General features: G+C 66.9%; 211 protein-coding genes and 1 tRNA gene (2 of these 212 only partly in view). 76 read left to right on the top strand and 136 right to left on the bottom strand.

Going from position 1 to position 226,996, the window contains the following annotated elements; translation table 11 throughout:
- Positions 1-17 carry the 5' portion of a hypothetical protein gene (locus J2X21_RS20355; RefSeq protein WP_310331645.1) on the bottom strand. The gene continues 835 nt to the left of window position 1, outside the view, so the window shows 17 of its 852 coding nt (coding positions 1-17); its start codon is at positions 15-17; its stop codon lies beyond the left edge, outside the window.
- Positions 18-687: 670 nt separating this feature from the next.
- Between J2X21_RS20355 and J2X21_RS20350 the strand changes: the two genes are divergently transcribed.
- On the top strand, positions 688-1,251 hold the full coding sequence (locus tag J2X21_RS20350) for a pyridoxamine 5'-phosphate oxidase family protein (RefSeq protein ID WP_310331644.1): 564 nt from the start codon (positions 688-690) through the stop codon (positions 1,249-1,251).
- A gap of 27 nt (positions 1,252-1,278) precedes the next feature.
- A complete protein-coding gene (locus tag J2X21_RS20345; protein WP_310331642.1) occupies positions 1,279-1,746 on the top strand; it encodes a hypothetical protein in 468 nt (155 codons plus the stop codon).
- A 327-nt stretch (positions 1,747-2,073) separates the two neighbouring features.
- Here J2X21_RS20345 and J2X21_RS20335 read toward each other — a convergent pair.
- Positions 2,074-2,147: transfer RNA gene (locus J2X21_RS20335), tRNA-Gly, on the bottom strand.
- A 142-nt stretch (positions 2,148-2,289) separates the two neighbouring features.
- Here J2X21_RS20335 and J2X21_RS20330 point away from each other — a divergent pair.
- The 6 genes from J2X21_RS20330 to rpoH all read left to right on the top strand — a co-directional run bounded on the left by J2X21_RS20330 (position 2,290) and on the right by rpoH (position 10,985).
- A complete protein-coding gene (locus J2X21_RS20330) occupies positions 2,290-2,685 on the top strand; it encodes a PA2779 family protein (protein WP_310331640.1) in 396 nt (131 codons plus the stop codon).
- Positions 2,682-3,632, top strand: coding sequence for a PA2778 family cysteine peptidase (locus J2X21_RS20325; protein WP_310331639.1), 951 nt, complete (start codon positions 2,682-2,684; stop codon positions 3,630-3,632). Before J2X21_RS20330 ends, J2X21_RS20325 begins: the two co-directional genes overlap by 4 nt.
- Before the next feature lie 25 nt (positions 3,633-3,657).
- Positions 3,658-6,225, top strand: coding sequence for an ABC transporter permease (locus J2X21_RS20320; RefSeq protein ID WP_310331637.1), 2,568 nt, complete (start codon positions 3,658-3,660; stop codon positions 6,223-6,225).
- Positions 6,222-9,389 carry a PAS domain S-box protein gene (locus J2X21_RS20315; RefSeq protein ID WP_310331635.1) on the top strand — a complete coding sequence of 1,056 codons (3,168 nt, stop codon included), beginning with the start codon at positions 6,222-6,224 and terminating at the stop codon, positions 9,387-9,389. Before J2X21_RS20320 ends, J2X21_RS20315 begins: the two co-directional genes overlap by 4 nt.
- 31 nt (positions 9,390-9,420) lie before the next feature.
- On the top strand, positions 9,421-9,921 hold the full coding sequence (locus tag J2X21_RS20310) for a chemotaxis protein CheW (protein WP_310331633.1): 501 nt from the start codon (positions 9,421-9,423) through the stop codon (positions 9,919-9,921).
- A 146-nt stretch (positions 9,922-10,067) separates the two neighbouring features.
- Positions 10,068-10,985 carry an RNA polymerase sigma factor RpoH gene (gene rpoH, locus J2X21_RS20305; protein ID WP_310331631.1) on the top strand — a complete coding sequence of 306 codons (918 nt, stop codon included), beginning with the start codon at positions 10,068-10,070 and terminating at the stop codon, positions 10,983-10,985.
- A 182-nt stretch (positions 10,986-11,167) separates the two neighbouring features.
- Here rpoH and J2X21_RS20300 read toward each other — a convergent pair whose 3' ends face one another.
- The 7 genes from J2X21_RS20300 to J2X21_RS20270 all read right to left on the bottom strand — a co-directional run bounded on the left by J2X21_RS20300 (position 11,168) and on the right by J2X21_RS20270 (position 16,386).
- A complete protein-coding gene (locus tag J2X21_RS20300) occupies positions 11,168-11,671 on the bottom strand; it encodes an FxDxF family PEP-CTERM protein (RefSeq protein ID WP_310331629.1) in 504 nt (167 codons plus the stop codon).
- A gap of 266 nt (positions 11,672-11,937) precedes the next feature.
- Positions 11,938-12,441 (bottom strand): OmpH/Skp family outer membrane protein, encoded by a 504-nt coding sequence (locus J2X21_RS20295; RefSeq protein WP_310331627.1) that lies wholly within the window; start codon positions 12,439-12,441, stop codon positions 11,938-11,940.
- Between the two features lie 2 nt (positions 12,442-12,443).
- On the bottom strand, positions 12,444-13,052 hold the full coding sequence (locus J2X21_RS20290; RefSeq protein WP_310331625.1) for an SCO family protein: 609 nt from the start codon (positions 13,050-13,052) through the stop codon (positions 12,444-12,446).
- Positions 13,049-13,954: a heme o synthase gene (gene cyoE / locus J2X21_RS20285; protein WP_310331623.1), complete on the bottom strand. Its 906-nt coding sequence runs from the start codon at positions 13,952-13,954 to the stop codon at positions 13,049-13,051. The genes J2X21_RS20290 and cyoE overlap by 4 nt, the downstream gene beginning before the upstream one ends.
- A 2-nt stretch (positions 13,955-13,956) precedes the next feature.
- Positions 13,957-15,039, bottom strand: coding sequence for a COX15/CtaA family protein (locus J2X21_RS20280; protein WP_310331622.1), 1,083 nt, complete (start codon positions 15,037-15,039; stop codon positions 13,957-13,959).
- On the bottom strand, positions 15,036-15,677 hold the full coding sequence (locus tag J2X21_RS20275) for an SCO family protein (RefSeq protein ID WP_310331620.1): 642 nt from the start codon (positions 15,675-15,677) through the stop codon (positions 15,036-15,038). Before J2X21_RS20275 ends, J2X21_RS20280 begins: the two co-directional genes overlap by 4 nt.
- Positions 15,678-15,681: 4 nt before the next feature.
- Positions 15,682-16,386 carry an SURF1 family protein gene (locus tag J2X21_RS20270; RefSeq protein WP_310331618.1) on the bottom strand — a complete coding sequence of 235 codons (705 nt, stop codon included), beginning with the start codon at positions 16,384-16,386 and terminating at the stop codon, positions 15,682-15,684.
- 30 nt (positions 16,387-16,416) lie between these two features.
- Between J2X21_RS20270 and J2X21_RS20265 the strand changes: the two genes are divergently transcribed.
- Positions 16,417-16,635: a DUF2909 domain-containing protein gene (locus J2X21_RS20265; protein WP_310331616.1), complete on the top strand. Its 219-nt coding sequence runs from the start codon at positions 16,417-16,419 to the stop codon at positions 16,633-16,635.
- Between the two features lie 66 nt (positions 16,636-16,701).
- Here J2X21_RS20265 and J2X21_RS20260 read toward each other — a convergent pair whose 3' ends face one another.
- The 7 genes from J2X21_RS20260 to J2X21_RS20230 form a co-directional block, all read right to left on the bottom strand.
- Entirely contained in the window at positions 16,702-17,586 is an 885-nt protein-coding gene (locus J2X21_RS20260; protein WP_310331614.1) for a cytochrome c oxidase subunit 3, read from the bottom strand.
- 42 nt (positions 17,587-17,628) lie between these two features.
- Positions 17,629-17,838 (bottom strand): DUF2970 domain-containing protein, encoded by a 210-nt coding sequence (locus J2X21_RS20255; protein WP_310331612.1) that lies wholly within the window; start codon positions 17,836-17,838, stop codon positions 17,629-17,631.
- A 29-nt stretch (positions 17,839-17,867) separates the two neighbouring features.
- Positions 17,868-18,464 (bottom strand): cytochrome c oxidase assembly protein, encoded by a 597-nt coding sequence (locus J2X21_RS20250; RefSeq protein WP_310331610.1) that lies wholly within the window; start codon positions 18,462-18,464, stop codon positions 17,868-17,870.
- Positions 18,465-18,547: 83 nt separating this feature from the next.
- Positions 18,548-18,658, bottom strand: coding sequence for a cytochrome oxidase small assembly protein (locus tag J2X21_RS20245; protein WP_310331609.1), 111 nt, complete (start codon positions 18,656-18,658; stop codon positions 18,548-18,550).
- 5 nt (positions 18,659-18,663) lie between these two features.
- The gene (gene ctaD, locus J2X21_RS20240; RefSeq protein WP_310331607.1) at positions 18,664-20,313 is read right to left on the bottom strand and encodes a cytochrome c oxidase subunit I; all 1,650 of its coding nucleotides are present in this window, start codon (positions 20,311-20,313) and stop codon (positions 18,664-18,666) included.
- Positions 20,314-20,343: 30 nt separating this feature from the next.
- On the bottom strand, positions 20,344-21,528 hold the full coding sequence (gene coxB, locus J2X21_RS20235; protein ID WP_310331605.1) for a cytochrome c oxidase subunit II: 1,185 nt from the start codon (positions 21,526-21,528) through the stop codon (positions 20,344-20,346).
- Positions 21,529-21,666: 138 nt separating this feature from the next.
- The gene (locus tag J2X21_RS20230; protein WP_310331603.1) at positions 21,667-22,635 is read right to left on the bottom strand and encodes a class I SAM-dependent methyltransferase; all 969 of its coding nucleotides are present in this window, start codon (positions 22,633-22,635) and stop codon (positions 21,667-21,669) included.
- A 128-nt stretch (positions 22,636-22,763) separates the two neighbouring features.
- On the opposite strand from J2X21_RS20230, the gene J2X21_RS20225 reads away from it, so the two are divergent.
- Together J2X21_RS20225 and trmL are read left to right on the top strand one after the other, a co-directional pair.
- A complete protein-coding gene (locus J2X21_RS20225; RefSeq protein WP_310331602.1) occupies positions 22,764-23,414 on the top strand; it encodes a ComF family protein in 651 nt (216 codons plus the stop codon).
- A gap of 22 nt (positions 23,415-23,436) precedes the next feature.
- Positions 23,437-23,907 carry a tRNA (uridine(34)/cytosine(34)/5-carboxymethylaminomethyluridine(34)-2'-O)-methyltransferase TrmL gene (gene trmL / locus J2X21_RS20220; protein ID WP_310331601.1) on the top strand — a complete coding sequence of 157 codons (471 nt, stop codon included), beginning with the start codon at positions 23,437-23,439 and terminating at the stop codon, positions 23,905-23,907.
- A 3-nt stretch (positions 23,908-23,910) separates the two neighbouring features.
- Here trmL and J2X21_RS20215 read toward each other — a convergent pair whose 3' ends face one another.
- The 7 genes from J2X21_RS20215 to J2X21_RS20185 all read right to left on the bottom strand — a co-directional run bounded on the left by J2X21_RS20215 (position 23,911) and on the right by J2X21_RS20185 (position 29,572).
- Entirely contained in the window at positions 23,911-24,906 is a 996-nt protein-coding gene (locus J2X21_RS20215) for an NAD(P)H-dependent glycerol-3-phosphate dehydrogenase (RefSeq protein ID WP_310331843.1), read from the bottom strand.
- 75 nt (positions 24,907-24,981) lie between these two features.
- Positions 24,982-25,455: a protein-export chaperone SecB gene (gene secB / locus J2X21_RS20210; protein ID WP_310331599.1), complete on the bottom strand. Its 474-nt coding sequence runs from the start codon at positions 25,453-25,455 to the stop codon at positions 24,982-24,984.
- Between the two features lie 135 nt (positions 25,456-25,590).
- On the bottom strand, positions 25,591-25,851 hold the full coding sequence (gene grxC, locus J2X21_RS20205) for a glutaredoxin 3 (RefSeq protein ID WP_310331597.1): 261 nt from the start codon (positions 25,849-25,851) through the stop codon (positions 25,591-25,593).
- An 11-nt stretch (positions 25,852-25,862) separates the two neighbouring features.
- Positions 25,863-26,267, bottom strand: coding sequence for a rhodanese-like domain-containing protein (locus J2X21_RS20200; RefSeq protein WP_310331596.1), 405 nt, complete (start codon positions 26,265-26,267; stop codon positions 25,863-25,865).
- A gap of 61 nt (positions 26,268-26,328) precedes the next feature.
- Positions 26,329-27,843 (bottom strand): methyl-accepting chemotaxis protein, encoded by a 1,515-nt coding sequence (locus J2X21_RS20195; protein WP_310331594.1) that lies wholly within the window; start codon positions 27,841-27,843, stop codon positions 26,329-26,331.
- Between the two features lie 78 nt (positions 27,844-27,921).
- Positions 27,922-28,344, bottom strand: coding sequence for a type 2 periplasmic-binding domain-containing protein (locus tag J2X21_RS20190; protein WP_310331592.1), 423 nt, complete (start codon positions 28,342-28,344; stop codon positions 27,922-27,924).
- A 19-nt stretch (positions 28,345-28,363) separates the two neighbouring features.
- A complete protein-coding gene (locus J2X21_RS20185) occupies positions 28,364-29,572 on the bottom strand; it encodes a porin (protein WP_310331590.1) in 1,209 nt (402 codons plus the stop codon).
- 194 nt (positions 29,573-29,766) lie between these two features.
- On the opposite strand from J2X21_RS20185, the gene gpmA reads away from it, so the two are divergent.
- Positions 29,767-30,510: a 2,3-diphosphoglycerate-dependent phosphoglycerate mutase gene (gene gpmA, locus J2X21_RS20180; protein ID WP_310331588.1), complete on the top strand. Its 744-nt coding sequence runs from the start codon at positions 29,767-29,769 to the stop codon at positions 30,508-30,510.
- Here gpmA and J2X21_RS20175 read toward each other — a convergent pair.
- The gene (locus J2X21_RS20175; RefSeq protein WP_310331586.1) at positions 30,495-31,448 is read right to left on the bottom strand and encodes a glycosyltransferase family 9 protein; all 954 of its coding nucleotides are present in this window, start codon (positions 31,446-31,448) and stop codon (positions 30,495-30,497) included. The genes gpmA and J2X21_RS20175 overlap by 16 nt on opposite strands.
- A gap of 52 nt (positions 31,449-31,500) precedes the next feature.
- Between J2X21_RS20175 and J2X21_RS20170 the strand changes: the two genes are divergently transcribed.
- On the top strand, positions 31,501-32,130 hold the full coding sequence (locus J2X21_RS20170) for a DUF4254 domain-containing protein (protein WP_310331584.1): 630 nt from the start codon (positions 31,501-31,503) through the stop codon (positions 32,128-32,130).
- Positions 32,127-32,888 carry a hydroxypyruvate isomerase family protein gene (locus J2X21_RS20165; protein ID WP_310331581.1) on the top strand — a complete coding sequence of 254 codons (762 nt, stop codon included), beginning with the start codon at positions 32,127-32,129 and terminating at the stop codon, positions 32,886-32,888. The genes J2X21_RS20170 and J2X21_RS20165 overlap by 4 nt, the downstream gene beginning before the upstream one ends.
- Here J2X21_RS20165 and J2X21_RS20160 read toward each other — a convergent pair.
- The 6 genes from J2X21_RS20160 to J2X21_RS20135 all read right to left on the bottom strand — a co-directional run bounded on the left by J2X21_RS20160 (position 32,872) and on the right by J2X21_RS20135 (position 37,439).
- Complete coding sequence (locus tag J2X21_RS20160; protein ID WP_310331579.1) at positions 32,872-33,591, bottom strand: lysophospholipid acyltransferase family protein; 720 nt, start codon at positions 33,589-33,591, stop codon at positions 32,872-32,874. The two genes, J2X21_RS20165 and J2X21_RS20160, sit on opposite strands and share 17 nt — an antisense overlap.
- Positions 33,588-34,895, bottom strand: a complete 1,308-nt coding sequence (locus J2X21_RS20155; RefSeq protein ID WP_310331577.1) for a dihydroorotase — start codon at positions 34,893-34,895, stop codon at positions 33,588-33,590. The genes J2X21_RS20160 and J2X21_RS20155 overlap by 4 nt, the downstream gene beginning before the upstream one ends.
- Before the next feature lie 4 nt (positions 34,896-34,899).
- Entirely contained in the window at positions 34,900-35,862 is a 963-nt protein-coding gene (locus J2X21_RS20150; protein WP_310331575.1) for an aspartate carbamoyltransferase catalytic subunit, read from the bottom strand.
- A 106-nt stretch (positions 35,863-35,968) separates the two neighbouring features.
- Positions 35,969-36,466, bottom strand: a complete 498-nt coding sequence (gene pyrR, locus J2X21_RS20145; protein ID WP_310331573.1) for a bifunctional pyr operon transcriptional regulator/uracil phosphoribosyltransferase PyrR — start codon at positions 36,464-36,466, stop codon at positions 35,969-35,971.
- Complete coding sequence (gene ruvX / locus J2X21_RS20140) at positions 36,463-36,861, bottom strand: Holliday junction resolvase RuvX (protein ID WP_310331571.1); 399 nt, start codon at positions 36,859-36,861, stop codon at positions 36,463-36,465. Before ruvX ends, pyrR begins: the two co-directional genes overlap by 4 nt.
- A complete protein-coding gene (locus J2X21_RS20135; protein WP_310331570.1) occupies positions 36,861-37,439 on the bottom strand; it encodes a YqgE/AlgH family protein in 579 nt (192 codons plus the stop codon). Before J2X21_RS20135 ends, ruvX begins: the two co-directional genes overlap by 1 nt.
- Positions 37,440-37,462: 23 nt before the next feature.
- Between J2X21_RS20135 and J2X21_RS20130 the strand changes: the two genes are divergently transcribed.
- The gene (locus J2X21_RS20130; RefSeq protein ID WP_310331569.1) at positions 37,463-38,899 is read left to right on the top strand and encodes a cryptochrome/photolyase family protein; all 1,437 of its coding nucleotides are present in this window, start codon (positions 37,463-37,465) and stop codon (positions 38,897-38,899) included.
- A 13-nt stretch (positions 38,900-38,912) separates the two neighbouring features.
- On the opposite strand, the gene J2X21_RS20125 is transcribed toward J2X21_RS20130, so the two are convergent.
- The 10 genes from J2X21_RS20125 to J2X21_RS20080 all read right to left on the bottom strand — a co-directional run bounded on the left by J2X21_RS20125 (position 38,913) and on the right by J2X21_RS20080 (position 53,061).
- Positions 38,913-39,752: a response regulator gene (locus J2X21_RS20125; protein WP_310331568.1), complete on the bottom strand. Its 840-nt coding sequence runs from the start codon at positions 39,750-39,752 to the stop codon at positions 38,913-38,915.
- A 110-nt stretch (positions 39,753-39,862) separates the two neighbouring features.
- Positions 39,863-40,498, bottom strand: coding sequence for a response regulator transcription factor (locus J2X21_RS20120; RefSeq protein WP_310331567.1), 636 nt, complete (start codon positions 40,496-40,498; stop codon positions 39,863-39,865).
- Complete coding sequence (locus J2X21_RS20115) at positions 40,495-41,874, bottom strand: CHASE3 domain-containing protein (protein WP_310331565.1); 1,380 nt, start codon at positions 41,872-41,874, stop codon at positions 40,495-40,497. The genes J2X21_RS20120 and J2X21_RS20115 overlap by 4 nt, the downstream gene beginning before the upstream one ends.
- Positions 41,875-42,102: 228 nt before the next feature.
- Entirely contained in the window at positions 42,103-43,140 is a 1,038-nt protein-coding gene (locus tag J2X21_RS20110; protein ID WP_310331564.1) for a GGDEF domain-containing protein, read from the bottom strand.
- Positions 43,141-43,144: 4 nt separating this feature from the next.
- Positions 43,145-49,048, bottom strand: coding sequence for a hybrid sensor histidine kinase/response regulator (locus J2X21_RS20105; RefSeq protein WP_310331562.1), 5,904 nt, complete (start codon positions 49,046-49,048; stop codon positions 43,145-43,147).
- A 32-nt stretch (positions 49,049-49,080) separates the two neighbouring features.
- The gene (locus tag J2X21_RS20100) at positions 49,081-51,456 is read right to left on the bottom strand and encodes a methyl-accepting chemotaxis protein (RefSeq protein ID WP_310331561.1); all 2,376 of its coding nucleotides are present in this window, start codon (positions 51,454-51,456) and stop codon (positions 49,081-49,083) included.
- Between the two features lie 71 nt (positions 51,457-51,527).
- Complete coding sequence (locus J2X21_RS20095) at positions 51,528-52,058, bottom strand: chemotaxis protein CheW (RefSeq protein ID WP_310331560.1); 531 nt, start codon at positions 52,056-52,058, stop codon at positions 51,528-51,530.
- Between the two features lie 21 nt (positions 52,059-52,079).
- Positions 52,080-52,445, bottom strand: coding sequence for a response regulator transcription factor (locus tag J2X21_RS20090; RefSeq protein ID WP_310331559.1), 366 nt, complete (start codon positions 52,443-52,445; stop codon positions 52,080-52,082).
- 24 nt (positions 52,446-52,469) lie between these two features.
- Positions 52,470-52,859: a response regulator gene (locus J2X21_RS20085; protein WP_310331558.1), complete on the bottom strand. Its 390-nt coding sequence runs from the start codon at positions 52,857-52,859 to the stop codon at positions 52,470-52,472.
- A 49-nt stretch (positions 52,860-52,908) separates the two neighbouring features.
- A complete protein-coding gene (locus tag J2X21_RS20080) occupies positions 52,909-53,061 on the bottom strand; it encodes a rubredoxin (protein WP_310331841.1) in 153 nt (50 codons plus the stop codon).
- A gap of 182 nt (positions 53,062-53,243) precedes the next feature.
- Here J2X21_RS20080 and thiD point away from each other — a divergent pair, with 182 nt between their 5' ends.
- The 3 genes from thiD to mpl all read left to right on the top strand — a co-directional run bounded on the left by thiD (position 53,244) and on the right by mpl (position 56,959).
- A complete protein-coding gene (thiD, locus tag J2X21_RS20075) occupies positions 53,244-54,191 on the top strand; it encodes a bifunctional hydroxymethylpyrimidine kinase/phosphomethylpyrimidine kinase (RefSeq protein WP_310331557.1) in 948 nt (315 codons plus the stop codon).
- Positions 54,192-54,278: 87 nt separating this feature from the next.
- Positions 54,279-55,565 carry a glutamate-1-semialdehyde 2,1-aminomutase gene (gene hemL, locus J2X21_RS20070; protein WP_310331555.1) on the top strand — a complete coding sequence of 429 codons (1,287 nt, stop codon included), beginning with the start codon at positions 54,279-54,281 and terminating at the stop codon, positions 55,563-55,565.
- A gap of 26 nt (positions 55,566-55,591) precedes the next feature.
- Positions 55,592-56,959: a UDP-N-acetylmuramate:L-alanyl-gamma-D-glutamyl-meso-diaminopimelate ligase gene (mpl, locus tag J2X21_RS20065; protein WP_310331554.1), complete on the top strand. Its 1,368-nt coding sequence runs from the start codon at positions 55,592-55,594 to the stop codon at positions 56,957-56,959.
- Positions 56,960-57,035: 76 nt separating this feature from the next.
- On the opposite strand, the gene J2X21_RS20060 is transcribed toward mpl, so the two are convergent.
- The gene (locus J2X21_RS20060; RefSeq protein ID WP_310331553.1) at positions 57,036-57,956 is read right to left on the bottom strand and encodes an alpha/beta fold hydrolase; all 921 of its coding nucleotides are present in this window, start codon (positions 57,954-57,956) and stop codon (positions 57,036-57,038) included.
- A 3-nt stretch (positions 57,957-57,959) separates the two neighbouring features.
- Entirely contained in the window at positions 57,960-58,979 is a 1,020-nt protein-coding gene (locus J2X21_RS20055) for a hypothetical protein (RefSeq protein WP_310331552.1), read from the bottom strand.
- Between the two features lie 281 nt (positions 58,980-59,260).
- Between J2X21_RS20055 and J2X21_RS20050 the strand changes: the two genes are divergently transcribed.
- Positions 59,261-59,932, top strand: a complete 672-nt coding sequence (locus tag J2X21_RS20050; protein WP_310331551.1) for a PEP-CTERM sorting domain-containing protein — start codon at positions 59,261-59,263, stop codon at positions 59,930-59,932.
- A 12-nt stretch (positions 59,933-59,944) separates the two neighbouring features.
- On the opposite strand, the gene J2X21_RS20045 is transcribed toward J2X21_RS20050, so the two are convergent.
- On the bottom strand, positions 59,945-60,925 hold the full coding sequence (locus J2X21_RS20045) for a LysR family transcriptional regulator (protein WP_310331550.1): 981 nt from the start codon (positions 60,923-60,925) through the stop codon (positions 59,945-59,947).
- 61 nt (positions 60,926-60,986) lie between these two features.
- Here J2X21_RS20045 and J2X21_RS20040 point away from each other — a divergent pair, with 61 nt between their 5' ends.
- The 3 genes from J2X21_RS20040 (at position 60,987) to J2X21_RS20030 (ending at position 66,650) form a co-directional block, all read left to right on the top strand.
- Positions 60,987-61,733: an acid phosphatase gene (locus tag J2X21_RS20040; protein ID WP_310331549.1), complete on the top strand. Its 747-nt coding sequence runs from the start codon at positions 60,987-60,989 to the stop codon at positions 61,731-61,733.
- Between the two features lie 191 nt (positions 61,734-61,924).
- On the top strand, positions 61,925-64,663 hold the full coding sequence (locus tag J2X21_RS20035; RefSeq protein ID WP_310331548.1) for a TonB-dependent receptor plug domain-containing protein: 2,739 nt from the start codon (positions 61,925-61,927) through the stop codon (positions 64,661-64,663).
- Positions 64,653-66,650: a S9 family peptidase gene (locus tag J2X21_RS20030; RefSeq protein ID WP_310331547.1), complete on the top strand. Its 1,998-nt coding sequence runs from the start codon at positions 64,653-64,655 to the stop codon at positions 66,648-66,650. Before J2X21_RS20035 ends, J2X21_RS20030 begins: the two co-directional genes overlap by 11 nt.
- A 68-nt stretch (positions 66,651-66,718) precedes the next feature.
- On the opposite strand, the gene aspS is transcribed toward J2X21_RS20030, so the two are convergent.
- From aspS to J2X21_RS20000, 6 genes are all read right to left on the bottom strand, one after another.
- On the bottom strand, positions 66,719-68,509 hold the full coding sequence (gene aspS / locus J2X21_RS20025; RefSeq protein WP_310331545.1) for an aspartate--tRNA ligase: 1,791 nt from the start codon (positions 68,507-68,509) through the stop codon (positions 66,719-66,721).
- 85 nt (positions 68,510-68,594) lie between these two features.
- Positions 68,595-69,275 carry a DUF502 domain-containing protein gene (locus J2X21_RS20020; protein WP_310331543.1) on the bottom strand — a complete coding sequence of 227 codons (681 nt, stop codon included), beginning with the start codon at positions 69,273-69,275 and terminating at the stop codon, positions 68,595-68,597.
- An 11-nt stretch (positions 69,276-69,286) separates the two neighbouring features.
- On the bottom strand, positions 69,287-69,607 hold the full coding sequence (locus J2X21_RS20015; protein WP_310331542.1) for an FmdB family zinc ribbon protein: 321 nt from the start codon (positions 69,605-69,607) through the stop codon (positions 69,287-69,289).
- A gap of 45 nt (positions 69,608-69,652) precedes the next feature.
- Positions 69,653-71,116, bottom strand: coding sequence for a high affinity choline transporter 1 (locus J2X21_RS20010; protein ID WP_310331541.1), 1,464 nt, complete (start codon positions 71,114-71,116; stop codon positions 69,653-69,655).
- A gap of 63 nt (positions 71,117-71,179) precedes the next feature.
- Positions 71,180-72,742 carry a ubiquinone biosynthesis regulatory protein kinase UbiB gene (gene ubiB, locus J2X21_RS20005; protein ID WP_310331540.1) on the bottom strand — a complete coding sequence of 521 codons (1,563 nt, stop codon included), beginning with the start codon at positions 72,740-72,742 and terminating at the stop codon, positions 71,180-71,182.
- Complete coding sequence (locus tag J2X21_RS20000; protein WP_310331538.1) at positions 72,739-73,275, bottom strand: hypothetical protein; 537 nt, start codon at positions 73,273-73,275, stop codon at positions 72,739-72,741. Before J2X21_RS20000 ends, ubiB begins: the two co-directional genes overlap by 4 nt.
- A gap of 131 nt (positions 73,276-73,406) precedes the next feature.
- Here J2X21_RS20000 and J2X21_RS19995 point away from each other — a divergent pair, with 131 nt between their 5' ends.
- From J2X21_RS19995 to rfbC, 8 genes are all read left to right on the top strand, one after another.
- Positions 73,407-74,795, top strand: coding sequence for an undecaprenyl-phosphate glucose phosphotransferase (locus tag J2X21_RS19995; RefSeq protein ID WP_310331537.1), 1,389 nt, complete (start codon positions 73,407-73,409; stop codon positions 74,793-74,795).
- Complete coding sequence (locus J2X21_RS19990; protein ID WP_310331535.1) at positions 74,785-76,029, top strand: porin family protein; 1,245 nt, start codon at positions 74,785-74,787, stop codon at positions 76,027-76,029. Before J2X21_RS19995 ends, J2X21_RS19990 begins: the two co-directional genes overlap by 11 nt.
- Positions 76,026-77,045, top strand: a complete 1,020-nt coding sequence (galE, locus tag J2X21_RS19985) for a UDP-glucose 4-epimerase GalE (RefSeq protein WP_310331839.1) — start codon at positions 76,026-76,028, stop codon at positions 77,043-77,045. The genes J2X21_RS19990 and galE overlap by 4 nt, the downstream gene beginning before the upstream one ends.
- The gene (locus tag J2X21_RS19980; RefSeq protein ID WP_310331534.1) at positions 77,042-78,475 is read left to right on the top strand and encodes a mannose-1-phosphate guanylyltransferase/mannose-6-phosphate isomerase; all 1,434 of its coding nucleotides are present in this window, start codon (positions 77,042-77,044) and stop codon (positions 78,473-78,475) included. The genes galE and J2X21_RS19980 overlap by 4 nt, the downstream gene beginning before the upstream one ends.
- A gap of 3 nt (positions 78,476-78,478) precedes the next feature.
- Positions 78,479-79,537, top strand: coding sequence for a dTDP-glucose 4,6-dehydratase (gene rfbB, locus J2X21_RS19975; protein WP_310331533.1), 1,059 nt, complete (start codon positions 78,479-78,481; stop codon positions 79,535-79,537).
- Positions 79,534-80,415, top strand: a complete 882-nt coding sequence (gene rfbD / locus J2X21_RS19970; protein WP_310331531.1) for a dTDP-4-dehydrorhamnose reductase — start codon at positions 79,534-79,536, stop codon at positions 80,413-80,415. Before rfbB ends, rfbD begins: the two co-directional genes overlap by 4 nt.
- Before the next feature lie 91 nt (positions 80,416-80,506).
- The gene (gene rfbA, locus J2X21_RS19965; protein WP_310331530.1) at positions 80,507-81,394 is read left to right on the top strand and encodes a glucose-1-phosphate thymidylyltransferase RfbA; all 888 of its coding nucleotides are present in this window, start codon (positions 80,507-80,509) and stop codon (positions 81,392-81,394) included.
- Positions 81,395-81,397: 3 nt separating this feature from the next.
- Positions 81,398-81,949, top strand: coding sequence for a dTDP-4-dehydrorhamnose 3,5-epimerase (rfbC, locus tag J2X21_RS19960; RefSeq protein WP_310331529.1), 552 nt, complete (start codon positions 81,398-81,400; stop codon positions 81,947-81,949).
- Between the two features lie 38 nt (positions 81,950-81,987).
- Here the strand turns inward: rfbC and J2X21_RS19955 are convergent, their stop codons facing one another.
- The 3 genes from J2X21_RS19955 to J2X21_RS19945 form a co-directional block, all read right to left on the bottom strand.
- On the bottom strand, positions 81,988-83,091 hold the full coding sequence (locus J2X21_RS19955) for a nucleotidyltransferase family protein (RefSeq protein WP_310331528.1): 1,104 nt from the start codon (positions 83,089-83,091) through the stop codon (positions 81,988-81,990).
- Positions 83,092-83,155: 64 nt separating this feature from the next.
- Complete coding sequence (locus J2X21_RS19950; RefSeq protein WP_310331527.1) at positions 83,156-84,496, bottom strand: UDP-glucose dehydrogenase family protein; 1,341 nt, start codon at positions 84,494-84,496, stop codon at positions 83,156-83,158.
- Between the two features lie 65 nt (positions 84,497-84,561).
- The gene (locus J2X21_RS19945; protein ID WP_310331526.1) at positions 84,562-85,569 is read right to left on the bottom strand and encodes an NAD-dependent epimerase; all 1,008 of its coding nucleotides are present in this window, start codon (positions 85,567-85,569) and stop codon (positions 84,562-84,564) included.
- A gap of 281 nt (positions 85,570-85,850) precedes the next feature.
- Between J2X21_RS19945 and J2X21_RS19940 the strand changes: the two genes are divergently transcribed.
- Positions 85,851-88,067: a DUF1800 family protein gene (locus J2X21_RS19940; RefSeq protein WP_310331525.1), complete on the top strand. Its 2,217-nt coding sequence runs from the start codon at positions 85,851-85,853 to the stop codon at positions 88,065-88,067.
- Between the two features lie 5 nt (positions 88,068-88,072).
- Positions 88,073-89,500, top strand: coding sequence for a DUF1501 domain-containing protein (locus J2X21_RS19935; RefSeq protein ID WP_310331524.1), 1,428 nt, complete (start codon positions 88,073-88,075; stop codon positions 89,498-89,500).
- 19 nt (positions 89,501-89,519) lie between these two features.
- Here J2X21_RS19935 and J2X21_RS19930 read toward each other — a convergent pair whose 3' ends face one another.
- From J2X21_RS19930 to pstS, 17 genes are all read right to left on the bottom strand, one after another.
- The gene (locus J2X21_RS19930; protein WP_310331523.1) at positions 89,520-90,632 is read right to left on the bottom strand and encodes a DUF1972 domain-containing protein; all 1,113 of its coding nucleotides are present in this window, start codon (positions 90,630-90,632) and stop codon (positions 89,520-89,522) included.
- A 25-nt stretch (positions 90,633-90,657) separates the two neighbouring features.
- Entirely contained in the window at positions 90,658-91,860 is a 1,203-nt protein-coding gene (locus tag J2X21_RS19925; protein ID WP_310331521.1) for a glycosyltransferase family 4 protein, read from the bottom strand.
- A gap of 84 nt (positions 91,861-91,944) precedes the next feature.
- Positions 91,945-92,982: a glycoside hydrolase family 99-like domain-containing protein gene (locus tag J2X21_RS19920; protein WP_310331519.1), complete on the bottom strand. Its 1,038-nt coding sequence runs from the start codon at positions 92,980-92,982 to the stop codon at positions 91,945-91,947.
- A 28-nt stretch (positions 92,983-93,010) separates the two neighbouring features.
- Complete coding sequence (locus tag J2X21_RS19915) at positions 93,011-93,859, bottom strand: glycosyltransferase family 2 protein (protein ID WP_310331517.1); 849 nt, start codon at positions 93,857-93,859, stop codon at positions 93,011-93,013.
- The gene (locus J2X21_RS19910) at positions 93,856-95,307 is read right to left on the bottom strand and encodes an oligosaccharide flippase family protein (RefSeq protein WP_310331516.1); all 1,452 of its coding nucleotides are present in this window, start codon (positions 95,305-95,307) and stop codon (positions 93,856-93,858) included. The genes J2X21_RS19915 and J2X21_RS19910 overlap by 4 nt, the downstream gene beginning before the upstream one ends.
- 2 nt (positions 95,308-95,309) lie before the next feature.
- The gene (locus J2X21_RS19905) at positions 95,310-96,212 is read right to left on the bottom strand and encodes a polysaccharide pyruvyl transferase family protein (RefSeq protein WP_310331515.1); all 903 of its coding nucleotides are present in this window, start codon (positions 96,210-96,212) and stop codon (positions 95,310-95,312) included.
- 8 nt (positions 96,213-96,220) lie between these two features.
- On the bottom strand, positions 96,221-97,147 hold the full coding sequence (locus J2X21_RS19900; protein ID WP_310331513.1) for a glycosyltransferase family 2 protein: 927 nt from the start codon (positions 97,145-97,147) through the stop codon (positions 96,221-96,223).
- Positions 97,147-98,478 (bottom strand): O-antigen ligase family protein, encoded by a 1,332-nt coding sequence (locus J2X21_RS19895; RefSeq protein ID WP_310331512.1) that lies wholly within the window; start codon positions 98,476-98,478, stop codon positions 97,147-97,149. Before J2X21_RS19895 ends, J2X21_RS19900 begins: the two co-directional genes overlap by 1 nt.
- The gene (gene epsI / locus J2X21_RS19890; protein ID WP_310331511.1) at positions 98,475-99,185 is read right to left on the bottom strand and encodes an exosortase-associated protein EpsI, B-type; all 711 of its coding nucleotides are present in this window, start codon (positions 99,183-99,185) and stop codon (positions 98,475-98,477) included. The genes J2X21_RS19895 and epsI overlap by 4 nt, the downstream gene beginning before the upstream one ends.
- Positions 99,186-99,194: 9 nt before the next feature.
- The gene (gene xrtB, locus J2X21_RS19885; protein ID WP_310331837.1) at positions 99,195-100,106 is read right to left on the bottom strand and encodes an exosortase B; all 912 of its coding nucleotides are present in this window, start codon (positions 100,104-100,106) and stop codon (positions 99,195-99,197) included.
- A 5-nt stretch (positions 100,107-100,111) separates the two neighbouring features.
- The gene (locus J2X21_RS19880) at positions 100,112-100,984 is read right to left on the bottom strand and encodes a polysaccharide biosynthesis tyrosine autokinase (RefSeq protein WP_310331509.1); all 873 of its coding nucleotides are present in this window, start codon (positions 100,982-100,984) and stop codon (positions 100,112-100,114) included.
- A gap of 22 nt (positions 100,985-101,006) precedes the next feature.
- Positions 101,007-102,425 carry a chain length determinant protein EpsF gene (gene epsF / locus J2X21_RS19875; protein WP_310331508.1) on the bottom strand — a complete coding sequence of 473 codons (1,419 nt, stop codon included), beginning with the start codon at positions 102,423-102,425 and terminating at the stop codon, positions 101,007-101,009.
- A gap of 23 nt (positions 102,426-102,448) precedes the next feature.
- The gene (gene epsE / locus J2X21_RS19870) at positions 102,449-103,282 is read right to left on the bottom strand and encodes a polysaccharide export protein EpsE (RefSeq protein WP_310331507.1); all 834 of its coding nucleotides are present in this window, start codon (positions 103,280-103,282) and stop codon (positions 102,449-102,451) included.
- Positions 103,283-103,287: 5 nt separating this feature from the next.
- Positions 103,288-104,247, bottom strand: coding sequence for an EpsD family peptidyl-prolyl cis-trans isomerase (locus tag J2X21_RS19865; RefSeq protein ID WP_310331504.1), 960 nt, complete (start codon positions 104,245-104,247; stop codon positions 103,288-103,290).
- Between the two features lie 251 nt (positions 104,248-104,498).
- Entirely contained in the window at positions 104,499-105,230 is a 732-nt protein-coding gene (ubiE, locus tag J2X21_RS19860; protein ID WP_310331503.1) for a bifunctional demethylmenaquinone methyltransferase/2-methoxy-6-polyprenyl-1,4-benzoquinol methylase UbiE, read from the bottom strand.
- A 110-nt stretch (positions 105,231-105,340) separates the two neighbouring features.
- The gene (locus J2X21_RS19855; RefSeq protein WP_310331502.1) at positions 105,341-105,730 is read right to left on the bottom strand and encodes a gamma-butyrobetaine hydroxylase family protein; all 390 of its coding nucleotides are present in this window, start codon (positions 105,728-105,730) and stop codon (positions 105,341-105,343) included.
- 14 nt (positions 105,731-105,744) lie between these two features.
- Complete coding sequence (gene pstS, locus J2X21_RS19850; protein WP_310331501.1) at positions 105,745-106,788, bottom strand: phosphate ABC transporter substrate-binding protein PstS; 1,044 nt, start codon at positions 106,786-106,788, stop codon at positions 105,745-105,747.
- Positions 106,789-106,889: 101 nt separating this feature from the next.
- Between pstS and J2X21_RS19845 the strand changes: the two genes are divergently transcribed.
- The gene (locus J2X21_RS19845) at positions 106,890-108,929 is read left to right on the top strand and encodes a M13 family metallopeptidase (protein WP_310331499.1); all 2,040 of its coding nucleotides are present in this window, start codon (positions 106,890-106,892) and stop codon (positions 108,927-108,929) included.
- A 71-nt stretch (positions 108,930-109,000) separates the two neighbouring features.
- Here the strand turns inward: J2X21_RS19845 and J2X21_RS19840 are convergent, their stop codons facing one another.
- Positions 109,001-110,821 (bottom strand): S8 family peptidase, encoded by a 1,821-nt coding sequence (locus J2X21_RS19840; RefSeq protein WP_310331498.1) that lies wholly within the window; start codon positions 110,819-110,821, stop codon positions 109,001-109,003.
- Positions 110,822-111,251: 430 nt separating this feature from the next.
- Here J2X21_RS19840 and J2X21_RS19835 point away from each other — a divergent pair, with 430 nt between their 5' ends.
- Positions 111,252-111,755: a hypothetical protein gene (locus J2X21_RS19835; protein ID WP_310331496.1), complete on the top strand. Its 504-nt coding sequence runs from the start codon at positions 111,252-111,254 to the stop codon at positions 111,753-111,755.
- On the opposite strand, the gene J2X21_RS19830 is transcribed toward J2X21_RS19835, so the two are convergent.
- From J2X21_RS19830 to J2X21_RS19820, 3 genes are read right to left on the bottom strand one after another with little or no spacing between them, the layout of a single operon-like run.
- Complete coding sequence (locus J2X21_RS19830) at positions 111,719-112,156, bottom strand: HIT family protein (protein ID WP_310331495.1); 438 nt, start codon at positions 112,154-112,156, stop codon at positions 111,719-111,721. The two genes, J2X21_RS19835 and J2X21_RS19830, sit on opposite strands and share 37 nt — an antisense overlap.
- A 4-nt stretch (positions 112,157-112,160) precedes the next feature.
- Positions 112,161-112,511 (bottom strand): 2OG-Fe(II) oxygenase, encoded by a 351-nt coding sequence (locus J2X21_RS19825; protein WP_310331494.1) that lies wholly within the window; start codon positions 112,509-112,511, stop codon positions 112,161-112,163.
- Positions 112,508-116,362 (bottom strand): DUF3683 domain-containing protein, encoded by a 3,855-nt coding sequence (locus J2X21_RS19820; protein WP_404667393.1) that lies wholly within the window; start codon positions 116,360-116,362, stop codon positions 112,508-112,510. The genes J2X21_RS19825 and J2X21_RS19820 overlap by 4 nt, the downstream gene beginning before the upstream one ends.
- Positions 116,363-116,412: 50 nt before the next feature.
- Here J2X21_RS19820 and ugpQ point away from each other — a divergent pair, with 50 nt between their 5' ends.
- Positions 116,413-117,141, top strand: coding sequence for a glycerophosphodiester phosphodiesterase (ugpQ, locus tag J2X21_RS19815; protein WP_310331491.1), 729 nt, complete (start codon positions 116,413-116,415; stop codon positions 117,139-117,141).
- Positions 117,142-117,251: 110 nt separating this feature from the next.
- Positions 117,252-118,658 carry a methyl-accepting chemotaxis protein gene (locus J2X21_RS19810; RefSeq protein ID WP_310331489.1) on the top strand — a complete coding sequence of 469 codons (1,407 nt, stop codon included), beginning with the start codon at positions 117,252-117,254 and terminating at the stop codon, positions 118,656-118,658.
- A gap of 24 nt (positions 118,659-118,682) precedes the next feature.
- On the opposite strand, the gene J2X21_RS19805 is transcribed toward J2X21_RS19810, so the two are convergent.
- The 3 genes from J2X21_RS19805 to J2X21_RS19795 all read right to left on the bottom strand — a co-directional run bounded on the left by J2X21_RS19805 (position 118,683) and on the right by J2X21_RS19795 (position 122,379).
- Positions 118,683-120,008, bottom strand: coding sequence for an NCS2 family permease (locus J2X21_RS19805; RefSeq protein WP_310331487.1), 1,326 nt, complete (start codon positions 120,006-120,008; stop codon positions 118,683-118,685).
- Positions 120,009-120,121: 113 nt separating this feature from the next.
- The gene (gene guaD, locus J2X21_RS19800; protein WP_310331485.1) at positions 120,122-121,423 is read right to left on the bottom strand and encodes a guanine deaminase; all 1,302 of its coding nucleotides are present in this window, start codon (positions 121,421-121,423) and stop codon (positions 120,122-120,124) included.
- 5 nt (positions 121,424-121,428) lie between these two features.
- Complete coding sequence (locus tag J2X21_RS19795; RefSeq protein ID WP_310331483.1) at positions 121,429-122,379, bottom strand: LysR family transcriptional regulator; 951 nt, start codon at positions 122,377-122,379, stop codon at positions 121,429-121,431.
- 97 nt (positions 122,380-122,476) lie between these two features.
- Between J2X21_RS19795 and xdhA the strand changes: the two genes are divergently transcribed.
- The 3 genes from xdhA to xdhC are packed head-to-tail and all read left to right on the top strand — an operon-like array spanning position 122,477 to position 127,290.
- A complete protein-coding gene (xdhA, locus tag J2X21_RS19790; RefSeq protein ID WP_310331482.1) occupies positions 122,477-124,060 on the top strand; it encodes a xanthine dehydrogenase small subunit in 1,584 nt (527 codons plus the stop codon).
- Positions 124,061-124,075: 15 nt separating this feature from the next.
- The gene (gene xdhB, locus J2X21_RS19785) at positions 124,076-126,499 is read left to right on the top strand and encodes a xanthine dehydrogenase molybdopterin binding subunit (RefSeq protein WP_310331481.1); all 2,424 of its coding nucleotides are present in this window, start codon (positions 124,076-124,078) and stop codon (positions 126,497-126,499) included.
- Positions 126,496-127,290, top strand: a complete 795-nt coding sequence (xdhC, locus tag J2X21_RS19780; protein WP_310331479.1) for a xanthine dehydrogenase accessory protein XdhC — start codon at positions 126,496-126,498, stop codon at positions 127,288-127,290. The genes xdhB and xdhC overlap by 4 nt, the downstream gene beginning before the upstream one ends.
- 10 nt (positions 127,291-127,300) lie before the next feature.
- Here xdhC and pyk read toward each other — a convergent pair whose 3' ends face one another.
- From pyk to gcl, 5 genes are read right to left on the bottom strand one after another with little or no spacing between them, the layout of a single operon-like run.
- Positions 127,301-128,719, bottom strand: coding sequence for a pyruvate kinase (pyk, locus tag J2X21_RS19775; RefSeq protein WP_310331477.1), 1,419 nt, complete (start codon positions 128,717-128,719; stop codon positions 127,301-127,303).
- A gap of 4 nt (positions 128,720-128,723) precedes the next feature.
- The gene (locus J2X21_RS19770) at positions 128,724-129,977 is read right to left on the bottom strand and encodes a glycerate kinase type-2 family protein (protein WP_310331835.1); all 1,254 of its coding nucleotides are present in this window, start codon (positions 129,975-129,977) and stop codon (positions 128,724-128,726) included.
- Positions 129,978-130,018: 41 nt separating this feature from the next.
- On the bottom strand, positions 130,019-130,924 hold the full coding sequence (locus J2X21_RS19765; RefSeq protein WP_310331475.1) for a 2-hydroxy-3-oxopropionate reductase: 906 nt from the start codon (positions 130,922-130,924) through the stop codon (positions 130,019-130,021).
- A gap of 33 nt (positions 130,925-130,957) precedes the next feature.
- A complete protein-coding gene (hyi, locus tag J2X21_RS19760; protein ID WP_310331474.1) occupies positions 130,958-131,737 on the bottom strand; it encodes a hydroxypyruvate isomerase in 780 nt (259 codons plus the stop codon).
- A gap of 30 nt (positions 131,738-131,767) precedes the next feature.
- On the bottom strand, positions 131,768-133,561 hold the full coding sequence (gene gcl, locus J2X21_RS19755) for a glyoxylate carboligase (protein ID WP_310331472.1): 1,794 nt from the start codon (positions 133,559-133,561) through the stop codon (positions 131,768-131,770).
- A 139-nt stretch (positions 133,562-133,700) separates the two neighbouring features.
- On the opposite strand from gcl, the gene J2X21_RS19750 reads away from it, so the two are divergent.
- Positions 133,701-134,609 (top strand): LysR family transcriptional regulator, encoded by a 909-nt coding sequence (locus J2X21_RS19750; RefSeq protein WP_310331471.1) that lies wholly within the window; start codon positions 133,701-133,703, stop codon positions 134,607-134,609.
- A 145-nt stretch (positions 134,610-134,754) separates the two neighbouring features.
- Here the strand turns inward: J2X21_RS19750 and J2X21_RS19745 are convergent, their stop codons facing one another.
- From J2X21_RS19745 to uraH, 8 genes are all read right to left on the bottom strand, one after another.
- The gene (locus J2X21_RS19745; RefSeq protein WP_310331470.1) at positions 134,755-135,267 is read right to left on the bottom strand and encodes an AmiS/UreI family transporter; all 513 of its coding nucleotides are present in this window, start codon (positions 135,265-135,267) and stop codon (positions 134,755-134,757) included.
- Positions 135,268-135,280: 13 nt separating this feature from the next.
- Positions 135,281-135,487, bottom strand: a complete 207-nt coding sequence (locus tag J2X21_RS19740) for a 4-oxalocrotonate tautomerase (RefSeq protein WP_310331469.1) — start codon at positions 135,485-135,487, stop codon at positions 135,281-135,283.
- Between the two features lie 12 nt (positions 135,488-135,499).
- On the bottom strand, positions 135,500-136,228 hold the full coding sequence (locus J2X21_RS19735) for a class II aldolase/adducin family protein (protein ID WP_310331468.1): 729 nt from the start codon (positions 136,226-136,228) through the stop codon (positions 135,500-135,502).
- Positions 136,228-137,640: an 8-oxoguanine deaminase gene (locus J2X21_RS19730; protein WP_310331467.1), complete on the bottom strand. Its 1,413-nt coding sequence runs from the start codon at positions 137,638-137,640 to the stop codon at positions 136,228-136,230. Before J2X21_RS19730 ends, J2X21_RS19735 begins: the two co-directional genes overlap by 1 nt.
- 3 nt (positions 137,641-137,643) lie before the next feature.
- The gene (locus tag J2X21_RS19725) at positions 137,644-139,050 is read right to left on the bottom strand and encodes a nucleobase:cation symporter-2 family protein (protein ID WP_310331466.1); all 1,407 of its coding nucleotides are present in this window, start codon (positions 139,048-139,050) and stop codon (positions 137,644-137,646) included.
- Between the two features lie 76 nt (positions 139,051-139,126).
- Positions 139,127-139,981 (bottom strand): outer envelope protein, encoded by an 855-nt coding sequence (locus tag J2X21_RS19720; RefSeq protein ID WP_404667392.1) that lies wholly within the window; start codon positions 139,979-139,981, stop codon positions 139,127-139,129.
- Between the two features lie 79 nt (positions 139,982-140,060).
- A complete protein-coding gene (locus tag J2X21_RS19715; protein ID WP_310331465.1) occupies positions 140,061-141,302 on the bottom strand; it encodes a urate hydroxylase PuuD in 1,242 nt (413 codons plus the stop codon).
- A gap of 205 nt (positions 141,303-141,507) precedes the next feature.
- On the bottom strand, positions 141,508-141,864 hold the full coding sequence (gene uraH, locus J2X21_RS19710; RefSeq protein WP_310331464.1) for a hydroxyisourate hydrolase: 357 nt from the start codon (positions 141,862-141,864) through the stop codon (positions 141,508-141,510).
- A gap of 151 nt (positions 141,865-142,015) precedes the next feature.
- On the opposite strand from uraH, the gene J2X21_RS19705 reads away from it, so the two are divergent.
- From J2X21_RS19705 to J2X21_RS19670, 8 genes are all read left to right on the top strand, one after another.
- Complete coding sequence (locus J2X21_RS19705) at positions 142,016-142,774, top strand: GntR family transcriptional regulator (protein WP_404667391.1); 759 nt, start codon at positions 142,016-142,018, stop codon at positions 142,772-142,774.
- On the top strand, positions 142,771-143,754 hold the full coding sequence (gene puuE / locus J2X21_RS19700; RefSeq protein ID WP_310331463.1) for an allantoinase PuuE: 984 nt from the start codon (positions 142,771-142,773) through the stop codon (positions 143,752-143,754). Before J2X21_RS19705 ends, puuE begins: the two co-directional genes overlap by 4 nt.
- A gap of 3 nt (positions 143,755-143,757) precedes the next feature.
- Complete coding sequence (gene uraD / locus J2X21_RS19695) at positions 143,758-145,536, top strand: 2-oxo-4-hydroxy-4-carboxy-5-ureidoimidazoline decarboxylase (RefSeq protein ID WP_310331462.1); 1,779 nt, start codon at positions 143,758-143,760, stop codon at positions 145,534-145,536.
- A complete protein-coding gene (locus tag J2X21_RS19690) occupies positions 145,533-146,786 on the top strand; it encodes a M20 family metallopeptidase (protein WP_310331461.1) in 1,254 nt (417 codons plus the stop codon). Before uraD ends, J2X21_RS19690 begins: the two co-directional genes overlap by 4 nt.
- A gap of 74 nt (positions 146,787-146,860) precedes the next feature.
- A complete protein-coding gene (locus J2X21_RS19685; protein ID WP_310331460.1) occupies positions 146,861-147,136 on the top strand; it encodes a hypothetical protein in 276 nt (91 codons plus the stop codon).
- A 177-nt stretch (positions 147,137-147,313) separates the two neighbouring features.
- A complete protein-coding gene (locus tag J2X21_RS19680; RefSeq protein ID WP_310331459.1) occupies positions 147,314-147,643 on the top strand; it encodes a hypothetical protein in 330 nt (109 codons plus the stop codon).
- A gap of 382 nt (positions 147,644-148,025) precedes the next feature.
- Positions 148,026-148,190 (top strand): hypothetical protein, encoded by a 165-nt coding sequence (locus J2X21_RS19675; RefSeq protein WP_310331458.1) that lies wholly within the window; start codon positions 148,026-148,028, stop codon positions 148,188-148,190.
- Positions 148,187-148,879, top strand: coding sequence for a Bax inhibitor-1/YccA family protein (locus tag J2X21_RS19670; RefSeq protein ID WP_310331456.1), 693 nt, complete (start codon positions 148,187-148,189; stop codon positions 148,877-148,879). The genes J2X21_RS19675 and J2X21_RS19670 overlap by 4 nt, the downstream gene beginning before the upstream one ends.
- Before the next feature lie 89 nt (positions 148,880-148,968).
- On the opposite strand, the gene J2X21_RS19665 is transcribed toward J2X21_RS19670, so the two are convergent.
- From J2X21_RS19665 to J2X21_RS19625, 9 genes are all read right to left on the bottom strand, one after another.
- Positions 148,969-149,724 carry a Crp/Fnr family transcriptional regulator gene (locus J2X21_RS19665; RefSeq protein ID WP_310331454.1) on the bottom strand — a complete coding sequence of 252 codons (756 nt, stop codon included), beginning with the start codon at positions 149,722-149,724 and terminating at the stop codon, positions 148,969-148,971.
- A gap of 110 nt (positions 149,725-149,834) precedes the next feature.
- Positions 149,835-150,527 (bottom strand): flagellar basal body L-ring protein FlgH, encoded by a 693-nt coding sequence (locus J2X21_RS19660; protein WP_310331452.1) that lies wholly within the window; start codon positions 150,525-150,527, stop codon positions 149,835-149,837.
- A gap of 12 nt (positions 150,528-150,539) precedes the next feature.
- Positions 150,540-151,064 (bottom strand): cell division protein FtsI, encoded by a 525-nt coding sequence (locus J2X21_RS19655; protein ID WP_310331451.1) that lies wholly within the window; start codon positions 151,062-151,064, stop codon positions 150,540-150,542.
- 10 nt (positions 151,065-151,074) lie between these two features.
- Positions 151,075-151,395 (bottom strand): hypothetical protein, encoded by a 321-nt coding sequence (locus J2X21_RS19650; protein ID WP_310331449.1) that lies wholly within the window; start codon positions 151,393-151,395, stop codon positions 151,075-151,077.
- Between the two features lie 652 nt (positions 151,396-152,047).
- Entirely contained in the window at positions 152,048-154,300 is a 2,253-nt protein-coding gene (locus tag J2X21_RS19645; RefSeq protein WP_310331447.1) for an ATP-binding protein, read from the bottom strand.
- Between the two features lie 127 nt (positions 154,301-154,427).
- Positions 154,428-155,003 carry a GNAT family N-acetyltransferase gene (locus tag J2X21_RS19640; RefSeq protein WP_310331446.1) on the bottom strand — a complete coding sequence of 192 codons (576 nt, stop codon included), beginning with the start codon at positions 155,001-155,003 and terminating at the stop codon, positions 154,428-154,430.
- The gene (locus J2X21_RS19635; RefSeq protein WP_310331444.1) at positions 155,000-156,271 is read right to left on the bottom strand and encodes an MFS transporter; all 1,272 of its coding nucleotides are present in this window, start codon (positions 156,269-156,271) and stop codon (positions 155,000-155,002) included. The genes J2X21_RS19640 and J2X21_RS19635 overlap by 4 nt, the downstream gene beginning before the upstream one ends.
- A 109-nt stretch (positions 156,272-156,380) precedes the next feature.
- A complete protein-coding gene (locus tag J2X21_RS19630; RefSeq protein ID WP_310331442.1) occupies positions 156,381-156,770 on the bottom strand; it encodes a PPC domain-containing DNA-binding protein in 390 nt (129 codons plus the stop codon).
- Positions 156,771-156,772: 2 nt separating this feature from the next.
- Positions 156,773-158,386, bottom strand: coding sequence for a gamma-glutamyltransferase family protein (locus tag J2X21_RS19625; RefSeq protein WP_310331440.1), 1,614 nt, complete (start codon positions 158,384-158,386; stop codon positions 156,773-156,775).
- Positions 158,387-158,507: 121 nt separating this feature from the next.
- On the opposite strand from J2X21_RS19625, the gene J2X21_RS19620 reads away from it, so the two are divergent.
- Together J2X21_RS19620 and J2X21_RS19615 are read left to right on the top strand one after the other, a co-directional pair.
- Positions 158,508-158,843, top strand: a complete 336-nt coding sequence (locus J2X21_RS19620) for a hypothetical protein (RefSeq protein WP_310331438.1) — start codon at positions 158,508-158,510, stop codon at positions 158,841-158,843.
- 183 nt (positions 158,844-159,026) lie between these two features.
- Positions 159,027-159,929: a choice-of-anchor A family protein gene (locus J2X21_RS19615; protein ID WP_310331436.1), complete on the top strand. Its 903-nt coding sequence runs from the start codon at positions 159,027-159,029 to the stop codon at positions 159,927-159,929.
- 3 nt (positions 159,930-159,932) lie between these two features.
- Here the strand turns inward: J2X21_RS19615 and J2X21_RS19610 are convergent, their stop codons facing one another.
- From J2X21_RS19610 to J2X21_RS19600, 3 genes are read right to left on the bottom strand one after another with little or no spacing between them, the layout of a single operon-like run.
- The gene (locus tag J2X21_RS19610) at positions 159,933-160,931 is read right to left on the bottom strand and encodes a S49 family peptidase (protein WP_404667390.1); all 999 of its coding nucleotides are present in this window, start codon (positions 160,929-160,931) and stop codon (positions 159,933-159,935) included.
- Position 160,932: 1 nt separating this feature from the next.
- Positions 160,933-161,319 (bottom strand): Rieske (2Fe-2S) protein, encoded by a 387-nt coding sequence (locus J2X21_RS19605; protein ID WP_310331434.1) that lies wholly within the window; start codon positions 161,317-161,319, stop codon positions 160,933-160,935.
- Positions 161,312-161,977 carry an HAD family hydrolase gene (locus tag J2X21_RS19600; RefSeq protein ID WP_310331432.1) on the bottom strand — a complete coding sequence of 222 codons (666 nt, stop codon included), beginning with the start codon at positions 161,975-161,977 and terminating at the stop codon, positions 161,312-161,314. Before J2X21_RS19600 ends, J2X21_RS19605 begins: the two co-directional genes overlap by 8 nt.
- 435 nt (positions 161,978-162,412) lie before the next feature.
- Here J2X21_RS19600 and J2X21_RS19595 point away from each other — a divergent pair, with 435 nt between their 5' ends.
- Positions 162,413-163,975 carry a PEP-CTERM sorting domain-containing protein gene (locus J2X21_RS19595; RefSeq protein WP_310331430.1) on the top strand — a complete coding sequence of 521 codons (1,563 nt, stop codon included), beginning with the start codon at positions 162,413-162,415 and terminating at the stop codon, positions 163,973-163,975.
- A 1-nt stretch (position 163,976) separates the two neighbouring features.
- On the opposite strand, the gene J2X21_RS19590 is transcribed toward J2X21_RS19595, so the two are convergent.
- Entirely contained in the window at positions 163,977-164,978 is a 1,002-nt protein-coding gene (locus J2X21_RS19590) for an RluA family pseudouridine synthase (RefSeq protein ID WP_404667389.1), read from the bottom strand.
- Between the two features lie 597 nt (positions 164,979-165,575).
- On the opposite strand from J2X21_RS19590, the gene J2X21_RS19585 reads away from it, so the two are divergent.
- From J2X21_RS19585 to J2X21_RS19570, 4 genes are all read left to right on the top strand, one after another.
- A complete protein-coding gene (locus tag J2X21_RS19585; protein ID WP_310331426.1) occupies positions 165,576-168,461 on the top strand; it encodes an Rne/Rng family ribonuclease in 2,886 nt (961 codons plus the stop codon).
- A 346-nt stretch (positions 168,462-168,807) separates the two neighbouring features.
- Positions 168,808-170,355, top strand: coding sequence for a POT-type proton-dependent oligopeptide transporter (locus J2X21_RS19580; RefSeq protein WP_310331424.1), 1,548 nt, complete (start codon positions 168,808-168,810; stop codon positions 170,353-170,355).
- Positions 170,356-170,541: 186 nt separating this feature from the next.
- Entirely contained in the window at positions 170,542-171,531 is a 990-nt protein-coding gene (locus J2X21_RS19575) for a hypothetical protein (protein ID WP_310331422.1), read from the top strand.
- Between the two features lie 28 nt (positions 171,532-171,559).
- Positions 171,560-173,230 carry a hypothetical protein gene (locus J2X21_RS19570; RefSeq protein WP_310331420.1) on the top strand — a complete coding sequence of 557 codons (1,671 nt, stop codon included), beginning with the start codon at positions 171,560-171,562 and terminating at the stop codon, positions 173,228-173,230.
- Between the two features lie 10 nt (positions 173,231-173,240).
- On the opposite strand, the gene acpS is transcribed toward J2X21_RS19570, so the two are convergent.
- From acpS to J2X21_RS19460, 22 genes are all read right to left on the bottom strand, one after another.
- Complete coding sequence (acpS, locus tag J2X21_RS19565; protein WP_310331418.1) at positions 173,241-173,633, bottom strand: holo-ACP synthase; 393 nt, start codon at positions 173,631-173,633, stop codon at positions 173,241-173,243.
- Entirely contained in the window at positions 173,630-174,124 is a 495-nt protein-coding gene (locus J2X21_RS19560; protein WP_310331416.1) for a GNAT family N-acetyltransferase, read from the bottom strand. Before J2X21_RS19560 ends, acpS begins: the two co-directional genes overlap by 4 nt.
- Positions 174,121-174,888 (bottom strand): pyridoxine 5'-phosphate synthase, encoded by a 768-nt coding sequence (locus J2X21_RS19555; RefSeq protein ID WP_310331414.1) that lies wholly within the window; start codon positions 174,886-174,888, stop codon positions 174,121-174,123. The genes J2X21_RS19560 and J2X21_RS19555 overlap by 4 nt, the downstream gene beginning before the upstream one ends.
- Positions 174,889-174,891: 3 nt before the next feature.
- Positions 174,892-175,644 (bottom strand): DNA repair protein RecO, encoded by a 753-nt coding sequence (recO, locus tag J2X21_RS19550; RefSeq protein WP_310331412.1) that lies wholly within the window; start codon positions 175,642-175,644, stop codon positions 174,892-174,894.
- A gap of 4 nt (positions 175,645-175,648) precedes the next feature.
- Positions 175,649-176,578, bottom strand: coding sequence for a GTPase Era (gene era, locus J2X21_RS19545; protein WP_310331410.1), 930 nt, complete (start codon positions 176,576-176,578; stop codon positions 175,649-175,651).
- The gene (rnc, locus tag J2X21_RS19540) at positions 176,578-177,264 is read right to left on the bottom strand and encodes a ribonuclease III (protein WP_310331408.1); all 687 of its coding nucleotides are present in this window, start codon (positions 177,262-177,264) and stop codon (positions 176,578-176,580) included. Before rnc ends, era begins: the two co-directional genes overlap by 1 nt.
- Positions 177,265-177,280: 16 nt before the next feature.
- On the bottom strand, positions 177,281-177,661 hold the full coding sequence (locus J2X21_RS19535; RefSeq protein WP_310331406.1) for a DUF4845 domain-containing protein: 381 nt from the start codon (positions 177,659-177,661) through the stop codon (positions 177,281-177,283).
- Positions 177,662-177,672: 11 nt separating this feature from the next.
- Positions 177,673-178,647 (bottom strand): signal peptidase I, encoded by a 975-nt coding sequence (lepB, locus tag J2X21_RS19530; RefSeq protein WP_310331404.1) that lies wholly within the window; start codon positions 178,645-178,647, stop codon positions 177,673-177,675.
- Positions 178,648-178,689: 42 nt separating this feature from the next.
- A complete protein-coding gene (lepA, locus tag J2X21_RS19525) occupies positions 178,690-180,498 on the bottom strand; it encodes a translation elongation factor 4 (RefSeq protein WP_310331402.1) in 1,809 nt (602 codons plus the stop codon).
- A 30-nt stretch (positions 180,499-180,528) separates the two neighbouring features.
- Positions 180,529-180,756, bottom strand: coding sequence for a hypothetical protein (locus tag J2X21_RS19520; protein WP_310331399.1), 228 nt, complete (start codon positions 180,754-180,756; stop codon positions 180,529-180,531).
- Between the two features lie 261 nt (positions 180,757-181,017).
- A complete protein-coding gene (locus tag J2X21_RS19515) occupies positions 181,018-182,469 on the bottom strand; it encodes a Do family serine endopeptidase (RefSeq protein ID WP_310331398.1) in 1,452 nt (483 codons plus the stop codon).
- 57 nt (positions 182,470-182,526) lie between these two features.
- Positions 182,527-183,039 carry a hypothetical protein gene (locus J2X21_RS19510; RefSeq protein WP_310331396.1) on the bottom strand — a complete coding sequence of 171 codons (513 nt, stop codon included), beginning with the start codon at positions 183,037-183,039 and terminating at the stop codon, positions 182,527-182,529.
- Positions 183,040-183,068: 29 nt separating this feature from the next.
- Positions 183,069-183,647 (bottom strand): RNA polymerase sigma factor RpoE, encoded by a 579-nt coding sequence (gene rpoE, locus J2X21_RS19505; RefSeq protein ID WP_310331394.1) that lies wholly within the window; start codon positions 183,645-183,647, stop codon positions 183,069-183,071.
- Positions 183,644-184,039 (bottom strand): hypothetical protein, encoded by a 396-nt coding sequence (locus J2X21_RS19500; RefSeq protein ID WP_310331393.1) that lies wholly within the window; start codon positions 184,037-184,039, stop codon positions 183,644-183,646. Before J2X21_RS19500 ends, rpoE begins: the two co-directional genes overlap by 4 nt.
- A gap of 36 nt (positions 184,040-184,075) precedes the next feature.
- The gene (gene fabF / locus J2X21_RS19495; RefSeq protein ID WP_310331391.1) at positions 184,076-185,320 is read right to left on the bottom strand and encodes a beta-ketoacyl-ACP synthase II; all 1,245 of its coding nucleotides are present in this window, start codon (positions 185,318-185,320) and stop codon (positions 184,076-184,078) included.
- Between the two features lie 36 nt (positions 185,321-185,356).
- Positions 185,357-185,596: an acyl carrier protein gene (gene acpP / locus J2X21_RS19490; protein WP_056204266.1), complete on the bottom strand. Its 240-nt coding sequence runs from the start codon at positions 185,594-185,596 to the stop codon at positions 185,357-185,359.
- Positions 185,597-185,708: 112 nt separating this feature from the next.
- Complete coding sequence (gene fabG, locus J2X21_RS19485) at positions 185,709-186,452, bottom strand: 3-oxoacyl-ACP reductase FabG (protein ID WP_310331389.1); 744 nt, start codon at positions 186,450-186,452, stop codon at positions 185,709-185,711.
- Between the two features lie 4 nt (positions 186,453-186,456).
- Entirely contained in the window at positions 186,457-187,404 is a 948-nt protein-coding gene (gene fabD / locus J2X21_RS19480; RefSeq protein ID WP_310331387.1) for an ACP S-malonyltransferase, read from the bottom strand.
- Between the two features lie 11 nt (positions 187,405-187,415).
- Entirely contained in the window at positions 187,416-188,414 is a 999-nt protein-coding gene (locus J2X21_RS19475) for a beta-ketoacyl-ACP synthase III (RefSeq protein ID WP_310331384.1), read from the bottom strand.
- On the bottom strand, positions 188,411-189,505 hold the full coding sequence (gene plsX / locus J2X21_RS19470; RefSeq protein WP_310331382.1) for a phosphate acyltransferase PlsX: 1,095 nt from the start codon (positions 189,503-189,505) through the stop codon (positions 188,411-188,413). The genes J2X21_RS19475 and plsX overlap by 4 nt, the downstream gene beginning before the upstream one ends.
- 104 nt (positions 189,506-189,609) lie before the next feature.
- Complete coding sequence (gene rpmF / locus J2X21_RS19465; protein ID WP_233375308.1) at positions 189,610-189,795, bottom strand: 50S ribosomal protein L32; 186 nt, start codon at positions 189,793-189,795, stop codon at positions 189,610-189,612.
- A 161-nt stretch (positions 189,796-189,956) separates the two neighbouring features.
- Positions 189,957-190,514 carry a YceD family protein gene (locus J2X21_RS19460; RefSeq protein ID WP_310331381.1) on the bottom strand — a complete coding sequence of 186 codons (558 nt, stop codon included), beginning with the start codon at positions 190,512-190,514 and terminating at the stop codon, positions 189,957-189,959.
- Between the two features lie 32 nt (positions 190,515-190,546).
- Between J2X21_RS19460 and J2X21_RS19455 the strand changes: the two genes are divergently transcribed.
- Positions 190,547-191,122 carry a Maf family nucleotide pyrophosphatase gene (locus tag J2X21_RS19455; protein ID WP_310331380.1) on the top strand — a complete coding sequence of 192 codons (576 nt, stop codon included), beginning with the start codon at positions 190,547-190,549 and terminating at the stop codon, positions 191,120-191,122.
- A complete protein-coding gene (locus tag J2X21_RS19450) occupies positions 191,119-191,883 on the top strand; it encodes an SAM-dependent methyltransferase (RefSeq protein WP_310331379.1) in 765 nt (254 codons plus the stop codon). The genes J2X21_RS19455 and J2X21_RS19450 overlap by 4 nt, the downstream gene beginning before the upstream one ends.
- 7 nt (positions 191,884-191,890) lie before the next feature.
- Here the strand turns inward: J2X21_RS19450 and J2X21_RS19445 are convergent, their stop codons facing one another.
- Positions 191,891-193,342 (bottom strand): DEAD/DEAH box helicase, encoded by a 1,452-nt coding sequence (locus tag J2X21_RS19445; RefSeq protein ID WP_310331378.1) that lies wholly within the window; start codon positions 193,340-193,342, stop codon positions 191,891-191,893.
- 26 nt (positions 193,343-193,368) lie between these two features.
- Entirely contained in the window at positions 193,369-194,496 is a 1,128-nt protein-coding gene (locus J2X21_RS19440; RefSeq protein ID WP_310331376.1) for an MraY family glycosyltransferase, read from the bottom strand.
- Positions 194,497-194,692: 196 nt separating this feature from the next.
- Here J2X21_RS19440 and J2X21_RS19435 point away from each other — a divergent pair, with 196 nt between their 5' ends.
- The 16 genes from J2X21_RS19435 to J2X21_RS19360 all read left to right on the top strand — a co-directional run bounded on the left by J2X21_RS19435 (position 194,693) and on the right by J2X21_RS19360 (position 212,893).
- Positions 194,693-196,669 carry an SLBB domain-containing protein gene (locus J2X21_RS19435; protein ID WP_310331375.1) on the top strand — a complete coding sequence of 659 codons (1,977 nt, stop codon included), beginning with the start codon at positions 194,693-194,695 and terminating at the stop codon, positions 196,667-196,669.
- A 10-nt stretch (positions 196,670-196,679) separates the two neighbouring features.
- The gene (locus tag J2X21_RS19430; RefSeq protein ID WP_310331374.1) at positions 196,680-197,768 is read left to right on the top strand and encodes a Wzz/FepE/Etk N-terminal domain-containing protein; all 1,089 of its coding nucleotides are present in this window, start codon (positions 196,680-196,682) and stop codon (positions 197,766-197,768) included.
- A gap of 66 nt (positions 197,769-197,834) precedes the next feature.
- A complete protein-coding gene (locus tag J2X21_RS19425; RefSeq protein WP_310331372.1) occupies positions 197,835-198,896 on the top strand; it encodes a Gfo/Idh/MocA family protein in 1,062 nt (353 codons plus the stop codon).
- 83 nt (positions 198,897-198,979) lie between these two features.
- Complete coding sequence (locus J2X21_RS19420) at positions 198,980-199,552, top strand: acyltransferase (protein ID WP_310331371.1); 573 nt, start codon at positions 198,980-198,982, stop codon at positions 199,550-199,552.
- A 2-nt stretch (positions 199,553-199,554) separates the two neighbouring features.
- Positions 199,555-200,661, top strand: a complete 1,107-nt coding sequence (locus tag J2X21_RS19415) for a DegT/DnrJ/EryC1/StrS family aminotransferase (RefSeq protein WP_310331370.1) — start codon at positions 199,555-199,557, stop codon at positions 200,659-200,661.
- Between the two features lie 20 nt (positions 200,662-200,681).
- The gene (locus J2X21_RS19410; protein ID WP_310331368.1) at positions 200,682-202,049 is read left to right on the top strand and encodes a lipopolysaccharide biosynthesis protein; all 1,368 of its coding nucleotides are present in this window, start codon (positions 200,682-200,684) and stop codon (positions 202,047-202,049) included.
- Between the two features lie 7 nt (positions 202,050-202,056).
- Positions 202,057-203,322 carry an O-antigen ligase family protein gene (locus J2X21_RS19405; protein ID WP_310331366.1) on the top strand — a complete coding sequence of 422 codons (1,266 nt, stop codon included), beginning with the start codon at positions 202,057-202,059 and terminating at the stop codon, positions 203,320-203,322.
- On the top strand, positions 203,319-204,554 hold the full coding sequence (locus J2X21_RS19400; RefSeq protein ID WP_310331365.1) for a glycosyltransferase family 4 protein: 1,236 nt from the start codon (positions 203,319-203,321) through the stop codon (positions 204,552-204,554). The genes J2X21_RS19405 and J2X21_RS19400 overlap by 4 nt, the downstream gene beginning before the upstream one ends.
- On the top strand, positions 204,551-205,726 hold the full coding sequence (locus J2X21_RS19395) for an N-acetyl sugar amidotransferase (protein ID WP_310331364.1): 1,176 nt from the start codon (positions 204,551-204,553) through the stop codon (positions 205,724-205,726). The genes J2X21_RS19400 and J2X21_RS19395 overlap by 4 nt, the downstream gene beginning before the upstream one ends.
- Entirely contained in the window at positions 205,723-206,337 is a 615-nt protein-coding gene (gene hisH / locus J2X21_RS19390) for an imidazole glycerol phosphate synthase subunit HisH (RefSeq protein WP_310331363.1), read from the top strand. The genes J2X21_RS19395 and hisH overlap by 4 nt, the downstream gene beginning before the upstream one ends.
- A gap of 4 nt (positions 206,338-206,341) precedes the next feature.
- Entirely contained in the window at positions 206,342-207,139 is a 798-nt protein-coding gene (locus J2X21_RS19385; RefSeq protein ID WP_310331360.1) for an AglZ/HisF2 family acetamidino modification protein, read from the top strand.
- A gap of 8 nt (positions 207,140-207,147) precedes the next feature.
- Entirely contained in the window at positions 207,148-208,185 is a 1,038-nt protein-coding gene (locus tag J2X21_RS19380; RefSeq protein WP_310331357.1) for a polysaccharide biosynthesis protein, read from the top strand.
- 1 nt (position 208,186) lies between these two features.
- Positions 208,187-209,302: a UDP-2-acetamido-2,6-beta-L-arabino-hexul-4-ose reductase gene (wbjC, locus tag J2X21_RS19375; protein ID WP_310331355.1), complete on the top strand. Its 1,116-nt coding sequence runs from the start codon at positions 208,187-208,189 to the stop codon at positions 209,300-209,302.
- On the top strand, positions 209,299-210,438 hold the full coding sequence (wecB, locus tag J2X21_RS19370; protein ID WP_310331352.1) for a non-hydrolyzing UDP-N-acetylglucosamine 2-epimerase: 1,140 nt from the start codon (positions 209,299-209,301) through the stop codon (positions 210,436-210,438). Before wbjC ends, wecB begins: the two co-directional genes overlap by 4 nt.
- Before the next feature lie 2 nt (positions 210,439-210,440).
- Positions 210,441-211,664 (top strand): glycosyltransferase family 4 protein, encoded by a 1,224-nt coding sequence (locus tag J2X21_RS19365; protein WP_310331351.1) that lies wholly within the window; start codon positions 210,441-210,443, stop codon positions 211,662-211,664.
- Complete coding sequence (locus J2X21_RS19360) at positions 211,661-212,893, top strand: glycosyltransferase family 4 protein (RefSeq protein WP_310331350.1); 1,233 nt, start codon at positions 211,661-211,663, stop codon at positions 212,891-212,893. Before J2X21_RS19365 ends, J2X21_RS19360 begins: the two co-directional genes overlap by 4 nt.
- On the opposite strand, the gene J2X21_RS19355 is transcribed toward J2X21_RS19360, so the two are convergent.
- The 3 genes from J2X21_RS19355 to J2X21_RS19345 are packed head-to-tail and all read right to left on the bottom strand — an operon-like array spanning position 212,839 to position 216,076.
- The gene (locus J2X21_RS19355) at positions 212,839-213,705 is read right to left on the bottom strand and encodes a dTDP-4-dehydrorhamnose reductase family protein (RefSeq protein WP_310331349.1); all 867 of its coding nucleotides are present in this window, start codon (positions 213,703-213,705) and stop codon (positions 212,839-212,841) included. The genes J2X21_RS19360 and J2X21_RS19355 overlap by 55 nt on opposite strands.
- 5 nt (positions 213,706-213,710) lie before the next feature.
- The gene (locus tag J2X21_RS19350) at positions 213,711-214,631 is read right to left on the bottom strand and encodes a glycosyltransferase family 2 protein (protein ID WP_310331348.1); all 921 of its coding nucleotides are present in this window, start codon (positions 214,629-214,631) and stop codon (positions 213,711-213,713) included.
- Complete coding sequence (locus tag J2X21_RS19345; RefSeq protein ID WP_310331347.1) at positions 214,628-216,076, bottom strand: oligosaccharide flippase family protein; 1,449 nt, start codon at positions 216,074-216,076, stop codon at positions 214,628-214,630. Before J2X21_RS19345 ends, J2X21_RS19350 begins: the two co-directional genes overlap by 4 nt.
- A 94-nt stretch (positions 216,077-216,170) precedes the next feature.
- Between J2X21_RS19345 and J2X21_RS19340 the strand changes: the two genes are divergently transcribed.
- Genes J2X21_RS19340 through J2X21_RS19330 form a run of 3 tightly spaced genes read left to right on the top strand, consistent with a single transcriptional unit; the run spans position 216,171 to position 219,405 of the window.
- Positions 216,171-216,404, top strand: coding sequence for a hypothetical protein (locus J2X21_RS19340; protein ID WP_310331345.1), 234 nt, complete (start codon positions 216,171-216,173; stop codon positions 216,402-216,404).
- Positions 216,401-218,359: a sulfatase family protein gene (locus J2X21_RS19335; protein WP_310331343.1), complete on the top strand. Its 1,959-nt coding sequence runs from the start codon at positions 216,401-216,403 to the stop codon at positions 218,357-218,359. Before J2X21_RS19340 ends, J2X21_RS19335 begins: the two co-directional genes overlap by 4 nt.
- A complete protein-coding gene (locus J2X21_RS19330) occupies positions 218,356-219,405 on the top strand; it encodes a sulfotransferase family protein (protein WP_310331341.1) in 1,050 nt (349 codons plus the stop codon). The genes J2X21_RS19335 and J2X21_RS19330 overlap by 4 nt, the downstream gene beginning before the upstream one ends.
- Positions 219,406-219,412: 7 nt before the next feature.
- Here the strand turns inward: J2X21_RS19330 and J2X21_RS19325 are convergent, their stop codons facing one another.
- From J2X21_RS19325 to J2X21_RS19295, 7 genes are all read right to left on the bottom strand, one after another.
- On the bottom strand, positions 219,413-220,609 hold the full coding sequence (locus J2X21_RS19325) for a type II secretion system F family protein (RefSeq protein WP_310331339.1): 1,197 nt from the start codon (positions 220,607-220,609) through the stop codon (positions 219,413-219,415).
- Positions 220,610-220,659: 50 nt separating this feature from the next.
- Positions 220,660-222,357 (bottom strand): GspE/PulE family protein, encoded by a 1,698-nt coding sequence (locus J2X21_RS19320; protein ID WP_310331337.1) that lies wholly within the window; start codon positions 222,355-222,357, stop codon positions 220,660-220,662.
- A complete protein-coding gene (locus tag J2X21_RS19315; protein ID WP_310331335.1) occupies positions 222,354-224,453 on the bottom strand; it encodes a secretin N-terminal domain-containing protein in 2,100 nt (699 codons plus the stop codon). Before J2X21_RS19315 ends, J2X21_RS19320 begins: the two co-directional genes overlap by 4 nt.
- 7 nt (positions 224,454-224,460) lie before the next feature.
- Positions 224,461-224,910: a hypothetical protein gene (locus J2X21_RS19310; protein ID WP_310331333.1), complete on the bottom strand. Its 450-nt coding sequence runs from the start codon at positions 224,908-224,910 to the stop codon at positions 224,461-224,463.
- Complete coding sequence (locus J2X21_RS19305; RefSeq protein ID WP_310331331.1) at positions 224,907-225,512, bottom strand: GspMb/PilO family protein; 606 nt, start codon at positions 225,510-225,512, stop codon at positions 224,907-224,909. The genes J2X21_RS19310 and J2X21_RS19305 overlap by 4 nt, the downstream gene beginning before the upstream one ends.
- Positions 225,512-226,720, bottom strand: coding sequence for a hypothetical protein (locus J2X21_RS19300; RefSeq protein WP_310331330.1), 1,209 nt, complete (start codon positions 226,718-226,720; stop codon positions 225,512-225,514). The genes J2X21_RS19305 and J2X21_RS19300 overlap by 1 nt, the downstream gene beginning before the upstream one ends.
- A 73-nt stretch (positions 226,721-226,793) precedes the next feature.
- On the bottom strand, positions 226,794-226,996 hold the end of the coding sequence (locus J2X21_RS19295; RefSeq protein ID WP_310331827.1) for a type II secretion system protein GspK. It continues 754 nt past the right edge of the window; the window shows 203 of its 957 coding nt (coding positions 755-957); its start codon lies off the right edge, out of view — the gene reads right to left on this strand; the stop codon is at positions 226,794-226,796.

Genomic DNA, 226,996 nt, shown 5'->3' with positions numbered 1-226,996 from the left:
TCGTCATGCTGACTCATGTCTGTGCTCCTTCATGGCTGGCGCTGCCGGACTGGCGGCCCCGACACCAAGTCGGGCAAGCCGCATACCGGTTCGCAGGCACCAAGGGTTCTTCGCATGGCTGCCGTTTGGTCTGCCAGCGACCGGGCGCCTTGCTTGCCGCGCCCTCGCTGATCAAAGCAAGAGAAGCCGCTGCGTATAAACCACGACGCCCCACACCGCGCTCCGCCAAGGGCCGCCCCTGCAGCCTGACCTGCCAGGCCGTGGGAGGCGCAAGCAGCCCAGCGGTGGCCCGACCAGCTGAAGGAGCAAGCCGACGTTGCCATCGAGCACACGCGCGAGGGCAATGGCGGTGCATGAGACTTCCACTCGGGAGCTCGCCATGGAGCGCTGCTTGCCCAGCATCCCTTTCCTACGGCATCGAGATCTCTCATGATTGATCACACCGGCATCGTGGTCTCCGATCTCCAGACGGCGCGGCGGTTCTACGACGCGGTGGCCAGCGCGCTTGGCCTGCAGATCGTGGCGAATGCGCCTGCGGAAGCGGCGTGCAACAGCCTTCCATGCGCAGCTGCGAAGTCATTTCGAGTTTGCCCATTTGCGTGTCCGACGCGGCGATGGCGTCCAGGCCGACACCCACGGGAAACGTCGGCGCCTAAGGTCAAGGGCCTATCCCGAACGGAGCCCCCCATGAGCACGCCCATCCAGAACCCGCCGGCACAGGATCTGACGCCCACGCATCCGAATGCCGAGAACGCGGACACGCGCCATGACTTGTCGGGCAGCGAGGCCGTGAAGAAGATCCGTGAGGTCGTCGACAAGGCCGACACCTGCTTCCTCGTGACTCATGGCGGCGTCCGCCCGATGGGCGTGCGCGAGTGCGATGACAGCGGAACCCTCTGGTTCCTGAGCGACAGACACAGCCGGAAGAATGCACAGATCACCGCCGACGGCGAGGTGGAGTTGTACTTCCAGGCGACCGAGCACTCGGGGTTCATGCATCTGCGCGGCCACGCGAGCGTGATCCACGACAAGGCCATGATCGAGAAGCTGTGGACGCCGATGGCCCGCGTCTGGTTCCACGAGGGCAAGGACGACCCCTGCATCAGCGTCATCCGCGTGGATGCGACGAGCGGCCAGTACTGGGACAACAAGCATGGCGACGTGATCGCCGGCATCAAGATGGTGATCGGCGCGGCACTGGGCAAGCAACTCGACGACGGAGAGGTCGGCAATCTGCGTCCTCGGCATTGACGGCACGCTACACCGAAGAGGCATCCCATGGACATTCGCAGCCTGCTCGCCTCGTTCCTGATCGGCGTGGTCGCCAGCGCCCGGTCGATGACGCCGATGGCGGCGATCTCCGTGGCGCGCGTCGCCGGCCGGCGCACGCCCGGCGAGCTCTTCCTGCTGGACAGACCGTTGTTCAAGGTGGGCGCGATGGCGCTCGGGCTCGGGGAACTGCTGGGCGACAAGATGAAGACGGCACCCGACCGCACTGTCGCCCCTGGGCTGCTGGCGCGGGCCATGAGCGCCGGCATTGCCGGCGCGGCCTTGGCACCCAGCGGCCAGGAGCGCGCGGGCGCGGCGGTCGCCGTCGCGGCGGCGATCCCGCTCTCCTACGCGACGCTGGCCGCCCGCAAGCAGGCCATGGCCCGCATCGGCCAGACCCGCAGCGGCCTGATCGAGGACGTGCTGATCGTCAGCGCAGCCGCCGCCATCGTCGCGCTGGTGATGAAGCGCGACTGACATGGAAGGGGCGTTCCCATGCCCGACACACCGGTGAGACACCGTCACGCCGACATCGCCGGCCAACGGCTTTTCCTTCGCGATGCCGGCCCTGACGATGCGCCTGCGCTGCTGCTGCCGCACGGCTATCCCTGCTCGTCGTTATCTGCGCGACCTGCCGGACGCGGAACTTCACCTGCTCGACGACGCGGGCCACTGGCTGCTGGAAACCCATTTCGAGCAGGCGCTTCCACTCGTGCGGAGTTTCCTGTCACGAGCGTTGGGGCTGAAAGACGCCCCTTCACCCCGCACAAAAGCGAACGGCCCCTGGAGGGGCCGTCTCATTATTGGAGCGGGCGATGGGGATCGAACCCACGTCATGAGCTTGGGAAGCTCAGGTCCTACCATTGAACGACGCCCGCGTTGGGTGCAGATTATGGCGTGGTTCAACGGCGCCACAGCGGCTGTAGGACAAGGCCGCAAACCGCCATCGCCACCCCGGCAACGGCCCGGGCCGGCCCTAGCATGCCGCCCCGTTCCCACCGCCCCTGCAAGGAGAAAGCAATGAACAAGGCACGGCGCATCCTCACCTCCATCCTGACCGCGTCGCTGGTGTTCAGCAGCACCGCCCAGGCCACCACGCTGATCAGCACCGAACAGGCCGCCGCGGCGATGGCACCCGCCGCGCGCAGCGAGGCCCACGCCCGCTTGCACACCGCGCTGGACCGCGCCGACCTCGCCGCCATGCTGCAGGCCCGCGGTGTGTCGGCCGACGAGATGCGCGCCCGCGTCGACGCGTTGACCGACGCCGAAGCCAAGCAATTGGTGCAGCAGATCGACCAGGATCCCGCGGGCGCCAGCGATGTCGTGGGCGTGCTGTTCACCGTCTTCATCATCCTGCTGGTGACCGACATCCTCGGCCTGACCAAGGTGTTCCCGTTCACGCGCGCGGTGCGTTGATCGCCCGGCTCGCAGCCGCCGCGGCGGCGCTGCTGCTGTCCGGCTGCGCGGCCTTCTTCACGCCGCCGCAGACGGCGGCGTTGCTGGCCCAGCCGCCGGCCGACCTGCCGGCGCGCGTCGATCGTGCCGAGGTGCCCTTCTTCGCGCAGACGCGCGACCACTGCGGCCCGGCCGCGCTGGCGACCGCGCTGGCCGACGTGGGCCTGGCCGCCGATCCCGAGCGCCTGGGCGACGCCATCTTCCTGCCCGCGCGCGGCGGCACGCTGCAGCTTGAGATGCTGGGAGGCGCGCGCCGCCAGGGCGCCGTCGCCACCCGACTGCCGCGTGAGCTGCAGGCGCTGCTGCGCGAGGTGGCGGCCGGCCATGCGGTGGTGGTGCTGCAGAACCTGGGGCTGGATTTCGCGCCACGCTGGCACTACGCCGTCGTGGTGGGCTATGACCTGGATCGTCGCGAGCTGCTGCTGCGCAGCGGCACGACGCAGCGCGAAGTGATGGCGCTGCGCACCTTCGAATACACCTGGGCCCGCGCGGGCCGCTGGGCCATCGCGGTGCTGCCACCGCAGCGCCTGCCGGCCACCGCGCTGGAGGCCGATGCCACGGACGCCGCACTGGGCTTCGAGCGCGTCGCCCCGCCGGCCCGCGCGGCACTGGCGTGGCGGACGCTGCTGACGCGTTGGCCCGACAACCTGCTGGCCGGCATCGGCCTGGGCAACACGCTGAACGCAGCCGGCGATGCGGCCGGCTCGCGCGACGCGTTCGAGGCCGTCGCGCAGAAGCACGACAGCGCCGTGGCCTGGAACAACCTGGCCCTGCTGCGCCGCGATGCCGGCGACCGCGCCGGCGCGCGCGACGCGGCCGAGCGGGCCGTGAGGCGTGCCGACGCGGCCGAGCCCGCCTGGGCCGCCGCGGCGCGCGCCACATTGGCGACCATCGACACCTCTCGGTAAGCGCATGCGCGGCTACAGTCGCCGCATGACGTCCTCTGCTGTAGCCGCCCAACGTCCCCCCGCCACGCTGGCCATCGCCTGGCGACAACTGCTGCGGGACTGGCGTGCCGGCGAACTGCGGCTGCTGATGCTGGCCGTCGCGCTGGCCGTCGCGGCGCTGTGCGCGGTGGCCTTCCTGTCCGACCGGCTGGACCAGGGCCTGCGCCGGGATGCGGCCCAGTTGCTGGGCGGCGACGCGGTGGTCGCCAGCGACCAGCCCACACCGCAGGCCATCGTGGACCTGGCCGCCGAGCACAAGCTGACCACGGTGCGCAGCGCCAGCTTCCCCAGCATGGCGCGCGCCGACGACGCCCATGGCGGCGAAAGCCGGCTGGTGGCGGTCAAGTCCGTCAGCGCGGGCTATCCGCTGCGCGGCAAGATCACGCTGCGCGAGGCCCTGCCAGGCCGCGCCGGCGCCCCGGCCGCGGGCGAGGTCTGGGCCGACCCGGCGGTCGCCGACGCGCTGGGCCTGAAGCTGGGCGACCCGCTGCTGCTGGGCGACGCCACGCTGCGCCTGACCGCCATCATTCAGAACGAGCCCGACCGCGGCGGCGGCTTCATCAACTTCGCGCCGCGCGTGCTGCTGACCGAGGCCGACCTCGAAGCCACGAAGCTGGTGCAGCCCGCCAGCCGCCTGACCTACCGCCTGGCCGTCGTGCCCGGCGCTGGTGCGTCGCCCGACGCCGTGCGGCGCTTCGTGGGCGCCGCCGAGCAGGTCATCGAGAAGGACAAGCTGCGCGGCATGCGGCTGGAATCGCTGGAGGCCGGCCGCCCCGAGATGCGCCAGACGCTGGACCGCGCGGCGCGCTTCCTGCGGCTGGTGGCCATGCTGTCGGCGCTGCTGGCCGCGGTGGCCGTGGCGTTGGCCGCGCGCGACTTCGCGGCGCGGCATCTCGACGCCTGCGCGATGCTGCGCGTGCTGGGTCAGCCGCAGCGCCGCATCGCGTGGGCCTACGGGCTGGAGTTCCTGATCGCCGGCGTGGCGGCCAGCCTGGTGGGCGTGCTGGGCGGCCTGGCGCTGCACCAGGTGTTCGTGTCGCTGCTGGCTGGCCTCATCAACGTGACGCTGCCGGCGCCCAGCGTCTGGCCGGCGCTGCTGGGGCTGGGCCTCGGCCTGTCGCTGCTGCTGGGCTTCGGCCTGCCGCCGGTGCTGCAACTGGCCGCGGTGCCGCCGCTGCGCGTGATCCGGCGCGACCTGGGCGCACCCAAGGCCGGCTCGCTGCTGGTGCTGGGCGCGGGCGTCGCGGGCCTGGCGGCCATCCTCGTGGTGCTGGCCGGCGACATGGTGCTGGGCGCCATCGCCGCGGCCGGGTTCGCCGGCGCGGTGCTGGTGTTCGCGGGGCTGGCCTGGGTGGCCGTGAAACTGCTGCGCCGCGTGGTGCCGACCAACGTCAGCGGCGCGGGCGTGCCGCGCTGGCTGCTGCTAGCCACGCGCCAGGTCGCGGCGCGGCCGGGCTTTGCCGTCATGCAGGTGTCGTCGTTGGCCGTGGGGCTGCTGGCGCTGGCGTTGCTGGTGCTGCTGCGCACCGACCTCATCGCCAGCTGGCGCCAGGCCACGCCGGCGTCGGCACCCGACCGCTTCGTCATCAACATCCAGCCCGACCAGGGCACCGCCTTCAAGCAGACGCTGGATGCCGCGGGCGTGCAGAACTACGACTGGTATCCCATGATCCGTGGCCGCCTGACGGCCCTCAACGGCGAAGCGGTGCAAGGCAAGCAGTTCAGCGAAGACCGCGCGCAACGCTTGACCGAGCGCGAGTTCAACCTCAGCCACACCGCCGACATGCCGACCCACAACCAGCTGGTGGGCGGGCGTTGGGGTTCGGCCGCCGCGGGCGAGACGGGCCTCAGCGTGGAGGAAGGCCTGGCGCAGACGCTGGGCCTGAAGCTGGGCGACACGATGACCTTCGACATCGCGGGGCAGTCCGTGCAGGGCCGCATCACCAGCCTGCGCAAGGTGGACTGGTCGTCCATGCGCGTCAACTTCTTCGTGCTGTTCGAGAAGGCCGAGCTGCCGGAACTGCCGGCCACGCAGATTGCCGCCTATCGCACGCCGGCGGCGAGCAAGCTGGACCGCGAGCTGGCCCGCAATTTCCCCAATCTCACCGTCATCGACGTGTCGGCACAACTGAACCAGGTGCAGCGCGTGCTGGATCAGGTCATCCAGGCCGTGCAGTTCCTGTTCGCCTTCACGCTGGCGACCGGGCTGGTGGTGCTGATCGCCGCGGTCAGCAGCACGCGCGAAGCGCGCACGCGCGAGTTCGGGCTGATGCGCGCTCTGGGCGCGCCGTCATCGCTGCTGGCGCAGGTGCAGCGCGCCGAGTTGCTGGGCGTGGGTGCGCTGGCCGGCTTCCTGGCGGGCGGCGTCGCGCTGCTGCTGGCGGCGCTGCTGTCGCGCTTCGTGTTCGAGTTCGAATGGCAGATCAAGCCCTGGGTGCCGCTGGTCAGCGCCGTCTGCGGCGCGCTGCTGGCCTGGGGCGCCGGCTGGTGGAGCCTGCGCGGCGTGCTGCAGCGGCCGGTGGTGCAGACGCTGCGGGAGGCGCAGGCCGAATGACGTCGCCGACCGCCCGTGACATCGGCCGCTACCTGGCGCTGTCGGCGGGCATCACGGTCGTCTATTACCTGCTGGCCCGGCTGGGCCTGCTGATGGTGTTGCCGCCTTACCAGGTGGCGCCCATCTATCCCGCGGCCGGCTGGGGGCTGGCAGTGCTGCTGGTGGGCGGCCTGCGCTATCTGCCGGCCGTCGCGCTGGGCTCCTTCGTCGTGCAGGCCACGATGCTGAGCGACATGCGCGCCGACGTCATGCCGCTGGCCCTGGGCATAGGTTGCGGCGCGGCGGCACAGGCGGCCGTCGGCACGCTGCTGATGCGGCGCTGGTGCGGCCGGCCGCTGGTGCTGGCATCGCCGCGCGAGGTGGCGGGTTATCTGGCCGCGGCGGTGCTGGCTGGCTGCGTGAGCCCCAGCTGCGCAACGTTGCTGCTGCGCGCCTCCGGCATCATCGAGACGGCGCAGATGGACCTGGTCTGGATCGTCTGGTGGACCGGCGACCTGATGGGCGTGCTGATCGCCACGCCCATCACGCTGGCGCTGATCGGCCATCCACGCTCGGCGTGGGCCACGCGGCGTTTCAGCGTGGGCCTGCCCATGCTGCTGACCACGCTGCTGGTGGGCCTGGGCGTGGCGGCGACGGTGGAATGGGATCGCCAGCGCAACCGCGCGGACTTCACACGCGACGCCACCAGCGCCGCCCAGGCATTGGCCGGGCGGTTGCGCGAGCCGCTGCTGGCGCTGGAAGGCGCTCACGGCCTGCTGAAGATCAAGGCCCAGCCCACGCGCGACGAATGGGAACGGGCGACGCAGGGCTTCCTGACGGAGGACAGTCCACTGTTGGCGCTGGGCATGTCGCGCCGTGTCTCGCGCGACGACCTCGGCCGTTTCAACGCCGAGGCGGTGGCCGATGGCCTGCCGGACTACCAGGCCCGCGACCGCACCCGCGCCGGCGACCTGCGGCCGCTGGGCGACGAGGACATGATCGTCATCCGGCTCATCGAGCCGATGTCGCGCAACGCGGCGGCGCTGGGCATCAACATCCGCACAATCCCGGGTGCACGCGTCGCCGTGGAGCGCGCGCTGTCCACCGGGCGGGCCAGCGCGTCCGCCGGCTTCCAGTTGTCTCAGGACAAGGAGGGCGCAATCGGCGTGGTCGTCTACCAGCCGGTGCGCCTGGGCGCAGGCCCGGCCGACCGCGTAGCCTTCGCGACGCTGCGGCCCGATCTGCTGTTGTCCCGCCTGTCGGCGCAGTGGTCGCCGCAACTGGCGGCCTGCCTGGTCGACCTGGACCCGCAAGCAACGCACAAGCGCCTGGCCGGCCGGCTGGGCTGTGAGGCCGTGCAGCGCGCCGAGGGCGGCGCCACGCTGCCCATCGTGAGGCTGCCGCTGAACTTCGGCGGTCGGCCCTGGGAGGTGCGTGTCTACGACCTGCCCAGCCAGATCGCGCCCGCGGGCCGCAGCTGGGCGTTTGCGCTGGTGGGCCTGCTCTCCACGGCCATGGTGGGTGCGCTGCTGCTGCTGATGTCGGGCCGCACGCAGCACGTCGAGGCGCTGGTGCGGGATCGCACCGCCGCGCTGGAGCGCGAGATCGCCAATCGCGCCGAGGGTGAACAGGCGCTGCGCCAGAGCGAGCAGCGCTTTCGCAGCATCTTCGAGACCGCGCCCATCGGCATCGCGTTCACCGACCTCAACGGCGGCTTCCAGGAAGTCAACGCGCGCTTTTGCAGCCTGGTGGGCTACCCGGCCGAGAAGCTGATCGGACGGCGTTCCATCGACGTGACCCACCCCGACGACCGCCGCGAGGACATCCGCCAGGGCAGGCGCGTGATACGTGGCGAGATCCCGTTCTACCGCCGCCTGAAGCGCTATGTGCGCCAGGACGGCAGCGTCGCGCATGCGCGGGTGCTGGTCAGCCTGCTGCGCAACAACGACGGCCGCCCGTACCGCCTGGTGGGGGTCGTGGAGGACATCAACGACCAACTGCGCATGGAGGAGCTGGATCGCGCCCGCGAGGCCGCCGAGGCGGCCAACCACGCGAAGAACGAGTTCCTGTCGCGCATGAGCCATGAGCTGCGCACGCCACTCAACGCGATCCTGGGCTTCACGCAGCTGATGCAGATGGACGCGGCCGAGCCGCTGCAGCCCGGCCAGCGCGACCGCACGCGGCAGATCACGCATGCGGGCTGGCATCTGCTGGAGATGATCAACGACATCCTGGACCTGTCGCGCATCGAGGCGGGTTCGCTGCGGCTGGAAAGCGCCGTGCTGGAGCTGCAGCCGCTGCTGGGCCGTGCGCTGTCGCTGGTGCAGCACAGCGCCACCGAGCGGGGGCTGTCCATCGCCCAACGCCTCGATCCCGAAGCCTTGAGCGTCATGGGCGACGCGACGCGCATCACGCAGATCCTGACCAACCTGCTCAGCAACGCCGTCAAGTACAACCGGGTCGGCGGCAGCGTGGACATCGAGTCACACAGCCCCGAGCCTGGCTGGATAGAGATCGCGGTCAGCGACACCGGCCTGGGCCTGACGGACGAGCAGCGCGCGGCGCTGTTCCAGCCCTTCAACCGGCTGGGACGGGAGCACAGCGGCCTGCCGGGCACCGGCATCGGCCTGGTCATCAGCCAGCGCCTGGCCGAGATGATGGGCGGCGGCCTGCGGGCCGAGGCTGTGAAAGGCCAGGGGGCGCGCTTCGTGCTGCGACTGCCGGCCGCCGGTGCGCAGCCGCTGGCGCCTCACGAAACCATGCCGGGCGAACTGGACATGCCGCGCGCCAGCCCGCACCGCCACGTACTCTACGTGGAGGACAACCCGCTGAATGTGGAGGTCATGCGCGGCATCCTGGACCAGCGCCCCGGTCTGGAGCTGGAGATCGCGACGACCGCCGCCGAGGGCATGCAGGCGCTCAGCGACCGGCTGCCCGCCCTGCTGCTGCTGGACTGGCAACTGCCCGACGGAGACGGGCTGGTGCTGCTGCGCCACCTGCGCGACCTGGGCACCAAGCCGCCGCCGGTCATCGTCGTGTCCGCCAACGCGCAACCCGAGCAGATCGCGCTGGCCCAGGCTGCTGGCGCCCAGCACTACCTGACCAAGCCGCTGGACGTGCGCGAGTTGCTGGCGCTGGTCGATGAATTGTTGACACCGACGGCGCCGTCGGAGCGGGCAGAATGAAAGCCTATCCCGTTTCTCAGTGCAGCGTCCGATGAGCTCCACCGACCTCGTTCCCGCCAGCGGCGCACAAGCCGTCCAGACCGTCGCCCGCACGGACGACCGCCAGTTCCTGACCTTCCGCATCGGCGAGGAGGAATACGGCCTGGACATCCTGCGCGTGCAGGAAATCCGCTCCTACGAAGCGCCCACCCGCGTCGCCAACGCGCCGATGTTCGTGAAGGGCGTCGTCAATTTGCGCGGCGTCATCGTCCCCATCCTGGACCTGCGCATCCGCCTGGGCCAACCCAGCGAGTACAACGCGTTCACCGTCGTCATCGTGCTCAACGTGGCCGGCCGTGTCGTAGGCATCGTCGTGGACTCGGTGTCCGACGTGCTGGCGCTGAGCGCAGAGGAAATCAAGCCCCGTCCTGAGGTGCCGGCCGCCATGGACGCCCGCTTCATCACCGGCCTGGGCAAGATCGGCGACCGCATGTTGATCCTGCTCGACATCGAGGCCATGATCAAAAGCCCGGATTTCGGCCTGGTCGATTGACGCAAGTTAGCGGCCGCCAACTGTTGCAGCCGCATCAATAGTGCATTCCAGCAGAAGCCCCCGCGGATTTAGCACTCGATGGTTCGGAGTGCTAATATTCCTGTCACCGCGGCATTCCGCGCCGCGGGTTTGAAGGAATAGAGACGATGTCTGCTTCTTCTGCCCTTGCAGTTCGCGACCCCTGGGCCCTGGTGCCCTCGCTGGGCAACCTGGACGCCTACATCTCGGCCGTGAATCGCCTGCCGCTGCTGACGGCCGAGGAGGAATCCTCCGCTGCCCGCAAGTTGCGCGAGAACGGCGACCTGGAAGCCGCCGGTCGCATGGTGCTGTCGCACCTGCGTTTGGTCGTGTCCATCTCGCGCCAGTACGTCGGCTACGGCCTGCCGCAGGGTGACCTGATCCAGGAAGGCAACGTCGGTCTGATGAAGGCCGTCAAGCGCTTTGACCCCGACCAGGGCGTGCGCCTGGTGAGCTATGCCATGCACTGGATCAAGGCGGAGATCCACGAGTACATCCTGAAGAACTGGCGCATGGTCAAGGTCGCGACGACCAAGGCCCAGCGCAAGCTGTTCTTCAACCTGCGCTCCATGAAGCATCAGCTGAAGGCCGACCAGGCCGACGGCCAGACGCACCGCAACACGCTCAGCGAGGCGGAGGTGGCCCATGTGGCCCGCGAGCTGAACGTGAAGCGCGAGGAAGTGCTGGAGATGGAGACCCGCCTGTCGGGTGGTGATGTGGCCCTGGAGCCGCAGACCGACGACGAGGGCGAGAGCTTCGCCCCCATCGCCTACCTGGCCGACGACAGCCACGAGCCGACCCGTGTCATCGAGGCCCGTTCTCGCGACGCGCTGGCCGGCGACGGCATCCAGCGCGCGCTCGAGGTGCTGGATCCGCGCAGCCGCCGCATCGTGGAGGAGCGCTGGCTGAAGGTGAACGACGACGCGTCGGGCGGCATGACGCTGCATGAGCTGGCCGCCGAGTACGGCGTGTCGGCCGAGCGCATTCGCCAGATCGAGGTCGCGGCGATGAAGAAGATGAAGAAGGCGCTGACCGAGGCTGCCTGATTCCCATCTCTCGCTCCGGCGAGAGATGCAAGGAAAAACACCCTGGCGACTGCGGTCGCCAGGGTGTTCTGCTTTCGGGAGGGCAGGTGCCGGTGGCAGCAAAAAGAGGCGCCTAGGCGCCTCTTGTTTGGCGTACGGGCTATGTACCGCACGCAGTCTGGGGCCGCGGGCCCCCGATGGGATCAGTAGTCGCGACGACGGCGCGCGACGAAAGCCACGATGCCCAGGCCGGCGGCCAGCAGCGCGTAGGTCTCGGGTTCCGGCACCGCAGCAACGCTGGACGACAGCGCGTAGGCAGAACCGCCAGCAAGCGCGCGGCCACCCACCGTGTAGTAGTAGCTGCCAGCATCCAGGTCCAGCACGTGGTTCGTCGCGGGGCCGGGCAGCGTGCTCAGCGTCCACACACCGAGAGACTCGTCATCGGCGGTGCCGAACGTGTTGTCGGAACCGAAGGACCACAGGCCATAGCTGCCACCCACCGTGTTGCCGAACGACAGGACGCTGCTCGTGACCGTGGCTGCAGAGCCAAGCGAGAACGAGAACGTGTCGAGGAAAGAACCGGCGGGGTTCCAGGCGCCCGTCAGAACGGGAGCAGCGGGATGAACACCCCAGTCAGCGTCAGCGGCGTGCGCGCCGGAGACTGCAGCGACCGCAAGCGTGGCCGCAACGAGAGACTTCAGTTTCACAGGGACTCCTTCGTGAAAAAGTTAACGTCAGAGTTCTAGCAGTTTCCATGCCATCGGGCAAAACCCTTTAAGGGCAATGACTTATAGACGCTTCTCTCAGACGGCGGCGGGTCATCTGTAAGGACTATCGACATCCCTAGAATCTAAGTCTTTTACCTATTTGCAGCAAAGTCCGCACAGCATTGCAAACTGGTGGTCTGGTCTCTTGATGCTCGACCGTCTGGCGGCAAAGGCATCTGGATGCAAGCCCCCCGGAATGCGCGCTGTCACTTCTGCGCAGCCATTGCGTCGAGCACCTTCTTCGTGATGTCGACCGCAGAGCTGTGCAGCTGCGAGTTGTCCTGCAGGATCAGGTCGTACTTGTCGGCGTCGAAGATCTTCTTGACGGCCTTCTCGAAGCGCTCCTTGACCACTCGCTGCTCTTCCTGCTGGCGACGCTCGGCGTCTTCCTGGAACTCGCGCGCCTTGCGCTCCAGTTCGCGCTTCTGGTTGGTCAGCTCACGGGTGCGCCGATTCCTGTCGGTTTCCGAAATCGTGGGCGATTCCTTCTCCAGCTTGTCGGTGTCCTCGCGCAGGCGCGCCTCCAGGCGCACCAACTCGCGGCTGCGGCCGCCGAACTCGCGCTCCAGCCGCGCGCCGGCGGCCTTGGACGGCGCCGACTCCTGCAGCACCTGCTGCACGTCGACGAGACCGATCTTCAGGGGCTGAGCCGACGCGGGTGTCAGGACGGCCTGCACGCCGAAGGCGGCGATGGCGAATGCTCGTTTCATGTTCAGGGTGTTTTCTTGGCTTCGGCCAGCAGCAGCTTGATGTCGTGGGCCAGCGGCTCGGCGCCGGCACCATAGCGGGAGTAGACGCGCACCCGGCCTTCGGTGTCGAAGACGAAGCTGGCGGCCGTGTGGTCCATCGTGTAGCTCTCGGGGGTCTTGCCCGGCACCTTGGCGAAGAAGACCTTGAACTCCTTGGCCGTGGCCTGGGTCTGCTCGACGCTGCCGCGCAGGCCCACAAAGCTGGGATCGAAGCTGCCCAAATAGGCCTTCAGCAACGTGGCCGTGTCACGCTCGGGATCGACGGTGACGAAGATGCCCTGAACCTTGTCGCCGTCCGCGCCGAGGCTGCGCTTCACTTCGGCGACCTCGGCCATTGTCGTGGGGCAGACGTCGGGGCACTGCGTGAAGCCGAAGAACACGACCAGCACCTTGCCCTTGAAGTCCGCCAGCGAGCGCGCACGGCCGTCCTGGTCGGTCAGGTTCAGTTGCCGGGCGTATTCGGCGCCGGTCAGGTCTATGCCCTTGAAGGCGGGCTTGTCAGGCGACGCCTTCTGGCATCCGGCCAGCGTCAGCGCGGCCAGTGCGGCCAGGGCGAATCGGCGTGTGCTCATGGCAAATAGTGGTCGATGAGAAGCGCCGCGAACAGCAGCGACAGGTGCCAGATCGAGAACCAGAAGGTCCGCCGCGCCAGCGCCTCGGAATAGCCGCGCCACAGCCGCAGGCCATAGGCGCAGAAGCCCAGGCCCAGCGCCACGGCGCTGACCAGGTAGAACCAGCCGCTCATGCCGGTCAGGAAGGGCAGCAGCGTGGCCGCGAACAGCACCCAGGTGTAGAGCACGATCTGCAGCCGCGTGTAGTCGTTGCCATGCGTTACCGGCAGCATGGGCAGACCCGCGCGCGCGTAGTCCTCGGCGCGATACAGCGCCAGCGCCCAGAAATGCGGCGGCGTCCACAGGAAGATGATGAGGCACAGCAGCCAGGCCTCGAAGCCCACCTCACCACGCATCGCCGCCCAGCCCAGCACCGGCGGCATGGCGCCCGAGGCGCCGCCGATGACGATGTTTTGCGGCGTCATGGGCTTCAGGATGACCGTGTAGACGACCGCGTAGCCGACGAAGGTGGCGAAGGTCAGCCACATCGTCAGCAGGTTCACGTAGAAGGCCAACAGCGCCATGCCGGCAGCGCACAGCAGGATGGAGAAGGTCAGCGTCTGCGGGCGGCTCAACTCGCCCTTGGCGGTGGCGCGCCAGGCAGTGCGCTTCATGCGCGCGTCGATGCCGTCCTCGATGAGGCAGTTGAAGGCGGCAGCGGCGCCGGCAACCAGCCAGATCCCTGCGATGCCGGCCAGCATGGTCACCGCCTGCTGCAGATCGGGCAGCCCCGGCACGGCCAGCGCCATGCCGATGGCAGCGCAGAACACGATGAGCTGGACGACGCGCGGCTTGGTGAGTTGGTAGAACTGCTGCCAGCGCGGGCTGTGCACGAGGGCGCTGGCGGTGGACGTGGAAGCCATGATCAGGATTGTTGCGCCTTCAGGCGCGCGAACAAGGTGGTGAGCAGACCCATCAGCACGGCCGCGCCGGCGCTGTGGCCCAGGGCCGCGACGATGGGCCAGTCCAGCACGACGTTGGACAGGCCGGACACGAGCTGCCACAGGGCCACGCCCAGCAGCGCCTTGTACCAGCCCGGCGCGGGCCGATGCAGGGCCCAGGCCAGCGCGAGCATCGCGCTGAGCACGACAGCCGCGCCAATGCGGTGTGCCATGTGGATGGCGGCCAGGGCCTCGAAGCCCAGCCAGCCGCCGCCGGCACGCTGGCCCAGCTCGCGCCACAGCTGAAAGCCCTGGGCGAAGTCCATGTGCGGCCACCACTGGCCGCCGTGGCAGGTGGGGAACTCGTCGCAGGCCAGCACCGCATAGTTGGTGCTGACCCAGCCGCCCAGCGCGACCTGCAGCAGCGCGAGCGCCAGCACGGCGAGCACCGCCAGGCGCAGTCGCCCGGGCGCTGCGATGGGCCTCGGCTCATAGGCCTCGTGCTGCCAGGCCAGCAGCATCAGCAGGCCCAGGCCGAACAGCAGGTGCAGCGTGACGATGGCCGGGAACAGCTTCATAGTGACCGTCAGCGCGCCGAACGCGCCCTGCACGCAGACCCACACGAAGGTCAGCGTGGGCAGCCAGGGTGATGGTGCGCCGGCGCCGCGCGGCAGCCGCCAGCTCAGGGCCATCATGACCAGGATGAGCAGGCCCACGCCGCTGGCCAGGTAGCGATGGATCATCTCCACCCAGGCCTTGCCATGCGTGACCGGGCCGGTGGGCATGGCGGTCTGCGCGGCCTCGATGTGGTCGCGCGCGCCCAGCGGGCTGGCGGACGCATAGCAGCCCGGCCAGTCGGGGCAGCCCAGGCCCGAATCGGTGAGGCGCGTGAATGCGCCGAACACGATGAGATCGAAGGTGAGGAACAGCGTCAGCAGCGTCAGCGCGCGCAGCCGGCCAGCGGGCGTGCTCGCGCGCGAGCGGCGATGCCACCACAGCAGCGGACCCACGGCGACGACGCCACCGATGGCAGCCACCTGACCCAGCGGGACGAGGGTGTCGATCATCGGCCAGCCGGATCCCAGAAGGCGCTGCTCTTGAGCAGTCGCACGAGGTCGGCCTTCAACTTGGTCGGCTCCGGCTCGCCCGGCGCACGCAGCATCCAGCGGCCCATGGGATCGATGACGTAGAAGTGCTCGCCCAGCGTCTTGCCGGGAGCCGGCTTCAGCCAGGCCTCCAGCCGGTCCTGGGGCACGCGCAGCACGGTCGCCTCGACGCCCTTCTGCGTGACAGCGGCCAGCACCTCGGGGCGGATGGCGGCGCCGTCCGGCACCAGCCAGAGCTTGTCGACGCGCGCGCGCTCCTTGCCCAGCATCTCGCGCAGCTGACGCTGCACATAGAGCTGGCGCTCGCAGGCTTCGGCACAGGCGGCCGGCTGTACCACGGCCAGCAGCCACTGCCCGCGCAGGGAAGCCGGGGTCACCAGCTGGCCTTGCAGATCGGTGAGCGGCAGGTCGGCCGGCATGTCGACCGGCGACACCAGCTCGCCATAGGCCGAGCCGCGCGGCTTGACGACGTAGAAGGTGAAGTACGAGACGATGACCGGCGCGGCGCACATGGCCAGCACCATCAGCATCTTCAAGCGCCCCATGCGCTGAGCGCCCGCGCTGCGCGGGTCGGGCAGGCTGTGGACCGCGAAGCTCAACGGCTCAGGAGGGGCGGCCGCGGAGCCGGGGGCGGACGAGTTGGAACCAGACATAGAGGATGAGGATCAGCGCGCAGAGCGCGAACCATTGGAAGGCATAGCCGTAATGCTTGTGCAGGCCGAAATCAGGCGCCGGCCAGTTGCGGAGCAGAGCGTCATCACTGCCGGCGGCGGTCTGCACGACCGTCATGGGCAACAGCGCCAGGCCGGTTTCCTGCGCGAACGCGGCCGGGTCCAGATTCTGCCGGATCGCTCCTGCCTGCCCGGCGCCCAGGTCATACAGCCGCGAGGGTGACGCCGCGAGTCGCCCCTGCACATCAACCTCACCGGCCGGCGTGGCCAGTGGCGGCAGTTGGGTGCGGTCGGCGGCATGGCGCGGCGCCCAGCCGCGCTGCACCAGGATGGCGTCGGCGCGGCCCGCCAGGCGCAGTGGCGTGACGACGTAGAAGCCGGCCCGGCCGTCCATGGGCCGGTTGTCCAGCCACACGGTGCGCTCGGGCACCCAGGTGCCGCGCAGTTCCACGCGGCGGTGCAAGTCTGCACCGGCCAGATCGGCGTTGCCGAGCGCGGGCTTGTGGGCCTGGCCATCGATGGCGGCCTGCAGCGCGAGCTTCTGCGCCGCACGGTCCAGCTGCCAGAAACCCAATCGCGCCGTAAGCGCCGCGGCCAGCACGGCGGCCAGCAGCACCAGCCAGCGTCGCGCCGTCATCGCGGCCCCTCAGGCCGATAATCCGCAGCCATGAAATTCGTGTTTCTGATCGCCTTCATCGGCATCCTCGGCGCGCTGGCGGCCGCCGGCTTCTTCATGCTGCGCAATGGCCGCAGCGACAAACGCGGCCCCAACATGGCCCGTGCACTGGCCGTGCGCGTGGGCGTGTCGGTGGCGCTGTTCCTCATCATCCTGTTCTGCTGGTGGATGGGCTGGATAGAACCCACCGGTCTGCCGCTCAAGCGCTGAGCTGACCCGTCAGCCCCAGAAAAAAGCCCCGCATCGCGGGGCTTTGCTTTTTGCGGCCGTCGCCGCTTACATCCAGTAGACGACGACGTACAGGCCCAGCCAGACCACGTCGACGAAGTGCCAGTACCAGGCCGCGCCTTCGAACCCGAAGTGGCGGTCGGCCGTGAAGTGGCCCTTGTGCAGGCGCAGCGTGATGAACAGCAGCATCAGCATGCCGACGAACACGTGGAAGCCGTGGAAGCCGGTCAGCATGAAGAAGGTCGAGCCGAACACACCAGAGCTGAGCTTGAGGTTCAGGTCCTTGTAGGCGTGGGCGTATTCGAAGCCCTGCACGAACAGGAAGATCACGCCCAGCAGCACGGTCAGCCACATGAAGGCAATGGTCTTGCTGCGGTTGCCGGCGATCAGCGCGTGGTGGGCGATGGTCAGCGTGACGCCCGAGGTCAGCAGCAGCGCGGTGTTGACCGTGGGCAGCGGCCAGGGGCCGATGGTGCTGAAGGCTTCCACGGTGCCACCCGGCGCGGCGGTGTAGCCGGCGGCGGTGCTGGGCCAGATGGCCTTGAAGTCAGGCCACAGCAGCGAGTTCTCCAGGCTGCCCAGCGAGGGCACCGAGTAGACGCGGGCCCAGTACAGCGCACCGAAGAAAGCGGCGAAGAACATCACCTCCGAGAAGATGAACCAGCCCATGCTCCAGCGGAAGGAGACGTCGATGCGGTCGCTGTAGAGGCCGCCCTCGCTCTCGCGGATGGCGTCGCCGAACCACTGCTTCAGCACGAAGGCCCACCACAGCAGGCCGAAGACCAGCGAGTAGGCGCCCCACTGGTGGCCGTTGATCCACTGGCCGGCGCCAAGGATGACGAAGAACAGGCCGATGGCGGCCATCACCGGATGGCGCGAAGGCCCCGGCACGAAGTAGTACGGCGTCTTGCCCGGTGTTGTCGCTGCCGACATGTCGCTCTCCTCGTTCTCTCTAATCTCTTGCCGCGGCCCGCATCAGGCGCTGGCCACGCCGCTGCCGATGACCCAACGGACCAACAGCAGCAACATCAACACAAACACGGCCGCGCCCAGCACGCCCGCGATGATCACGTGCACCGGGTTGAGCTTGGACATGTCGTTCTCATGATCCTTGCTCCGGCGCACGCCAAAAAAACTCCAGGCGACGGCCGAAATGGTCTGACCAAACGAAGCCTTGCGCTGCACGGCCTCCTTCAGATCACGACCTGCCTCGCTCACAGCGCGGCTCCGGCCGTCGGCGCCTGGCCGACCTTGACCACGCCCTTGCCCGCCACCTCGAAGAAGGTGTAGGACAGGGTGATGGTCTTCACATCCTTGGGCAGCTTGGGGTCGATGACGAACACGACCGGCCACTGCTTGGTTTCGCCCGGCTTCAACGTGTACTCGTTGAAGCAGAAGCATTCCAGCTTGTTGAAATGCGCGCTGGCCTGCATGGGCGCATAGCTCGGAATCGCCTGCGCCGCCATCGTGCGGTCCTGCTTGTTGCGGAACTCGTACATGACCTGGCTGAGCTCGCCCGGGTGCACCGTCATGTGGCGCACCGCCGGCTTGAAGTCCCAGGGGCCGCGCGCGTTGGTGTCGAACTCAACGGTGATCTCGCGGCTGTAGTCGACCTGCCCGTTGCCGCTGACATTGCTCTTGGCGGCCGCGGTCTGACGCTCGGACAGCGACAGCACGTTGATGCCAAGCGCCTCGCAGATGTGCTTGTACAGCGGCACCAATGCATAGCCGAAGCCCAGCATCAAGACGACCACCACCACCAGCTTCAGCAGCAGTTGGCGGTTGTCGCGGTGCAGCGCGGAAAAGCGCATGTCAGTGCCGCCCGGCCGCCCGAAGGCGCTGACGCGCACCCTCGGGGGGCAGAGAGCGGAGCGAACGTGGGGGCTGCGTCATATCAGTGGCTCAGCAGCACGATCTTGGCGACGAAGCCGCCGCCGAAGGCGAGAGCGATCGTCAGCAGGATCAAGCCCAGCCGGCGGTTGCTCTTGCGCTGCTCAGGTGTCATGCCGCTCAATGACCGTGAACGATCTTGGTGGCCGAAGCATTCAGCTTGGGCGGCTCTTCGAAGGTGTGGAACGGCGCCGGCGACGGCACTTCCCATTCCAGGCCTTCAGCGGCTTCCCACGGCTTCTGCGGAGCCTTCTCGCCCTTGCCGCGCATCATCGGCACGACGATGAACAGGAAGAAGTACACCTGCATCAGACCGAAGCCGAACGCACCCACCGAGGCGATCATGTTGAAGTCGGTGAACTGCATCGGGTAGTCGGCATAGCGACGCGGCATGCCGGCCAGACCCAGGAAGTGCATCGGGAAGAACGTGATATTGAAGAAGATCAGCGAGCCCCAGAAGTGGATCTTGCCGCGCGTCTCGGAGTACATGACACCGGTCCATTTCGGGCCCCAGTAGTAGACGCCAGCGAACAGCGCGTACAGCGAGCCAGCCACCAGCACATAGTGGAAGTGGGCCACGACGTAGTAGGTGTCCTGCAGCTGGATGTCGACCGGCGCCATCGCGAGGATCAGGCCGGTGAAGCCGCCCATCGTGAACACGAAGATGAAGCCGACCGCGAACAGCATGGGCGTCTCGAAGGTCATCGAGCCGCGCCACATCGTCGCCAGCCAGTTGAAGATCTTCACGCCCGTGGGCACGGCGATCAGCATGGTCGCGTACATGAAGAACAGCTGGCCGGTCACGGGCATGCCGGTCGCGAACATGTGGTGGGCCCACACGATGAACGACAGGATGGCGATGGAGGCCGTGGCGTACACCATCGATGCATAGCCGAACAGGCGCTTGCGGGCGAAGGCCGGCACGATCTGGCTGACGATGCCGAAGGCCGGCAAGATCATGATGTAGACCTCGGGGTGACCGAAGAACCAGAAGATGTGCTGGTACATGACCGGGTCGCCGCCGCCTGCCGGGTTGAAGAAGGCGGTGCCGAAGTGGCGGTCCGTCAGCGTCATCGTGATGGCGCCGGCCAGCACGGGCATGACGGCGATCAGCAGGTAGGCCGTGATCAACCAGGTCCACGCGAACATCGGCATCTTCATCAGCGTCATGCCGGGGGCGCGCATGTTGAGGATGGTCACGATGATGTTGATCGAGCCCATGATGGACGAGGCGCCGAGGATGTGCATCGCGAAGATGCCGGCGTCCATGGACGGGCCCATCTGCAGCGTCAGCGGTGCGTAGAGCGTCCAGCCCGCGGCGGGGGCGCCGCCGGGCATGAAGAAGCTGCCCACCAGCATGATGGCGGCCGGGATCATCAGCCAGAAGCTGAAGTTGTTCATCCGCGCGAAGGCCATGTCGCTGGCGCCGATCTGCAGCGGAATCATCCAGTTCGCGAAGCCCACGAAGGCCGGCATGATGGCGCCGAACACCATGATCAGACCGTGCATGGTCGTGAACTGGTTGAACAGCTCGGGGTTGAAGAACTGCAGGCCGGGCTCGAACAGCTCGGCGCGGATGCACAGCGCCAGGATGCCGCCGACCATCAGCATCGTGAAGCTGAACAGCAGGTACAGCGTGCCGATGTCCTTGTGGTTGGTGGCGAACACCCAGCGGCGCCAGCCGTGGGGTGCATGGTGGTCGTGGTGATCGTCGTGTGCGTGGTCATCGTGACCACCGACCGCGCCGTGGGGGGGCAGAACTGCACTCATGTGATTTCCTCTGATTCGGCGTTCGGTCGATTACTTGCGAGCGGCCACGATTTCGGCCGGCTGGACGATTTGGTCGGTCTTGTTGGACCAGGCGTTCTTCGTGTAGGTGGCAACGGCAGCCAGGTCGGTATCGCTGAGCTGCTTCCAGGACGGCATGCCGGGCGGCACGCCATTGAGCAGCACCTTGATCTGCTTGGTGTGGTCGGTGTCCAGCACGATGGGCGACTTGTCCAGCGCCTTGATCGGGCCGGCGCCGGTGCCGTCGGCCTTGTGGCAGACCGCGCAGTTGGCGGCGTAGACCTTCTCGCCACGCGCCACCAGTGCCGCCAGTTCCCAGACCTTGGTCGGATCGTCGGCCTTGGCGGCCATTTCCTTCTTCTTGCCTTCAACCCACTTGGTGTAGTCCTCGGCGGACACCACCTTCACGTGGATGGGCATGTAGGCGTGTTCCTTGCCGCACAGCTCGGCGCACTGGCCGTAGAAGTCACCGATCTTCTCGGCCTTGAACCAGGTGTCACGCACGAAGCCGGGGATGGCATCCTGCTTCACGCCGAAGGCCGGCACCATCCAGGCGTGGATGACGTCGTTGGCGGTCGTGATGATGCGGATCTTCTTGTCGACCGGCACCACCAGCGGGTTGTCCACCTTCAGCAGGTAGTTGTCGACCTTCTCGGGCGTGCCGGAGTCGGAGGACTCGCGCTGCGCGGCGTCAAGCGTGGCCAGGAAGCCGATGCCCTCGCCCTCGCCCTTCAGGTAGTCATAGCCCCACTTCCACTGGTAGCCCGTGGCCTTGATGGTCACGTCGGCGTTGGTCGTGTCCTTCATCGCGACGACGACCTTGGTGGCCGGCAGCGCCATGCCGATGACGATCAGCAGCGGCACCACGGTCCAGGCGATCTCGACGGCCACGCTCTCGTGGAAGTTGGCCGACACCGCGCCCTTGGACTTACGGTGCTTGAAGATCGAATAGAACATCACGCCGAACACCGCCACGAAGATGACGAGGCAGACGATCAGCATGAAGTTGTGCAACCACATCTGGTCGGCCGCGATGCGCGTCACCGGCTCGTGCAGATTCAGCTGATTGACGCCCGGGCCGCCCTTGAGGTCGTTCACCGCGAGGGCCGAACCCGCGGCCAGGGCCGCCGTCGCCGCCAGGGCCGCCTTGGCCCAACCGCGGGAGGCGCAGTGCGCTCGTGCGTTCATCATCGTCATGGTTGTCACTGGTATTTTTCGAAGATCGGCGCTTGCCGCCGCCACCGGCTGTCTGTTGCCGGCGGTCTGCCACTCGGGCATCGGAGGCGCAGTGGATCGGACCGGGTTTACACCCGACCCTGATGGCAACACGGGATTTTAGCCCACAGCCCCAGGGGCAGTGCCCGAGCGCAAGTCCGCGTTTTCACTCCCTCGACGCCCCTGGCGCAGCGAGGCACGCATTGCATCGACCGAAACATGGGTTTCCGATGCCACGGTCAGCCTGGGCGCGGCCTTGAATGCATGGCCGAAAACCAGCTCCACCGTCAGCGTCAGACGGCCTTCGCGATCGCGCAAGCCTTGCAGTTGCTCCAGCAATCGCTGGTGCCAGCGGCGACCACGCAACCCAGGAAAGCGCGCCGGCGCCACATTGCCACCCAGCGCCCGCAGGTCGGCCAGCAGGCGCTCGGGGCTGGCCCAGGTAAGCGTCAGGCGCTGCTGGTCCATGACCGGGTCGGCAAAGCCGGCCTTCAGCACCAGGTCGCCGATGTCGTGCATGTCCCACCAGTCCGGCGCCGGCCGGCCCCAGCCCTGCTGGGCGTACAGCGGCCGCAGCTCGACAAAGCTGTCCGGCCCCAGGCAGGAGAACATGACGAAGCCGCCCACGGCCAGGCTGTCCTGCCAGCGCGCCAGCAGCGCCGGCAGATCGGCCTGGGCATGCAAGGCCATGTTGGACCACAGCAACTGGACCTCGGGCCGCGCCGGCAAGACCTGAACCCGCCCCGACGAAGCGCCCGTCAGCCGGCCCCACCAGCCAGGCGCCCGGTCGCGGTCGGCGCGCGCGGCCAACTCGGCGTCGTCTTCATGCCACAGCATCTCGGCATCAGGATAGGCCTGGCGCAACAGGTCGGCGCTGGCACCCAGCACCGGTGACACGTCCAGCACCCGCGCCGGCTGCAGTTTGATGAAGGGCAGCCGCTCGGCCATGCGCTGTGCCGCTTCGGCGTTCAGCCAGGGCGGCTGCTCGGCCCGGGCCAACCGGGCCGACTGCCGGCGCAGCGCGACCGGATCGAGATCCTGGGGCCGCGGCCCCTTGTTTGAAGTAGGGGCCGACGCCGTCTCGCTCATGGGCCGGTCAGTATATTGAGCCGATGCCTGAGCACTCTCCAGCCGCACACAAGGCCCCGCTGATTGGCAAGGTGTTGATGCGTTGCGCGGGCCAATGCGCGATCTGCCGGACCTGGAGTCATGAAACGGTGTGCAGTTCCTGCCTGGGGCTGTATGCCCGCCCGGTGCCGCGCTGCTGGACCTGCGCCGCCCGGCTGCCTGCAGAGCTGATGGGCAGGCCCCGCCCGCAATGCGGACGCTGCCTGGTGGAAGCGCCGCCGCTGGACCGCACCGTCACGGCGCTGGATTACCGCTTCCCCTGGGACGGCCTGTTGCAGCACTTCAAGTACCACCAGGCACTGGAACTGCGCGAGAGCCTGCTGGAGCGGCTGAACTCGGCGCTGAGCGCCGCCGAGGTCGCGACGCCCGACTGGCTGCTGCCGGTGCCGTTGTCACCGGCGCGGCTGCGTGAGCGGGGCTACAACCAGTCGCACGAGCTGGCCAAGTCGCTGGCCAGGCGCCGTGGCCTGCGCTGCGAACCCGAGCTGCTGCTGCGCGTGCGCCACAACGAACGTCAGGCTGGCCTGAAGCTTGAAGCCCGTGCGGCCAATGTGCGCGGTGTGTTCGCCATCGACCCGCTTCGCGCGGCGCGGCTGCGCGGCAGCAGCGTCGCGCTGCTGGACGACGTGATGACCAGCGGCTCCACGCTGTACGAGATCGCCCGCGTGCTGCTGCAGGCCGGCGTCATGAGCGTGCAGGCCTGGGTGGTCGCGCGCACGCCCGAGCCCGGAGACGAGTGAGCTGCGGGGACAATTGCGCCCCATGTTCCACATCGTCCTTGTCCACCCGGAGATCCCGCCCAACACGGGCAACGTGATCCGTCTCGCCGCCAACACCGGCTGCAGCCTGCACCTGATCGAGCCGCTGGGCTTCTCGATGGAGGACCGCCTGCTGCAGCGCGCGGGGCTGGACTACCACGAGTACGCCCGCGTGCAGCGGCACGCCGACTGGGCCGCCTTCCTGGCTGCGGAATCGCCAGACCCGACACGCATGTTCGCGTTCACGACGCGTGGCAGCCGCCCATTCGGCGAGGTCGCCTGGCAGCCGGGCGACTGGTTCATCTTCGGCAGCGAGACGGCGGGCCTGCCGCCCGCGCTGCGCGACGGCTTCCCGCTCGAACAGCGCGTTCGGCTGCCCATGCGGGAAGGCCAGCGCAGCCTCAACCTCAGCAACAGCGTGGCGGTGGCCGTCTTCGAAGCCTGGCGACAGAACGGCTATGCCGGCGGCGCCTGAAGCCTACTCGGCGCGCGCGTCGCGGCTCATCAACAGCGCGACGGCCTGATCGGCACGCAGACGCCCGTCCAGCAAGGCCACCATGCCCTCGGTGATGGGCATGTCCACGCCCACCGCGCGGGCGCGGTCCAGCACGGTCGGCGCGCTGTAGACGCCCTCGGCCACATGGCCCAGGCGCGCCAGGATGTCGGGCAGCGCGAGACCCTCGGCCAGCATCAGGCCCACGCGGCGGTTGCGCGACAGGTCGCCGGTGGCGGTCAGTACCAGATCGCCCAGGCCAGACAGGCCCATGAAGGTCTCGGGCCGTGCGCCCAGCGCCAGGCCCAGTCGCATCATCTCGGCCAGGCCGCGCGTGATCAGCGCGGCGCGCGCGTTCAATCCCGGCGCATCGGGCGCTGCATGCGACAAACCGTCGCAGACACCCACCGCGATGGCCAGCACGTTCTTCACCGCACCGCCCACCTCCACGCCGACCGGGTCGACCGACGTGTAGACGCGCAACCGGTCACCGTGGAACGCCTCGACGGCCGCCCGCGCCAGATCCGCGTCCTCGCTGGCCGCCACCAGCGCCGTGGGCCGGCCGGCCGCCACTTCCTGCGCGAAGCTGGGGCCGGACAGCACGCCGACGCGCATGCTCGGCTGCAACTCGCGCGCAATCTCGTGACCCAACCTGCCGGTACCCGCCTCGAAGCCCTTGCACAGCCACAGCACACGCTGCGCGGCCGGCAGCGCCGCCAGCGTCTCGCGCAGCCCGGACATGGGCGTCGCGACGATCGTCAGACCCTGGGCCGCATGGGCGATCGCCTCGCCACGGTCGGCGGTCAGCGCCAACGCGGCGGGCAGGTCGCTGTCGGGCAGGTACGGGTTGCGGCGGCCGACCCGCATTGCGGCCATGGCGGCGGCATCACGCCCCCACAGGGTCACATCATGGCCGGCCCGGGCGGCCTGGATGGCCAGCGCCGTGCCCCAGGCACCGGCACCGAGAACGCAGATATTCATCGTCGTCATGCGCTGGAGTGTCCACCAAGCAAAACGCCCCGCTAGGCGGGGCGTCGTTGCGGGTTGAGGCTCGCTTCAGTTGACGGCCTGGCCGCCCTGGGCGGCGCGTTGCGCCTGCTGGGCCTCGAACATCGCCTGGAAGTTCACTTCGGTCAGCAGCACGGGCGGGAAGCCGGCGCGGGTGCAGACGTCGGACACGATGGCGCGCAGGTAGGGGTAGACCATCTGCGGGCAGACGATGCCCAGGATGCCTTCGACCTGGTCTTGCGGCACGTTGCGGATCTCGAAGATGCCGGCTTGCTTGGCTTCCACCAGGAACAGCGTCTTGTCGGCGACCTTGGTGTTGACCGTGGCCGTCACGCAGACCTCGAAGATGCCGTCGGTGACGTTCTCGGCCGACAGGGTCAGGTTGATGTCGACCTGGGGCTGGGTCTGCTCCAGCAGGATGTGCGGTGCATTGGGCTGCTCCAGCGACAGATCCTTCAGGTACATGCGCTGGATCTGGAAAACGGGGGTGCCTTCGGCGGCAGCTTGGATCTCGTCGGCCATGGGAACAGGTCTTTCAAACAAAAGCCCGCGAGCGGCGTGCTGCGGGCGGCGGTCGGATTATCAGTGCAGACCCATGACGGTCCGTCAGGGGACTTGCCCGGCCTTGAAATCGGGCCGGGCGCCCGAAGCAGGCCCTCAGGCCGCCTGCAGCAGGGGCATCAGCCCGCCGCGCTGGTCCAGCGTGATCAGGTCGTCGCAGCCCCCTACATGAGTGTCGCCGATGAAGATCTGCGGCACCGTGCGGCGGCCAGTCTTGTCCATCATGGTCTGGCGCTCGGTGGGATTCAGGTCCACGCGGACTTCGTCGATCTCGCTGACGCCGCGCTGCTTCAGCAGCATCTTGGCGCGCACGCAGAACGGGCAGACCAGGGTGGTGTACATCTTCACGGGCGCCATCGCCAGACTCCTTACTTCTCGATCGGCAGGCTGGCTTCGCGCCAGGCCTTGAAACCACCTGCCAGCACCTGGGCCTTCTCGTAGCCCAGTTTGCGAAGGATGCCAGCAGCGCGGCCGGCGCGTGCGCCGGTCGGACACACCACCACGAGCGGCAGGGCCTTGTTGGAAGGCAGTTGCTTGTGGCCCTCGATCTGGCCAAAGGGAATGTTGCGCGCACCGACCGCGTGGCCCTTGGCGTATTCCTCGGGCTCGCTGACGTCGATGAGCACACCCTTCTCGCGGTTGATCAATTGCACCGCCTCGGCCGGGCTGACGGCCTTGCCTTGCGAACCCGAAGCCAGCAGGGGCCACAGCAGCATGCCGCCAGAAACCAGGGCGGCGACGATCAGAAACCAGTTTTGGATCAGGAAGTTCAAGCGTTCACCGTCAGGACGTGCAGAAAAGCCCGCGATTATCGGCGAGCCCCGGCACCCGGCCTCAGGACAGCTTGAACGTCGCCACCGCCTGCTGCAGGTTGACGGCCTGCTGCTCGAGGCTGCTGGCGGCCGCGGCGGCCTGCTCGACCAGCGCGGCGTTCTGCTGCGTCATCTGGTCGAGTTGCACCACCGACGCATTGACCTGGCCGATGCCCTGGCTCTGCTCGTTGGCCGCGGCAGTGATCTCGCTGATGATGTCGGACACACGCTGCACGCTGGCGACGATCTCGTCCATCGTCGAGCCCGCCGCCTGCACCAGGCGCGAGCCGGACTCGACCTTGTCGACGCTGGCGCCGATCAGCCCCTTGATCTCGCGCGCGGCTTCCGCCGAGCGCTGCGCCAGCGAGCGCACCTCGCCGGCCACAACCGCGAAGCCCCGTCCCTGCTCGCCCGCGCGCGCGGCCTCGACGGCCGCGTTCAGCGCCAGGATGTTGGTCTGGAAGGCGATGCCATCGATGACGCCGATGATGTCGGCGATCTTCTTCGAGCTGGCATTGATCTCTTCCATCGTCGAGACGACCTGGCCGACGACCTCGCCGCCGCGTTGCGCGACGGTGGCGGCCGAGCCGGCCAGTTGGTTGGCCTGGGCCGCAGCGTCGGCGCTCTGGCGCACGGTGTCGGTCAGCACCTGCATGCTGCCAGAGGTCTGCTCCAGCGAGCCCGCCTGGCGCTCGGTGCGCTCGGACAGGTCCTGGTTGCCCGCGGCGATCTCGCGCGAGGCCACGGTCATGGAGTCGGTGCCATGGCGCACGTTGGCCACGATGGAGGACAGGCCGCGCGACATGTCGCGCACGGCGGCCAGCAGGCTCTGGTCGGCGCCGGGGGCCACGACGATGTCCTGCGACAGATCGCCATCGGCCATCTGGCGCATCACGTCGCGCGCATATTCCGGCTCGCCGCCCAGCTGGCGCCAGACACCGCCGATGACCAGGTAGGACGCGCCGCCCAGGCACAGCACGACGACCACGCCGCTGATGACGATGGCCCACAGGCTGGAGGACACGCCGGCATGCGCCTTGTCGAGCGCAGCATCAAAGCCCTCGCTCGCCTGCTTGCGGGCGCCGGCCAGGTCCGTTTCCAACGTCTTCAGCGCCGACTGCATCTTCGGGATCGCACCGGCCTGGTCGCCCTGCTTGATGCCCAGGAACAGTTCGGCCGTGTCGACCGACGCGACGAAGTAGGCCTCGAAGCTCTTGTTCAGCTGGGCGCCGATCTCCGCCTTGCCGTCGATCTTCTGAATGGCGGCCAGGAGCTTGCGCATGTTGGCGGCGCGCTCGCGCGCCTCGTCCAGGCGCTTCTTCTCGCCCTCGGCGACGGCGCTCTGGATGGTGGCGCCCAGCGCCTCCAACTGCGAGGCGAACTGCGTCGTCGCATCCAGGAAGGGAAAGTCCACCTGGCCGACGGCATCGATCGCGTTCGAGGTCCGCGACGAAAACAGCAGCACCACGACGATGCCGATGGCAAAGATGCCGGCCGCCAGCGCGGGCAGCAACCAGATCCGGGTCTTCACATTCATACGCAGCCTCCTCGGGCATCAAGCAAAGCGGGCGCGCCGTTGCAACCGGGCGCGCCCATCATCCGGCCAAGCCGGAGATCAGTCGACGGTCAGAACGGCCTTGACCGAACCATCCAGCGCCGACTTCTCGATGTAGCCGATGCCGTCGGGGTTGCCGGCGATGAACTTCTTCACGTCGGCAGAACTGCCCATTTCCTTGGGCGGCGTGCCCTTGCCGGAGAACACCAGGCGCGACCAGGCAGCCTTGACCTGAGCCGACTGCTTGCCGGTGACCTTGCTGTAGAACTGCTCGCGGACGGCCGCCGATTCGGCCTGGTCCACCGGCGCGGCCGTGGCGCCGCTGGGCAGCGTGGTGGTCTTGCCGAGGAAGATGCCGGAGACCTGGTCAGCCGTCATGCTGGCCAGTGCGCTCTTCGGGTTCACGACGACGACGACCTGGGCCTGGGCGGCGGTAGCTGCTGCCAGCAGGGCAGCGACGATGGCGATGTTGCGGATGCTCATTGACTGCGACTCCCTGGCTTCAGAACACGGTGTCGACAGCGATGCTGTAGACGTTGACCGTGCGGCTGGCGAAGCCCGGCTGGACACGAACGAAGAATGCGTCACCCGTGGGGCGCAGGCGCTCCACCTGGGCCTTGAAAGCAAAGTTGCGATAGAAGTCCCAGCGCGTGCCGACGGCGACCGTCTTCTGCGCCAGGTGCTGGCTGGCCAGCGTGCCGTCCACGACGGCCTTCAGCTGCGCCAGCTGCGGCGTGACGGGCGTGATGGTGTTGTTGACGTTGTTGCTGACGGACTTGACCTGCGACACGGTCGCGTACGGCGTCCAGCTGCCGAAGCGGCGGCCCACGGTCAGGTACCAGCCGTTGGTGTCCGGCACATAGGTGTCGGTACGGCGCTGCGTGTATTCCGTGTTGACCAGCCAGTCCCCCTCGTCCCAGGTCAGGCCCACGCCGGTGAAGCTGGCCTTCTTCTCGTTGGCGTCGATCTGGTTGCCGACGCTGGCGAACGGCGTCGCGCGCAGCGTGGCCACCAGCGTGGCCAGCGAGGCCGACTTGACGGTCAGCTTGCCGCTGGCATGGCCGAAACGCAGCGTCAGGCCGGAGTCGGTCTCCAGCGTGGCGTTGATGCCATACAGCTTCTTCAGGTCCACATCCGTGCCCTCGACGGTGTCGCTGGACTTGCCGCCGAAGCCCTGCACGGTCAGCGTACCCACGCCCAGATTGGCCTGGTAGCTGACGTCGGCGCCGTCGAAATGGCTGACGGGCACCTGGCCGTAGACGTCTGGTGCCGGACGCAGCGTCGTGTTGGCAAAGCCCACGGCGCGGAAATCGGAGATCGCGAAGAATGGCGCGCCCATGCGGCCCAGGCGCACCGACACCGACGGTGCCAGCTGAGCCTTCACGAAGGCCCACTCGACGCCGGGCGTGAAGTTGCCCTTGCCGTTGTGCTTGCTCAGCAGCTGCACGGTGCCCGAGAACGTCGAGTTCAGCTTGGCGCCGAACTGCACGCCCAACTTGCTGTCCACCTCGGCCGAGACGTCCGTGTCCGCGCCGCGGACCTGGCCCGTGATGGCGTATTGCGCCAGGTCGGTGTTGGTCTTGACCAACCCCAGCGTCGCGAAGCCGGAGACCGAGAAACTGCTGGTTTCATCGGCGGCATGGGCGGCGCCGGCACTCAGCAGGCAGGCAATCAGCGCAGGCAACACACGCTGGCGGGGGGACAACTTCATGCAGGTCTCCAAGATAAGCGTCAGAAATGGCTGCTTCTTTGCAGCAACAACGAAAATCTTAGGGCCAGGTCTTGAGGAAATGCGGGTTACCACCAAGGCGAACGCGCACTCATTCACGCTCGAACCCAATACCGATCGCACCCATCAAGGTCTCCCTACAATTTCCGATTCGTTTTCGCAACATCTGAAGGCCCATGTACAAGCTCGTCCTCATCCGCCACGGCGAATCGACCTGGAATCTGGAAAACCGCTTCACCGGCTGGACCGATGTGGACCTGACGCCCACCGGCGTCGAGCAGGCCAAGACCGCCGGCCGCCTGCTGAAGGAAGCGGGCTACGACTTCGACATCGCCTACACGTCGGTGCTCAAGCGCGCCGTCTGGACGCTGTGGCACTGCCTGGACCAGATGGACCGCACCTGGCTGCCGGTGCAACACGCCTGGCGCCTGAACGAGCGCCACTACGGCGGCCTGCAAGGCCTGAACAAGGCCGACATGGCCAAGCAGTACGGCGATGAGCAGGTGTTGATCTGGCGCCGCAGCTATGACACGCCGCCGCCGGCGCTGGAAGCGACCGACCCGCGCAGCGAGCGCAGCGATGTGCGCTATGCCAAGCTGAACCCCGACGACATCCCGCTGACCGAATGCCTGAAGGACACGGTCGCCCGCGTGCTGCCGTTCTGGAACGACACCGTCGCGCCGACGATCAAGTCGGGCCAGCGTGTCGTCATCGCCGCGCACGGCAACAGCATCCGCGCGCTGGTGAAGTACCTGGACAACATCGCCGACGACGCCATCGTGGGCGTCAACATCCCCAACGGCATCCCGCTGGTCTACGAGCTGGATGAGAACCTGAAGCCCATCAAGAGCTACTACCTGGGCGACGCCGAAGCCGCGGCCAAGGCGGCCGCGGCCGTGGCCAATCAGGGCAAGGCCTGATCGACCTTTAAAACGACCTCATCGACGCTGCTCCACTCGCTGGGGCCGCGTCGCATCAGCGTCACCGTCGATCCCCACGGCGCCCAGCGCGCCGCATCCACCGGGCCCCAGATGCTCAGCAGCCGCGCGCCGACGCCCGCGGCCATGTGCGCGGGGCCCGTGTCATTGGCGACCACCACGCCTGCCAGCTGCAGCAGCGCGTTGTAGGCCCCCAGCGCCACGCCGTCCAGGCGCAGCGCATCCGGGTAGAGCTGCTTGGCGCCCTCCACCTCCGCCGGCCCCGGCACGATGACGACACGGCGCCCCGCCGCGTGCAGGCGCCGCACGAAGTCCGGGAAGGCCGGCCAGCTGCGGTCCAGGAACTCCACGCGGCCGTTCGCGAACGGGCAGATCAGCACGAAGCGGCCCGGCTCCACGCCCAGCGGCGCCAGCAGCGCGCGCGCCGCATCGCGCTGGGCTTCGCTGACCTGCATGTGGATGTCGGTCGGCGGTTCGGCCTGCACGCCCAGGAAGTCGCAGGCCAGTTCCCAATACTCCTGCAGCGTGTGCCGGCCCTCGCGGCGCGGCAGGCCCCGCCGGAGCAGCCAGGTGCGGCCGTCACCCGCGTGGCCCTCTGCCTTAAGGCCGGCCAGCCGCGAATCCAGCGCGGCGGAGAAGGCGTAGGGGAACAGCAACGTGTTGGACCGGGCGTCGAAGCCGGGATCCTCAGCCCGGAAGCTTCGGCGCAACTCGCGCAGCTGCGCGATGCGCGGTCGCAACTCGTTTGGCCGCACGTGCACGGCCCAGCCCTCCGCCTCCAGAAGCCCGCGCGCCCAGCCTTTGCCGACCAGTTCCAGCCGGTAGCCGTGTTGCTCCAGCAGGCGCAGCGCGGGAATGCTCAACACGGTATCGCCGACGAAATTGCGCAGGCGCACGATCAGGGGACGGGCTTCTATCATCGGCGGCTCATGCACAGTGGCGCGGGATTCTGCCCGCGCAAGATGACCCTACATGCCCGAGATCACCCTGCCCTCCTCTGCCGAAGTGATCGCTGCCCATGACGCGGCGCTGGCCTCGGCGCCCGTGGCCGTCGAAGCCACCGACGTGCACGGCTGGGTCGCCGTCAACCACTTCCACAACCGCAGCCTGTGGGCCCAGGAAGACCTCGCGCGCCGCACGCAAGCGCCCGACGCCGAGATCGTCGCCAACAAGCGCGCCATCGACCGCCACAACCAGGCCCGCAACGACGCCATCGAACGCATCGACGAGTTCCTGCTCAGCGCGCTGGGCCTGGTGGATCCGGCCACGCTCGCATCCGCCCTGCCCCGCTCCACCGTGTCGCCCGGCGCGCGCTTGAACAGCGAGACGGCGGGCTCCATGCTGGACCGCATCTCCATCCTGGGCCTGAAGATCCAGGCCATGCGCGAACAGACGCTGCGCAGCGATGTCGACGACGCGCACCGCCAGTCCTGCGGCGAGCGGCTGCAGCGGCTGATCCAGCAGCGCGCCGACCTGGGCGGCTGTTTCGACGAACTGCTGGCCGACTCGCGCGCCGGACGCGCCTATTTCAAGGTCTACCGCCAGTTCAAGATGTACAACGACCCGCGGCTGAACCCGGCGCTGGTGGCCGAGTCCAAGTGATCCCGCCGCGCTTCGCCGCCAACCTGGACTGGCTCTACACGGAGCATGCGTACCTTGACCGGCCGGGTACCGCGCGAGCCGACGGCTTCGCGGCCGTCGAGTTGCAGCAGCCGCATCTGCACGACGTCGATGAACTGAAGTCCCGGCTGGCCGGCCTGCACGTCGCACTGATCAACGCACCGGCCGGCGACTGGGCCGCCGGCGAACGCGGCTTCGCGGCGCTGGCGGGACATGAGGAGCGCTTTCGTGACGCCACGCTGCGGGGACTGGACCTGGCGACACGTCTGGGCACCGCTCGCGTTCACCTGCTGTCGGGCCTGACCGACGACACGCCCGTGGCGCGAGCCACCTGGCTGGACAACCTGGCCTGGGCCGCCGCGCAGTCCACGCTGCCGCTGGTCGTCGAGCCCATCAACCGGCGCGACATGCCGGGCTACTTCCTGCATCGTCAGGCGCAGGCGCTGGAACTGCTGGCGGCGCTCAACACGCCTCGCGTGCAGCTCCAGCTGGACCTCTACCACTGCCGCGTGGCCGAAGGTGAATCACTGAGCCATCTGCAGCGCGCGCTGGATCTGGGCGTGCTGGGCCATGTGCAACTGGCCGGCGTGGCCGAGCGACAAGAGCCCGCGGAAGATGAATACGCGGCCGAACTCGCCTTGCTGGCCGGGCAGGACATGCGCATTGGCCTGGAGTACCGGCCGCGCGGCGACACGTCCGCCGGCCTGGCCTGGCTGACCGGGCTCAGAGCCGCGCGCTGATCACCGCTCGCGCGGCCTCGGCCAGTTCGCGCCGCTCCCGGCCGTCGGGCGTCATGCTGGGCAGCATCTGTACATCAATGCCCAGCCCGCGTGCCGACGCGATGCGCCACAGGCTCTGCACCAGCGTCGTGCCGCCGACAAAGCGCGCCGATGAGCTGAAGCGCTCGCCCGGCTCATGCCAGCGCAGCACCAGCGGCAGCACGGCCGCGTCGACCGACACCGCGGCCTGCAGCAGGTTGGCATGGAAGGGCAGCATCTCGGGTCCCGGGCCGGTCGTGCCTTCGGGGAAGAAGGCCACGCAGTCGCCGGCCTGCAGCGCGGCCGCGGCCTGGTGCACCACGCGCAGCGCATCGCGCTTGCTCTCGCGCTCGATGAACAGCGTGCCCGCGCCCTCCACCAGCGCGCCCACCAGCGGCCAGTGCTTCACATCGGCCTTGGACACGAAGCGCGCCTGCGGCAGCACCGCGTGCACGGCCGCGATGTCCAGCCACGAGATGTGATTGGCGACGATGAGATGACCCGCGGGCAGCGCCTGGCCCTCGACCTTCAGCGCGATGCCCAGGATGCGCAGCGTCTTGGCCGACCACCACTGGATGAGCTGGTGCCGCTCGGCCGACGTCAGCCGGTCGAAGCGGCGCTTGACGATCCACAGGCCATGCAGCACATGAGGTGTCAGGCGCGCGAGGCGCCACACTGCCTTCATTCGGCGGCTTCGTAGGCGATGTGTCCAGCCACCAGCGTCGTGCGCACGCGCGCCGGCAGCTCGAAGCCGCTGGACGCGTAGGCGAACGGCGTGTGCTTGCCCTGGCTGGCGAGGCGGTCCGGCGTGACGGCCCAGCTGGCGTCGGCGTCGAACACGCAGACGTCGGCCACGCCGCCTTCCACCAGCCGACCGGCGCTGGCCGCCAGCGACCCCAGCGCCGGACCCATCACGCGGACGGGCTCGGACGTGACCACCGCCAGCGCGCGCTGCAGCGGCAGCTTGGAATCGCGCGCCCAGCGCATGGCCAGGCTCAGCAGCAACTCCAGCCCCGTGGCACCGGGCGTGGCTTCGGCGAAGGGCACGGCCTTCTCGTCCAGCGTCACGGGCATGTGGTCGGACACCAGCGCGTCCAGCGTGCCGTCGGCCAGGCCGGCGCGCAGTGCGTCGCGGTCGCGGCCCTGACGCAGCGGCGGCGTCAGGCGCATCGCGGAGTCGAAGTAGCCGATGTCCACATCGCTGAGGTGCAGCGAATTGATGGACACGTCGGCCGTGACGGGCAGGCCTTCCTTCTTGGCGGCGCGCAGCAGCTCCACGCCGGCGGCGCTGGAGATGCGGCACAGGTGCACGCGCGCGCCGGTGCTGCGCATCAGCTCGAAGATGGTGTGCATGGCCACCGTCTCGGCGCTGACCGGCACGCCGGACAGACCCAGGCGCGTGGCGACCGCGCCGCTGGCGGCCACGCCGCCGCCGAGGTAGGCATCCTGCGGGCGCAGCCACACGGTGTAGCCATAGGTGGCCGCATATTGCAGCGCGCGGCTCAGCACCAGCGTGTCGTTGATGGGCACCTCGGCCTGCGAGAAGCCGACGCAGCCGGCCTCGGTCAGCTCGGCCATCTCGGTCAGTGCGGCACCGCTCAGCTGGCGCGTCAGCGCGCCCAGCGGGAACAACCGGCAGCGGCTGAGCTTGCGGGCGCGGAACTTCAGCATCTCGACGAGGCCGGGCTCGTCCAGCACCGGGTCGGTGTCGGGCGGGCAGACCAGGCTGGTCACGCCACCCGCAGCCGCAGCGGCGAGTTCGGTTTCCAGCAGGCCTTCGTGCTCGTGGCCGGGCTCGCGCAGGCGGGCGCACAGGTCCACGAGGCCGGGCGCGACGATGAGGCCGCTGGCGTCCAGCATGCGGTCGGCGCCGAAGTCGGTCACGTCGCCGAGGTGCACGATGCGGCCGTTGGCGATCGCGACGTCGCCGGTGCGGTCGAGATTGGAGGCCGGGTCGATGAGGCGGCCGTTCTTGATCAGGATCTTCATGTTCTCAAGCCTCGTTGCCTGCCAGGATGGCCATCACCGCCATGCGCACGGCGATGCCGAAGGTGACCTGCGGCAGGATCACGCTGCTCTTGCCGTCCGCCACCTCCGACGCGATCTCCACGCCGCGGTTGATGGGGCCCGGATGCATGACGATGGCGTCGGGCTTGGCCAACGCCAGCTTCTCGGGCGTCAAGCCGAAGTTCTTGAAGAACTCGCCGCTGCTGGGCAGCATCGCACCGCTCATGCGCTCGTTCTGCAGGCGCAGCATGATGATGACGTCGGCGTCCTTCACACCCTCGGCCATGTCGTGGCAGACGCGCACACCCATGTCGCGCAGATCGCCCGGCACCAGTGTCTTGGGGCCCACCGCGCGGATCTCGGGCACGCCCAGGATGTTCAGCGCGTGGATGTCGCTGCGGGCCACGCGCGAGTGCACGATGTCGCCGACGATGGCCACGCTCAGGTTGCGGAAGTCCTTCTTGAAGTGCCGGATCGTGTACATGTCCAGCAGGCCCTGCGTCGGGTGCGCATGCCGGCCGTCGCCGGCGTTGACCACGTGCACATGCGGCGCGCAGTGCTGGGCGATCAGGTAGGGCGCACCGCTCTCGCTGTGGCGCACGACGAACATGTCGGCGTGCATGGCGCTGAGGTTGGCCACCGTGTCCAGCAGCGTCTCGCCCTTGGCGGTCGAGGAGCGCGCGATGTCCAGGTTGATGACGTCGGCGGACAGGCGCTTGGCGGCGATCTCGAAGGTGGTGCGGGTGCGCGTGCTGTTCTCGAAGAACAGGTTGAACACCGACTTGCCGCGCAGCAGCGGCACCTTCTTGACCTCGCGGTCGTTGACCGACAGGAAGCTGCCGGCCGTGTCCAGGATCTGCTCGATGACCGCGCGCGGCAGGCCTTCGATGGACAGCAAGTGGATCAGCTCGCCGTGCTTGTTCAGCTGAGGATTGCGTTTGCTGAGCATCACCGGACTCCCGCTGGGCCGCCAAGAGACTCGCAGAGGCTCCTCGCGGAGCCTTGGAGGCCGACGCCCCCTCGGGGGGCAGTGAACGAAGTGAACGTGGGGGCCATTACTTCACCTCGAACTTGAATCGTCGGTCTTCGCCTTGCGCGAGGCGCAGGCTCTGGTCGGCGTTGAGGGTCACGCGGGCGGCCGAGAACGCCGGCTCGATGGGCAGCTGCCGCCCGCCGCGGTCCACCAGCACGGCCAGTTGGACGCTAGCCGGCCGGCCGAAGTCGAACAGCTCGTTGATGACCGCACGCGTCGTGCGGCCGGTGTAGAGCACGTCGTCGATCAGCAGGATGTCGCGGCCGTTCACGTCGAAGGGCAGCTTGGTGTGGTCGGCACCTCCTTTGCCTGACACCATGCCGCGCTCGCCGAAGTCGTCGCGGTGCATCGCACTGGAGATGGTTCCGGCCACCACGCCAAGGTCGGCGGCCAGCCGTTCGCCCAGCCAGGCACCGCCGCTCCAGATGCCCACCAGGGCGGTGTCGGCGGTCAGCAGTCGCTGCACGCCCTTCTTCAGCTCAAGGTATAGACCTTCAGCGTCCAGTTTGAGGTCGCTCATGGGTGTTCTCTAAAAAACTGTTCCAGGATCAGCGCGGCGGCGGCGGCGTCCACGTCTTGCGCACCTTCGGCCTCGGCTTCAACGCTGGTGTAGCGCTCGTCCACCTCGAAGACCGGCAGGTGGTAACGCCCGGACAGGCGCCGGCCGAAATTCTGTGCCTTGGCCGTCATCTCGTGCGGCGCGCCGTCGGGGTGGCGCGGCACGCCGATGACCAGCGCGTCGGGCTGCCACGTCTTGATGAGGGCGGCGATGGCGTCGAAGTCCCCGCCCTTGATGGTGCCGCGCGGCTCGGCCGAGCCGAGCAGCCGCGTGCCCGAGGCCACGCCGATGCGGCGCAGGCCAAAGTCAAAAGCAAGAAAGGATTGAAGCTGGGAAGGCGACACCGTGGCCGCCATCACGCGTGGCCCGCGTCAGCGCTGAGCATGCGCGGATCCACGCCCAGCAGCGCCAGCGCGCGCTCGTAGCGCAGCTCCACCGGCGTGTCGAAGATGATGGACGGCGACGCATCCACCGTCAGCCAGCCATTGCGGCCGATCTCTTCCTCCAGCTGGCCGGCGGCCCAGCCGCTGTAGCCCAGCGTGACCAGCAGCCGCTTCGGGCCGGCGCCGTTGGACAGCGCCTCCAGCACGTCACGGCTGGTGGTCATTTCCAGGCCACCGGGCACGGCCAGCGTGGCGTTGTAATGGTTGCCTTGCTCGTCCAGCGGCTCGTGCAGCACGAAACCGCGGTCGGTCTGCACCGGGCCGCCGTAGTAGACCGGCGTCTCGGCCAGCGGGTCGGCGGGCGGGCTCAGCTCCACCTTCTCGAACAGTGTGCCCAGCGTCAGCGTGGTCGGCTTGTTGACGACCAGGCCCAGCGCGCCGTTGTCGTTGTGCTCGCACAGGTAGACCACGGTCCCTGCAAAAGCCTCGTCGGCCATGCCGGGCATGGCGATGAGGAACTGGTTGGTCAGGGAAATCCGGTCGGCGGCCATGGGCGGCATTTTATTCTGTGGGCATGAGCACCCAACTTGACCGCGCGCTGGTCTGGTTTCGCCGCGACCTGCGCGTGGATGACCAGGCCGCGCTGTACCACGCGCTGAAGACCGCCAGACAGGTGTTCTGCGCCTTTGTGCTGGACCGCGACATCCTCGACGCCCTGCCCCGCGAGGACCGCCGCGTGCAGTTCATCCTGGACGCGCTGCAGGTGCTGGACGAAGACCTGCGCCGGCTGGGCGGTGCGCTGATCGTGCGCCACGGCTTCGCGGCGGACGAGCTTCCGCGGCTGGCGGCCGAACTGGGCGTGCAGGCCGTGTTCACCAATCATGATGACGAGCCGCAGGCCCTCAAGCGCGACGCGCTGGTCGCCGAGTTGCTGGGCAGCTTCGGCTGCGAGTTGCGCACGTCCAAGGATCACGTCATCTTCGAGCGCCGCGAGGTGATGACGGCCGCGGGCGGCCCGTACGGCGTATTCACGCCTTACAAGAACGCCTGGCTGAAAAAGGTGGACCCGTTCTACCTGAGCAGCTATCCGGTGGAGCGGCACGCCCACGCACTGACCGCCAACAAGCTCGCCAAGGGAGTGCCCACGCTGGCTGATATCGGCTTCAAGCCCGCCGGCCTGATCGACCACATGGGCCGGGGCAGCCGCGGCGCCGCGGCGCTGCTGGACGACTTCCTGGATCGCATCCAGGACTACGACAACAAGCGCGACTTCCCGGCCGTCAAGGGCCCCAGCTACCTGAGCACGCACCTGCGCTTCGGCACCGTGTCGATCCGGCGGCTGGCGCGCATCGCGCACGACCTGATGAAGGGCGGCGACCATGGCGCCGAGGTGTGGCTGTCGGAGCTGATCTGGCGCGACTTCTATCACCAGGTCATGCACCACCACCCGCATGCGATGACGGCGGCTTTCCGGCCCGAGTACGACCAGATCCAGTGGGAAACCGGCGCGCACGCCGACCGGCTGTTCACCGCCTGGTGCGAGGGCCGCACCGGCTATCCGCTGGTGGACGCCGCGATGCGCCAGATCAACCAGACCGGCTACATGCACAACCGGCTGCGCATGGTGGTGGCCAGCTTCCTGACCAAGGACCTGGGGCTGGACTGGCGCCGCGGCGAGGCCTACTTCGCGCAGCAGCTGCTGGACTTCGATCTGGCGGCCAACAACGGCGGCTGGCAATGGGCCAGCAGCAGCGGCTGCGACGCCCAGCCCTATTTCCGCATCTTCAACCCCATCGCGCAGAGCGAGAAGTTCGATGCGCAGGGCAAGTTCATCCGCCGCTACTGTCCGGAGCTGGCCGACCTGGACGACCGCGCCATCCATGACCCGTGGACGCGAGCGCCGCTGGATATGCAGGGCCGCGACTACCCGCAGCCCATCGTGGACCATGCCATCGCGCGGGAGCGCACGCTGGCGCGCTACGCGGTCGTCAAGAGTCGGGCTGTGGCCTGAAATCCCAGCGGCATCACAGCGCGCCGAACGCGCTCGCCTGCGCCAGCGTCAGCAGTCCGCGCGGCGACACGGCGTCGCCGGGGAACAAGGCCATGCCGATCTCGATGCCCATGACGTGATCGCGGCCATCCACGTGGAACGGCTCGGCCATCAGCGAGGCCAGCAGCCGGGCATGGCTGGCGGCCTGGTCGGCCTGGTTCAACCGCGTCAGCACGACGGCGAACTGGTCGGGCGAGCTGCGCGCGACGATGTCGGCATCGGCGCTCGCTTCCTTCAGACGTTGCGCCACCTGCTGCGCCAGCGCAGCGGCGGTTTCGCGCGGCAGATCGGCCAGGCCTACCAGGCGCACGACGTAGACCGCCAAGTCGATACCGTCTCGCGAGGCCGAGCGCGAGGCCTGGTCCAGGCGCTCGTGCAAGGCGACTTCGTTGTAGAGGCCGGTCAGGCCGTCGCGCAACTGCACGGAGGGCTTGCCGTCCAGGCCGCCGATGCAGGTGGCCTCCAGGCTGACGAGATCGTCGAACAGCGTCTCCAGGCCGCTGGCCTTGTCGTAGAAGGCGTCGGCGCCGGCGTCGATGCAGGCGTTGCGGTAGGCCTCCACGTCCTGGGCCGTCAGCACCGCGATGCGGCCGGTATAGCCGCCGCGGCGCAGCTGGGTCACGAGGCTGAGGCCGGAACCGTTGGCCAGCGACACGTCCAGCAGCACGACATCTGGTTTGGTCCACTGGATCAGGGCCAGCGCCTGCCGCTCGCCGGCGGCCTCGCCGACGACGCGCATACCGGGGATGGCATCCAGTCGGCGCACCAGCAGGCGGCGGATGGAGGCGGAGTCTTCGACGAGGAATATGTTCATGGACGCCATCGTCGGCCAGCGGGCGTCCGGCTGACAGCGGCGTAAGGCCGCAACGGATCAGAAGGGTTGCCGCGACCTCGCGTAGGCAAATTGCCTACACGCCTAACGGGTTAGGCATCCGTCAGACCGTGCTGTATGCAGTACTTGGTCAGCTCGGTGTTGTTGGCCCAGCCGGCCTTCTCCAGGATGCGGGCCCGGTAGCTGCCCACCGTCTTGACGGACAGATGCATGGTGTCGGCGATCTGCGCCGGCGTGCGGCCCGCCGCGATCAGCAGCATGACGCGGTGCTCCTGCGCGGACAGCTGCTCGTGCGGCAGCGCGTCCGGCGCCTTGCCGCTGAGCAGTGCCAGCAGATGGTCGGCCATGCTGGACGTGACATAGCGGCCGCCCTCGGCCAGGCGCCGCAGCGCCACGCGCAGCTCGTCGGCCGCGCGGTCCTTCGGCAGGTAGCCGCTGGCGCCCATCTGCATCAGCCGCGAGGCATAGGCCGCCTCGGCATTGAGGCTGAGCACCAGCAGCGGCACGCCGGGCAGCGCGCGCAGCAGGCGGCTCGCCCCCTCGGTGCCCTGCGCGTCAGGCAGCGAGAGGTCCAGCGTGATCAGGTCCGGCTTTGCCGCGGCGCCACGCGCCAGCGCATCGGCGATGGTCGGTGCCTCGTCGATCTGCGCGTCGGGCCACTCCTGCATCACCAACTGGCTGATGCCCATGCGCATCAGCGGATGGTCGTCAACGACGAGCACTCTCATTGCCAGACCCCCTCCTCTTCCGCCTGCCGGTCGCTGCTGCCGGGCGCCTCCAGGGGCACCCACACGCGCACACGCGTGCCGCCGCCCAGCGCCGGGCCAAAGTCGAAAACACCGCCTGCCAACGCCGCACGCTCGCGCATGCCACGCAGCCCCGACGCATCGGCGCGCGTGCCACCGGGGCCGCGGCCGTTGTCCAGCACTTCCAGTTCATAGCCGTCGCGCTGGTCCTCGGCGTACGGGCGGCCGGCCACCCGCAGCGTGTTGGCCTGCGCGTGTCGCAGCACGTTGGTGCAGGCCTCCTGCACGATGCGGAACAAGGGGTTGGCCTGGTCTCGCGACAGCATGTCGGCGTCGTCCAGTGCCAGCTCCGTCTTCAGCCCCGTCTGGCGCCCCAGCGCCTGCAGATAGTGGCCCAGCGCGGCCTCCAGGCCCAGTTCGTCCAGCAAGGGCGGGCGCAGCGCGGCGGAGATCTGGCGCGCCGAGCGGATGCTCTCGTCGGCCAACTCCTGCAGTTCGTCCAGCAGCGGCTCGGTGCGCGGCGCCAGCTTGGCGCGCAGCGACAGCGACAGCATCTTGATGGCCGTGCCGACCTGGCCGATCTGGTCGTGTACCTCGCGCGCCAGGCGGCGCCGCTCGGTCTCGATGCTGCGATCCAGCTCGCTGGCAAAGCTGCGTATGCGCAGCAGCGCGCGGCTCAGCGCCTCGGTGCGCTGCGCCACCTGCGATTCCAGTCCCGCATTGGCATCGCGCAGCGCGATCTCGGCCTGGTCGCGCAGGCGGTGCTCGCGGTACAGCATGGCAACGGCCAGGCCCAGCGTCACCAGCCCCACGCCCATCAACAAATGCGTCAGCCACGTGGTGCGCTCCTGCACATCCTGCGTCAGGCGATCGACGGTGGCGACGCGACGCTGCTGTTCCTGCGCCAGCTGCTCGACCTGGAAGCGCAGGTCGTCCATCACCCGCTTGCCGTCCACATAGGCGCTCAGGTCGCGCGCCACCGCATCGCCGCCTGTCATGCGTCGCTCGATGACCTGTTTGGCTTGGCCCAGCCGCATGTTGATGAGCAGGTTCAGCTGCTTCAGCATGTCGGGATGGATGCCGCTGTCCTTCAGGCGCGGCATCAGGCTGCCGCGCAGCGTACCCAGCTCGGCCAACGCATCTTCGTAGGGGCGCAGGAAAGGCTGCTGGCCGGTGATGATGAAACCGCGTTGGCCGGTCTCGACGTCCACCAGCAAAGTCATCAGTCGCTGCAGCTCGGTCTGCAGGCGCAGCGCGTCGCTGCGCTCGGCATCGCGCGCAGCCAGGTCATCCAGGCTGTACTTCGCACCGCCGGCCGTGCCGACGAAGGCCAGAAAGGCTGCGATCAGAAGGCTCAACGGAACCCAGGAATAACGCATGCTCACCCGTAGCAACGCCACGAAGCGGTGTGCCGGCCGCGCGCACCAACGGTGGCACCCAGCGAACGACAGGGGACCAGACCCACCTACCCGAACTGGGTCGCCGGCCGGTGTCTGCGTGCACCAGTCCGGCAACGGGCCTAGGCTATGGCCAGATCTTCCAAAAATCAAGCCATTTCTGACCAGCGAACAAACGGTTAGCCAACCTCAGAACAGTTCGACGTCGCTGGCCTGCGTCGCTTCCTGGATCACGCCGCTGGCCACCAGGGCCGCGTAGTTGTGGACCTGGTTGCGGCCGTGACCCTTGGCGTGATAGACGGCCTTGTCGGCCCGCTCGAAGGCCGCGGCAGGCGAATCGCCCGCGCGGACCTCGGTGAAGCCGATGCTGACCGTGATGTGCCCGACTTGCGGGAACAGGTAGCGCTCGGTGTTCACGCGCAGGCGCTCGAAGGCCTCGCCGGCATGGATTTCCTCGTCGCAGCGCATCAGCACGACGAACTCCTCGCCGCCGAAGCGGTACAGCAGGTCGTGGAAGCGGAACGAGCCGCGCATCAGCCGCGACAGCAGCAGCAGCACTTCGTCGCCGATCAGATGGCCGAAACGGTCGTTGACGGACTTGAAGTGGTCGATGTCGATGACGCCCAGCACATAGTGCGGCGTGGCGGCCTCGTGGCGGCGGTCCTCGGCGTGGTACTTGGCGTCGTGCTTGGCCGGGATGTCCGTGAGCACCTTCAGGAAGCTCTCGTCGAACGTCTTGCGGTTCAGCAGCCCGGTCAGCGTGTCGCGCTCGGAGTAATCAAGCAGGCCCTGGAAATTGTGATAGATCCGCAGCACGCTGCTGACCATGCGTTGAGAGCCCGTGCCCAGGCGACGCGTGGACAGGATCTCGATGACGCCCACCACGTCGCGGTCTGTCGCGATCGGGAACAGGTAAAGCCACTGCCCGCCCTGCGCCACCTGCGTGACGCTGCGGCTGCGCATGGCCTCCAGGCGCAGTGGGTGGTCCGCCGCCAGCGGCAGCGCCTCGGGCTTGGCCCACAGCGGATCGGCCGCCGCCACGGCGTCGCCGGCGCGCAGATGGGCGCGCGTGAGCCAGCGTTCCTGGCCCGGCTCGCCGACGCTGCGGTAGATGGCCACCGACTCGGGTTCCAGAAGATCACGCAGGGCCATGACCAGCGTGACGTCCATGACGTCACGGTCGCGGAAACCGGTCAGCTCGGCAAGATGGTCGACAACCTGTGACATGGTCTCAGACTACCGCAACTTGGGTGTACTGGCGGATCAGGCCCAGCAGGTGTTCCTCGTCGTAAGGCTTGCCGAGGTAGTGGTCCACACCCAGTTGCGCCGCGTAGTCACGGTGCTTCTGCGCGATGCGCGACGTGATCATGATGACCGGCAGCGCTGCCAGGCGGGTGTCGGCGCGCATATTGCGCACCAGGTCGAAACCGTCCATGCGCGGCATCTCGATGTCGGACAGCACGACCGACGGCAGTTCGTCGCCGGCCAGCTTCTCCATCGCATCCAGGCCGTCCTTGGCCAGCAGCACGCGCAGACCCACGCGCTCCAGCAGGCGCTGGGTCACGCGGCGCACGGTCAGCGAATCGTCGACCACCATCACCAGCGGCGCCTGCGCCACCTCGTCGGCGGCCTCAACCGGCACTGCGGCGCCGCCTTCGGCATGCGCCTGCAGCGCGGCCAGGCGGGCCTGGGCATCGGCACCGTACCAGTCGGCCAAAGCCACGACGTTGTAGATCAGCGCGACCTCGCCCGATGCCAGCAGGCTGATGCCCGCCAGGCCCGGCACGCGGTTCAGCTGCGCACCGAGGTTCTTGACGACGACTTCCTGGTTGCCCACGACTTCATCGACGTGCAGCGCCAGCGCCGCCTGGGCACTGCGCACCAGCACGACGGGCGCGTGGCGACCATGCGGGTGGCCGCGGCCGGCCTGGCCCAGCAGGCCACCCAGCCAGTAGAACGGCAGCTCGGCGCCCCCATGCTGAAGCTTGCCGGTGGCGTACGCCGCCTCGACGGCCTCGACCGGCACGCGCTGCACCGACTCCATCAGCGCCGCCGGCACGGCAACGACCTGGTCGCCGCTCTTCAGCAGCACGACCTGCGTCAGCGCGGTGGTCAGCGGCAGGCGCAGCAGGAAGCTGGTGCCCTGACCGGCGGTCGACGTGGTCTCGATGCTGCCGCCCAGCGTGCCGACCTCGGCGCGCACGACGTCCATGCCGATGCCGCGTCCGCTCAGCTCCGTGACCTGGCTGGCCGTGGAGAAGCCCGGCGCGAAGATCAGGCGGCGCAGCTGCGCCTCATCGGGTTCGGCATCCGCCGAGATCAGTCCCAGCTGCAGGCCGCGCTCGCGGATGCGGGCCAGGTTCAAGCCGGCGCCGTCGTCGCTGAAGTTCAGCAGCACTTCGTTGCCATGCTGGCTGAGGTCGATGCGCAGCGTGCCGACCGGGTCCTTGGCGGCGGCGGCGCGAGCCTCCGGCGCCTCGATACCGTGGGCCACGCTGTTGCGCAGCAGATGCTCGAACGCGCCCGAGGTGCGCTCCAGCACCGAGCGGTCCAGCTCGGTCTGGCCACCGCGGATCTCCAGCTTGACCTGCTTGCCGGCGTCGCGCGAGGCCTGGCGGACCACGCGGTGCATACGCTCGCCGATGCTGTCGAACTCGACCAGGCGGGTGCGCAGCAGGTCGTCCTGCAGCTCGCGGGTCAGCCGCGACTGGGCGGCCAGTTCGTCTTCACCGGTCTGCACGTTGCGCGTCAGCGTGCGCTGCAGCGTCGCCACGTCGCCGACCGACTCGGTCAGCATGCGGGTCAGTTCCTGGAAGCGGGTGTAGCGGTCGAATTCCAGCGGGTCGAACTCGCGGCCGCCCTGCTGCGCGGCTTCCTGCTGCGCATGCATCTGTGCCTCGGCCTGCAAGTCCAGTTCGCGCAATTGGGTGCGCAGGCGCTCCAGGTTGTCGTCCAGGTCCAGCAGCGCGGTCTTCATCTGGACCAGCTCGGACTCCATCCGCGCACGCCGGATGCTGACCTCGCCGGCCTGCGTGGCCATGCGCTCCAGCAGGCTGCCGCGCACGCGCACCAGCGACTGGCCGATGGCCAGGTTGTCGCTGCCGGCCTCGATCTCGGCGGCGTCGGCGAAGCGGCTCCAGTCGATCTTGCGGTCAGACTCGGGCAGCACCTCCTCGACCGGCGCGGGCATCGCGAAGCGGGCCAGCGGCTCGGGCCGGGCCTCCTCGACCACAGCCGGCGACGGCGCGGGCGCCGGGGGCGGCGGTGCGATGGGCGCTGCCGGCGCGGCAGCGGCCGGCGCCTTCAGGCTCTCGCCCAGCGCCTCGAAAGCATGCTCCAGCGCATCGCCCTCGTGCTGCAACGTCGCGACCTGCGCGTAGTCCGCGTGGCCTGCGCGCAGCAGGTCCTCGATGGCGGATTCCAGGTGGTGGGCCTGCTCGCCCAGGCGCATCGCGCCGGCCAGGCGGGCGCCACCCTTGAAGGTGTGCAGCGCCCGCATGCAGGCGTCGGAGCGTCCGAGATCCTCGGGCTGGGCCAGCCAGTCGCGCAGCGCACCGTGCAGCTGCTGCAGCAGGTCGCGGCCTTCTTCCTCGAAGATGGGATAGAGGTCGGGCTCGATCGCATCCGGCAGGCCAGGCTCGGGTTCGGGCTCGACGACAGGCTGCGGTTCGGCCGCCAGTGCCTCGGCGGCGATGGCCGGCACGTCATCGTCGGGCAGCGGCGTTGCCGCGATGGGCTGCGGCTCCTCGAGCGCGACGGCGTCGAAGTCGCCGGTCTGGGTGTGGACCTCGTCCGGCAGCTCGTCCAGCGGTGCAGCAGCCGTCAGCTCCGCGTCGCCGGCCTCTGGAGCCTCCTTGGGCTCATAGGCGTGCAGGCGCGCAACCACGTCGGGGTCGTTGGCCTTCAGGAAGCCGGCGGCGAACTGGTGCAGCAGGCGGCGGATGTCGTCGGCGGCACGCACGAACAGCTCGGCATCGGCCTCGTCGAACGCCGTGGCGCGCTGGGCGCGTCCCAGCGCATGCTCCAGCTCGCGAGCCAGCGCGGACAGGTCCTCATAGCCCACGGTGCCGGCATTGCCGGCCAGCGCGTGCGCCTGCACCTCGCAGCTGGGCGGCACCGGCGCCGTGCGCACGGTGGCCCATTCCGCCAGGCTCACGGCCAGCTTGCGCGACAGCTCGTCGGCCTCGTTCAGGAAGATATTGAACAGGGCGATGCTGATGCGCAGCGTGCCGATGACCTTGTAGCCTTCGTCAGGATCGACGGGATCAGTCTCCGGCTCGGGCTCGGGCTCAGGCACCTCGGCGATGGGCAGCGGCACATCGCTCAAGTCGGGCTCGGCCGGCTCCAGCGCCGGCAAGGTCATCGTGGCCTCTTCGGGGCGCTCGGGCACGACGGTGGCCGACGTGGGCATGATGACCGCGGGCTCGTCGTCCAGGTCCAGCTCCAGCCGGAAATTGGGAAGTGTGAGCTCATCTCGCGCGGCGGCCAGCGGCATGGGCTCGGTGGGTGCCAGATGCGGCATGGGTTCGGTGGCCGCGGCGTCCAGGTCGCCCAGCGTGCCCAGATCCAGCGTGACCTCCTCGACCACGGGCTCGGGCAGCGGCGGTGCCGGCTCGGCCAGCTCGATGATGAAGTCGGGCGCGATGGCGGCCTCGACCTCCGGCTCCGGCGCGGCGACGACCTCGGCCGGAAACTCGACCACCTCGACGGCGGCCATGCCGTCCAGCGACAGGTCCACGTCCGCGGCTTGCGCATCGTCGGCCAGCAGCGGCACGCGCAAGCGCTGCAGGCGCAGTGCATCCGCGCTGCGGCGCAGCGGCTCGGAATGGCTGCTGCCGTCCACGTTGCCGGCGATCTGCTCGCGCCAGTTGGCGAAGTAGTCCAGCGCCTCGGTGGTGAAGCCTTGCAGGTCGGCATCGGCCTGCGGTTGGGGTTCAGCCAGGCGGGCGTTGTAGAGCTGCTCGCAGGCCCAGGCGCCTTCGCCGAAGTCGTTCAGGCCCACCATGCGGGCGCTGCCCTTCAGCGTGTGGAAGGCGCGGCGCACGACGGTGAGCTGGCCGTGGTCGGCCGGCGCGTCGCGCAAGGCTTCCATGGCCGCGCGGGCATTGGCGATGACCTCGTCGGCTTCCTCCAGGAAGATCTCGCGCATCTCCGGGTCGTCAGCGACGCTGGGCTCGGGCGCTGCCGCCGGCGTGGGGGCCGCGACCGGCGCCGGGGCGAGCGCCGGCTGCGACAGGTCCAGATCGGGCAGGCTGAGGTCCGGCAGGTCCATGGCCGCGAGGTCGATGCGCAGCGGCTGCGTGGCTTCCATGGACGCGGACGGAGCTTCAGGCTCCAGGTCGACGTGGAAACCGCTGGCCTCGAAGTCGGGCAACTCGACAGCGCCTTCGCGGCGACCCATGACGGGCGCCAGTCGGCCACTGGCCTCGTCGAACTGGAACATGCGCTTGGCCAGGGCCGGCTGCACGCTCAGCATGTCGATGAGGAAGCCCAAAGCGCCCAGGTTGGTGGCCAGGCGCTCGAAGACGTCGCGCGCGCCGGGACGCTCGAAGTCGATCTCGGTGTTGGCCAGGCCGTCCACCTCGTCGCGCATGCGCACCGTGGCCAGAGCCGCCTGGCTCAGGCCCAGCACGCTGAGCACGCCGCGCATGGCCTGCAACTGGCCGGGCACGGGGATCAGCAGTTCACGCTGGGTGGGGCTGCGGAAGTACTCGTCGCACTGCTTCTCGATCTCGGAGAGGCTGGCGCGCAGTTCATGCACCACGCTGCCCAGCGTCTGGCGGTCGGAGACGCGGCGGTACAGGTCCTCCATCCAGTCTTCCAGCGGATCCGCTGGCTGACCATGGGCCACGGCCTCGACGCGGCGCGCCAGGCGGCGCACGCGTTCGGCCTGTTCGGGCTGGTCAAAGGCGGCGTCTTCCAACGCGGCCTCGACATACAGCAGGCTGGTGGCGACTTCCATCGCCAGCGCCGGCGGCGGCGTGCTGCGCGAGCGCAGCGTCGCGACGACGGCGCGCTGCAGCGTCTGCGCCAGCACCTCGCCGCTGGGGAACAGCCGCGTCAGCGACTCGGACAGGGCCGCGAACTGCTCATCCAGGCCGCTCAGCCGATGCTGGTCGCCCTCGGCGGCGCTGGACCAGCTTTCCTTGGCCGCCATCACGCGGCGCTTGGCCTGCACGACCCAGGCAGGGTCGATGCGACCCAGGCTGTCGTCCTCGTAGTCGCCGGCATGCTCGTCGGTCAGGTGCCAGGCGTCGTGGACCGCCGTCAGGCGCGGACCGGCGCCGCGCGTCAGGCGGCACTGGGCACAGAAGAACAGCAGGTCTTGCGCAAGGCGATCGGACACCTCGCCCCGCCCCAGCACGCGCAACTCGTGCAGCAGCTTGGAGCCCAGGCGCTTGGTGTAGGCGTCGCTGGGCAGCAGCTTCAGCGCCTGGCCTTCGAAAACGGCGGCGGCCAGTTGCCACAGCGTGCGACCGTTGCCAGACGGCAGCGAGGCCGCCAGCCCGGCGCACAGTCCCGACAGGTTGGCCGCGTGCACGGAACTGGGCTCGCGCATCTGGCGCAGCAGCGCCGCCTCGAACGGCGCGCGCACCGATTCGGGCGACCGCGGCGCGGTACCGGGATCCAGCGGAATGACGCGCCACGACCAGTCGAACTGCCACAGGTCCGCTGGGTGGATGCGCTCGGCGCCGTTCAGCTCCTGCAGCGCGCGGTAGCTGGGGTACAGCGACAGCGGCGAGGCCTTGTTGCCTGCCAGCAGGCGGGCGACAAAGGCCAGCAGCGCGAAGTTGGCGCGCTCGATGGTGTCGACGGCGGCGGCTTCGATCTCCAGCGGCCGCTCGGCCAGGCGTTCCACCGCGGCCTCCGCGGCGCGCAGCACGGCGGCGCCGGCGGGCAGGCCCACCAACGACAGCACGCCGCAGACCTGGTGAAGCTGCGCGACGGCCTGTTGCAGCGGCACGCTGGGCTGGGCGTCGGTGCCGAAGGCGGTCGCGCGGTTGTCGTTGCTGTCGCGCACCAGTCGGCGCAGGGTCTTGTGCACCGACTCCAGGGAGCGGCGCAGTTCCTCCTGAACCCAGGCCAGAGGGCTGAGGTCGGCCGGGAACTCGGAGTCTCGCAGGGAGCTGTCCATGCGTGGGCTTTCTTGCTCGGGGCGGACCGGGGTCAGGCGACCTTGAATCGAGACACCGAGGCGCGCAGCGCTTCGGCGGAACGGGACAGTTCATGCACCATCTGGGCGGTCGAGCGCGTGCCTTCGGACGTCTGCTCCGTCACCGCGAAGATGTGCTGGATGTTGGACGCCACCTCGTTGGCGTGCTCGGCTTCCTGGCGGGCGCTGGAGGAGATGCGCACGATGAGCTCGTCCAGCTGGCGGGACACGCTGTCGATGTCTTCCAGTGCCTTGCCGGCCGCGTCGGACAGCTGCGTACCTTCCACCACACCGCGCGTCGAACGCTCCATGGCGGCCACGGCGTCGTGGGTGTCGGTCTGAATGGTCTTGACCAGCGCGGCAATCCGGCGCGTCGCGTCGCCGGAGCGTTCGGCCAGGCGCTGCACTTCTTCCGCAACGACCGAGAAGCCGCGACCCGCTTCACCGGCCGAAGCGGCCTGGATGGCGGCATTCAAGGCCAGCACGTTGGTCTGTTCCGTAATGTCAGAGATCAGCTCCGTGATCTCGCCGATTTCCTGCGACGACTCGCCCAGGCGCTTGATGCGCTTGGACGTCTCCTGGATGGAGTCGCGGATGGTGTTCATACCGGCGATGTTGTTCTGCATCGCGGACAGACCCTGCTCGGCGGCTTCCCGGCTCTTGCGCGCCACCTCGGCGGTGGTCTGCGCCTGCGCGGACACCTCGGTGATTCGACCCGCCATGCCCAGCACGGCCTCGCCAGTGGCGCGGATCTCGTGCAGCTGTTCCTTGGACGCTGCCAGCAGGTCGGTGGACGTCTGGTCCACCGCGCCGGTCGTGTCCGTCACGCGAGCTGCCGTCGACTGCACCTGGCCCACCAGGTTGCGCAGCTCCTCCACCGTGTAGTTCACGGAGTCGGCGATGGCGCCGGTGATGTCTTCCGTCACCGTCGCCTGTTGCGTCAGGTCGCCTTCAGCAACCGTGGCCAGTTCGTTCATCAACCGCAAAATGGCGGCCTGGTTGGCGTCGTTGACGCGCTTGGCTTCCGCTTCCTCGGCTTCGGCGCGCTGCTTCTCGGCTTCGGCCAGTTCGGCACGGCGGCTCTGGTCGGCCAGGTACAGGCGCAGGAAGCCGACGGCACCGCCCACCAGCGCGGCCAGCGAGCCCAGCAGCAGCAGGAAGGTACCCCAGCCGGCGCCGCCGGACTTTTCCAGGTCCGTCGCGGCCTGTTCCAGGCCTTTGCGCAGCGGCTCGGAGTCGTTCAGCATGGCCGTCTGCGCCTCACGCGCGGCCACCAGGCCTTGCAGGTTGTCCAGAATGGCCTTGGCGCGGGTGCGGGTCTCTTCGTACTGCTTCAGCAGCGTCTGCAGGCGTTCCTTCAGCTGCGGATCACGGGCGGCGTTCAGGCGCAGCTCGGGGCTGCCGCTGATCAGCGCTTCGGTGATGAGCTTGAAGGAGTTCAAGTCCTTGCCCAGCAGGAACACGGCCTCGGGGCTCACGCCCTCCTGCGTCAGGAATTCGTTGGCGCTCTTGCCGATACGCTGGGTCAGCATGACCAGCTGGCCGACCGCGGAGACTTCACCGGCGGACGCGCCGATCTGCAGCGCCTGAGATGAGACAGCCTCGGCGCTTTCCAGCAGGTCGCTGGACTGGCGGTTGATGGCGCGCAGCGCCTGTCCCACCTGCGTCAGCACCTTTTCCTGGCCCTGCACGATCTTGCCGTTCTTCTCGGCGCGCTCGACCAGCGGCTTCAGCGTGTCCAGCGTGGGCTGCACGGCGGCCGGCGCGACGGACAACTCGCCCTCGCCGGTCTTCAGGTTGTTGACCACAGTGCTCAGCGTGCCCACCGATTCGCGCAGTTCGGCGAACGCAGTGGGGTTGCCCACCAGCGCGGCGGACACGGACTTGGCCATACGCTGCGAGTGCATCAATGCCTGACCGGCGGCGCGCACCTGCGCTGCACTGCGGTTGGCACCGACCACCACCAGCGTGACCGCGAGCGTGGTGCCCACGAAGCCCAGGGCCACCAGGGCCGTCAGCACGCGCTGGCGGTTGCGGCCCATGAAATCGGCCAGCTTCTCGGCGCCCGTGGCTGGGGCAGCGGCTGCCGGCAGCATGGTGGGATCGGCCGCTTGCGTGGTCGGCGCGAAGTTCATGCTGCTGGCGGGGAATTCACTCGCAGGACCGGGTTCCGTCGGCACGGCCGGCGAAATGATGGACGGCTCCTCGGGCTGCAGGTAGTCCTCGGCCCGGGTCGGCAGTTCCATGCCGACAAGCGTGGAGTCGGCGTTGCGCGTCGCGTCAAAGGCGCCGGCACTGGTCGAGTCGATGGTCGTGTCCGGGGCCTCCGGCACCGCCGGCGCCAGATCATCGGCTTCGGACTTTCCTCTCATCTTGTCAAGCAGGCTCATCTCACCCTCGTCCTTCAATGTTTGTGATGGTCCGACTCCCAACGCGGACCCTGGGACTAGCTAACAGCGCGTCACGCCACGATGTGCAGGAAGTTCTCCTGCCTCGACAGCGCTTCGAGATTGATTTCTTGCCAATGGCGCCCCGCCTCGTCGCGCCGAAGCGCTCCGGCGAAACGCGGCAGCGGGCCGGCGGGTTGCTCGGCTGCCAGCGGCAGTTGCTCGTCGCTGCGCAGGCCGGCCAGGCGATCGACCAGCAGTGCGCAGTTCAGGTTCAGGTCGCTGTTCAGCGACACCAGGCGAGCCTGGGCGCCCACGGCGCGGCCGGGCGCGGGGTCGCGCAGGCCCAGGTAGACGGCCAAGTCCACGACGGTGAACAGGCCACCGCGCAGGTTGGCCACGCCGGACAGCCACGGCTTGGCGTAGGGCACCGGCTTGATCGGCACGGGTGCAAAGATTTCGCTGGCCTGCTTCAGCGAGAACAGCAGGCCCACGCCGGCGCAGTCGACGGCCAGCCAGTTCGCGATCAGCGTGGTTTCACGCGCGGCCTGCATGCGCTCGGCCAGGCGCTGTTGCAGTTCTCGGAGAGCGGTCTTGTTCGCCATGTCTGCAGCGCCGGCCGGGGGTCAGCCGAGGGCTTTGATCTTGGCCAGCAACTCTTCGGCCTTGACGGGTTTGACGACGTAGTCGCTGGCCCCCTGGCGCATGCCCCAGACCTTGTCGGTCTCCTGGCCCTTGCTGGTGCACATGATGACTGGCACGCCCACGTAGCGCTCGTCGCGGGTGATGGCGCGGGTCAGCTGGAAGCCGTTCTGGCCGGGCATGACCACGTCCATCAGGATCAGGTCGGGCTTGCCTTCGGCCAGTCGCTTCATGGCCTCCTCGCCGTTCTCGGCGGTGCGCACGTTGAAGCCGCGCTTGGTCAGCATCTCGGACAGCGCGTGCAGTTCGGTCTTGGAATCGTCGACCAGGAGGATGTTGTGGATGCTCATGGCAGTTCTCGCTCTATTGATGCCTCAGGGGCGGTGCTGCTGCACCGCCTGAAGCAGCTGGTCCTTGGTGAAGGGCTTGGTGAGGTAGTCCTCCGAGCCGACCATGCGCCCGCGCGCCTTGTCGAACAAGCCGTCCTTGGACGACAGCATGATCACCGGCACCCCCGAGAACTCCGGGTTGCGCTTGATGATGGCGCAGGTCTGATACCCGTCCAGGCGCGGCATCAGGATGTCGCAGAAGACCAGGTCGGGATGGAAATCCCCCAGCTTGGCGAGCGCGTCGAAACCGTCCTCGGCCAGGGCGACCTCATGCCCCCCCTGCTTGAGGAAGATCTCCGCGCTGCGGCGGATGGTGTTGCTGTCGTCAATGACCAGGATGCGGGTCGGACCCGCACCAGAAACTTGCTCGTTCAAACCTCGTCTCCTCTGATCTTCAGCTCGGGACTGGTCCGGCCCGGCAGGGTCAGATGCGCACCATCTCGAAGTCTTCCTTGCGCGCGCCGCAATCCGGGCAGACCCAGTTCATGTCGACATCGGCCCACTTGGTGCCGGGGGCGATGCCGTGGTCGGGATCACCGGTCTCTTCGTCGTAGATCCATCCGCAGATCAGGCACATCCAGGTGCTGGGTTCGCTCACGTGTTGCTCAGAGTTTGCTCACTACAATCGAATCATTCTAGCCAGGGCCCGTGAGCGCAATGCTGAGGGCAAACGCCTGTGCCCAGGGCCACAGAACGGCTCTTTTAGCGGCAGACTCCACGCTTTAGGCCGCCGTCGGCGGCAACCGCCACGACAACCTCATGAGCTCCAAACCCCACTCCGTCGACCCCGACGTCGACCCGTCCCAAGACGAGCAGGAAAGCCCGCCGCCGGCCTGCGTGCTGAGCTTCAACGCCAGCGACGCCTCCGGCGCCGGCGGCCTGGCTGGCGACGTGGCCACCATCGCCGCCATGGGCGCGCACTGCCTGCCGGTGGTCACCGCGGTCGTGCTGCGTGACACGGCCGAGGTCTTCGAGCATCACAACCTGGACCCTGACGCCATCGCCGAGCAGGCACGCCACATCCTGGAGGACGTGCCCATCACGGCCTGGAAGGTCGGATTCCTTGGCAATGCCGAGGCCGTGAGCGCCGTCGCCGAGGTGCTGAGCGACTATCCGGATGTACCGCTTGTTACCTATTTGCCGTCCGTTGCCTGGATCGACGAGGACGACCAGCAGAGCTATCTGGATGCGTTGCGCGAACTCGTGCTGCCGCAGACGGCCGTTCTGGTGGGCAACCACAAGACGCTGACCGACTTCCTGCTGCCCGATTGGGACAGCGAACGCACGCCGTCGGCCCGCGAGCTGGCCGTCGCGGCCGCGCAGTCGGGCGCCCAGCATGTGCTGGTGACCGGTATGCAACTGCCCAACCAGTACGTGGACAACGTGCTGGCGAACGCGTCCGGCCCCATCACCGGCGAGAAGTTCGAGCGCTTCGAGACGGCCTTCGTCGGCGCCGGCGACACGCTGGCCGCCGCGCTGGCCGCGCTGCTCTCGGTCGGCGCCGAGCTGCATTCCGCCGTCAGCGAGGCGCTGTCCTTCCTGGACCAGTCGCTGGACGCGGGCTTCCGCCCAGGCATGGGCAATGTCGTGCCCGACCGCTTCTTCTGGGCGCTGCCGCCCGCCGACGAGGAAGGCGGCGAGCCTGACAGTTTCGAGCCCGAGCCCGAGCCGGATCCGTCGCCCAAGACGCCGCGGCGCATGCACTGAACCGGCCACCGCGCCGGATGGCTGCGGCGGCCGTGCCACGGCCGTCGCTTGGTACTACATTCTTTCTGTCGACATCGGCCACAAGCCATGGCAACCAACACCGAACTGTTCGAGCGCGCCGCCCGCGTCATCCCCGGCGGCGTGAACTCTCCCGTGCGCGCCTTCCGCGCCGTGGGCGGCACGCCCCGCTTCATCGCCCGCGGCGATGGCGCCTACATCTTTGACGCCGAAGGCAAGCGCTATGTGGACTACATCGGCTCCTGGGGCCCGATGATCCTGGGCCACGGCCACCCCGCCGTACTGGAAGCCGTCACGAAGGCCGCTGCCGAAGGCTTCTCCTTCGGCGCGCCGACCGAGCGCGAGATCGAGCTGGCCGAGGAGATCCTGAAGCTGGTGCCCAGCATGGACCAGGTGCGCCTGGTCAGCTCCGGCACCGAGGCGACCATGAGCGCCATCCGGCTGGCGCGCGGCGCCTCCGGCCGGCCCAAGTTCATCAAGTTCGAGGGCTGCTATCACGGCCACACGGATGCACTGCTGGTGAAGGCCGGCTCGGGCCTGGCCACCTTCGGCCACCCCACCAGCGCCGGCGTCACGCCCGGTGCGGCCGCCGACACGGTGGTCCTGGAATACAACAACGTCGAACAGTTGGAAGCCGCGTTCGCTGAAGCCGGCGCGCAACTGGCGTGCGTCATCGTCGAGCCCATCGCCGGCAACATGAACTTCGTGCGTGCGTCGGTGCCGTTCATGACGGCACTGCGCAAGCTGTGCACGCAGCACGGCGCGCTGCTGGTGCTGGACGAGGTCATGACGGGCTTTCGCGTGGGCCTGGGTTCGGCGCAGGCGCACTACGCCAAGCTCATCCCCGGCTTCGCGCCCGACATCTCGGTGTTCGGCAAGGTCATCGGCGGCGGCATGCCGCTGGCGGCGTTTGGCGCCAAGCGCGAGGTCATGCAGCACCTGGCACCGCTGGGCGGCGTCTACCAGGCCGGCACGCTGTCGGGCAACCCGGTGGCCACGGCCTGCGGTCTGGCGACGCTGCGCGAGATCCAGAAACCCGGCTTTTTCGAATCGCTGTCGGCCAAGACCCAGCAGCTCGTGGATGGCCTGAGGGCAGTTGCGGCCGACAACGGCGTGCCATTCAGCGCCGACTGCGAAGGCGGCATGTTCGGCTTCTTCCTGATGCCGGAGCTGCCGCAAAACTACACCACCGTCATGACGACGGACAAGGAGCGCTTCAACCGCTTCTTCCACGCGATGCTGGACGCCGGCATCTATCTTGCTCCGGCCTTGTACGAGGCTGGTTTCGTGTCGGCGGCGCACAGCCAGGCCGACCTCGATGCCACGCTCGCGGCCGCGCGCACCGCCCTGCGCTGATCCCCTGCCCTCACGGGCCGACTGACATGCATCTCCACATCCTCGGCATCTGCGGCACCTTCATGGGCGGCCTGGCGGCGCTTGCGCGCGAGGCCGGCCATCGCGTGACCGGTTGCGACGCCAACGTCTACCCGCCGATGAGCACACAGCTCGAGGCGCTGGGCATCGAGCTGATCGAAGGTTTCGGCGCGGAGCAGTTGGAGTTCAAGCCCGACGTGTTCGTCATCGGCAATGTCGTCACGCGCGGCGAGCGCTTCCCGCTGATGGAAGCCATCCTCGACGCCGGCCTGCCGTACGTCTCGGGCCCGCAATGGCTGGCGGAACACGTGCTGCAGGGCCGCCATGTGCTGGCCGTGGCCGGCACGCATGGCAAGACGACGACGACATCCATGCTCGCGTGGATCCTGGAGCACGCCGGCCGGAAGCCGGGCTTCCTGGTCGGCGGCGTGCCGCAGAACTTCGGCGTCTCCGCCCGGTTGGGTGAAGGGTCGCCGTTTGTCATCGAGGCCGACGAGTACGACACCGCCTTCTTCGACAAGCGCAGCAAGTTCGTGCACTACCGGCCGCGCACGGCCATCCTGAACAACCTCGAGCACGACCACGCCGACATCTTCCCGGACCTGGCCGCCATCGAGACCCAATTCCACCATCTCGTGCGCACGGTGCCGGCCAGCGGTCGCCTGGTCGTCAACGCCCGGGAGGAGGCGCTGCAGCGCGTGATCGCGCGCGGCTGCTGGAGCGAGGTGCAGCGCTTCGGCGCCAAGAAGGAAGAGGCCGGCATGCTGCGCGCTCGCGGCGAGCCGCAGGCTTTCGACGTGCTGCGGGGCAGCCTCAAGGTGGCCCGCGTCGAATGGAGCCTGATCGGCGAGCACAACCAGCTCAACGCGCTGGCCGCCATCGCGGCGGCGGAGCATGTGGGCGTGTCGCCGGAGCAGTCCGCCGCCGCGCTGGCCGAGTTCCACAACGTGCGTCGCCGCATGGAGCTGCGCGGCGAGGCCGGTGGCATCAGGGTCTACGACGACTTCGCGCACCATCCCACCGCCATCCGCACGACCATCAATGGCCTGCGCCGCCGCATCGCCCCGGCCGACCGCATCCTCGCCGTCTTCGAGCCGCGCTCCAACACGATGAAGCTGGGCACGATGAAGGCCCAACTGCCCTGGGCGCTGGAGGAGGCGGACCTTGCCTTCTGCAACCAGCAGGGGTTGAGCTGGGACGCCAGAGAGGCACTGGCACCGATGGGGGCGCAGGCCTTCGTTGGGGCGGATGTGGATGCCCTCGTTGCCGCAGTCGTCAAGGCGGCAAAGCCGGGCGATCACCTGCTGTGCATGAGCAACGGTGGATTTGGCGGCATTCACGACAAGCTGTTGCAAAGCTTGGCCGCCCGGGCCTGAAGGCCCGAGGAGCGGCATTCACGACAAGCTGTTGCAAAGCTTGGTCACGAGAGGCGGAAGCCGCCCAGTGGCTGGATCAGAAGAAGCCATGAAAAGAAACGCCGTACGAGTCGTACAGAACACGCTCGGCAGTCGCGCGCTCTAGCAGCGGTGCGCGCTCCAGCAGCATGGCGTCAGCGGCGTCACGGGTTCGCAACTGCTCTTCCGTGATCCAACCCAGGAAGACGCATACCCGCCTGACGGAAGCGGCATTCGGCCAATAGTGCCCATGACGATGGCCTTCCATCACCTGACTCCCCGCCCATAGGCCCTCTTCCGGATTGCCTTTGAGGCCCACCGCTTCCACGCCCCGAATCCAGCGCCTCTCTACCATGCGCCAGCCTGCGTTGAAAACCATTCCCAAGGCCTCGTCATTCAGCGAGTGCATCACGTAGACCTCACACTGCGCCTTGTGTTGCTTCAGGGTCTCGTAATCACCATGCACCGGCATCGCCGCAGCCATCAACACCAATTTCAGCTGCGGCCGCGGCTGCGGGCTTTCCAGTAGCGCCTTTGCCACCTCGGTCGCCAGGAAGCACCCCAGCGAATGAGCCACGATGACCACTTCCTGCCAAGCCTCAGGGCCATCGACCCGCGCCTCCCTCTTGTCTACACCTCGCAGAAATCGGGCAATGGGTCCGACAGCCTGGGTGGCGTGCTCATGGGCCTTGGCAAAATACAGCCTGTCGAGCCCGGGCACGGGCCCGTCGCCCGGCCACGTGAGGGCCACGAGGTCGATCGGTGCCGCCACGTCTGGCAAGGTGTCTCGCAACAGCGCCTGGAAAGCGTCGTAGTTGCCACCGGCCCTGTCCTGGGTGGTGCGATAGCCATGGATGAGGACCACCGCCCGCCTGGGTGCGCGCCAGCCGTGTGGCACCTGAACCTGATCAGCAACGGGTGCGCGGTTGCTACGGCGACTGACCGTCACGTCCGAGCGACGAACCCTCTCGTCCTTCATCGCTCAACCAGCGCGCGTTGCCGTGAGCCGGTCCAGAGGTGCCGACAGCACTGACACGAACGCGGTTGCCACGATGCTGAGAGCCACGTAAAGCAGCATCGACAGCTGTCGATGCACCTTGTAGGCGGCCACCTGATCTTTCCTGGCCTTTTCCTCTTCCGTCAGCGCACCCAGCAACGACGTGGCCCGTGCAGCGTCGAACTGGCTGCTCGCTGATACCGGCGCACTGGCCGCAGCACGGACAGCCATCGTCGCCTGCTCGCGAGCTGCCGTCTGCGCGGCGAGTTTTACCGCAGCGTCCTGTTCACGCACCTGGGCTTCAGAGTTCGCCTGCGCGGCGAGCAGCATCACCATCCACACGACCAACACGGCCGCAAATGTGTGTCGGAAGATGGTGCGGGCTCGCAGCAGTTGCACTTGCAAGCCGTCAAGCGCGCGCTCGGCATAGGCCTGCAGCGCACCACGGGCGGCGCTGTTGTCCGGATCAGCCGCCGTATCGTTCGACGGCTTCAATGCCTGGAATGGCGATGGCTTGATCGGCATCGATCCCAGAGCCGCCAACCAGCACACGAAGGGGCTGGGGTAGCGATTGCCCAACTCTGCCTGCACGCTCGAGGACAGGATGCCCATCAACTGTCTCGACGTCAGTCCTGAGACGGGAGTCACCAATTGCCAGAAAACCGCCTCTGTTCTGGGGTCGCCTTCCTGCTTCTCGCGTGGATCGGGCAAGGCCTCCGAGGCGGGCTCCGTCATCATCGGCACCTCGAAAGCCCGGCGTAGCTCGTCTCTGCGCTTCGCCAGTTCGGCGGGGGCGTTTCGGCTGTCATTTCCTTCACTCGGCACGATGCGCTCCAACCACCATCGCAGTGCCCGCATATGCACCCAGCGCCGAAGCAAAAGCTCGTCCAGCACACCCAACACCACCGCGACGACCAGCGCCAGCACCAGGGCAGTACCAGCAAACAGCAGCGTCGCCGAAGCGGTCTCGCGCAGGCCGGCCATCGACAAACCGGGGTCCAGCATGGGGCGCCTCCTAGTCCTGGCCCGCCCTGAATGAGCTGGCATTGCAGTCAGCGTAGTGGCGCGCCGAGTCCGATGTCTACATGGTTGGCTCGGCGCCATCGGCAATCGTGATGATGCGAAGCACTCTGGCCAGCGACACATCAGGCGTATCAGCACGAGTGAGTTTGACCCTGAGCCCCTGCTCCGTCCGGTCAGCGCAGCAGAGGCCAAGCCCCTACCTTGTCAGATGATCTCCAGGCACCGAACGTCTAGCCTTGCGGCTCCAACTTGAGGAGACCGTCATGTCCGCTGCCAGGAATCGTTTCGTCATGGGCGCGCTGTTGGCTCCCATGCTTGCCGTGGCGGGAAGCGGCCAGATCGATTCCTTCGGCGCGGGGGCTACCACCGTCGTTGAGGGCAGCACTGTCAACTTCTTCGCCGCATTCAGCGTCACCGGCTATTCGTACTCGGACGGCGGCAGCGATCTCAACGAGCCGGCGCCCATGGAGGGCCCCCAGTTCTGGATGCTGAACTGGTACCGCTCCGAACAGGAGACTGTGCGGGAGGTTCAGCTCTACGCCGACGGCCAGACCTTCATCGACATGCCGTCCGCGGCGCCGGGGAGCGGCTACAGCGGCGCCTGGAACTTCTCGGTGCTGTATCCGACCCCAGGCAACTACGCCGTGACGTTGTCGGGTTCGTGGCTGAGCGACGTGTCGGTCTACACCAGCAGCGAAAGTGCAAGCCGTGAATGCATCAACATCGACACGGGTGGTGGCATCACGCTGCAGTGCACGTCGTGGCAGTACTCGTACAGCGACATGACCGACACCTACAGCACTGGTGGCGGCTTCTCAAGCCAGACCATCAACATCGAGGTGCAAACCACCCCGGTGCCGGAGCCATCGACCGTGTTGCTCTTGGCGCTGGGGCTGATTCCCGTGCTGCGCTGGTCCAGATTCGGACAAGCCTAAACCTCGTGGGACTCAGGTCTCGCTCTCCAGCCGTGCCGCGGCGGCCAACAGCAGCTGCTTGAATCGCTCCACCAGTTCACCTTGCGGCTCGCGCATATGCCAGGCGCACATCTCGTCCAGCGGCAGCCGCGCGTTCTCCAGCGCGAGGATGCGCACATGGCCTTCGCGCGCAGCAACGCGCGCGATGCTGCCCGGCAGATAGCCCACCAGCGGCATGCGCCGCATCATGCTGATGGTCACCATCAGATCGTCGGTCTGGAACAGATTGGTGGGCAGCGCCAGGTCCAGGCTGTGGAACTTGGCATCCTGCAGCGTGCGCATGCGCGTACCCGGCAGCGGCCAGATCCACGACTGTTGCGCCAGCACTTCCCAGCTCAGGTGGCGGCTGGTCGCCAACGGATGGCATTGGCTGATGACCAGCACCTCCTGCTGATGCATCAGTTGAATGCGTTCCAGGTCGGCCGGCACATCGGTGCCCTGCACGCGCGCGATGACCAGGTCCAGGCGCCCCTGGCGCAGGTCGTCAAACATGCTCGCCAACGAGTGGGTTCGCACGCTGACGGCCACCCCCGGCGACTCGGTCTTCAAGGCCGTGACAGCGTCGGGCAGCAAGTCGGCCAGCGCCGCATTGGTCGCCCCTAGCAGCAAATCACCACTGACCCCACGCGCCAGCGAGGCCACTTCCTCACCGCCCCGGCGCAGGTCGGCTTGCAGCTTGCGGGCCAGCAAGAGCAGGCGTTCGCACAGCGCCGTCGCACGGATGCTACGGCCGCGACGCACGAACAGGGTTTGTCCCAGGCCGCTCTCCAACTCGCTGAGCGTCTTGCTGACGGCCGGCTGCGTCACGTGCAGCGCATCGGCCGCGGCACTGATGCTGCCCTTGTCCGCCAGGGCCAGAAGCACTCGCAGCTGTCGCAGGGTCAGGCGCTGTACGACGAAGTCCTCGGCCTGCTTGGGCGCCGAGCCGTGCGCCATCGAATCCTGCATAACCATCGGAAAACTCTAGCAAAGAAAGCTTCATGTCGGCCCCGGCACCCGGGGCTAGCGTGCATACATGAATGCACGCTTCATGCCATCCCTAGGGCGTTTCTGGGTCGCCTGCTCGCTGCTGGTCTGCGCGGTCAGCCACGCCGCCTCGCCCGAGTGGGAGTCGCCGCCCATCAGCCACAAGGACGTGCAGCCCTACTTCGACGCTCGCGCGCTCTACGCGCTGGTGCTGCCGCCTCCACCCGAGCCCGGTTCTGCCACGGACCGTGATGACATCGCAGCGCTGCAGGCACGCCAGCAGGCCTCTGCCGAACGGCGCGAGCAGGCGCGGGCCGATTCACAGTGGCTGTACGACCGCTTTGCGCCTGCGCTGGGTGTGACGGCGCTGCGCCGCGACGGCCATCCTGCCATCGTGCAGTTGCTGAATCGGTCCCTGAAGCAGGTCGGCGGCCCGGCGTTCGCGGCCAAGGCCGCGCATCCACGCGCCCGCCCCTACCAGCGCATGCAGGCCATCTACGTCTGCGGCAACCCCGATCCTGACGGCACGCGCCGCACGTCCTACCCCTCGGGCCACGCCGCCTATGGCTGGACGGTAGCACTGGTGCTGGCCCGCGTGATGCCCGAACGTGCGCCGGCGCTGCTGACGCGTGCAACCGAGTACGCCGACAGCCGCCTGGTCTGTGGCATGCATTTCCCGTCCGACATCGAGGCCGCCCGCCAGCTCGCGACCGCCGTGGTCACGCAGCTGGACAGCCATGCCGACTTCCAGCGTGACATCGAGCGCGCACGTGCCGAGCTCGCGTCGCCGCGCTGACACCGTCTGAATTTCCACACCGCGGCCACAAGCCGCACGACAGGCCAGCCGTCGCCCGGAGCACCCCCCAGGCGACGCAGCTCCTGCATCACGCAGCGCCCGAGCTGCCCGACGCCAAGCGCCCATCCGCCGCTTGTGCGCCGTCGCTTCCGGCCTGTCCCCTCATCACAAGAAACCTCCAGGAACCCCAAGTGAAGCCTCGTCTGCACCTCCTCGCACTGGCCAGCCTCGCGCTGCTGTCCCAAGCTCATGCGCAATCCGCGCAACCCACTGATTCCGGCAACAAGCTGGACCGCGTGGAAGTGACTGGCTCGATGCTCAAGCGCACCGACACCGAAACCACGGCGCCCGTGACCATCCTGAAGCGCGAGGACATCCTGCGCGCCGGCGCCACGACGCTGGACGAGTTGCTGCGCATGGATGCCTCCGTCGGCACCGGCGGCCTGGACGACATCGGCACCGGCAACGGCTTCGCGGCCGGCACGGCGTCCATCTCCATGCGCGGCATGGGCTCGGCCGCCACGCTGGTGTTGATCAACGGCCGCCGCATGGCGCCGGCCGGCGTGGTGGACCCCAACAGCGGTCAGTCCACCGTGTTCAACGTCAACGCCATCCCGATGTCGGCCATCGAGCGCGTGGAGATCCTGAAGTCGGGTGCCTCGTCGCTGTACGGCTCGGACGCACTGGCCGGCGTCGTCAACATCATCCTGCGCAACGACTACCAGGGCGCTCTTGTCGAGACGAACGCGAAGCAGCGCTTCGACGGCCTGTTCAGGAGCCAGACCGCCAACGTGATGGTGGGCGTCGGCGACATCGCGCGCGATGGCTACAACCTGATGCTGGGCGCCGAGATCTTCATCCGCGATGGCGTGGGCATCAACGAGGCGCCCAACCTCGTGCACGGCGATCTGCTGACCACCCTGTACAGCCGCCTGACGCCCAGCTCCACCTCCTCCTACCCCGGCAATCTCTATACCTACAACGCCGGCAAGGCCGGCAGCTTCCGAGGCATGCTGTCGTCCAGTTGCGCGACGCAGGGCCCGGTTTCATCCACCGTTTCGACACCGCGCTGCCTGTGGGACTCGACGCAGTACGCCCAGTACACCGGCGACCAGAAGCGCGGCTCCGTGTTCGCGCGCGGCAGCCTGGCCGTGGGCGGTGCGACGCTCAGTGCTGAACTGATGGCCTCGCGCGTGAAGAATGACTACACGGACTCGCCCACCAGCCGCACCGAGTCGCTGACCACCTGGGGCGACTCGCAAGGCAAGACCGTCCAGTTCATGGGCCTGGCGCTGCCGGCCAACCACCCCGACAACCCCACGCGCCTGGCCAGCGCCAGCAACCCCGTGCTGCTGCCCAACAGCACCGGCACGACCACCCGCTATACCGCCCCCACCGTGATGGGTCTGCGCTACCGCTTCGCCGACCTGCCCTATGACTATCACACGCAGGCCGACAACGTGCGCGCGGTGATCAGCGGCAGCATGACGCTGGCCGGCTGGGACATCGACGGCGGCCTGCTGCATCACTACCAGAAGAACACCAAGCAGCTCACCGGCCGCCTCAGCCTGTCGGGCCTGAACAAGGTGCTGGCCGACGGCAGCTACCGTTTCGGCGGCAAGAACAGCCCCGAGGTGCTGGCCATCCTGTCACCCGCGCTGAATGACTGGGGCACCGCCGCAACCAGTTCGCTGGATTTGCGCGGCTCTCGCGAGCTGTGGTCCATGACTGGCGGTGCCGCGATGCTGGGCCTGGGTGCCGAGCTGCGGCACGAGAACTTCGAAGTCGCTGCCGACCCGCGCACCGCCGCCGGCGACATCATCGGCCGCGGCATTGGCGAAGCGCGCGGCTCGCGCAACGTGAGCGCCGCCTACGCCGAGCTGGCACTGCCCTTCGCGAAGGGATTGGAGACACAGATCGCACTGCGTGCCGAGCACTACACCGACTTCGGCAACGCCGTGACCGCCAAGCTGGGCGCCAAGTACAAGCTGTCCGACTGGGCCGCCGTGCGCGGCACCTGGGCCAACGGCTTCCGCGCCCCGTCGCTGTCGCAGATCAGCACCTCGTCGGTGTTCTCGTTCAGCTCCGGCTATCGCGACCCGAGGCTCTGCCCCACCGTCAACAGCGCCAATACGAACTGCTCGCTGAGCCTGTCCACCGTGTCGCTGGCCAACCCCAACCTCAAGCCCGAGAAATCCGACTCCTACACGCTGGGCCTGCTGCTGTCGCCAGCTCAGGGCATGGATGTGGTGCTGGACGCCTGGTACATCGAACGCCGCGGCGAGGTGGATCGCCTGAGCGCGCAGGAGATCCTGAACCGTGAAAGCCAGTTCCCTGGCATGGTCATGCGCCTGCCGCCGTCGGCCGGCGAGACGCTGGGCCAGGTGTACCAGGTGCGGCGCCCGTACCAGAATCTCGCCCGCTCCAGTGCCGGCGGCCTGGACTACGAGTTCAGCCAGCGCCTCGGCCTGGCCGAGTACAGCAGGTTGAAGCTGAGCCTGAAGGGCACGCGCATGCTGTCGCGCAAGGAGCAGTACGAGGAGGGCCTGCCCGACATCGAGACGCTGGGCTACTACAAGGTGCCGCGCGACAAACTGCAGATCAGCGCCAACTGGAGCCAGGGCGACTGGTCCGTGACGCTCAGTGGCAACCACCAGAGCGGCTTCCAGAGCTTTGACGCCGACAGCAGCTGCGACAGCACGCTGACCGCCGCCGGCTACGGCAATCTGTGCCACATGAAAGCCTGGCGCACGGCCGACCTGTCGATCAGCTACAAGGGCTTCAAGGGCATCCGACTGAGCGGCACGGTGCGCAACCTGGCCGACTCGCGCCCGCCGTTCGACCCGAACGAGACCGAGGTGGGCGTCAGCGGCGGCGTAGCCAATGCGTATGGCCGTTATCTTTCGGTCAATGCATCCTATGAGTTCTGACGCCCTCTCCCACCGCCGCACGCTGCTGGGCGCGGCGCTGGCCGCGCTGCTGCCGTGGCCGGCGGCAGCCGCACTGGTGCTGCCGGCAGGGCAACTGAAGGCTGATGGCATCCCGGCATTCGAGCGCCACAACACCGCCAGCGATGCCCCGGAAGCACAGGGCGTGCGCTTTCTGGACTGGCATCCGCTGCGCGCGGAGATGCTGGTGCTGTATCGCCACGGCGGCAGCCAGCAGCTGCACCGCGTCGCGGCGGCCGGCGCCAAGCCCGAGCCACTTACACAGGGGCGCGATGCCGTCAGCGGCGCGCGCTGGGAGCCCTCGGCGGGCGCATACCTCGTCTTCAGCCGCGACCAGGGCGGTGACGAGGCGTTCCGCCTGTTCCGACTCGTGCCCGGCAGCGAGCCGCAGGCGCTGACACCCGCCGGCGAACGCGTCAGCGAGTTTGAGTTCCTGCCGCGCGCTGGCGGCCTGGTCTGCCTGCAGGAGCAGCTCAACCGCGAAGGTGGCACGGCCGCCACCTCGCGCAGCAGCCTGTGGTGGATCGACCCGCAGCAGCCGGATTCGCGCCGTCTCGTCGCCGAGGTGCGCGGCGCCCGCTACACGGACCTGCGCGTCAGCGCCGGAGGCCGCATCGTCGCGACGCTGACTCGTGGTGGACGCAGCCAGGCGCAGGCCTTCACGCTGGACGGCAAGCCCCCGGTGGCGCTGGGCGGCGCCAGCAGCGAGGCCGGCAGCGAGCTGGACGATGACGACAGCGCGGCGCGCCCGGCCATGGCGGCGTCAGCCGCCGCCGACGCGCCCGACCTGCTGTGGCGGCGGCAAGCGGTGCAGGGCGAGTTCCGCCATCTCGTGCGCGTCGACGCCGGGACCGGCCGGCGCAGCAACCTGCTGGTGAATGAGCGCGCCGACCTGGAGGCGCTGGCCGCGCCGGCCGATGGCCGTCCGCTGGCGCTGGTCTACAACGTCGACGGCATCTCCGAGCTGGCAATGCTGGCGGCGGACGGGCAGGCCGTTCGCCGCGTGGCCCGCGACCTGCCGCCCGGCGTGCTGCGCGGCCCGCGCTGGCACCCGCGGCTGCCACTGCTGGGCTTCAGCCATGTGTCCGCCGACAGCCCTGGCCGTCTGTATGTGTGGTCGCTGCAGGACGAAAAGCTCAACGCCTGGAGCGCGGCTGCAAGCGGCGCTCCTTTGCGTGCCAGCGTGCTGCGCTGGAATGGCTTCGATGGGCTGCCCCTCAGCGGCCTGCACCTGGCGCCGCCGGCACACTTCACCGGCCCTCGGCCGGTGTACATCAGCATCCACGGCGGCCCGGCATCGCAGGCACGCCCTGGCTACGTGTCGGGAGTCACGCGCATCCTGGTGGAGCAGCTGGGCATGCACGTCATCGAGCCCAATGTGCGCGGCTCCGATGGCTTCGGCAGGAGCTTCCTGAAGCTGGACAACGGCCGGCTGCGCGAGAACTCGGTGCGCGACATCAGCACGCTGCTGGATCTCGTGGCCTCGCGGCCCGACATGGATGCCTCGCGCGTGATCGTCGTGGGTGGAAGCTACGGCGGCTACATGTCGCTGGCGGTGGCCACGCAGGAGTCCAAGCGCATCCTGGGCAGCATCTGCCGCGTGGGCATCTCCAACTTCGTCAGCTTCCTGGAGCACACCGAGATTTACCGGCGCGACAACCGACGCGCTGAGTACGGCGACGAGCGCGACCCATCGATGCGCGAGTTCCTGCAGCAGATCTCACCGCTGGCGCGTGCCGACGCGGTGCGCAAGCCGCTGTTCGTCGTGCACGGCCGCAACGATCCACGCGTACCCTGGGGCGAGGCCGAGGGCATGGTGCGCGCGGTTCGAGCGGCGGGCACGCCGGTGTGGTTCCTGACCGCCGACGACGAAGGGCACAGCTTCGGCAATGCCGACAACCGCAGCTACCTGACGCAGGCAACGCTGGAGTTCGTCACGCGGTTGCTTGAAGGCAAGTCGCTGCAGTAGCCAATAGCCTGGCCCTGAAACAACAAAGCCCCGCGACGCGGGGCTTTGTCTTGCTGAGCAACCGTCGATCAGGCCGCAGGCGTCGCGTTGCGCAGGCGGATGTGCAGTTCGCGCAGCTGCTTCTCGTCGACCAGCGACGGGGCGCCGGTCAGCAGGCACTGGGCGCGCTGGGTCTTCGGGAAGGCGATGACGTCGCGGATGGACTCGGCCTTGGTCATCATCGTGACGATGCGGTCCAGGCCGAAGGCCAGACCGCCGTGCGGGGGCGCGCCGTACTGCAGCGCGTCCAGCAGGAAGCCGAACTTGATGCGCTGGTCTTCCGCGCTGATGTTCAGCGCCTCGAACACCTTGGCCTGCACTTCGGCGCGGTGGATACGCACCGAGCCGCCGCCCAGTTCCCAGCCATTCAGCACCATGTCGTAGGCCTTGGCAATGCACTTGCCCGGGTCGCTGACCATCAGGTCCTCATGGCCGTCCTTGGGTGCCGTGAACGGGTGGTGAACGGCCGCCCAGCGGTTGTTCTCCTCGTCGTGCTCGAACATCGGGAAGTCGACGACCCACAGCGGCGCCCACTTGTCCTCGAACAGGCCGTTGGCCTTGCCGAACTCGCTGTGGCCGACCTTCAGGCGCAGCGCACCGATGGCGTCGTTGACGATCTTGGCCTTGTCGGCACCGAAGAACAGCAGGTCGCCGTCCTGCGCACCGGTGCGCTTCAGGATCTCGGCCACGGCCTCGTCGTGCAGGTTCTTGACGATGGGCGACTGCAGGCCTTCGCGGCCCTTGGCGACTTCGTTGACCTTGATCCAGGCCAGACCCTTGGCGCCGTAGATCTTGACGAACTCGGTGTAGGCGTCGATCTCGCCGCGGCTCATCGCGGCGCCCTTGGGCACGCGCAGCGCGACGACACGGCCGCCAGGCGTCGTGGCCGGACCGGAGAACACCTTGAAGTCGACGGTGGTCATCGCGTCGGTCAGCTCGGTGAACTCGAGCTTCACGCGCAGGTCGGGCTTGTCGGAGCCGAAGCGGTGCATGGCTTCCGCGTACTTCATGACCGGGTAGTCGCCCAGCTCGACGTTCAGCGCCTTGCGGAAGACGTGGCGGATCATGCCCTCGAACATCGAGCGGATCTCTTCCTCGGTCAGGAACGAGGTCTCGATATCGATCTGCGTGAACTCGGGCTGGCGGTCGGCGCGCAGGTCCTCGTCACGGAAGCACTTGGTGATCTGGTAGTAGCGGTCGAAGCCCGCGACCATCAGCAGTTGCTTGAACAGCTGGGGCGATTGCGGCAGCGCGAAGAAGTGGCCGTCGTGCACGCGGCTGGGCACCAGGTAGTCGCGAGCGCCTTCGGGCGTGGACTTGGTCAGCATCGGCGTCTCGATGTCGACGAAGCCGTGCTCGTCCAGGAACTTGCGCACCTCCATCGCCACCTTGTAGCGCAGCATCAGGTTGTTCTGCATGTACGGACGGCGCAGGTCCAGCACGCGGTGCGTGAGGCGGGTCGTCTCGGACAGGTTGTCCTCGTCGATCTGGAACGGGATGGGCACCGACGCGTTCAGCACCTCGATCTCGTGGCACAGCACCTCGACCTTGCCGGACACGAGGTTGGCGTTCTCGGTGCCGGCCGGGCGCGAGCGCACCTTGCCGACGATCTTCAGGCAGAACTCGCTGCGGACGTCTTCCGCGACCTTGAAGCTGTCGGCGCGATCGGGGTCGCAGACGACCTGGACCAGGCCTTCGCGGTCGCGCAGGTCGATGAAGATGACACCGCCGTGGTCACGGCGGCGATGGGCCCAGCCCATCAGGGTCACGGTCTGGTCGAGCAGCTTCTCGCTGACTTGGCCGGCATAGCAGGTACGCATGGGAGTTCTCCGAATTCTTTGCAGGGGTGTTCTTGGGGCGCTGCGGGGCTTGAGTAGCCCTCAGGACTGAGCGCGGGCCGGGCGCTCAGCCCGGCTGGTTTCGTGCCGCCTCGTCCAGCGGGATGGCTGGGTGGCCGGCATGGGGCAGCGGCGCCACGGTGCCCATCGAGATGATGTACTTGAGCGCCTCGTCCACGGTCATGTGCAGCGGGCGCACGTCGGCGCGCGGCACGATGAGGAAGAAGCCCGACGTCGGGTTGGGCGTCGTCGGCACGTAGATGCTGACGTGCTCGTCCTCCAGGTGGCAGGCCACCTCGCCGCTGGGCGTGCCGGTGACGAAGGCGATGGTCCAGGAGCCGGCGCGCGGGTACTGCACCAGCACCGCCTCGCGGAAGGCGTTGCCGCTGCTGGAGAACAGCGTGTCCGAGACCTGCTTGACCGAGCTGTAGATGCTCTTGACGATGGGGATGTGGGACATCAGCCGGTCCCACTGCGTCAGCAGCCATTGGCCGAAGATGTTGGCCACGAACACGCCTGTGGCCAGCAACCCGCTGGCCAGGATGAAGGCGCCCAGGCCTGGCACGTTCTGCAGGCTCAGCAGGTTGTCACGCCACGAGTAAGGCACGATCAGCGCGAGCGCCGACAGCATGGAGCCGAAAACGCCGTTGACGACATCCAGCACCTGGCCCAGCACCCAGATGGTGATGGCCAGCGGCAGCCAGACCAGCAGGCCGGCAACCAGGTATTTGCGAAGTGAGGCGCCCACGAAACGTCCGTTCAGTGGCAGGCGCAGGAGCCGCCGCAAGCCGCGGACGAAGTCGACGACGAGGCCTCGGACGAGGAGGACTCGCTCTTGGCGGGCTCGGCGGCTGCGGGAGCCGCTGCGCCGGCCGCCGCGGCCGCACCGCCACCACTGCCGCCGCGGAAGTCCGTCACGTACCAGCCCGAGCCCTTGAGCTGGAAGCCAGCAGCGGTGATCTGCTTGCTGAAAGCCTCGGCCGAGCAGGCCGGGCAGGTGGTCAGCGGCGCGTCGGACAGCTTTTGCAGCACGTCCTTGGCGTGGCCACAGGCGCTGCAGCGGTAGGCGTAGATGGGCATGGTCAGGCGGGCAATTGGCGCAAAACCCGCGATTTTAGGCGAGGCTCAGGCCCCGGGCTTCAGATGGTGGCTGACATGCTCCTGCCGATTCGTCAGGATTTGCGGTGCCAGCGACCCCAAGAGCATGCCGATCAGAGCGGCCAGCAACCCGGCCAGCTGGCCCGGGAAGAACTCGCCCCAGGTCGAAACCTGCGGGAAGAAGGCCACCCAGACCGACACGCCGGCAAAGATGGACACAACAGCGCCTTGCGTCGTCGCCCGGCTCCAGTACAGACCGAACACCAGCGGAATGAAGGCGGCCACCAGCGTGACCTGGTAGGCGGCGCTGACCAGGTCGTAGATGGACGTGCCCTGGAGCGCGATGGCATAGGCCAGCACGGCGGCGGCGAACACCACCAGCGCCACGCGCATGGCCACCAGCGACTGCTTGTCGCTCATGCCGGGGCGGATCTGCTTCAGGATGTTCTCGACGAAGCTGGTGGTCGGCGCCAGCAGCGTGGCCGACGACGTGCTCTTGATGGCCGACAGCAGCGCACCGAAGAACAGGATCTTCATCAGCAGCGGCATGTGGCCCATGATGAAGGCGGGCAGCAGGCGCTGGTAGTCGTTTTGCGCCAGGTCCAGCGCCTGATCGCCCATGACGACCACCGCGGCCAACACGATGAACATGGGCACGAAGGCGAAGGCGATGTAGCTGAAGCCGCCGATGATGGCGCCGCGCTGCGCGGTCTCGGCATCCTTGGCCGACATGACGCGCTGGAACACGTCCTGCTGCGGGATTGAGCCCAGCATCATGGTCAGCGCCGCGCCGAGGAACATCGCGATGTCCGTGAACGTGGGTTCGGGGAAGAACTTGCCCAGGTCCTTCTGCTGCGCCAGCTCCAGCACCTTGCCAGCGCCGCCGGCCAGGTCGGCCGAGAAGAAGGCGATCACGCTCAGGCCGACGACCAGCACGATCATCTGGATGAAGTCGGTCCAGGCCACGGCCAGGAAGCCGCCGATGACCACGTAGACCAGCACCGCCAGCAGGCCGACGGTCATGCCCATCGCCGGACTCATCGCGCCGTCGGTCAGGATGTTGAAAACCAGGCCCAGTGCCGTGACCTGCGCGGCCACCCAGCCCAGGTAGCTGAGGATGATGGCCAGCGAGCAGAACACCTCCACGCCCTTGCCATAGCGCTGACGGTAGAAGTCGCCGATGGTCAGCAGGTTCTTGCGGTACAGCTTGGCGGCGAAGAAGGTGCCCACCAGCACCAGGCACAGGCCGGCGCCAAACGGGTCTTCGACGATGGCGCCCAGGCCGCCCTGCACGAACTTGGCCGGGATGCCCATCACCGTCTCGGCGCCAAACCAGGTCGCGAACGTGGTCGTGATGACCATGGCCAGCGGCAGGCTGCGGCCGGCGACGGCGAAATCGGCCGTGTTCTTGACCCGCGTACCGGCCCAGACCCCGATGGCCAGCGTGCCGAGCAGGTAGAGCACGACGAAAACGATCAGCGTGGTGTTCATGGAACTTGGAGCGGATGGGCCGGAAATGGGCGCGGATTATGGAGGCGGCACGCGGCCGCGGGTCTAGTAGCCGGACTCCAGCCAGCGCATCGCCAGCCAAGCAAGCGCGATGCCGACCGCAAAGCCGGCCGCGCCCCACAGCAGGCCGGACAGCAGGCGGTTGGTGCTGCGCAATTCGCGCACCAGCGCCTTCAGCTCGGCGTCACCGCCGCGCTGCACCTGCGCCTTCAGCGCGTCGTGCAGCAGGCGCGGCAGCTCGGGAATGAACTGGGCGAAGCGCGGCGCTTCCTTCATCAGCTGCTTGTTCAGCGCGGGCCAGCCGACCTGCTCGTTCATCCAGCGCTCCAGGAACGGCTTGGCCGTGGCCCACAGGTCCAGCTCGGGATCCAGCTGGCGGCCCAGGCCTTCCACGTTGAGCAGCGTCTTCTGAAGCAGCACCAGTTGGGGCTGGATCTCGACGTTGAAGCGGCGAGAGGTCTGGAACAGCCGCATCAGCACCTGGCCCAAGGAAATGTCCTTCAGCGGCCGGTCGAAATGAGGTTCGCAGACGGCGCGGACGGCACTTTCCAGCGCGTCGACGCGGGTTTCCGGCGGCACCCAGCCAGAGGCGATGTGCAGTTCGGCGACACGCTTGTAGTCGCGCTGGAAGAAGGCGATGAAGTTCTGCGCGAGGTAGTCCTTGTCCACCTCGGTCAGCGTGCCGATGATGCCGAAGTCCAGCGCGACATAGCGGCCGAAGGTGTCGGGCGCCAGGCTGACCTGGATGTTGCCGGGGTGCATGTCGGCGTGGAAGAAGCCGTCGCGGAACACCTGCGTGAAGAAGATGGTCACGCCGTCGCGGGCCAGCTTCTTGATGTCGACGCCCGCCTCCTCCAGCACGGCGCGCTGCGAGATGGGCACGCCCTTCATGCGCTCCATGACGATGACCTCGGAGCTGCACAAGTCCCAGTGCATCTCCGGCACCATCACGAGGCCCAGGCCGTCCATGTTGCGGCGCAGTTGGGCGGCGTTGGCGGCCTCGCGCACGAGATCCAGCTCGTCGTGCAGGTACATGTCGAACTCGGCGACAACCTCGCGCGGCTTCAGCCGCCGGCCATCGGACGAGAAGCGCTCGATCCAGACCGCCAGCTGGCGCATCAGCGACAAGTCGTCGTCGATGATGTCCAGCATGCCGGGGCGCAGCACCTTGACGGCCACCTCGCGGCCGTCCTTCAGCGTCGCGAAGTGCACCTGGGCGATGCTGGCGCTGGCCACCGGCTCGGCATCGAAGCTGGCGAACAGCTCCTCCAGAGGCCGGCCGAAGGCACGCTCCACCAGCTCCCGCGACAGCGCCGCCGGGAACGGCGGCACGCGATCCTGCAGCTTGGCCAGCTCCAGCGCCACATCGTTGGGCAGCAAGTCCCGCCGCGTCGACAAGACCTGCCCGAACTTCACGAAGATGGGGCCCAGACGCTCCAAAGCGAGGCGCAGACGCACCCCGCGCGGCTCCTGCCAGCGCCGGCCCAGCCGGGTTAGTCGGCGCAGCAGCTGGAAGCGCCGCCGACGCAGACCCGACAAGGCCAGGTCATCGAGGCCGAAGCGCCAGACCGTCCACAGGATGAAAAGCAGCCGGGAGACAAACCTCATGCCGCGCTGCCAGCGGCTGTCGGCGTCATGCGGCGGATCAGGCCAGCCAGCGTCGTGCGCAACGCGCGCCCGAACTGGGCCAGCTGGCGGGCGGCCAACGGCCCGACCAGGCCGGACAGGTCGTCCTCGATGTCCCAGCGCAGGTTGTCCATCAACCAGTGCATCTCGCCGGCGAAGGCCGCATCGCCCTGCACGCTGACCGAGGGCGTCGCGCCATTCAACGCCCCCAGCGCGAGCTTGGCAGGGTTGGACGCGTCGATCTCGATACGCAGATGGCCCTGTCCGCCGGGCTCGACGTCAAGGCGCTCGAACAGCCCGGCAGGTGTAACGCCAAGTATCAGGTCAGGCACCGCGGGCAGCAGCTTGGGCCAGCCGTGCAGGTGCACGACAAGGCCCCGGCCGGCGAGCGGCCGAAGGCGTTGCGCAGCAATGGTTTCCCGCGACAGCACATGGTTGATCAGCAGCACGAGACGGTCCTGCAAGGCCGGCACCAGCAGCGGCGACAGGGAGGGCGGAAGGCTGAATGCGGACATGTTCAGGATTGTAGGCAGCGGACCATGAATAGGGGACGTGGCCCGTACGGCTGTCAAATTTGTTGGTGGAGAATCCTGGATCGCTTCTTGCCTACCCCGGGGCAACGACCCGAGGAAAAGTCAATACCACGATGTTCGAGGATCGCAGCTACAAAAGGACGTTCTACAGCGCACCGCAATCGGTCGAATCGCTGCTCGCGGCATTCCTCGAGCCCGGCATCATCGTGCTCACCTTCCTGCTCGTGAACGGGCACTTCGACGAGCCGGTGATGCGCCCCACGCTGACGTTGTGTCTGCTGGTGTTCGCGCTGACCTTCCCGGGCCGCAACCGCTTCAACGACCACCCGGCCAGCGCCTTCGTGGACGTGGTGTCGTCCTGGCTGATGCTGCTCGGCATCCTGCTGTTGTGCGGCTATGCAACCAGCAGCCTGCACTATTTCGAGACCGAGGTGCTGATCTGGTGGGCAGCAATCACGCCCGTTCTGCAGGTCATCGTCATTGAGATCGGCCGCCGGATCCAACGTTGGCGAGCCAGCGATCCTGGCGCACGCCGCACTGCGGTGATCGTGGGCGCGGGCCCGCTGGGACACAAGGTGGAGCGTGCGCTGCGCGAGTCGCAGGGTGTTGTCTGCATGGGCTATTTCGACGACCGCGCACCGGAGCGACTGCATCCGGATGCCGGCACCAACGTGCTGGGCACGTTGTCCGAACTGTCCGGGTTTGTGCGCGAGAAGGGCGTGCGCGACGTCTACATCACGCTGCCACTGGGCTCCCAGCCACGCATCGTGGAGTTGCTGGAGCAGGTGCAGGGCACCACGGCGTCGCTGTACTTCGTGCCTGATGTGTTCGGCATCAGCATCATCCAGGGGCGGCTCAAGGACATCAGCGGCGTGCCGGTCGTGGGCATCTGCGAAACACCGTTCACAGGCACCAATCAGCTGATGAAGCGCATCAGCGACATCGTGCTGGCGTCCATCATCCTCGTGCTGATCTCGCCCATCCTGCTGCTGCTGGCCATCGGCGTGAAGCTGAGCTCGCCTGGCCCGGTCATCTTTGCGCAACGCCGCAATGGCCTGGATGGCGAGGAGATCATCGTCTACAAGTTCCGTTCCATGCGCACGCAGGACAACGGCGCGGTGGTCAAACAGGCCACCAAGGGCGATGCGCGCATCACCCCGTTCGGCGCCTTCATCCGCAAGACGTCGCTGGACGAACTGCCGCAGTTCATCAACGTGCTGCAAGGCCGCATGAGCATCGTGGGGCCGCGCCCGCACGCGGTCGCGCACAACGAGCAGTACCGCGAACTGATCAAGGCTTACATGGTTCGCCACAAGGTCAAGCCGGGCATCACCGGCTGGGCCCAGGTCAATGGCCTGCGCGGCGAGACCGACACCATCGACAAGATGAAAGCCCGCGTCGAATACGATCTTGAATACCTGCGCAACTGGTCGCTGGCCCTGGATCTGCAGATCATTCTGCGCACGGTCAGGCTGGTGGTCTTCGACCGACATGCCTATTAAGACCAACCTTCCTGCCCGCCTGTCGTCTCCGCTGCTGCTGGCATTGGTGGCCGCGTTGTCGGCACCGGCCCGGGCACAGACGGACGACACGAAGCCGTTCTACGCAGGTGTGACGCTGGGTGCTTCGCGTGTCTCCAACGTCTACCGCCAGTCGAGCGCCACCAACGACGACACCGTCGTTACCGGCGGCCTCGTGGCCGGCACCGACCAGCGCCTGGGGCGGCAGCGCCTGACACTGGACGGCAGCCTGCAAGACAACCGCTACTCGTCCAACAAGGATCTGAACAACCGTGCATACAACGTGCGCGGCGCGCTGAACTGGCAGACCGTGGGCAACCTGTCCGGTGTGCTCAGCGCCAAATCAAGTCGCTCGCTGGCCGATTTCAACATCGGCAATGGCATTGATCCGATCTTCAAGAAGAACATCGAACGCAACGATGAATACCAGGCTATCGCACGTCTGGGCGTCCTGACGCGCTACACGCTGGAGGGCGGCTGGACGCACAAGCGCCGCAATTTCAGTGCCGAGGAGTACGCGCGCTTCATCTACAACCAGGACACGGGCTCGCTGGGTATTTACGCCACGCCGGGGGCCAGCCTGCGCCTGGGCGTGGTCGGGCGGCAAACCAAGGGCAAGAATCCCCGCTACCCGGTGGGCCTTGCCATCGATCCGGGCACGTTGAAGCCTGTCGTGGTCAGCGCACCCAACGACTACGACCGTCGCGACATCGATTTGACGGCTCGATGGGCGACGGGCGGCAGCAGCACCCTGAATACGCGGATCAGTCGCAGCCGCAGCGAGAACAGCCTGGATGGGCTGCGCGACTTCAGTGGCACGACCGGTTCGGTGGGATGGGACTGGCAGCCCACTGGCAAGGTGCAGTTCAATCTCCAGTACTCTCGTGACACGGGGCAGGAAAGCGTCGTCCAGGCGGCAGACCTCGACCGTGTTTACACCTCCTGGCAACTCGGCGGCAGCTACGCGTTGACCAGCAAGGTGAACATCAGCGCCAAGACCAGCAGCCGGGTCGGACGCCGTACAAGCAGTTCAGGCGCGACGGTGGCCGACGCGATGGACGACACAAAGCTCTACAACATCGGACTGCGCTGGACTGTGTCGCGCGGGTTGAGCGTGGTCTGCCAGTACGACCGCGCCAGCCGCGACAGCAGCATTGCCCTATACGCCTACAGCGCCAACAGCTATGGCTGTACTGGCCAAGCCATCTTCGACTGATGACGACCGTCCTGCTCACCGGCGCCGCCGGATACATCGCCTCCCACACATGGCTTGCTTTGCAGCAGGCCGGCTACCGTGTCGTCGGTGTCGACAACTTCGTCAACAGCTCACCACACGTATTGGAGCGCCTGGGCGAACTGGCCAGCGCACCCATCGAGTTCGAGCGTGCCGACGTCTGCGATCCGGCAGCGATGGACGAGATCTTCGAGCGTTATCGACCATCGGCCGTCGTGCATTTCGCGGCCTTCAAGGCGGTGGGCGAATCGGTGGCGCAGCCGCTGGCCTACTACCGCAACAACCTTGGCGGCCTCGTCAATACCTGCGAGGCGATGAAACGGCACGGCTGCACGCGCATCGTCTTCAGTTCCAGCGCCACGGTCTATGGTGCCCCGGAGACGCTGCCATTGCGTGAGGATGCGGCAACGTCGTCGACCAACCCTTATGGGGCGACCAAGCTGATGGGCGAGCAGATCCTGCGTGATCTGGGTATCGCCGATGCCACCTGGCAGACCGCCTGCCTGCGTTATTTCAACCCGGTGGGCGCCCACGAGAGCGGCCGCATCGGCGAAGACCCGCGCGGCACGCCCAACAACCTGATGCCCTACGTCGCGCAGGTGGCCGTGGGCCGGCGCGCCCGTCTGTCCGTGTTCGGGAACGACTACGCCACGCCCGACGGCACCGGCGTACGCGACTACATCCACGTCACCGACCTGGCCGAGGGCCATGTCGCGGCGCTGCGCTGGCTGCTGGCCAACACCGGGTCGCTGACCGTCAATCTCGGCACCGGCCGCGGCTATAGCGTGCTGGACCTGGTGCGCGCCTACGAGGCCGCCAGCGGCCGCAACGTGCCTTACGACATCGTCGCCCGCCGTCCGGGCGACGTCGCCGCCTGCTGGGCCGATCCGGCCCTGGCCCGCGAAATGCTTGGCTGGGAGGCCAAGCTGGATCTCGACCGCATGTGCCAGGACAGCTGGCGCTGGCAACAACTCAACCCTCACGGATTCAGTTCATGACCCAAGTCCTGCCCGTCATCATGGCCGGCGGCTCCGGCACCCGCCTGTGGCCGCTGTCGCGTGCCGGCTATCCCAAGCAGTTCCTGGTGTTGTCTGGCAATGAGAGTCTTTTCCAGTTGGCCGCGCGCCGGCTGGCCGCGCTTGCGGGTCCCGACTTCGAGCTGTCCCCGCCCTGCATCGTCGGCAATGACGAGCATCGCTTCCTCGTACTGGATCAGCTGCGCGAAATCAAGCAGGACCCCAGCAGTGTGGTGCTGGAGCCGCAAGGCCGCAACACGGCACCCGCGTTGACGCTGGCCGCGCTGGCCGCACTGGAAGGCGGCACCGATCCGGTGCTTGTCGTCACTCCTGCTGACCAGACCGTTACGCAACCGGCCGCGTTCACGGCAGCGCTCCAAGACGCAATCCGCATCGCAGCCGAAGGCGCCATCGCCATCCTGGGCATCACGCCGGATCGCCCGGAGACGGGGTACGGCTATATCCGCACGACGCAGGACAACGGCGGTCTGGCCGTCGCACAGTTTGTCGAGAAGCCCAACCTGGCGACTGCCGAGAAGTACCTCGCCGAAGGCGGCTACTACTGGAACAGCGGCATGTTCGTGCTGCGCGCCAGCGTCTGGATGAAGGCGCTGGAGCGTTTCCGCCCGGACATCGCCGAAGCCACGAAGGCCTCTTGGAACGTGCGCAAGAGCGATGGCAAGTTCGTGCGCCCCGGCAAGGCCGAGTTCGCGGCCGTGCCCAGCGAATCGGTCGACTACGCCGTCATGGAGCGCTGCCCCGGCACCGACATTCCGCTGCGCATGGTTGCGCTGGATGCCGGCTGGAACGACCTCGGCGCCTGGGAGGCTGTCTGGCAGGTGGCCGAGAAGGACGGGGCCGGCAACGCCTTCGTCGGCGACGCCATCATCACCGACAGCCAGAACACGTTGGTGCACGCGACCAGCCGCCTGGTGGGTGTGGTCGGCCTGAAGGATGTCGTGGTTGTCGAAACCGCGGATGCCGTGCTGGTCAGCGACCGTTCACGCAGCCAGGAGGTCAAGCAGATCGTCAACCGCCTCGGTGCCGAGCAGCGTGGCGAGCATGCGCTGCACCGCAAGGTGCACCGCCCCTGGGGCTGGTACGACAGCATCGACAACGGTCCGCGTCACCAGGTCAAGCGCATCATGGTGAAGCCGGGCGCCTCGCTGAGCCTGCAGATGCACCATCACCGCGCCGAGCACTGGATCGTGGTGTCGGGCACGGCCGAGATCGTCAATGGCGACAAGACCATCCTGCTGACCGAGAACCAGTCCACCTACATCCCGCTGGGACAGACCCACCGCCTGGCCAATCCCGGCAAGGTGCCGCTGGAGATCATCGAGGTGCAGTCCGGCTCCTATCTGGGCGAGGACGACATCGTCCGCTTCGAAGACACCTACGGCAGGACCTGATCCATGACCATCCTCGTCACCGGCGGCGCCGGCTTCATCGGCAGCAACTTCGTGCTCGACTGGCTGCGTCAGTCGGATGAGCCCGTGGTCAATCTCGATGTGCTGACCTACGCGGGCAACCCCGAAAACCTCAGCAGCCTGCACGGCGACGCGCGGCACATCTTCGTCAAGGGCGACATCTGCGACCGCGCGCTGGTCGACAGCCTGCTGGCGAAGCATCAGCCGCGCGCCATCGTGCACTTCGCGGCGGAGAGCCATGTGGACCGCTCCATCCACGGCCCTGGCGCCTTCATGAAGACCAACGTGGATGGCACCTTCACGCTGCTGGAGGCCGCTCGCGCCTACTGGGGCCCGCTGGAAGGCGAGGCCAAGGCGGCCTTTCGGTTCCACCATGTGTCGACCGACGAGGTCTATGGCTCGCTGAAGCCCACGGACCCGCCCTTCGCCGAGACCAATCCCTACGAGCCCAACAGCCCCTACTCGGCCAGCAAGGCCGCCAGCGACCACCTCGTGCGCGCCTGGCACCACACCTATGGCCTGCCGGTCGTCACGACCAACTGCTCCAACAACTACGGGCCCTATCACTTCCCCGAGAAGCTGATACCGCTGATGATCGTCAATGCGCTTGCGGCGAAGCCCCTGCCCGTCTACGGCGACGGACAGCAGATCCGCGATTGGCTGTACGTGACCGACCACTGCAGCGGCATCCGCGCCGTGCTGGCCGGCGGCAAGTTGGGCGAGACCTACAACATCGGCGGCTGGAACGAGAAGGCCAACATCGACATCGTGAAGACGGTGTGCGCGCTGCTGGATGAACTCAAGCCTTCTGCCGAAGGACCCTACGAACGACTCATCACGTACGTGAAGGACCGTCCCGGTCACGACCGCCGCTACGCCATCGATGCCCGCAAGATCGAACGCGAGCTGGGCTGGCGTCCGGCAGAGACCTTCGAGACCGGCATCCGCAAGACGGTGCAGTGGTACCTCGACCATCCCGAGTGGGTCGCCCGCGTGCAAAGCGGCGCCTACAAGGACTGGGTCAACAAGCAGTACGCCGCATGAAGATCCTGTTGCTCGGCAAGGGTGGCCAGGTCGGCTGGGAACTGCAGCGCTCGCTCGCGGTGGCGGGTGAAGTCGTCGCGCTGGACTTCGACGACGGTGGCGACTTCACGCAGCCCGATCAGTTGCTGGCCCGTGTGCAGGCGTTGGCGCCACAGGTCATCGTCAACTCGGCGGCACACACCGCCGTCGACAAGGCCGAGAGCGAACCTGACCTGGCCCGCCAGATCAACGCAACGACGCCAGCCCTGCTGGCCATCGAAGCCAAGCGGCTGGGCGCCTTGATGGTGCACTACTCCACCGACTACGTCTTCGACGGCAGCGGCGATCAGCCCCGCAACGAAGACGCCCCCATCGCGCCGTTGAGCGTCTATGGCGCCACCAAGGCCGAGGGCGAGGACGCCATCCGTGCCAGTGGCTGTCAGCACCTGATCCTGCGCACCAGCTGGGTCTACGCCGCTCGCGGCGGCAACTTCGCCAAGACCATGCTGCGCCTGGCCGCGGAGCGCGATCAGCTCAAGGTCATCGCCGACCAGGTCGGCGCTCCTACCGGCGCCGATCTGTTGGCCGACTTGACGACGCACATGCTGCGCGCCGCGCGCGTGAACCCCGCGCTGACTGGCACCTATCACGCCGCTGCCGCAGGCGAGACCAACTGGCATGAGTACGCTCGCTTCGTCATCGAGTTTGCACGTGCGCGCGGCAAGCTCATCAAGGTCGCACCGGACCAGATCCTGCCGATCCCGACCAGCGACTACCCGACGCCCGCCAGGCGGCCGCTGAACTCGCGCCTGTCCACGGCCAAGCTGCAGCAACGCTTCGGCCTGCGCCTGCCCCACTGGCAGCAAGGCGTGGAACGCATGTTGAACGAGATCCTCTGAGGCCCATCTTGACGCCCCCACGCTCACTTTGTTTGCTGCCCCCCGAGGGGGCGCAGGCCTCCTTTGGGGCGGCCCTGCAGGAGTCCTGATCATGACCAAAACACGCAAGGGCATCATCCTCGCCGGCGGCTCCGGCACTCGCCTGCATCCGGCCACCTTGGCCGTCAGCAAGCAGTTGCTGCCGGTCTACGACAAGCCCATGGTCTATTACCCGCTCAGCACGCTGATGCTGGCCGGCATTCGCGACATCCTGTTGATCAGCACACCGCAGGACACGCCTCGCTTCGAGGCGCTGCTGGGTGACGGCTCGCGCTGGGGCCTCAACATCAGCTACTGCGTGCAGCCCAGCCCCGATGGCCTGGCTCAGGCCTTCATCCTGGGCCGCGAGTTCGTCGGCGGCCATCCCAGCGCGTTGGTGCTGGGTGACAACATCTTCTACGGACACGACTTCGCCGGCCTGCTGAGCAGCGCCACGACGCGCGACGGCGGTGCGAGCGTGTTCGCCTATCACGTGCACGACCCCGACCGCTATGGCGTCGTCGAGTTCGACGCGCACAAGCGCGCGCTGTCCATCGAAGAGAAGCCCAAGGCGCCCAAGAGCAACTACGCGGTCACGGGCCTGTACTTCTACGACGAGCAGGTCTGCGACATCGCCGCCAGCATCAAGCCCAGCGCGCGCGGCGAGCTGGAGATCACCGACGTCAATGCGCGGTACCTGGAGCAGGGCCAGCTCAATGTCGAGATCATGGGCCGCGGCTATGCGTGGCTGGACACCGGCACCCACGACAGCCTGATGGAAGCCGGCCAGTTCATCGCGACGCTGGAGAAGCGCCAGGGCCTGAAGGTTGCCTGCCCGGAAGAGATCGCGTTCCGCTCTGGCTGGATCAACGCCGCCCAACTGGAAGCCCTGGCCAAGCCGCTGGCCAAGAACGGTTACGGCCAGTACCTGCAGAAGCTGCTGACCGACAAGGCGTTCTGAAGCATGAAGGTCACACCCACCGCCCTTCCCGAAGTCCTGCTCATCGAGCCGAAGGTGTTTGGTGACGCCCGCGGCTTCTTCATGGAGAGCTGGAACCAGGCCCGCTTCAACGAGGCCGCCGGCAGCGACATCCAGTTCGTGCAGGACAACCATTCGCGCTCATCGCGTGGCGTGCTGCGCGGCCTGCACTACCAGCTGGCACCGCACGCCCAAGGCAAGCTGGTGCGTTGCGTCTCTGGCGCCGTCTTCGACGTGGCCGTGGATGTGCGCCGCTCCAGCCCCAACTTCGGCAAATGGGTAGGGTATGAGCTGACCGCCGAGAACCATCGCCAGCTGTGGATCCCGCCGGGCTTCGCGCACGGCTTCGTCGTCACCAGCGAGACCGCGGACTTCCTCTACAAGACCAGCGGCCGCTATGCGCCGGAGCTCGAGGGTGCCGTGCGCTGGGATGACCCAGCCGTGGGCATCACATGGCCGCTGGACGGCGTCACGCCGCAGCTGTCGGCCAAGGATGTCGCGGCGCCGCCGCTGGCCGACGCCAAGGTCTTCGACTGAGAGCGCAGGCCCGCCGCGTGAGGTAGCGGGCCGGCAAGTCAGGCGCGAGCGTCGCCCCAGCGCAGCGGGGTGATCTCGTCACCGACGTAGCTGGTGTGGCCCGTGCGGTCCACGCAGTACTGCGGCGAGATGATCATCTCGCGCACCGTCATGCCCTCGCCGATGCGGGTGTGCTCGATCAGGACCGAGCGCTCAACGGTGCAGCCCGCGCGCAGATGAGAGCCGTGGCCGATCCAGGTCGGCCCCACCACGCGAGCGCCGGGCTCGATGCGCACGTTGGAGCCGATGTAGACCGGCCCTTCGATGTGCACCTTCTCCCAGTCGACCGAGGTGTTCAGGCCGGTCCAAACCTGCGGACGCACCTCGCGGCCCGGCACCTGCATCTGTGCCACCTCGCCGGCCAGCACGCGCTGGGTCACGGCCCAGTAGTCGGTCAGGCGGCCGATGTCGATCCAGTTGAACGGCCGGTTTTGCGCATAGAACGGCAAGCCCTTCTCGACCAGCAGCGGGAACAACTGGCTGCCAATGTCGAACTCCTTGCCCTGCGGGATCAGGTCCAGCACCTCCGGCTCGAAGATGTAGATGCCGGTGGAGGCCAGCGTGCTCAACGCCTCCTCGGGCTTGGGCTTCTCCTGGAAGGACGTGACGCGCCCGTCGGCGTCGGCCACGACGATGCCGTAGTTCTTGGTGTCCTCGCGAGGCACATCCAGCGTCACGACGCTGGCAATGGCGCCCTTGGCCTTGTGCTCGGCGATGGCGGCCGTAATGTCCAGGTCGATGATCGCGTCACCGCACAGCACCAGGAAGGTTTCGTCGAAGAACCCGCCGAAGTCCTGGATCTTGCGCATGCCGCCGGCTGAACCGACTGGCTTGCACACCACCTCGCCCTGCTCGCGGACACCCTCGTAGGAATAGCCGAGTTCCACACCCCATCGGGAACCGTTACCGAAATAGTTCTCGATCTTCCAGTGCAGGAAGGCCACGTTCACCATGACCTGCTTGACGCCATGGGACTCCAGCAGCTCGACCAGGTACTCCATCACCGGCTTGCCGAGGATGGGCACCATCGGCTTGGGGGTGTACTTGGTGAGAGGACGTACCCGGGTTCCCTGGCCGGCTGCCAGGATCATCGCTTTTGCCATTTGCTACTTCCCTTAGCTTCGTTACTGCCACTCGCTACAAGCAAGTAGTGAGCCTATGGTCGGCCTAGCGCGTAGCAATGGAACCGCGGCCAATGCCGCTGTGCTCAATGCCCAGCGCTTTCATCAGCTTAGGGTCGTACAGGTTGCGGCCGTCAAAGACGATCGGAGCCTTCAACGTCGACTTGATCGCATCGAAGTCCGGCGTACGGAACTCCTTCCACTCGGTCACGATGAGGAGCGCATCCGCGCCCTGCAGCGCGGCGTCCGCACGGTCCACCAGGACCACATCATCACGAGGGCCGAGCACGCGCGACGCTTCGGTCATGGACACCGGGTCATAAGCAGCAACCGTCGCGCCACGCTTGGTCAACTCATCGATGACGACCAGCGACGGTGCCTCGCGCATGTCGTCGGTGTTGGGCTTGAATGCCAGGCCCCAAACGGCGAACCGGCGGCCCTTGAGGTCGGCGCCGAAGCGGTCAACGACCTTGTCGACCAGCACGCGCTTCTGGCGCTCGTTGGCTTCTTCAACGGCCGTCAGCACCTTCAGCGGCACGCCTTCATCGGCAGCGGCCTTGACCAGCGCCTTCACGTCCTTGGGGAAGCAGGAGCCACCATAGCCAGCGCCAGCGTAGAGGAACTGGTAGCCGATGCGCGGGTCGGAGCCGATGCCACGACGTACCAGGTCGATGTCCGCGCCCACCTTCTCGGCCAGCAGCGCCAGCTCGTTCATGAAGCTGATGCGCGTGGCCAGCATTGCGTTGGCGGCGTACTTGGTGAACTCGGCGCTGCGCACATCCATGACCAGCATGCGATCCTGCGTGCGGTTGAATGGCGCATAGAGCGCACGCATCAGCAAGGTGGCCTGCTCGTCATCAGAACCGACGATGACGCGATCGGGCTTCATGAAGTCCTCGACAGCCGCACCTTCCTTGAGGAACTCGGGGTTGGAGACGACCGCGAAAGCCATATCGCCGAGGCCGCGCTTGACCAGCTCTTCCTTGACTGCAGCGCGCACCTTGTCGGCAGTGCCGACCGGCACCGTGCTCTTGTCGACGATGACCTTGTAGTCCGTCATGCGCTGACCGATGGAGCGGGCGGCGGCGACGACATATTGCAGGTCAGCCGAACCGTCCTCGTCTGGCGGCGTCCCAACGCCGATGAACAGCAGCGTGCCATGCTGCACCGCGACATCGACATCGGTTGTGAACTGCAAGCGTCCGGCGGCGACGTTTCGCCGCACGACGTCCAGCAGCCCCGGTTCGTGGATGGGGATCTCACCCGACTGCAGGACGCGGATCTTCTCGGGATTCACGTCCAGGCACATCACATGGTTGCCCATTTCGGCCAGGCAGGCGCCCGTGACCAGGCCAACGTAGCCGGTGCCGATGGCGGTGACTTTCATTTCTTGTCCTTGTTCAGATGCGGGTCACGACCTTGTAATGCAAGCGCATGACAAGGCGATTCAAGTCAGACCTTGTAGTAGTCGCGATACCAGGCGACAAAGCGCTGAATGCCTTCTGGTACAGGCATGGCGGGACGGAAGTCCGTCCACGCCGCCAGTTCGTCAACGTCGGCGTGCGTGGCGGGCACATCGCCATCCTGCAGCGGCATAAAGTTCTTCACCGCTTCGCGGCCCACAGCCTTCTCAATGGCCTCGATGAAGCTCATCAACTCGATCGGCGCATGGTTGCCGATATTGAAAACCCGATACGGTGCGCTGGAGCGCGCCGGGTCGGCCTTACTGGCGTCGTAGTCCGGGTCTGCCGTGGCGGTGCGGTCCAGCACCCGCACCACACCCTCGGCGATGTCGTCGATGTAGGTGAAGTCGCGAATCATCTTGCCGTGGTTGAACACGTTGATGGGGCGGCCTTCGATGATCGCCTTCGTGAACAGGAACAGCGCCATGTCGGGACGGCCCCACGGACCGTAGACCGTGAAGAAGCGCAGGCCCGTGGTCGGCAACCCAAAAAGGTGCGAGTAGGTGTGCGCCATCAGCTCATTGGCCTTCTTGGTGGCCGCATACAGGCTGATGGGGTGGTCCACGCTGTGATGCTCGGAGAAGGGCATCAGCGTATTGCCGCCGTAGACGCTGGAACTCGAGGCGTAGGCCAGATGCTGGACTCCGTTGTGACGGCTGCCCTCCAGGATGTTCGTGAAGCCGACGATGTTGCTGTCGATGTAGGCGTGCGGGTTCTCGATCGAGTAGCGCACACCGGCCTGTGCAGCCAGATGCACCACGCGATCAAAGCGCTGCTCGGCGAACAGTTTGGCGACGCCCTCACGGTCCGCGACGTCCATCTTGACGAAGCTGAAGCCGGGCTTGGAGGTGAGCCGTGCCAGGCGGTCGTGCTTGAGCTGAGGTGTGTAGTAATCGTTGAGGTTGTCCAGACCCACCACCTGGTCGCCGCGCGCCAGAAGAATCTGGCTGACATGCATGCCGATGAAGCCGGCGGCGCCGGTAACAAGAACTTTCACCTTGAATTCCTAAGCTGTCTGGAGCGGCCGAGATTCTCCTACAGGGTGATGATTCCAAGGTCTCTCAAGCACCCTCAAATGGCTGCCTCCATCCATGCCAACTATTCACGGAGGGTGTCACGGTGTAAGCGTTCCTGATGCTGTGATGGCATTCACGGCCGCCAGCCAGTAGCCCATTTGCCAAATGGCGTCAACCACCTACATTGGGAGGTATGGGCTAACGCCCTGATCAGCCGCCCTCTCGCATGGCGCACACCGCAGTTCTTCGTGCCCCAACATCTATGCGCTCCTTCATTCACACCTCCCATCCAGTCACCAAGGTCATCGCAACCGCTGTGACCATTGCCGCGTTGACCGCCTGCGGCGGCGGCAAGGGAGGTGACTCCGAGACACCTTCAGCGTCGGCCACCAGCGCCGATCCGGCCGCATCCGCCGCGCAGGACAGCAATGCACAGCCCACTGCCCGCGCGCTGGCCAGTACCAGCACTGAAACCGCGGCACCGAAGCTGATCATCCGCGCCCGGGCCGATGTCGCTGGCGGCATCGGCGCCATGATGACCGTGCGTATCAACGGCGTGCCGATCGGGACCGTCGAGGTGAAGTCCACCACGCTGGACAGCTACACCTTCAACGCGCCGACGCTGGCAGCAGGCGTCAAGATCGACATCGTCTTCACAAATGATGGCACCGTTGGTGGGGTCGATCGAAACCTGCACATCGCCTATATCAGCGATGGCGTCACCACAATTCCCTCGACGATCAGTGGCGCCATCGTGGATCGCGGCCCCCGTACTCTGGCATTCGATGACCTTGATACGGCACCCAGCCAAGGTAGTTTGTTTGTTGACAGCGCGTTGCGCTTGCATTGGGCTGGCTCACCTGCTCCCGATCCCCAAGCGAAAGCAAAGGTCGACGCGGTTCGATTCCTTCAACAGGCCACTTTCGGCCCCACGACGAACGACATCACCAAGGTCGTCCGTGATGGGTATGACAGCTGGATCTCGGCTCAGACGGCCATCCCCTACGGCCGAGACTATTTCGACCACATCCAGGCGAAATACGCCAAGGGCGATTCCTATCGTCCGAAGGGCGCCAACTACTCACCGGGCTGGGTGGCCCAACGTTTCTGGGAGCGCGCTGCACAGGCGCCGGATCAGCTGCGCCGACGCACAGCATTTGCGCTGCACAACATCTTCATGGTCTCGCAGGCCGACATCAATCTCTATCCGTACCAGCGAGCCTACGCACAGTACGTCGACCTGCTGCACAAGCACGCGTTCGGCAACTACCGAAACTTGCTCGAGGACATGGCCCTGACGCCGGTGATGGGCATCTATCTGTCCCACATGCGCAATCGCAAGGAGGACCCTGCGACGGGCCGCATGCCTGACGAGAATTTTGCGCGCGAAGTCATGCAGCTGTTCTCCATTGGCCTGCACGAACTGAACAACGACGGGACAGTCAAACGTGATGCCAGCGGCAACCCGATCGAGACCTACAACACGGCCGATGTCATGGCCATGGCCAAGGTGTTCACGGGCTGGAGCTGGGCCTTCCTAGACAGCCAGTTGAGTGAAAGCACCTTTCGCTACAGCACGCCAAGCTACGCGGTAACGAATGATCAGCAGATCGAGTTCATGCCGATGAAAGCCTATGCCAGCTTGCATTCCACCGCTGAGAAGAAGCTGTTCACCGGAAAGGCATGGGCAACGACGCTGCCCGCCGGCAGCACCGCGCAAGCCGATCTGAAGGCCGCGTTGGACACGTTGTTCAAGCACCCGAACGTCGGTCCCTTCATCGGCCGGCAACTGATCCAGCATCTCGTCACCAGCAATCCAAGCCCCGCTTATGTCGGCCGAGTCGCCAGCGTTTTCAACAACAATGGCCAGGGTGTCCGCGGAGACCTCGGCGCCGTAGTCCGCGCGATCCTGCTCGACACGGAGGCGCGCGGAGCCCCACTGGCCGAAGCCGGCAAGCTCCGCGAGCCGGTGTTGCGCGTCTCTCACTGGATGCGTGCACTAGGCGCCAAGTCCGCGAGTGGCGAGTATTTGCTGCATGAAAGCCTGGAGGCCCAAGGCCAGCGTGCGTTGCATGCGCCCTCGGTATTCGGCTATTTCCGCCCTGGCTATGTGCCCCCGAACACGTCGTTCAGTATGCGCAACGCGACGTCACCCGAGTTCCAGATCATCAATGAATCGACGGTGGCCCAGTGGCTGAACGCCGCTGAGTTCATGGTGAGCGGCAGCATTGGTATCGGTGGCGACGTGTCCAACAGCTATGCCAACGAGATCGCCATGGCTAGCTACAACAACATCTCTGCTCTGCCGGACCACTTGAACCTGATGCTACTGGGCGGTCGGATGTCTCCTGCACTGCGCCAGCAGATCCTGGACATGACCTCGCAGATCAGCCTGACCTCCGAGGGCGGTGCAACCCGCCGAGCCCATCTCGCCATCTTCCTGACGTTGGCCTCTCCCGAGTACCTCTTCCAGCCCTGAACGCCATGGCCACCAACACCTCCCGCCGCGCTTTCCTCACCGCCGCCAGCGGCCTTGCCGCTGCCGGCATGGGCCGATTCGCACCCCCCCTCGCCATGAACCTCGCCGCCGTCGGTTCGCTGGCCGCCAGCCAGGCGTCCGCCGCGACCACTGACGACGGATATAAGGCGCTGGTCTGCCTGTTCCTGCAAGGCGGCAACGACAGCCACAACTGGATCGTTCCGACTGACAGCAGCAACTACACCTCCTACTTCAACGCGCGCCGCGATCTCGCCATTCCAAGCAGCAAGTTGCTGCCAATGAGCACCCCGGGCCAGGGCAGCGGCCGCAGCTTCGGCATGCCGCAAGAGCTTTCAGCGCTGCACGCCCTGTACGAAGCCGGCCAAGCTGCTGCAGTCGCCAATGTCGGCACCTTGGTTCGCCCCATCACCAAAAGCGATTTCGTCGCTGGCGTCGGCGTGCCTTCCAAGCTGTTCTCGCACAACGACCAGCAGGCCATGTGGCAATCGCTGCAGCCCGAGGGCGGCATGACTGGCTGGGGCGGCCGCATGGGCGACGTGCTGATGTCCGCCAATGACCAGCCGGTGTTTACCGCAGTCTCGACCAGCGGCAATGCCGTGTTTCTCGCTGGCGCCAAGATCAGCCAGTACCAACTCGGCATGACGGGCCCGGTCATGATCAACCCTGCTCAGCCAGGCACCCGCGCCGGTAGCTCCGCCGTACCCGGCGCGCTCAGGGCAATGCTCAATGCGAGCACCAGCCCCAACGAGTACCAGGCCGAGTACCTACGGGTCGCGCAACGCTCGCTCGCGACCGCGGGAACGTTGCAGACCGCAATGTCTGGCTCAGGCATTCCAACATTGCCGACGGCCTCTATCGCGCTGCCTGACGGCCTTTCAGTCAATCTGGCATCGGATGCATTGGCAAAGCAGATGCGTGTCGTTGCCCAGATGATTGCCGCAGCACCGCGCCTGGGCCTGCGTCGCCAGGTCTTCATGGTCAACATCAACGGGTTCGACACGCACTCCTCGCATTCGCGTGACAACCCCTTGCTGACGGCGCGTGTTGCGCAATCCATTGCCTGGTTCATGAGCGCCATCCAGGGCGCCGGCATGTCCAGCAACGTCACGCTGTTCACCGCCAGCGACTTCGGCCGCACGCTGGTGAGCAACGGCGATGGCTCCGACCATGGCTGGGGCGGTCACCACTTCGTGATGGGCGGTGCCGTCAAGGGCAAGCAGATCCTGGGCGACTTCCCGATCACCGCGCTGGGCACCAGCACGGACGTTGGCTCCGGTCGCCTGTTGCCGACCATGGGCGTCACGCAGCTTGCCAGCAGCCTGGCTGGATGGATGGGCCTGTCGGTGGCCGAGCGCCAACTCGTGCTGCCCAACCTGTCGAGCTTTGGCGCCGGCCCCGCCCTCTTCGCTTGAGCGCGCCCCGATCGAGCCGTCAGGCTTGGGTTGGCAACCAGGCCTTCAGCAACTGCTCGTACTGTCCCAGGATCTGAGGCCAGGTCAGACCCGCCTCAAAGCGGGTCAGCGAAGCCGCGCGCATGCGTGCCAGCAGATCCGGCTCGGCCAAGGCCCGGGACAACACTTCGGAAAAGCCGCTGGCGCCGCTGAAGTACAAGGCCTTGGGCCCCGCCACCCACCGGTTGAACCGGTTGTCGTGCGCGATCACGGCATTGCCGGCTCCGAGCGCCTCCACCAACGACGGATTGGTGCCGCCCACCTGGTGACCATGCACGTAGGCCAGCCCATGGAAGCGCAACGCTTGAACCACGGGCTTGTCGTAGATGGCACCCAGGAAACGCACCTCGTCGCTCGCCGCCGCCTTCACGGCGCGGTGATACGCATTGTCGTCGTTGTACTTGCCCAGTACGGCCAGCGTCACGCCACGACGCTGCGCAGAGAAGCCCTGCACGACTTCCAGGATCGAGTTCTCCGGCTCTGCACGCGCCACCAGCGTCAGGTATCGTCCCGGCTCCAATCCCAGCGCGCGCACCGGCGCATCCGGCATGTCGACGACTCGATCAGCGCCGTAGGCGATCACGGTGACCTTGTCCGGCCGCACGCGACTGGTCAGGTGAACCTTGATCTCCGGGTGGTCGGCCACTAGATGATCGCCGAGCCAGCACCCTGCCCAGTCGTTCATCCAGAACCAGGTCTTGGCCACCGGTCCCCACTTGGCGCGCGACCATTCAATGCCATCCATATTGATGACGTTGCGCACGCCCTTCAGACGCAGCAGCGCGCAGAAGACCGCCGTGTTGTAGCCCAGCGTGATGCAGAGGTCGCGATGCTGGGCCGCATGCATCGTCGCCTTCCAGTCGAACACGATGGTGCTCTTGGCGCCATCGCCTGCCACCGGAATACGAACGCGCTCCACGCCCTCCCAGGTGTCCTGGAAAACCGGCCCGCTGCCCTCTTCCTGGCAGTAGACGATTACGCGCCAGCCCTGCCGCACGAGATACAGCGCCAGGTACTCGGCAAAAGTTTCAAAGCCGCCATGGGCGGCGGGCACGCCACGCGTGCCCAGGATGCGCAGGGTGGGTTTACTCATTCGTACTCAATCCTCGAATTGACGATCAGCGTCCTTGAGCCAGCATGTCGTCGTAGACCCGTTCCAGGCTCTCGATCTGGCTTTCCGCCGAAAAGCAACGCTGCTGGCGCTGCTGGCCCTGTGAACCCAGTTGGCTTCGCAAGTTCTGGTCCGTAGCTAAGCGATGCAGTGTGTCCGCTAGAGCCCCCGCATCTCGCGGCGTGAAATGGAGCCCACTCAAGCCGTGCTCCACGATATCCAACAGCCCGCCATGCGCAGCCACGATCACTGGCACGCCAGCGGCCATCGCCTCAATCGCCACCATGCCAAACGGCTCCGGCTCAGTCGAAGGCACCACAGCGATGTCCGCGGCCAGCCAAACCGGACGGATGTCACTCACGAATGGGACGAAGCTGAAACACTCGACCAGGCCCGCATCTGCCACCTGTTTCATCAACGCGGTACGCAGGGCCTCCTGTCCGGGTGCGGTGTCGCCCACGATCGCGAAGTGAAGCCCGGACAACTGCCCACGAGCCTGTAGCCGCGCTGCCGCTTCTATCAGCAAGCCTTGCCCCTTCCAATGGTTCAACCGCCCCGCCAGGACTACCAACTGATGTCCCGCTCGGGCACCTGTCAGCACTCTGAAGGCCTGCACCGCGTCTGGCAGCACCTCCTCCTGCGGAGGAAGCCCGTTGAACACCACCACGGATCGATCCTGCAAGGCAGGCTGATGTGAGACCAGCCACCGCTCGGTGAGCGTGGAGTTCGAAACCACCTTGTCAGAAGCCAGCTTCACCAACCAGGGGAAAGCCTTGCTGACCAGCTTGGGCGAGAGAATGATCTCGTGGACATGCCAGAGATGACGTACGCCACGCCGCCACGCCCATGCGGCGCCACCAAGCACAGCTAGCGTGTTTGAGTGCACCAAACCGATCTTCCGCCCCGCAACGACCCGGTCGTAGTCGACGACCGCAGCGCGCATCTGCGCGAACAACCTCAGAAACCCCCTGGGCGTGAACACGGCGCGCTTCACTTTCGCGATCTCGCAAACGTGCACCTCCACGCCAGCGCCGCGCAAGGCATCGACCAGCGGCCCTTCCTCCGGCACCACCACAATCGGCCAATAGCGCCCACGGCGCAGCAGCCCCGTCACCAGATACAGCAGCACCTTGTCGGAGCCATACATCTCTGCTGCCTGATGCACGAACAGCACATTACGCAGCACCCGTGCCCCCTCCCCTTGCTTCATTCAATCCCCCTCGCATCGCCGGCATGCCCTCGCTGCCGCATCTGACCAAGCGGGCCGAAACACGCTGGCGCGCACCTCCCAGGTTCACTTGGGATGCCCTGCGAACACGTCACGCACCTTCTCCAAGTAGCCAAAGCCACCCGCTTTTGTCGGCTCGATATAGGACCCCTCGCCAAACTCGTTCCAGCAACAAATCACACCCAAGCGACGCGTCTGCGATGGATTGGCGTCCATGAAGTCGCGGGCTGCTCGCAAATGCGATTCGAACGTCGCGAGGTCACCTCCCGAGCGATCATGCTCAGGATCCTTGCTGCCCCCCCAAGGCCGCCGATCCCAACCTTGCGTCATCGGAACGATGTAAGGCACCCCGTGCCGCCCCATCTGGAACTGCCAGATCTTGCGATAGTCCGAAGTCAACTCTGCGTAGCTTCGAGAAGGGCGGTGCAAGCCGTGATAGTTATAGGTCGATGTAGCGTCATAGCCCAGCGTTGACGCCTTGGGGTTGTTGAACGTACTGCCGACAAAGAAGATAGGTGGCAACTTGGCTGCCTTGGCCATCTCCTGCGCCTTCCCAAGCAGCGTCGCCGCATCCGTGCCGAATCGCTTCGCGCGGTTGTTCAGATGCTGGTGATCCAGGATGAACACCACCGGCCGACCGTCCACCTTGAACATCTCGGTCCTGCGGAAGTAATTGTCGATCCAGTACCGCACCATGGCCTCGAAATCGGCGGCCGACGTCGGCGCCTCATCATGGTTGGCCCACAGCAGCGCGAATGGCACCTTGCTGCGATTGGCCGCCGCGAAATACGCCCGCAGACCATGCTCCAGATGTACCTTTCCGCCCCCCCAGTACCAATCGAACGCGACGTAGGTCAAACCATAGTCGTGCATCCAGCCTAGTTGCTGGTTCATCACATCCACCGCGCCGTCGTCATACCAACCCAGCATGGGCTCGCGTTCTTTGAAAGCCTTGAGTCGCTGCCAAGGCTCGGTCGCGGGAGCCGCTTTCTGACCCGTACGCCAACCAGGAAAATAATAGACACCGATGCTATAGGACTGTGAACTAGCCGACCCCGACATCAAAGTAAAGGCCAGCGTGATCCAAGTTAAATATGCCTTCATCGCACAGTCCTATCCGGCGTATTGCCATTTATTGCTGCAGCATCGCAGCAAATTGAGTGCGGCCTTGCCTTACCCGTTCAAGCGCTTCATTTGAACGAGCCCCCAAGCGCGCAAGATAAGCGCCAATGGAAACTCTTGTTAGCAATCCACATCGTGGATCGCGTGTGAGCTTTTCAATATACGCACCGACACCTTCGTCATAAAAGCCTTCCAGCTTTCGATAAGCGTTGAAGTCGCGCCCGTGATTATGACGAACGACGACATCAGGAGAGTATTTCCCCTTCCATCCCGCAAGCAAGAAGCGCATTGCCAACTCAAGATCCTCCCCCGCAAATCGCGCCCCGGCACCAAAGATGGGGTCAAAACCACCAACTTCCTCGACAAGCGCTGATAGCCGGAATGCCATGTTTGAGCCTTGAACAAAACCAGGTTTTAGAAACCAAGGAGCAGAGAAGGAAAGCGGCTTCGAGCTATAAAAATAACAGCACAAATGGTCAAGCGGATTAAACAAATTTATACGGCCGGCAACAAAGCCAACCGTTGGATCAACGAATTCCTTACTAAGTGCATTCAGCGCATCGGGCTCAACAATGCAATCGTCATCAGTGAAGAACGCCACCTTGCCTTCGGCAATCGCAATCGCCGAATTCCGCCCATGCCCATTGCCAGGCCGAGCTTCGTGAATGATTCGACTGGGAACTGGTACCTTGGCGAGCGCACGAGCCGCACGTTGTTGCGTATCGTCAGTCGATGCATTGTCGACGATGATCACTTCCCATGAGCCCCCAAACTGGACTCTCGACAAAGCTTCGATTGCGGCTTCGAGGGATGCGCCGCGGTTCTTGCTGCAAATAATTACTGAAATTTCCTTCATCATGATTTTCCTCGTAGGGACTTGAACGCCGCGAGCATTGCTCGCCTATTCACAAACCAGGAAAGCGTCAAATAGAAGGCAACATACAACACCAGAGAAATCGAAATAAATTCGAGACCTTGGAATTTTTGCCAATGCGCGCAAACGAACCACGCAAGCGCTGCGGAAAAAAGCATTGCAAAGATTGGCCCCGCAACCAACCTACCATAGCTAGCCACCCGCATTGCCAGCAGCCGGCAAACCAGCAACACAGAATAGCCCCAAATCAGATAGGTCTTTGCCACAATGGCCAATGCAAGCACAAAGCCCGTAAAACCAGAGAATGCAAATACCACGGCGACATTTCCAACCGCTTGAGTCAGCAAGTACTTTGTCCAGACGCCGGACTTTCCCATTCCTCGAATAAGTGCAGCCTGCACAACACCAAATGCTTGAATCACACCTAGAACTAGAAATACGCGGTAGATGTCGACCGCCGAAAGCCAGCTCGCGCCAAACAATAGCAAAATAAGATCATCGGCGACCACAAACAGCCAGCCAAGCAGCGGAACAACGAAAAATGCCACATGACCAATCCAGCGAACAAACCCTTCTCGCAAGAGCTGCGCATCTTCATTCGCACGCGAAAATATTGGCAGGCAAACCATGCCCAATCCGCCGCCAATCGTCTCAAATACAATATCATTAAGACGCTTCCCAAAGCCATACACGCCGATTTGCGCAGCTGGCAAGCGTGCGGAAATAAAGAGTCGATCCAAACTTCCGTTCACATAATCTATCAATTGCCACGATACGACGCTGATAGATTTCGGCCCCAATACCTTTACGATGTCCGTATCAATACGATTCGACCACAGCCAATCAAACTTCAGGAAGTACAGAGCGATAGAAGACTGCACGAACTGACCGACTAACTGGCCAAGCGCCAGACCCACAACGCCCAAGTTCGCGCGCACCGATATATAAACAACACTTACCGTTGCAGCGGACCCTAACATACTGGCGATTGCCTGCAGCTTGATGTCCAACGTTCGCGCTTTGCTGGCGAGCGGCACCGCAGTGACGCCATCTAGGAACAACCGCGTCGAAAGCAGAAAAACAACATACTGGACCACCGCTGATCCAGCGCTGAACTGAAACCACACCCATGTTAGCGCGCTGGTTACACCAGCCAGCATGAGCGACCAAAGTACGGATACTTTGGCCATTGAGGCAAGTTGAAGCGCGTCAATATGACGAGTTTGAACCACTGGTTCTCGGAATATTGCCAAGCCAAAGCATTGCGCCAAAGCCGTAATGGCTAACCCGATCACATAGTCGGCGTATGAAGCCGGTCCAACCGCACGAGCAACAAGGTAGAAAGACAACAGTGCGGCCGCCGCTTGGGCACCAAACTGCCCCAACGCCCACAACATGGCCCATCGACCGCCTCGATGAGAGTTGGGACTCATCATCACTGCTGGCAGTGAAGCTCCGGATAGTCCCTTCGCAGACGGTCCACCTCATCCAACATGCGTTGGTGAGCGCGCTGGATCGCTGCCTCCGGACTCAATTGCGGCATCGTCCGGGCGACTTTCTGGAGTTGTTCGGCAGCGCGGATGACGAAAGCGTCATGCCGAATTCCATTCAGGGACTTTCCGTGAAACTGAAGCTTGCTGGAAATAAAGCCACGCTGGCCGATTTTGGAGATCAGCAACTCCAATAGACCGGATGGAAGAATGGGCTCCATCCTAATTTTAAGATCCAGCACAGAAGCCCAGTCGTCCCACTTGGCACGGTGGGATTCATGAATTGGCTTTGCAGCGATCCAAGGCACGCGCAGGGCATCAGACACAATCGCGCCGTGCATCGCTTCGGTAATGACAGTCTCGCTCGATAGTATTTCTTTTAGAACGAACTCGATTTCCCCACAAGGATCGATGTAATTGATTCCAATCAGCTCGCAGACATCTTTCCACAACCCAATTTCCGCACTTTCCCAATGCGGCATGTATGAAAACTTGTGCACCTTCTTGTGAGGCGCTGCGTAATCGACAACTGAACGCAGCAGAATGGCTGAGTCCCCGACCGCCAAGCCGTCATCCAATCCGAGAGCTTTAGCCGTGAACTTCCCCCGCAAGAATCGAACATCCCATTTTTTATCAATCACCGGCGGCGATGTATAGCCGCCATATCCGGACCCGAAGACAATCTTCCGCATTTCCTTCGGATGATCTGAAAACAGGATAGATCCAATCCCGAGAAATAAATTCTCGGCACTCTGGTCAAACACGTCTCCGAAAATCTTCGGCCACATCCACCAGTTCAGTTCATCGCCAAAATTGGGACGTACTCCTCGATAAAAATATAGCTTCACACTACCTCTTAATCAATTTCAGCATGCATGTTGCGATAACCAGCTGCGTAGCGCTCTCGAATAACTGAGCGCATTTGGGCTGCTGGTGTCGAGGCCAATGGCCGACGCACAGGATTGATGAGCCAGGGATCGCACCAAGAACGCAATAACTTGAAAGCGTATTTGAGGCGCTGACCAAGTCTTTTCTCGAGATGGGCCTCCGAGACACCCAGCCAATAGGCGTAATCGACGATGTATTCTTTGCGTAGCTTGTTGGCAATCTTGTGGAACACCACCGAATGCGGCGTATACCAAACTATTCCACCGACCCTGCGAATGCGATTGAAAAGGTCAACTTCCTCGCCCCCGAGCAACTTGTTGCCCTTGCGGCCCAGCGCCGGATCGAAAGTACCGACCTGACGCACTATGCTGGAGCGAAGTGCAAAGTTGGCGCCCATGACCTTGTCAGTCTCCCGTGGGCTGTCGAAGGGGTCGAACACGCTGACGAGATAGCCATACTCGCGCGGCAACCAATCAGGCAACTCGTTGGAACCGAAGGCCAGCACCTTTCCGCCTACAGCCGCAACCTTCGTATCCGTGAACGGATGCAGAAGTGTCGGCAGCCAGTCGTCGTGCAGTTCAACATCGTCGTCCAGAAACACCACGACATCGCCCGTTGCAGCATCCAGACCGGCATTGCGTGCGTATGACAAACCCTGTTGCGTTTCGCGGCGATGCACGCAAACGGGAAAGCGCATTTGCCACTCCGCCATTACATCTGGTGTACGGTCGGGTGAATTGTTGTCGATCAGCACCAATTGCACCTGCAACAGCGCATTCAGCTTGAGGAGGTGAGCGTGCAGACTAACCAGCGTCTCGGCCAGCATGTCAGCACGGTTATATGAGGCAATGACGATGCTGCAAGTAGGCAGCGAATCGAGACGCGGGAGAGACATCATCTCCTCCCTGCAACAACGGCGCTCATCCGTGAAACGGAAGCGGCCCGAGGCACGTGAGGACTGGCACGCTTGAACGCTTCCCGATCGAGTGCAAACAACAGGACTCCGATCAGAATCATAAAGAACAAGAAGTAGTAACTAATGAGCAGATTGCCTACCACGGTAGCAAACACGATGCTGCGATAAATCGCGAACCTCGAGTCACCGAACTGGCACGATGCCCGCAGCAAGGCAAAATAGAGGCTGAGTTGAACCATGAAATACGCAGCCAACGCAAATGGACCGGATTCAACAAGGACTTCGAGGACGTTTGAGTGCCCAGCCAAGGTGCTAATTCTCAACGCAACCCAAGGCTGAACATAATTCACGGGCAGCAAATTACCCTTATCCATGGTTACAAAATTACCTGGACCAATACCCAACCAGGGGTGTGAAAAGTACAACTTCAAACCCGCATACCACGCAAGAATGCGCGAATATCCGCTTTCATTTCCGGTGTCCACGGTGTTCACGTTGGCATAGATATGCTCAAATCCATAGTAAGCATAGGCCAACAAAACAAATGGCAGCGCCAGCATGATCGGCAATTCAATTGCCAAGACCCAGCCACGACGCCCCTTAACAAACTTGTACCAAACTTGGCTGCCAATTACCGCCGCGAGCATCAGCATGCCGCCACGCGACCCAGACAAGACTAGCGCCAAGAAAATGAGAGCCGCGATCGTCAATCGCACGCCACGGGTTGATATTCCCGTCAGTTCCTCCCCACCGGCAATGGCAAGCCACAACGGGAAAATCAAGAAATAAGCAAGAAAATTCCCATCCATGAAGAGTGAATTTATTCGCGTAAACGGAATTGGCCCTATAAACCGTATCTCGCGACTCACCTGGAAAATACCTGTAGCCTCCTGCAAGAAGCCAAACAGGGCCACCACAAGTCCGCTGTAAACAATGCACTTCCCTGCCTTCTGCAGCAAGATCTCCGCTGGGTACTTGGTCGAATGAACGCTCAAATAGAGGTAAACCACCAGCGGCATCAAATAGATGCTAGTCGTGTTCAGGGCGCGCTTGCCCGAATACTCGAAGTCATCGCTGGCCGTCACACTCAATGCAGTTAGCAAGATGAGCGCCAGCACGGCCAAGCCAAAGCGCTTGGCGCTTGGGCCGATGCGCAGGGTGCCGTTGGCCATGCCGCAGTAGCCGATGTAGGTCACATAGGCCAGCACCAGTAGGAAAAGGCGCGTGGGCGACAGATAGAACGCGCCCAAGTTGATCAACCGCTCGAACAGCTCGGTGAGGCTGCTGAGCACCAGGCCGAAATAAATCATTGCGGCTTGTCCGACAGCGTGCCCAGAAGGTACTGTCTCCCTTGCGGCGTCAATGACGCCAACATGGCCTGAACGAAACGTTGCTGGTGGCCGTACTGAGTCTGGAAGTCGTCGCCAATCGTGGAGACGCGCACCAGCAGTCCATCAGGAATGCTGCCCGCCAACCCGTAGCGCACGCGCGTGATGCCTTGTTCGACGTTGCCTCGCACAAGTTCATCGCCCATACGCACCCAATAGGTGATGGGCTCGATGCGGCCCGAACGGCTAGCCACCAATTGCATGGCGGGAACCGCACCAAAATTGGACTGCACGCTGACCTTGGCAGCGTCCTGAACCTTGAAGCCTTGCGCGGCGTAGCAGACCTCTGGCCGGTGCACCTGCAGTTCACGGCTTTGGTCACCACCGTAGGCCAACACGAACATGACCCGCCGCCCTGCCGTATCCACGTAGGTCCGGGACAGAGTCTGGGTATAGAGACTGGCCAGTTCTGCAGTGGTGGCGGGATCCGGCGTCAGGGGCACGATCGTCTCGTCGACGCGCCAGTCGGCAAACTGCTTGGGGATCAGTTGCTCAAGGGAAACGCCGACATAGCGTTCGGCCATGCGCTGCGTGGGAGCGAGCGCCTTGGAGGCCACTGCACTGGACACCATCAGAACCGCCGCGATGATCGCCACGCCAACGCGCGGCTTGCTTACTTCAGCCACCATGGATGGACCTCAGGCTGGTTTGGTCGTGGGCTTGTGAACCAGCGACACGCGGATGAGGCTGTCGATGGCGATGATCAGCAGCAGCGCCGCAAGGAACAGCACCATGCCCGCAAAACCGTGCAGGAAGCCTTGGCCAGCCTCGTCGCCGAAGTGGTAAGTGATCAATGTCAATGCGATGACCCGGATCACGTTCGCGGTAAAGCTGATGGGCACGATGAGGATGGCCAGCGCGACGTTGCGCAGCGTGGAGGTGTGCCGGACCAGGTTCAGGTACAGCAAACCCAGAGCTTCGAGCGTGAACAGCGTGTGCAGACCAGCACAGGCATCCGCCACCAACAACTGGTAGGGGCCGACCTGAAGGATGACGCCCGATCGGGAGATGGGGTAATTCAGCCAGTACAACACGTGCTCGGCGACGACGGAGACGCCAAGCTTCATCGGCTGGGTCAGGGCATCCACGACCACCCCCGGCAGCGGCACCAGGAAGATCATGAACAGCAGTGGGAACCACATCGACTTCAGCTGGCGCGGGCCACGCACCAGCAGCACCAGGCCGGCCAGCAGAGGGATGACGGAGCCCACTTCCAGCAACAGCACGTCCATGGCGCCGCCGATGGCATAGCTGAAAATCGCGAGCAGGATCAGCACCCAGGCGCTGATGGACGCGGGAGTGCTTGCGGCGATGTCATTGACCTGTGCACGCACACGCCACATCAGCCACACGGCAATCGCCAGCACGATCGGTCCATGCCCCTGCTCGTCGGAACTCCAGATGGTCCGGAACAGCTTGACGAGGGTGGGCACGTACATGGCGAGCACACCGGCGGCGAGCCACAGCCAGGGTCGGTTGACCGGCTGCCACAGCGCGCGCAGGACAGCCGCGAACTCGGCCGGCAGTCCGGCCCGCGCTGGGTGCTCCATCGTGTTCACTGATCGTTGATGACGGCGCCAACGACGACCGCCGGGCTGTCGGCCACATCGGCCAACATGGCGGCAACAGCTTGCAGGCGCGAGGTGTTGCGGCGCGACACTAGCAGTGCAGCGCCGCAGCGTGCGGCGATGACGGCGGCATCACTGCCCAGTGAGGCCGCAGGCGTATCGACGATGACGTGGTCAAACTTGGCCACCAGCTCGCGAATCAGCAGGCCGAAGGCTGGCCGTTCCACAAGTTCCACGGGATTGGGCGGCGTAGCGCCCACGGGCAGCACGAACAGGCTGGGCACGCCTTGGATCTGGCGAATCACTTGCGCTTCTGCCCGACCGCTGAGAATGCCTGACAGGCCGACCTTGTTGTCGATGCCGAACACTTCGTGAACGCGGGGGCCGCGCAGGTCCGCATCGACCAACAGCGTGCGCCCACCCAGCTGGGCCAGCGCCACCGCCAGGTTGGCTGCAAAGAAGGTCTTGCCGTCACCCGAGTCCGGACTGATGACCGCAACGGCGCGGCGAGGCTGAAGGTCGTTGAAGACCCGCATCATCAGCTGGCTGCGGATGGCGCGGAAGCTTTCGGCCTGTACGCCGAAAGGCTGATTGAGCGCCACCAGCTCGGCATTCACCTTCCGATGCTCTTCGAGAGCGTAGGGATAGTGGAACTGCTGCGCGAGCGCGAACATGACATCGTCGGCGCTGGCGAAGCCCAGCGCGACCGCAGCCTCGCCAAAGCGGATGCCTTGCGTGCGCTGATGATTGAGGATGCGCTCGACTTGGTCGGCGGAAAGGTTCCTGGTCTCGGCAATGATGGCGCCGATCGACCGGTCAGCGACGGATTGCTCGCCGAGCATTTGGGCACTGGAGTTCACGTGGTGTCCTGTCTGGGGTCGATCAAGATTCCATCGGCTTGGCAGCCGACAACGCAGGCAGGCCAGGCGCGGCCAGGCGGCCGGAGACATAGCGCTTGGCGTTGGGCTTGGGCAGCACGCCAATCACCGGCAGCCCAAGGATGCCAGCGAGGTCCTCCGGGGAACGCACGCGTCGGTCGAACTTCTCGATGGTCATCACGATGACGATGGCGAGGAACAGGCCGATAAAGATCGAAAGCGCCGTATTGCGGAGCAGCTTGGGCGACGAATGCTCTGACGGCGGCTGCGCGATCGTCAGCGCATTTGCGAAGCTCTGGTTGCTTTGCGCTTCCAACGCAGTTTGATTGAGTCGCGCCGTCAGCATGTCGTACATGCGCTGGGCGTTGTCGACTTCGCGCTGCAGCAGCATGCCTTCGTCGCGGACAGCCTTCAGTTCCAGCACGCGGGCGCGCTGACTCTCCAGCCCACTACGCACCTGGGCTTCGCGCCCCTTGTTGATGCTGTTGCTGACACCCACGCCAGCCGTGACGCGCTTGGTTTCGGCATCGATACGGTTGCGCAGTTCTGCGAGGTTGGCCTTGGTCTCAACGACCTGCGGATGGGCATCACCCAGCTTGGCGCTCAACTCCTTCAAGCGAGCCTCGTTGCGGCTCTGGTCCGCCTTCAGGCCACTGATCAGCGGGTTGTTCAACACTTCCGTGAGCTGGTCGCCCTTGCCACCTGCAGCCTGACTCTGACGGCTGGTGCTTTCCGCGGAAATCGCCTGGAGCTGGGTCAGCTGGCTGCTGAGCTCATTGAGCCTGGCGTTCTCGACGTCCATACGCTCGTCGGTTGCGATGATGCCCTTCTCCTGCTGATAGGCCGACAGACGTGCCTGGGCCTTCTCAAGTGAATCGCGGGCTTCCTTGGTGTGCGTGTCGAAGAAGCGGCGGAAGTTCTGAGCCGGGTCATTGCGCAGTTCCAGCGTCGTCGCGATGTAGGCTTGCACGAAGGCGTTCGCGAGTGCTGCGGAGAACCGGGGGTCCGGGCTTTGATAGGCGACGGTGATGACGTTGCTCTCACGGCTCGGCTTGACGTCCAGGCCGATGTGCAGCAACTCGATCAGGTACTGCTCGATGGTGCCCTCGCTGCCGCCGCTTTGCCATTGCTCGCGCAGGGTGGCCACCTCGGTCAGCTTCAAGTCACGGATGACACGCAAGGCCACGCGGTCGCTGGTCATCACGTCGATCTGCGTCGCGATGAAGTTGGGCAATCCGGTCACCGCGTTGTTCATCACGGAGATGGGATCAGGCTTGGCATCGATGACGACGCTCGCCTCGGCCTTGTAGCGCTTGGGCAGCAACAAGCTGAGCGCTACGGCCAGCGCGACGACAACGCCAAACACGATCAGGGCAGCCGTCTTGCGTGCCCTCAAGATGGCGAGAAACTGTGAGAACGACATGTGCAAACCTTATTCAGGCGAACTCAAAAGAGGCTTTCCTTGACATAGACGACATCGCCATCCCGCACGCTGTCGTCCATTCCCGGCTGGATCACCTGCACCTTGCCCTCCGCCGACTTGCGATGGACACGGATGCCACGCTCGGTACCGCGCTGGTTCAAACCACCACCGGCCGCAAGCACCTGCATCAGCGTCATGCCGCGCTCCAGGCGCATCGGCCCCGGGCGCTGCACTTCGCCGTAGATGTAGACCATGGGTGCGCGATCCACCCACAGCACGTCGCCGTTCTGGATCAGCACATCGTTGGGGCGACCTTGCTCGGCGCTGGGGCCGAACACGCTGGGCAGGTCGATCTCCATGCGGATCGGCTTGCCACCGCGCATGCCGGTCAAAACGAGTTGGTCGCCGCCGGTCGTGGCCACGCCGCCGGCGTTGGCCAGCAGGTCGGTCAGGCGCATGTCGGCGGTCTCGATAGGGTAGCGGCCCGGCCGGTTGACCTGGCCCAGCACGCTGGCCTGGTTGCCTTTGATCTGCAGCAGCGTGAGCGTGACCTGGGGCGACTTCACGAAGTTGCCGTTCTTCAGGCCGTCGGCGATGAGCTTCTCGGCGGCACTGACGCCCAGGCCGCCGATGCGCACGTTGCCCAGCAGCGGGAAGCTGATGACGCCGGTCTCGGACACCCGGGTCTCGAGCGTCAGGTCGGGGTTCTGGTAGACGAGGACGCGGATGACGTCGCCAGCTCCGAGCCGGTACTCCGCGGTGGCCGTCGGAGCGGGCTTGGTGGCTGCGGTTTGCGCCTGCGCGCCCACGGCGCCCAGGCCCATGGCCACAACAAGAATCAGTCGGGAGAAGCTCATCTTCATCATTTCAGACCCATGCCCTTGGAGATGGAAGCAGGATCCAGGCCACTGGCGGCCGGAGCGGGCGTGGCGGCTTCCGTCACGGGCGCGATAGTCTGGGCGGCGGGCGCGCTGGCGGCGCCAGGCGCAGGCTGGGCAAACTTGCCGACGTATTCGATCTTGGAGCTTTCGCGCAGCGCCTTGATGTCCTTCTGCACCAGTTCGGCCTTGCGCTGGTTCAGCAGGAAGGCTTCGATGGCCGGACGGGCGCGGGCCTCGTCCACCGGCTGCGAGCGCGAGCCGGCCAGCGTCAGCACGGTCATGCCGGCAGGCGTGATCGTTACGGTGGACTCGCCGTCCTTCAGTCGGGCGATGCCATCCAGGTTGGACAGCGGCAGTTGCTCGGCGGCACGCACGGCCTGATTGCCGGCGAAGCGGATGTCGTTGGCCTTCAGGTACTCGATGAACTCGGGCAGCGTCTTGGCGGCCGTCAGCTTCTCGCGCAGCATCGGAAGTTGCTCGGGCCTGGCCTCGATCTGCAGTTCCTGCAGGCTGTAGATCCGGCGGTCCTTGAACAGGGCCGGCTTCTCGGCGTAGTACTTGGCGATCTCTTCGGCGGTGGGCTTGGCGGCCGTCTCGCCGACGCGCTCGATGTAGGCGCGGGCAATGATTTCGCGCTTGGCTGCTTCGATCTGCTGCACGACGCGCGGGTCGCGGTCCAGCTTCTGTTCCTCGGCCTTCTGGACAGCGAGCTCCTGATCGACCAAGCGCTCCAACACCTGGCGGCTCGCCACCTCGGCCTGCTCGGGCTTGAGGTTAGGCTGGCGCTGCAGGACGAAGTTGATCTGGTGGACAGTGATCTCTTCCTTGTTGACCTTGGCCGCCGTCTGCGAGGCTTTTTCTCCCTTGTCACCGCCGCCGCAGGCAGCCAGCAGAGCCGCGACTGCCACCGCTGCAAGCACGGAGGCACGGGGTTTGATCATTCGCTTAGCCATCTTTTCGAGGTCCTTGTTGTGTAGGGAACAGCGCCCAACCGCGGTGAACGATCGAGTGTACTGGTGGGATATGTCGCTTCTATTGACCGCACGACCCCAATACTGGGTTCGCGAGGAACAGCGATTTAGAGCTATTTCAAGACAGAAGTTCCCCTGCCCCCACGTTCTTGGGGGGTAAGGAATCAGCAATCGGAATGAAGGGGCGCGCGGCGGCGCTCAGGCCGGCCCGCGCCGGTGCATCAGCACTTGATGCCAGCGTGCAGCGCGACGATGCCCGCACTGAGGTTGTGCACGTCGACGTGGCCGAAGCCGGCCGTCTTCATCATGGCCTTCAGCGTCGCTTGGTCGGGATGCATGCGGATGGATTCGGCAAGGTACTTGTAGCTCTCGGCATCGCCGGCGAACAACGAACCCAGCTTGGGCAGGATGTTGAAGGAGTACCAGTCGTAAGGCTTCTTGAGCGGCTCGGCGATCCTGGAGAACTCCAGCACCAGCAGCCGGCCGCCCGGCTTCAGTACGCGACACATCTCGGCCAGCGCCTGATCCTTGTGCGTCATGTTGCGCAGGCCGAAGGCCACGCTGACGAGGTCGAAGCTCTCGCTCTTGAACGGCAGCTTCTCGGCATCGGCCAGGCTGGTGGGCAGCACCAGGCCCTCGTCCAGCAGCCGGTCCCGGCCCTGGCGCAGCATGGCCTCGTTGATGTCGGTGTGGACCACCAAGCCGGAGTCGCCCACCTTGCGCGCGAAAGCGCGGGACAAATCACCGGTGCCGCCCGCGATGTCCAGCACGCGCTCGCCCGGCTTCAGGTTGGCCACCTGCACGGTATAGGCCTTCCAGGCCCGGTGCAGGCCGGCCGACATCAGGTCGTTCATCAAGTCGTACTTGGACGCGACCGAGTCGAAGACGCCGCGGACCTTGCCGGCCTTCTCGTTCTCGTCAACTTGCTGGAAACCGAAATGCGTTTGTGTCATTGGAGCCCCTCGTCCGACGGGTACATCGGCCGGTCCCCCAAAGGGACGCAGGCCGGCTTGGGAGCGGCCCGGCGCTCGGCCTGCCCGTGGCGGGTGATGAATGTCATGGGTCAGTGCGATTGGCAGCCACCGCCCTTGACGGGCATGGGATCGTCGCGACCTTTGCCGGCGGCGACGAGGCGGGCCTCGTAGTCGTGCCAGAGGCTGTCCTGCTGGCTGCCCAACTTATATAGATAGTCCCAGCTGAACAAGCCCGTGCCGTGGCCGTCAGAGAAGTCGGGCCGGATGGCGTAGTGGCCCACCGGCTCCAGTGCGTTGATCAGCACGTCGCGCTTGCCCGTCTGCAGCACCTCCTGGCCCGGGCCGTGGCCCATGACCTCGGCCGAGGGACTGTAGACGCGCATCAGCTCGAACGGAATGCGAAAGCGCGCGCCGTCGTCGAAGGCGATCTCCAGCACGCGGGACTGCTGGTGGACGGTAATTTCAGTGGGCTGCGCCATGCCTCAAGTGTCCCTCAGAACGATTGGTAGGCAGGAAGCTGTCCGTCCTTCGGCCGCACCTGTGTGAAGCGCGCCGCCAGCCGCGACTGCACGCTGACCGGCAGTGGCGCGAAGCCCGAGCCCCGCGTCAGCTCGTCGCCATGCATGAAGCACCAGTACAGGAACTTCAGTGCGCCCAGCGCCTTCGCGGCTGTGGCCGGCTCGGCATCCACGAGCACGAAGCTGGTCAGCGTGATGGGCCAGGCCTCGGCGCCGGCACGGTCCAGCAACGTCGCCAGGTCGTCGCCCGAGCGGTGCATGTCGCTGTCCAGGATGGCGGCGCGGAATCCCGCCTCGCTGGGCGCGACAAAGCGGCCCGCCGCGTTGCGCAACTTCACGGCGGCCAGCTTGTCGCGCAGCACGCGGTCGAAGGACACGTACGCGATCGCGCCGGGCGTGGCGCGCAGCGTCTGCACCATGCCGTCATTGCCTTCGGCCTTCAGCGGCTCGGTCGGCCAGGCCGGCGCGGAGCCGGCCCCCACCTCGGCCTTGAAGCGCGTCGACGCGCCGGCCAGGTAGCGGGTGAAGCCCTCGGTGGTGCCCGACTTCTCGGCCCGCACGACGCGCCGCACCGGCAGCACCGGTAGCGCGACGCCGGGGTTCAGCGCGGCGATGCGGGCGTCGTTCCAGACTTTCACGCGGCCCAGAAAGATGTCGGCCAGTAGCTCGCCGTCCAGTTGCAGCGGTGCGGTCGAGCCTGGCAGGTTGATGACCGGCACCACGCCGCCCACCAACATCGGGATCTGCACCAGCTTGTGTCGTGCCAGTTCGGCAGCCGGCAGCGGCGTGTCCGTACCGCCGAAGTCCACACCGCGCGCCTGGATCTGCTTGATGCCGTCGCCGGACCCCGTGCCCTTGTACGCCACCGCCCCGCCGCCGGCCTTCGCAAAGGCCCGGGCCCAGGTGTCATAGACCTTGGAGGGGAAGGTGGCGCCCTGCCCTTGCACGGCCTGGGCCGTGGCGGCGGAGGACAAGACCAGGCCGGCAAGGATCAGCGGCAGGCGATAGAAAAAGGGCATGACCGGAAAACTAGCGAAAACCCGCAATCATGCCCGGTGTCTTCCGTCCGATTGATGAAGCGGGCCTCTAATCGCTGTTTTCACTGGCTCCACCCCTCGCCATGAACCGCTTCCCCCTGCACCGCCTGGCCGCTGCCACCCTGGCTGGCCTGGCTGGCCTGGCTGCGACCGCCAGCCTGGCACTGGACATCAAAGGCCTGTCCAAGGACGTCCAGCCCTGCGACGACTTCTACGCCTTCGTCAACGCCAACTGGGAGGCCGCCACCGAGCTGCCGCCCAGCCGCGCCCGCATCGGCAGCTTCGAGCAGCTGCGCCAGGCCAACGACGAGCTGCTGAACCACGCGCTGAAGGAGCTGGCCGACAAGCCAGCGCTGCAGACCACGCCTGGCCTCAAGCTCATCGCGGCCTACTACGCCAGCGGCATGGACGAGGCCGCCATCGAGGCGCGTGGCCTGTCGTCGGTGACGCCGCTGCTGAACCGCATCGCCGGGCTGCAGCGGCGCGAGGATCTGCCCACGCTGATCGCGCTGCTGAACCGCAGCGGCGTGGCCGCGCCTATTGGCTATTCCGTGCAGCCTGACCGCAAGGACACGCGCCGCAATGTGCTGGCGCTGACCCAATCCGGTCTGGGCCTGCCCGACCGCGACGACTACTTCCGCGATGACGAACGCACGCGTGGCCTGAAGACGGCGTATCGCGGCTATGCCCGCACCCTGCTGAGCGGGGCTGGGCTGCCGGCCGGCGATGCAGAGTTGGATGCCGTCTACGCCTTCGAAACCCGCCTGGCGGAGGTCTCGCGCGAACGAGCCCGGATGCGCGACCCCAACGGCAACTACAACCCGATGACCCCGGCCGAGTTGGCCACGGCGGCTCCGGGTCTGGACTGGACTGGCTACCTGGCCGTGCTGACGGCCGGCGCCAAGCAGCCGCAGCGCCTGCTGGTGGGCCAGCCCGAGTTCGCCACGCGTGTGGCCCAGCTCGCGGCCGAGACACCGCTGGACGTCTGGCGCAGCTACCTCGCGCTGCGCGCGCTGGACGCCACCGCGCCGCGCCTGCCCAAGACCTTCGCCAACGCATCGTTCGAGTACCGCGGCAAGGCCATCACCGGCCTGCAGGCACCGGCGCCGCGCAACGAGGACGTCATCCGCCAGATCGGCGGCCAGTACGGCACCGAGCCGGTCGCGCTCGCGCTGGGGGAGCTGTTCGTCGCACGCGCGTTCTCGCCCGAGGCGCAGAAGCGCTCGCTGCAGCTGGTGGAAGACGTGCGCGCCGCGATGAAGGAGCGCATCGAGAAGCTGGACTGGATGACGGCCTCCACCAAGGCCAAGGCCCAGGACAAGCTGGCCCGCATGCAGCCCATGATCGGCGCGCCCGCCAAGTGGCCGCAGTTCGAGGGCCTGCAGCTGAGCGCGAATGACTACGCCGGCAACTGGCTGAAGGTGGCGCTGTGGCACAGCGGCCAGCAGATGAAGGACCTGGACGCGCCGGTCGAGCGCGACCGCTGGCGCACCAGCCCGCACATCGTCAACGCGTTCGCGGGCGGGCTGAACCAGATCACCTTCCCGGCCGGCATCCTGCAGCCGCCGTTCTTCTCCGCATCAGCCGACGACGCCACAAACTACGGCGGCATCGGCATGGTCATCGGCCACGAGATCACGCACCATTTCGACGACAGCGGCCGCAACTTCGACGCCGGCGGTTCGCTGACCGACTGGTGGACGCCGGAAGACGCGGCCGGGTACAAGGCCCGCGCCGACAAGGTGGCCGAGCGCTACGCGGCGATCTCGCCGCTGCCGGGCTACAACATCAATGGCCGGCTGACGCTGGGCGAGAACATCTCGGACATCTCCGGCCTGCCCATCGCGTTCGAGGGCCTGCAGCGCGCGCTGAAGCGCAGCGGCACGGCGGACAAGAAGGTCGACGGCTACACGCCCGCGCAGCGCTTCTTCATCAGCAACGCGCTGGTCTGGCGCACCAAGGTGCGCACGGAGTTCCTCATCAACCAGCTGCGCACCGACTCGCACTCGCCGGCCAAATACCGCGTGCTCACGCCGATGAGCAACACGCCCTACTTCGGTCAGGCGTTCTCGTGCAAGGCGGGCAGCGCGATGGTGGCGAAGGATCCGTTGACGGTCTGGTGACGCCAAGACCACAGCAATGAAGAACGGGGCCATCAGGCCCCGTTCGTTCTTTCAGCGCTGCAAAGCGCTGATTACCACTGCAGCTTCAGCGTGTACGCACCAGTACCGCTGTAGCGCAGCACCTGCACGTACAGCGTGACGGCGCTGCCGCCGCCGTTGGCGTAGCTGGTGCTGTCGACCTGGCCCGCGGCCTTCTCGCTCTTCGCCAGCGTCGTGCCGGCGCTGTTCTTCACGTAGAGGTCGAAGTCGTTGCTGTTGCTGGCCGCGGTCAGCGTGGCGGACAAGGTCTTGCCGGCGGGCAGCGTCACCTTGAAGTAGTCGGTGTCGCTGGTGCTGCCGACGCTGCCGGCCACGTTGGCGGGTGCGCTGACCGTGTTGGCCGTCGCGATGGTGCCGTTGGACTCGGCCTCGTTCACGGTCGGCAGCTGCGTGCTGGTGATGGCGGTGATGGCCGCCGCCGCATCCACGATGCCCGTGCCGCAACCCGAGCAGCTGCCCGGGAAGGCGCGCGCGCTGCTCTGCAGGGCGGCCTTGATCTCGTCCGGCGTGGCCGACGGCTTGGCGCTCAGCATCAGCGCGGCAACACCGGCCACGTGCGGCGCGGCCATGGACGTGCCCTGGTACCAGGCGTAGTTGTCTGCACCCGGGCCTTGCGTGCCGGCATTCAGCGTGCTGAGGATGCCGTTGCTGCTGGACGAGCGCACGTCACCACCCGGCGCCGCGATCGCGACGACGTTGCCGTAGTTGGAGTAGTAGGCGCGCGCGCCGTTGCGGTCGGTGGCCGCCACGGTGATCACACCCGAGCAGTTCGCCGGGCTGGAGTTGCTGGCGTTCTGGTTCTCGTTGCCGGCCGCGACGACCACCACGGAACCACGTGAACGCGCGCTGTTGATCGCGTTCTGCGACGTCGTGTCGCAAGTGCCGCCGCCGCCCAGCGACAGGTTCAGCACGCGCGACGGCGTCGCGTTCGCCGGCAGGCCGGTGACGCTGCCGCCCGAGGCCCAGATCATGCCGTCGGCGATGTCGGACGTGTAGCCGCCGCACTTGCCCAGCACGCGCACGGCCTGCACCTTCGAGTTGAAGGCGATGCCGGCGATGCCCGCGCCGTTGTTCGTGCGGGCAGCGATCGTGCCGGCCACATGCGTGCCGTGCCAGCTGGAGCCGGAGGCCGGGTCGCCGGCGGCGCATTCGTTGGCCGCGGTCCAGTCGCCCGGGTCGCTGGGGTCGTTGTCACGCGCGTTGCCATCGTTGGCCACCGCGGTGTCCTTGATCATGTCGTAGCCGGCGACGATCTGGCCCGACAGGTCCGCGTGCGGGCGGATGCCGGTGTCGATGACGGCGACCGTGATGCCGGTGCCGGTGGCCAGGTCCCAAGCGGCGGGCGCGCGGATACCGCCGGTCGTCGAATGCAGGTCCCACTGCGAGTTGTAGTTCGTGTCATTGGGCACGAGCAGCGGGTACATCTTGCGATCGGGCTCGGCATAGACGACATCCGGGTCCGCTGCCTTCAGTTCGGCCGCAAGCGCCTGCAGCTCGCCGTGCGATAGCTTGCGGTCCAGCTTGAACACGTGGGCACCGGTGCCCATCTGGCGCATCAACCCGGCGCGCACGCCGCGTTGCGCCAGCTTCGCGTTCAGCACGGACAGACGGTTGTTCATCGTGCTGGCGGCCACGCCGCGGGCCTTGAGCACACTGCGGTCGGCCGCATCCTCTTCTGACGCATCCCGGTAGCCGACGATCAGCCGGTCCGTGATCGGTGCAGCGCGCTGCACGATGCTCGCGATGCCGCGATCGACTTCATGGTTGGACACACCGGCCTGGGTAGCGCCGGCTGCCAGCAGGCCACAGGCCAGCGCGAGCAGGGTTCTCTGGTTCGCAAAAACAAAGCTCATCTTGGAAGTTCCGCAAAAGTCACCGTGGCGGACGGCGCACCGATCCGGCCCGCGGGATCACCACGAGCAGCGCCGCCTGGTTCAAGGCTGCCGACGGATGCTTGGTTGACTCCCACACCGCCGTCGGCATGGCGCCATCCGGAAGCGCGGCAGTGTGTCGATTTGACGAAGGCAGACTTGTCACTTCGAGCGGTGACGGAAGTCACCCTAGCGGGCAAGCACCTATGGCCGGACGCCGTGACGAATGACATGCACGCGCTCCAACGCGCGAATCGCAACTCGCGCAGTTCATGCGCGTTTTTCCGCATGCCGTCGCAAGCAACGGGCAACTCATCACCTCCACCTTGGGCGCATCGGGTCGCGGACCTAGTCTGAGCACAGGTCAACACATTTCCGTGTCCCTGCAGTCGAACGAACCAAGGAGTCCGCCATGTCTACCCGTTATTCCCTGTCGCAGCGCACCTCTACGCAGAACAGCCTTTTTGCCGCGCTCGCCTGCGCCATCACGCTGACGCTGACCGCCGGCCCCGCGCTGGCGGCCCCGCTGGATCGCGTGGAAGTCAGTGGCCGAGGCGTCGTCGAGGCGCCGGTGCGCTACGACGTGACCAAGCAATGCCGCAACATCGGCCCGCAACTGGAAGAAGCGCTGCAGACCACCTGGGCCAAGCAGCGTGCAATGGGCAGCGTGCGCGTGCAACTGCTGATGGAGAACGGCCAGGTCGCCGGCGTGAAGGCGCGTGGCCTGTCGGCACCGGTCGCCCGCGCCGTGCGCAATGCCGTGCAGGAACTGGATTGCGGCCCGCAGGCCGTGGCCAGCGCGCAGATCTATCGCTTCGCCGTCGACTTCGTCGACCCCAACGACAGCCGCTTCCACGACAGCAGCCGCATGGCCAGCGCTCAGTCCGGCGTGCGCGTCGCGCTGGTCAGCGAGTAAGCAATCGCGGCGTCGACTTCCTGCAGGGGCCGCGCCAGCACCGGCGCGGCCTCGCGCCGGGCCGCGGCCCAGATGGGCGCGGGAAAGTGGCTGTCACCGTCGAAACGCGCGATGACATGCCAGTGCAAATGCGGCACTACGTTGCCCAGCGAGGCCAGGTTGACCTTGGTGGGCGCCAGCAAAGACCTTAGAGCGCGCTCGATCTCGGTGACAGCGTCCATGCACGCGTGTCTATCCGTGACGGACAGGTCGCTGAACTCGGCGACATGGTCGTTCCAGATGAGTCGATAGAACGCCGGGAACTGCAACGCTTCTTCACCGTCAACGACACGGACGACGCGGAACTTCGGTGTGCGGGCGATGACGAGGCCGCCATCGGTGGTACAGAGCGGACAGGACATGGGTTCAGCCTTTCAGGACCCAGCCGACCGACAGCACGTATCGGCTGCCACCTTCGACGCGCGTCACGCTGTGCTCGCAGGCGTCGGGGCGGAAGAACTTGATGCGCCGGCTTTGCCAGATGGGCGTGGCGCAGACGAACTCGCCACCACGCGGCGAGGCCTTCACGACGATGTTGAGCCGGTAGTGCCGCCCGGCCTGCACCGGGTCGGTGTGCGGCGGGATGGCGCTGCCCTCGGGGTAGCGGATCAGGTAGCTGTCGAACGGCAGAGGCCACCGTGCGGTGAGCAGCAGCATCTTGTCGTAGCCACTACCTTGGCGCCCGCGCTGCCACCGGAAGGCAGCGCGCAGGTTCACACCAGCACCCGCTCGATGCCGCCTTCGTTAGCCTTCTTCACGTACTCCGGCATCCAGTTCTCACCCAGGATCTGGCGCGCCATCTCGACGACGATGTAGTCGGCTTCGAGCAGACCGTTCTTCAGGTCGTCGCCATAGCGGCTCAGGCCCTGCAGGCAGCTGGGGCAGGAGGTCAGGATCTTCAGGTTGTCGTTGGCGCCGACCTTGCCCGACTCGCGCAGCTGCGCCTCGGTCTTGCGCAGTTCCTCTTCCTTGCGGAAGCGCACCTGCGTCGAGATGTCCGGGCGCGTGACGCCCAGCGTGCCGCTTTCGCCGCAGCAGCGCTCGCTCTTCACAACGTTGTCGCCCACCAGCGCCTTCACCGTCTTCATCGGCTCCTGCTGCTTCATCGGCGTGTGGCAGGGGTCGTGGTACAGGTAACTCTGCTTGGAGCCCAGCGTAATGCCCTTCTCCAGCAGGTACTCGTGGATGTCGATGATGCGACAGCCCGGGAAGATGTCCTCGAACTTGTAGCCCTGCAGCTGGTCGAAGCAGGTGCCGCAGCTGACGACGACGGTCTTGATGTCCAGGTAGTTCAGCGTGTTGGCGACGCGGTGGAAGAGCACCCGGTTGTCGGTGATCATCTTCTCGGCCTTGTCGAACTGGCCCGAGCCGCGCTGCGGGTAGCCACAGCACAGATAGCCGGGCGGCAGCACCGTCTGCACGCCGGCATGCCAGAGCATGGCCTGCGTGGCCAGACCCACCTGGCTGAACAGGCGCTCCGAGCCGCAGCCGGGGAAATAGAACACGGCTTCCGTCTCGGCCGCGCTCTGCGGCGGCCGGATGATGGGCACGTAGTCCTTGTCCTCGATGTCCAAGAGCGCACGCGCCGTCTTCTTGGGCAGGCCGCCGGGCAGCTTCTTGTTGATGAAGTGGATCACCTGTTCCTTGATGGGCGCGGCGCCGACGGTCGCGCGCGGCGCGCTCGTCTGCTTGCGGCCCGCGGGCCTGAACAGATCCACCGCCAGACGCTGCGCCTTCATGCCCACGCCCACCATCGCCGTGCGCGCCAGCTTGATGGTCTCGGGATTGGTCGCGTTCAGCATGAACATCGCCGCGGCGTTGCCGGGCCGGAAGCTCTTCTGGCCCATCTTGCGCAACAGGTTGCGCATGTTCATGGTCACGTCGCCGAAGTCGATCTTGACCGGGCACGGCGTCACGCACTTGTGGCAGACCGTGCAGTGGTCGGCCACGTCCTCGAACTCCTGCCAGTGCTTGATGGACACGCCGCGGCGCGTCTGCTCTTCGTACAGGAAGGCCTCGACCAGCAGCGACGTGGCCAGGATCTTGTTGCGCGGGCTGTACAGCAGGTTGGCGCGCGGCACATGCGTGGCGCAGACCGGCTTGCATTTGCCACAGCGCAGGCAGTCCTTGATGGACTCGCTGATCGCGCCGATGTCGCTCTGCTGCATGATCAGCGACTCGTGCCCCATCAGGCCGAAGGACGGCGTGTAGGCATTGCGCAGGTCCGCGTTCTTCAGCAGCTTGCCCTTGTTGAAGCGGCCTTCCGGATCGATGCGCTGCTTGTAGTCGGTGAAGGCGGCCAGCTCGTCGTCGGTCAGGAACTCGACCTTGGTGATGCCGATGCCATGTTCGCCCGAGATCACGCCGTTCAGCGAGCGCGCCAGCTTCATGATGCGCGCCACGGCCTCGTGGGCCGTCTGCAGCATCTGGTAGTTGTCGCTGTTGACGGGGATGTTGGTGTGCACGTTGCCGTCGCCGGCATGCATGTGCAACGCCACCCACACGCGGCCGCGCAGCACGTCCTTGTGGATGCGCTTGCACTCTTGGACAAGCGGCTCGAACGCCGCGCCGCTGAAGATGGCTTGCAGCGGCTTCAGGATCTGGCTCTTCCAGGACGCGCGCTGCTCGTGCGTCTGCAACTGCTCGAAGAAGCCCTGGCTGTCGATGCCGTCCAGCCACTGCTGCCACAGCGCGCGCACGTCGCGCAGCAAGGCCAGCGCCTGCTGCACGCGGTCTTCCAGCAGCTCGGCGCTGGGGATCTCGCCGGCGTCGTCGCTCTTGCCCAGCGGCAGCTTGCCGGCAGTGAACAGCGCCGTCAGCGCATCCACCAGCTCCAGCTTGTTGCGCAGGCTGAGTTCGATGTTGATGCGCTCGATGCCCAGCGTGTACTCGCCCATGCGGTCCAGCGGGATCACCACGTCCTCGTTCACCTTGAACGCGTTCGTGTGCTTGCTGATGGCCGCGGTGCGCTTGCGGTCCAGCCAGAACTTCTTGCGCGCGTCGGCGCTGACGGCCACGAAACCCTCGCCCGAGCGGCCGTTGGCCAGGCGCACGACCTCGGACGTGGCGCGGGCAACCGCGTCAGCGTCATCGCCGACGATGTCGCCGATCAACACCATCTTTGGCAGGCCGCCGCGCTTGCTCTTGGTCGCGTAGCCCACCGCCTTCAGGTAGCGGTCGTCGAGATGCTCCAGACCCGCCAGCAGAACGCCCGTGCTGGCGATGCTGAACATGTAGTCCTTGATGTCGACGATGCTGGGCACGCAGTCCCGGGGGTTGCCGAAGAACTCCAGGCACACCGTGCGCGTGTGCGCCGGCATGCGGTGCACGATCCAGCGCGCGCTGGTGATGAGGCCGTCGCAGCCTTCCTTCTGGATGCCCGGCAGGCCGGCCAGGAACTTGTCCGTGACGTCCTTGCCCAGCCCTTCCTTGCGGAACACGCGGCCCGGGATGTCCAGGCGCTCGGTGCGCTCGAGGACGCGGCCGCCGGCGTCGAAGTAGCGCAGCTCGAAGCTCGCAACTTCCACATCGTGGATCTTGCCGAGGTTGTGGTTCAGGCGCACGACCTCCAGCCACTTGGCCTCGGGCGTCACCATGCGCCAAGAGGCGAGGTTGTCCAGCGCCGTGCCCCACAGCACGGCCTTCTTGCCGCCCGCGTTCATGGCCACGTTGCCGCCGATGCAGCTGGCCTCGGCAGACGTCGGGTCGACCGCGAATACAAAGCCGTTGGCCTCGGCCATGTCCGCCACGCGCTGCGTGACGACACCGGCCTCGCTGAAGATGGTGGGCACCTCGCGGTCCAGGCCCGGCAGCTTCAGCATCTCGACGCCGCGCAGGGCTTCCAGCTTCTCGGTGTTGATGACCGCGCTGTTCCACACCAGAGGAATGGCGCCGCCCGTGTAGCCCGTGCCGCCGCCGCGCGGAATGACGGTGAGCCCCAGCTCGAAGCAGGCGCCCACCAGGCCGGCCATCTCGGCCTCGGTGTCCGGCGTCAGCACGACGAACGGGTACTCCACGCGCCAGTCGGTCGCGTCCGTCACGTGCGACACCCGGGACAGCCCGTCGAACTTGATGTTGTCCTTGGCCGTGACCTTGCCCAGCCGCTTGGCCGCGCGTTTGCGCAGTTCGGCCACCTGCTCAAACATCACCGCGAACTGCGCCACCGCCTCGCGGGCGGCCACCAGCAGCTCGCCCACGAAGCCGTCCCGCTGCGGGTCGGCCGCTGCATCGCGGCGCTTCTCCACCTCGGCGAGGCGGTGGTGCAGCGCCTCGATGAGCATGACGCGGCGCTTGGGGTTGTCCAGCAGGTCGTCCTGCAGGTAGGGGTTGCGCTGCACCACCCAGATGTCGCCCAGCACTTCGTACAGCATGCGCGCGGATCGACCCGTACGTCGTTCACCGCGCAGCTTGTCCAGCAGCTCCCAGGCCCGGGAGCCGAGCAGGCGGATGACGATCTCGCGGTCGGAGAACGACGTGTAGTTGTAGGGGATCTCGCGCAGACGCGGTGCGTCGGCATGGGTGTCGGCCGCGTCAGCAGCGACCGGCATCAGGGGATGCGGAGCGTTCATAGAGGGTCGGGATTATCGCAGCGGGGGTGTTTCCCAGCAGAATCCCGGGCATGAAGCCCTGGCCCTATCCCCTGTGGCTCGCCCATCGCGGCGCCGGCAAGCTGGCCCCGGAGAACACGCTGGCGGCCTTCCGTGTCGGCGCCGGTTTTGGCTATCGAGCCTTCGAATGCGATGTAAAGCTCAGCAAGGACGGCGAAGCCTTTTTGCTGCACGACGACACCCTGGACCGCACGACCAGCGGCCAGGGCTCGCCGGCCGAAGCCGACTGGGCCGAGTTGGCCCGGCTGGACGCCGGCGGCTGGCACAGCCCGCCCTACGCCGCCGAGCCGCTGCCACGGCTGGACCAGATCGCCGCGTTCTGCCGGGCCAATGGCTGTGCGCTGAACATCGAAATCAAGCCCTGCCCTGGGTTTGAGCGGTTGACCGGAGAGGTGGCCGCCCGTGAAGCACAGCAGCTTTGGCAGGGGGCACTTCCTCCGCTGCTGAGCAGCTTCAAGCCCGAGGCGCTGGAAGGCGCCAAGGCTGCGGAGCCGCAGCTGCCCCGCGCACTGCTGCTTGACAAGCTGTGGGATGGCTGGCCGGAAGTGGCCGAGGCGCTGGACGTTGTCGCCGTCATCACGAACTGGCGGCTGATGGATGCGGCGCTGATCCAGCGACTGCACGGCAAGGGATGGCGTGCGCTGGTCTACACGGTCAACGATGCCGACGTGGCCCAGCGACTGATCGCCGATGGCGTCGATGGCGTCATCACCGACCGGGTGGACTTCTTCACGCCCTGAGGCAGTAACAACCTCGATTCGTTTGGTCCGTGGCGCGGGCCTCACAGTCAGCTTTTGCTGTTTCCCACCCAGCCTCGCAAACTGAATGATCACCTCCAGGAGATCCATGCATGACGTCTCTCACAGCATCTCGCCAGCGAGGTCTTCGGTTTCGACTGCTGCTCGGCTTTGGCGTCGTGCTGTCGTTGATGGTGATCATGGCCGCCGTCTGCGCGCAGCGGCTGTCTGTCATCCACACGTACAACACCTCGCTCGATGAGCGCGCCTATCGGCTGAGCATGGCCAACCAATGGCTCTCGGCCCTGCAGATCGCCGCGGCCAAGGAATCCGCAGCAGATCCGCAAGGCGGCGAGCTGGCGGGCAAGCTGCAGGGCCTGGTCAGCGCCGGATCGGAAAAGTCGGCGCTGCAAGCGGCCGTCGCGGCGGCACAGCAGCCGGTGGCTCAGCAGGAAGAGGCCGTCAAGGGCTTGGTCGACGCCATGGTGAAGCTGCAGATCGCCGACAGCGCGATGCTGCAGCAGGCCAGCCGTCAGGCCTTTGTGCTGTTGCCCGTCCTGACCATCGTCTCGCTGATCGTCGGCATCGCGATTGCGATCGCCATCACCCGCTCCATCACCGCGCCGGTGGCGCAGGCCGTGCTGGCCACCCAACGCATCGCCGAGGGCGACCTGTCGCAGCTCGTGGAATCGGACAGGTCAGACGAACTGGGCACGCTGCTGCGCGGCGTGGCCAGGATGCAGTTGCAGCTCCGAGACATGCTGGCGCAGGTGCGCCGCACGTCCAACAGCATCGATCACGCGTGTTCGGAGATCGCCAGCGGCAATGTGGAGCTGTCTCAGCGCACCGAGGTGGCGGCGTCCAATCTGCAGCAGGCGGCCAGCTCGGTCGAGGAGCTGAGCAGCACCATGCGCCAAAGTGCGGAGTCTGCGGCGAGTGCCAATCAGCTGGCCGGGTCGGCGGCGGGCGTTGCGCGCCGCGGCGGCGACGTGGTGGCGGACGTCGTGTCGACGATGGCCGACATCGACGCGGGCTCCAAGCGTATCGCGGACATCATCGGCGTCATCGACGGCATCGCCTTCCAGACCAACATCCTTGCGCTGAACGCCGCCGTCGAGGCAGCGCGCGCCGGCGATCAAGGGCGCGGCTTCGCGGTCGTTGCCGGGGAAGTGCGCAGCTTGGCGCAACGCTCCCCGACCGCCGCCAAGGAGATCAAGTCCTTGATCATCGGCTCCACGGAGCGCGTGGAGAGTGGTTCCAGTCTGGTGCGGCAGGCCGGCAGCACGATGAGCGAGATCGTTCAGAGCGTGCAGCACGTGACCGAGGTGATCAACGGCATCTCGCTCGCCGCCTCGGAACAGCAGGCCGGCATTGCCCAGATCAACCAGACCGTGACCGAGCTGGATCGCATGACCCAGCAGAACGCGGCGCTGTCTGAACAGACCACCGCGGCCGCAGAGTCGCTGCGCACCCAGGCGCACGAACTGAAGGCAGCCGTCGGGCGCTTCCGGCTGTCGTAACCGGCACGGACCGACGGGGCCAGTTCAGTGGCTCACGTAGGCGAACTTGAACAGGAAGATGCCGGCAATGATCCAGACCATCGGGTGCGCCTCACGATACTTGCCGGTGAACAGCTTCAGCACCGCGTAGCTGATGAAGCCGAAAGCCAGGCCGTTGGCGATGGAATAGGTCAGCGGCATGGCCAGCGCGGTGACCGCGGCCGGCACCACCTCGGTGGTCTCATCCCAGTTCAGCTCGACCAGCTCACGCAGCATCAGGCAGGCCACGTACAGCAGCGCTGGCGCGGTGGCATAAGCCGGGACGACGCCGGCCAGCGGCGCGATGAACATGCAGGCCAGGAACAGCACCGACACGGCCACGGCCGTCAGACCGGTGCGACCACCGGCCTGCACGCCGGATGCGCTCTCGATGTAGGCCGTGGTGCTCGACGTGCCCAGCAGCGAGCCAGCGAAGATGGCGCCGCTGTCCGCCAGCAAGGCCTTGTTCATGCGATCCATCTTGCCGTCCACCAGCAGCCCGGCGCGCTTGGCGACGGCCATCAGCGTGCCGGTCGCATCGAACAGCTCGACGAGGAAGAACACCAGCACGATGTTCAGCAGGCCCACGCCCAAAGCGCCCTGGATGTCCAGTTGCATGAAGGTCGGCGCGATAGACGGCGGCATGTCGAACACGCCGACGAACTTGTTGCCGGCGAAGAAGAACGACAGCACCGTCACGCCCAGGATGCCGATCAGGATGGCGCCGCGCACCTTCAGGCAGTCCAGCACGACGATGGTGAAGAAGCCCAGGATGGCCAGCACCGCGGGCGGCTTGTGCAGGTCGCCCAGCGTCACCAGCGTCGCGGGGGACGCCGCGATGACGCCCGAGCTCTTCAGCGCAATGATGGCCAGGAACATGCCTATGCCCGCCGTGATGCCCACGCGCAACGCGTGCGGCACGCCGCGGATGATGACCTCGCGCAGCCGGAACACGGACACGGCGAGGAAGAGGCAGCCGGAGATGAACACGGCGCCCAGCGCCACCTGCCAGGTGACGCCCATGCCCAGCACGACGACGTAGGCGAAGTAGGCGTTCAGCCCCATGCCGGGCGCCGTCGCAACGGGGTAGTTGGCGTACAGGCCCATGATCAGCGTGCCCAGCGCCGCGATCAGGCAGGTGGCCACGAAGACCGCCCCCTTGGGCATGCCCGCATCACCCAGGATCGTCGGGTTGACGAAGATGATGTAGGCCATCGTCAGGAACGTGGTCAGGCCGGCCATCAGCTCGGTGCGCACGGTGGTCCCATGGGCCTGAAGCTTGAACATGCGCTCCAGCCAGGGTGGGGAAGTTGTCGGCGTCGGTGTACTCATATCGCCAACTGTGGGGTTCGGGCTCTGCATTTTGTCTCCTGCCTCGCTCGTCATGGGGTGCGCCCGGGGCCGCGTCTGCAGCGCGTTGCTCCCGGGGCAATGGCACCGGTTTGTTACGCCCGGCGGAATCTCGGTGTGCCGGCCACATAGGCCGCCTGCAGCAAGCGCTCGTCGCCCAGGGTCATCCAGGCAAACAGCTTCTCGTGCAAGTCTTGAGCCAGACCGATGCGGTGCTGCATCAGCGGCGTGCTCGTCCAGTCCCAGACTGCGACGTCGGCATGGCAGCCGGTGTCGAAACTGCCGATCTCGTCGGCAAGGTGCAGCGCTTGCGCTGCACCCCGGGTGGCCCCGTACAAGGCCTTGTAGGCCGTGAGCTTGACGCCGCGCATGGCCTGGACCTTGTAGGCGTCGGCCAGCGTGCGGATCATGGAAAGACTGGTGCCGCCGCCGACATCGGTCGCCAGCGTCACGTGCGCGCCCTGCCCTTCGGCACCCAGCCAGTCGAACAGACCGCTGCCGAGGAACAGGTTGGAACTGGGGCTGTGCGCGATCTGCGCGCCGGTCTCGCGCAGCAGCACGCGGTCGGTGTCGTCCAGCCAGATGCCGTGGGCCAGCACGGCGCGCTCGTTGAGCAGGCCATGGCGGTGATAGACATCGAGGTAGCTGCGCGACTGCGGGAACAGCTCGGCCACCCAGCGCACCTCGTCGCGGCTCTCGGCCACGTGGGTCTGCATGTAGGTGCCCGGGTAGGCCTTCATCAGCGCGGCGGCCATGTGCATCTGCTCGGATGTGCTGGTGGGCGCAAAGCGCACCGTCAGCGCATAGGCCAGCCGGCCGCGGCAATGCCAGCGCTGCACCAGGTCCACGCAGTCGCGTTCTGCTTGCTCAACGTCGTCGCGCAGGCCGTCCGGCGCGTGGCGGTCCATCAGGATCTTGCCGGCGATGAGGCGCATGCCGCGCTGCTCGGCGCCCGCGAACAGCGCCTCGGCCGACACCTTGTGCACGGTCGGGAAGACGACGGCCGACGTCGTGCCGTGCGCCAGCAGCGAATCGAGGAAGCGCTCGGCGCCGGCAGCGGCGACCTCAGGGTCGGCATAGCGGCGCTCGGCGGGGAAGGTGTAGGTGTTCAGCCATTCCAGCAGCTCGGTGCCGTACGACGCGATGACGTCCAGCTGCGGGCTGTGCACATGGGTGTCGATGAAGCCGGGCATGACCAGGCTGCCGCGGTGATCCACCTGCGCCCAGCTGGCATCGGGCGCGTCCGCCTGAACGCCGGCGATGCGGCCGCCCTCCACCAACAGCCAGTGGTCGGGGCGATAGCGCACGCCCTGCGCGCCGGTCGGGGCGGCAAAGCCGGGATCGGCCGTGAAGTCGAGCAGGTCGCCGCGCAGGGCATAGCGTTCAGGAAAAGTCATCGGGTTCAGTGAGGGGTGGACAAGGAGCGCGCGACATCGCGCACCTGCTCGCGCAGCCAGCGGCCGGCGGCGGAGTGATGGCTCAACTCGTGCCAGAGCTGGTAGTAGTTGAGCGACGGAAAACTGACGGGGCAGCGCACGATGCGCAGCCCGTACTGGTTGGTGTAGCGGGTGCAGAACTGGCGGCCCGTCGTCAGCACCAGCCGCGAGCGGGCGACCATCAGCGGTGCCAGCCCGAAGTGCGCGCTGCGCACGGCGATGTTGCGCGTGAGGCCCAGTTCCTCCAGGTGCTCGTCGATGACGCCGCGCGCGCCCGGGTGCAGCGGCGTCGGCGCGACATGCTCGCTCTCCAGGTAGCGCTCGGCCGTCCACCAGCGGGGGCGCTGCACGGCGGGATGGTCCTCGGCGACGAGGCACACCACTTCGTCGGTCAGCAGCCGGCCCAGGTGCAGCTCGGCCGGTGGCGACAGCCAGTTGCCGATGACCAGGTCCACCTCGGCGCCGGCCAAGCTGCGGCGGTAGTCGTACTCGCCGGACAGCGGCAGCAGCTCTATCCTGACGCCGGGCGCCGACGCCTTGATGCGGGCCACCAGCTGGGGCAGGAACAGCGGGTCGAGGTAGTCGCTGGCGGCGATGCGGAACATCAGCGTGCTGCGCGCCGCGTCGAAATCCAGCCCCTTGACGCGCGACCCGAACATCTGCTGCGCGTTGCGCAGCATCTCGGTGGCGGGCTTCAGCAGCTCCAGCGCCACGTCGGTGGGCGCCATGCCGGGGCCGGAACGCACCAGCAGCGGATCGCCGACGAGCGTGCGCAGACGCTTCAGCGCGGCGCTGACGGCCGGCTGAGTGGTCTGCAGCCGCAGGGCGGCGCGGGAGACGCTGCGTTCGGTGATCACGGTGTGAAAGACCCTGACGAGATACAGCTCAATCTTGTCGAAAGCTGGTCGGTCCGTCATACAACTCCGTTGATAGTCGACATGCCCGAAAGAATATAGATATCCGGCGCCGAACAAGTACCTTTCAGGGCATCACCCGACCCACAAGAACATCCGCATGGACACGCAAACACGGCCCATCCGCTTCTATCACCACGATCGCGGAGAGATCGTCAACATCACCGACATGGCCCCGACCCGCTCGGTGCTGAACTGGCTGCGCGAGGACGCGCGCTGCACCGGCACCAAGGAAGGCTGCAACGAGGGCGACTGCGGCGCCTGCACCGTCATCGTGGCGGAGCTGGCCGACCAGGCCCGCCAGGTCGGCACGCCGTCGGCCGAGGCCACCATCGTCGGCGAGCTGTCGCTGCGCACGGTCAACGCCTGCATCCAGTTCCTGCCCACGCTGGACGGCAAGGCACTGCTGACCGTCGAAGACCTGCAACAGATCGGCGGCGGCGCGCTGCACCCGGCGCAGCAGGCGCTGGTGGAATGCCACGGCTCGCAATGCGGCTTCTGCACGCCCGGCTTCGCGATGTCGTTGACGGCCTGCTACGAGCGCCACTGCGAAGCCGGCACCCGCCCGACGCGCCAGCAGCTGGCGGACGAGCTGTCCGGTAACCTGTGCCGCTGCACCGGCTACCGCCCCATCCTGGACGCCGGCGAACGCATGTTCGACCTGCCCGCCGCCCGGCTCAACACCCAGCCCATCGTGAAGGCGCTGCGCGAGCTGCAGCTGGCCGGCGGCCTGGCCTACGAGGCCCCCAACCCTGCCATGCCCACCGACGCCGGCCCGCGCCAGGATCGCTACTGGGCGCCGCGCAGCGTCGACGAGTTCGCCACGCTGCGCATGCAGCACCCGCAGGCCCGGCTGCTGGCCGGCTCCACCGACATCGGCCTGTGGGTCAACAAGCAGTTCCGTGACGTGGGCGACCTGCTCTACATCAACGACGTGGCCGAACTGAAGCGCATCACGCGCGACGACGGCCTGCTGCGCATTGGCGCCGCCGCCCCGCTGGAAGACGCTTGGAGCGCGCTGGCCACGGAATGGCCCGTGCTGCAGGACATGTGGCTGCGCTTCGCGTCGCTGCCGGTGCGCAACGCCGGCACCATGGGCGGCAGCATCGCCAACGGCTCGCCCATCGGCGACAGCGCACCGGTGCTGATGGCGCTGGGCACGCAAGCCGTGCTGCGCCGCGGCGCCACGCAGCGCCGGCTGCTGCTGGAAGACTTCTATCTGGACTACATGAAGAACGCGCTGCGCGCCGGCGAGTTCATCGAGGCGCTGGAGGTACCGCTGCCCGCGCCCGCCACCACGGTGCGGGCCTACAAGCTGTCCAAGCGCTTCGACTGCGACATCTCCGCCGTTGCTGTCGGCCTGACCATCACACGAGACGGCGACACCGTCACGGCGGCGCGCTTCGCCTTCGGCGGCATGGCCGCCACCGTGAAGCGTGCGGCCCACGCCGAGGCCGCCGTCGTGGGCCAGCCATGGAACGACGCCACCACCCGTGCCGCGATGACCGCGCTGGCCCTGGACTTCAAGCCGCTGACCGACATGCGCGCCAGCGCCGGCTACCGGCTGCGCGCCTCGGCCAACCTGCTGCGCCGCTTCTGGCTGGAGACCCGCCGCGATGCGCCGCTCGCAATCGGACAGACCAGCGTGTGGAGCGTCATGCCCCACCTCACCGTGACCGCCTGAGCGCGCAAATCCCGAATGAACAAGCAAGTCGAACCCTTCCTGCTCGAACCGGGCCACGCGCCGGTCGACTACCAGCACCACGCGCGCACGCGCATCGACACCGCGACCGAAGCCCGGCGCGAGCGCGACGGCAGCCGCGTGGGCATCAGCCGCCCGCACGAGTCGGCCCATCTGCACGTGGCCGGCGCGGCCGCCTACATCGACGACATGCCCGAGCTGGCCGGCACGCTGCATGCCGCATTGGGCCTGTCGCCGGTGGCGCACGGCCGCATCAAGGCGATCGACATCGACAAGATCCGCGCCATGCCGGGAGTCGTCGCCGTATTGACCGCGGCCGATATCCCCGGCGCCAACGACTGCGGTCCCATCATTCACGACGACCCCATCCTGGCCGATGGCGAGGTGCATTTCCTCGGCCAGCCGGTGTTCGCCGTCATCGGCAACGACCGCGAGCTGGCGCGCCGCGCCGCCGCCAAGGCCAAGCAGGTGCTGGACATCGAGCCGCTGCCTGCCCTCATCACGCCGCTGGCCGCCCATGCGGCGCAGAGCTATGTGCTGCCGCCCATGCACATGAACCGCGAGACCAACGGCGGCGCCAAGAAGGCCATCGCCGCGGCGCCGCATCGCCTCCAGGGCATGCTCAGCGTCGGCGGCCAGGAGCAGTTCTATCTGGAGGGGCAGATCTCCTACGCGATCCCGACCGAGAACGACGGCATGCGCGTGCACTGCTCGACGCAGCACCCCAGCGAGATGCAGCACCTGGTGGCGCATGCGCTGGGCCTGCACGCCCACCATGTGCACGTGGAATGCCGGCGCATGGGCGGCGGCTTCGGCGGCAAGGAATCGCAGTCGGGCATCTTTGCCTGCATCGCGTCGGTGGCGGCCAAGAAGCTGAACCGCCCGGTCAAGCTGCGCGTGGACCGCGACGACGACTTCATGGTCACCGGCCGCCGCCACGGCTTCGAGTACAGCTACGAGGTGGGCTTCGACGACGAGGGCCGCGTGCTGGGTGCCGAGATCGACATGGTCTCCAACGCCGGCTTCTCGGCCGACCTGTCCGGCCCCGTGATGACACGGGCGCTGTGTCACTTCGACAACACCTACTGGCTACCCGACGTGACCATCCACGGGTACAGCGCGCGCACCAACACGCAGAGCAACACCGCCTTCCGCGGCTTCGGCGGCCCGCAGGGCGCCATCGCGGCCGAGGTCATCCAGGACTCCATCGCCCGCCACCTGGGCCGCGACCCGCTGGACGTGCGCCGCGCCAACTTCTACGGCACCACCGAGCGCAACGTGACGCCCTACGGACAGACGGTGACGGACAACGTCATCCGCGAGTTGGTGGACGAGCTCGCCACGACGGCCGACTACAGCGAGCGCCGCGCACAGATCGCCGCGTTCAACGCCGCCAGTCCGGTGCTGAAGAAGGGGCTGGCGCTGACGCCGCTGAAGTTCGGCATCTCGTTCAACGTCAAGCACTTCAACCAGGCCGGCGCGCTGGTGCACGTCTACAGCGACGGCTCCATGCTCGTGAACCACGGCGGCACCGAGATGGGCCAGGGCTTGAACACCAAGGTCGCGCAGGTGGTGGCGCACGAGCTGGGTGTCAGCTTCGACACGGTGCGCGTGACGGCCACCGACACGCAGAAGGTGGCCAACACGTCGGCCACGGCCGCATCCACCGGCGCCGACCTGAACGGCAAGGCCGCTCAGGACGCCGCGCGCCAGATCAAGGAGCGCCTGGCCACGTTTGCCGCGCAGCGCCACGGTGGCGAGGCCAAGGATGTGCGATTCGCGAATGACGTCGTGAGTGTCAACGGACAGCAGATCCCCTTCCCCGCCCTCGCGCGCCAGGCCTACGAGGAACGCGTGCAGCTGTGGTCCGACGGCTTCTACGCGACACCCGGCCTGCACTGGGACCGCGTCAAGCTGCACGGCCGACCGTTCTACTACTTCGCCTACGGCGCGGCGCTCAGCGAGGTCGTCGTCGACACGCTCAGCGGCGAATGGAAGCTGCTGCGCGCCGATGTGCTGCACGACGTGGGCCGCTCGTTGAACCCGGCCGTGGACATCGGCCAGGTCGAAGGCGCCTTCATCCAGGGCATGGGCTGGCTGACGATGGAGGAGCTGGTCTGGCACCCCACCACCGGTCTCTTGATGACGCACGCGCCCAGCACCTACAAGATCCCGACGGCCAACGACTGCCCGCCGGTGTTCAACGTGAGGCTGTTCGAGAACGCCAACGCCGAGGACAGCATCCACCGCTCCAAAGCCGTCGGCGAGCCGCCGCTGCTGCTGCCGTTCTCGGTGTTCCTCGCGATCCGCGACGCGGTGTCGGCCGTGGCCGACCACCGCGTGGACCCGCCACTGCGTGCGCCGGCCACCTGCGAGGCCATTCTGGACGCGATCGACGCCGTCACGCGGGGCGCGGCATGACCCAGCGCGCCGCCGCCGCGCGCTGGCTGGCCAAGGGCCGGCCGGCCGTCATCGTCGAGGTGTCGGCGACCAAAGGCTCGGCGCCGCGCGAGGCCGGCACGCGCATGCTGGTGTCGGCCGACCAGGCGCTGGGCACCATAGGCGGCGGCCATCTGGAGCTGATGGCCATTGACGCCGCGCGCACGATGCTTGCGCAGGGCGAGCCGCAGCCGTTCGAGCGCCACTACCCGTTGGGACCGGCGCTGGGCCAGTGCTGCGGCGGCGCCGTCACGCTGCGCTATGCACCGCTGGATGAGCAGGCGCTGCGGACCTGGCCCGCCGCGGCATCGCGCTTCTTCCTGCAGCTGTACGGCGCCGGCCACGTGGGCCGCGCCATCGTCAACCTGCTGGCCGGCATCGACTGCCAGGTGCAGTGGATAGACGAGCGCGAGCAGGAATTCCCGCTGGACGTGAACCTGCCGGAGCATGTCGAGAAGGTTTGCGTCGACACCGTGGAAGCCGAGGTGCGCCAGGCGCCTCCCGGCGCCTGCTTTCTCGTGCTGACGCACAACCACGACCTGGACCTGCGCATCACCGAGGCCATCCTGAAGCGCGGCGACTTCCGCTTTGCGGGGTTGATCGGCTCCGCAACCAAGCGCGCGCGCTTCATGCATCGCTTCGAGGCGCGCGGCATTGGCGCCGACGCGCTGGGGCGGCTCACCTGCCCCATCGGCGTGCCCGGCATCGCCGGCAAGGAGCCCGAGGTCATCGCGGTGGCCGTGGTGGCCCAGCTGCTGCAGCTGGGCCCCTGATCCGACGTCGTCAGACCGTCGCGATCCTCAGCAGGTTGGTCGTGCCCGGCGTGCCGAAAGGCATGCCGGCGATGGCGACGATCATCTGGCCCGGCTGCGCGAAGCCCTCGCGGCGCGCGGCGTCGCAGGCGGCCTCGCTCATCTGGGCGACGTCCTCGACATCCGCCGCGTGCACCGAATGCATGCCCCAGGCCAGCGCCAGCCGGCGCGCGGTGGCGACGTGGGGCGTCAGGCTCAGGATGGGCGACTCGGGCCGCTCGCGTGCCGCGCGCAGGCTGGTGTGGCCCGAGCTGGTGCAGCAGACGATGGCCGCCGCGCGGATCACCGCCACGGCGCGGCGCATCGCGCAGCAGATGCCCTCGGCGGCATCGCTGCCCACGCGCGCGGCGCTGTGCGACGCGTCGATGAGCTGGCGGTACAGCGGGTCGGTCTCCACCTGCTGGATGATGCGGTTCATCATGTCCACGGCCTCGACAGGGTGCTTGCCCGACGCCGATTCGGCCGACAGCATGACGGCGTCGGCGCCGTCGTAGATCGCGGTCGCCACGTCCGACGCCTCGGCCCGCGTGGGCACCGGCGCGCTGACCATGGACTCCAGCATCTGCGTCGCGACGATGACTGGCTTGCCCAAATGGCGGCAGCTGCGCACGATGCGCTTCTGGAGGGCCGGCACGCGCTCGGCCGGCAGCTCAACTCCCAGGTCGCCACGCGCCACCATGATGGCGTCGGACAGCGCGACGATCTCGTCCAGTCGCTCGATGGCCTGCGGCTTCTCCAGCTTGGCAACGATGGCCGCGCGGCCTTCGATGAGCGCGCGCGCCTCGGCCACGTCCTCGGGGCGTTGCACGAACGACAGCGCGATCCAGTCGGCGCCCAGCTCCAGCGCCAGCGCGAGGTCGCGCCGGTCCTTGGCCGTCAATGCGGTGATGGGCAGCACGACGCTGGGCACGTTGACCCCCTTGCGCTCGGACAGCCAGCCGCCGACGGCCACGCGCGTCTGCGCGAAGTCGGGGCCGCATTCCTCGACGACCAGGCGCAGCCGACCGTCGTCCAGCAGCAGCTCGGCGCCGGGCACCAGCGCGGCGAAGATCTCCGGATGAGGCAGGCCGGCGCGGCGGGCATCGCCGGGCGCGGGGTCCAGGTCCAGGCGGAAGGCCTGGCCCTCGACCAGCATCACCGGGCCGTCCTGGAAGGTGCCGACGCGCAGCTTGGGGCCTTGCAGGTCGGCCAGGATGCCGATGGGGCGGCCGGTCCGCTGCTCCAGCTCGCGCAGGATCGCGAAGCGGGCGCGATGGTCGTCGGCGCTGCCGTGGCTGAAGTTGAGTCGGAACACGTCGACGCCGGCCAGGAACAGGCGGCGTACGGTCTCGGGGTCGGAGCTGGCGGGGCCTAGCGTCGCGACGATCTTGGCGTTGCGGGTTCTGCGCATCGGATCAGTGGTTGTCGGGCGCTTCGATCAGCAGCGCCCGGAAGTCGTTGACATTGGTCAGCGTCGGGCCGGTGATCACCGAGTCGCCCAACGCCTCAAAGAAACCGTGGCCGTCGTTGTCGGCCAGGCTGTCCCGCGGCTTGATGCCGAGCTGCCAGGCACGCGCCAGCGTGTCGGGCGCGAGGCAGGCGCCGGCGATCTCCTGCTGGCCGTCGACGCCATCGGTGTCGCCGGCGATGCCGTGGATGCGCGGATGGCCTTCCAGCGCGACGGCGGTGGACAGCAGGAACTCGACGTTTCGGCCGCCACGGCCCGTGCCACCCAGCGTCACGGTGGTCTCGCCGCCGGACAACAGCACGCAGGGTGGCGTGAACGGCTGGCCGCGATCGGCCACCTGCAGCGCGATGCCGGCCATGACCTTGCCGACGTCGCGCGCCTCGCCCTCGATGGCATCGCCGAGGATGTGGGCCGCATAGCCGGCCTCGCGGGCTACGGCCGCGGCCGCCTCCAGCGCCAGCTGCGGCGCGGCAATCATGCGCGTCTCGGCGCGGGCCAGGCGCGGGTCGCCGGGCTTGATGGACTCGCCGCGGCCGCTTTCCAGCACCGCGCGCACCTCGGCGGGCAGCGTGAGTCCATAGCGGCGCACGATGGCCAGCGCGTCCTCGCAGCTCGTCGGGTCGGGCACGGTAGGGCCGGATGCGATGTCGATGGGGTCGTCGCCCGGCACGTCGGAAATCAGCAGCGTCAGCACGCGCGCCGGATGGCAGGCCGCCGCCAGCCGGCCGCCCTTGATGGCAGACAGATGGCGTCGCACGCAGTTCATCTCGCTGATGGTGGCACCGGACTTCAGCAGCTGGCGGTTGACGGCCTGCTTGTGCTCCAGCGTCAGACCCGGCAGCGGCAGCGGCAGCAGCGACGAGCCGCCACCGGAGATCAGGCACAGCACCAGGTCATCTTCTGTCAGGCCTTGCACCAGGTCCAGCAGGCGCTGGGCGGCGGCCAGACCCGCCTCATCGGGCACCGGGTGCGCCGCCTCGACGATCGCTATGCGCTCGCACGGCACGGCGTAGCCATAGCGCGTGACGACCAGGCCCGACAGCGGACCGGGCCAGTGATCCTCCACCGCGCGCGCCATCGCCGCCGACGCCTTGCCGGCGCCGATGACGATGAGCCGGCCCCTGCCCAGTTGCTCGGGCGTGGGCAGGTGCGCCGGGATGCAGCGGGCCGGCTGCGCCGACGCGATGGCTGCGTCGAACATGCGGCGCAGCAGCGCTTGCGGCGGGCTTGAGGCGGCGGTGTTCACAGCGCCTGCTGGCCGATCTCGTGGTTGGACAGCTTCTCCAGCGCGCGCACCAGGCCGGAGTGGTCCCAGGCCGCGCCGCCATGCGACACGGCGGCAGAGAACAGCTGCTGCGCGGTGCTGGTGGCCGGCAGCGCCAGGCCCAACTGGCGGGCGGCGCCCAGCGCGAGGTTCAGGTCCTTCTGGTGCAGCGCGATGCGGAAGCCCGGCTCGAAGTTGCGCTTGACCATGCGGTCGCCCAGGATGTCCAGGATGCGCGACGTGGCCAGGCCGCCCATCAGCGCCTGCCGCACCTTGGTGGGGTCGGCGCCGGCGCGGGACGCGAACAGCAGGCCTTCGGCGACGGCGTTGATCGTCAGCGCGACGACGATCTGGTTGGCCACCTTGCAGGTCTGGCCGTCGCCGTTGCGGCCCACCAGCGTGATGTTCTTGCCCAGCAGCTCGAACACCGGCTTCACGCGCTCGAACACGGCCTCCTCGCCGCCCACCATGATGGACAGCGTCGCGTTCTTCGCGCCCACGTCGCCGCCACTGACCGGCGCGTCGAGGTAGTCGCAGCCCAGGTCGCGGATCTTGCGGGCGAACACCTTGGTCTCGACCGGCGAGATGGAGCTCATGTCCACCACCACCTTGCCCTTGCTGAGGCCGGCGGCCACGCCGCTGTCGGAGAACAGCGCGGCCTCGACATCGGGCGTGTCGGGCACCATCGTGATGATGATGTCGGCGCGCTCCGCGACGATGCGCGCGCTGGGGCAGATCATTGCGCCGGCGGCGATCAGCTCGTCGGCGGTGGGGCCCAGCGTGTACGTGAACAGCTGGTGGCCGCCCTTCAGCAGATGGCCCGCCATCGGCGTGCCCATGATGCCCAGGCCGATGAAGCCGATCTTCAGGGAGGGGGTGCTCATGTCTCTAGTCCTTGTCTCGTGTGTGTCCAGGGGTCATTGCGCCAGGCGCTGGCGCCAGCCCAGGCCGGCCTCGGTCGCGGCGGCGGGCTTGTATTCGCAGCCAATCCAGCCCGAGTAGCCGATGCGGTCCAGGTGGGCGAACAGGAAGGGGTAGTTGATCTCGCCGGTGCCCGGCTCGTTGCGGCCTGGGTTGTCGGCCAGCTGGATGTGGCCGATGCGCGCCAGGTGCTTCTGCATCGTGGCCGCCAGCTCGCCCTCCATGCGCTGCGCGTGATAGATGTCGTACTGCAGGAACAGGTTGTCCGCGCCCACGTCGTCGAGGATGGCGATGGCCTGCTCGGTGCGCGTCAGGTAGAAGCCGGGAATGTCGAAGTGGTTGATGGGCTCGATCAGCAGCTTGAGAGCGGCCTTCTTCATCTCGGCCGCGGCATAGCGCAGGTTCTCGACGAAGGTCTCGCGCAGCACCTCGTCGGGCACGTCGACGGGCTTCTTGCCGGCCAGGCAGTTCAGCTGGCCGACGCCCAGCGCCAGCGCATAGCCAATGCCCTGGGCCACGCCGTCGCGGAACTCGCTGACGCGGTCGGGCTGGCAGGCGATGCCGCGCTCGCCGGAATCCCAGTAGCCGGCCGGCAGGTTGTGCAGCACCAGCTGCAGGCGGTGCTCGTTGAGGCGGCGACGGATCTCCGCCGCGCTGTGGGCATAGGGGATGAGGAATTCCACGGCCTTGAAGCCCGCCTTGGCGGCGCGCTCGAAGCGGTCGAGGAAAGGCACCTCGTTGAACATCATCGTGAGGTTGGCGGCGAAGCGGGGCACGGTGTCGGTCTCCTGTTTGTGGTTGTTGTGTCAGTCGAGCAGCGCAACGGCGGTGGGCACGTCGGCCCGGTCCGTGGCCAGGTCTTCGAACTCGTTGATGTTGTCGATCTCAGTGCCCATCGCGATGTTGGTCACGCGCTCCAGGATGACCTCGATGACCACCGGCACCTGGTACTCGTCCATCCAGGCCTGGGCCTGCTGGAAGGCCGGCGCGATCTCTTCCTGGCGGTGCACGCGGATGGCCTTGCAGCCCAGGCCTTCGACGACCTTGACGTGGTCCACGCCATAGCCTTGCGCCGTCACGTCGTTGCTGGGCGAGTTGATGTTCTCGAAGCCCAGCTGCACGCAGTAGTCCATGCTGAAGCCGCGCTGTGCCTGGCGGATCAGCCCCAGGTAGCTGTTGTTCACGACGACGTGGATGTAGGGCAGCTTGAACTGCGCGCCGACGGCCAGCTCCTCGATCATGAACTGGAAGTCGTAGTCGCCGGACAGCGCGACGATCTTGCGCTGCGGGTCGGCGACGCGCACACCCAGCGCCGCCGGCACGGTCCATCCCAGCGGGCCGGCCTGGCCGCAATTGATCCAGTGGCGCGGCTTGTAGACGTGCAGGAACTGCGCGCCGGCGATCTGCGACAGGCCGATGGTGGACACATAGCAGACGTCTTCGCCGAACGCGTTGTTCATGCACTGGTAGACGCGCTGCGGCTTCATCGGCACGTTGTCGAAGTCGGTCTTGCGCAGGTACTGCAGGTCGCACTTGCGCCCCTGGGTTTCGGCCGCCCACGCTGACCAGTCGCGCAGCTTGCCCTTGGCCTTCCACTCCTTGGCCACCTCGACGAACAGGCCCAGCGCGGCCTTGGCGTCGGACACGATGCCGTAGTCGGGCGCGAACACGCGGCCGATCTGCGTCGGCTCGATGTCCACATGGATGAACTTGCGGCCCTTGGTGTAGACCTCGGGAGAGCCGGTGTGGCGATTGGCCCAGCGGTTGCCGATGCCCAGCACGAAGTCGCTGGCCAGCAGGTTGGCGTTGCCGTAGCGCTGCGCGGTCTGCAGGCCGCACATCCCTGCCTGCAGCGGATGGTTGTCGGCGATGGCACCCCAGCCCATCAGCGTCGGGATGACGGGAATGCCCGCTGCTTCAGCGAACTGCACCAGCAGATCGGACGCATCGGCGTTGATGATGCCGCCGCCGGCGACGATCAGCGGCTTCTCCGCCTCGTTCAGCATCTCGAGCGCGCGCTCGATCTGCTTGCGCGACGCGGCCGGCTTGTAGACCGGCAGCGGCTCGTAGGTGTCGATGTCGAACTCGATCTCGGCCATCATCACGTCGAACGGCAGGTCGATCAGCACCGGGCCCGGGCGACCCGAGCGCATCAGGTGGAAGGCCTGCTGGAAGGCGCGCGGCACCTGGGCCGGCTCCAGCACGGTGTGGGCCCACTTGGTGACCGGCTTGGCGATGGACGCGATGTCCACGGCCTGGAAGTCTTCCTTGTGCAGCCGCGCGCGCGGCGCCTGGCCGGTGATGCACAAGATGGGAATGGAGTCGGCCTGCGCCGAGTACAGGCCCGTGATCATGTCGGTGCCGGCCGGGCCCGACGTGCCGATGCACACGCCGATGTTGCCGGCCCGCGCGCGGGTGTAGCCCTCGGCCATGTGCGAGGCGCCCTCCACGTGGCGGGCCAGCACGTGCGCGATGGTGCCGCGCTCGCGCAGCTGCGCATACATCGGGTTGATGGCCGCGCCGGGCACACCGAAGGCCTGCGTCACGCCCTCCTTCTCCATCACCAGCACGGCGGCCATCACGGCCTTCATCTTCGCCATCGATTTCTCCTGTATCCGAAGCGGTGTTCGTCGATGGCGTGCATGGTGTTCGCAGCGCTTCGCGCCGTGAATCCAAGCCTGTCGATAAGTGCTATTCCGTGGCGGAATGACGGGGCCGAACACCGCTACAGTGCGGGCCATGGACCGCGTCACCGGCGTACAGCTCTTCATCCGCGTCGTCGAGACGGGCAGCTTCAGCAAGGCCGCGCAGGAGTTCGGCATCACGCAGCCGACGGCCACGAAAGCGGTCGCCGCGACGGAACAGCGCCTGGGCGCGCGGCTGCTGCACCGCTCCACGCGCGGCGTCACGCCCACCGAGGTCGGCGCTCTGTACTACGACAAGTGCAAGCTGATCGCGCGCGAGATCGACGAGGCCGACAACCTGGCCACGCTGCTGCAAAGCCGCGTCGGCGGCACGCTGCGCATCAGCACGTCGGTGGCGTTCGGGCGGCGCGCGATGGTGCCGCTGGTGCTGCGCTACATGCGCGAGCACCCGGACGTGATGGTGGACCTGAGCTTCGACGACCGCTATGTGAACCTCGTCGAGCAAGGCATAGACCTCGCGATCCGCATGGGCCGGCTGGCCGACTCGACGCTGGGCGCGCGCTACCTGGGCACCAACCCGTGGCTGATGGTGGCGGCGCCGAAGTATTTGAAGCGGCACGGCACGCCGCGGCGCGCGACCGAGCTGGCGCGGCACGCCTGCGTCATCTACAGCAGCGTGCAGGGCGACGACCGCTGGACGCTGACGACGCCGGCCGGCGACGAGAAGGCGGTGGCGGTGAAGGGGCCCATGCGCTCCAACAACCTGTCGGCCGTGCTGGCCGCCGCGCGCGACGGCATGGGCCTGGCCATGCTGCCCTGGTATGTGGCGCGCGAGTCGCTGACCGACGGCACGGTGCAGCAGGTGCTGGCCGACCACGGCGTGCCGGCGCAGGACATGCATGCGGTGTTCCCGTCGCCCAAGCTGGTGCCGCTGAAGGTGCAGACCTTCATCGCCTTCTTGCAGAAGGAACTGGCCGGAGAGTGGTGGCGCAGGGATCCCTGATGCCGGATCGCTGGATCGCTGGATCAGGAAATGCAACCACAGAGGCATTGAGACACAGGGGAAATGCAGAATCGGCTGTTCTCAGTGCCTCTGCGCCTCTGTGGTTGCATTTCGTGTTTGTCGCTGGGCGCGCACGCTTGTGGCCCTACGCCGCCAGTCTGCCCGTCAGCATCAGATAGCCCGGCAGCCACGCCGTGAGCACCGACTGCGCAATGGCCAGCCATGCGACCGGCCTCGTCCAGGCCTTGCGGCCCAACGCGCCGATGACGAAGAAGCCCAGCCACAGCAGCACCCAGGCGGCCCAGCAGGCGGCCAGGCCGTAGCCGGTGGCGTCCCGCGCGCGGGCGAAGCCGTCGCCCGCCACCAGCGCCGCGGTCAGCGCGACGAACAGGCTGAACCAGCCCAGGCCGCGGCCGTCCTGCCCGCTCCAGTGCACATAGGCCACCCACAGATAGGTGAACGCAAACAAGAGCCCGAAAGCAGCGGTGCGGATGGCGCCGTGCTGGCCGCCGGCTGCGCCATGCAGGCTGACGAAAAGTGACAGCCCGCCGGCGAACACATTCATGATCGCCGCCTCTTTGGGGGCGATGCGGCCCAGCATGGACAGGCCGTTGATGAACAGCACCGCGCCGACGTACAGCAGCACCAGACCTTGCATGCAGGCTCCGGGCTCAGGCAGGCGACGGGGGTGGCGTCCGGTCGCTCCACAGCTGGCCGCCGGTGGCCCAGTCCTGGCGCGCGATGTCGAAGAACAGCACATCGACACCGTCGGCGCTGGTGCCCAGCACGCGCACGCAGGCCTCGGTCAGTTCCTTGGCGAGGGCACGCTTCTGTTCGGCGCTGCGGCCTTCGAAGAGTTCGACGCGGAGGGTAGGCATGGGAAGTTCTTTCTAGGTTCGGAAGCCGGGGGACAGGCGCTCGGCGCGGCGCAGCCAGGCGGGCCATTCGACGTCGCCGTCGCGCACGCTGCCTTCGCCCACCCATTGGCGCTGCGTCAGCGCCGCGAGTTCGTCGCTGACGCCACGGATGTTGGCTGCCGCGGCCATCGCGCGCAACTGCGCCTGCGCAGCCTTCTCCAGGATGACCATCAGCTGCCAGGCCTCGGCGACGCTGCGGCCCACCACCAGCGGGCCGTGATGCTCCAGCAACAGGCCGTCCAGCGAGCCCAGCGCGCCGACCATCCGGGCCTGCTCGTCGGTATCCACTGCCAGGCCTTCGTAGCGGTGGCGGCCCAGCCGGCCATGCAATCGCATGGCCCATTGCGAGGTCGGCAGCAGCCCTTGCGGCAGCGCGGCCAGTGCCACGGACCAGGGGCTGTGCAGGTGGATCACGCAGGCCGCGTCGGGCCGCGCCGCATGCACGGCGCCGTGGATGGCAAAGCCGCTGGGGTTCACGGCAGCGCCGGAGCCGTCCACGACCTCGCCGCGCACATCGACCTTGACGAGGCTGGAAGCGCAGACCTCCTCGAACAGCTGCCCGAAGCGGTTGATCAGGTAGCAGCCGGGCTCACCCGGTACCACGGCCGACAAGTGGGTGTAGATCGTGTCGTCCCACCCCTGCAACGCCGCGAGTCGGTAGGCGGCAGCGAGGTGGATGCGCACCTCCCGCTCGGTCGGCATCAAGCAGCCTTGGCGGCTAGCGCCAACTCCAACGCAAGACGGCGGTGCACGGTCAGGTGCGCGTCCAGTTCCAGCGTCGTCAACCGGCCGTTGTCGACGACCTGGCGGCCGTTGATGACGCTGTGCGCAACGTTGGACGGTGCGCAAAACACCAGCGCCGCGACCGGGTCGTGGTCGGCTCCAGCCATGCCCACCTGCTGGCGATCAAAGCTGACGAAGTCGGCCGACATGCCCGGCGCCAGCGCGCCGATGTCGTCGCGGTTCAGCACCCGGGCGCCGCCCAGCGTGGCGATCTCCAGCGCCTCGCGTGCCGTCATCGCGGCTGGACCGAAACCCACGCGCGCCAGCAGCAGCGCCTGGCGCGCCTCGCCCAGCATGTGCGCACCGTCGTTGGACGCACTGCCGTCCACGCCCAGGCCCACCGGCACGCCGGCGTCGCGCATTCTGCGAATGGGCGCAATGCCCGAGGCCAGCCTCATGTTGGAGCAGGGGCAGTGGGCGATGCCGGTGCCGGTGCGTGCGAATACGCCGATGCCGTGCTCGTCCAGCTTCACGCAGTGCGCATGCCAGACGTCGCTGCCCACCCAGCCCAGGTCCTCGGCGTATTCGGCCGGCGTCATGCCGAACTTCTCGCGCGAGTAGGCGATGTCGTTGTCGTTCTCGGCCAGGTGGGTGTGCATGGACACGCCGTAGCTGCGCGCCAGCCGGGCCGACTCGCGCATGAGGTCGCGCGACACGGAGAACGGCGAGCAAGGTGCTACGACGACGCGCAGCATCGAATGCCGCTCGGCGTCATGCCATTCCTCGATGAGGCGGCGCGTCTCGGTCAGGATGGCCTCTTCGCCCTCCACGACACGGTCCGGCGGCAGGCCGCCCTGGCTGCGGCCCACGCTCATGCTGCCGCGCGCGGCGTGAAAGCGCATGCCGATCTGCTGCGCAGCCTCAATGGAGTCGTCCAGCCGGCTGCCGTTGGGGTACAGGTAGAGGTGATCGCTGGAAGTGGTGCAGCCCGACAACATCAGCTCGGCCATCGCCGTCTGCGTGGACACGCGCACCATCTCCGGCGTCAGGCCGGCCCAGATCGGGTAGAGGTTGGTCAGCCAGCCGAACAGCTCGGCGTCCTGCGCGGCGGGCAGCGCTCGCGTCAGGCTCTGGTACATGTGGTGGTGCGTATTGACGAAGCCGGGCGTAACGACATGACCGCTCAGCTCCAGCACGCGCACATGCGGCTGGTCGACGGCGTCGCTGTAGGCGGCAGGAAGTTCGTCCGTCGCGCCCACCCACTCGATGACGCCGCCGCGCGCGACCAGCGCACCATCGGCGATCTCGCGGCGCTGCGCGTCCATCGTCACCAGCACATCGGCATGGCGGGCAATCAACAGCGGGGCAGCCTGCGTGGCAGGAGAGGTCATTCTTTACTCCGAGGAATGGGTGTTTGCGGCAGCCTCGCGCATCGCCTCTTCGGCCGACTGCATGCCGTTGTAGAAGAGGTTCAGCACCACGGCCACCAGCGTGCCCAGCACGATTCCGCTGTGCGTGATCGGCTCCGTCCACTTGGGCATGTATTGGAAGAACGTCGGCGACAGCGTGGGAATCATGCCGAAGCCGATCGCGATGGCGACGATGAACAGGTTGTGGCGGTTCTTGTTGAAGTCGATGGAACCCAGGATGCGCACGCCCGTAGCGGCCACCATGCCGAACATCACGATGCCCGCGCCCCCCAGCACGAAGGACGGCACCGACGCGACGATGTGGGCCACCTTGGGGAACAGGCCCAGCAGGATCAGCAGCACGCCGCCCATCGCCGCCACATAGCGAGAGCGCACACCGGTGACGGTGACCAGGCCCACGTTTTGCGAGAACGACGTGTAGGGGAAGGTGTTGAACACGCCGCCGATGACGGTGCCCAGGCCGTCGGCACGCAGGCCGCGGGTCAGGTCGTCTTTGGACAGCTTCTTGCCGGTGATGTCGGCCAGCGCCAGGAACATGCCGGTGGACTCCACCAGCGTGATCAGCATGACGATGCACATGGCGCCGATGGCGCTGGCATGGAAGGTGGGCATGCCGAAGTGCAATGGCGTGATGATCGCGATCAGCTCGGACTCGGCCACGCCTTCGAAGCTGACCTTGCCCAGTGCCATAGCCACCAGCGTGCCCAGCACGATGCCCAGCAGCACGGCGATGTTGCCGATGAGCCCGCGCCCATACTTGGTCATCAACAGGATGGCCACCAGCACGAAGCCCGCGATGGCGAGCCCGGTCGGGTCGCCGTAATTGGTGTTGGGCACCGTTTGCAGCACGCCGTCGATGACCTCCTTCTTCGTCGGCTGGCCGCCGGCGGACCAGTTGATGGCCACGCTCATCAGCGACACACCGATCAGCGTGATGACCGTGCCGGTCACGACCGGCGGAAACAACCCCAGCAGCCGCCCCATCAGCGGCGCGATCAGCATGCCGAACAGTCCCGACGCGATGACCGCGCCGTAGATGCCCAGCAGGCCTATGGTGGGGTCGCTGCCGATGGCGATCATCGGGCCGACGGACGCGAAGGTCACGCCCATCATCACCGGCATGCGGATGCCGAACTTCCAGAAGCCTATGGCCTGGATGATGGTGGCGATGCCGGCGGCGAACAGGTCCGCGTTGATCAGGAAGGCGAGCTGCTCCTTGGGCAGGTTCAGCGCGCCGCCCACGATGAGCGGCACGGCCACGGTGCCCGCGTACATGACCAGCACATGCTGCAGGCCCAACGCCAGCAGGCGGCCTATGGGCACACGGTCGTTGGTCGCGTCGGCGACGGGCAAGGCAATGGAAGTCGTCATTTCTTGTCTCCTGTCTGGCGAGCGTTCGCAGGCGTGGCGTCCGCTTCTTGTCTTGGGGTGACGCGGCGGGGCGTCTTCAGAAATGGAACTCGGCGCGCACCATCGGCGTCTTCGCGAACGCGCCGCTGCCGGCCGGGCCGCGGCTGTCGTTGCCGAACTTGTTTTTCCAGTATTGATACTCCAGGCCGAGCTTGAAGGTCTTGGGCTTGCCCCAGTGGCTGCCGACGTCGTACATCAGCTGCAGGTCGATGTTGGTCTCGCGCGCGGTGTCGCCGCCGAACTCGTCCTTGCCCTTGGACGCGATGAAGTTGGCAAAGCCCTCGAACGACAGCGGCAGCGTGCCGATGGGGATGCCCCAGGCCAGGCTCAGCATGGGGTGCGCCCTGTAGCGGTAGCGCGGCGTGCTGGTGTTGGTGAAGCTGTTGAAGGGCGCATTGCTTTCCCACAGCTGCAGCAGGCTCACGTTGAGGAAGCCCGGCACGTCCAGCGACACGGTGGGGCCCAGTACCCACATGCGCTTCTTGGAGTTGTAGCCGGCGTCGGTCTTGGTGTTCCAGTCGAAGCCCGCCGTCAGGCCCCAGCCGCGGATGGGGCCCATCTTGAAGTCGCTGCCGCTCACCTTGCCGAAGTCCAGCGTGTGGCGGTACAGCACATAGGCCTCGTGCGCACCGTTGCCGGAGCCGGCACCGGCAGGGTCCTTGGCGTTGGACTGCAGGAAGTCGACGTTGAAGAAATTGCTGCCGTACTTGTAGCCGTTGGCGTGCGTCAGGAAGAAGATGTCCTTCTTGATGTCGCTGGCGTTGAAAGGCTCGCGGAACTGCGTGCCGTGGCGGTAGCCGATGGCGGTGTCGCTCCAGTCGGCGGCCTGTGTGCACAGGCCGCAGCCCGCCAGCATCACGAACGCGGATTGGCGCTTGAATCTCTGATTCATGGGTCTTGTCTCCTTTGTTGCCGCGAAATCGTTGTCGAGTCCGCGGCGGGCCGGACTCGACGCATGCCTTGGGGTGTGCCTACTTGACCGGCGCTCCGGCCTCATGCCAACGCTTGATCAGCGCCCGCTCGTCGTCGGTGATGCGCGTGGCGTTGTTCATGGGCATCAGCTTCAGCACGGCGGTCTGCTGGTAGACCTGCTGTGCATGCTGTTTGACCAGCTCGGGCTTGTCCAGTGCGATGCCCTTGCTCTTCATCGCGGCGCTGTGGCACATCACGCAGCGCTGGTCGATGACGGCCTTGACCTCGGAGAAGGCGACCGTCTTGGCCGCCGCGGGCGCCGCAGCCTTTGCCTGAGCGGCTTGCGGCTTGGCCTGCGCCTGGGCTTCAGCGGGTCGGGGCGCCAGCCAGATCGCCAGCCCCACCAGGGCTGCCGTACCGACCACCGCATGCTCCCAGGGCACGCGCTTGCCTTGCACCAGCGCCTTGTGGCGGGCGACGAAGCTGTGGCGGATCAGCGCGCCGGCCAGCATCAGCAGCACCAGCACCAGCCAGTTGTGCTGGGCCTGGTACAGCCAGCCATAGTGGTTGGACAGCATGGCCACCAGCACCGGCAGCGTGAAGTAGGTGTTGTGCACGCTGCGCTGCTTGGCGCGCCAGCCATAGATAGGGTCGACCGGCTGACCGGCCTTCAGCTGCGCTACCACCTTGCGCTGGCCCGGGATGATCCAGAAGAACACGTTGGCGCTCATCGCGGTGGCCAGCATCGCGCCCACCAGCAGGAAGGCGGCACGCCCGGCGAACAACTGGCAGGCCAGCCATGACGCGGCGACGACGAACACGAACACGCCGGCGCCGACGATGAGGTCGCCGTTCTTCTGGCGGCCGAAGGCGCGGCAGATGACGTCGTAGACGAGCCAGAACACCACCAGGAAGCCCAGCGCAGCCGCGATGGCGGCGGCGGGCGACCAGTCGTAGACGCTCTTGTCGATCAGAAAGGTGCCCGCATTGAACAGGTAGAGCACCGTGAACAGCGCGAAGCCCGTCAGCCAGGTTGAGTAGCTTTCCCAGTAAAACCAGTGCAGGTGATCGGGCATCTGCTTGGGCGCGACCAGGTACTTCTGCGGGTGATAGAAGCCGCCGCCGTGCACGGCCCACAGCTCGCCGTCGACGCCCTTGGCCGTCAGGTCGGGGGCCGTGGGTTTGGTCAGGCTGTTGTCGAGAAAGACAAAGTAGAACGACGAGCCGATCCAGGCGATCGCCGTGATGACATGGGCCCAGCGCAGCAGCAGGTTGACCCAATCGAGCAGATATCCGTCCATTACATCCTCACAGGTGCGGAAGGCCTCGGCATCAATGCCTGAACCTTCCCCTCACCACAGCGGGCTCTGTAAGGAGTTGACATCGCGACCGCTGGCCTGGCCTCTTGAGGCTGCTGGCACACGCGGGCTCCGCGGCGACGTATGAAAACTGTATACAGTTATAAGTTGACTTGCATACGTACTAACCCGGCAAGACCGCCAGGGTTCACGAGCCGCGATAGGTGGAGTAGGCCCAGGGGCTGACCAGCAGCGGCACGTGGTAGTGGCCGCCGGCGTCGGCAATGCCGAAGTCCAGCGCCACCGTGTCGATGAACGCCGGCTCGGGCAGCGCCACGCCGCGCGCGCGGAAATACGGCGCCACGTCGAACAGCAGCCGGTAGCGGCCGACCGCCATGGAGGCCGCGTCAAGCAGCGGGCCGCCGTCGTTGCGGCCGTCCGCGTTCAGCGACAGTGACTTCAGGGTCTCGACGTTGCTGCCGTCCATGCGCTGCAGCGTGACCTGCATGCCGGCGGCCGGGCAGCCGTTCATCGTGTCGAGTACGTGGGTGCTGAGATGCCCCATGGGATTCCTTTCGGGTGATGGGCCCACGCCGTCGCGGCGCGGGTGGGTTGAAGGGGCGCCTGGTCAGGTCCGCGCAAAAGCGGCTTGCGGCGCCCCGCAAAGTGTATACACTTGCGCACACCAATCAAACCAAAATCAAGCACACCACAACATGCCGCGCAGCCGCACCCATCTCCAAGTGATAGGCAACGAAGCGACCGCGACGCCGTCGGCAACACCCTCGCGGCGGGCCCGCGCGGCGGCCGACGCCACGCCGGCCAACATGACCGAGCGCATCGTCGAGTCCATCACCACGGCCATCGTCGAGCGCCGGCTGATGCCGGGCACCAAGCTGGCCGAGCAGAAGATCGCGGACATCTTCCAGGTGTCGCGCACCATCGTGCGCCAGGCGCTGAACCAGCTGAGCCGCGACCACCTGGTGGTGCTGGAACAGGCACGCGGCGCCTTTGTCGCGATGCCCAGCGTGGACGAGGCGCGCCAGGTGTTCCAGGTGCGCGCGATGCTGGAGACGGCGCTGATCCGCCACCTGTGCACCTGCATCACCGATGCACAGGTCGTGCAACTGCGCGAGCACTTGCGCGCCGAGCGCGAGGCCGTCAAGCGCACCGACGTGCCGGGCCGCACGCACCTGCTGGCCGACTTCCACGTCGTGCTGGCGCGCATGTCAGGCAACGAAGTGCTGGCCCAGGTGCTGGCCGACCTGCTCAGCCGCTCATCGCTGATCTCGCTGATGTACCAGTCCTCGCACTCGGCCGAGCACTCGCAGGACGAGCATGTGCAGATCGTGGACGCGCTGGAGCAGCGCGACGCGCGCGCCGCGGCACGGCTGATGGAGCGCCACATCCACAGCGTGGAGAGCAACCTGCACTTCGACCCGCGCACACCCGACCTGGCCAGCGTGCTGCGATGAGCATCCCCTTCCCCACCACCGGCTACCCGCGCGACCTGAAGGGCTACGGCGCGAACCCGCCCCACGCCCGCTGGCCCGGCAACGCCCGCATCGCGCTGCAGTTCGTCCTCAACTACGAAGAGGGCGGCGAGAACAGCGTGCTGCATGGCGACGCGGGCAGCGAACAGTTCCTGTCCGAGATGTTCAACCCGCCGGCGTTCCCGGCGCGGCACTTGAGCATGGAGGGCATCTACGAGTACGGCTCCCGCGTGGGCGTGTGGCGCATCCTGCGCGAGTTCGAGCGCCGCGGCCTGCCGCTGACCGTGTTCGGCGTGGGCATGGCGCTGCAGCGCTGCCCCGAGGTCACGGCCGCCTTCGTGGAACTGGGCCATGAGATCGCCTGCCACGGCTGGCGCTGGATCCACTATCAGGGTGTTGATGAAGCCACCGAACGCGAACACCTGAAGTTGGGCATCGCCGCGATCGAGCAGCTGACCGGCCAGCGTCGCGGTGCCGCCGACGGCGTGCACGGCGCCGGCTGGTACACCGGCCGCGACAGCCCCAACACGCGCCGGCTCGTCGCCGACCTTGGCGGCTTCGAGTACGACAGCGACTACTACGGCGACGACCTGCCCTTCTGGCTGCAGGTGCGCAAGACCGATGGCGAGCTGGCGCCGCATCTGGTCGTGCCCTATACGCTGGACTGCAACGACATGCGTTTTGCGTTGCCCCAAGGTTTCTCGCATGGCGACGAGTTCTTCGAGTACCTGCGCGACGCGTTTGACGTGCAATACGCGGAGGGCGCCGAGAGACCCAGCATGATGAGCATCGGCATGCACTGCCGGCTGCTGGGCCGCCCGGGCCGCATGCGCGCGCTGCAGCGCTTCCTGGACCATGTGCAGCAGCACGACCGCGTGTGGATCACGCGCCGCATCGACATCGCGCGCCACTGGAAGGCCGCACACCCCTTCGACCCCGCCACCGCTTTTGTGTGGGAGTAAACCGTGACCCTGACCCTCGAACAGATCAACACCGCCACGCCGGCCGAGTTCGTCGCGCTGCTGGATGGCGTCTATGAGCATTCACCGTGGATCGCCGAGCGCGCCGCGGCGCAGCGCCCCTTCATGAGCCTGGCGCAGCTGAAGCTCGCGCTGGTGCAGGTGGTGCGCGGCGCCACGCTGGACGAGCAGTTCGCGCTGATCCGCGCCCACCCGGAACTCGCCGGCAAGGCCATGGTCAGCAAGACGTTGACGGCCGAGTCGACCAACGAGCAGAACAAGGCCGGCCTGACGCAGTGCACGCCCGCCGAGTTCGCGAAGATCCAGCAGCTCAATGCCGACTACAACGCGCGCTTCGGCTTCCCGTTCATCCTGGCGGTGCGCGGGCCGCGCGGCCAGGGGCTGTTCAAGGCCGAGATCATCGCGACCTTCGAGCGCCGCTTGGGCCACCACCCCGACTTCGAACGCGACGAGGCACTGCGCAACATCCACCGCATCGCCGAGATACGCCTGAACGACAAGTTCGGCCACGCGCCCGAACTGGGCAACCTGGTGTGGGACTGGGCCGAGCGCCTGGCCACGCACAGCGACCCCGGCTATGCCGAACACGGCCAGCTGACGGTGACCTACCTGACCGACGCGCACCGCGTCTGCGCGCAGCGGCTGGCGCACTGGATGCGCGCCGACTGCGGCTTCGACGAGGTCGAGATCGACCCGGTCGGCAATGTCGTGGGGCTGTACCACGGCAGCGACCGCAACGCGAAGCGCCTGCTGACCGGCAGCCACTACGACACGGTGCGCAACGGCGGCAAGTACGACGGACGGCTGGGCATCTTCGTGCCCATGGCCTGCGTGCGCGAGCTGCACCGCCAAGGCCGGCGCCTGCCGTTCGACATCGAAGTGATCGGCTTCGCCGAGGAGGAAGGCCAGCGCTACAAGGCGGTGTTCCTGGGCTCCGGCGCACTGACCGGCCACTTCGACATGGATTGGCTGGCGCAGAAGGACGCCGACGGCGTCACGATGCGCGAGGCAATGACGAACGCCGGGCTGTGCATCGCCGACATCCCCAAGCTCAAGCGCGATGCGTCGCGCTACCAAGGCTTCGTCGAGGTTCACATCGAGCAGGGCCCGGTGCTGAACCAGCTGGACCTGCCGCTGGGCGTCGTCACGTCGGTCAACGGCAGCGTGCGCTATGTCGGCGAGATCACCGGCATGGCCAGCCACGCCGGCACCACGCCCATGGGCAGCCGGCGCGACGCCGCGGCCGCGGCGGCCGAGCTGCTGGTCTACGTCGAGAAGCGCGGCGCGGCGGTGCCCAACCTGGTCGCCACCGTGGGCATGCTGGAGGTGCCGGGCGGCTCCATCAACGTCGTGCCGGGCCGCTGCAAGTTCAGCCTGGACATCCGCGCCACGACCGACGACGTGCGCGACGCCTGCGCCGCCGACGTGCTGGCCGAGCTGCAGCGCATCTGCGAGCGCCGCGGCGTGCATGTCAGCCTGGAGGAAACCATGCGCGCGGCCGCCGCGCCCAGCGCCCCCGGCTGGCAGCGCCGCTGGGAGCAGGCCGTCGAGGCGCTGGGCCTGCCCGTGCACCGCATGCCCAGCGGCGCCGGCCACGACGCGATGAAGCTGCACGAGCTGATGCCGCAGGCCATGCTGTTCCAGCGCGGTCTGAACGCAGGCATCAGCCACAACCCCTTGGAATCCATCACCAATGACGACAGCGAGCTGTGCGTCATGGCCTTCCAGAACCTGCTCGAACAACTCGCCACGGAACATTCATGACCGACAACCGCCATCGCGCCCTCGACGCCTGGATCGACGACCACTTCGACGAGCAGGTGCGCTTCCTGCAAGAGATGGTGCGCGTGCCCACCGACACGCCCCCCGGCAACAACGCGCCCCATGCCGAGCGCACGGCCGAGCTGCTGCAGGGATTCGGCTTTGACGCCGAGCGCCACGCGGTGCCCTCCGACGTGGTGCGCGCCGCTGGGCTGGAAAGCATCACCAACCTGATCGTGCGCCGCCGCTACGGCGATGGCGGCCTGACCATTGCTCTGAACGCACATGGCGACGTGGTGCCCCCCGGCGAAGGCTGGGCGCGCGACCCCTACGGCGCCCAGATCGAGGACGGCCAACTGTTTGGCCGCGCCGCGGCCGTCAGCAAGAGCGACTTCGCGACCTTCACGTTCGCGGTGCGCGCACTCGAGTCGCTGGCCGCGCCGCTGAAGGGCGCAGTGGAGCTGCACTTCACCTACGACGAGGAGTTCGGCGGTGAAATGGGCCCCGGTTGGCTGCTGAAGAACGAGCTGACCAAGCCCGACCTGATGATCGCGGCCGGCTTCAGCTACCAGGTCGTCACCGCGCACAACGGCTGCCTGCAGATGGAGGTGACGGTTCGCGGCGAGATGGCCCACGCAGCCATTCCCGACAGCGGCACCGATGCGCTGCAGGCCGCCACGCACATCCTGCAGGCGCTATACGCGCTGAATCGCGACTACCTGGCCGTCACGTCCCAAGTCGAGGGCATCACACATCCCTACCTGAACATCGGCCAGATCAGCGGTGGCACCAACACCAACGTGATGCCCGGCAAGGTTCAGTTCAAGCTGGACCGCCGAATGATTCCCGAGGAGAACCCGGCCGAGGTTGAGGCCGCCCTCCGCAAGGTTATCGCCAACGCGGCCGCCAGCTTCTCGCCACCACGCGGCGGCAAGTCGGTGCAGGTCGACGTGCGCCGCCTGCTGCAGGCCAACGCGATGAAGCCGCTGCCCGGCAACCGCCCGCTGGTGGAGGCCATCCAGAAGCACGGCGCCGAAATGTTCGGTGAACCCATCCCCGCAGTGGGCACGCCGCTGTATACCGACGTACGCCTGTACGTGGAGCGCGGAATCCCCGGCGTCATCTACGGCGCTGGCCCGCGTACGGTGTTGGAGTCCCATGCCAAGCGGGCGGACGAGCGTGTGGCGCTGGAGGATCTGCGTCGCGCCACCAAGGTCGTGGCGCGCACGCTGCTTGATCTGCTCGGCGCGTGAACGCGGGTCGGCGAATGCTGAGTTGAAGGGCAGCGCAACGGTCGTTCCCGCTCGCGCAAGTCTAGACTTCGCGTATGCCCAGCTACCTCAACACGTACGTCGATGAAGCGCAGCTCCTGAAGTACGAGGGGGCGGACTTCGACGAGGTGTGCCTGGCTGACCGGGCCGGCACGCTGGGCGCGCTCGTCTGGTGCTGGACACGCCGCGAGGGCGATCAGTCCAAGGCGAGCTGGCTTCGGCTCATCGTGGCCGTCGACGACAAGGACTCCGCCTCAACAGTCGAGCGGGTTCGCAGCGTTCTGAAGCCAAGCCCGGTCGCCGACCCGCATCGCCGCCTCTGGCTGCACTGATCTGGTTGCGCAGCGTGAACGCAGCGAGGGCTCGACGTTGAAACGGCGACGAGCTTCGGGTTGCAGCGGAGTTGATCTGCTAGACGCAGTTGGCTTAGAGTCGTTTCGAACGTGGGGCGTTGCGCCGTCCAAGAAGCTCATGAAGGGCTCGGTGACGGCGAGGTTGGGAAACTTCGCATGCTTGCTTCCACTGCGCATCTTCGAGCGTCGTTGACGGACGCGCAACGCGACTCGCTGCCGCACGTCGTGCTGGTGAATCCGCAGCGAACCCGCGGCGCGGCCTACAACAGCCGCAGAGCCCTGGTCGTGCACGACGTGAGCGTCGAACTGCTGAGGTTCGCCATCACGCGACACGTCCAGGTCGCCTACTGGGAGCCCGGCCTGGATCGAGGCCCCAAGGAGCGTCCGGCATGGATGCCGAAAGGGGATCTCGATGACTGGCAGCTGTACTGGGTCCGTGATGAGCTCTCCAGCGCGGAGGACCTGGTCCGGTTGCCCCTGCGATAGCTCAGGGCGCCGGTCGGCGGACCTCCCATGGCTTCGGATGAATTCCTGCACCGGCCCGGTGCAGAGGGGCCATCGCTCGACGTGGGAACGTCGATTGCTACAGTCCCAGCGTGCTGCCGAGAACGCTTTCCTGCTGGATGTTCGTCGTGGCGCTGGTTGCAGCGCTATTTGGCGCGCCGGCTCGTGCGGCGACAGTCTCGTACGCTGAGGTCAATTCGGCTATCTGCGTCCAAGGCGTTGCTGCCGATGCCCAGCTTGCCGAGGTGGTCAGCGGGGAGGCGTCCGCTGCGCCCGAGACTGAGGATGCCGCCGAGGAAAACCTCCTGGTCGGCGCCCCGCTACACGACTCACCACTGCACGACGCCCGCGGCACCGATTCGCCATGCTTGCTCGCACCCTGGCAGTTGATGCGACGCCTGGATCGACCGCCGCGCATGCGCTGACTGGCGCAAGCGGCGTCGAGCGCGATGCCTCTTGTGCCGTGCGCTTGCTGTCGCTGCATGCCTCGCATTCCGCGAGTCTTCTGATCCAAGAGGTGAAATCGTGAACACATCCCTTCAAACCCCTTCCTATGCCGGCGGCACGCTGTCGGCCGTCGAGCGCAACCGCGTGCTGCGCAATACCTACTGGCTGCTGGCGCTGTCCATGGTTCCCACCGTGCTGGGCGCCTGGGTCGGCCTGGCCACCGGACTGGCTCAGGCCATGACGCCGGGCGTCGGCCTGATCGTCTTCCTGGTGGGTGCCTTCGGCTTCATGTTCGCCATCGAGAAGACCAAGAACTCCGCCACCGGCGTGCCGGTGCTGCTGGCGTTCACCTTCTTCATGGGGGTCATGCTGTCACGGCTGGTCGGCTCGGTGCTGGGCCTGTCCAATGGCGCCAGCCTGATCATGACGGCCTTCGCTGGCACCGCCGCGATCTTCCTCGGCATGGCCGCGCTCAGCTCGGTCATCAAGCGCGACCTCTCCAGCATGGGCAAGTTCCTGTTCATCGGCGCCGTCATGCTGCTGGTGGCGGGCCTGGCGAACTTCTTCCTGCAAAGCAGTGCGCTGATGATCACGATCTCGGTGCTCGCCGTCGGCATCTTCTCGGCCTTCATCCTGTATGACCTGAAGCGGGTGCAGGACGGCTACGAGACCAACTACATCAGCGCGACGCTGGGTGTGTACCTCAGCATCTACAACGTGTTCCAGTCACTGCTGGCCCTGCTCGGCCTGGCTGGCGGGCGCGACGAGTAAGCAGCGCAGGCATCGAGCCGCGGGGCAAGATACCGATGGCCCTGAGCCTCCCCTAGCCGCGCGCCAGGGGAGCCTCTGTCGTAAGTTCATCAGTCCGGCTGGTGATCAGGGCGTCCCATCGCGCGTGCGCTCAATCGCAGCAGTGTTTGGTCGCACCGCCCCAACGTGGCAATGCACTCGATGCCGGAGCTCTCCACCTCGGGCATGAGCATTAGCCAGGCCGAGAGTCCCTCGAGCGTGACCTTGCTTCGCGAGGTCTCCGTCCAGCCAAGCCTGGCCAGTTGACCCAGGTAGATCCAGGTTTGGCGACGTGAGAGTCCCGACAGTTGACCAATGCAGGCCTGCGTCACGGGCAGTGGCAGCCGGTTGGCAACCCGGTTAGATGAATCTGGAGTCAGAGCGGTTGCCAGTGTGGCCATCACGCTCACGAGCCGCTGCAGGCCGTTGCCAGCAAGCCGCATGGAAATCTGGCCTTGGAGCCGCTTGGCCGTGGAGGTGTAGAACTGCCCGTTCTCGGGCTGGCGCTCAATCTCCAGCACCTCGGCAAGAGGCAGGCTGATCGTCGTGACATCGACGAGGGCCGTCACGTCATAGCGCGCGGCAAGCTTGCCCAGAGGAGACTCACCGCCAATCACGTCGCCAAGCCAGAGCGCAGCCATCGCCACGCTGGTACCGGGCGCCACTTGGGATACCAGGTATGCCGCGCCGCGGCTGATGGCAACCCAGTCACCCAGTGGCGTGCCGGCTTCGATGATGAGCTGCCCTCGCCGGTAGGTCTTGACCTCCCCTTTGGCTCTCAACTGTTCGGCTAGATGTTGTGGCGCAGGTGTGCGTCGGTTCGTCATCTTTGTCTCTTGGGCACCGCCCGTGGAGCGGTGGACCCGGTTTTTAGGCGAGGTGGTGGCCGAGTGATCGGTGAAGTTGCGGGTGTGCCTTCACGGCAATCCCCCTTGACTCACCAGATGGAGAGGCCGCGAGAAAGCACCCGTTGAAGCCAGCTGCGCGAAGACGCCTCCGAGATATCGCCCCGAGCCACGTTCTCCAGATTCGCGTTGACGACGTCGCGTGAGGCGACGACATTGCCGGGGCCGATGTCCCGGGGGTTGACGATCCCGGAGAACCTGAGCGTGCTGGCGCCTCCGTTGAGGCCCATGCTGCGTTCGCCGGCGACCAGCAGGTTGCCGTTGGGCTGCACGTTGATCACCGTGACGGCCAGCTGGGCAGTGAAGCTGTTGGAGGTCTCGGCGTTTCCCACCCCCTTGAAGGAGTCGCTGCCTGATGCGCTTGCATCTATGTTGATCAGGGAGGCCAGCGGTCCGCCTGGCTTTGCGGTGCCCGGCCCCTTCACGGCCAGCTTGTTCTCACGGCTGGTCTCACCGGTCTGCTTCTGAATGGCTCGCATCGTTTCGGCGATATCCACCTTCAGCGTGTCGCCGATGGCTCGTGGACGACGCTCGCCTGAGAACAGCGTGGCTGTACCCATGTGAGGCTGATAGATCGCGCCATTGCTTGGCTGTTCCAGGAACATCGGCGCAGGTTGAGGCGTTGCGACCAGTGGACCGGTGATCAGACTCGGCGGAGTGGAGGCACAGCCTCCGAGCAGCGCGCAAGCCGTGACCGCGAGAATGTGGTTGATGGTTGCTGGCATGACGGTGTGAGTTCAGGTTTCGAAGCCGGTGATCAGTGCCTTGACGACCGGTGCGATCTTTTTGCGCGTGCTGGCCCATCGGCTCAGGGCGGAGTCACCGCCATAGGCGCTGCTGGAAAGCAGCCTGCCGTCCGCGCGGTGCAGGCTGAGCGTCGCCGTGCTGAGGTAGGCGTGATGCTGCTCACCAAACGGCGGCACCCCCCATCCAATGCTTCCGGCATAGCGCAACCAGTGATCGCAGTCACGCTGTGCCGTTCCTGCGTCATAGACCCTGCTCACGACGCCTTGTGTCTTGAGCTCGGCCTGCAGGGCTGGCACCAGTTCGTCCAGCGGCATGTCCCGGTTGTATTCAATGCATACGGCCTTCACCGACGCATCGCCGAAGTGGACCGTGTTGGTCGGCCTGATGCGCTGGTACTCGAGCATGGTGGTGCTGCCCCTCCTGACCAGTTCCCAGCCGACCATCGGGGCAAGGCTTGAGCAGCCTGAAACTGCACCCGCGGTGAGCAGCAGCGCTGCGGATTTGAAGAAGCTCATGGTCGCCCCCCTACTGGAGCGCGCCGATCAGCGCCCCGCCAGCGAGTGCGGCCACGATGCCGCCCTCTACGACAGTGCCGGCAGCGTCTACAACGGCCTCAACGGCATCCCCGATCAGTTCTGCGCCATCGGTGCCCAACTGGACGGCTGTATTCGCCAGCGCGGCCGCTGCCTTGATGGCCTGAGGGCTGAAGCTCACCGTGACACCGACCGCAGGAAGCGATATCGAGGCTTGCAACGCGCTCCTTTGCGCCCCTCGTGGCATCAGCGGCGATTCGGCCTTGGACGCACGGTTGCGGCTGGCATCGGCCTGCGTAGCAAGCGGCTTCATGGCCTTACCCTTGCGTACGAGCTGCAGGTGCGGGGCTCTCTGACTGCGCAGCCTTCAGCATCTGCGAGAAGTCGCCGCCTTGGCCGGACGCAGCTGCTGACTTCGGCGGCGGAGGGTTCGCGGCGGGGTGGGTGCTTGCCACGTTTGGGGGCTTGATGGTGTTCATCACTTGCATCTCCGTCTAGTTGCGAATGGGGTGATGAAATTCTTGAGTTCGCTCCTCGCTGCCGATTTGCCAATAAGGCTTCAGATGCGTCCGCAGAAGACGTCCTGGGTGATCTACATCACTCAGGAGCGTGGTTTCGGTGGAGCTGGACAGTCGGGTACCCACACGGGGTGGACCAGGAGCTTGGTGTCGGGCTCGGGGCCAAACAGCCCACCTCGGTCATGCCCATGTCGAAGCACTGACCGACCCACCGTGGTCGCCGACAACCAGGTTGCCACGCCAGCCGACGCCGGTGCACAGGGGCAGGACGTCGCGTGCGTTTCTGATCAACGCACGTCTCGGCGCAGTTAAACACTGTGGCCCTGACGTCGTGGAAGGTGTCGTGCACCAGTTCCACATCTAGGCCCTGTGCGTCTGGCCCTGGCCAGGCTTGGGCATGGGCACATGCCGACCGCCGGTCAGCGTCCGAGCTATTCCATTGGCTGCTCAGTCGCTGATCGACGCGTGCCCATGCTGTGCCGGCCCCCGCATCAGCGCAGCCTCATCGCCGCCGACGTGCCGTTGATAGACCTCCTCGAGCAGCGCATGAAGAGACTCGATGCCGTAGGGCTTGCGGATCACAGGCGCGGCGATGTTGCTGACGTTGTCCGCATAGCCTGTTGCGATCACCACCGCCACCTCGGGTCGGTGCAGCCGGACCCAACCGGCCAGTTCGACCCCGTTGAGCGAGCCGGGCATGACGACATCGGTGAACAACAGGTCAAATGGCTCGCCGTCGATGAGCGCCCGGACGGCCTCATCGGCGTTGTGGCATGCGCGGACCTTGCAGCCTCTGCCTTCCAGCGCCGTCGTCACGATGCCGGCCACCAGAACGTCGTCTTCGACAAGCAGGACCTTGAGCTTCAGGGACGCCGGGCGGGTGGGCGGCACGCCCACAGGCATCGCGGGCTCGTCTGATGCGGGCGCCACAGGCAGGTACAAGGTGATGCGAGTGCCTTGGTCGAGCTCGCTGTCCAACTGGATGCCGCCGCCTGACTGGATGGCGAATGCATGCACCTGGGCCAGTCCCATGCCGGTCCCGACGCCTGGTGCCTTGGTCGTGAAGAACGGCTCGAAGGCCTGGGCCCTCGTCTGCGCACTCATACCCACGCCGTTGTCCGCCACTTCGACCCGGATGAAGTGGCCCAGACCGACGAGCCGAGACTCCTCCGCGGTCGCAAGCCGAACACGCAACTTGATCGCCCCGCCCGTGGGCAAGGCGTCGCGCGCATTGAAGATCAGGTTCAGCAGCGCCATCTCCAACTGCACGGGATCAACAAAGATTGGCGGCAGGTTTGGCTCCAGTTCGGCCGAGAGCTTCACGTTGGCGCCAACGGCCTGGCTGGTCAGTTCATGCTCCTTCAGCAGCACGTCGGTGATGTTGACGAGGCAGGGTTCCAGCTTCTGCGCCCGTCCCAGCAGCATCAATTGCTTGATCAGGTCGGCGGCCTTGGATGTCGCTCTCACCGCACCCGCCAAGGCCTTTCGTTCCTGCTCGCCGTGCAGGCGCAGCTGCAGCAGATGGTGCGCGACGGTGATGGTCTGCAGCAGGTTGTTGAAATCGTGCGCGACGCCAGCGGTCAAACGCCCCACCAGTTCCAGCTTGTGGCTGTGAGCCAGCTTCTCCTGTGCCTCCCTGGCTTCGCCAACGGCCTGCTCGACACGTCGCTCCAATGTGGTCGTGGCTTCTTGCGCCTTGACGCCCGCGGCCTGCAGAGCCTTGGCCACGGAGTCGAACTCCGGCACGCCAGAGGGCTCCAGCTTCGGAACGATGTTGTTGCCCAGGTCATCGGCCACCTTGCCCAGGGCCTGCACCGCATGGGTGATGACGCGTGTGCCGTACAGCCCGATGCCGAGCAGGAAGACGAGGAAGGCACCCGACGCGAACAGTGCCTTGGCGGAAGCGCCCCAGGCGGCCGCGGCAAGCTCGGATTGGGGAATGGCCGAGACCACGGACCATCCGTAGGCGTTGGGTTTGGTCAGGTACGTGAGCGAGGCGACCCCATCCAGGGTCGTGGACTCGGCAAAGCCATAACCAGCCGAGGCGATGCGCGAGCGAAACGCCGGAGATGCCGACTTGCCCAGCCATCTCTGCGGGTCGCGGCTGCGCGCCATGATGAGATGCTGATCATCAATGATGGTCAATGCGGGCCCGGCCACGGACTTGCCTGCGTCAGCGAGGACGGGCTGGAGGTCCGACGGCTTGAAGGACACACCGACGTTGTACTTCTGGGGCCGGTGTCCAGGCACCGGCACCAGCACCGTGATCACCGCTTGCTTCGCGACGGGGCCGTTGGGAACGAACACGACCATCGGCGCGCCATCGGTCAATGATCGCGGTAGCGAGCGCTGCACGGCAGGGGCACCAGCGGTCGACAAGGTGTTGACCAGCAAGGCCTCCTCGCTGGCCAGCACGGCCCAACTCTCGGTGCCCCGCGAGGCGACCTCAGCTTCCTCATGAAAGCGGGCGAAATCACCGTCCCGCGCGGCCCTCGACGAAGCAAGTGCGCGGGCCAGAACGACACGCTTGTCGAGCTCCCGCTCCGTCACGATGTTGACCGCTTCGGCACCGTCGCTCACTTGCTCGAGCAACGCTGAGACCTTCTGCTGGTGCAGGTTCCAGGTCAGCAGTCCGAAACCGGCGGCAGCAGACAGCCAGACAGCGAACAGAACCACCAGCAGCCAGAATCGAATGCGCATCTTCCTTCCGCCGGAGGGGGCCGATGGTTGGCGATTCTAGGAGGACGTACCCCGGTCGGGTCGCACGGCAAGGTGGGTGAGCCCGCGTGCGAGCAGTGCCGCTCAGGCGCCGCCGCTGCTCCGCCCCCTAGGACAGCCGCGCGTAGACCGCCGTGTCGCGCGGCTGACCGTCCACGCCCAGCACGTCGCGGCGCAGCACGCCTTCCAGCTCGAAGCCACAGCGCTCTGCCACGGCCCGGCTCTTCAGGTTGTCGGAGTCGCAGCGGATCTCCACGCGCCGCGCACCGAGACGGTCGAAGGCCAGCGCCGTCAGCAGCCCCACGGCCTCGCCCACATGGCCCTGCCCGCCCGCGTCGGGCCGGATCCAGTAGCCGATCTCGAACTTGCGCACGGCCCAGTCGATGCGGTGCAGGCCCGAACCGCCCAGCAGCCGCCCCGGGCTGCCGTCGTCGCGGCGCGCGTACAGGTGAAAGCACAGGTCGCGGCGCGCGATGAAGTCGGCGTGCATGCGGCGCACCACCATTTCCGCGCTCTCGGCCGTCGGCGCCTCCTGCGCCCAGATCATCCAGGGACGCAGATGCGGCAACGACTGCGCGATGACCACCGCCATCTCCGCGCCAGCACCAGCGCGTGGCATCAGCAGCGTGGTGCGCTGGCCGTCCAGGCGCTCTGGGACTTCGATCAGCAAGGGCTCGGCGCTCATGCGGGCAGTACCTCCACGGGCTTGGGCAGTTCGCGCACGCCGCGCAACACAGGGTGGTTCCAGGCCCATGCGGCCACCAGCACGCAGCCTATGCCCGAGAAGGCCAGCGTCGCGCGCAGGCCCAGGTGTTCGCCCATCCAGCCCCCCAGCAGCGCGCCGGGCGCGGCCGGCAACAGGATGAGCCAGCGCACGGTGCTGGTCATGCGGCCCAGCATGGGCGCCGGCGTGACGGCCTGGCGCAGCGACAGGAAGTTGATGAACATCAGCACGGCGCCGACACCCCAGACGAACAGCATCGCGCCAAAGCCCACCACGCCCAGCGGCCCGGACGGCGCCAGTGCCAGCAGCAGCCAGCCCAGCCCGCAGGTCGCGAAGCCCACGACCAGGCAGGGCCCCGGCCCGAGGCGCTTGCTGATGCGGTGTCCGTAGATGCTGGCCAGCACGGTGCCGGCGCCGATGGCGGCATAGGACCAGCCCACGGTCTGCGGCGCCAGCTTCAGCTCGCGCGTCGCGAACAGGATCTGCACGACCATCGCGCCGTTGTGAAACAGGTTCCAGGCGGCCACGACGATGGCCATGCTGACCAGCAGCTCGCGCTCGCGCACGAAGCGCAGTCCGGCCTTCAGCTCGCGCCAGAAGTCCTGCGACTGGCGCGGCGGCAACGTCTCCTGCACGCGGATGCCACGCAGGATGAGCGTCGACAGTGCCAGCATCACCGCGTCCACCGCCAGCGCCAGCGGCGCACCAACCAGCTTGATCAAAAGGCCCGCGACGCCTGGCCCGGCCACCTCGGCGCCCGAGGAAGCCAGCGCGTTCTTCGCGTGCGCCTCCACCAGCCGCTCGCGCGGCACCACCTGCGTCAGCACGATCTGGCCCGCGCTGCCGGCGGTGGTGTGCACGGCGCCGATGATGAAGCCCACGAGGTACAGCCAGCCCATGCCCAGCCAGCCCATCACGGCCGCCAGCGGCACGGAGGCGACGGCCAGCGCCAGCACCACTTCGCCGGCGATGTAGACCGGCAGCTTGCGCACGCGGTCCAGCAGCACGCCGGCCGGCAGCGAGAACAGCGCGAAAGGCAGCACCTCCAGCGCCTGCAGGATGCCCATCTGTGTGGGGCTGGCGTTCAGCAGCACGGCGGCCGTCAGCGGCAGCGCCAGCAGCGTGATCTGGCCGCCCAGCGAGGAGACGAGGATGGAGGTCCAGAGCCGCCGGTAGACGGCATCGCGCAGCAGATCGCCGGGCGCGAGTTTGAGGAATTTGAAGGACATGACGCGAGGAACAGCTGGCAGGACTCGACAAGCGGGCATGGCCCGCAGGAAGGGGACGCGGCAGTGGCGTCAGTCGAGGTCTAGCAGCTTGGTCATGTGGTGAATGCTATCAGCCCAGGTCTGCCGGCGGTGCGCGCACGACCAGTTCGGCATACCCTGTCGTGGCGTCGAAAGCACGCGTCAGCGATCCGGCCGGCAGCGGCGCGATCAGCAGCTCCGCCGTCGTGTGCACGACGCAGCCCATGCAGACATGGCCGCCGCTGACGCGCCCCGTCGCGTCGGCCACGCTGGCATGCAGGTGCGCGCCATCGGGCGTCAGGCTGCCGCAGAGGGTGAGGATCTCGAGCGGGCCTGCAAGATGCGCCGGCCCCGGCTCATCCGCGAAGCGCAGCTGCGCTTGCGCGAGGCTGCCGATGCCGGCAACGACAAAGCCCGTGCGGCCCAGTTTCTGCAGCGCACCGCGAAGGTCGTCGCCAGGTTGGAGTCGCAGAGCCTCCATGCTCACCAGCCAACGGCCGCGCCGTCGCGGCGCGGGTCGCTGGCGGCCACATAGCCGTCCACGCTCGGGTCGCCCAGCCGCCAGATGAACTGCCCGGCGCCGAAGTCCTGGTAGCTGTCGTGGATGTCGCCGATCTGGTGTCCACGCGCGCGCAAGGCCTCGATGGTGGCGGCGGGCATGTGCGGCTCGACGTTGATGGACAGCCCCTCGTTGAAGCGCCAGCGCGGGCCGTCACAGGCGGCCTGCGGGTTCTGGCCGTAGTTCAGCATGCGCACCAGCGTCTGCATGTGGCCCTGCGGCTGCATGTTGCCGCCCATGACGCCAAAGCTCATGACCGGCGCGCCGCCCTTCGTCAGGAAGGCTGGGATGATGGTGTGGAAGGGCCGCTTTCCGGGCGCGACCTGGTTGGGGTGGCCGGCCTCCAGCGTGAAGCCGTGGCCGCGGTTTTGCAGACTGATGCCGTAGCCCGGCAGCACGACGCCCGAGCCGAAGCCCATGTAGTTGCTCTGGATGAAGCTGACCATCATGCCGCTCTCGTCGGCGGCGGTCAGGTAGATGGTGCCGCCCTTAATGGGGTTGCCGGCACCGAAGACCTGGGCGCGCGATGGATCAATGAGCTTCGCACGCTCGGCCAGATAGGCCGGGTCCAGCAACTGCGCGGCGCTGACGGGCATTGCGCCGGGCTCTGCGACGAAGCGGTAGACGTCCGCGAACGCCAGCTTCATCGCCTCGATCATCAGGTGCTGGGCTTCGGGGCTGTCCACGGCGTGCGCCGCCACGTCCCAATGCTCCAGCAGGCCCAGCGCCATCTGCGCCGCGATGCCTTGTCCGTTCGGCGGAATCTCGTGCAAGGTGTGGCCGGCATAGTCCTTGGCCAGCGGCGTGACCCATTCGGGCTGGTGCGCCGCCAGGTCGGCCTCGGTCATCGCGCCACCGGTCTCGCGCGCGTAGCGGGCCAGCGCGGCGGCGATCTCGCCGCGATAGAAGGCCTCGCCCTTGGACTCGGCGATCAGCTTCAGGCTGCGCGCGGCGTCCGCGAAGCGGAACAGCTCGCCCACCGCCGGCGCGCGGCCGTTCGGCAGGAAGGCCTGCGCAAAGCCGGGCTGCGACGTGATCTCGCTCAAGGCCGCGGCCATGGCCCACTTGCCCTGCACGATCGGCGGCACCGCATAGCCGCGCTCCGCGATCTCGATGGCGGGCTGCAGCAGATCCGCGAACGGCAGCTTGCCGAAGCGCTCACTCAGCGCCACCCAGCCGCTGACGGCGCCCGGCACCGTGACCGAGTTCCAGCCACGGCGGGGCACGACCTGACCCTCGAAGAAGTCCGGCGTCCAGGCCGCCGGCGCGCGCCCCGACGCGTTGAGACCGTGCAGCTGCTTCCCGTCCCACAGGATGCAGAAGGTGTCCGAGCCCAACCCGTTGCTGCACGGCTCGACCAGCGTCATGCACGCCGCCGCCGCAATGGCGGCATCGACGGCATTGCCACCCGCATGCAGCATGCGCAGCCCGGCCTGCGCCGCGAGGGGATGCGAGGTCGACACGACATTGCGTGCGAACAGCGGGCTGCGCTGGCTGGGATAGCCGGCGCTCCAGTCAAAGCGATGTGGGGTGTTCATGGGGGCTGATTCTGCGCGGTGTAAGGCTTTGCAACCCCGTCAACGCTGCAAGAAGAGTCGTCGTTGTGGACCCAAGCTTTCGCGAAGCCCCCGCAACCCGAAACACCCAGGAGCACCTCTGATGAACACGCTGAAGACCACCATCGCCACCGCCCTCATCACGCTCGCCTCGGGCGTGGCTCTGGCACAGACCGCGACTCCCGCAGCGGCCACCACACCGGCAGCCACCACCGCGACGGCCACCGTGAAGGCCGCCACACCCGCCACCACGACCGTGGCCCAGGCCACCACCACAGCGGCTCCCGCGGTGACCGCCACGCCGGCCGCCACCACCTTGCCGGCTGCAGCCCCGGCCGAAGCCGCCAGCGGCGCCAAGCACAGCCACAAGAAGGCAAAGAAGGCCGCCGAAGCCAAGGCCGGCGCCGCCGCCACCAAGACCGAACCCAAGACGCAGTAAGCGCGACAGCGCTCGGCGCAAGGCCGCAGTCCGAAAGGGCTGCGGCCTTTTTTCGTGAATTCCGTCACCCGGGGTTTGTGAACTGCTTCTCGAAGCGGCCATGACACCCCCGCGTCGAGGCGTGATGCAAGGGCGGACCCATTCCTAGACTGGCGGTTTTTGCTGTTCGCCACCTCCCGCACCATGCGCCGCCTCCTGCTGACCGCCTGCTTCGCCCTCGCCTCCGCCACCCATGCCGCCCCCATCAGCCTGGGTCTGGACGCCAGCCTGAACCTGCTGGCCTTCGGCAACATGAACGTGGGCAGCAGCGACGTCGAAGGCCGTGTGGCGGTCGGTGGCAACGCAACAATCAGCGGCTACTCGATCAACACCAAGACCGGCTCCAGCGCGCTGTACAGCGGCACCGGCCTGACCGTCGGCGGCAACCTCAACTTCACGAACGGCACGATCTGGAGCGGCGTCAGCGTGGGCGGCAGCTACGTCCCCAACTCCAGCGGCAACGTGTTCGGCGGCGTCAGCAACGGCCAGGGTTTCGACTTTGCGGGCGAGAAGCAGCGCCTGAGCTCGCTTTCGGCCTCACTGGACGCCATGGCCAACACTGGCACGGTGACCGACAAGTGGGGCACGCTGCACTTCGACGCCGCAGGCCAGATGCTGGCCGTGTTCGACATCGTCGCGGCCGACGCGATGCGCAACATGCAGATCGACAACCTGCCCACCGGCGCGCAGATCCTCATCAACATCCACGGCGCGTCGATCGACTTCGGGAACCACGGCTACCTGGGCTTCAACAAGGGCCAGGTCTTGTTCAACCTGCCCGACGCGACCAGCCTGCTGATGAACGGCGGCATCAACGCGTCGGTGCTGGCACTGAACGCATCGGTCGCCCAGGGTTGGGGACAGGTCAATGGCCAGGTGATCGTGAAGGACTGGAACAGCAGCGTGCAGGTCAATGACGCGCCGATGCCCAGCATCGGCCGCCCTAACAGTGGCTCGCAGGCTCAGCCCTTGCCCGAGCCGGCTTCGCTGGCGCTGGTGGGGCTGGGCCTCGTTGCAGCGTGCTTCGCCCGCCGCCGTCGCCTCTGAAGCTCAGCGGATCGGCGCCAGTTCGCGCATCGCCTTCACGGCGCCAGCGCCCACGCCCGCGCCAAAGCGCTTGGCCAGCCGCTCGGCGACGTTCTCGCGCGGCGTGTAGTCGATGACCTCTTCGGCCTTGACCACCTCGCGCGCAACGAAATCCAGGTTGCCGTAGCGATCCGCCAGGCCCATCTGCACGGCCTGCTCGCCGTTCCAGAACAGGCCTGAGAAGGTCTCCGGCGTCTCCTTCAGGCGCTTGCCACGGCCTTCGCGCACGACAGCGATGAACTGCTGGTGGATCTGGTCCAGCATGGCCTGCGCATAGGCGCGCTGCTTGGGGTTGACCGGGCCGAACGGGTCCAGCATGCCCTTGTTCTCGCCGGCGGTCAGCAGACGGCGCTCGACGCCCAGCTTGTCCATCAGGCCGGTGAAGCCGAAGCCGTCCATCAGCACACCGATGGAGCCCACCACCGACGCCTTGTCGACATAGATCTCGTCGGCCGCCGCGGCGATGTAGTAAGCACCCGAAGCGCACATCTCCTCGACAACGGCGTAGACCGGCTTGTCGTACTGCTTCTTCAGCCGCTTGATCTCGTCGAACACGATGCCGGCCTGCACGGGGCTGCCGCCGGGTGAGTTGATGCGCAGCACGACGGCCTGGGCCGCCTCGTCCTTGAACGCGTCCTTCAACGCCGCCAGCAGCATCTCGGCGCTGGCCTCGGTGTCGGCGGCGATCTCGCCGCGCACTTCCACCAACGCCGTGTGCGGCGTGGCCGACGGCGTCACATGCCGGCCCTGCAGCCACAGGCTGTAGACCAGCAGGCCGGCCAGCAGCAACCAGAAGAGCCGGAACACGGTCTTCCAACGCCGCTCGGCCCGGCGCTCGCGCAGGAAGTCCTGCGCGAGCTGGGCCAGCAGCGGCTCGTTCAGGGCGGATGCTGGCGGCGGCGGTGGCACGCCCACCGGCTCTTGCATGGGGGGCGGCAGGTCGTCGTTCGGGGTGCTGCTCATATCAATCCTGGAAAGCGGGCTTGGTGTCACGTGTGGGGTGCCAGTAGACCTCGCCGTCGCGCTCGGTCACCTCGATCTTGGTCAGGCGCCCACGATTGCAGGGCCCCATGACGCACTGGCCGCTGAGTGGGTCGTAGACCGCGCCGTGGATGCTGCACATGATGAAGCGTTTGTCGGCATCGAGGAATTCGCCCTCCTGCCAGTCCATCTCCGTCGGCACATGCGCGCAGCGGTTCAGGTAGGCGACGGCCTGGCCATCGAAGCGCAACGCGAAGGCACGCACGGGCTCGCGCCACTGGATCACGTCGAAGGTGACCGCCTTGCCGCGCTCCTGCAGTTCGCTGGAGCCGCAGAGCAGCTGGGGCGGCGCGGTGTCCTGCTCAGGCATGCTGGATCAACCAATCGTGCAGTTCGCGCGTCGAGTGCGCCACGAAGAGCGGCTTGAGGTCGGCGAAGGTCTCGTGGTCGTGCGCGCCGAAGCTGACACCCACACTGGCCACGCCGGCGTTCTGCGCCAGCAGCAGATCATGCGTGGTGTCACCGATCATCAGCGTGCGCTCGGGCTCCACGCCGAACTCGCGCATCAGCTCCAGCAGCATCTGCGGATGCGGCTTGGAACGCGTCTCGTCGGCCGTGCGCGTGCCGTCGAACATCTGCGTCAGTTCGGCATGGGCCAGCACGCGGTCCAGGCCCGCGCGGTTCTTGCCCGTGGCCACGGCCAGCCAGTGGTGGCGCTCCTTGAGCGCTTGCAGCATCTCCAGGCTGCCGTCGAACAGCGAGACCTCGTGCTCCGACCCCAGGTAGTGGTGGCGGTAGCGCAGACCCAGCTCGCCGTAGCGGTCGTGCGACAGGCCCGGCACCACATGCTCCAGCGCATCGCGCAGGCCCAGGCCGATGACGTACTTGGCCCGCTCGAACTCGGGCTCGGGTTCGCCGATGTCGACGGCGGCGCGCTGGATGCAGCGGGCGATCAGCGCGGTGGAATCGAACAGCGTGCCGTCCCAGTCGAAGGCAATCAGATCAAAGCGTTGGGGGCGGTTGCTCATGGGAGGATTGTCGTTCCAAGCGCTCGATCACTGGAGCACCAGCACCCCTGCAGACCATCGACGAACCTAACAACAGGTCACCGTCCGGCGCTCGACCCAATCTCACCCGGCCAGCACAGCGTCCCTCATGAACCGCGACGGGTGCTGCGCACCGAGCAAGGCGATGAGCTTGCTTGGCGCGCGAGTGAGGGCCGCATATAGTAGGTCGCGGCTCCCAGTGGCCGCGTCACCAAACGCGTCCGAAGACGGGTGCGTGCCATCGCCCATGGAGTGCGGTACGACTGAACAATGTTCGCAGCCACCTGCGCAGCCGCATCCTTAGCTCCCGAATCTTGTGCCCCCCTCGATCGGGTGGGCGAAACGCGTGGTTACCAGCCAGTGCATGCGACATCTGCTGGCTATATTTCGCGCACAAATTAAATCAGGGAGAGAGCCATGCGCCTGAACACAGGCTTGGTAAGTTTGCGGGCGCCCGTCGCCGCCGCCGTCGCGACATTGATGCTCGGCGGCGCTGCACAAGCGGCCACCGTGAACTGGGTTGGCGGCAACGGCTACTGGGATGACAAGGGGAGTTGGAGCAGCTACGCCCTCCCCGGCCCCACGGATGACGTTGTGCTGGCGTGGCCGTACTCGATGGGAGGGACCACGTATTTGTCATACGGCTACCCGTCCTACTCGAAGCTCACACAGATCGGCAGCCTGAGAATAGGCTCCGACAATCGCGTCCACATTCACGGCACAACACTTCAGGTCGACGGCAGCATCGGCAACGATGGTGAGATCCGTCTGTTTCGAAGCTACTCAAACCCGACCGCCCTCAAGATCGGGACAAGCACCACGATTTCCGGTACCGGCGTGCTCACCCTGGAAACCAACTCCGTGTTGGACCTCGGTTCGCACACGCTGACGATTGGCACCGGGCAAACGATCCGCGGGTCGGGTGATATTGGTAACGGCACCCTCGTCAACCAAGGTCATCTGGTAGCAGATGGCGTTCTGTACCTGTATCCCAGCGCCACCTCAGTCGACAACACTGCGGGCAAGATCAGCATCGGCGGCACAAGCATTCTTTCGGCCGGAGGGAGTAGCGTCGCAGGGGGCCGAATCGTCACCGCGAGTGGCGGCGCGATCTACGGCGCATTCAGCCCTTACTCCGCCGTTTTCTCGAAAGTGACTTTCGAGGGCGATGCGCAGTTCGGTGGCGGCATGACGCTAATCGATGCTGCCAACAAGGGAACGCTCCGAATCAACGGAAACAGCGCGGTCGCAACGATCAAGGGGGCTCTTACCAACGACGGGGACATCATCGTCGATCAGAAACTGGCCGCAGAGGGCGACGCCAAGCTCGCAGGCAGCGGTACGGTTTGGCTGAGACGAATCAACATCCCGTATCCGTCCAGCTCGATTGGATTCATCGACGTGACGGCAGGCAGCACGCTCACGATCGACAGCACTCAGACCGTGCGCGGGGCCGGACGCATCATGGGTGCATCCAACAGCCACGTCGTCAACAACGGTTCCCTTGTTGCCGAAGGCGGCATGTTCTATCTGTACGCCGGAGATGGCACCTTCGACAACAGCGCCGGGCACATCACCATCGCGCACGACGCAACTCTCGGGACCACGGGCACGTTGATCCTCGGCGACGCCTCAACGATCACTTTCGACGTCGGCAGCAGCGCTGCCGACCATGGCACGCTGGCCATGTTGTCCAGCACCGCACAGATGCTGGACGGCACCCTTGAGCTCAACATCGGCTACAGCGCCCAAGTCGGCGACAGCTTCTCTCTACTGTCATACTCGGGCGGCGGCTTCACGGGAAGTTTCGATCAGGTCATTGCCTCGGGCTACAACATCGCCACGAGCTACAACGCCAGCAACTTGACCGTGACCATCACAGGCATTGCACCGGTGCCGGAGCCGGCCAGCTGGCTGCTTGCCGGCGCAGGATTGCTGCTGATCGGCGGTCGCATGCGTGGCCGCAAGCCCGCCGGCTGACTTATCCGACCGCTTCGATGAGCTGACGGCAGCTTTGCGGCAGCGGCGCCTCGCACACCAGGGATTCGCCCGTCGCCGGATGCTGCACCTGCAGTCGCCGGGCGTGCAGGAACATGCGGTCAAATTTCGAGCCGCCGCGCGCCAGCTCGCGGTTGCGCTCGAAGTCGCCGTACTTGGGGTCGCCCACGATGGGGTGGCCGGCCTGTTGCAGGTGGACGCGGATCTGATGCGTGCGGCCCGTCTTGATGGTCACGTCCAGCAAGCTGAAGTCCTTCGTGCGCTGCATGACTTTCACGAGGCTGATGGAGCGCTTGGCGTCTTCCTCGCCTTCCTTGCCGGGGCGCACCCAGCGCTCGCCGTCGCTGCCGACGAACTTGACCAGCGGCACGTCGATGACCTTGAGCTTCGCCGGCCAGTCGCCCCAGACCAGCGCCGCATAGGTCTTGCCGGTCTCACGGTCGCGCAGTTGGTCCTGCAGGTTGACAAGCGCGCTGCGCTTCTTGGCGATCATCAGCAGGCCGGACGTCTCCTTGTCCAGCCGGTGCACCAGTTCCAGGAACTTGGCGGTCGGCCGCGCGCGGCGCAGCGCCTCGATGACGCCGTAGCTGACGCCCGAACCGCCGTGCACCGCCACACCGGCCGGTTTGTCGATGACCAGCAGGTGCTCGTCCTCGAACACGACCGGGAATTCGCGGGCCGGCGCGGCAGGCGCCTCGGCCCGCTCGGGCACGCGCACGGGCGGGATGCGCACTTCGTCGCCGATTTCCAGCCGGGTGTCGGCCTGCGCCCGCCCCTTGTTGACGCGAACCTCCCCGGCCCGGATGACCCGGTAGACATGGGTCTTGGGCACACCCTTCAGTTCGCGCAGCAGGAAGTTGTCCAGGCGCTGGCCGGCCGAACCTTCGTCCACGACCACACGCCTGACCGCGGGTTTGTCCGTACTCACGGCGGGGTTCGCCCCCGTGGTAGGGGCCGTGATGCCTGCCCCTATAATCCTTTTCACCACGTTGCTGCCGTAAGTGTTTGATTTTTTTGATTTTAGCGGCGACAACGAGGCGTCCCAGGGCAAGCCCCGGGGCACAACAGGCGATGCAACGCATCGTGTAGCCGGCAGGCGGTTTCCCCAAGTGAAACGGCGGCCAGCGGCACGGTGCGGCAGAGCGATGACACCCGGAACCCACCGGCCTCTCGACGACAGCCCTCCGGCGCGAAGAGATCCGGTTGCCAAACAAGGTTTTCACGGCGTGAGAGCGCGCGGCTGAATCAAGCCGCAAGAGCTCGCGCCAGCGTCCAGCAGTCCTTCGCGGATGACTCCTCCCCTCCCCCACCCGCTGCGCCCCGCCGCGCGACCCCAGCCAGAAGCTGCGGTGGTCGCCTGGTCCCGCGCCTTCGAATGCGGCCAGGTCGAGGCTGGTTTCCTTCGCGCCATGGACGGCCGGTCGCATGCGCCAACGCCGCTCGACGTCTGACCTCCGTCAGAAACCCGAGCGGTCCAGGGCACTCCTTCCACGGTTCCACGCTGTCGCTCGTGCGTCTTGAACGCCACCTTTTGGGTGGCATGACGTGACGCGTCCCCTTCGGGGGCGCGAGGAGTGATGACATGAAACGCATGCTGATCAATGCGACGCAGCCGGAAGAGCGGCGCCTCGCCATCGTTGACGGCCAGAAGCTGCTGGACTTCGAGACCGAGATCGAAGGCCGCGAGCAGCGCAAGGGCAACATCTACAAGGCCGTCGTGACGCGCGTCGAGCCCTCGCTCGAAGCCTGCTTCGTCGACTACGGAGAGGACCGCCACGGCTTCCTGCCGTTCAAGGAAATCTCGCGTTCGTTCTTCCGAGAAGGCACGGACGTCAAGAACGCGACCATCAAGGACGCGATCAAGGAAGGCCAGGAACTGCTGGTCCAGGTCGAGAAGGAAGAGCGCGGCAACAAGGGCGCCGCCCTGACCACCTTCATCTCGCTGGCCGGTCGCTACCTCGTGCTGATGCCCAACAACCCGCGCGGCGGTGGCGTGAGCCGCCGCATCGAGGGCGAGGATCGCGAAGAGCTGAAGGAAAACCTCGACCAGCTCGAATACCCCAAGGGCATGAGCCTGATCGCCCGCACCGCCGGCATCGGCCGTTCCGCTGCCGAGCTGCAGTGGGACTTGAACTACATGCTGAAGCTGTGGACGGCGATCGACGACGCGTCCAAGGGCGGCAAGGGTGCCTACCTGATCTACCAGGAATCCAGCCTGGTGATCCGCGCCATCCGCGACTACTTCACCGCCGACATCGGCGAGATCCTGATCGATACGGACGACCTGTTCGAGCAGGCCCACCAGTTCATGAACCATGTGATGCCCGACCAGGGCCATCGCGTGAAGCGCTATCGCGATGACGCGCCGCTGTTCAGCCGCTTCCAGATCGAGCACCAGATCGAGACGGCCTTCAGCCGCACGGTGAACCTGCCCTCGGGCGGCGCCATCGTCATTGACCATACCGAAGCGCTGGTGTCGGTTGACGTCAACTCGGCGCGCGCCACCCGTGGCGGTGACATCGAAGAGACCGCCACCCGCACCAACCTCGAAGCGGCCGACGAAATCGCCCGCCAGATGCGCCTGCGCGACCTGGGCGGCCTCATCGTCGTCGACTTCATCGACATGGAGGAGAGCAAGAACCGCCGTGACGTGGAACAGCGCCTGCGCGACGCGCTGCGCCAGGACCGCGCCCGCGTGCAGTTCGCCTCCATCAGCAAGTTCGGCCTGCTGGAAATGAGCCGCCAGCGCCTGCGCCCGGCGCTCAGCGAAGGCAACCACATCACCTGCCCGCGCTGCAATGGCACCGGCCACATCCGCGACACCGAGTCCTCGGCGCTGCAGATCCTGCGCATGGTCCAGGAAGAGGCGATGAAGGACAACACCGCCGCCGTGCATGTGCAGGTGCCGGTGGAGGTCACGTCCTTCCTGCTGAACGAGAAGCGCACCGAGATCACCAAGATCGAGCTGAAGCAGCGCGTGACCGTGCTGCTGGTGCCCAACAAGCACCTCGAGACGCCCAACTACAAGCTGGAGCGCCTGCGCCACGACGACCCGCGCCTGGAGAACCTGCAGGCCAGCTACACGATGATCGAGGAGCCGACCGACGAGGTGGGCATCACGCGCCGCGGAGACATCGAGAAGAAGAACAAGCAGGAACCGGTCATCAAGGGCATCCTGCCCGAGCAGCCGGCCCCCATCGCCGCACCGGCGCCCGCGCCGGTGGCCGCCCCGGCTCCGGTCGTGGCGCCGCCGCCGCCCGCCCCCGCTCCGGCGCCGCAAGGTTTCTTCAGCCGCCTGATCGGCTTCTTCACCGGCGCGCCGGCCCCGGCCCCCGTGCCGGCCGTCGAAGCCCCGGTGGCGCCGGCGCCCACCGCGACCGACAAGCCCAAGCGCGAAGGTGGCCGTGATGGCCGCCGCGACGGTGGCCGCCGTGGCGAACGCGGTGACCGCGGCGAGCGTGGCGAACAGCGCCGCGATGGCCGCCGTGACGGCAAGCCCAACGAGGCCCGCGGCGAGCGCGGCGACCGCAAGCCGCGCCATGAAGGTGGCGACAAGCCCGAACAGCAGCAGCGCCCCGAGCGCGCGGAACGTGCCGAGCGCGGTGAGCGCCCGGACCGTGGCGAGCGCGGTGAGCGTGGTGAGCGCCGCCCGCGTGGCGACCGCCCGGAACGCCAGAACCAGGCCCAGCCGGTCGAGGCCGTCGAGGCGCTGGCCGCACCGCTGACCGAAGCCCAGGCCGCGCTGCATGACGCACCGCCCGCCTTCGTCGACAGCCAGGCCGATGCGGCACTGCCCGTCGCCGGTGGTGACACGCCGGCCGGCGAGGAGCGCCAGGGCCGCCGCCGCCGCCGTCGTGGTGGTCGCGACCGTGACGACCGCGCTCAAGGCGCCGAGGGCACGGAAGCCGGCGCCGAAGGCGCGGTCGAGCAAGGCGATGCCGGCGTGCCGGTCGAAGCCGATGCCGCACCCGCTGCCGTCAATCCGGAAAGCGACGACGCCGGCGAAGGCCATGACCGCGAGCCGCGCCGCCGCCGCCGTGGTGGCCGTGGCCGCCGCGAGGAAGGTGCTGTCGAGGGCCAGGAAGTCCAAGGCAGCGAGCAGGCCGCCGCTCCGCTGCAGGGCTCGCTGATCGAGACCGCGATGGCCAGCGCCGATGTGCCGACGCCAGCGCCGGTCGCCGTGATCGCGCCGCCCCCGCCCGCTCCTGAACCGGCACCCGCACCGGCCGTCGAGGCCTTCAAGCTGCCGATGGGCGAGCTGCAAGCCATCGCCGAGGGCGCCGGCCTGCAATGGGTGAATTCCGACGCCGACAAGATCGCCGCCGCCCAGGCCGCCATCGCTGCCGAGCCGGCCCCCGCGCCGCTGGGCCGCGAGCCGGCGCCGGTGGTGGTGGTCGACGAAGGTCCACTGGTGCTCGTCGAGACCCGCAAGGACCTGAGCCAGGTGAAGCTGCCTTTCGAGGCGTGATCACCGCCACCGTCTGACCCACCCCGAACGCCGCCGGCCACAAGCCGCGCGGCGTTTTCCAGGGGCCCGTTCACACTACGGGAGTAGGCCGCGAAGGCCCGCCGCCAGAGGCCAATCAAGGCGCAGCGCGCCGCCCGCACTGATGTGCGGGCCAGCGGTGCAACACGGAGTGGCCTCTGGCGGCGAGCCTTCCCTTCGGGTTGTGCACAGAAAGCGCGCGCGCGGTGTTGCAAATCCTCGCCGGGTATCAACCCGGCTCCGGTTTGCGCCTTGCTCGCGCGCTTTCTAGGCACAACGCGGCCTGCTCCCGTAGTGTGAACGGGCCCTAGCCCCACCCGAGGCCATCATGACGACAACCACCGTCAGCGCCGGCGCCGCTCCCGCGGCCAAGATGCCGCCGCAGATTCCCTACATCATCGGCAACGAGGGATGCGAGCGCTTCAGCTTCTACGGCATGCGCAACATCCTGACGGTCTTCATGATGACCAGCCTGCTGCTGGCCATCCCGGAAGACATGCGCAAGGCCGAGGCCAAGGAGGTGTTCCACACCTTCGTCATCGGCGTCTACTTCTTCCCGCTGCTGGGCGGCTGGCTGGCCGACCGCTTCTTCGGCAAGTACCCGACGATCTTCTGGCTGAGCCTCGTCTACTGCGCGGGCCACGCGTGCCTGGCCGTCTTCGAGAACAACATCAAGGGCTTCTACTTCGGCCTGTTCCTGATCTCGCTGGGTTCGGGCGGCATCAAGCCGCTGGTGACCAGCTTTGTCGGCGACCAGTTCGACAAGAGCAACCGCTCGCTGGCGCAGAAGGTGTACGACGCCTTCTACTGGATCATCAACTTCGGCAGCTTCTTCGCGTCGCTGCTGATGCCGGTCATCCTGAAGAACTACGGCGCCAGCGTCGCCTTCGGCCTGCCGGGCATCCTGATGGGCATGGCCACGCTGATCCTGTGGAGCGGCCGCAAGAAGTACGTCCATCAGCCGCCGCGCGGCGCCAACCCGCACAGCTTCATGTGGGTGGTATGGACGGCACTGAAGGCCGGCGGCCTGGGCATGGGCGTGGCCGCCCTGGGCCTGCTGCTGGCGGCCTACAGCCTGAGCCAGATGGCCAGCCTGGGCTTTGTCGCGTCGGTCTGCCTGGCGCTGGTGCTCATCATGGGTTTTGGCGGCGTGGGCGCGTCGCTGCAACTGGACCGCGCGCGCGGCATCCACCCCGATGAGGCCGTGGATGGCGTGCGCTCCGTGCTGCGCGTGCTGGTGCTGTTCGCGCTGGTCACGCCGTTCTGGTCGCTGTTTGACCAGAAGGCTTCCACCTGGGTGCTGCAGGCCGACCAGATGGCCAAGCCCGAGTGGTTCCAGTCGTCCATGATGCAGGCGCTGAATCCGCTACTGGTGATGATCCTCATCCCCTTCAACAACCTGGTGCTCTATCCCCTGCTGGAGCGCTCGGGCCTGCGCGTGACGCCGCTGCGCCGCATGGGCGCGGGCATCGCGCTGGCGGGCTTCGCGTGGATCTGCGCCGGCACGCTGCAGCTGTGGCTGGACGCGGGCGACACGGTCAGCATCGTCTGGCAGGTGCTGCCCTATGCGCTGCTGACGCTGGGCGAGGTGCTGGTGTCGGCCACCGGCCTGGAGTTCGCGTACAGCCAGGCGCCGCTGTCCATGAAGGGCACCATCATGAGCTTCTGGAGCCTGTCGGTGACGGTGGGCAACCTGTGGGTGCTGCTGTCCAACGTCAGCATCAAGAGCCCCGGAGCCTTGGCGGCCATCAAATCAACGGGCTACAGCGAAACGGCCTGCCTGATGTTCTTCTTCGCTGGCTTCGCGCTGGTGGCGGCGTTGCTGTTCGCGCTGGTGGCGCGACGCTATCCGATGCTGAACAACTACCGCGACTGACCGCAGCAGGCGCTCACCCTGCATGCCGCCCGGCCACCGGCGCGGCGGCATCTTTCTTTCTGCAGCGGGCCGCAACCGCCAAGGTTGAAATTACCCACGCCGTACATGCACTGAAACCGGGCAATCGACCCTAGGATGCCGCGCGGCCGCCAGCCCGGCGGCATTTCTTCTGATCGGATCGCACCCGTGTCCACTTCCCCGCTCCGCCTTGCGCTGGCCAGCGCGCTGTTTGGCCTGCAACTCGGCGCACAGGCCGCCACGCAATCGCCCCAGGTCGTCACCTTCGACACCACGCCCCGTGCCGGCCAGCACCAGCGCCAGACCATCGACATGCAGATGACGATGAAGACCCGTCTGGAGGCCGGCCCGGCCGCGACCGACGAGCAGCGCGCCAAGATCGCGCAGGCCGCCGAGAACATGGCCCGCACCGGCCCGGTGAAGATGACCATGAAGATGGCGCAGACCACGCAGGTGGGCCAGCCCGATGCCGAGGGCTGGCTGCCGCTGACCGTGTCGTCGGCGGCCCAGGGCGGCCAGATCGAGGTGGGCGGCAGGACCATGCCCATGCCGCCGCAGGCCAACGTCAACCTGGCCTTCACGGCGCGCTTCAATCCCAAGGACTTCAGCTTCGACCTGCAGCAAAGCCAGGGCGCCGAGTTCAACGAGCTGATGCGCGCTCAGGGTCAGGCGATGGTCAACGAGGCCCTGCAGGTCGCCAAGGCGCTGGGCCAGCGCTCCATGAAGCCGGGCGACAGCATCGAAGTGCCGATGAACATGGCGCTGCCGGTGCCCATCCCGGGCGGCGCTGGCAAGCTGGACGCCAAGCTGCGCTACACGCTGAACCGCGTGGACCGCGGCGTGGCTCACTTCGACCTCTCCATGACGATGCAGATGGCGCTGGACGCACCGCTGCCGGCTGCCGCGGCATCCGAGGCCTCCGCCGCACCCGCGGCGCCGCAGACGCTGAACATGCAGATGAACGGCAGCGGCACGGGCACCAGCTCGCTGCGCCTGTCCGACCGCCTGCCGCTGGCCAGCCAGCTCGCGATGGACGTGAAGATGGACATGCAAGGTCCCGACAATGGCCGCATGTTCATGGACATGCAGATGCAGATGAAGGCCAAGGGCGAGTCTCTGGCCAAGCCGGCCGCGGCACCGGCCAAGAAGAAGTCCTGAGCCCCAACGCCGCCGCCAAGGGATCTCGATGACCAACGCCCGCCCGCCGCGCCCCTACGTCGATCCGACATCGGCGGCGGCGGACGCACCGCCCGCGGCGCCGGAGCCCACGCCCAGCTGGCAGCAGGCGGCAGCGCATCCGCGTGCGGCGGCACGACCCCGCCCGGTGCGCCGCGAAACACCCCAGACCGGCTACTTCACGCGCCACTGGCGTGGCGAGCTGAGCCTGGCGCGCAGCTACTGGGTCAACAACATGCTGTTGGCCACGCCGTTGGCCTTCGGACTCACCGGCCTGATGAGCTGGATAGGTGCCAAGGGCGACTCGCTGCAGATCAGCGCCATCACCGTGCTGGTGGGCATGCCGCTGCTGCTGGCGCTGGACGTCTGGTGCATGGTGGGCGCCTGGCGCGCGGCGACCAACTACCTGCGCGAGCACGGCTCGCTGCTGTGGGGCTGGCTGGCGCGGTTCGCGCTGGCGCTGGGCGCGCTGCAGCTGCTGGCCTCCGTGCTGTTCGGCCTGCTGCCCAATCTGGGCGAGTACTGGCAGATGGCACGCGGCATCGACCCGCTGGGCCAGGCCAAGTTCGTGCTGTCGCCCGACGGGCGCAGCCTGCGCATGGAAGGCGTCATCGGCATGGGCGACGGTGAGCGGCTGCGCGCTTTGCTGGCCAGCGACGCGGCTCGTGGCCTGAAGCGCGTGGAACTGGAGTCGCCCGGCGGCCGCGTGCGCGAGGCGGAGCGCATGGCGGACGCGATGAAACGCCATGGCCAGGCCGCTCGCGCCGTGGGCACCTGCGCCAGCGCCTGCACGCTGGTGTTCCTGGCCGGCAACCCGCGCCATCTGTCGCCCGAGGGTCAATTGGGCTTCCACCGCGCGTCGACCGGCACCTACAACCCGGTGTTCGAGGAACTGGCCAACCAGCAGCTGGCCAAGACCTACCGCGAGCTCGGTCTGCCGCAGAGCATGATCGACAAGACGCTGGACACACCGGCGCGCAGCATGTGGTTCGTGCCGCGCGCGGACCTGCAGGCGCATGCGCTGATCGCGCCGTCGCCGCAGACCTTGGCCGTGCCGCTGCCGCCGACGGGCGAAGCCGCAGCGCTGGCCGACATCGAGGATGCACTGCGTCTGCATCCGGTCTGGTCCGCCGTGGAGCGCCGCTATCCCGAAATCATCACGGCCGTCGCGCAACGCATGTTGGACGCCCGCACGGCGGGCGCCGGCGATGAGGTCGTGCAACTGGCCGCGCTGGCACCGCTGGCGAAACAGATGCCCGACCTGCTCAACAGCACCGACCCGCAGCTGCGCCGCCGCTACCTGCAGTTGGTGTCCGAGCAGTTGAAGACGCTGGGGGCGCCGATGTGCCGGGCCCTGCTGGATGGCCAGCTGGCCGTGCGCGGAGCGTTGCCGGTGGAGCTGCAGGCGCGCGAAGCGCAGTGGGTCATGGAGGCCGCCAACGGCACGCCGCCGCGCTGGCTGCCGAAGCCGCCCACCGCCATCGAGATCGAGGTGCTGGACCGCACTGTTGGCCGCGCGGCACTGGGCCTGCTGTCGCGCCTGTGGGCCGATCCGCAGGACGCCAGCGCGCCGACCACCGGCAACTGCGACGGCGCCAACGGCCTGCTGAGCCGGCTGGCAGCCCAACCCCCGGCACGCCGACAGCTGGCAGAGCGGCTGCTGTTCCAGCCGAAGCTGTGAAGCGTCGGCTTCATTCCTTCTCGACGACCACGAAGGCGACCGCGTAGTCCTGCTCGTCGCTGACGGTCACATGAGCGCGCAGCCCGCGCGCAGCGAACCAGGCGGCCAGCTCGCCGTGCAGCGCGATCTCGGGCTTGCCGCTGGGCGCCTTGACGACTTCCATGGCCCGCCAGGTCATGGGCATGCGCAGCCCTAAGCCGATGGCCTTGGAGAAGGCCTCCTTGGCCGCGAAGCGCGTCGCGAGGTAGGCCTCGCCGCGCGCCTCCACCTTGGCGCGCCGCTCGCGGAACACGGCCAGCTCATGCGGCCCCAGCACCTTTTCGGCGAAGCGCTCGCCGCGCCGCGCCAGCGTGTCGCGGATGCGGCGGATGTCGCAGAGGTCGGTACCGATGCCGTAGATCATGGGAAGGCGATGACGAGGTTGCGGATGGGCTGGCCGTCGAGGATGAAGTCGCTCTCGCCGACGGTCTGGCCGCCTTCGCGGGCGTAGAAGCGCAGCGCCCCGGCGTTGCCTTCCCAGACGCTGAGCCACAGGGGTTCCGGTGCGAGCGTCTCGCGCGCCGCCTGCAGCAGCAGCGCACCCAATCCACGGCCGGTGCAGGGCGGCGCGACGTACAGCCGCTCCAGCTCGATGGCCGCGGCGGTGGCCACGGGCGCCTGCACGCCGCGCCGCGATTGCGCGAAGCCCTGCAGCGTGGCGCCGTCCTCGACGATCCACAACAGCTGCGCCGGATCGGCGATCAGCCGCTCGAACACCTCGCGCGTGAACGACTCGTCGAGGCAGGTCAGAAAGCGCTCCTCGACGCCGCTGAGGGCATAACTGTCCAGCCAGACCCACCGGGCCAGCGCGGCCAGCCGGCGCGCATCGTCCGCGCATGCGCGGCGCAATCTCATGCGTAGGCCGTCGCGATGACGAGTTGATAGGCCTTCACCGTCTCGGCATAGCCCAGTTCCAGCGCATCGGCGATCAGCGCGTGGCCGATGGAGACCTCCTGCACGCCCGGCACATGGCGCAGGAACAGGCTGAGGTTGTCGCGGTTCAGGTCGTGGCCGGCGTTGATGCCCAGACCCACCTTCAGCGCGGCTTGCGCCGTGTCGGTGAAACCAGCCAGCACGGCGTCCTGGCGCTCGGTGCCGAAGGCGCTGGCGAAGGTCTCGGTGTACAGCTCGATGCGATCCGCGCCCAGCTCGGCCACATGGGCCATCGCTGCCGGGTTCGGGTCCATGAACAGGCTGACGCGCACGCCCAGGTCCTGCGCTTCGCGGATCAGCGGCTTCAGGCGCTCGGCATCCTGCGGCAGCGTCCAGCCGTGGTCGGACGTGAACTGGTCTTCCGAATCCGGCACGAAGGTGACCTGGTGCGGGCGGTGCCGGCGCACGAAGTCCATCAGGTTCTGCGTCGGGTTGCCCTCGATGTTGAACTCGGCCTGCGGCCAGTCCTTCAGGAAAGCCGCGAGGTCGTCGACATCGCCCGGGCGGATGTGGCGCTCGTCGGGCCGCGGATGCACGGTGATGCCTTGCGCCCCGGCCAGCAGGCATTGCTCGGCGGCGCGCAGCACGCTGGGGATGCCCAGGTGGCGGGTGTTGCGCAGCAGCGCGACCTTGTTGACGTTGACCGACAGCGCGCAGCGGGCGCCGGCGTGGGCGAGCGGGTTCATGGGTCAGGAATCCAGCAGTTGTTGCACGTCCACCATCAGCGCGCGAGTGCGCAGCGGCTGGTGTCCGAGATGGTAGTGGAGCAGCCCGCGCAGCGTGGTCTTCAGGCCTTGCGGCGCCGCCGCGCAGGCCTGGCGCAACGCGGCCATGCTCCCGTGCAGCAGCGCGGCCTGCAGCTGAATCAGCAACGCCCCAGGCAGGCTGGCATCACTGGTGGGTGGAATGACGCCGGACTCGGGCGACAGCTGGTAGCGCCTCTCGGGATCGACGGTCGTCTGCGTGGGTGTCACAACGCTGAGGTCAGGCAGCAGGCCCAGCTCGGCCAGCAGCTTCAGCTCGAAGGCGCGCAGCACCTCGTCGCCTTGGGTCAGATGCGCCAGGGCATCGCCGTAGGCGTCGAACAGGCGCGGATGCGGATCGTGTCGGGCCAGCAGCTTCAGCAGCAGCTCGTTCAGGTAGTAGCCGGAGAACAGGGCCGCACCAGCTGGCAGCGTCGCCCCACCGCCCCATTCGGCAGTTCGCAGCGTCTGCACCTCGCCCCCGTCGGCCTTGGCGGGCTTGCTCAGGGAAACGGTGATGCGCTGCAGCGGCAGCAGCACGGCGCGCAACTGCGAGTAGGGCCGCTTGGCGCCCTTGGCCGCGACGGCAACGCGGCCGGATTCGCGCGTGAAGAGGTCCAGGATGAGGCTGGACTCGCTCCAGTCGTGCTGGTGCAGCACGTAGGCCGACTGGACCGTCGGCGTCCGGGCGGCGCTCACGCGGTCACTCGTAGCCGTAGCTGCGCAGATGCTCTTCGGTGTCCGCCCAGCCCGAGCGCACCTTGACCCACAGTTCCAGGAACACGCGACCGTCCATCAGGTGCTCCAGCTCCTGACGGGATTCGGAACCGATGCGCTTCAGCCGCTCGCCGCCCTGGCCGATGATCATGCCCTTGTGGGCGTCGCGCTCGACGACGATGCTGGCGCTGATGCGGCGCAGCTCGCCCTCCTCTTCCCACTTGTCGATGACGACGGTGGACGTGTAGGGCAGCTCGTCGCCGGTCAGGCGGAACAGCTTCTCGCGGATGATCTCGCTGGCGAGGAACTTCTCGCTGCGGTCGGTCAGCGCATCCTCGTCATAGAACCAGCCCTGCTCGGGCAGGTAGGGCTTGAGGATCTTGAAGAGGCGCGTGACGTCGGCCTCCTTCTTGGCCGACAGCGGCACGAACTCGGCGAAGTTGCGGCGCTCCTGCATGCCCTTGAGCCACGGCGCCAGCTCGGCGCGACGGTGCACGGCGTCCAGCTTGTTGGCGATCAGCACGACCGGCTTGTCCTCGGGCAGCAGGCCCAGCACCTTGGCGTCGTCCAGGCCGAAACGGCCGGCCTCGACGACGAACAGCACAAGGTCCACGTCGGCCAGCACGCCGTGCACGGTGCGGTTCAGCGTGCGGTTCAACGCAGCGTTGTGCTTGGTCTGGAAGCCGGGCGTGTCGACGAACACGAACTGCGCTTCGTCGACCGTGCGCACGCCGGTGATGCGGTGACGCGTGGTCTGGGCCTTGTCGGACGTGATGCTGACCTTCTGGCCCACGAGGGCGTTCAGCAGCGTGGACTTGCCGACGTTCGGCCGGCCGACGATGGCGATGAGGCCACATCGTTGAGGGGTCGGCTGGGCCGGGCCTGCGGGGGTGTTGGGGGTGACGTCGTCTGTCATCAGCGGCCTCGTTCGTTCAGTCGATCCAGCAAGCGACGTGCCGCCTCTTGTTCGGCGGTGCGGCGCGAGCGGCCTTCGCCCAATGCGGCCATGTCCAGCGCCGGCACGGCGCATTCGACCTCGAAGGTCTGGGCATGGGCCTGGCCACGCGTCGCAATGATGCGGTAACTGGGCACCGCGATGCGGCGCGCCTGCAGCCACTCCTGCAGCGCGGTCTTGGCGTCCTTGCCGAAGTCGCCCGAACTGGCGGCCGTGGCGATGGTTTCGCCCAGCAGGCGGCGCACGATGTCCAGCGCGGCCTCGTAGCCGGCGTCGACATGGGCCGCGCCCAGCACGGCTTCCACCGCGTCGGCCAGGATGGATGGGCGCTGCGCGCCGCCGCCTCTGGCCTCGCCGTCGGACATCTTCAGCACCTCAGGCAGGCCCAGCGCCAACGCGAGCTTGTGCAGGCTGTCCTCGCGCACCAAGTGCGCGCGCACGCGGGTAAGGTCGCCCTCGTCGGAGCCGGCGTAGCGCTCGTACAGCAGGCTGGACACGGCCAAGCTGAGCACGGCGTCGCCGAGGAACTCGAGGCGCTCGTTGTGGTCGGCGCCATAGCTGCGGTGGGTCAGCGCGCGCAGCAGCAGTTCGGGCCGCTGGAAGCGATGGCCCAGGCGGCGCTGAAGGGCATCGAGCGCAGCGTTCATCGTCGCAGCGCCGGGGTCAACGCGATTTGCCGCGGTACTTGATCAGCAGGTACACCGGCCCGAACAGGTCGACTTCCTTGTCCCAGCCGAACTCGATGACGACCTTGTCGTTGCCGTCCTTGCTGACCGTCAGGTCGGCGCCTGTGAGGCTCACGATGGAGTACTCGACTTGACGGACCCGGTCGAACTCCTGGCGCACGGCCGGCACGGTGGACGGGTTGGCTGCGGCAATGCGGTCGACCACCCCCTTGACCGTGTAGTACTCCAGCACGGTTGGGAAGACCTTCATGCCGATGACGGCCGTCACGGCGATGACGGCACCCCAGAAGATCAGGCCCACCAGCGTGAAGCCGCGCTGGGCATTTGAGGACGACGGGAAGCGACGGCGGCTGCTCATGGGTGCATCAATCAGAAGGAGGTACCGATGCGCTTGAGGTTACCGAAATTCATCCACACCAAGAAGGCCTTGCCCACGATGTTCTCATCCGGCACGAAACCCCAGAAGCGGGAATCGCGCGAGTTGTCACGGTTGTCGCCCAGCATGAAGTACTGGCCGGCCGGCACCTTGCAGGTCACGCCCTCGACGGTGTAGCGGCAGTTCTCCTGGAACGGGAAGGGGCCGTCGGCACGATCCGGACGGAAGAAGCGCTGCGCATCGGACTGCACCAGGATCTGGTGCTCCTTGTCACCCAGCTTCTCCAGGAAGCGCTGGCGGTAGACGCGGGCATCCTCGTCGTAGAAGTTGCCTTGCGGCTGCACGGGCGCTAGCTGGCCGTTGATGTAGACCTTCTGGTTGATGTAGCTGATCTCGTCGCCCGGGATGCCGGCCACACGCTTGATGAAGTCGGTGCTCGGGTCCTCGGGGTAGCGGAACACCATCACGTCACCGCGCTTCACGTCGTTGTTGGCGATGATCTTCTTGTTGATCACCGGCAGACGCACACCGTAGTGGAACTTGTTGACCAGGATGAGGTCGCCCACCAGCAGCGTGGGTACCATGGAGCCGGACGGGATCTTGAACGGCTCGAACAGGAAGCTGCGCAGCAGGAACACGACCAGGATCACCGGGAACAAGCCGGCGGTCCAGTCCAGCCACCACGGCTGCTGCAGGAGCTGCTGGCGTGCCGGCTCGATGTCGCCGTCCACGCGGCTGATGCCTTGCGACGCCAGGTTCTCACGGCGCTTGGCGTCGCTGTCGACCAGGTTCTGCGCGGCGCGGCTGCGTGCCGGCGCGAAGTGGAAGCGCTCGGCCAGCCAGTACAGCATCGTGACGGCGGTCAGGATGAACAGCAGCAGCGCGAAGTTGCCGGTCCAGCGCCCGAGGTACCAGCCACCGAGGTAGGCCACCAGGGCCGCGTACAAAACACCGGTCAGAGCGCTCATCAGGGAGGTATTCAAGGCGGGGTGGGGGTAGAACGGTAGGGGTCAGTCGTCGACCTGCAGGATGGCGAGGAAGGCCTCTTGAGGCACCTCGACCGAGCCGATCTGCTTCATGCGCTTCTTGCCGGCCTTTTGCTTTTCCAGCAGCTTGCGCTTTCGGGTGATGTCACCGCCGTAGCATTTTGCCAGCACGTTCTTGCGCAGCGCCTTGATGTTCTCGCGGGCGATGATGTTGGCGCCGATGGCCGCCTGGATGGCCACGTCGTACATCTGGCGCGGGATCTGCTCGCGCATCTTGGCGGCCACGCCGCGGCCGCGGTACTGGCTCTGGCTGCGGTGCACGATCATGGCCAGCGGGTCGACCTTGTCGCCGTTGATCATGATGTCGACCTTGACGACGTCGGCGGCGCGGTACTCCTTGAACTCGTAGTCCATGGACGCATAGCCACGCGAGGCCGACTTCAGCTTGTCGAAGAAGTCCAGCACGATCTCGGCCAGCGGGATCTCGTAGGTCAGCATGACCTGCTTGCCGTGGTAGGCCATGTTCAGCTGCACGCCGCGCTTCTGGTTGGCCAGCGTCATGACGACGCCGACGTAGTCCTGCGGCATGTACAGGTGCACCGTGACGATGGGCTCGCGGATCTCGCGCATGCGGCCCACGTCCGGCATCTTGGACGGGTTCTCGACCTGGATGACCTCGCCGTCGTTCATCTCCACTTCGTAGATGACGCTGGGCGCCGTCGTCACGAGGTCCTGGTCGAACTCGCGCTCCAGGCGCTCCTGCACGATCTCCATGTGCAGTAGGCCCAGGAAGCCGACGCGGAAGCCGAAGCCCAGCGCCTGGCTGACCTCGGGCTCGTAGCGAATGGAGGCGTCGTTCAGGCAGAGCTTCTCCAGCGCGTCGCGCAGCTGGTCGTACTCGCTGGCCTCGGTCGGGTACAGGCCCGCGAACACCTGCGGCTGGATCTCCTTGAAGCCGGGCAGCGCCTCGGTCGCGGGACCGGCGTTGTTGGGCAGCTTCTTTTCCAGCGTGACCGTGTCGCCCACCTTGGCGGCCACCAGTTCCTTGATGCCGCAGATGATGAAGCCCACCTCGCCGGCCTTCAGGCTGTCCCGGTTCTCGCTCTTCGGCGTGAACACGCCCAGGTGCTCGATGGGGTAGACGGCGTTGGTCGCCATCATGCGGATGCGCTCGCCCTTGCGCAGTTCGCCGTCCACCACGCGCACCAGCATGACGACGCCGACGTAGTTGTCGAACCAGGCGTCGATGATCATCGCGCGCGGCGGCGCATCGGGGACGCCCTTGGGCGGCGGCATCTTGGCGATGACGGCTTCCAGGATCTCGTCGATGCCCATGCCGGTCTTGGCCGAGCAGGGGATGGCGTCGTCGGCGTCGATGCCGATGACGTCCTCGATCTCGGCCTTGGCGTTGTCCGGGTCGGCCGACGGCAGGTCCATCTTGTTCAGCACCGGCACGACCTCGACACCGAGGTCCAGCGCCGTGTAGCAGTTGGCCACCGTCTGCGCTTCCACGCCCTGCGACGCGTCGACAACGAGCAGCGCGCCCTCGCAGGCCGACAGCGAGCGGCTGACTTCGTACGAGAAGTCCACATGCCCCGGCGTGTCGATCAGGTTCAGGTTGTAGACCTGACCGTCCTTGGCCTTGTATTGCAGCGCGGCGGTCTGCGCCTTGATGGTGATGCCGCGCTCACGCTCCAGGTCCATGGAGTCCAGCACCTGCGCCTCCATCTCGCGATCGCTCAGCCCTCCGCAGCGCTGGATGATGCGGTCGGCCAGCGTGCTCTTGCCGTGGTCGATGTGGGCAATGATGGAGAAGTTGCGGATGTGGTTCATGGAGTCTGCAATGCGCGAGGCCGGAAGGCTTCAACGGCGCGAGCCGTTGCGGGGAAGGCTCAAATCGCGCAGCGATGTGAAGGCGCGAAGCGCCGTGCCGAGAACATAAAAAAAAGGCACGTCGAAGAGGTGACGCGCCTTCCAACAAAAGGTATGGCAACTGCTTGTTGGGCTTCCATTGTAGCCAAAAGCATCGGCCGGGAAACCGCACCAGCATTGGTTCTCCGGCCGTTGCAGGTCACCAACAAGGATTTTCATCCACAGCTTATCCACAAGTTCTTGTGAATCTCCTGTGGATCAAATCTTGCCGCCGTCGGCGGCGCCGGATTCCTGCGCAGGACACCGCTTTCGGCGGCGCGTCGAGCCTGATTTTAGCGGTTGGGGCGAACAATCCGCGACCGGAAACTTAAGTTAGCCGGCGCCAACTTCCATCAGCGGTGGACAACCCGGCCTGAAGCTCGCGCCGAGCTTGCCGCATCGCGGAAAGCCCGACTGGCCGGCCGAGTTTTCCTTGCCTTGTCACTTGACCGGCTTCAGCAGCACGAAGGTGACGATGTCGTCGCGGCGCACGAGCAGGTTGATGGTCTTGGTCTTGTCGGCCTTGGCGATCTGCGCCTGGAAGGCCTTGACCGTGGCGACCTCGACGTTGTCGACCGACAGAATCAGGTCGCCTTCGCGCAGGCCGGCCCGTGCGGCGGCACCCGTGGCGGCCTCGACGCGCACGCCCGCCTTCAACTTGAGCTCCGTGCGTTGCGCCTCGGTCAGATCCACCACCTTGAGGCCCAGGGCCGCACTGGGGCTGGCCGTCGACGCCGACTCGCCATCCGGTGTCGCGCCACTGCCGGCGGCACGGCTGCGCTCATCCTCGGCAATGGTGACCACCAGATCCTTGTAGGCACCGCGACGGAACACGGTGAGCGTGGCCTTGGCGCCCGGCTTGACGGTCGCGATGAGACGGCGCAGGTCGGCCGCCTTGTCGACGATCTTGCCGTCCACCTTGGTGATGACGTCGCCCCCCTCCACGCCCGCCTTCTCGGCCGGGCTGCCGGCAATGACATTGCCGACGAGCGCGCCCTGGGGCTTGCCCAGCCCGATGGCTTCGGCGACCTCCTTCGAGATGTCGCCCGGCAGCACGCCCAGATAGCCGCGCACGACGCGACCGCCGGCCCGCAGTTCATCCGCCACGCGGATCGCGTCGCCAATGGGGATCGCGAACGAGATGCCCATGTAGCCGCCGCTCTGGCTGTAGATCTGCGAGTTGATGCCAATGACCTCGCCGCGCATGTTGACCAGCGGACCGCCGGAGTTGCCGGGGTTGATGGCCACGTCGGTCTGGATCAGCGGCAGCAGTTCGCCGGTGTCGCGCTGCTTGGCGCTGATGATGCCGGCCGTCACGGAGTTCTCCAGGCCGAAGGGCGAGCCGATGGCCATGACCCATTCGCCGACCTTGGCCTTGTTGCTGTCGCCCACCTTGACGACCGGAAGGCCGGTGGCCTCCACCTTGACCACCGCCACGTCGGAGCGCTGGTCGGCACCGATGAGCTTGGCCTTCAGTTCACGCCGGTCGGTCAGCGTGACGATGACCTCGTCCGCGCCCTGCACCACGTGGGCATTGGTCAGCACATAGCCATCGGCGCTGAGGATGAAGCCGGAGCCGACGCCACGGCGCGTGGGCGCGTCCTCATCGCGCGGCGCGCCGCGGCGCTGATTGGGCACAGGAATGCCGCGACGGCGCAGCAACTCCAGGATCTGTTCGTCCGCGTCGCCCTGGCCATCCACCTGCCTGACCTTCTCGGACGTGCGGATGTTGACCACCGCAGGGCCCACCCGCTCCACCACCTCGCTGAAGTCCGGCAGCTCCCGCGCCGGTGCTGCGAGCACCGGCTGCCCCAGTGCGAAGGTGAGCGCCAGGACCGTGCCCGACAGCAGGGTGCGCGCGCGGGCGCGGGTGACAGGGTTCTCAGCGTGCATATCGACTTCCGGGTTGGAATGGGAGAGCGAAAACAGATGGGTGGGCTCGACAGCGGTTCAAGGGCGCGGGCCGGAGGCCGCCGGATCGCCCGCTGGGGGCGACCAGTCCCGCCATTCCAGCGGCGCTTCCGCTGACGCCGCGCTGTCGCGCACGACCACGTCCGGCGCGAGCGTACGGCCTGAGGCCGTCTGGGCAAAGCTGGTGCCCACAAGCCCTTGCATCGGCACTGTTTCAATCCGTGCAGCGGCGAGGCCAGCGTCGGGAGGCGCGGCGGGCCGCAACTGCGTGATGCCCACGGCCATCGCAACGAAGCCGGCAGCCACGGCGAACGGCGCCAGCCATTCACGACGCCGCCGGACAGCCGGCAGTTGCGCCGGCAATGCCGCGTGCAGTCGATCCAGCAGATCGCCGGCGCGCCCCTGCCCTGCCAGCAGATCGGCCGAGCACAGGCCGTCCGCCGCCGTCTGCCAGTTGGCCCAGCGTTCACGCAGCGAAGGGTCTTGAGCCCAGGCCCGCTCGACCTGCGCCCACTCCTGCGGCGTCGCGCAGCCGTCCATGACGGCGGACAAGGCCTGATCCAGCGCCGTGCGCTCCGCGCTCACCATCGCCGGCCTCCACTGCTGAGCAGGGGCCGCAGGCGCGCCGCCACGGCTTCGCGGGCACGAAAGATGCGCGAACGCACCGTGCCAGGCGGGCAATCCATCAGATCCGCGATCTCTTCGTAGCTCAAGCCATCCACCTCTCGCAGCAGCAACGCCCGGCGCTGATCATCAGCCAGGGCCTCGACCGCCTCGTCCAGGCTGCGCGCCAGCTGACGGCTGGCAAGCAGGGCCTCGGGGGTCGCATCGTCGCTTGGAGCCGCCCGGGTGTCGAAAGTTCCGTCCTCGTCGTCCAGCGATTCGGCCGGCCGCTGGCGGCCCAGATGACGCTTGGCGGCATTGATCGCAATGCGGTAGACCCAGGTGTAGAAGGCACTGTCGCCACGAAAAGCCGGCAACGCCCGGTAGGCGGCCAGGAAGGTCTCCTGGCACAGGTCGGCCACGTCGGCGGGATCGCGCACGCTGCGCGCCAGCAGCCGCTCGACGCGGCGCTGGTACTTGATGACCAGCATGTCGAAGGCGGCCCGGCTGCCCTCCTGCGCCTTGCGCACCAGCAGTGCGTCGGCATCCGCGCTCATGGCGACGGCACTCCTGACGGGCCAGCGAACAGCGTCGCGCGCAGCGCGGTCCAATGCGCGGACTGCTGGCGGCGCGACAGCGGCAGCCAGCGCGAGCCCGGCGCGGCCCGCAGCAGCAGCCAGCCATCCAGGTCTATCAGCACGCTCAGGCTCACGGCCATTTCGGCGGACGCATCGGGTTCGGTGAGCCACCAGGCCTGGCCGTCCCAGCGCAGCAGGCGCGGCTGCACCGCAGCTTCACGCCAGGCCCAGCCTGCCGCGAGCGGCAAGGCAAGCCACAAGGGCCACATGAACGGATGATGGCTGGTAACCCAGCCCGCAACGCCGGCCGCGGCGAGTGCCACGATGAGCGCCACCACGGCCTGCACGGCCGGCTGGGGCTCAAGTTGCACCCGGACCGGCGGCGTGCGGCGCATGGCCGGGCGGGATCAGACGCGCCTGAAGATCAGCGTGCCGTTGGTGCCACCGAAGCCGAAGTTGTTCTTCGCGGCGTACTCGATCTTCATCGGCCGCGCCTCGTTGGCGCAGTAGTCCAGGTCGCACTCGGGGTCCTGGTTGAAGATGTTGATGGTCGGCGGCGCGACCTGGTCGCGGATCGCCAATGCCGTGAAGACCGACTCGATGCCGCCCGCGCCGCCCAGCAGGTGGCCGGTCATGGACTTGGTCGAGCTGACGACCATCTGCTTGGCGTGGTCGGCGAAGGCCAGCTTGATCGCGTTGGTTTCGTTCACGTCACCCAGCGGCGTGGATGTGCCGTGGGCGTTCATGTACTGGACCTGGTCGGGGTTGATGCCCGCGTTGCGCAGCGCCGCGCGCATGGAGCGCTTGGGGCCGTCAACGTTGGGCGCGGTCATGTGGTACGCGTCCGCACCCATGCCGAAGCCCGACAGCTCGCAATAGATCTTGGCGCCGCGCTTCTTGGCGTGTTCGTACTCTTCGAGCACCAGCACGCCGGCGCCCTCACCCAGCACGAAACCGTCGCGATCCTTGTCCCAGGGGCGGGACGCGGTCGCGGGGTCGTCGTTGCGGGTCGACAGCGCGCGGGCCGCGGCAAAGCCACCCACGCCCAACGGCGACACGGCCGACTCGGCACCGCCCGCGATCATCACGTCGGCGTCGCCGTACTCGATGAGGCGGCCGGCTTCGCCGATCGCGTGCAGGCCCGTCGTGCAGGCCGTCACGATCGCCAGGTTGGGCCCCTGAAAGCCGTACTGGATGGAGACGTGGCCCGAGATCATGTTGATGATCGAGGCCGGGATGAAGAACGGCGAGATGCGGCGCGGACCGCGGTTGGTCAGCTCGCCATGGGTCTCTTCGATCAGCGGCAGGCCGCCGATGCCCGAACCCACCAGCACGCCGATGCGCTCGGCCTGTTCTTCGGTCAGTTGATCGCCGGTCGGGAGACCGGAGTCCTGCACCGCCTGCATGGCCGCCGCCAGCCCGAAATGGATGAAGGTATCCATGTGCCGGGCTTCCTTGGCGGGGATGTAATCCTCGATGTTGAAGCCCTTCACTTCACCCGCGAACTTGCACGCGAAGTTGCTCGCGTCGAAACGGGTGATGTTGGCAATGCCGGAACGGCCGGCGAGGATGTTGGCCCAGCCTTCGGCAACGGTGTTGCCGACGGGACTGATGAGGCCAAGGCCGGTGACGACGACGCGGCGACGACTCATGCGGTGCAGATCAGAGTTGCGAGAGAAGAAAGGCGCTCAGGCCTTCTGGTGCTTGACGGCGTAATCGATCGCCAGCTGCACGGTGGTGATCTTCTCGGCCTCTTCGTCCGGAATTTCGATGCCGAACTCATCTTCGAGGGCCATCACCAGTTCCACGGTGTCCAGAGAATCGGCGCCCAGGTCGGCGACGAAAGCCTTCTCGTTCGTGACGTCGGCTTCCGCCACACCGAGTTGCTCGGCGATGATTTTCTTGACTCGTGCTTCGATATCGCTCATGACTCCTCCAGGAGGGGTTTGCAGAAAACAGCCCGACATTCTACGGGCTCTAGGGTGATGCCCCTAAGTCGGGGCGCCGGGGTGGCCTGGGAGGGTCCGCAGGCCACCGGGATCAGGCCATGAACATGCCGCCGTTGACGTGCAGTTCGCTGCCAGTGATGTAGGCGCCGCCGGGCGAGGCCAGGAAGGTCACGGTCGCGGCAATCTCCTCGGGCGCACCCAGGCGGCCCAGCGGGATCTGCGCCAGCAGCGCGGCTTTCTGGGCCTCGGGCAGTACCTCGGTCATGTCAGTGGCGATGAAGCCGGGCGCGACGCAATTGACAGTGATGCCGCGGCTGCCCAGTTCACGCGCCAGCGAGCGCGTCAGGCCCGCCACGCCAGCCTTGGCCGCGGCGTAGTTGGCCTGACCGGGGTTGCCAGAGGCGCCCACAACGGACGTGATGTTGATGATGCGGCCCGAACGCTGCTTCATCATTGGCTTGATGGCGGCGCGCGATAGGCGGAACACCGCCTTCAGGTTGGTGTCGATGACGGCATCCCAGTCGTCGTCCTTCATGCGCATGGACAGCCCGTCGCGCGTGATGCCGGCGTTGTTCACCAGTACGTGCAGGCCGCCGTCCTTGGCGACGATGTCGTCCACGGCCGCCTGGGTGGCGGCGCCGTCGGTGACGTTCAACACGATGCCGCGGCCGCCTTGGGGGCCAAGCGCCTCGGTGATGCCGGCGGCGCCGGATTCGGTTGTGGCGGTCCCGACGACACGCCAGCCATCGGCGGCGAGAGCCAGCGCGATGGCGCGGCCGATGCCGCGGCTGGCGCCGGTGACGAGGGCCACGCCCTTGCTTGCAGATTCAGTCATGGTTTCAGCCTCCACCCAGGAGGGCTCGCGCCTCGGCCAGCGAGGCGGGGTCGAAGACGCAGGCGGCCTGCAGTTCGGCGTCGATGCGCTTGGCCATCCCGGTCAGCACCTTGCCGGGGCCGGCTTCGATGATGTGGTTGACGCCGCGGGCCTTCAGGGCCTGCACGACCTCAACCCAGCGCACTGGGCCGAAAGCCTGGCGGTAAAGCGCGTCACGCAATGCGTCTGCGCTGTCGGTGACGGCCACATCGATGTTGTTGATCACCGGGAATGCGGCGGCCTTGAATTCGACGGCAGTCAGGCGCTCCTTCAAGCGCTCCGCCGCCGGCTTCATCAGGCTGGAATGGAAGGGTGCGGACACCGGCAGCGGCAGCGCGCGCTTGGCACCGGCGGCCTTCAGGATCTCGGCGGCCTTGATGGCGCCGGCCTTGCTGCCGGCGATGACGGTCTGCTTGGGGTCGTTGAAGTTGACGGCCTCGATGGCCTCGCCAGTTTCCGCGGCGGCCTGCGCGCAACCGGCGCGCACGGCATCACCGTCCAGTCCCAGCACGGCATACATCGCACCGACGCCCACCGGCACGGCTTCCTGCATGGCCTGGGCGCGGAAGCGCACCAGCGGCAGCGCATCGGCCAGACTCAGCGCGCCGGCTGCAACCAGGGCAGTGTATTCGCCCAGGCTGTGACCCGCTGCGGCAACCGGCACGGCGCCGGTCTCCGCGACGAAGGCGCGCCAGCAGGCGATGCCGGCCGTCAGCATGACGGGCTGGGTGTTGGTGGTCAGGTCCAGCTGTTCCTTGGGGCCGGCGTGGATCAGCGCGGCTATGTCCTCGCCGAGCGCGGCGGAGGCTTCTTCCAGAGTCTGGCGGACTTCCGGGTGGTCGCCCCAGGCGTCCAGCATGCCGACGGCCTGCGAACCCTGCCCGGGGAAGACGACTGCAAAGGGTGCGGTCATGGGAGGAAAGATCAGTAGTTGAGCAGGGCTGCGCCCCAGGTGAAGCCGCCGCCGACGCCTTCCAGCATGACGAGGTCGCCGCGCTGTACACGACCGCTTCGGACCGCGGCGTCCAGAGCCAGCGGCACGGAGGCGGCCGACGTGTTGCCATGCTCGTCGACGGTGACGATGAGCTTGTTCAGGTCCATCTTCAGCTTCTTGGCCGTGCCCTGCATGATGCGGATGTTGGCCTGATGCGGAATGAGCCAGTCGATGTCGGCGTCGGTCTTGCCGGCCTTCTCCAGCACGGAGCGGGCCACCTTCTCCAGCACGCCCACGGCGAGCTTGAAGACGGCCTGGCCGTCCATCTTCAGGAAAGGGCTGCCGACAACCTGGCCGCCGGCCACGGTGCCAGGCGTGCAGAGGATGTCGGTGTGGCGGGCGTCGGCATGCAGCTCGGTCGCCAGGATGCCCGGCTCGGCGCTGGCGCCCAGCACGACGGCACCGGCGCCGTCGCCGAACAGCACGCAGGTGGTGCGGTCTTTGAAGTCCAGGATGCGCGAGAACACCTCGGCGCCGACGACCAGCGCCTTGTTGGCCGCGCCGGACTTGATCATCGCGTCGGCTACGCTCAGCGCGTAGACGAAGCCGGAGCAGACGGCCTGCACGTCAAAGGCCGCGCAGCCGTGCACGCCCAGCTTCTTCTGCAGCAGGCAGGCGGTAGACGGGAAAACCATGTCCGGCGTGGACGTGGCGACGATGATGAGGTCAAGTTCCTCGGCAGCGATGCCGGCAGCTTCCAGCGCGGCCTGCGATGCGGGCAAGGCCAGATCACTGGACGCCTGCTCCGGCACCGCGAAGTGGCGGGCGCGGATGCCGGTGCGCTCGACGATCCATTCGTCCGACGTTTCGATACCGTCAGCCGCCAGGCGCTGAGCCAGATCCTGGTTGGTCACCCGGTCGGCGGGCAGGAAACTGCCGGTGCCGAGGATGCGGGAATAGCGAGGGGATTGCGTTCCAGTGGGGCTCATGCGGCCTGGGCGGTGGGCGCCGCCTTGTCTCCAGCATCGCCAGGGTTCGCTTGCAGCGTGCCGACGATGCGATCGTGTACCCGGTCAAGCAGCCGGTTGCGGGCGGCATCATAAGCGCGGGCCAAGGCATTCTCGAACGCGAAGGCGTCAGCCGAACCATGGCTCTTGAACACCAGGCCGCGCAGACCCAGCAGCGCCGCGCCGTTGAAGCGGCGGTGGTCCACGCGGTGCTTGAAGCGGTTCAGCACCGGCCTTGCCACCAGCGCGCCCAGCATGCTGAGCCAGTCGCGGGTGAACTCCGTCTTGATAAAGCCGCCCATCATGCTGGCCAGGCCCTCCGAGGCCTTCAGCATGACATTGCCGACAAAGCCGTCGCAGACGACGATGTCGGTCGTGCCCTTGAAGATGTCGTTGCCCTCGACATTGCCGTAGAAGTTCAGCTGACCGGTGCTGCCAGCGGCGCGCAGCAGCTCGCCGGCCTGCTTGATGATCTCGCTGCCCTTGATGGCCTCTTCGCCGATGTTGAGCAGACCCACGCTCGGCTCCTCAATGCCGTCGACGGCCGACACCAGCGCGCTGCCCATGACGGCGAACTGCAACAGGCTCTCGGCCGTGGAATCCACGTTGGCACCCAGATCCAGCACGGTGGTGAAGCGGCCGGCGGCATTGGGCATCACCGCGGCGATGGCCGGGCGGTCGATGCCCGCCAGTGTCTTCAGCAACACCTTGGCGACGGCCATCAGCGCGCCGGTGTTGCCGGCGGACACACAGGCATGGGCCAGCGCCGGTTCGCCATCACGGCCTTCCTTCAACTGCTGGATGGCGACGCGCATGGACGAGTCGCGCTTGCGGCGCAGCGCCACCTCGATGGGGTCGTCCATCGTGACCACCTCGCTGGCGGGCACGATGCGGCAACGTGGCCAGGCCGCCGCGGCGGCCAGGGCCTCGGGCTTGCCAACGAGCAACAGCTCGGCACCGGGATGCTTGTCGAGAAAGGCGCGGCAGGCCGGCAGCGTGACCGAGGGGCCGTGGTCGCCGCCCATGCAGTCGACGGCGAGGCGGACGGGATCGGGCAGGGGCGCGTGGGTCATGGAGACGGAAGCGGTTCAGAAAAGACCAAACCCGGCACAGCGCAGGGCGCAGGCCGGGTCGGCAGATTCGTCGGTGTGCACCGCCACGCGGCGGCGCGAGAGCATCAGGCCGCGTCGGCCTTGCTCTTCAGCACCTTGCGGCCACGGTAGAAGCCGTTGGGGCTGATGTGGTGACGCAGATGCACTTCGCCCGTCGTCGGCTCGATAGCCGTGCCCGGGTTGACCAGGGCATTGTGGGAACGGTGCATGCCGCGCTTGGAAGGCGACTTCTTGTTTTGCTGAACAGCCATGAAATTCTCCAGACTCTGCGGGGTTCGGGGTTGCGACCCCGGGGAGCGAGATCAAAGCTCGAGCTCCAGGCCGCAGAAAAGCCCACGAGTGTAGCAGCGAATACGCATCTCGCCAAGCCACGCGAAACTCACGGGCCGCCGGCGCGTACCCGACCATGATTTCAGGCGCTGCCACCGCGCTTCAGGGCGGCCAGCTTGGCAAAGGGGTTGGGACGATCTTCCTCGGCTTCGACGACCTCTTCGTCCGGGGCCTGCGGCAGGGGTTCGGGGCAAGCGTCGTGACGCGGCACCAGGGGCAGTTCCAGCAGCAACTCGTCCTCGATGAGCTCGCGCGCATCGAGGTGGCGCGGCAAGGCCAGCACATCGTCGTCGCTGTCCACGTCCAGCGCCTCGGCTTCGGCCTCGGTGTCGACGAAGCGGATCCAGCGGTCGATGGCCAGCGCCTCGGTGACCGGCTTCAGGCAGCGCTGGCAGGTCAGCGCCACCTCAGCCTGGCAGGCCACGTGCAGCCAAGCCTGCGCCTGGCCTCCCTTGGGCTGGCGAACTTCACCCTGCAAGCTCCAGCGCAGTGCAGGCCAGCCCGCTGCGGGCGCCTCGGGCGCCGCGGCATCGGCCAGGCGCTGCAGCGAGGCGGCCGGCCATTCGCCCTCCAGGCTGCCGCTCTCACGGATGAAGACGGCAAGGTCGAGCTTCTCGGGAACAAAGGCGCGCGGTTTCATGACGCGAAGTTTAGGCCGGCGAGAATGAACCCATGCCCCAGTTGATCCTTGCCTCAACGTCACGCTACCGGCATGAATTGCTGAGCCGACTGCGCCTGCCCTTCGACGCCATGGCGCCCGATGTCGATGAAACCGCCCTGCCTGGTGAGGCGCCCGCGGCCCTGGCCGAACGGCTGGCGCTAGCCAAGGCGCGGGACGTGGCGGCCCGCTTCCCGGGCGCCATCGTCATCGGCTCCGACCAGGTGGCCGACCTGGCCGGCGAGGCCATCGGCAAGCCGGGCACGCACGCCGCCGCCGCGGTTCAGCTACGACGTATGAGCGGGCGTGAAGTTGTCTTCCAGACGGCCGTCGCCGTCGTGGCGCCGGGCCTGGCCGCCATCGAGCGCGCCGAGGTGCGAGTACGCGTGCGCGAACTGAGCGACGCCGCCATCGAGGCCTATCTGCGAGCCGATCAACCCTATGACTGCGCCGGCAGCGCCAAGGTCGAGAGCCTGGGGATCGCGCTGTTGGACGCCGTCGAGTCCGACGACCCGACCGCACTGGTGGGGTTGCCGCTGATCCGCACCTGTGCGCTGCTGCGCCGTGCCGGGCTGGAGCCGCTGGCATGAACAAGGGCAGACTGATCCTGATGCCGAACACGCTGGACTTCGGCGTGGATGATTCACTGGACCTGCGCGAGGTGCTGCCTCAGCGAGTCATCGAACAGGCCGCGCGCCTGGGCCACTGGGCCGCCGAGAACGCGAAGACGACACGAGCGCTGCTCAAGCGCGTCGATGCCGTCGCGCCGCTGGCTCAGCCGCTGCAAGCGGTGCAGATCGTGGAACTGCCGCGCCCGGCCAAGGGGGGCAAGCCGGGCAGCGACGACACGGCAGCCTGGCGGGCCTTGCTGAAGCCCGCGCTGGAGGGACACGACTTGGGCCTGATCTCCGAGGCCGGCCTGCCCGCCGTGGCCGATCCCGGCGCGCGCCTGGTCGCCGCGGCCCACGAGGCGGGCATCGAGGTGCTGCCACTGTCCGGCCCCAGCTCCCTGCTGCTGGCGCTGGCCGCCAGCGGCCTCAACGGCCAGAGCTTCGCGTTCGTGGGCTATCTGCCGGTGGACGCCGGCGGGCGCACGGCGCGCATTCGCGAGTTGGAGACGCTGTCGGCCAAGGCCGGTCAAACGCAACTGCTGATCGAGACGCCGTATCGGAACGAGGCCTTGCGCCAGGCACTGCTGGCATCGCTGAAGCCCGGCACACGGCTGTCCATCAGCGTGGGTCTCACGCTGCCCGGTGGCTGGACGCGCACCGCCACGGTGGCCGACTGGAAGCGGGGCAGCACCGCCGCCCTGCCCGACCGCATCCCCGCGGTCTTCGCGCTGCTAGCCTGAACGTCGATCAGGACTCGGCCGGCGCCGGTTTCTTGGCGCCGAACAGCGCCGCCACCTGCTTTTTGGGCTTGATGTAGCTGGACAGGCCCTTGGCCGGCGCTGCCGCCTTGGCCTTCTCCCAAGCAGGCGGTTCGTCGCGCGAGCCGGACTCGTAGGGCTTGTCGAAGAAAGGGTCGGTCGACGGCGGCGCGGGCGTGCGAAGGGCGGGGCTGGTAGAGCGCGATGGGCGATCCTCGCGCTCCGACGATTCATCACGGCGGCGGCGCTCGAAGCGCGGCCGCTCGGCCTCCACCTCAAAGGGGTCCAGGTCGATCTTGCGCTTGGTCAGCTTCTCGATGTCCGCCACCAGGCGGGCATCGGACTTGGTGACCAGCGTCACCGCCAGGCCCGAGGCGCCAGCACGGCCCGTGCGGCCGATGCGGTGCACGTAGTCTTCGGCGTTGAAGGGCACGTCGAAATTGAAGACGGCCGGCAGGTCGGCGATGTCCAGGCCGCGCGCGGCCACGTCGGTCGCCACGAGCAGGTCCACCTCGCCGCGCTTGAATGCGTCCAGCGACTTCAGGCGCTCGTCCTGCGACTTGTCGCCGTGCAGCGCCGCGGTGCGCAGACCGTCGCGTTCGAAGGCCCGCGCCAGGCGGGCCACGCCCAGCTTGGAGTTGCCGAACACGATGGCCTGGCGGATGGAGCGGTCCTTCAGGATCTGCTTGATGACGGCGCGCTTGTCGTCGTCGCTGACGCCGTAGAAGCGCTGCTCGACGGTCGACGCGGTCTGGTTGGGCCGCGCCGTCTCGACCAGGATGGGGTCCTGCAGATAGCTCTGGGCCAGGCGCTTGATCTCGGGCGAGAACGTGGCCGAGAACAACAGCGTCTGGCGCGCCTTGGGCAGGAAGCTGAGGATGCGCTGCAGGTCCGGCAGGAAACCGATGTCCAGCATGCGGTCGGCCTCGTCGAGCACCACGTACTCGACCTGGTTCAGCACGCAGTTCTTGGCCTCGATGTGGTCCAGCAGCCGGCCGGGCGTGGCGATCAGCACCTCGACGCCGGCCTTCAGCGCCGCGGTCTGCGGCTTCATGTCGACGCCGCCGAAGACGACCACCGAGCGCAGTTGCGTGTGTTTGGCGTACTTCTTGACGTTGTCGGCGACCTGGTCGGCCAGCTCCCGAGTGGGCGCCAGCACGAGCGCGCGCACGGGGTGGCGGGCCGGCGACACGCTGGGGTTCTCATGCTTCAGCATGCGCTGCAGCAGCGGAATGGAGAAGGCGGCCGTCTTGCCGGTGCCGGTCTGCGCGGCGCCCATGACATCGCGCCCTTGCAGCACGATGGGGATGGCCTTGGACTGGATGGGCGTCATCGTCGCGTAGCCGGAGTCGGCAACGGCGCGAAGCAATTTAGCGTCCAGCGCCAGGGTGTCGAATCGGGCGGGCGCGGCTTCCGCGGCGACCTCAGGGGTTTCTTGCATCCGGTGATTATCCCGGATGCGAAAACTTATTCGTGGTGCGACCGCGGCAAAGACTCGGAACGCGAGCGCAGCACCATCCAGCGCGGGGTGCGAAAACGCACGATGCGCCAGTACAGCAGCACATAGCAGACCACGAACAGCCCCAGGATCATTTGCAGCATCGCCGTGTCATCCCACCAGATCGTGGCGGGCACGACGGACAAGCTGCACAAAACCCACAGATAAGGCGCGGTCAGCGCGTTGCGGCGGGTCAGCACCGCCGCGTCCTTGCTGCCAAGGGCCCAGCGCATCAGCCGGCGGTAGATGAGGCTGTGAAGGTGAATGCCATCGGGCATGCCGGCCGGCCGGCCGCGCACGACCTTGCGCCGGTAGATGGAGAACACCGTCTCCCAGACCGGATAGGCGCACAGCAGCAGCGGGAACATGGGCGACACGCCGGGATTGCGCACCAGCAGCAGGATGGAAAGCTCCGCCAGCATGAAGCCCAGGAAGTAGGCGCCACCGTCACCCAGGAAGATCAGGCCGTTGGGGTAGTTCCACAGGAAAAAGCCCAGCGCCGCGCCGACCACGACGATGGCCATTGCGGCAATGACTTGGTCGCCCACCTGCAGGGCCACATAGGCCAGGCCGGCCAGCATGATGGCCGTGCACATCGAGGCAAGGCCATTCATGCCGTCGATGATGTTCACCGAGTTGGCGACACCGGCGACGACGAAGACCGCCAGCAACGCGGAGCCCAGGTAGGTCGAGGCGATCAGATCCAAGCCCGGGATGCCTGTGGTGGGGATCGAGGCTCCCAGCAGCGCGACCCCCAGCCCCGCCGAGAACGCCGTGGCGAGAAGACGCCGAAACGGGCTGACTTTCTTGGTCAGGTCCTCGACCAGGCCCGCCGCAAAGGCCGGCACGGCACACAAGGCCAGCCACAGCACCGGCGCCATGAACTCACGCTGGCGCCAGGCCAGCAGACCGGTGGCGATCAGGAAGCCGGTGAAGATGCCGATGCCGCCAACGCGCGGAACCGGTTCCGAATGGAACTTCTGCGGGCCCGAGCGGTCGAAGTCTGCCGACAAGGCGCCGTGCAGGTGGGCCGAGCGAACAAGCAGCAGGGTGATGACCAGCGCAGCACCAAAGCTGGCAAAGAAGACGATGAGCATGAAGAGGCGATGGCCTGTCTCTGGAGCAAGCGTCGATTGAGCGGTACTCCGGCCCAGGCGCCGCGAACGCGGGTCAGCAGTGTAGTCGGGCTAACCCCGGCATCGGCGCGGCCGCCTCCGGGTCCGCCCCTAGAATCCGGCGCTTTCATCGAGGCTGCCTCCGGCTGCCGCGCCCTGAAGTCCACTGCGAGCACGCATGAATCTCACGCCGCTTTCGCGCTCCAATGCAGCACGAACCTTGATCCAATGGGGCCGCCGATCGGCTTGCCTGGTCGGCCTGACTGCAGGCCTCACGGGCTTGGCCATGGCGGCAGACCCGGTCGAGAACCGGTCCACGACCACCTCGACGAGTACGAGCAACAGCACTGGTAGCAACGCCGACAGCGGCCCGGTGCGACTGACGGCGCCCGGCCGGGAACGTGAGCGGGACGCCCTGCGCGACCGGGAGCGCGGTCGTGACCGGGATGACGCGCGCCAGCGTCGCGACGAACTCGATCTGGATCCGCTGCGGCGCTCGACGCTGCTGCCGCCGCCCAGCGAATTCGAGACCTATGTGCAGAGCCTTCTGCCTCTGGAACACCCGCCCATTCAGCGCTTCGGTATTGACCTCATCGCCGGAGACAAGTTGCCTCGCGCCGATGCCGAGAACGGGGCCGAGGTGCCTGCGGACTACGTCGTCGGTGTCGGCGATGAGCTGCAGATCGCCATCTGGGGCAGCGTGGATGCCGACCTGCGACTGACCGTAGATCGTACCGGCCGCATCAGCATCCCGCGTATCGGCCCGGTGCTGGTGGCGGGCGTTCGCCATGCGGACTTGAGCCATGTACTCCAGCAACGCGCGGCCCAGGTGTTCCGCAACTTCAAGCTCAGCGCGACGCTGGGCAAGGTGCGCAGCGTGCGCGTGTACGTGACCGGCTTCGCCGTGCGTCCAGGCGCCTACACCGTCAGTGCGCTGTCCACGCTGGTCAATGCGGTCATGCTGTCCGGCGGCCCGTCCGCTGCGGGCAGCATGCGCCGCATCGAACTGCGCCGCGTCGGCAAGCCGCCCACCTCCTTTGATCTGTACGACCTGCTGGTCCGGGGCGACAAGGCTGCCGACCGCAGCTTGCAGGCCGAAGACGTGGTGCATTTCGCTGCCGTTGGCGAGCAGGTCGCCATGATCGGCAGTGTGAACCAGCCAGCGATCTTCGAACTGAAGCCAGGCGAGACCGTCACTGACCTGCTGGCAATGGCGGGCGGGTTCGCTGCCGTCGGCGAACGCGGCCGCGTGCTGATCGAGCGGCTCACGGACCGCAACGATGTCCGCATCGTCGAGTTGCGTCTCCCAACACAAGGTCAGGAGAAGCCTCGTGCGGGCGACGTGGTCCGCGCGGTCAGCGCGATCACGATGGCCCAGCCGCAGAACAAGCGGAACAAACGCGTTCGCATCGAGGGGGAGGTGCAGCGTCCAGGTGAGTACCTGCTCGCCCCGGGCGCGTCGCTGGCCGATGCCGTGAAGGCGGCGGGGGGGCTCACACCCGGCGCCTATCTGTTCGGTACCGAGCTGAACCGCGACAGCGTGCGCCTGCAACAGGAGCAGAACTACGACCGTGCGTTGCGCGACCTGGAGACCGAGTTCACGCGCAAGGCCAGCACACAGAAAGCCACCACCAGCGATGAGGCCGCCGCCCAAACGGCACAGGCCGCCAATAGCACCCGACTGATCGAACGCCTGCGCAAGGTTCGCCCGACTGGTCGCATCGTGCTGCAGATGACGCCGAATGCCTCGACGTTGCCGGACCTCGCGCTCGAAGATGGCGACCGGTTGCTGATTCCCTCGCGCCCCAACACGATCGGCGTGTTCGGCAGCGTGTTCAACGGCGGCAGCTTCCTCTACGGCGAGGGCCGTACCGTGCGTGACTTCCTGCAGTTGGCTGGTGGCGCGACGCGCGGCGCGGATACGGCCAGCATCTTCGTGCTGCGGGCCAACGGCAGCGTGTTGAGCGCGCGCCAGGAGTCCGGCTGGATCCTGTCGGGCAATGGCCTTGACGCCTCCAGCGCCCTGCCCGGCGACACCATCTTCGTGCCCGAGGAGTTGAACAAGACCACGATCACACAGGCGGCCCGCGAGTGGACGCAGATCTTCTACCAGTTCGGCCTCGGCGCTGCTGGTCTGAAGGTGCTGAAGGACTGATGGCAAGCGCATGATGACCGAACAATCCCTCGCAGCCGAACCCACGTTGGGCGACTACCTCCAGGCCGTACTCGCTCGGTGGAAGCTGGTGGTGGCCGCGCCGCTGGGCGCGTCACTGCTGGCACTCGGTGCCAGCTACCTGATCAAGCCCACGTTCACGGCGTCGACCAGCTTTCTGCCGCCTCAGCAGCAGCAGCCGGGCGCAGCTGCCGGCGCGCTCGCGTCGCTTGGCGCGCTGGCGGGCCTGTCCGGCGCTATGCGCAGCTCCGGCGACCAGTACGCGTTCTTCGTCAAGAGCCGCACCGTCGCCGAACGCATGGTCGACCGCTTCGATCTCAAGACTGTTTACGATGAAGAGCTGCGGTTCGATGCACGTCGCCAGCTCGGCGCAAGCACGCGAGTGACATTGGGCAAGAAGGATGGCGTTATCACCGTCGAGGTCGATGATCAAGATCCCAAGCGAGCCGCCGACATGGCTGCGGCCTATGTCGATGAGGTGCGCAAGCTCACCGCGAATCTGACACTGACCGAGGCGCAGCAGCGCCGCACGTTCTTCGAAGGTCAGCTCAAGCAGGTGCGCACGCAGCTGGACGCCGCTCAGTCAGCCATGCAGGGGAGCGGCCTGTCCACCAGCATCATCAAGGCTGAGCCCAAAGCCGCCGTCGAGGCGCTGGCCAAGATGCGTGCCGAGCTCACAGCAGGTGAGGTTCGCCTGCAGGTGCTGCGAAACGCCTTCGCCGACTCGGCCCCCGAGATCCAGCAGCAACTCGCCGCGATCGGTCGTCTGCGCGCCGAGATTGCACGCAGCGGAGAAGCCGAGCCGCCCACGTCTGGTGGCGGCTATGTCGCGGCCTATCGGGATTTCAAATATCAGGAAGCGCTGTTTGAGCTGATTGCACGGCAGTACGAGCTTGCGCGCATCGATGAAAGCCGCGACGGCGGCCAACTGCAAGTCATCGACGCAGCCCTCGTCCCCGAGCGAAAGTCAAAACCCAAGCGCAGCCATTTCATGATGATTGCCTTCGCAGCCACCGCTGTGGCCGTGATCCTCTACATCGGAATCGGGCTGAACCGCAGCCGAACCAAGGCCACCGCCTGACCTTTAGCGACAAGGGCACGCCACTTAACAGGAGGCGCCTGTCCTGGCGACAGACGACTTGAACCCATGAACGTTTTCTCCCAATCCATCACCGGACGCAAAATCCGTTTCGCACTTGCCGGCTGCGGCCGCATTGCCAAGAACCATTTCGAAGCGATCCGCAAGCTCGCCGACCACTGTGAGCTGGTCGACGTCTGCGACGTCGACCCCAAGGCGCTGGAAGAGGCCACTGCCGCCACCGGCGCAAACGGTCATGCCAGCCTGACCGCGATGCTTGCTGCTACCCAGGCCGACTGCGTCGTGCTGACAACGCCCAGCGGCCTGCATGCACGCCAAGCAACGCAGGTCGCCCAGGCCGGCTTCCATGTGATGACCGAGAAGCCCATGGCCACCCGCTGGCAGGACGGCCTGGCGATGGTGAAGGCCTGCGACGACGCCGGCGTGCGCCTGTTCGTCGTCAAGCAGAACCGCCGCAACTCCACGCTGCAGCTGCTGAAGAAGGCGGTGTCGTCGGGTCGTTTCGGCCGCATCCACATGGTCAACGTGAACGTGTTCTGGACGCGCCCGCAGAGCTATTACGACAGCGCCGCCTGGCGCGGCACCTGGGAGTTCGACGGCGGCGCCTTCATGAACCAGGCCAGCCACTACGTCGACCTGCTGGACTGGATCGTCGGCCCGGTTGAAAGCGTGATGGCCTACACCGGCACGCTGGCCCGCAACATCGAGGTCGAGGACTCCGGTGTGGCCGCCATCAAGTGGCGCAGCGGCGCGATGGGCTCCATCAACGTGACGATGCTGACCTACCCCAAGAATCTCGAGGGCTCGATCACCATCCTCGGCGAGAAGGGCTCGGCCATCATCGGCGGCGTGGCCGTCAACGAGATCAAGCACTGGGAATTCCAGGACGCCGATCCGATGGATGCCAGCATCAAGGATGCCAGCTACCAGACCACGTCGGTCTACGGCTTCGGTCACCCGCTGTACTACGAGAACGTCGTCGGCGTGCTGCGCGGCGAGGCAGAAGCGGCGACCGACGGCCGCGAAGGCCTGAAGTCGCTGGAGCTGCTGATCGGCCTGTACCAGTCGGCCCGCGATGGCCGCCGCGTGAACCTGCCGCTGCAGTACTGAGGTGAACATGTCCCCACGTTCGCTTTGCTCACTGCCCCCCGCGGGGGCACGTCAATGCCTTCGGGCGGCCGGGCGGCACTGACATGGCCGTCACCATCCACCCGTCTGCCATCGTCGACGCCGGCGCGCAGATCGGCGACGGCAGCCGCGTCTGGCACTTCGTGCACATCTGCGCGCAGGCCCGCATCGGCGAGCGCTGCTCGTTCGGCCAGAACGTCTTCGTCGGCAACGACGTGCTGATCGGCAACAACGTCAAGATCCAGAACAACGTGTCGGTCTATGACGCGGTCACGCTGGAAGACGACGTGTTCTGCGGCCCCAGCATGGTGTTCACCAACGTCTACAACCCGCGCGCGGCCGTCACGCGCAAGGACGAGTACCGCCGCACCGTCGTGCGCCAGGGCGCCACGCTGGGCGCCAACAGCACCATCGTCTGTGGCACGACCATCGGCCGCTTCGCCTTCATCGGCGCCGGCGCCGTCGTCAACCGCGACGTGCCCGATTTCGCGCTGATGCTGGGCGTGCCGGCCCGCCAGGCCGGCTGGATGAGCCGACACGGCGAACGTCTCGAGTTCGTCGGCGACCAGGCAGTCTGCCCCCACACCGGTGATCGCTACCGCCTCGTCGACGGCCGTTGCGAACTGATCCAGGACTGAACATGCAATTCATCGATCTGAAGAGCCAATACCAGGCACTCAAGGCCAGCATCGACTCGCGCATCCAGAAGGTGCTCGACCATGGCCAGTACATCATGGGCCCCGAAGTGGCCGAACTGGAAACGGCCCTGGCGCAGCTGACCGGCGCCAAGCACTGCATCACCGTCGCCAGCGGCACCGAGGCGCTGTTGATCGCGTTGATGGCCGAAGGCATAGGCCCTGGCCACGAGGTCATCACGACGCCCTTCACGTTTGCCGCCACCGCCGAGACCATCGTGCTGGCCGGCGCCACGCCGGTGTACGTCGACATCAAGCCTGGCGACTGCAACATCGACCCCACCCTGATCGAGGCCGCCATCACGCCGCGCACCCGGGCCATCATGCCGGTGAGCCTGTACGGCCAGGTCGCCGACATGGACGAGATCAATGCGATCGCAGCCCGCCACGGCCTGTCGGTCATTGAGGATGCGGCGCAGAGCTTTGGCGCAACCTACAAGGGCCGCTGGAGTTGCAACGTCTCGCGCATCGGCGCCACCAGCTTTTTCCCCAGCAAACCGCTGGGCTGCTACGGCGACGGCGGCGCGCTGTTCACGAGCGACGACGCACTGGCCCAGGCCATGCGCGAGATCCGGGTGCACGGCCAGAGCGCGCGCTACACACACACCCGCGTAGGCGTGGGCGGCCGCATGGACACACTGCAATGCGCGGTCGTGCTGGGCAAGCTCGAACGCTTCGCCTGGGAAGTCGAACAGCGCAAGAAGCTGGGCGACCGCTATGCCGAGCTGATCAAAGCCAGCGGCGCACCGGTCGAGCTGCTCGAGGTCGCAGAAGACCGCGACTGCGTCTGGGCCCAGTACACGGTCAAGGTCGATGACCGCCAATCGATCATCGCCTCGCTCAAGGAGCAAGGCATTCCCACCGCCGTGCACTACCCGCGCCCGCTGCACCGCCAACCGGCGTATGAGCGAGCCAGTTGTCCGGCGGACGCGTTCCCGCACGCCAACGCAGCGGCCGACCGAGTGCTAAGTCTGCCGATGAGCGCGGACCTGACGGACGACCAGCAGCAGCAGGTGGTAGCAGCACTTCTCGCGGCATTCGCGCATGCCTGACCCTCGGCCCGGCACCCGCCTTGACCTCGACCGATTCACCGAAAGCTAAGGCCGTTTCAAGCGGCGGGATCTTTCGCGCCGTTCTGGTGTTGGTCAGTGGAACGGCCGTGGCGCACGGTCTGACGGCACTCGCGCTGCCAGTGCTGTCTCGCCTGTACAGCCCAGGCGACTTCGGATTGCTGGCCGTCTTCTCCAGCACGATGTCCATCGTTGCCGCAGCGGCGTGCCTGCGCTACGACGTGGCCGTCTCCATGCCCGAACACGACGAGGACGCCTGGCATCTGCTGGTACTGGCGCTGCTGTGCGCGCTTGCTGTCGCGGCTGCACTGGCCATCGCGATTGCCTTGTGCCCAGTCGCCATTGCCAACAGTCTTGGACAGGCCTCGCTACGTGATCATCTATGGCTGCTGCCAATAGGCGTTCTGATGTCGGGCGCCTACAGCACGCTCCAGGCATGGACTCTGCGCCACAAGCAGTTCACGCTGCTCGCCCGCACGCGAGTGGCTCAATCGGTACTGGCCTCTGGGAGTCAGATCGGCCTTGGATTCGCGGCGGCTGGACCCGTCGGCCTGCTGGCGGGTCAGGTCATGAACAGCGGCATTGCGAGCCTTTCTCTTGGTCTCCTCGCCATGCGCCAGCGTGCCGTGGTTTCATGGGCCCGCCTCAAGCGAGTGGCGTACGAGTACCGCCGCTTCCCGCAGTACTCGACAGGGGAGGCCCTGGCAAACAGTGCCTCTTCGCAGTTGCCCATCATCGTCATCGCAGCGCTGGCGACGCCAGCGGAAGCCGGCTACCTGATGATGGCGATCTATGTCATGCAGGCCCCCATGGCCTTGATCGGGGCAGCCATCACGCAGGTCTATCTGTCACGCGCCCCCGAAGAGCACCGGCAGGGCACGCTAGGCGCCTTCACGACCGAGATCATCGGCAACCTGATCAAGACCGGCGTCGGACCTTTGGTGGCAGCAGGCATGTTGTCGCCGTTCTTGTTTGGTCTGGCGTTCGGAACCGGCTGGGAGCGTGCCGGCTGGTTGGTCACGCTGATGACCCCTTGGTTCGTGCTCCAGTTCCTCGCTGCCCCGGTGTCCATGGCTCTGCATGTCACAGGCCATCAGCGCCTCGCACTCGTGCTGCAGTTGCTCGGCCTGCTGGCCCGTGTCGGTGCGGTCTTGGTGGCCGCCCACGTCATCCATGGAGGCATCTCGGCGGCCTATGCAGTCAGCGGCGCATTCTTCTATCTGGCCTATTTGGCAGCCGTGCTGCACGCCGTGGGCGTGCCTGCCATCGCGATCGGGCGCAAGCTTCGCAACGCCATGCCGACTGTCCTGATCTGGATCCTTGGGGCAGGCGCCGCGCTGTTGGCCATTCGCGCCGGTCAATCGATTTGACGAGCCCATGAGCAGCATCGCCTCAGCCACCTCTGCGCCAGCGCCGATGGCCACCGGGTACTCGCGCCGGGAGCAGCGCAGCGACACCTTGGCAATGCTTAGTTTCGTGTTGCTGTTCCCAGCATTCTTCTACTACCAATCCGCCGTCGCCGTCGGCTTTGTGTCGAACTTCCTGGGCGGCTACTTCACGGCTGGAGCTGCGGTCACGCTGCCACTCTTGCTGGCGGCGCTGAGCTCTGCGCCCTACTTGCGCAAGATCAGCAGTTCGGCACCCACGACGCTGTTCGCGGCCTTCATGGTGATTTTCGGAGGCTACGTGGTGGTGGGTGGTCTGACGGGGGCCAACCCGGAGATCACCTCGACCTACTTCGCCTATCTGTTCAAGTTCACGGCCATCTTCTTGACTGCCACGCTGGTCAATGGCCAGAGCCCAAGCTTCCAGCGGCTGTGCCAGCTGCTTTTCCTGGGTGTCGTCGTCACAGCATTGACGACGGCGGCCGACGGCAAGTTCCTCGCAGCGGCCATCACGTCGGCACTGGGCGGCGACTTCTTCCTGGACTATCAAGGCCTAGCGTACGCCTACATCGTCATGCTGATCTTCGCGGCGCCATCGCTGAAGTACATGCTGCGTCTGTGCCTGTACGCAGCGTCGGTGGTGGCCTTGTTCCTGATTGGCGCGCGATCGGAGTTCGCGGGCTTCATCGTCATCGCACTGGTCATTGAGTTCTGCAAGGCGCGTTCGCGGCCACGCTTCGTGCTGACCCTCGGAATCATGGCGGGTGTTGCTGCACTGGCCTTCGTTCAGCTGGCAGATACCTTTGCAGACCACCGGATTTTTGCGCTGCTGGAGGTCGATGCCGACCAATCGGTGATCGAGCGCAACGATCTGCAGGAGGACGCGGTCGCGACCATCGAGCAGAACCCCATCTTCGGCAAGTACGCTAGCTATGAACAAGGGCACTACGCCCACAATATCCTTTCCGCCTGGGTCGATTTCGGCTTGTTGGGATTCCTGATCCTGGCTGGCTTCCTCGCCACGATGCTGGGCACGCAGCTGCGCATGTTCAGAACCCACGCACGCCATGACCTTTACGTGCAAAGCCTGGCTTGCACGGTGTTCACCGTACTGCTGATGCTCGTGGCCAAGCACTACACCTACCAAATGATTCCGGTCGCCGCAGGACTGGCGTATCGATTGCATTGCAAGTTGCGCGCGCCGCGCGCCGACAATCCGAGCGCCGAGGCGGGACTTCGAGGATCGAATCCATCATGAATGTTCTCTATCTGGACGGCGTCGGCCCGTTCGGCGGTGCGTCACGGAGCCTGTTTGAAGCCATCCGTTCGCTGCGCGAACGGGACGTCAACGCCTACTTCGTCGCTGCGCGAGGTACAGCGCTGGACCTCTATCGGACTGTGGCCGCCGACGCCGTCGACACGGCGGGCCTGAGCCGCTTCGACAACACAAATTACAGCCAATACCGCGGTATCCGCTGGCTGATCTTGCTGCGGGAAATCTTCCACTTTCCGCACACGCTGCTTGCGCTGTGGCGCGCCAAGAAGCGCTGGTCTCACATCGACTTGATCCATGTGAACGAGGTCACCGAGCTGATCCCGGGGTTGCTGGCGAAGGCCGCATTCGGCGTTCCATTGGTCGTGCATGTGCGATCAGCCCAATCCAAGCGCCCTACGTGGCGCACCCGCTGGATCACGAGCAGCCTGCGCAGACATGCGGACGCAATCATCGCCATCGATGAAACCGTTCGCTCGACGCTTGCACCCGATCTGCCGGTCGATGTCATCCAAAACTCGTTCACGGCCAAACCCGCATCGGTCGCGGATGAGCGCCTCACAACGCGGTTGAACGCGCTCCGCCCCACGTCGTTGAAAGTTGGCTTCGTGGGCAACCTTCATGTCTCCAAGGGCATCTTCGACCTCGTAGAAGCCGCCAGGCAGCTACGCCTTGAGGGGCGAGACGTCGAGTTCGTCATCGTCGGCGGTCACACCCGCCCCGGGCGGGGACTGAAAGGCTGGCTGTTGCGCCGCGCAGGCCTTGCTCAGGATGTGCATGCTGAACTGATCGAGCGCATCAACGAAGCCGGCGTCGCAGACTCATTCCATCTGCTGGGCGCGACACAGGACATCCAGCGAGCCTACGAGTACATGGATGTGATCGCGTTCCCCTCCCACTTTGACGCACCAGGGCGTCCGATCTTCGAGGCGGCGTTTTCCGCTGTGCCCTGCATCACCTGCATCAGCACACCGACCCCCGATACGCTGAAACCAGGAGAGACCGGCCTGACCGTTCCCGCAAGGTCTCCGGAAGCATTGGCACAGGCGATTCGCTCGTGCGAGGAAAATCGGGCCAACGTCAAGCGCATGGGCCTGAACGCCCAGGCCCTGGCGCGACAGAATTTCGACCCCGCGACCAATGCAGGCCGTCTGGCAGCGATCTACCAGCGCGTACGTCAAGGTCACGACTCCAACGGCCACACGCGGGCACGATGAACACATCTTCTTCTCTTTCCTCACCCAACGAGATGCGCCCCTACGCCATCTGCTCCCACTGCATCATGGACACGTCCGACCCGAACATCCGGTTCGACGACCGTGGCCATTGCGACTACTGCAACAACTACGACGCCACCATCGCCCCCAACTGGCATACGGATGAGCGCGGCGCCGCCAAGCTGGCAGCCCTCGCGGAGACGATTCGCGCCGCCGGCAAGGGCAAGGACTTCGACTGCATCATCGGCCTGTCCGGCGGCTTGGACAGCTCCTACGCTGCCTATGTCGCGAAGGAGAAGATGGGTCTGCGGCCGCTGCTCTTCCACGTGGATGCCGGCTGGAACACCGACCAGGCGGTGGGCAACATCGAGAAGCTCGTCGACGGTCTGGGGCTGGATCTCTACACCGAGGTGGTCAACTGGGAGGCCGTCAAGCGCATGCAGGTAGCGTTCTTGCGCGCCGGCATCCCCGACCAGGACCTGGTGCAGGACGCGGCCTTCTTCTCCGGCCTCTACAAGTTCGCGCGTCAGTACAACATCAAGCACATCATTACCGGCTCGAACTTCTCGACCGAGTGCTGCCGCGAGCCCGAGGAATGGGGCGGCTACCTGGGCATCGACAAGCGCCTGTTCGGCGACATCTGGGCCCGCTGCGGCGACGGCCAGCCCAACGACGAGTTCCCGCTGGTGGACATCCTGGTCTACAAGATCTGGTACCAGAAGGTGCTGGGCATGACGGTGCACCACCCGCTCAACTTCGTGCCCTACGTGAAGAAGGATGCCGAGGACGAGCTGGGGCAGCGCTACGGCTGGCAACGCTTCCAGCACAAGCATCACGAATCGCGCTTCACCCGCTTCTACGAGGACTACTGGCTGCCCCGCAAGTTCGGCTTCCACAAGCGTCGTGCGCACTTTTCCAGCCTGATCATGACGGGCCAGCTGACGCGCGATGCGGCGCTGGCGCGCATCGCCAAGCCGGAGATGGACGAGCACTTCCTGAAGCAGGAGTTCGAGTACGTCGCCCACAAGCTGGACCTCACCGTCGATGAGTTGCAGCAGATCTTCGACGCGCCGAACAAGACCTTCCGCGACTACAAGAACAAGCGCGACCTGATCGGCTTCGGCGCCAACGCGATGCGCCGGCTGGGCCTGGAGAAGAGGTTCTTCCGATGATTCGTGTCGTCGACTACGGCGTGGGCAACATCCAGGCTTTCATGACGATGTTCAAGCGCCTGGGGATAGACGCGGCGCGCGCCCGCACGGCCGACGAGCTGGCCGGTGCGACGCGGCTGATCCTGCCCGGCGTCGGCGCCTTCGACACCGCGATGACCCTGCTCGAGAAATCGGGCATGCGCCAGCGCCTGGACGAGATGGTGCTGGAGCACAAGGTACCGGTGCTGGGCATCTGTGTCGGCATGCAGATGCTGGCCAGCGGCAGCGACGAGGGCGAACTGCCGGGGCTGGGCTGGGTGCCCGGCCGCGTCAAGGCCTTCTCCGCGCAAGCGCAGTGCCGCGAGCTGCCCATGCCGCACATGGGGTGGAACGACCTGCAGGTCACGCCCGGCCACAAGCTCTTCACCGGCTTCGAGCCCGAACCGCGCTTCTACTTCCTGCACTCCTTCTACTTCGATGCCGAGGACAAGGCGGACGTCGCCGCGACGGCGGAATACGGCCTGAACTTCGACTGCATCGTCTCCAGGGGCCACATCCACGGCGTGCAGTGCCACCCTGAGAAGAGCCACCACTTCGGCGCCCAGCTGCTGAAGAACTTCGCGGAACTCTGACCCCATGCTCCGCCCCCGCATCATTCCCTGCCTGCTCGTCCACAAGGGCGGCCTCGTCAAGACCCAGGGCTTCAAGTCGCCCAAGTACGTGGGCGACCCCATCAACGCCGTCAAGATCTTCAACGAGAAGGAATCGGACGAGTTGATGGTGCTGGACATCGACGCCGCCACGAACAAGGCCGAGCCCAACTACGCCTTGATCGCCAAGCTGGCGGCCGAGTGCCGCATGCCGCTGTGCTACGGCGGCGGCGTGACCACGGCAGAACAGGCCTCGCGCATCATCGACCTCGGTGTGGAGAAGGTGTCCGTCAGCGCGGCCGCGGTCGCCGACCCGGCTCTGTTGACGCGCATGGCCGAGGCCATCGGCCGCCAGAGCGTGGTCGCCGTGCTGGACCTGCGCAAGAAGACCGGCCTGTTCAGCAAGGGCTACGAACTCTGCACGCACAACGCGCGCACGGCCCACAAGCTCGACCCCGTCGCCTTCGCGCAGCAACTGCAGCAGGCCGGCGCCGGCGAGATCGTCATCAATGCCGTGGACCGGGACGGGATGATGCAGGGCTACGATCTTGACCTGGCCAGGCAGATGCGCGCCGCGTTGAAGGTGCCGCTGACGATGCTGGGCGGCGCCGGCTCGCTGGACGACATGAAGGCACTGATCACCGCCTGCGGCGTCGTCGGCGCAGCAGCTGGCAGCCTGTTCGTGTTCAAAGGCTCCTACCGCGCCGTGCTGATCAACTACCCCACGCAGGCGCAGAAGGACGACATGTGCCGCACCGCACTGTCCGCACACCGCCAGCACTGAAGAATTCCATGTTCGACGACAAAACCCTGCTCATCACCGGCGGCACCGGCAGCTTCGGCAACGCGGTGCTGCGCCGCTTCCTCGACTCCGGCCTGCGCGAAATCCGCATCCTCAGCCGCGATGAGAAGAAGCAGGACGACATGCGCAAGAAGTACGCGCATCCCAAGCTCAAGTTCTACATCGGCGACGTGCGCGACCCGCGCGCAGTGGCCGGCGCGATGCGCGGCGTGGACTACTGCTTCCATGCCGCGGCGCTGAAGCAGGTTCCGTCGTGCGAGTTCCATCCGATGGAGGCCGTGCGCACCAATGTGCTGGGCACCGAGAACGTGCTGGACGCCGCCATCACCGCCGGCGTCAGCCGCGTCATCTGCCTGTCCACCGACAAGGCCGTCTACCCCATCAACGCGATGGGCATCTCCAAGGCCATGATGGAGAAGGTCATGGTCGCCGCGTCGCGCAACCTGGAAGGCACGGGCACCGTCATCTGCGGCACGCGCTACGGCAACGTGATGGCCTCGCGCGGCTCGGTCATCCCGCTGTTCGTCGACCAGTTCCGCGCCGGCAAGGCCTTCACGCTGACCGACCCGGCCATGACGCGCTTCATGATGACGCTGGACGATGCGGTCGAGCTGGTGCTGTATGCGTTCGAGCACGGCCGCAACGGCGACATCTTCGTGCAGAAGGCACCTGCCGCCACCATCCGCGTACTGGCCGAGGCGGTTCTCGCCGTGCTGGGCAAGCCCGACCATCCCATCCGCGAGATCGGCACCCGCCATGGCGAGAAGCTCTACGAGGCATTGCTGAGCCGCGAGGAGCGCGCCGGTGCCGAGGACCTCGGCGGCTACTACCGCATCCCGCCCGACGGTCGCGACCTCAACTACACCAAGTTCGTCGAGCAGGGCGAGGCCCGCATCCAGGCCGCCGAGGACTACACCTCGCACAACACCGAGCGGCTGGACGTGGCCGGCATGCAGGCCCTGCTGATGAAGCTGGACTTCATGCGCCGCATCGCCGCCGGCGAACAGAACGTCACGGCGGAAGACTGACATGCGCATCGGCATCACCGGCGCGTCGGGCTTCGTCGGCCGCAACCTGCAATGGCGCCTGCGCGAGGCGGGCCATACGGACGTGCGACTGGTCTCGCACCGGGCCGACGACGCGGAGCTGATCGAGCAGCTCACCGGCCTGGACTTCGTCTTCCACCTGGCCGGCGTGAACCGTCCGCAGGACCCCATCGAGTTCGACGACGGCAACGCCGACTTCAGCCTGCGCCTGGTCTCCATCCTGGGCAGCCTGCCGGGCCACCGGCCCGCGGTGGCGTTCGCATCGTCCACCCAGGCCACGCTGGACAACGTCTACGGCCGCAGCAAGCGCGCCGCCGAGGAAGCGCTGCTGCACTACCAGCACCAGTGCCGCGTGCCGGTCTACATCTTCCGGCTGACCAATGTGTTCGGCAAATGGTGCCGCCCCAACTACAACTCGGTGGTCGCGACGTTCTGTCACAACATCGCGCGTGACCTGCCCGTCACGATCAACGATCCGTCCGCGCCGCTTCGCCTGGTCTACATCGACGACGTGCTGGACCAGATGCTGGCACTGCTGGGCGCCACGCCGCCGGCACCGGGTTTCGTCGACATCGCGCCCACCTATGACACCACGGTCGGCGAACTGGCCGACTCGCTGCGCGGCTTCCGGGCCACGCGCGACGGGCTGATGACCGATCGCGTCGGCACGGGCCTGACGCGCGCGCTGTACGCCACCTACGTCAGCTACCTGCCGCCCGAGTCCTTTGCCTACTCGGTGCCCCGCCATGCCGACCCTCGCGGCACTTTCGTCGAGATGCTGAAGACGCCCGATTGCGGCCAGTTCAGTTACTTCACGGCCGGGCCCGGCGTCACGCGCGGCGAGCACTACCACCACACCAAGACCGAGAAGTTCCTCGTCATCAAGGGCACGGCACGGTTCGGTTTCCGCCACATCGACTCCGGCGAGACACACGAACTGGTCACCCGCGGCGGTGAAGCCCGCATCGTCGAGACCATCCCGGGCTGGACCCACAACATCACCAACATCGGCGACGACGAACTCATCGTCATGCTGTGGGCCAATGAGGTCTACGACCGCGCCCGCCCGGACACGACCGCCCTGAAGGTCAAGCCATGACACAGAAGAAGCTGAAGGTGCTGACCGTCGTCGGCACGCGCCCCGAGATCATCCGCCTGTCGCGCGTGATGGCCGCACTGGACGAGCACTGCGACCATGTGCTGGTGCACACCGGCCAGAACTACGACTACGAGCTGAACCAGGTCTTTTTCGACGACCTGGGCGTGCGCAAGCCCGCCCATTTCCTGAACGCCGCCCAGGGCGGCGCCGCGCAAACCATCGGCAACATCATCGGCGGCATCGACAAGGTGCTGGAGCAGGAGCAGCCCGAAGCCCTGCTGGTGCTGGGCGACACCAACAGCTGCCTGTCCGTCATCGCCGCCAAGCGCCGCAAGATCCCCATCTTCCACATGGAAGCCGGCAACCGCTGCTTCGACATGCGCGTGCCCGAGGAGACCAACCGCCGCATCGTCGACCACACGGCCGACATCAACCTCACCTACTCCACCATCGCACGCGACTACTTGCTGCGCGAGGGCCTGCCGCCCGATCAGGTCATCAAGACCGGCAGCCCGATGTTCGAGGTGCTGAGCCACTACCGCGACGGCATTGCCGCGTCCGACGTGCTGGCGCGACTGGGGCTCTCGGAGCAGGGCTACTTCGTCGTCAGCGCGCATCGCGAGGAGAACATCGAGTCGCCGCGCACCTTCGGCAAACTCGTGAGCGTGCTGAACGCGGTCGCGGAGGACCATGGCTTGCCAGTCATCGTGTCCACGCATCCGCGCACACAAAAACGCATCGACGCCGAAGGCATCACCTTCCACGCCGGCATCCGGCTGCTGAAACCGCTGGGCTTCCTCGACTACGTGCGCCTGCAGGCGTCGGCCCGTGCCGTGCTGTCGGACAGCGGCACCATCACCGAGGAATCCTCCATCCTGAACTTCCCCGCGCTGAACCTGCGCGAGGCGCACGAGCGCCCCGAGGGCATGGAAGAAGGCGCCGTGATGATGACCGGCCTGTCGGTGGACCGCGTGCGCCAGGGCTTGCAGTTGCTGGCTGGCCAGCCTCGCGGTGACGTGCGCGGCCTGCGCCTCGTGGCCGACTACAGCATGCCCAACGTGTCGGACAAGGTCGTGCGCATCATCCACAGTTACACCGACTACGTGAAGCGCGTCGTCTGGCGCGAGTACGACTGAGGATGCGCGTCCTCGTCGTCAGCCAGTACTTCTGGCCCGAGGTCTTTCGCGTCAATGAGATCGTCTCCGAGCTGAGCGCGCGCGGTCATGAGGTGACGGTACTGACGGGTCGACCCAACTATCCGGGCGGCCAGGTGTTCGACGACTACGCGGCCAACCCGGCCGCGTTCGCCCAGTACCACGGCGCGGAGGTCATCCGCTTGCCGCTGCGTCCGCGCGGCCACGGTTCGCTGCGCCTGCTGCTGAACTACTGGAGCTTCGTGTTCTGGGGCTGCCTGCTGGGCCCATGGAAGCTGCGCGGCCGCCGCTTCGACGCGATCTTCTGCTTCGAGACCTCGCCCATCACGTCGGCGCTGCCTGCCGTGCTGTTGCGGCGCCTCAAGCGCGCGCCGCTGCTGCTGTGGGTGCTGGACCTGTGGCCGGACACGCTGTCGGCGGTGGGCATGGTCAAGAGCGAGCGCGGCCTGAATGCGGTCGGCGCGCTGGTGCGATTCATCTACAAGCGCTGCGATCTCATCCTCGCGCAATCGCGCGGTTTCTTCCCCGCCATCGAACGCTGGTCGAACGCACCGGCCAAGACACGCTACTTCCCGCAATGGGGCGAGGCGGCCTTCGACGGCGACCTGGACGACGTGGCCGAAGCCCCTGAGCTGGCGCCGCATGCCGGGCGCTTCAAGCTGATGTTCGCCGGCAATATCGGCGATGCCCAGGACTTCCCTGCCCTGCTCGATGCGGCCGAGGCCACGCGGCACCGCTCCGACATCCACTGGCTCATCGTCGGCGACGGCCGTCAGGCCAGCTGGGTGCGCGAGCAGATCCAGGCCCGCAGCCTGCAGGACACGGTGTTCATGCTGGGCCGCCATCCGCTGGAGCGCATGCCCGAGTTCTTCAAGGGCGCCGATGCATTGATCGTGTCGCTGAAGGCCGAGCCCATCTTCGCCATGACCATTCCGGGCAAGGTCTCGGCCTATCTGTCGGCCGGTCGTCCCATCCTGGCCATGCTGGACGGCGAAGGCAGCCGCGTCATTTCCGAGGCCGGTGCCGGTCTGGCCGCTCCCGCTGGCGACGCCGCAGCGCTTGCAGGGCAGGCGCTGGCACTGGTCGCCACGCCAATCACGGAACGCCAGGCGATGGGAGTACGCGCCCGTGCCTATGCCCGCCGCGAGTTTGACCGCGCCACGCTGATCACGCAGCTCGAGACCTGGCTGCGCGAGGTGAGCCGTTGAGCTCCGCGGCCGCGCCGCCCGCCGGCGCGCGGCCGCGCGTGCTGATGCTGAGCCCGTACTTCCCGCCCGCCGAGCAGGGCGGTGGATCGGTGCAGGCCGTGCTGAACCTGACACGCCATCTGCGCGACGACTTCGAGTTCGTGGTCGCCACCCGCGACCACGACCTGCGCGGCACCCAGCCCTTCAGTGCCGCCAGCCAGCATGCGGCGCGCCAGGCCACCGGGCTGGACATCCATTACCTGGCTGGTGGCATGAGCGGCGCACGCCAGCTGCACAGCCTGCTGCGGCAACCTTTCGACCTCGTCTACCTGCACAGCCTGATGGCACCCGACCTGGGTCTGTGGCCGCTGCTGTGCCGACGCTGGCTTGCCGCTGCCCACGGCCCGTTGCTGGTCGCGCCGCGCGGCGAACTGATGCCTGGCGCGCTGGCACAGCGCTCACGCGCCAAGCGTGTCTACCTGGCCCTCCTGCGCGGAACCGGATTGCTGCGCGGCGTGCAGTTCCACGCCACCGGCAGCGACGAGGCGCAGGCCATCCAGGCGGCCCTGGGTGGCTCAGCGCCCCCCCATGTGGCGGCCGACCTGCCGCCGCCCCAGTTGCCCGCCACCGAAACCGATGACGCGCCACGGCGGCCGGGCCCGCTGCGTGTGCTGTTTCTGTCCCGAATCGATCCCGTCAAGAACCTCGGCTTTGCACTGAAGGTCGTGTCTGGCATGTCCTGCGAGATCGAGTTCGACATTGCCGGGCCCATCGGCAACGATCAGGTCTGGGCCGACTGTCAGGGCTTGATGCGGGCGCTCCCCGCCCACATCCGCACGCGCTATCTAGGCGCCGTCGCGCACGCCGAGGTCGCGCCGATGATGGCCGCGCACGATGTCTTCTTCCTGCCAACGCTGGGCGAGAACCACGGCTACGTCGTCGCCGAGGCCCTGGCGGCCGGCTGCCCGGTGCTGCTGAGTGATCGGACGCCGTGGCGTGGTCTGCAGTCGGCGGGCGTGGGTGCCGACCTGCCACTGGACGATGTGCTGGCATTCCAGCGGGTTCTGGCGACGCAGGCCGCGATGTCCAACGACGAACGCCGGGAACAACGCGCGCGCTGTCGCACATATGCACAGCAGCGGTTGACGGCAGACGCATCGGTCGCCGCGATGCGGGAGCTGCTGACCCGGCTCGCTCAGCCGAACGCGCGCATCGTCTCGACAAGCGCCGGCCAGTCGGGCGGGCGGTAGCCGGTCACGGACTGGAAGCGCTGCCCGTCCAGCGAACGGTCGATTACCAGGGTCGGCACGGCCTTCAGCTCGTTCTCGCTGCGATAGATCTGCGCCACCAGCTTGAGCAGTTCGTACTTGTTGATCGTGGGACCGGCCACGTGATAGATGCCTCGCAGTGACGGGTCGGTCAGCACGTGCTGCTCGATGACCCGCGCCAACTCCACCGTCGGCAGCGCCGAGAAGATGGCGTTGCTGTAGCCCGGCACCACGCCTCGCTGTGACAGGAACCAGCCCAGCAGCGCATGGGCGGAGGTCATTTCGTGGCCGATGATGGATGTGCGCAGCGTGACGGCATGCGGCGCACTCACCTCGCCCATCAGCTTGCTGCGACCATACAAGTCCTCGGCATCGGCCACATCATCTTCGCGGTAGCCACCACGCCGGCCGGAGAACACGCAGTCGGTGCTGATGTGCACCAGCCGGGCCTCGTGAGCCTGGCACAGGCGCGCCAGGCGGTGCGGCAGCAAGGCATTGATGGGAATGGCCGTGGCCGGGTGATCCGCACCGGTCAGTTGCTTGACCACGCCGATGCAGTTGATGACCACGTCGGGCCTGACCTGGTCGAACAGTTGCCGCAGGGAGTCCAGCCGAGCCGCGTCCACGCCGGCCACGATTGCCGCATCCGGCACGCGCTGGCGCAATTCGCTTGCGGCCTCGGCGGTGCGGACTGCCCCCACGACCTCATAACCCGACAGTGGCGCGAACCACCGCAACACCGCATGCCCCAACATGCCATTGGCGCCCAACACCAGAAGCTTGCGCTTGCTCATCACCATCACTCTTTGACGCGCCGGCCAAAATAGGCTCGACGAAGGAACCCCACGGCGATCTGTCGCCACATGCCCAATTCAAGCAGCAATCCGGGCCTGAGGCTGAACGCCTGCAGATAGTGCCGCAGCGATTGCCATGGCCGTCCCGACTGCGCGTGATTCTTGCCTGAGAGGCCATGCGCGCGCGCCACGGAGCGCCTGGCCAACGCCGGCGGCGTTTCAGGGCGGGCTGCCCAGTGTCCTTGGATCACGGCCACGATCTCTTCCGCCCGCGCCACCGGCATGACGCGGTAGGAGGCCGAGCCCTCGTGAATGCGGTACTCGGACAGACAGAACGGCACGCGCAGGAAGTCGCCTCGCTCCGCCACACGCAGCCAGAACTCGAAGTCGGGCACCTGCCGGCGACGCGGATCCCATCCTCCGGTGGCATCGAAGACCTCACGCCGGAAAAGCGCGCCCACCCCAGGGGCACACACCAGGTTCTCCAGCATGGCTCGGCGGTCGAACTCGGGAGCCTGAACCTGGCGCAGACGGTTTCCGGCTGGGTCGATGAGCCAGAAGTCGGCATACACCAAGGAGACATCCGGTCGCCGCTGCAAGCTCGCGACCAGACGGCTGACCGCACCGGGCAGCAACACGTCGTCGGAACTCAGATAGCCGAGGATCTCGCCCTGGCAGACCGCCCAGCCCCGATTCAGCGTTTCGGCCTGACCCGCATTGGCCTGGGTCTGGACCTTCACGCGATCGGGGAACTCCGCCGCCACGGCTTGCGCCACGGCAAGGCTGTCGTCGCTGGAGCCGTCGTCGATGACAAGGTACTCCAGGTTGGCGTAGTCCTGTGTCAGCACGCTGCGCATCGCCGCCGCCAGGTACTCGCCCTGGTTGTAGGCCGGCGTGACGATGCTGACCTTGGGCAGCACCGTCATGACAAGCCTCCCGCTGCCGCACTCGCCAGGGCCTCGCGCGTACGCCAACGCCAGGCCAGCACCGTGACAGCAGCCACCAGGGCGCTCCACAACAGCAGCCTCAGCGGCAGGCTGTCCCAACTCGCGGCGACGAACAGCAAACCGGCCAGCAGCACGGCGCCACCCCACGTACGCGAGGGCCAACCTCGGCGCTCAGCCCCGCACAGCGCGAACAGACTGACACAGTCCACCGCCATGCGGAGCAGCCAGGCGATGGCTGCCCCTTGCAGCCCCCAAATCGTGCTCAGCCCCCACAGCAGCAGTAGAAACAGCGGGAACTCGACCACCTGCAGCAGCGCCGGTGCGCGGTAGCGGCCGCGCGCGTGCAGCCAGGTCAGCGCGATGTGGGCCACGCAGTTGATCTGTATGCCCAGCGCGAACCAGACCAGCAGCGGCCCACTGTGCATCGCGATCTCGGGGCCCAGCCACAGGCCCAGCAGCTCATGCGAGAACAGGGCCAGGCCCAGCGTGAGGGGCAGCAACGCCATGAAGATGGCCGCCACCGCCGCATCGAACAGACGCCACGAGCCTTCGCCCGCCTCCGTCGCACGGGTCGCGAACTCCGGCAGCAGCACCGCCGTCAGCGCGCCGGGGATGATCCACAGCTTGGTCACGATCTCCTGCGGCGCCGCGTAGTACGCGGCCGCCGTGCCCGACACGACGATGCCCAGGAAGAAACGGTCCGAGTAGCCCATCAGCGGACTGATCACATTGCCCACGGTGAGCCAGCCGCCAGCCCGCAGCAGCGGCGCGCACCGGGCGCCCTCCCAGCGCCACAGGCCGCGCAGCATGTGCAGCACGCGCATCACCAGGGCGCCGTGGGCCAGCAGCGCCGCGAGCCGCCCGAACGCCAGCGCGGCGGCGATGTCGCCCAGGTCCGGCTCGCGCCAGGCAGCAATGGCCCACGGCCCCGCAAACGTCCACAGGCCCAATGGCAATCGGATGGCATTGATGCCTCGGAAAGCATGGCAGGCCTCAAGCGCACCACGCATCGCAGTGGACATCAGCGTCAGCGGCAGGGCGGCGGCCATCCATCGAAGCGCCACGACCAACCGTTCGGCCTCGGTGGTCGTGGTCAACAACGCGGCGAGAGCCGGCGCGGCCCACCAAAGCACCACCGCGAGCAACAGGCCCAGGCCCGCGACCAGCGCGGCCACGGTGCCACCGATGGCCCCCGCCTCCGCCCAACGCTGCCGGCTGACGGCGGGCGCCAGTTGCTGCGTCAGCGCACGCGGCAAACCGAGATCGAACAAGCCCATGTAGCTGACCAGTGCCCACAGCAGCGTCAGCCAGCCGAATCGTTCGGTGCCCAGCAGGCGCAACAGCTCCGGTATCGCCAGCAACGCCAGCAACAGCGGAAGGCCCATGCCCAGCAGGTTGTAGAAGGAATGTCGGGCGATGCGCAAGTTGGCGGCCGCAGCGGGAGGCAGCCGGCGATTCTAGGGTGAGGGCCTCGATAGAATGGCCGCCCTCTTTCGTGCACGCCGCTGGTCCTCATCCATGCCGACCTCCAAGCGCCCCTGGCGAACCAGCCTCTCCCTGATCCTGCTGCTGTGGCTGTCCTTGACCAGCCCGGCCTTCGCCTACATCGACCCGAACGCGGGCGGCATGCTGTTCCAGCTGCTGGCGCCCGTGATGGCGGCGATCGTCGGTGGCTGGCTGTTCCTGCGGCGCTGGATTTCCGACTGGGCGCGCCGGGCCTGGCAGCGGCTGACCGGCCGCAAGCCTGAATGAGCGCCGCCGCAGCCGCTCCCTCGACCGCCATCCCTGCTGCCAGCCTGTGGCGCTGCTTCGGCGCCGCCCATGCGGCGCTGAGCATCCTGTGGATGCCGTGGGCGTTGCTCAAGCAGGTCGATGCCTTCCTGGGCTTCCTGACGCCGGTCGAGCTGCTGCGCGACGTCGCGCTGGCTCTGTTGGTGCTGGCCGTGCCGGCATTGATCATTGCCATGGTTGCGATGCTGGGGGCAGGCTTGGCCCGCAGGCTCGGCGCTGGCGAGCCTGCCGCCCACGCCCTGGCCTGGGGCCTGCTGATCGTGCCGGTGGGTTGGGTCTGTCTCTGGCAGTTTGGCTCGGCCGGCTGGGCTTGGCTGCGCACGGTGTCCGGCACCTCGCTGAGCCTCAATTCCCACCTGCGCGTGGGCGCGGCCGTCGCGCTGCTGTTGCTGGCCTACGCGCTCGGCCGCCAAGGCCGCTGGCGCGGGCTGGTGGGCAAGACCGTGCAGGCGCTGCTGGGCCTGCGGGGCTTGGCGCTGCTGGCGCTGGCCCTGTCCTGCGGCTGGCTTCTGCTGCAACCGCCCCGACTGCTGGGACCGGCCGATGCGCCGGCCGTCCCACCGGCCGCCGCGGACCAGCCCGATGTCTTCCTGTTCACCATTGACACGCTGGCCGCACAGGACGCGATGGTCTGCGGCGACGGCCCCACGCTGATGCCTCGGCTGCGCGAATTCGCACGGCAGGCCACCTGCTTCGACCGGCACTACGCCAGCGCCAACTTCACGACGCCCAGCACCGCCACGTTGGAGACCGGTGCGCTGCCGTGGACGCACTGGGGCGTGCAGATCGTGGCCAAGATGTCGGCCGACGTGCGCGACCACACGCTGGCCCGGCGCCTGCGCGAGCAAGGCTACGAGACGCACTCCATCAGCGCCAACCTGATGGCCAGCCCGCGCCACCATGGCAGCTTCGCGCACTACGACACCGACACCATCTCACCGTCTCCATCACTAGGTCTGAAGCCCCGCCGGGCGCTGACGCTGTTCCCCGACACGACCCTGCCGTTCTGGCTCTCCGGCCTGGTGCCCTTCCTGGACACGTTAGACGTCTACCGCTTCGCCGAGCACAACCCCTTCCCGCCCGAGCTGAGCTACGCAGCGGCGAAGCAGCAACTGGCCAAGGCGCATCGCCCGGTGTTCATGTGGGTGCACACGCTGCCGCCGCACGACCCCTATCTGGCCCCTGAAGGCTTCAAGTACCAGTTGCTGCCACAGGGAGAGCTGGACCGCTGGTCGCAGATGCTGGGCATGGGCCATTACACGCCGGCTCAGCAGACCGTCATCGACAAGCACCGGCTGCGCTACCGCGAGTCCATCATGGCTGCGGACGCCGCGCTGGGGCGCTTCCTGGACGACCTGCGCCAGTCGGGACGCCTGGACAAGGCCATCGTGGCCATCACGTCCGACCACGGCGAATCGTTTGAGCACGGCTTCATGGGTCATGCCGGCGAGACGATGAACGAAGGCGTGCTACGCGTGCCGCTCGTGATCAAGCTGCCCGGGCAGAGCACCGGCCGTGTCGTGTCGCAGCCTGTCAGCCTGGCCGACGTGGCGCCGACACTGGCCGACCTGGCGGGCGGCGGCGGCCTGCCCCGGGCCGATGGCCGCAGCCTGAAGCCGGCACTGCTCGGTGACACTCTGCCGGCGCGACCGGTGCTGAGCATGGCGATGGAACGCCAGAGCCGTTTTGCGCCGATTGGCCAAGGTCACTACGTGCTCATTGACGGCGATCACAAGCTGACCTACGACGCGGCTGCGCGCACGGCGACGCTGCACGACCTGGCCGCGGACCCGCGCGAGACAACGGACCTGATGGCCACACAGCCTGAACTCGGTGCGCGGCTGCGGGCCGACCTGGAAGCCCGGCTCGCGCAGGTCGAGCAGCTGCGCGCGCGTCAGTTCGGCGGTACGCGATGAGCGCGCGCAGCCCGCTGCACACCGTCGACGCCGCGCTGCTGGCATGGCTGCGCGGCTCACCGCTGTGGCGGGACTTGCCGCTGACGACTCGCGCGCAGCTGCGTTGGAAGTCCCACTGGGCCACGCTCAACCGCCGGCTCAGCGATGCCCGCGTGGCCTCGGCGCCCGCGCTGGCGCCGCCGCTGTTCATCGTCGGCCCCTGGCGCAGCGGCACCACGGTCATGCACGAACTGCTGACCGCGCTGACTGGCCTGCCCACGCCGCAGACCTGGCAGTGCATGAACGCCAGCTCCTTCATGCTGCTGCCGCCGCCCGCGCAGACGCAAGCCGTCGCGCGGCCGATGGACGGGCTGGAGATCAGCGCACTATCGCCGCAGGAAGATGAGTTCGCGCTGTTGACACTCGGGGTGGACTCTGTCTACCGGGCCTTCCTGATGCCGGAGCGGTTGGCGGAGCTGCAGCACACGCTGACGCCCGCCTACTGGGACGCCCAGGCTGCAGACTGGTTGCCGCGCTTTGAGCGTTTCATGGCTGGCGTGCTGCACACCACAGGCCGGGCCGGTGAGCGCCTGATCCTGAAGTCCCCCAATCACAGCTTCAGGTTGCCAGCACTGCTGAAGCGCTTTCCCGGCGCACAGGTCGTCTGGATGGTTCGCGACGGCGCCGACGTGCTGCACTCCAACCGCAAGATGTGGCAGGCGATGTTTGCCGAGCACAGCCTCACGGCGAGCACGACCGAGGCGCTGGACGGGGTACTCGGAGCGGCGCTGGAAGGATGTGCCGGTGTGCTGCAAGGGCTGAGCGACACCCCCTCGCTGGCGGGGCGCTGGGTTCCCTGTCGACACGCAGATTTGGTTGCTGACCCACGGTCCACAGTCGCGGCGGTGGTCCAACAACTGGGCCTGCAACGCAAAGACGAAGCAGCCCTGGACCTGGCACTGGCGCGTGCCGGCCGCGGACGCATTGAGCACTACGACCGACCGGTGCCGGCCGCCGCGCAAGCGGGTGTTACCGCGCTGGACCGCGCACAGGCGCGAATCGGTTGACCTGACCTTAGATCAGCGTGTCGAAGCTGGTGATGGCCATCATGACAGCGACCATGACGACACCAATCACTGCACCGATCAGCAGGATGGCGATGGGCTCGATCAACCCCAACATGCGCTTTTGCAGCAATGCTGCGGCCTCTCCCTGCGTGCGCCCCAACGCCTGAAGCATCCGCGGTAGTTCGCCGGAGCGCTCGCCAACGCGGATCAGGTTGAGCCGGGTCTTGGGAAACCAGGCCTGCGTCGCGAGACCGTCGCTGAGCGTCTGGCCCTGCTGCAGCCCTTTCATCGCGCGCTCCAGGCCCATCTTCAGGGCATCCAGGCGCAACACCCCCTGCGCCAGCTGCATGGCAGTCAGCACGGGCACGCGGTTCGCAAGCAGCGCGCCGAGCACCGTGGCCCAGCGCCCGATCTCGGCCTGCACCAGCCATGGGCCGACCACCGGCACGCGTTGCAGGAACTGCAGCAGTCCATGTCGCACCGACGGTCGCGCCAGCGCCGTGACAACACCGGCCACGAGCAGCCCCAGCAACAGCAGCGCCTCGAACAGGTGGGCCCGCACGAACACGCCGGATTCGATGACCCAGCGCGAGAGATCAGGCACCTGGCGGCTGCCACGGATCAGGCTGGCGAACTTCGGCACCACGCCGACGAAGATGAAGAAGACTGCCAGGCTGCCTGCTCCCACCAAAACGCTCGGGTAGATCAGCGCGCTGCGCAGATCCTCGCCCGCCTTACGGCTCAGCTCCATCTGGTCTGCGGCATCTTGCAGTGACTGGGCGAGTTCACCGCTGGCCTCCCCCGCCTGCGTCAGCGCTATCACGTAGCTGGGCATGCCGAGCTGCTCCGTGCGTAGCGCGTCGGACAACCGGCCGCCACCGCGAACATGGGCTTCCATCGCAGCCATCGCCGGCCCCAACGCCTGCTGGTCATAGGCCTGGACCAGGCTGTACAGCGCGTCCCCCAGTGCCACGCCCGCGGCCAGCAAGGTGGCCAGTTCGCGCAACAGCACCACCTGGTCAGCCAACTTGATCGACGCGAGTCGCTGTCGGCGTACCGGACGTCTGGCTTCTTGGGTCTTCAACTGAACCGGTGTCAACCCCTGCGCAGCGAGTTGCTCCATGGCATCGGCGGTATCGCGAGCCTCCAGATGTCCGCTGTGAGGCCGGCCACTGGTGTCACGCGCCTGGTAGTCAAAGCGCATCGGATCTCCCGCGCCTAAGCACATCCTGCATGCAGTCCGCCCACGTCACGTCAGGCCTCTCCCGCGCCACCCGTGGCTCGCAGCACTTCGTCCAAGGTGGTGATGCCCTGAGCCACCTTCAACCCGCCCTCCTGGGCCAAGGTCCGGTACCCGCGCTGGGCAGCCATCTCGATGAGCGCCGGCAGCCCGGCATCACGTGCCAGCGCATGCTGCATCTCGGCATCGATCTCAAGCATCTCGTAGATGCCCACCCGTCCGCGGAACCCGGTCTGCTGGCATTCAGGACAGCCGACAGGATGACGCCAGCGCGGTGGCTGTGCTTCGCCATCCTCGCTGCGCAGGTCGTTCAACGCCAGGGCCAACTCGTCCTCGCTCAAGGCCGGAACGGTGTCCGCCGGCTGTGCGCAGCGATCGCACAAGCGCCGGACCAGCCGTTGCGCCATCACCGCCCTCAACGAGGCACCAACCAGGAAGGGCTCCACGCCCATGTCCACGAGGCGGGTCACGGCCGAAGGGGCGTCGTTGGTGTGAAGCGTCGCCAGCACCAGGTGACCAGTGAGGGCAGACTGGATGGCGATCTCGGCCGTCTCGCGGTCGCGAATTTCACCGACCATGATGATGTCGGGGTCGTGCCGCAAGAAAGCCCGCAGGGCCCGCGCAAAGGTGTAGCCGATGTCCGGCTGTGCTTGCACCTGGATCACATTCGGCAACCTGAACTCGACGGGATCCTCGACCGTCAGGATCTTGCGGCTCTGGTCATTGGTGGCAGCCAGCGCTGAATACAGCGTCGTGCTCTTGCCGGCACCGGTCGGTCCCGTCACCAGCACCAGGCCGTTCGCCAGCCCCAGCCAACGGCGGAACTGCCGCAGCTGCTGCGGCCGCAGGCCCAGACGCTCCAGCGACAGATCGGAACGTCGCTTGGGCAGCAGCCGCATCACGATGGATTCACCGAACACGGCAGGAATGGACGAGACCCGCACATCCATCTCGGCGCCTGCGGCGCGCGTGGAGATGCGGCCGTCCTGGGGCAGACGGCGCTCTGCGATGTCGATGCCCGCGATCAGCTTGATGCGTGATGCGACAGCCGGATAGCGATCCATTCCCAGCGTGAGTCGTGTGTGCAACTGGCCGTCGATGCGCAGCCTGACCTCGAACTCCCGCTCGCCAGGCTCCAGATGGATATCGGAAGCCCGCGATTCGACGGCTTGCGCAATCAGGTTGTTGACCCATGCGATCACGGGCGCGTCTTCGGCGAGCTCGCGCAGGGCGCGCTCGTCCAGAGCCTGCATGCTCAGATCACTCTGGCCTAGCCGTTGAACCCAGCGCTGCGCGTCATCGGGGGCGACCAGCCACCAGCGAGCCGAGGAAAGCTCATTGGTCAGCTGAGCGAACTCGCGCACCTCCGCCTCCAACGGGTCGGCGCAGGCGAGCTGCCAACCGGCCTCATCTCGCCAGGGCAGCACGCCCAGGCGCAGCAGCTGCGTCGCGCAAGACTCCAAGTCCTGCAAACCCTGACGCAATGCCGCCTCATCGAACTCGTCGGCCCGCAGCCAGCCCATGCCCAATTGATCGGACAGCGCGGCATAGAGGCGCTCGGCCGTCACGGCGCCCATGCGCATCAACACCGCGCCGAGACGCCCGCCCTGCTCGGCCTGGAAGCGCAGCGCAGCGTTCAGGTCGTCCTGACGAATCTGTTCGCGGGCGAGCAGCAACTCGCCAATCAGCTGACCGGATTGAGATTCGCTCATCGATCCGCGGGCACCGGCTGGGGCTTCAGCTCCGAAGGCGTGAATTTGGTCGGCGGATTGGCCCAGGGGCCGAGGCTCTTGCGGAACGCTTCCGTGATGGCTTCCGCTTCGGCAGAGTCGTTCGCGATGTAGGTCGTGATCAAGATGATCATCTCGCGACGGTTCTTGTTTTTGGTCTCCGACTTGAACAGGCTGCCAATGACGGGGATGTCCTTGAGCAGCGGCACGCCGCTGGCGCCTTCAGAGCCGGATCCATCGATCAAACCCGCGAGGAGCACAGTGGAGCCATTGCGCAAGGTCAGCTTGGTTTCGACCTTGCGTGTCGAGATCGTTGGCGTCGTGGTCAGACCGGTCTTGGTGGTGGCCGGCTGACTGACTTCCTGGGACACGTCGAGATCGATCTGGTCACCGGAATGGATCACCGGCTTGATCTTCAGGATGACGCCGGTCGAGCGGTACTGCACCGTCTGCAGCAGGCCATTGGTATTGCCAGTCACGGGCGTTGTCTGCTGCGCCGTGATGATGGGCACTTCGTCGCCCACCTGGATCGTGGCCGATTCGCCGTTGCGCGCCATCAGACGCGGGCTGGAGAGGATGGTGGCGCGGTTGTCCGTGGCCAATGCATCGATCGCAACGCGGGCTGCGCCGGCCGGATTGAAGATGTTAATGTTGATGCCACCCTCGCTGCCGGCACCACTTCCGGCGCTGACCGAGTAGCCACCGCGCGCCTTCACATGGTCGGTCAACCATTCGAAACCAAGCTTGGTGTCGTTGGTCAGGTTCAGTTCGGCCACCGTGACTTCAATCAGGGCCGACTTGGTGGGCTTGTCCAGGTTCTGCAGCAGCGCCAGGATTTGGCCGAACTCGTCCGGATTGGCCTGGAAGATCAGCGTGTTGCTGGACTTGTCGACCACGACGGAGCTGAGGCGGGTGGCGGCGGCGGCGCCGGCGGCGGCACTGCCGGTTGTCGCAGCAGCCTGGCTGCCACCCGACCCTCCCAGAACGCGGTCTAGCGTGGTGGCCAGTTGCTCGGCATCCTTGTGCTTGACCGCGTAGGTGAACAGGTTCTTGCCGATGCCCCGCTCATTGGGTCGGTCAAGCGTCCGCGCCCATTCCGCCACGTGATTGGCCACGTCCTCCCCCGTGGCGAAGACGAAGACCTGGTTCAGGCTGGAAACAGGCAACAGGATGATCGGACTGCGCAAGCCGCCCGGCGTGATGGCCTGCCCCACCGGATGCACGGCATAGCCTTCCGCGGCCAGCACTTCGGCAAGGCGACGGGCCAGTTCGTCAGCCGACCAGAAGGCCGGCGACAGCGTGAGGGAGCTACGCCCCTTCAACGCCGGTTGATCCAGCACTGCCAACGCATCCAGTGCGGCGCGGACATTGTCCGGATTGCCGCTGATCAGGATGGCGTTGCGCGAAGAGTCCTCCTGCACCTTGACCCGCTCACCGAACAGCGTCCGCAGCCAGTTGCCGACGTCCACTTGACGCACCGACTCCAGAGGGATGAGCTGGAAAATCGGGCGCAACGAGGCGGGCACCGTCGGCAGCGCGGCGCCATAGCGTATGCCGGGCAGATCCCCCTGGCTGGCGTTGTCGGGAACGACGCGCACTAGACCGGCCACGTCGATGACGGACAGGCCGTAGCTCTTGAGCAGCAGCTTCACGGCCGTCTCGATCTGAGCGGCCGTCTGGCCGGTGCCTGCCTTGAAGGTCACCAGGTCCTGGCGAGCCAACACCGGCGCGTCGATGCTGACGTTCTTCTTCAACACGTCGGCATAGACCACCTGGATGAACGTGGGCAAGGCCACTTGCTGCAGGTTCACGGCCGCAAGCACTTCATCCGTGGGCTGAATAGCCGGCGCGGTGACCTCCAGCGGGGCCGTCTTGGTCTCGGGGGCCTTCGGCCCTGGCTTGATCTCGGTTGCCGTGCGTTGCTGGCTGTCCGCCGTCTTGAGCGCGTCACCCGACGGCTGGGGCAGCTGCAGCGGTGGCGGGATTTGAGGTGTCAGCGGCGCGCAGGCGCTCAACACGAGCATGGCCGCCAAGGACGGCATGCCCAGGCGGCGCGGCAGTCTCAGGTCAGGAAACATCAGGTTCTCATTCACGGTAATCGGCTCCCAGCGGAACCTGCTTTTGGCCGACGCGGATCAGCACCTCGCCGTCAACGATGCGGGTGATGCGTTCGCCGCTGGGTACTTTGTCGCCCACACCCAATCGCAACGGCGGCTTGCCGGCCGCGACGAAGCTGATCAACACCTTGCGTTCGCGGTCCCGCCCAAAGATGCCCGCCACGCGCCAACGCCGGTCCTCGGCCTGGGCCGCGGCCGCAGCCGCAGCAGCGGCCACCACGGCAGCCTCGGGCTCGAAGATCGGCGATGCAGCCAGCCCGATGGCTCGCCCGGCTTGATCGGCGCGGGGCGGCAGCTCGGGCAACGCCCAGGCTTCGCGCCGGGCTTGCACCAGATTTGTCTGCTCATCGGTCGCAGGCGAAAGCAGCCAGCCCAGCGCGGCAGCGATGGGGAACAGGATCCAGGGCATCAGCTTCATGGCTTGTTCCCAGGCCGCGCCAGCACGCGCAAATCGATCTCGGCCGTCGCAGGCTGACTCTGGCTGCGCAGGGACACACGCTCGACGACCACGCGTCGCTCTTGATTGCCCATCTCGGCCAGTAGCGCGAACAGCGGCGTGCGCTGCAGCTCGACACTGACTCGGGCATGCAGTTCGACGTAACCCGCTGGGACGTTCGCTGTGCCCTCCGCTGCCTGCTGCTCAGTGCGGACCAGATTGATCTCGCGAACCTTCAGGCCCAGACGCTGCGTGCTGCTGCGCAGCCAGTCCTGCAGTCCGGCTTCCGTCAGCGCGATGTCGGCATCACTCCAGACGGCGACCTCATAGGCCGCCTTCAGCCCGGCGACATCACGACTGCGCTCCGGCCACTGCGTCTCCTTGGACAGCGCGTTGAGTCGGGTCAGCTCAGCGGCGAGGCCGCCATTGCGCTCGGTCATGGCGTCCACTGCATCGAAACCAGCCAGCACCACGTAAAGGCTCAGCAACGCGGCACCCAGCCAAGCGCCCAGGCGGACAACACGAGATTCCTGCCATTGCTCGCGTAATTGCGCGAGAGGCGTCAGTACAGCGTCACGGCTCATCAACGGTTCGGAATGGCATTGAACACATCCGCCGGGGGCATGCCGTTGGCGTCTGGCTTGGCAATGATGGGTTTTGGCGGCCCCGAAGGTTGCACTTTGGGGAGCGGAGCAGCAGGTGCCGCCACGGGCGCGGCTGGCGCTGCGACTTGCGGCGCGGCGGCTACGGGCGCGTTCAGTGCCGCTGTCGCGGCAGCCGGGTTGGGGCCTGTCGCCGCCACAGCGGCAGGGGCAGCTTCGGCATTGGCCGCCGCTGATGGCGGACGCGCACCGGCGATCCGCATTTCCATCACCAGCAGACCGCGCGCGTTGTCCGCACGCACCTCGGCCACATCGGTGAACCAGCCGCCCGCCTGCAGATCCTTCACGATGCCAGCGCGAGTGGCATAGGCCGTCAGCTGAAGACCCAGCCGCAGCTTGTTGCCTTCGAGGTCCAGATCCTTGATCTGCACGCCCGAGCGAGCAAGAGCGTCATGAAGGTGGCCAATGACATCAATGGGCTGCGGCACGGCATACCAAGCGGCGAGCTTCTCCACCTCGCCCAGGGCCGTCGTTGTCGCGTCGCGCGCGCTCAACACCGCCGCCGCAGTCGTCTTGACCTCGGCGATCTGCTCGGCAAGTGCATTGCCTTGGCGATATACGTCCCAGAGCTGATGTCCGAGCGCACCAACGACCACCGAAAGAACCACGGCCCCACCCAACGCCGCGCGCCGCTCCAACCCTGCCGAGGCATCGCCCGACGCATGCAGCGAGTAGTGCTTCGCCCACGTTGTCGCTGCGATTTCCAGCGCATGTGGCGTTGGAACGCTGTGGCCTTCGCCCGCTGCGTCACGTGTGGCGCCGCTGGCGTGAACGAACTCCTGCCAGTCCTGGAAGCTCAGTGGCTTGGCCCACCAGCGGCTCGCGCGCAGCTGACCGTCCTGCCAATGCTGTGCTTCATAGCCGTCAGCCACACGCAGCAAATGCAAACCATCGTCGCGCGCCACCTGCAACAGCGTCTCGGGCAGGACCTGGCAGCGCTCAACGGACAGATCCGCCGCTTGCAGTTGCCGCTCGACCGCTACTGCATCCCAGACGATGGCAAGACCCTCGTCACCCGCAACGACGAGACGGCCGGCCAAGGCGTCAAAGGGCCGCCAAGCTTCCACCTGCAGGCGCAACGCATCGAGGCGCTCGGCAGCCGGAATGCCGCCCAAACGGAACCATCGCATCCTGCAGCGACTGCGTGCGATGACGATCCGGGTTCGAGCCCACCACACCGACCGCGGCGTGGCATCAAAACCATCAAGGCGTAGGAGCGCTTGCAGCTCGCGGGAGTTCGCCGAGGGCCAGGGGAAAAGGGACAGCTGTGATAGCTTCATCCGTGATGATGGACCGCGTGATGCTGTGCTGTTCGGTAATCACCCACGGGCCAGGCTCCCCTGCAGGTACCAACCGGACATTGTACTCAAGCGCTCTTGGTAACCCTGGCGCCCACACCGTGATGC

The organism is Roseateles asaccharophilus (assembly GCF_031458115.1).
Lineage (GTDB): Bacteria > Pseudomonadota > Gammaproteobacteria > Burkholderiales > Burkholderiaceae_C > Pelomonas > Pelomonas asaccharophilus_A.
Note: the sequence above shows the minus strand (reverse complement) of the source record. Positions and strands in the feature narration are given on the sequence as shown.

Excerpts from the sequence above, each read along its gene's own strand:
- J2X21_RS20350 (WP_310331644.1), top strand. The coding sequence starts at position 688 with ATGAGCACGCCCATCCAGAACCCGCCGGCACAGGATCTGACGCCCACG.
- J2X21_RS20345 (WP_310331642.1), top strand. The coding sequence starts at position 1,279 with ATGGACATTCGCAGCCTGCTCGCCTCGTTCCTGATCGGCGTGGTCGCC.
- J2X21_RS20330 (WP_310331640.1), top strand. The coding sequence starts at position 2,290 with ATGAACAAGGCACGGCGCATCCTCACCTCCATCCTGACCGCGTCGCTG.
- J2X21_RS20320 (WP_310331637.1), top strand. The coding sequence starts at position 3,658 with ATGACGTCCTCTGCTGTAGCCGCCCAACGTCCCCCCGCCACGCTGGCC.
- J2X21_RS20315 (WP_310331635.1), top strand. The coding sequence starts at position 6,222 with ATGACGTCGCCGACCGCCCGTGACATCGGCCGCTACCTGGCGCTGTCG.
- J2X21_RS20310 (WP_310331633.1), top strand. The coding sequence starts at position 9,421 with ATGAGCTCCACCGACCTCGTTCCCGCCAGCGGCGCACAAGCCGTCCAG.
- rpoH (WP_310331631.1), top strand. The coding sequence starts at position 10,068 with ATGTCTGCTTCTTCTGCCCTTGCAGTTCGCGACCCCTGGGCCCTGGTG.
- J2X21_RS20295 (WP_310331627.1), bottom strand. The coding sequence starts at position 12,441 with ATGAAACGAGCATTCGCCATCGCCGCCTTCGGCGTGCAGGCCGTCCTG.
- J2X21_RS20290 (WP_310331625.1), bottom strand. The coding sequence starts at position 13,052 with ATGAGCACACGCCGATTCGCCCTGGCCGCACTGGCCGCGCTGACGCTG.
- cyoE (WP_310331623.1), bottom strand. The coding sequence starts at position 13,954 with ATGGCTTCCACGTCCACCGCCAGCGCCCTCGTGCACAGCCCGCGCTGG.
- J2X21_RS20280 (WP_310331622.1), bottom strand. The coding sequence starts at position 15,039 with ATGATCGACACCCTCGTCCCGCTGGGTCAGGTGGCTGCCATCGGTGGC.
- J2X21_RS20270 (WP_310331618.1), bottom strand. The coding sequence starts at position 16,386 with ATGACGGCGCGACGCTGGCTGGTGCTGCTGGCCGCCGTGCTGGCCGCG.
- J2X21_RS20265 (WP_310331616.1), top strand. The coding sequence starts at position 16,417 with ATGAAATTCGTGTTTCTGATCGCCTTCATCGGCATCCTCGGCGCGCTG.
- J2X21_RS20260 (WP_310331614.1), bottom strand. The coding sequence starts at position 17,586 with ATGTCGGCAGCGACAACACCGGGCAAGACGCCGTACTACTTCGTGCCG.
- J2X21_RS20250 (WP_310331610.1), bottom strand. The coding sequence starts at position 18,464 with ATGCGCTTTTCCGCGCTGCACCGCGACAACCGCCAACTGCTGCTGAAG.
- J2X21_RS20245 (WP_310331609.1), bottom strand. The coding sequence starts at position 18,658 with ATGACACCTGAGCAGCGCAAGAGCAACCGCCGGCTGGGCTTGATCCTG.
- ctaD (WP_310331607.1), bottom strand. The coding sequence starts at position 20,313 with ATGAGTGCAGTTCTGCCCCCCCACGGCGCGGTCGGTGGTCACGATGAC.
- coxB (WP_310331605.1), bottom strand. The coding sequence starts at position 21,528 with ATGACGATGATGAACGCACGAGCGCACTGCGCCTCCCGCGGTTGGGCC.
- J2X21_RS20230 (WP_310331603.1), bottom strand. The coding sequence starts at position 22,635 with ATGAGCGAGACGGCGTCGGCCCCTACTTCAAACAAGGGGCCGCGGCCC.
- trmL (WP_310331601.1), top strand. The coding sequence starts at position 23,437 with ATGTTCCACATCGTCCTTGTCCACCCGGAGATCCCGCCCAACACGGGC.
- J2X21_RS20215 (WP_310331843.1), bottom strand. The coding sequence starts at position 24,906 with ATGAATATCTGCGTTCTCGGTGCCGGTGCCTGGGGCACGGCGCTGGCC.
- secB (WP_310331599.1), bottom strand. The coding sequence starts at position 25,455 with ATGGCCGACGAGATCCAAGCTGCCGCCGAAGGCACCCCCGTTTTCCAG.
- grxC (WP_310331597.1), bottom strand. The coding sequence starts at position 25,851 with ATGGCGCCCGTGAAGATGTACACCACCCTGGTCTGCCCGTTCTGCGTG.
- J2X21_RS20195 (WP_310331594.1), bottom strand. The coding sequence starts at position 27,843 with ATGAATGTGAAGACCCGGATCTGGTTGCTGCCCGCGCTGGCGGCCGGC.
- J2X21_RS20190 (WP_310331592.1), bottom strand. The coding sequence starts at position 28,344 with ATGAGCATCCGCAACATCGCCATCGTCGCTGCCCTGCTGGCAGCAGCT.
- J2X21_RS20185 (WP_310331590.1), bottom strand. The coding sequence starts at position 29,572 with ATGAAGTTGTCCCCCCGCCAGCGTGTGTTGCCTGCGCTGATTGCCTGC.
- gpmA (WP_310331588.1), top strand. The coding sequence starts at position 29,767 with ATGTACAAGCTCGTCCTCATCCGCCACGGCGAATCGACCTGGAATCTG.
- J2X21_RS20175 (WP_310331586.1), bottom strand. The coding sequence starts at position 31,448 with ATGATAGAAGCCCGTCCCCTGATCGTGCGCCTGCGCAATTTCGTCGGC.
- J2X21_RS20170 (WP_310331584.1), top strand. The coding sequence starts at position 31,501 with ATGCCCGAGATCACCCTGCCCTCCTCTGCCGAAGTGATCGCTGCCCAT.
- J2X21_RS20160 (WP_310331579.1), bottom strand. The coding sequence starts at position 33,591 with ATGAAGGCAGTGTGGCGCCTCGCGCGCCTGACACCTCATGTGCTGCAT.
- J2X21_RS20155 (WP_310331577.1), bottom strand. The coding sequence starts at position 34,895 with ATGAAGATCCTGATCAAGAACGGCCGCCTCATCGACCCGGCCTCCAAT.
- J2X21_RS20150 (WP_310331575.1), bottom strand. The coding sequence starts at position 35,862 with ATGCTCAGCAAACGCAATCCTCAGCTGAACAAGCACGGCGAGCTGATC.
- pyrR (WP_310331573.1), bottom strand. The coding sequence starts at position 36,466 with ATGAGCGACCTCAAACTGGACGCTGAAGGTCTATACCTTGAGCTGAAG.
- ruvX (WP_310331571.1), bottom strand. The coding sequence starts at position 36,861 with ATGGCGGCCACGGTGTCGCCTTCCCAGCTTCAATCCTTTCTTGCTTTT.
- J2X21_RS20135 (WP_310331570.1), bottom strand. The coding sequence starts at position 37,439 with ATGGCCGCCGACCGGATTTCCCTGACCAACCAGTTCCTCATCGCCATG.
- J2X21_RS20130 (WP_310331569.1), top strand. The coding sequence starts at position 37,463 with ATGAGCACCCAACTTGACCGCGCGCTGGTCTGGTTTCGCCGCGACCTG.
- J2X21_RS20125 (WP_310331568.1), bottom strand. The coding sequence starts at position 39,752 with ATGAACATATTCCTCGTCGAAGACTCCGCCTCCATCCGCCGCCTGCTG.
- J2X21_RS20120 (WP_310331567.1), bottom strand. The coding sequence starts at position 40,498 with ATGAGAGTGCTCGTCGTTGACGACCATCCGCTGATGCGCATGGGCATC.
- J2X21_RS20110 (WP_310331564.1), bottom strand. The coding sequence starts at position 43,140 with ATGTCACAGGTTGTCGACCATCTTGCCGAGCTGACCGGTTTCCGCGAC.
- J2X21_RS20105 (WP_310331562.1), bottom strand. The coding sequence starts at position 49,048 with ATGGACAGCTCCCTGCGAGACTCCGAGTTCCCGGCCGACCTCAGCCCT.
- J2X21_RS20100 (WP_310331561.1), bottom strand. The coding sequence starts at position 51,456 with ATGAGCCTGCTTGACAAGATGAGAGGAAAGTCCGAAGCCGATGATCTG.
- J2X21_RS20095 (WP_310331560.1), bottom strand. The coding sequence starts at position 52,058 with ATGGCGAACAAGACCGCTCTCCGAGAACTGCAACAGCGCCTGGCCGAG.
- J2X21_RS20090 (WP_310331559.1), bottom strand. The coding sequence starts at position 52,445 with ATGAGCATCCACAACATCCTCCTGGTCGACGATTCCAAGACCGAACTG.
- J2X21_RS20080 (WP_310331841.1), bottom strand. The coding sequence starts at position 53,061 with ATGTGCCTGATCTGCGGATGGATCTACGACGAAGAGACCGGTGATCCC.
- thiD (WP_310331557.1), top strand. The coding sequence starts at position 53,244 with ATGAGCTCCAAACCCCACTCCGTCGACCCCGACGTCGACCCGTCCCAA.
- hemL (WP_310331555.1), top strand. The coding sequence starts at position 54,279 with ATGGCAACCAACACCGAACTGTTCGAGCGCGCCGCCCGCGTCATCCCC.
- mpl (WP_310331554.1), top strand. The coding sequence starts at position 55,592 with ATGCATCTCCACATCCTCGGCATCTGCGGCACCTTCATGGGCGGCCTG.
- J2X21_RS20060 (WP_310331553.1), bottom strand. The coding sequence starts at position 57,956 with ATGAAGGACGAGAGGGTTCGTCGCTCGGACGTGACGGTCAGTCGCCGT.
- J2X21_RS20055 (WP_310331552.1), bottom strand. The coding sequence starts at position 58,979 with ATGCTGGACCCCGGTTTGTCGATGGCCGGCCTGCGCGAGACCGCTTCG.
- J2X21_RS20050 (WP_310331551.1), top strand. The coding sequence starts at position 59,261 with ATGTCCGCTGCCAGGAATCGTTTCGTCATGGGCGCGCTGTTGGCTCCC.
- J2X21_RS20045 (WP_310331550.1), bottom strand. The coding sequence starts at position 60,925 with ATGGTTATGCAGGATTCGATGGCGCACGGCTCGGCGCCCAAGCAGGCC.
- J2X21_RS20040 (WP_310331549.1), top strand. The coding sequence starts at position 60,987 with ATGAATGCACGCTTCATGCCATCCCTAGGGCGTTTCTGGGTCGCCTGC.
- J2X21_RS20030 (WP_310331547.1), top strand. The coding sequence starts at position 64,653 with ATGAGTTCTGACGCCCTCTCCCACCGCCGCACGCTGCTGGGCGCGGCG.
- aspS (WP_310331545.1), bottom strand. The coding sequence starts at position 68,509 with ATGCGTACCTGCTATGCCGGCCAAGTCAGCGAGAAGCTGCTCGACCAG.
- J2X21_RS20015 (WP_310331542.1), bottom strand. The coding sequence starts at position 69,607 with ATGCCCATCTACGCCTACCGCTGCAGCGCCTGTGGCCACGCCAAGGAC.
- J2X21_RS20010 (WP_310331541.1), bottom strand. The coding sequence starts at position 71,116 with ATGAACACCACGCTGATCGTTTTCGTCGTGCTCTACCTGCTCGGCACG.
- ubiB (WP_310331540.1), bottom strand. The coding sequence starts at position 72,742 with ATGAGGTTTGTCTCCCGGCTGCTTTTCATCCTGTGGACGGTCTGGCGC.
- J2X21_RS20000 (WP_310331538.1), bottom strand. The coding sequence starts at position 73,275 with ATGTCCGCATTCAGCCTTCCGCCCTCCCTGTCGCCGCTGCTGGTGCCG.
- J2X21_RS19995 (WP_310331537.1), top strand. The coding sequence starts at position 73,407 with ATGTTCGAGGATCGCAGCTACAAAAGGACGTTCTACAGCGCACCGCAA.
- J2X21_RS19990 (WP_310331535.1), top strand. The coding sequence starts at position 74,785 with ATGCCTATTAAGACCAACCTTCCTGCCCGCCTGTCGTCTCCGCTGCTG.
- J2X21_RS19980 (WP_310331534.1), top strand. The coding sequence starts at position 77,042 with ATGACCCAAGTCCTGCCCGTCATCATGGCCGGCGGCTCCGGCACCCGC.
- rfbB (WP_310331533.1), top strand. The coding sequence starts at position 78,479 with ATGACCATCCTCGTCACCGGCGGCGCCGGCTTCATCGGCAGCAACTTC.
- rfbD (WP_310331531.1), top strand. The coding sequence starts at position 79,534 with ATGAAGATCCTGTTGCTCGGCAAGGGTGGCCAGGTCGGCTGGGAACTG.
- rfbA (WP_310331530.1), top strand. The coding sequence starts at position 80,507 with ATGACCAAAACACGCAAGGGCATCATCCTCGCCGGCGGCTCCGGCACT.
- rfbC (WP_310331529.1), top strand. The coding sequence starts at position 81,398 with ATGAAGGTCACACCCACCGCCCTTCCCGAAGTCCTGCTCATCGAGCCG.
- J2X21_RS19955 (WP_310331528.1), bottom strand. The coding sequence starts at position 83,091 with ATGGCAAAAGCGATGATCCTGGCAGCCGGCCAGGGAACCCGGGTACGT.
- J2X21_RS19950 (WP_310331527.1), bottom strand. The coding sequence starts at position 84,496 with ATGAAAGTCACCGCCATCGGCACCGGCTACGTTGGCCTGGTCACGGGC.
- J2X21_RS19940 (WP_310331525.1), top strand. The coding sequence starts at position 85,851 with ATGCGCTCCTTCATTCACACCTCCCATCCAGTCACCAAGGTCATCGCA.
- J2X21_RS19935 (WP_310331524.1), top strand. The coding sequence starts at position 88,073 with ATGGCCACCAACACCTCCCGCCGCGCTTTCCTCACCGCCGCCAGCGGC.
- J2X21_RS19930 (WP_310331523.1), bottom strand. The coding sequence starts at position 90,632 with ATGAGTAAACCCACCCTGCGCATCCTGGGCACGCGTGGCGTGCCCGCC.
- J2X21_RS19925 (WP_310331521.1), bottom strand. The coding sequence starts at position 91,860 with ATGAAGCAAGGGGAGGGGGCACGGGTGCTGCGTAATGTGCTGTTCGTG.
- J2X21_RS19920 (WP_310331519.1), bottom strand. The coding sequence starts at position 92,982 with ATGAAGGCATATTTAACTTGGATCACGCTGGCCTTTACTTTGATGTCG.
- J2X21_RS19915 (WP_310331517.1), bottom strand. The coding sequence starts at position 93,859 with ATGATGAAGGAAATTTCAGTAATTATTTGCAGCAAGAACCGCGGCGCA.
- J2X21_RS19910 (WP_310331516.1), bottom strand. The coding sequence starts at position 95,307 with ATGAGTCCCAACTCTCATCGAGGCGGTCGATGGGCCATGTTGTGGGCG.
- J2X21_RS19900 (WP_310331513.1), bottom strand. The coding sequence starts at position 97,147 with ATGTCTCTCCCGCGTCTCGATTCGCTGCCTACTTGCAGCATCGTCATT.
- J2X21_RS19895 (WP_310331512.1), bottom strand. The coding sequence starts at position 98,478 with ATGATTTATTTCGGCCTGGTGCTCAGCAGCCTCACCGAGCTGTTCGAG.
- epsI (WP_310331511.1), bottom strand. The coding sequence starts at position 99,185 with ATGGTGGCTGAAGTAAGCAAGCCGCGCGTTGGCGTGGCGATCATCGCG.
- xrtB (WP_310331837.1), bottom strand. The coding sequence starts at position 100,106 with ATGGAGCACCCAGCGCGGGCCGGACTGCCGGCCGAGTTCGCGGCTGTC.
- epsF (WP_310331508.1), bottom strand. The coding sequence starts at position 102,425 with ATGTCGTTCTCACAGTTTCTCGCCATCTTGAGGGCACGCAAGACGGCT.
- epsE (WP_310331507.1), bottom strand. The coding sequence starts at position 103,282 with ATGAGCTTCTCCCGACTGATTCTTGTTGTGGCCATGGGCCTGGGCGCC.
- J2X21_RS19865 (WP_310331504.1), bottom strand. The coding sequence starts at position 104,247 with ATGATCAAACCCCGTGCCTCCGTGCTTGCAGCGGTGGCAGTCGCGGCT.
- ubiE (WP_310331503.1), bottom strand. The coding sequence starts at position 105,230 with ATGACACAAACGCATTTCGGTTTCCAGCAAGTTGACGAGAACGAGAAG.
- J2X21_RS19855 (WP_310331502.1), bottom strand. The coding sequence starts at position 105,730 with ATGGCGCAGCCCACTGAAATTACCGTCCACCAGCAGTCCCGCGTGCTG.
- pstS (WP_310331501.1), bottom strand. The coding sequence starts at position 106,788 with ATGCCCTTTTTCTATCGCCTGCCGCTGATCCTTGCCGGCCTGGTCTTG.
- J2X21_RS19845 (WP_310331499.1), top strand. The coding sequence starts at position 106,890 with ATGAACCGCTTCCCCCTGCACCGCCTGGCCGCTGCCACCCTGGCTGGC.
- J2X21_RS19840 (WP_310331498.1), bottom strand. The coding sequence starts at position 110,821 with ATGAGCTTTGTTTTTGCGAACCAGAGAACCCTGCTCGCGCTGGCCTGT.
- J2X21_RS19835 (WP_310331496.1), top strand. The coding sequence starts at position 111,252 with ATGTCTACCCGTTATTCCCTGTCGCAGCGCACCTCTACGCAGAACAGC.
- J2X21_RS19830 (WP_310331495.1), bottom strand. The coding sequence starts at position 112,156 with ATGTCCTGTCCGCTCTGTACCACCGATGGCGGCCTCGTCATCGCCCGC.
- J2X21_RS19820 (WP_404667393.1), bottom strand. The coding sequence starts at position 116,362 with ATGAACGCTCCGCATCCCCTGATGCCGGTCGCTGCTGACGCGGCCGAC.
- ugpQ (WP_310331491.1), top strand. The coding sequence starts at position 116,413 with ATGAAGCCCTGGCCCTATCCCCTGTGGCTCGCCCATCGCGGCGCCGGC.
- J2X21_RS19810 (WP_310331489.1), top strand. The coding sequence starts at position 117,252 with ATGACGTCTCTCACAGCATCTCGCCAGCGAGGTCTTCGGTTTCGACTG.
- J2X21_RS19805 (WP_310331487.1), bottom strand. The coding sequence starts at position 120,008 with ATGAGTACACCGACGCCGACAACTTCCCCACCCTGGCTGGAGCGCATG.
- guaD (WP_310331485.1), bottom strand. The coding sequence starts at position 121,423 with ATGACTTTTCCTGAACGCTATGCCCTGCGCGGCGACCTGCTCGACTTC.
- J2X21_RS19795 (WP_310331483.1), bottom strand. The coding sequence starts at position 122,379 with ATGACGGACCGACCAGCTTTCGACAAGATTGAGCTGTATCTCGTCAGG.
- xdhA (WP_310331482.1), top strand. The coding sequence starts at position 122,477 with ATGGACACGCAAACACGGCCCATCCGCTTCTATCACCACGATCGCGGA.
- xdhB (WP_310331481.1), top strand. The coding sequence starts at position 124,076 with ATGAACAAGCAAGTCGAACCCTTCCTGCTCGAACCGGGCCACGCGCCG.
- xdhC (WP_310331479.1), top strand. The coding sequence starts at position 126,496 with ATGACCCAGCGCGCCGCCGCCGCGCGCTGGCTGGCCAAGGGCCGGCCG.
- pyk (WP_310331477.1), bottom strand. The coding sequence starts at position 128,719 with ATGCGCAGAACCCGCAACGCCAAGATCGTCGCGACGCTAGGCCCCGCC.
- J2X21_RS19770 (WP_310331835.1), bottom strand. The coding sequence starts at position 129,977 with ATGTTCGACGCAGCCATCGCGTCGGCGCAGCCGGCCCGCTGCATCCCG.
- J2X21_RS19765 (WP_310331475.1), bottom strand. The coding sequence starts at position 130,924 with ATGAGCACCCCCTCCCTGAAGATCGGCTTCATCGGCCTGGGCATCATG.
- gcl (WP_310331472.1), bottom strand. The coding sequence starts at position 133,561 with ATGGCGAAGATGAAGGCCGTGATGGCCGCCGTGCTGGTGATGGAGAAG.
- J2X21_RS19750 (WP_310331471.1), top strand. The coding sequence starts at position 133,701 with ATGGACCGCGTCACCGGCGTACAGCTCTTCATCCGCGTCGTCGAGACG.
- J2X21_RS19745 (WP_310331470.1), bottom strand. The coding sequence starts at position 135,267 with ATGCAAGGTCTGGTGCTGCTGTACGTCGGCGCGGTGCTGTTCATCAAC.
- J2X21_RS19740 (WP_310331469.1), bottom strand. The coding sequence starts at position 135,487 with ATGCCTACCCTCCGCGTCGAACTCTTCGAAGGCCGCAGCGCCGAACAG.
- J2X21_RS19735 (WP_310331468.1), bottom strand. The coding sequence starts at position 136,228 with ATGCCGACCGAGCGGGAGGTGCGCATCCACCTCGCTGCCGCCTACCGA.
- J2X21_RS19730 (WP_310331467.1), bottom strand. The coding sequence starts at position 137,640 with ATGACCTCTCCTGCCACGCAGGCTGCCCCGCTGTTGATTGCCCGCCAT.
- J2X21_RS19725 (WP_310331466.1), bottom strand. The coding sequence starts at position 139,050 with ATGACGACTTCCATTGCCTTGCCCGTCGCCGACGCGACCAACGACCGT.
- J2X21_RS19720 (WP_404667392.1), bottom strand. The coding sequence starts at position 139,981 with ATGAATCAGAGATTCAAGCGCCAATCCGCGTTCGTGATGCTGGCGGGC.
- J2X21_RS19715 (WP_310331465.1), bottom strand. The coding sequence starts at position 141,302 with ATGGACGGATATCTGCTCGATTGGGTCAACCTGCTGCTGCGCTGGGCC.
- uraH (WP_310331464.1), bottom strand. The coding sequence starts at position 141,864 with ATGGGGCATCTCAGCACCCACGTACTCGACACGATGAACGGCTGCCCG.
- J2X21_RS19705 (WP_404667391.1), top strand. The coding sequence starts at position 142,016 with ATGCCGCGCAGCCGCACCCATCTCCAAGTGATAGGCAACGAAGCGACC.
- puuE (WP_310331463.1), top strand. The coding sequence starts at position 142,771 with ATGAGCATCCCCTTCCCCACCACCGGCTACCCGCGCGACCTGAAGGGC.
- J2X21_RS19690 (WP_310331461.1), top strand. The coding sequence starts at position 145,533 with ATGACCGACAACCGCCATCGCGCCCTCGACGCCTGGATCGACGACCAC.
- J2X21_RS19685 (WP_310331460.1), top strand. The coding sequence starts at position 146,861 with ATGCCCAGCTACCTCAACACGTACGTCGATGAAGCGCAGCTCCTGAAG.
- J2X21_RS19680 (WP_310331459.1), top strand. The coding sequence starts at position 147,314 with ATGCTTGCTTCCACTGCGCATCTTCGAGCGTCGTTGACGGACGCGCAA.
- J2X21_RS19675 (WP_310331458.1), top strand. The coding sequence starts at position 148,026 with ATGCTTGCTCGCACCCTGGCAGTTGATGCGACGCCTGGATCGACCGCC.
- J2X21_RS19665 (WP_310331454.1), bottom strand. The coding sequence starts at position 149,724 with ATGACGAACCGACGCACACCTGCGCCACAACATCTAGCCGAACAGTTG.
- J2X21_RS19660 (WP_310331452.1), bottom strand. The coding sequence starts at position 150,527 with ATGCCAGCAACCATCAACCACATTCTCGCGGTCACGGCTTGCGCGCTG.
- J2X21_RS19655 (WP_310331451.1), bottom strand. The coding sequence starts at position 151,064 with ATGAGCTTCTTCAAATCCGCAGCGCTGCTGCTCACCGCGGGTGCAGTT.
- J2X21_RS19650 (WP_310331449.1), bottom strand. The coding sequence starts at position 151,395 with ATGAAGCCGCTTGCTACGCAGGCCGATGCCAGCCGCAACCGTGCGTCC.
- J2X21_RS19645 (WP_310331447.1), bottom strand. The coding sequence starts at position 154,300 with ATGCGCATTCGATTCTGGCTGCTGGTGGTTCTGTTCGCTGTCTGGCTG.
- J2X21_RS19640 (WP_310331446.1), bottom strand. The coding sequence starts at position 155,003 with ATGAGCGCCGAGCCCTTGCTGATCGAAGTCCCAGAGCGCCTGGACGGC.
- J2X21_RS19635 (WP_310331444.1), bottom strand. The coding sequence starts at position 156,271 with ATGTCCTTCAAATTCCTCAAACTCGCGCCCGGCGATCTGCTGCGCGAT.
- J2X21_RS19630 (WP_310331442.1), bottom strand. The coding sequence starts at position 156,770 with ATGGAGGCTCTGCGACTCCAACCTGGCGACGACCTTCGCGGTGCGCTG.
- J2X21_RS19625 (WP_310331440.1), bottom strand. The coding sequence starts at position 158,386 with ATGAACACCCCACATCGCTTTGACTGGAGCGCCGGCTATCCCAGCCAG.
- J2X21_RS19620 (WP_310331438.1), top strand. The coding sequence starts at position 158,508 with ATGAACACGCTGAAGACCACCATCGCCACCGCCCTCATCACGCTCGCC.
- J2X21_RS19615 (WP_310331436.1), top strand. The coding sequence starts at position 159,027 with ATGCGCCGCCTCCTGCTGACCGCCTGCTTCGCCCTCGCCTCCGCCACC.
- J2X21_RS19610 (WP_404667390.1), bottom strand. The coding sequence starts at position 160,931 with ATGAGCAGCACCCCGAACGACGACCTGCCGCCCCCCATGCAAGAGCCG.
- J2X21_RS19605 (WP_310331434.1), bottom strand. The coding sequence starts at position 161,319 with ATGCCTGAGCAGGACACCGCGCCGCCCCAGCTGCTCTGCGGCTCCAGC.
- J2X21_RS19600 (WP_310331432.1), bottom strand. The coding sequence starts at position 161,977 with ATGAGCAACCGCCCCCAACGCTTTGATCTGATTGCCTTCGACTGGGAC.
- J2X21_RS19595 (WP_310331430.1), top strand. The coding sequence starts at position 162,413 with ATGCGCCTGAACACAGGCTTGGTAAGTTTGCGGGCGCCCGTCGCCGCC.
- J2X21_RS19585 (WP_310331426.1), top strand. The coding sequence starts at position 165,576 with ATGAAACGCATGCTGATCAATGCGACGCAGCCGGAAGAGCGGCGCCTC.
- J2X21_RS19580 (WP_310331424.1), top strand. The coding sequence starts at position 168,808 with ATGACGACAACCACCGTCAGCGCCGGCGCCGCTCCCGCGGCCAAGATG.
- J2X21_RS19570 (WP_310331420.1), top strand. The coding sequence starts at position 171,560 with ATGACCAACGCCCGCCCGCCGCGCCCCTACGTCGATCCGACATCGGCG.
- acpS (WP_310331418.1), bottom strand. The coding sequence starts at position 173,633 with ATGATCTACGGCATCGGTACCGACCTCTGCGACATCCGCCGCATCCGC.
- J2X21_RS19560 (WP_310331416.1), bottom strand. The coding sequence starts at position 174,124 with ATGAGATTGCGCCGCGCATGCGCGGACGATGCGCGCCGGCTGGCCGCG.
- J2X21_RS19555 (WP_310331414.1), bottom strand. The coding sequence starts at position 174,888 with ATGAACCCGCTCGCCCACGCCGGCGCCCGCTGCGCGCTGTCGGTCAAC.
- era (WP_310331410.1), bottom strand. The coding sequence starts at position 176,578 with ATGACAGACGACGTCACCCCCAACACCCCCGCAGGCCCGGCCCAGCCG.
- rnc (WP_310331408.1), bottom strand. The coding sequence starts at position 177,264 with ATGAACGCTGCGCTCGATGCCCTTCAGCGCCGCCTGGGCCATCGCTTC.
- J2X21_RS19535 (WP_310331406.1), bottom strand. The coding sequence starts at position 177,661 with ATGAGCAGCCGCCGTCGCTTCCCGTCGTCCTCAAATGCCCAGCGCGGC.
- lepB (WP_310331404.1), bottom strand. The coding sequence starts at position 178,647 with ATGAGCGCTCTGACCGGTGTTTTGTACGCGGCCCTGGTGGCCTACCTC.
- lepA (WP_310331402.1), bottom strand. The coding sequence starts at position 180,498 with ATGAACCACATCCGCAACTTCTCCATCATTGCCCACATCGACCACGGC.
- J2X21_RS19520 (WP_310331399.1), bottom strand. The coding sequence starts at position 180,756 with ATGAAAATCCTTGTTGGTGACCTGCAACGGCCGGAGAACCAATGCTGG.
- J2X21_RS19515 (WP_310331398.1), bottom strand. The coding sequence starts at position 182,469 with ATGCACGCTGAGAACCCTGTCACCCGCGCCCGCGCGCGCACCCTGCTG.
- rpoE (WP_310331394.1), bottom strand. The coding sequence starts at position 183,647 with ATGAGCGCGGATGCCGACGCACTGCTGGTGCGCAAGGCGCAGGAGGGC.
- fabF (WP_310331391.1), bottom strand. The coding sequence starts at position 185,320 with ATGAGTCGTCGCCGCGTCGTCGTCACCGGCCTTGGCCTCATCAGTCCC.
- acpP (WP_056204266.1), bottom strand. The coding sequence starts at position 185,596 with ATGAGCGATATCGAAGCACGAGTCAAGAAAATCATCGCCGAGCAACTC.
- fabG (WP_310331389.1), bottom strand. The coding sequence starts at position 186,452 with ATGACTGAATCTGCAAGCAAGGGCGTGGCCCTCGTCACCGGCGCCAGC.
- fabD (WP_310331387.1), bottom strand. The coding sequence starts at position 187,404 with ATGACCGCACCCTTTGCAGTCGTCTTCCCCGGGCAGGGTTCGCAGGCC.
- J2X21_RS19475 (WP_310331384.1), bottom strand. The coding sequence starts at position 188,414 with ATGAGCCCCACTGGAACGCAATCCCCTCGCTATTCCCGCATCCTCGGC.
- plsX (WP_310331382.1), bottom strand. The coding sequence starts at position 189,505 with ATGACCCACGCGCCCCTGCCCGATCCCGTCCGCCTCGCCGTCGACTGC.
- rpmF (WP_233375308.1), bottom strand. The coding sequence starts at position 189,795 with ATGGCTGTTCAGCAAAACAAGAAGTCGCCTTCCAAGCGCGGCATGCAC.
- J2X21_RS19460 (WP_310331381.1), bottom strand. The coding sequence starts at position 190,514 with ATGAAACCGCGCGCCTTTGTTCCCGAGAAGCTCGACCTTGCCGTCTTC.
- J2X21_RS19455 (WP_310331380.1), top strand. The coding sequence starts at position 190,547 with ATGCCCCAGTTGATCCTTGCCTCAACGTCACGCTACCGGCATGAATTG.
- J2X21_RS19450 (WP_310331379.1), top strand. The coding sequence starts at position 191,119 with ATGAACAAGGGCAGACTGATCCTGATGCCGAACACGCTGGACTTCGGC.
- J2X21_RS19445 (WP_310331378.1), bottom strand. The coding sequence starts at position 193,342 with ATGCAAGAAACCCCTGAGGTCGCCGCGGAAGCCGCGCCCGCCCGATTC.
- J2X21_RS19440 (WP_310331376.1), bottom strand. The coding sequence starts at position 194,496 with ATGCTCATCGTCTTCTTTGCCAGCTTTGGTGCTGCGCTGGTCATCACC.
- J2X21_RS19435 (WP_310331375.1), top strand. The coding sequence starts at position 194,693 with ATGAATCTCACGCCGCTTTCGCGCTCCAATGCAGCACGAACCTTGATC.
- J2X21_RS19430 (WP_310331374.1), top strand. The coding sequence starts at position 196,680 with ATGATGACCGAACAATCCCTCGCAGCCGAACCCACGTTGGGCGACTAC.
- J2X21_RS19425 (WP_310331372.1), top strand. The coding sequence starts at position 197,835 with ATGAACGTTTTCTCCCAATCCATCACCGGACGCAAAATCCGTTTCGCA.
- J2X21_RS19420 (WP_310331371.1), top strand. The coding sequence starts at position 198,980 with ATGGCCGTCACCATCCACCCGTCTGCCATCGTCGACGCCGGCGCGCAG.
- J2X21_RS19415 (WP_310331370.1), top strand. The coding sequence starts at position 199,555 with ATGCAATTCATCGATCTGAAGAGCCAATACCAGGCACTCAAGGCCAGC.
- J2X21_RS19405 (WP_310331366.1), top strand. The coding sequence starts at position 202,057 with ATGAGCAGCATCGCCTCAGCCACCTCTGCGCCAGCGCCGATGGCCACC.
- J2X21_RS19400 (WP_310331365.1), top strand. The coding sequence starts at position 203,319 with ATGAATGTTCTCTATCTGGACGGCGTCGGCCCGTTCGGCGGTGCGTCA.
- J2X21_RS19395 (WP_310331364.1), top strand. The coding sequence starts at position 204,551 with ATGAACACATCTTCTTCTCTTTCCTCACCCAACGAGATGCGCCCCTAC.
- hisH (WP_310331363.1), top strand. The coding sequence starts at position 205,723 with ATGATTCGTGTCGTCGACTACGGCGTGGGCAACATCCAGGCTTTCATG.
- J2X21_RS19385 (WP_310331360.1), top strand. The coding sequence starts at position 206,342 with ATGCTCCGCCCCCGCATCATTCCCTGCCTGCTCGTCCACAAGGGCGGC.
- J2X21_RS19380 (WP_310331357.1), top strand. The coding sequence starts at position 207,148 with ATGTTCGACGACAAAACCCTGCTCATCACCGGCGGCACCGGCAGCTTC.
- wbjC (WP_310331355.1), top strand. The coding sequence starts at position 208,187 with ATGCGCATCGGCATCACCGGCGCGTCGGGCTTCGTCGGCCGCAACCTG.
- wecB (WP_310331352.1), top strand. The coding sequence starts at position 209,299 with ATGACACAGAAGAAGCTGAAGGTGCTGACCGTCGTCGGCACGCGCCCC.
- J2X21_RS19365 (WP_310331351.1), top strand. The coding sequence starts at position 210,441 with ATGCGCGTCCTCGTCGTCAGCCAGTACTTCTGGCCCGAGGTCTTTCGC.
- J2X21_RS19355 (WP_310331349.1), bottom strand. The coding sequence starts at position 213,705 with ATGAGCAAGCGCAAGCTTCTGGTGTTGGGCGCCAATGGCATGTTGGGG.
- J2X21_RS19350 (WP_310331348.1), bottom strand. The coding sequence starts at position 214,631 with ATGACGGTGCTGCCCAAGGTCAGCATCGTCACGCCGGCCTACAACCAG.
- J2X21_RS19340 (WP_310331345.1), top strand. The coding sequence starts at position 216,171 with ATGCCGACCTCCAAGCGCCCCTGGCGAACCAGCCTCTCCCTGATCCTG.
- J2X21_RS19335 (WP_310331343.1), top strand. The coding sequence starts at position 216,401 with ATGAGCGCCGCCGCAGCCGCTCCCTCGACCGCCATCCCTGCTGCCAGC.
- J2X21_RS19330 (WP_310331341.1), top strand. The coding sequence starts at position 218,356 with ATGAGCGCGCGCAGCCCGCTGCACACCGTCGACGCCGCGCTGCTGGCA.
- J2X21_RS19325 (WP_310331339.1), bottom strand. The coding sequence starts at position 220,609 with ATGCGCTTTGACTACCAGGCGCGTGACACCAGTGGCCGGCCTCACAGC.
- J2X21_RS19320 (WP_310331337.1), bottom strand. The coding sequence starts at position 222,357 with ATGAGCGAATCTCAATCCGGTCAGCTGATTGGCGAGTTGCTGCTCGCC.
- J2X21_RS19315 (WP_310331335.1), bottom strand. The coding sequence starts at position 224,453 with ATGTTTCCTGACCTGAGACTGCCGCGCCGCCTGGGCATGCCGTCCTTG.
- J2X21_RS19310 (WP_310331333.1), bottom strand. The coding sequence starts at position 224,910 with ATGAAGCTGATGCCCTGGATCCTGTTCCCCATCGCTGCCGCGCTGGGC.
- J2X21_RS19305 (WP_310331331.1), bottom strand. The coding sequence starts at position 225,512 with ATGAGCCGTGACGCTGTACTGACGCCTCTCGCGCAATTACGCGAGCAA.
- J2X21_RS19300 (WP_310331330.1), bottom strand. The coding sequence starts at position 226,720 with ATGCGATGGTTCCGTTTGGGCGGCATTCCGGCTGCCGAGCGCCTCGAT.